Raw genomic sequence first — 227782 nt, 5'->3', positions numbered from 1 at the left:
CAGCGAATACATCACCGGGTCGGAATTCACGATCGACGGCGGGCAGACGATCTAGAAACTCAGGAAAAAGAGCTGACGATGGAAAGGCGATTTCAAGGGAAGACCGCCGTGGTGACCGGCGCCGGCAACGGCATTGGCCTGGCCACCGCCAGGCGGTTGCAAGCCGAAGGCGCAGAGGTGCTTTCAGTCGACTGGAACGCGGACTATCTGGCGGACTGCGCGGAACCGAAACTGACGATTGATCTCGCCGATGACGATGCCCCGGCGCGGATCATAGCTGCTGCCAAGGCACAGTTCGGGACCATCGATATCCTCATCAACAATGCCGGCGTCGCCGGTCCCAAGGCGCTTGCCGACAGCAGCGACGAACTGATCGACCATGTCATGGGCATCAACGTGCGCGCGGCGATGCGGCTGACCCGCGACATGCTTCCACATCTGGCGAGGCCGGGCGGCTCTATCGTCAATGTCTGTTCGGTGTTCGGCGAGGTCGGTTTTCCCAACACCGCACCCTATGCCGCGTCCAAGGGCGCGCTGTCGCAACTGACGCGCCAGCTGGCCGCCGACCTGTCGGCCGACGGGATCCGCGTCAACGCCGTAGCGCCCGGCGTCATCAACACGCCGATCGTCGCCGAACGGATCGCGTCGGACGACTGGTACCGGCGCGCGATGATCGAAACCACGCCGATCCGGCGTCTCGGCACGGCCGAGGATGTCGCCGGCGGCATCCTGTTCCTGTGCGGCCCCGACGCCCAGTTCATCACCGGCCATATCCTCAATATCGACGGCGGCTGGCTTGCCGCGCGTGTCGCCCCTTGAGGGCGTTTCGACAGTACGAAGGAAAGAGAATGTCATCTGTTGCAATCCACGACCTGGCCACGATGTCGTCCGAGGCGCGCACGCGCCTCTTGGAGCGGACCGAGGCCGATCTCACCGACACGATCCGCAAGGTCGAACCGATCATCGCCGCTGTGCGGGCCAGGGGCGACGATGCCCTGATCGAGCTTGCCGCCCGGTTTGACGGCGTGACGATGGACCACGCGGCGTTGAAAGTGTCCGCGAGCCAGATCGCCAACGCCGAGAAGGAACTCGACCCCGAGATCGTCGCGGCGATCCGGCTTTCGGTGGCGCAGGTCAGGCGTTTCCATGAGGCGCAGATGCCCGACAATCTCTGGCTGAGCGAGGCAACTGAAGGGGCGCTGATCGGCGACCGTTGGACGTCGATCGATTCCGTCGCCTGCTACGTGCCGCGCGGCAAGGGTTTCTTCCCGTCGAGCGCGATCATGACCGCGGTGCCCGCCAAGGTGGCCGGCGTGGCAAGGGTGGTGATCGTGACACCGCCGGGGCCGGACGGCACGGCCGATGCCGCCACGCGTTTCATCGCCTCGCTGATCGGTATCGAGGACATCTATCTCTGCGGCGGCGCCCAGGCGGTGGCGGCGGTTGCCTACGGCACCGAGACCGTGCCGAAATGCGCAAAGATCGTCGGCCCCGGCAGTCCGTGGGTCAGCGCGGCGCGCCAGCTTCTGTCGAACCGGATCGACCCGGGCAGCCCGGCGGGCCCAAGCGAATTGCTGGTCTATGCCGACAACTCGGTCCCCGCCGCACTCGCCGCATTGGAACTGACGGTCGAATCGGAGCACGGCCCAGACTCGTCAGCCTTCGTCGTCACCACCGACCGGGCGCTGGCGGAAGCCATCGCCGCCGCGGTGCCTGAGTTCTGGGAGGCGATGGGAGACTATCGCGCGGATTTTTCGCGCACCGTGCTCAACGGCAGGAATGGCGGCATCGTGCTGGCGCCTTCGATCGACGCGGCGTTCGACTTCATCAACGATTATGCGGCCGAGCATCTCGCCGTACTGTCGACATCGGCCTTCGAGCTGCTGCCGAAGATCAGGAATGCCGGCGAGATCCTGCTCGGTCCGCATTCGGCAATCCCGATTGCAAACTTCGTGCTGGGACCGAGCCACGTCCTGCCGACGGGCGGGCGGGCCAACACGGCCTCGCCGCTGTCCGTCTTCGATTTCATGAAGCGCTCCTCGATCGCCTATCTGTCGCAGGCGGCCTATCAACGGTTGGCGCCCGCCGCCCGCACCTTCGCCCGCTATGAAGGCTTCATGGCGCACGCGAATTCGGTTTCGGAAATCCGCGACCGCATCCTGTCGAACAGCAGACCTTTCACCAACCTGGGGGCGAGATCGCAATGACGATACAGACCGACATAGCGGCCCCGAAGCAGACCACGCAACGTCCCCAGCGCAAGCCGTTGCTGAGCATGGCGGCGGAGATCTCCGGCTCGACCTATCTGTTCATCACCGTCTGCGCCTTCCTGCTCTTCATCGCGGCGTGGTTCCTGGCGACTGGGCTCGGCGTGACCAAGCCCATCTTCCTGCCCTCGCCCCTTGCCGTCGTCGCCAAGCTGACAAAGCTGGCAATGGATGGAACGCTGGCCAGCGATGTCGGCAACAGCGTCTACCGCATCATGATCGGCTTCCTCCTCGCCTCGGTGATGGCGCTGGCGACAGCCATCCTGATCGGCGCCTACCGCTTCTGGGAGGCGGCGATCGAGCCTTTCCTGGACTTTGTCCGCTACATGCCGGTCGTCGCCTTCGTGCCGCTGACCATCCTGTGGAGCGGCACCGGCGACATCCAGAAATTCCTGATCATCTGGATCGGCACCTATTTCCAGCAGGCGCTGATGTTCAAGGACAACATCAAGCGTGTTCCCACGGACTTCATCGGCTTCGGACGGACACTGGGGATGAGCGATTTGCGCGTTTTGATGCGCATTGTCGTGCCTTCGGCGATGCCGCAGATCTGGGACACGCTGCGCATCTCGCTGGGCTGGGCCTGGACCTGGGTGACGCTGGCCGAGCTGGTCGCCGCCAATTCTGGGCTTGGCTACCGGATCACGGTCGCCCAACGCTACCTGCAAACCGACATGGCGATCGGCTACATACTTGTGCTCGGCATACTGGGCCTGGCGACGGACCAGATCATGCGGTTCCTGGGTCGGCATTTCTTCAAATATGAGAGGAAGTCCTGACATGGAGGCGTATCCCAAGCTGAAGATCTCGCATCTGCAAAAATCGTTCATCAACGGACGGTCGGCAATCAAGGTGCTCGACGACATCAACCTCGAAGTCGGCGACAACGAATTCGTTTCGCTGGTCGGCGCATCGGGTTGCGGCAAGAGCACGCTGCTGTCGATCATCGCCGGCCTGCAGGACTATGAGCAAGGCGAGATGCTGGTCGACGGCAGCCCGATCAACGGACCGGGCCGCGACCGTGGCGTCGTCTTCCAGTCCTACACCTTGCTGCCATGGCTGACGGCGCTGCAGAATGTCGAGTTCGCGCTGCGCGAAACCGGGCATGATGCCAAGGACATTCCCGAGGTGGCGCGCCAGCATCTCGACCTTGTGAAGCTTTCGCGCTTTGCCGACAGCTTTCCGAGCCAGCTTTCCGGCGGCATGAAGCAGCGGGTCGCCATTGCGCGCGCCTTGTCCTACCGGCCGAAGATGCTTCTGATGGACGAACCCTTCGGTGCGCTGGACGCGCTGACCCGCGGCCAGATGCAGGAGCTCTTGATGCAGATCTGGCAGGAGCATCGCCTGACCGTGATCTTCGTCACCCACGATGTCGAGGAGGCGGTCTATCTCTCCGACCGCATCTTCGTCATGGGCCTCAATCCGGGTCGCATCAAGGAATGCATTGCGGTGCCTGCCGTCAGGCCAAGACCGACCGGCATCCAGCATGATCGCGACGTCCTGGAACTTCAGGCGCAAGTGCTGAAGTCCATTCGCGAAGAGACCCGCCGCGCCGAGTTCGATTGAGCATCAGGCTACACGGCTTGCCGCGCGACGATTGAGGCGTCTATTATGCGCCGATAAATCGCTGGCTTCGGCTTCCCGCCATGCTCGGCCCGATGGGATTGTCCGCGGCTGTTGTCGTCAGGGTAGATTTCAGAACGAATGAAGTAGCGCCCCCGCCAATGGCCGACAGAACACAATTCGGGTTGAGCGCCGTCGACAGCGTGCCCCTGCATGAGAAGGTCTATCTGGAGCTTGTGCGGGCTCTGATGTCCGGCCAGTTCACGCCCGGGCAGAAGCTGACCTCGCGCAAGCTCGCCAAGGAACTCGGCACCAGCGACATGCCAGTGCGCAGCGCCTTCATGCGGCTGCAGGCGCTGCGGGCGCTGAGCCCGATGCCGAACGGCAGCGTCGAAGTGCCTGTCATTTCCGCCGACCGGTTCTCGCAATTGACCGCCGTGCGCACGATCCTCGAAGGCTCGGCGACAGAGCTCGCGATAAAACGCATCAACGGCAACAATCTGCGGACGATCCGACGCCACAGCAGCGAATTGACCCTGGCGGCGCGCGAGGGCGATATCGACGACTATCTGAGGAAAAATTACGCCTTCAAATTCTCGATCTATCGCCATTGCGGCAATGAGCAGATGATCTTCCTGATCGAAACGGTGTGGATGCAGGTGGGCCCCTTCCTCAGGAATCTCGCCATGGGCTTCGAGGACGACCTCTCCTCCATCCTCGACATCGACTATCACGAGGAAGTCGTCGCCGCGATCGAGGCGCAGGACGCGGCGCGCGCCCGCGCAGCCATCGTCCGCGACATCGACGAAGGTGCTGCACACATCTTACGGCAGGCCAGATTTCCGGACGCAAGAAGCTAGGATTGGAGGGCGACAGTCGTTCTACCCTGAGGCCGGTCGCACCTGCCCTGCGGCGAGCCGGCACGCCGAATGCCCCTTGGCTTTCCGCATTCTTACCTCTATGTTGCGATCGCAGATCGCGCAATTGGTTTTGAAAATGCCTCCCGACATCCCGCTTAGTGATTTGAAAAAATAAGGAAAACTCTCCGGCAATGGCCGGATAGGCTTCCCGAAAACTCACAAGCATTTTTTACCAGGGACAGTGCAGCCGATCAGGCTGAGGCACTTTCGAAAACCAGAGGTTTTAAATTGAGCGATGCAATTGCGGACGTTTTGAGCTGGCTTGAAAGCAGAAGCGACATCCAGAGCCTGAGGGCGGCGGTGTGCGACCTCAACGGCGTCATGCGGGGAAAACGCATTCCTGTCGAGCAGGCCCGCAAGGCGCTGGAAGGCAAGCTGCGCATGCCCTACTCGCTGATCGGGCTCGACATCTGGGGCGAGGATATCGAAGGCAATACGCTGGTTTTCTCGACCGGCGATGCCGATGGCCTCTGCCAATGGACGGGACGCGGCATTCTGCCGGTGGACTGGACGGCGCATCCGACGGCACTCGTCCCGCTCTGGCTCGCTGATGAAAGCGGCGCGCCGTATCTCGGCGATCCCCGGCGGGCGCTGGCGCGCATCCTCGATCGCTACAAGGCGCTCGGCCTGACCCCGGTCGCGGCGACCGAACTTGAATTTTATCTGGTCGATCCACAATCGCAGCGGCCGGTCGGGCCGGTCTCACCGGTGACCGGGCGCCGTCTCGATTCTGATGCGGCGCTGTCGATCGACGAGATCGACGATTTCGAATCCTTCATCCATGACGTCTACGAGGCCTGCCGGGCACAAGGCATTCCGGTCGACACGGCCATTGCCGAAAATGGCGTCGGCCAGTTCGAGATCAATCTGAACCATGTCGCCGACGCCTTGCGAGCGGCCGACGATGCCGTGCTGTTCAAGCGCACGGTGAAGGGCATTGCCCGCAAGCACGGCTTTGCCGCCTGCTTCATGGCAAAGCCCTATGGCGACCGCGCCGGCAACGGCTTTCACGTCCATTTCAGCCTTATCGACGCCGAAGGGCGCAACGTGTTCGACGACGGCACCGATCAGGGCTCCGAACTCATGCGCCATGCGGTCGGTGGCCTGCTGGCGGCGATGGCCGAGAGCACGCTGGTGTTCGCGCCGCATTTCAATTCCTACCGCAGGCTTCGCCCGCGCTCCTACGCGCCGACCGCGGTCGCCTGGGGCTACGAGAACCGCATGGTCGCGATCCGTATTCCCGGCGGCCCGACCGGGGCGCGCCGCATCGAGCATCGCGTGTCGGGAGCGGACGCCAATCCCTATCTGGTGCTTGCCGCCATACTGGGCGCGGCTTTGATCGGCATCGAAAGGCAGATGTCGCCGGGCGACCCGACCGGCAGCGACGGACAAGGCGTCGTCCCGGCCAAGCTGCCGCCGGACTGGGCCTCGGCGATCGCCACCTTCGAAAGCGGGACGCATGTGGCGGAGATTTTTCCGGCGATCCTGCGCGACTCCTTCGTCGCCTGCAAACGCCAGGAGCTGAACACCTTCGCCCTCAATGTCAGCGACTTCGAGATCGAGACCTATCTCGAAAGTGTTTAGGCTCCGCTGATCGATCGCATTGGTGCGGACGACCTTCGAACAGCCGTGACGCAAGGGGCTTGCGGCGCAGTCGGCAACCGGGCATAAACATGATAGTTTTTATCATGTATTATGTCAGGAGACAGACAGGACTTGACCTTCGTTGCGCGCATGGAAAGCCGGATCGAGGGCTTTTCCGTCATCGGCGACCTGAAATGGCACCTGTGGGACGGCGTGGTTGCCGACCTCTGGGATGTCTCGTGCGGCGACAGGGCCGAGGGTTACTATGTCTCCCCCGATCCCCGTCTGTTTGTCGCACTCGACGTGGATGGCGACGGCGCCTTCTTCGTCGAAGGCGCCAAAGGCGAACCGTGCCGCCACGACAGGGCCCTCTCCATGGCCTACATTCCGGCCGGCGTGCCGATCCGCGGCCGGGTCGAGGGGCTGCGCCGCATCCGGCATCTCGACCTGCATTTCGACGTGGCGACGCTGATGCGCCGCTTCGGCCGCAGCCTTGACGGCGAAGCCTTGCAGATGTCGCGCTTCCAGTTTCGCGATGACCGGATCGCCATGCTGGCCGGCCTGATCGCCGCCGAATGCGACAGCGACCTGCCTCTGCACGATCTCTATGGCGAGGGCCTGCTCAACGCCCTGTTCGCCAGCCTGTTCCAGATCGACCAGCCCAGTACCGCCAGGCGCCGGTCGCCGCTGTCGCGCCGCAAGCTGCGCCTGGTCACCGACTATATAGACGCGCACTGCCTGGACCGGATCCGGCTTGCCGATCTCGCCACGCTGACCGGCCTGTCCGAAACCGCGATGAGCCATGGCTTCAAGGCGGCGACGGGCATACCGCCCCACCGCTGGCAGATGCAGGCGCGCATCGACAGGGCCAAGGCGATGATGGCGCATGACGCCGCCTCGCTTGCCGACATTGCCGAGGCGACCGGCTTCTTCGACCAGGCGCATTTGACGCGCGTGTTCAAGGCGGTGGTCGGCGTGACGCCCGGCGCCTGGATGAAGAGCACCGAAAGCCCGTGACATTTCCGCAACATGAAGCCGCGATGTCCCCCGTTTGGACAAGAATGGACAAGCCGCCCAAATCCGTCCAATGACCCGCAGATAAGTTGACGTAAACGATCAAGTATCTCAACGACGACAGGCGGGGACTTTCCTGATGAGCAGACTTTACCGGATGAAGGCGCTTCTGGCGGGCGGCGTCGCCGCTGTCGCGATGATCCCGCCGATGGCCGCCTTCGCGCAGACAGTGCCTGCGAGCACCCAGCTTGAACCTGTCGTGGTCGAGGGCGAGGCTGGCGGCAGCGCCACCGGCCCGGTCGGAGGTGTCGTAGCCAAGAAGACCACGACCGGTTCGAAGACGGCAACCGATATCAAGGATATCCCGCAATCGGTCTCGGTGGTCGGCAGGCAGGAAATCGACGCCCAGGGCGCGCAGAAGGTGGATGAGGCCTTGCGCTATACGGCCGGCGTCTTCGCCCAGCCGTTCGGCCCGGACAGCGACACCAACTGGCTGTACATCCGCGGCTTCGATGCGACGGCCACCGGCACCTACATGGATGGCTTGCAACTGTTCAGTTATGCCTTTGGCGGCTTTTACGTCGATAGCTTCGGCCTTGAACGCATCGAAGTGCTGAAGGGGCCGGCTTCCGTGCTCTATGGCGGCAGCAATCCGGGCGGTGTGGTCAACTATGTGAGCAAGCGGCCGGACTTCGAACGCAAGCGCTATGTCGAAACCGGCGTCAACGATGCCGGCAATGTCTATCTCGGCTTCGACATTGGCGACGTGGCCAACAACGGCACGGTCAGCTACCGCATCAACGGCAAGGTCGCCGGCGGCGACACTTACAGCGACTTCCAGAATGGCTGGCGCGGCTTCATCTCGCCCAGCATCAGCTGGAAGCCGGACGAAGCGACCACGCTGACCATCCTGGCCAATTACAGCCACATCGACGAGAACCACAATGGCGGCAGCTTCTTGCCTTATGACGGCACGGTGACGGACCGGATCGTCGGCGGGGTGAACTACGGCCGCATCGACCCCGATGCCAATTTCACCGAACCGAGCATCGATCTCTACAAGCGTGAACAGGGCTCGATCGGTTATGAGTTCGAACACGATTTCGACAATGACTGGACCGTGCGTTCCAACGCCCGCTTCACCGCCGCCGATATCAATGAGGTCAGTGTCTATCCGAACGGCTGGTCGCTCACCGGCGGGCCGACCGACCTGGCGCGAATAAATTTTGACCACGACACCACGGCAAAGACCTTCCTTCTCGACAACCAGATCGAAGGCAAGGTGACGACCGGTCCAATTGAGCACACGATCCTCGCCGGTCTGGATTTCAAGTACTACAACATCGATCAGGTACAGTCCTCTGGCCTCTACGATCCCAACTACGACAATCCCATTGATGCCTTCCATCCGGTATACGGATCGCCGCTGACGCCGCGCGTCAGCTACCTCAACCAGAACCTGACGCAGAAGCAGCTTGGCTTCTATGCGCAGGATCAGCTGCGTTTTGGCGATGGCTGGCTGGTGACGCTGAATGGCCGCTACGACCGTGGCTGGCTCGACGCCGATAATCGTCCGACCTTCTACTCGGCGAGCTCCAGCACGCAGAGCAGCACGGTAGGCGATTTCTCCGGCCGTGCCGGCCTCGCCTATGAGTTCGCCAACGGCGTAACCCCCTATGCCAGCATCGCAACCTTCTTCAATCCGATCATCGGCACCGACGCGACGGGCAATCTGTTCAAGCCCGAAGAGGGTACGCAATATGAAGTCGGCGTGAAGTATGTGCCGACCTTTGTCGATGGCCTGTTCACCTTGTCGCTGTTTGACCTGACGCGTCAGAACGTGCCGTCGAATGTCACCTTGTTCACGCAGATGCAGACCGGCGAAATGCGCTCGCGCGGCGTCGAACTGGAAGGCAAGGTAAACATTACCGATGATTTCCGGGTGACGGGCGCCTTCACCGCTTACGATATCGACATCACCAAGGACGCCAACTCGGCGCTCATCGGCAAGACGCCCTTTATCGTCCCGGAAGTGATGGCCTCGGCCTCCGCCGACTACACATTCCGTGGTGACTGGTATGACGGTATCTCGATTGGCGGCGGTCTGCGCTATATCGGCTCGTCATGGGCCGACAATGCAAACACGGCGAAGGTGCCGGCCGTGACACTGGCCGACCTGAAACTCGGCTACGAGAAGGAGAACTGGGGCGTCGACCTCAACGTCACCAATCTGTTCAACAAGACCTATGTCGCCAGCTGCCAGACGACGCTGACCTGCTCCTACGGCGAAGGCCGTTCGTTCAAGCTGAAGGTGCACACGACTTGGTAGCGCTTACGAAGAGCGCTCGGCCTTCAGCACGGAGACCGCCGCCTCGCTGTTGTGGACATAGTCGTTGGCGTCCGGCTGCCTCTGCACCAGAAGGATGAACAACAGATCGGTCAGCGTCAGCTGTGCGTCGCGCGCGGTGATGGAGGAGGAGCGCGCGCGCTCCTCGTCGGCGATGGTGTAGAGGCGGATGTCGGCGACACGGCTCAGCGGATTGTCGTGCAGGCCGGTGACGGCGATCACCGTCGTGCCGCGCTTGCGGGCAAGCTCGGCGATGCGCAAGGTTTCGATGCTGGCGCCGGAATAGGACAGCGCGAACAGCACGTCGCCCGGCCCCAGCGTCGCGGCATTGGCCATCTGGATGTGGCTGTCGCTGTCGTGCAGCACGTTGCGGCCGAGCTTCGTCAGCTTGTAGGAGAAATCACGCGCCACCAGCGAGGAGGCGCCGACGCCGACCAGATGGATGCGGCGCGCGCCATCCAGCAGTTCCAGCGTCCGGGAGATGATGCGCTCGCTGTTGGTGGCGACGGTCTGCTGCATCGACAGCAGCTTGCTGCCGATCAGCTTCTTCAGGATGACCGGGTAGGTGTCGCCGACCTCGATCGAACCATGGATGACGCCGGCCGGCACCTGCCAGTCCTGCGCCTTGGCCTCGCTGACGGCGAGCTTGAGCTCCTGATAGCTGGCATAACCGAGTTTTTGGCTGAACTTGACGACACTCGACTGGCTGCGGCCGATCTCGGCCGCAAGCGCTGCCGTCGACAGCCGCAGCATCCGGTCGGGATTGTCGACGATGTACTGGCCGATCTCACGATCGCCGGCCGCCATGCCGTCGAGCTTCGCATTGATCGTCTTCAGGACGGACATGAACCCTCTACAGCGCTTCGGTGCTCGTCAGAGGAATAAATTATTCCAATTTCGATTGACAGCCAAGAACGCAGAATTAATTCTCGATTGGACCGGCGAAAGCCCAGGATTCGAGGCAGGTCTTCCGAGCGAAACCGCGCCACCACCCGTTTCGCCATACAAGGGTTCAACCATGGACAGATTGCGGATCGTCGGCGGACGAAGACTGGAAGGCGCGGTCACCATTTCCGGCGCCAAGAACGCTGCGCTGCCGCAGATCGCCGCCGCCCTGCTCAGCCCCTACCAGCTCGAACTGACCAACCTGCCCGCCGTCACCGACGTCGAAAACATGCTTGGCGTGGTGCGTCTTCACGGCGCCGAGGTGACGCGGTCGGCGCATGCCGCGACGATCGATACCAGCGCCGCTGTTTCCAAGGAGACGTCCTACGACACGGTGCGCAAGATGCGCGCGACAGTGCTGGTGCTGGCGCCGCTGCTCGCCCGGTTCGGCCATGCCCGGGTTTCACTGCCGGGCGGCTGCGCGATCGGTGCGCGGCCGGTCGACATGCATGTCGCGGCACTCGCGGCACTGGGTGCAAGGATTGCGATCGAGAACGGCTCGATCGTCGCCTCAGCGCCCAATGGACTCACCGGCACGCGCATCGTCTTGAGCTCACCATCGGTCGGAGCAACGGAAACCGCGATGATGGCGGCGACCACGGCCAAGGGCGAAACCGAAATCCTCAACGCGGCGCGCGAGCCGGAAGTGGCCGATCTCGCCGCTTGCCTCAGCGCCATGGGCGCGCGCATCGAGGGCGCCGGCACGCATCGCATCCTGATCGCCGGCGACACCGGCTGGCATGCGGCACGGCACGACATCATCCCGGATCGCATCGAGGCCGGCACCTATGCCATTGCCGCGGCGATCACCGGCGGCCAGCTCGAACTGACCCACGCCCGACTCGAGCACATGGCATCGGTGGTGCAATTGCTTGAGGCCACCGGCGTCAGCGTCTGGCCCGGCGATCGCGGGCTGATCGTGTCGCGCGAGCGGCCGCTCAAGGCAGTGGACCTGACGACCGAACCCTATCCGGGTTTTCCGACCGACCTGCAGGCGCAGTTCATGGCGCTGATGTGTTGCGCCGAGGGCGCATCGCTGCTGCGCGAAACCATCTTCGAAAACCGCTTCATGCATGTGCCGGAGTTGATGCGGCTCGGCGCCAACATCAAGTTGCAAGGCACCACGGCGCTGGTGCGGGGTGGTGAAAAACTGCATGGCGCACAGGTGATGGCGACCGATTTGCGCGCCTCGGTGTCGCTGGTGCTGGCGGCGCTGGTCAGCCAGGGCGAGACCATCATCAACCGCGTCTATCACCTCGATCGCGGCTATGAGCAGTTGGACCGCAAGCTGCGCCTTTGCGGCGCCGACATCGAGCGGCTGAGCGCATGAGCGGCGTGGACTATTTTCTCGGCGTCGACGGTGGCGGCACCGGCTGCCGGGCCCGCATCGAGGATGCGGCGGGAACCGTACTGGGGCAAGGCCTGTCCGGCCCGGCAACGACGCGGCTCGGCATCGACGCGGCCTGGGCTTCCATTGCCAAAGCCTTTGGCGCGGCGCTCGAGGAGACGGGGTTCGGGCCAGCCGAGATCGCTGGGATTCGCGCCGGCATCGGCCTTGCCGGCATCGGCCGCAAGGGCGCGCTGGAGGCGTTGCGGACGATCGCGCATCCCTTTGCCAGCATCGACTTCGTCAGCGACGGCGTCGGCGCCTGCCTCGGCGCTCATTCCGGTCAGGACGGCGCCATCGTCATTGCCGGCACCGGTTCGATCGGCCTCGGCTTCGTCGAGGGCCGCGATCTGCGCGTCGGCGGCTACGGCTTTCCGATCTCCGACGAAGGCAGCGGCGCCGATCTTGGCCTGAAGGCGGTACAGCTGGCGCTGCGCGGCCATGACGGCCGGCACGAGCGGACGGCGCTGCTGGCGGAAGTGATGCAGCGCTTCGAAGGCGACCCGATGGAAGCGGTTGCCTGGATGGACCGCGCCAGCGCCACCGACTACGCGGCGCTGGCGCCAATGGTGATGCGCCATGCCGACCAGGGCGATCCGGCCGGACGGCGCATCGTGCAGAGTGCCGCCGAGCAGATCGACACGCTGGTGCGGGTGCTGTTCGAAAAAGGCGCGCCGCGCGTCACCTTGCTGGGCGGCCTCGCCAGCCCGCTTGAACCCTGGCTTTCGCCCGATGTGCGGCGCCGTCTGAAGCCCGCCGACGGCGACGCCGTGTCCGGCGCGATCATCCTTGCCAAAAGGTCGCTCTGCGCACGGCAGCCTTCGCGAGAGAAGGAATAAAATATTCCAAATTCTTGTTGACGATGTGAATATCCAATTCTAAAAAGTTAACAAAAGAAAACCCGCGATAACGGACCCAAGGTCCGTTTGCACTGGTGCCCGTTGAGCTATGCCGGGCAGCATGATTTTGAAAGCACTGGAATGACCGAACAAGGATTGATGTCCGAGCTGGGTCGGCTGGTTTCCGAAGGCCGCAACCCGAGGACTGTCGACATCGACCTGCTGCCGACCATCGATGTGCTGCGCAAGATCAATGACGAGGACAGGCTTGTTCCGGCGGCTGTCGAAAAGGTGCTGCCGGACATTGCTACCGCCGTCGACCGCATCGTGCTTGCCTTCCAGAAAGGCGCGCGGCTGATCTATATGGGCGCTGGCACCAGTGGGCGGCTTGGGGTTCTCGATGCTTCGGAATGTCCGCCCACTTTCGGCGTGCCTGAAGGCATGGTCGTCGGCCTGATCGCCGGTGGTCCCGATGCCCTGGTGCGGTCGCTGGAAGGCGCCGAAGACGATCCGAAAATGGGCGCACGGGCGTTGCAGGAGATCGGGCTCACAGCGGACGACGTGGTGGTCGGCATCGCGGTCAGCGGGCGCACACCCTATGTCATCGGCGGGTTGAACTATGCCAGGCAGGTCGGCGCGGCGACGGTCGCCCTGTCCTGCAATCCGGCGTCGACCATTGCCGGCATCGCCGACATCGCCATCTCGCCCGTCGTCGGCCCCGAAGTGCTCACCGGCTCGACCCGGCTGAAATCGGGAACCGCGCAGAAGCTGGTGCTCAACATGCTGAGCACGGCCTCGATGATCCGCATCGGCAAGAGTTTTCAGAATCTGATGGTCGACCTCAACCCATCCAACACGAAGCTGGTGGCGAGGGCGACAAGGATCGTCATGCAGACCACCGGCTGCACGGCCCAGCAGGCCAAGCAGGCGCTCGCCCAGACCGGCAATGATGTGAAGCTGGCGATCCTGGTGACGATCACCGGCCTTGATGTCGAGGCGGCGCGAACTGCCCTCGGCAAGGCCGGAGGCTTCCTGCGCAAGGCAATCAGCGACAAGACGGCGTGAAGCCGCATAGACTGGGCCGATACTCCAAAGCATGTGTGTCTTGGAAGCGGTCGGCAGAAACGGCAAGGCATCAAGTCAAATCATAATGGGAGACGGGAATGATCCATCTTACAAGAAAGCTGCTGTCGGGCATCACGCTGGCAGCAATCCTCGGTATCGCGACGGTTTCGACGCAGGCGGCAACGCTGCATATGGCCTGGTCGCAGGACGCCACCGGGCTTGACCCGCACAAGCAGACGGCGTTTTCGTCGCTGCGGCTGCTGGAACTGATCTACGAGCCGCTGGTGCGGGTCGATGCCAGCCTGCAGATCATCCCGGCCATCGCCACCTCCTGGGAATTCTCGAAAGACGGCAAGGAACTGACCTTCAAGCTCGACCCCAAGGCGAAATTCCAGGACGGCGCGGCCGTCACCTCGGCCGACGTCAAGGCCTCGTTCGAGCGCATCCTCGACGAGAAGACGGGCGCTGCCGCCCGTGCCAATTTCCTGTCGATCGCCAGCATCGACACGCCCGATGCGGCAACCGTCGTGTTCCACCTGTCGCAGCCCGACGTGCCGATCCTGACCGCGATGAGCGACGTCAACGCGGCGATCGTCCCGGCGGCTGAAATCAAGGCCGGCTCGATCGGCACCAAGGCGCTTGGTTCCGGCCCGTTCAAGCTCGACAAATGGGACCCCAACGCCAAGGAAGTCTTGAGCGCCAACAAGGACTGGGCCGGCGGTGCCACCGGTGTCGACGGCATCGAGATCAGCGTGCTGCCCGACGAAGCGGCGATCCTGGCCGCCATGCGCACCAAGCAGATCGATTTCGCCCTGCTCAACGACCCGCTGGTCGCCACGCTGGTGCCGAAAGAGGCCAGCCTGCAGCTGAACCGCGTGCCGGTGCTCTCCTACCACGTGCTGCAGCTCAATCCATCGCGCAAGCCGATGACCGAGCTCAAGGTGCGCCAGGCGATCTCCTGCGCCATCGACCGGCAGGAGGTGCTGGACACCGCCTCGCTTGGCGAAGGCAAGGTCACCGGACCGCTGACCATCCCGGCGCTGGCGACCGATCCGAGCCAGTTGTTCTGCTACAAGCGCGATGTCGAAAAGGCCAAGAAGCTGATGGCGGAAGCCGGCTTTGCCGATGGCTTTTCGGCGACCGTGATCGGCGCCACCGGCGAGCCGCCGACGGCGGCAGCGGAAGCCCAGGTGATCCAGTCGCAACTCGCCGAAATCGGCGTCAAGCTCGACATCAAGATGATGGAGCTCAACGTCTATGTCGACGCCTGGCTGAAGGGCGATTTCGACATGGCGATCGCGCTCAATGGCGGCCGTGCCGACCCCTACACCATGTACAACCGCTACTGGACCAAGGCGGGCAATCTGCAGAAGGTGGCGAACTACATCGACGACACGCTGGATAGCCAGATGCAGCAGGGCCGCGCCGAGACCGACCCGGCCAAGCGCAAGGCGATCTTCGCCGAGTTCGAAAAGCACCTCGCCGAGGTATCGCCGTGGATCTGGCTCTACACGTCCTACAGCTACACCGCCCAGCAGAAGAACATCGCCGGCTTCGTGCCGACGCCGACGGGCACGCTGTTCAGCCTGAGCAAGGTTACCATCCAGCAGTAGCCACAGCGGGCATTGGACGAGAGGACTTCTTCGCGTGAACTATCTGATGCGACGACTGGCGACGTTTCCTCTCGTCCTGCTTGGCGTGTCCATCCTGGTCTTCGTGGCGATCCGGATGGTGCCGGGCGATTCGATCACGGCTATGCTGGGCACCGAAGCCGGGCTGCTGACGCCGGCGCAGCGTGACTCGCTCGCCGCCTATTTCGGCATCGACCAACCCTGGTTCGTCCAGTACTGGCGCTGGATCGGTGGCATCCTGCACGGCAATTTGGGCATTTCCGTCACTTATGGCAGGCCGGTTCTCGACGTCATTCTCGAGCGCTTCCCGCTGACGCTGGAGCTGGCAATCCTGTCGATGATCATTGCACTTCTGGTCGGACTGCCGGCCGGGATCTTCGCCGCCACGCACAATGAAAAACTGTCCGATCTGGGAGTGCGCATCGCCGCCATGATCGGCCAGTCGACGCCGAGCTTCGTGCTTGGCCTGCTGATCATCTACACGCTGTCGGCCGGTTTCGGCGTGCTGCCGGCGATGGGCGAATTCGCGCCGCTCTGGCAGGATCCCTTGCGCAATCTCAGCCAGCTGATCCTGCCCGCCATCACGCTCGGCTTCGCCTTCGCCGCGTCGGTCACCCGCATATCGCGTTCGGCCATGCTCGACGTTTTGAGCGATGATTATGTGCGCACCGCGCGCAGCAAGGGTGCGTCGGCGCGCAGCGTCATCTGGCGCCATGCTTTGCCCAACGCGCTGATCCCGGTGGTAACGCTGAGCGGCATCGAGTTCGGCTATCTCCTGGGCGGCGCCGTCATCGTCGAGCAGATCTACGCCCTGCCCGGTCTCGGACGCATGGTGCTCGACGCCATCCTGCAGCGAGACTACGCGCTGGTGCAGGGAGCCGTGCTGTTCATCGCCTTCAACTTCATGATCGTCAATCTCCTGGTCGACCTCGCCTATGTCGCGCTCGATCCGCGCATCCGGCTGGGAGAACAGTGATGCGCATTCTGCGCGCCATCTTCAGCCACGGCAGCGGCCGCATCGGCGGCGTCATCGTCGGCATCTATTTGCTGATCGCCATCCTCGGCCTGGTCGGGCTGACGCCACACAACCCGATCACGCAGTTCCGTGTCGACCGGCTGCACGCGCCCAATGGCGCCTACTGGATGGGCACCGACCTGTTCGGCCGCGACGTTGCCAGCCGGCTGATGGCGGGCATCGGCCAATCCTTCACGGTGGCCTTCTTCTCGGTGGCTTTCGCCACCCTTGCCGGCACCGTGCTGGGGCTGGCCGCCGCCTGGCTTGGACGCCGCTGGGACGGGGTGGTGATGCGGATCATGGATGTGCTGCTGGCCTTCCCGGCGATCCTGCTGGCGCTGCTTATCGTCACCGTTGCCGGGCCTGGCACATGGACCAGCGTCGTTGCCATCGGCATCGTCTACACACCGATCTTCACCCGCGTGGTGCGCGGCCCTGCCCTTTCGCTCAAGGCCCGCGAATTCGTCGACGCCGCGCGCACCTTCGGCAGCAGTTCGTTTTACATCGTCACGCGGCATTTGCTGCTCAATTTGGTGGCGCCGTTGACCGTGCAGGTGACACTGGCGCTGGCTTGGGCGCTGCTGACGGAAGCCGGCCTGAGCTTCCTCGGCCTCGGTACGCAGCCGCCTGCCGCCTCGCTCGGCCTGATGCTGAGCGACAGCCGCAATCTGATGGAGACCGCGCCCTGGCTGATGATCTTCCCGGGCCTGGCGATCATGATCAGCATCCTCGGCTTCAACCTGCTGGGTGACGCCTTGCGCGATATCCTCGACCCCAGGATGCGGAGAGCGCCGGCATGATCCCGCTTCTGTCGGTCAGCGACCTTCGCGTCGGCTTCGGCCGCAATCCTCAAGCCAACGAAGTGGTGCGCGGCGTCAGCTTCGACCTGGCGGATGGCGAAACACTGGCCATCGTCGGTGAAAGCGGCTCGGGCAAATCCGTCACCGCGCTGTCGATCAACCGGCTCATCGATTTCGGCGGCGGCCGCATCACCGGCGGCGCCATGAAACTGAAGCGCGCCGACGGCAGCCTCTTCGACCTGATGACTGCCACCGAACCGCAGCTGACCGGCATTCGCGGCGCCGAGATCGGCATGATCTTCCAGGAGCCGATGACCTCGCTCAATCCGGTACTGACCATCGGCACGCAGATCGAGGAATCGTTTCGGCTGCACCGCGGCCTGACCGGCCGACAAGCCACTGCAGCGGCCAGGGATGCGCTCGACCGGGTGCGCATCCCTGATGCCGCGCGGCGGCTGAAATACACGCCCAACCAGCTATCGGGCGGCATGCTGCAAAGGGTGATGATCGCCATTGCGCTCGCCTGCAATCCGCGCCTGCTGATCGCCGACGAGCCGACGACGGCGCTCGACGTCACCGTGCAGGCGCAGATCATGGCGCTGCTGGCCGAGTTGAAGCGCGAGACCGGCATGTCTGTCATCTTCATCACCCACGATATCGGCCTGGTTGCCGGCATCGCCGACAAGGTGATGGTGATGCAGAACGGGCAGGCTGTCGAACAGGGCGAGCTGAATCAGATCCTCGACAGGCCGCGGCATCCCTACACGCAGCATCTGTTGCAGGACGTGCCGCATTTCGCCAACGGTCGTGCGACGCGCGCGGACGGACAGCGCGACAAGGACACACAAGCAGAGCCGGCCTTGAAGGTCGACGGCCTCGTCGTGCGGTTTCCTCTCAAGAGCAATCTCTTCAGCCGCGCCACCGGCGCGGTGCATGCCGTCGACGGCGTCGACTTCGACCTGATGCCAGGCGAGACCCTGGCGATCGTCGGCGAGAGCGGTTCGGGCAAATCGACCACCGCGAAGGCGGTGCTCGGACTGGTGCGCTCGACGCGCGGCAGCTTCTCAGTTGGCGCCCGAAAGGCCTCAACCGAGCAAAGCGCCAAGCCCGTGCAGATGGTGTTCCAGAACCCCTATGCCTCGCTCAATCCAAGGCTCAGCATCGAAAGCATCCTGGCCGAACCGGTGATCGCCACCGGTGGCCGCGTGGATGCCGAGACGCGGGCCAGGATGGCGAGCCTGCTGGAACGTGTCGGCCTGCCTGCGAATAGCTTGCAGCGTTATCCCCACGAATTCTCCGGCGGCCAGCGGCAAAGGCTGTGCATTGCCCGTGCGCTGATGCTCAACCCGTCCGTGGTCGTGCTCGATGAGGCGGTGTCGGCGCTCGACGTCTCGGTGCAGGCCAAGGTGCTGGAGCTGCTGGTCGATCTGCAGCGCGACTTTGGGCTGGCCTATCTGTTCATCTCGCATGACATGGCGGTGGTCGAGCGCATCGCCCATCGTATCGCCGTCATCTATGCCGGCCAGATCGTCGAGATCGGCGACGCGGCTTCTGTGCTGTCGAAGCCGCAGCATTCCTATACGAAGAAGCTGATCGCCGCCGTTCCGACTATCGACCGGCGGCGTGAGCATTTCGAGATCGACACATGGCAAGTGCCCTCGCTGGTGCGCCCGCAGGGGTTTGAGCCGGCGCCGGCGCGCTGGGAGCAGTTTGGGCCTGATCATCGAGCGAGGGTTGAGGCGTGATGGGTGGCGCGCGGGGATATGCGAGGTTGGCGGGACAGCACCCCCCTCTGCCCTGCCGGGCATCTCCCCCGCAAGGGGGGAGATCGGATGTCACGCCGGCTTTCGCCAATCTCCAACGTTGGAAGGTTTGCGGAACATCAACGCTGCCAATCTCCCCCCTTGCGGGGGAGATGCCCGGCAGGGCAGAGGGGGGTGTGACGGATCTCGGCCTCTCCAATGGAGGCCATCCTTGAGCGACCTCGCCCCACTCTTCGACCGCGCGTTCGCACCACTGGAAGCCGCAGTAGCCACCAAGCGCATTCCCGGCGGCGTGCTCGGCATTGTCGACAGCAATGGCCACCGCATAACCAGGGCAATCGGCTCCGCGCAACTCGTACCCAAGCAGCGGCCGATGACCGCCGAAACCTGGTTCGACCTGGCGTCCCTGACCAAAATCATCTTCACCACCCCGCGCATCCTGGCGTTGGCGGAGAGCGGCGTCATCGATCTAGACGCACCGCTGATCTCGGTGCTGCCCGACCTGCGCCAATATGATGTCGAGGCCTGGGAGCGGCAGGTGACGTTTCGCCAGTGCCTCGGCCACCAGACACCGTTTCCCGCCGTCGAGCCGATCTATACCTATGGGCGGGACCCTGACCTGCTGCGCGCCTTCATCCTGCAGCGCGAATGGCGCGCCCGCGACCCGGTCTATTCCGACATCAACTTCATCCTGCTCGGCTTTGCGCTCGAGCGGCTCTCGGGCAAGACCATCCGCGACATGGATCCCGGCCCAGGCTTTGCCTGGTCAACAGAGCCGGATGCCGCCGCGGCGACCGAGGACTGCACCTGGCGTCATCGTGTGCTCTCCGGTGAAGTGCACGACGACAATTGCTCGGCGCTGCAAGGCGCCGGTCATGCCGGCCTGTTCGGCACAGCCACTTCGGTGCTGGGTTTCGCGCAGGGGCTGCTGGACGGTACAGGTGCCACCGAACGTTCGATCGCACTGATGCGCACGCCCCTGTCCGCCACCCGCACCCATGGCTGGGAACGTCCTTACGACGGCTGGTCCGGCGGCTCATTGTGCAGCCCCGAAACCATCGGCCATACCGGCTTTACCGGCACCGGCTTGTGGATCGACTTCGACAGCGGCAAGGCCTGGACCTTGCTCACCAACCGGATCCATCCGACACGCCATTTCGACAGCGGAATCGTTTCGCTGCGGCAGACGGTCGGCGATCTCGTCAATGGACTTTAGGAGCTCAATGATGGAACCAATCTGGGCCGTCGGCCTGATGACCGGCACCGTGCTTGACGGCAATATCGACGTCGCGCTGATCAAGACCGATGGCGAGCGCATCGACGATTTCGGCACCTATCGGCTGATGCCTTATCCCCAATCGATCCGCTCCCTGCTGGAAGAGACGCTGACGGCGGCGCGGGCCTGGAATTTTGTCGGGCCGGAACCGGCGATCTTCCGCAAGGCCGAGGAAGCATTGACGCGCGCCCAGTCGGCGGCGGTCAAGGAATTGGTCGAGGGCTATGGCATGACAATGGCCGATATCGGCGTCGTCGGTTTCCATGGCCAGACGGTGCTGCATCGCGCGCCGCAGGTCGGACGGCTCGGCCAGACGCGGCAGCTCGGCGACGGCGAGCTGATGCACTCCCTATTGGGCACCAAGGTCGCGTATGATTTCCGCTCGGCCGACATGCGCGCCGGCGGGCAAGGCGCGCCCCTGGCCGCAGCCTATCACACCGCGCTGATGCGCAGCGCCGGCGCCAGCGGCGAGGTGGCCGTGCTCAATCTTGGCGGCGTCGCCAACGTCACCTGGTGGGATGGCGCCGACAATGTCGTCGCCTTCGATACCGGACCGGCCAACGCGCCGCTCAACGATTTCATCAAGTCGAAAGGGCTCGGCGAAATGGACCGCGACGGCGCGCTTGGTCGCGCGGGTACGGTCGACGAGGCTAGGCTCGCCAAGCTGTTGCAGCATCCTTATCTGACCAAGCCTTTCCCCAAATCGCTTGATCGCTTCGACTTCGGTGCTGCCATGGCCGATGGCCTCAACGCCGAGGATGGCGCGGCCCTGCTCACCGCCTTCACCGCCGGCGCCGTCGGCAAGGCGCTCGATCTCTTGCCGAGCCGGCCGAAGAGGCTGGTGGTCAGCGGTGGCGGCCGCCACAATCCGACGATGATGGCCATGCTCGCCAGCCGCGCCGGCGTCGAGGTGGTGCAGGCCGAAAGCCTTGGCTGGAGCGGCGACGCGGTCGAGGCGGAGTGTTTTGCCTTCCTCGCGGTTCGCGTGCTGCGCGGCCTGCCGATCAGTTTTCCAAGCACCACAGGCGCGCCGCAGCCGATGCGCGGCGGAAAACTCGCTGGTTAAGCGAGTTCCTTCTGCAGGAAGATGCGGCTGCGACCGACCGGAAAATCGGCCAGCGTGCCGAAGGGCCGATAGCCCTGGCGCTGGTAGACCTTTTCGGCGTTCGGATTGAAGGTGTCGATCAACGCGCCGTGGCAGCCGCGTGCCATGGCCTCCTGTTCGGCCGCGGCCAGCATCTGGCCTGCCATGTGCTGGCCGCGCAGCCTTTCATCGACCCACAGCCACTGCACGTAGAGCCAGCCCCAGGCGGTGTAGCCCGAAATGCCGGCAACGACCGCACCGTCCTCGTCACGCACGAACACCGCCAGCGCCTTTCTTTCGGAAGCCCCGACATCGCCGTCGTTGAACGCCGTCAGCCGTTCGCTCAGAAAGGCGAGGTCTTCGGGCAAGGGATTTGCCGTCGTTTCGAGTGTCGTCTTCATGGCTCTTTCCGGAATGCATGGCTGGATGGGATGAAGGGGTTATGAAGCGTGAGGCCCGCGCACTCTATGTCTGCTCTCGAACAGGCTGCGGATCGCCGCCATTGCGAAATTCGGACGCGGCGATGCCGTAGCGCTTGAGCTTGTCATAAAACGTCTTGCGCGGCACGCCGAGCGCGTCGATGGCGCCGCGCACATCACCGCCATGATCGCGCAGCGCGTCGCGGATGAGTTGCGCCTCGTAGTGGCCCACGCGTTCGGGCAGCGAGGCGGCAGGCTCCGCCGATTGCGAGGGAACCGCTTTCGCCTCGTCGTCCGGGCCGAGACCTAGTGCTACGCGATCAGCGAAATGCGCGAGCTCGCGCACATTGCCCGGCCAGGCATGCGACTGGAGATGATCGCTGACCGCGGCGTTCACCTTGGCGACAGGCCGGCCGAACCGTTCCGCGGCCTTGCCGAGGAAATGGCCGAACAGCATCGGAATGTCGCCGCGCCGCTCGCGTAAGGGCGGTATGCGCAGCGTCACCACGTTGAGGCGGAAATACAGATCCTCGCGAAAATCGCCGCGCTGGTCGGGCCGGCCGAGATCGACCTTGGTTGCCGCCACGACCCTCAGATCGATGCGCCGGATCTCGTTGGAACCAAGCGGAGTGAGACTGCGCGTCTCCAGCACCCGCAGCAGCTTGACCTGTAGGGCCGGCGGCATGGATTCGATCTCGTCGAGGAACAGCGTACCGCCGCTGGAATGCTCGACGCGGCCGATCCGCCGCCGCTGCGCACCGGTGAACGCGCCGGCCTCGTGGCCGAACAGCTCGCTTTCGATGACCGTCTCCGGCAAGGCGCCGCAATTCAGCGCCACGAAGGGTTTGGCACGGCGCCGGCCCCAGCGGTGCAAGAGGTCCGCCACCACTTCCTTGCCGGTTCCGGTCTCCCCTTCGACCAGCACGTCGACATCCATGTCGGCGATCTGGCGCAAGGTTTCGCGAAGGCGCCGGATCGCGGGCGCTTCGCCGATCAGCGGCAGGCCGTCGGCGGCCAGAGCGGCTGCTTCGCGCAGCCGCCGGTTCTCCATCACCAGCCGCCGCTTCTCGCTCGCCCGTTTCAGCGCCTCGACAAGGCGATCGCCGGCATAGGGCTTTGGGATGAAATCGTAGACGCCGTCCTTGAGTGCGGCCACCGCGAGATCGACATCCCCGTGCCCGGTGACCAGAATGACAGGTATATCGGCGTCGATCGCCTTGATGCGGTCGAACAGCTGCAGGCCGTTCATGCCCGGCATGCGGATGTCGCTGACGACCACGCCGTCGAAATCCCTGTCGACGACGGCAAGTGCGGCTTCGGCGGCATCGCGCGCGACCACCGTGAAGCCGGCAAGTTCGAGCAATTGCGTGGTGGCGTGCAGCAGGTCGGCATCGTCGTCGACAAGCGTCACCAGCCCTGATCCCTGCGTCATTCAATTCGCCTCAAATCGATGGTGAAGGACGCGCCGCCGGCACTGTCGGGATCGAGCTGCAAGGTGCCGCCCAATTCCTGGGCGATCTCCTGCGAGATCACCAGTCCGAGCCCGAGCCCCTTCTCCTTGGTGGTCTGGAACGGCATGAACAGATTGCCGGCCGCTTCTGGCCCGAGACCCGGGCCGTTGTCGCGTACTGAGATCAACACCCGGTCGTCGCGCTCGGCGAGTTCGATCTCGATACGGGGATCGGACTGGTCCTTCATGGCATCCAGCGCGTTCTGCAACAGATTGACGAGGATCTGCTCCAGCCGGATGCGGCTGGCCATCACCAATGGCGAGGCGTTGCCGCGCGGCTTGACGATGGTCACGCCGGAATCGCGGATGCGGCCGGACAGCAGCGACAGCGCGCCGTCGATCGCCTCGCGCACCGGCAGTGGCGAAGCGGCGACACCGGGCCGGCGGGCGAAGGTGCGCAGCGTATTGGTGATGGCGCCGATGCGCTCAGTCATAGAGACGATCGAGGTCAGATTGCCGCTTGCCGGTTCGGTCTTGCCGGTTTCGAGGAAGCGGCCGGCATTCTCGGCATAGGTGCGGATGGCGGCGACCGGCTGGTTGATCTCATGCGCCACGCCGGCGGCGATCTGGCCGAGGATGGAAAGCCGGTTGGCCTGGGCGAGATCGTCGCGCAGCCGGCGGACCTTGGCTTCGGCACTCTCACGTTCGGCGATTTCGCCGGCAAGTGCGGTGTTGGAGCGCGTCAGTTCGGCGGTCCGAGTGCTGACCCGGCTTTCGAGCTCGGCGTTCATGCGCGCCAGCGCTTCCTGCCGCAGCCGGCGTGTGCGGCGGCGCCTTGTCAGCACATAGGCAAGCAGGCCCGTCAGCAGCAGCCCGAGCAGCGTCGTCAGGCGCGCCGTGTTGGCGGCGGACGAGAGGGCGGCGTCGGCAGGCGTCAAAAGCCAGAGGCGCCAGCCAGGGACCGCACCGGGCAGGTCCTGCACCACTTCGACGAACTGGCGCGGCTTGCCCGAACTGTCGATCGTCGCCAGGCCGTCACCCGCGCCGCGCCGTATCGGCAAGGGCTCGAAGGCGGCGTCCGTCAATTGCAGTTGCTCAAGGGCAGCGGCGGCGGCTTCGGCGGAGAGCGGCGCCAGTGCGTGAAACCGCCATTCGGGCTGGCTGGTGGCCAGCACGACGCCGCGTTCGTCGGTGACGAAAACGAGGAAGCCGCTGGAGCGCCAATTGGCTTCGACACCGTCGAGTTCGACCTTCAACACCGCAACGCCCAGCGGCTTGCCGTTGTCATCGACGCGGCTCGAAAGATAGAGCCCCGGTCGGCCGCTGATCGTGCCGAGGCCGTACTGGCTGGCAGCGCCCTTCGCCATCGCCTCGTTGAAGTAATGGCGAAAATTATAGTCGATGCCGACAAAGCTCGTCGGCTCGCCGGCATTGCTGGCCGATATCGCGATGCCCGCCGTGTCGATGACATAGATGGCGGATGCCGAGGCATCGCCGGCGATCGCCTTGAGCTTGTCGTTGAGGGCCGCCTCCTGCATCTTCCCGGCCCGACGCAGCGCCCCGCGCACCGCATCGTCGCGGGCCAGCACCAAGGGAACCAGGCGCTGCTTTTCGATTTCGCCGGTCAGCGTTCCCGCAGCCAGCGGCAAGGCGGCAAGCGCTGTGTCGCGGAGATCATCGGCTGCCTGGCCGGTGGCGATGCGCCCGGCGATGGCGATCGCGCCGGCCAGGACCGCCAGGGCGATGACGACGACAAGCCAGCGGCCATCGCGCAGCCGGGCCACCGCCTCACGCAGCAGTTCGCGGCCGGTCGCGGAGCCGCTATCGGTGCCTGCCTGCGACGTCTGCCCTCTCCCTTTGCTAGGGCCTCAAGGTCACTGTAATGCGAAATTCCGCCCAGGCAAAATGTTTCGCGTGCGGAAATCCGCACACACCTCCACCAAAGGCCGCTGAAGAATGCCCGGAATCCCGGGATTCCGGGCTTTCCCGGATCTGGCACAGCGCTTGCAAAACTCCTTGCAGCGGCGGGCGACCGGAACGCCGCGATGGGAGAAGTCACGCAGGGCGGTTTCCGTCCATCCGGCCAGGGAGAGATCGATGCACATCGCAGACCAATCAGGCGCGCCCGCCGCGCAGCGCAAGCCCCTCTATGCCCAACTCTACGTGCAGGTGCTGGTGGCGATCACCGTCGGCATCCTGCTCGGCCATTACTATCCCTCTGTCGGCGAGAGCATGAAGCCGCTCGGCGACGCCTTCATCAAGCTGGTCAAGATGATCATCGCCCCGGTCATCTTCCTGACGGTCGCGACCGGCATTGCCGGCATGAGCGACCTGCAGAAGGTCGGCCGCGTCGCCGGCAAGGCGATGCTTTATTTCCTCACCTTCTCGACGCTGGCGCTGATCATCGGTCTCATCGTCGCCAATGTCGTGCAGCCGGGTGCCGGCTTCAACATCGACCCGGCGACGCTCGATGCCTCGACCGTCAACACCTATGCCGCCAAGGCGCATGACCAGTCGGTCACCGGCTTCCTGATGAACATCATCCCCGGCACGATCGTCGGCGCCTTCGCCGATGGCGACATATTGCAGGTGCTGTTCTTCTCGGTGCTGTTCGGCATCGCGCTGGCGCTGGTCGGCGACAGGGGTGCACCGGTGCTCAACTTCCTGCAGGCGCTGATGGCGCCGATGTTCAAGCTGGTCAGCGTGCTGATGAAGGCAGCCCCCATCGGCGCTTTCGGCGCCATGGCCTTCACCATCGGCAAATACGGCATCGGCTCGGTCATCAACCTCGCCATGCTGGTCGGCACCTTCTACGCGACATCGCTGCTGTTCGTGTTCGTCGTGTTGGGTGCCGTCTGCCGCTACAACGGCTTCTCCATCCTGTCGCTGCTGCGCTACATCAAGGAAGAGTTGCTTCTGGTGCTGGGCACCTCCTCGTCGGAAGCCGCCCTGCCCTCGCTGATGGAAAAGATGGAAAAGGCCGGCGCCAAGCGCTCGGTGGTTGGCCTGGTCATCCCGACCGGCTATTCCTTCAACCTCGACGGCACCAACATCTACATGACACTGGCCGCGCTGTTCATCGCGCAGGCGACGAACATCCACCTGTCGATCGGCGACCAGATCCTGCTGCTGCTGGTGGCGATGCTCTCGTCCAAGGGTGCTGCCGGCATCACCGGCGCCGGCTTCATCACCCTTGCCGCGACGCTTTCGGTCGTGCCTTCGGTGCCGGTCGCCGGCATGGCGCTGATCCTCGGTGTCGACCGCTTCATGTCGGAGTGCCGGGCGCTGACCAACTTCGTCGGCAACGCCGTCGCCACGCTGGTTGTTGCACGCTGGGAAGGCGAACTCGACGAGGCCAAGCTCGCCAGGGCCTTGGCCGGTACTGCCGACGACAGCCTGCCGGCGGATGTCGTTCCCGCCGAGTAATTCGCGCGGTCGCATGGCAATGCAAATGGCCGGAGGCATCGCTGCCTCCGGCCACTTTTTTACCTTGACGTGTCAGCCATTGAAGTCCCTCCGCGCTTCCGGAAACGTGCTTGGACCGACAGGCATGCGGGCCGCCAGGCTGCCATCGTCGAACAGGACAAGGCTGGCAGCGCCGACCAGCCCGGCATGGCGGCCAAGCTGCGCCTGGACGACAGGCACGTCGCGATAGGCGCGCATGGCGCGCTGCCGGATGGTCGCCTCGATGACCGGATGCATCAGGTCGAGGCCATTGGCGATGCCGCCGCCGACGACCAGCACGTCGGGCGAATAGAGATGCAGCAAATTGGTGAAACCGACGCCGAGCCAGCGCGCCTCCTCCTCGAGCAGGGCGGCGGCGAGGTCATCCTGCAGCCGCGCGGCCTCGACCACGTGACGACCCGTGACCTCGCCATTGGCCGAGAGACGCCGCAGCGTCGAGCCGTCAAAGGCCGATGTCGCGGCATTGGCACGGCGGCCAAGTGCGGTGCCCGAGGCGATGGCCTCGAAGCAGCCGACGACGCCGCAGACGCAGCGCTCGCCTTCGTTGGTGATGGTCATATGGCCGATCTCGGCGGCCAGCCCACGGCGGCCATGCAGGATGCGTCCGTCGGCAACGACACCGCCGCCAATGCCGGTGGACACCGTGACAAAGACCAACGAGCGGGCGCCATGGCCGGCGCCGAAGCGCCATTCGCCGAGTGCCGCCGCATTGGCGTCGTTTTCCAGCCGCACCGGCAGGCCGAGCCGCCGCTCGAGGATATCGGCCAGCGGGACATCCTGCCAGCCGGCCAGCGTCGGCGGCCCGACGGCAATGCCGGCCAGCGGATCGAGCGGCCCCGGCGCGCCGACGCCGACGCCGACAATGGCGAGCCCCGGCGCCTCGGCATGCACGGTCGCGGCCAGCGCCTCGATCTGGTCGATCACCACGTCAGGCCCGGCCTGCGCTTGCGTCGGCACCGCGGCGAAGGCCAGTATCTTGCCGTCACGGTCGACCAGCGCGGCACGAAGCTCGGTGCCGCCAAGATCGATCGCAAGGGCGGCTTCAGTGGTCATGCCGCAACCTTCAGCCCATGCAGCCAGCCGATGCGGCCGGCGAGATCCTTGTCGCCAAAGGCGAGCGAGCCCAGAACCACGGTTTCGGCGCCGGCGGCACGCAACAACGGCACGGTCTCGTGGCGGATGCCGCCGTCGGCCGCAAGCACGACCGCAGCCTCGCGGCCGGCCTTTCTCAGGATCGCACGAGTGGCGCCCAGCCTGTCGCAGGCCTTCTCCGACAGGCTCTGGCCCTTGACGCCGATCGCGGTGCCCAGCAGCGTGACGAAGGCGACCTCGGAGACGAAAGGCGTCACCGCCTCGACGGGCGTCTCCAGCCTCAACACAACGCCAGCTTCGGCGCCGAGTTCGCGGGCCAGCCGCACGGCGCGCAAACCCGCCTCGCCGTTCTCGGCATGGACGCTGATCATGTCGGCGCCGGCCTCGATGAACTGGCGCGTCTGCGCCTCGACGATTGCCGCATCGACCATCAGATGGACATGGATGGGTTTGGCCGTCAGGCCAGCGATGCGGGCGACGAGATCGGGGAAGAACAGGAAGGACGGCGCGAAATGGCCGTCCGCGACATCGATATGATGCAGATCGACATAGGGTTCGATCCGTTTCAGATCGCTCTCGAAATTGGCGAGATTGGCCGACCACAGCGAAAATTCGGCGATCAAGCGATCGCGCGGCAATGCGGCGATGGCGGCGGGGCCTGACAGGGGCTTTGAAGTCATGATGGATCCTGGTTGTTGAAATTCGTGTCGAGAAAGCTGCTGATGGCGGCGCGGATTTCGGCGAAATGGCGATCCTTGTCGGTGGCTTTTGGCGTCACCTCGGTGAAGGTCGTGTTGGGGATGGTCGCGGCGAGTTCGCGCGCGGTCGCCAGGGGATGGACGAGATCGATGGCGCTGCCGATGACCAGCGTGGGTGTTGCGAAACCCGCGGCTTCGGCCTGCGTCACACCGGGTCCGTCGGCCGCGATCGCCTGCATCACCTCGGCGAAGACGGTGGCGTTTTCACGCGCGAAGAAGCCGAGCAGCGAAGCGAGATTGTCCGGCGCCTCTGTGCGAAAGCGGGCCGATGTTGCGGAGGACGCGAAGGTTTCGCGCGCTTCAGCCAGCGGAAGCCGGCGGATGAGTTCGGCCACTTCGACATAGGGGCGCATGTTCTGCGGCGCTGCATCGAAGGCCCAGGCAGGGCGCACCAGCACCAAACCAAGCACACGGTCCGGGTGGCGAGAAGCGAGGTGCAGCGCGATGGCGGCGCCCATTGAAATGCCGCCGGCAACGAAGCGGTCGAGCCCAGCCGCATCCGCAGCGGCCAGCACATCGTCGGCGAACATGGCGATCGAAAACGGACGCTTGCTGCCGGCACCGGAGCCACCCTGAGCGCGGCATTCGACGGTCAGCCGGCGGCGTGACGGGCCATCGGGAAAATTCTGCGCCACCTGGACGGCATCACCGCCGAGACCATGCTGGAAGATAACGGGAAGCCCGCCCTGCCCGGTGTCGAAGACATGAAGAGCGGCATCGTCGCGCAGCAGGATCGTTGGCGCCGCACTCATCGGAGCAGCCCTCGCAGGAAGGCGGCAACGCTAGGCGCCTCATCGGCGGACAGCCCGTGGGTGACGAGCGCGCCGTCGAAACCGACGGCCTTCAGCCGCGCGACGAAATCCGGGAAGTCGACGATGCCTTGCCCTGATGTGGCGAAGCGGCCGTCGCCATGCCGGTCCTTGGCGTGCGCCATGGCGATGTGGCCGGCGGCTTGGTCGATCGCGGCGGCGACGATGGCACGTGCTTCGTCCGGCGTCGCGTGCTCGAACAGGTTTGCCGGGTCGAGCACGATCTTCAGGTGCTTCGAGCCCATATCGGCGATCAGGCGTGTCGCGTCGCTTGCCGAGGTGACGATGTTGGCCTGCTCGGGCTCTATGCCGAGATCGACGCCGGCGTCCTCGGCCAGCGCCAGGGCCTTCGCCATCTCGACGGCCATGTCGGACCATGCGGCCGGCGTGGCATTGTCAGGATGAAATGCCCACTGGTCGGCGGCATTGCGTGAGCCGGTGCAAAGCGTGACCAGCGGAATGCCGAGGGATGCTGCCGTCTCGATGACGACGGCAAGACGGCGAAGGCCATCGTCGCGCACGGTCTTGTCGGGATGCGCCATGTTGTAGGTGCCCGATAGTGCGGCCAGCGAAACGCCAGTCGACTGCGCGGCAGCGCGGATCGCCGCGACGGCATCCGCCGGAACGGCATCCGGCATCGACGGCAGGCCGGCGCAAGCGAGATTGAACTGCGTCGTCTCATAGCCGGCCTGTTTCACGGCAGCCAGCACGGTGGCCGGCTCGGTGCCCGAAAAAGTCTTGGCGAAGATGCCGAGACGCATCAGACCGCACCTGAAACCGAGGTTAGCTCAACACGCTCACCGGTCTCGACGGAACGGGCAATCGCCACCATGGCACGGATCGAGGCGATGCCGTCCTCGACATTGGCGCCGCGCATCGGCGTGCCGTTCAGCACCGTGTCGGCGAGGCCTTCCAACTGGCGGCGGAAGAAATGGCCGTCGGCGCCGAGCGGTTTGCGCGAGGTCGCGTCCTTCTCATGGAAAATGTCGACCTCGCTGGCGCGGAAGTACCAGGGGTTGAAGGTTTTGGCGATGACCGAACCGTTCTCGCCATAAAGCTGGAAGCCTTCATGCCAGTCCATGCGCACAGCGACTGTCAGATCGAGATGGCCGAGCGCGCCGCTGGCGAACTCGGTTTCGACGAACCAGCAATAGGCGCCGAAGCGTTCGTTGAGGCGCGCGTGCACGGCGGTGATTTCGCCGCAGAGGAAGCGGGCGGTATCGACGAGATGCGAGCCATGCGCCAGCATGAAATATTGCCTGAGATCGGCCTTCGGATTGCCTGCGGGTTTCCTCGCCAATTTGCTGGTGACGGGCAGCGGCTGAATGGCGTCGGTGTTAGTGTAGCGGTGGGTGGAATCGCAATACCAGGCCTTGAGCGCCAGCACCTCGCCCATCTCGTCGCGGACGAAGTCGTGGGCCGCCTCCAGCGCCGGGTCGAAGCGCTTCATGTGGCCGACCTGCAGCACCTTGCCGGAGCGCTTGACCGCCGCTGCCAGCGCCTCGCCTTCCTCGACAGAGGTGCCGATCGGCTTTTCGCAGAGAACATGCTTGCCGGCGTCGAGCGCCTTGATCGACATCGGCACGTGGTAGGCGTCCGAGGTGGCGACGATCACCGCCTCCAACTCGGGATCGGCGAGCATGGCGTCATAGTCGGCATACATCTTTTGCGGTTCGTAGGTGGCGCCCATGCGGGCGAGCAAATCGGGCGCCGTGTCGCAGATGGCGTAGAGGTCGGCATTGGCGGCCTTGGTGCAGGATTGCAGATGCGCGAACTGCGCGATGGGACCGCAACCGAGCACGCCGACCCTGAGGCGTCTGTCTTGTTTCTTGATCATCGTCTCGTTCTTCAGGCGCCGTAGCTGCGCATTGTCTGGCGGTTGGTCTTGACCGCGCCGGCGGGGTCGGCGGCGGCCGTGTCGGATTCCTCTTCCAGCACCAGCCAGCCGTTGAAGCGCGGCGCGGTGTTTGCGATCTCGATAACCGCTGATGTGTCGCAGACGCCCTTGCCCAACATCGCCCAGGTGCCGTTGGCGTCGACGTCCTTCAAATGGATGTAGCGGATGCGGTCGCGATAGGTGCGCAACGTGTCGGACATGTCCTTGTGGCCGCGCAGGATGTGGCCGGTATCCGGCACCCAGCCGACCAGATCCGGGTCGAGCAAGGCAAAGATCTTGTCGTAGTCAGCGCGGTCGAGCAGCAGCGTGTTGTGGTGCGAACTCGGATGCACCGCCACCTGGACACCGGCCTTGCGGCCGAGCTCGCCGGCCTTGTTGTAAACCTCGGCGGCGATGGCGAACTTGTCGTCGCGCGGCCCGTCGGACACCACGGTTGCCGAACCCATCGAGACCAGCGCGCCGGGAAAGGCGGCGGCGAAATCGATCCAGCGCTGTGCCGCCTTGAGATCGGCGCCGATCTGATCCTTGAGCGTAAAACCACTGTCCGACCCGAAGGCGAAGGAAACGAGCGTCAGGCCGGACGACTTCAGCGCGGCGGCGAATTCCGGTGGCCGGTCGGCGTAGCGGCCGATCATGGTGTCGGTGATCTCGATGCCGGAATAGCCGCCATCGGCGATGGCCTTCAACAGATCGTCGGGACCGCCGGTAAAACGGTCGCCGAGCATTTCCCAGGTAAAGGTCTGGCAGCCGACTTTGAGGTCTTTCACGTTCATCCTTTCAATCCTTGATACCGCTTATTGCTTGATGCCACTCTGCGTCGCCGTGGGAAGGACATCCTATTTGACCGAGCCCGCGGTCATGCCGGCGAGGAAATACCTCTGGGCAACGAGGTAGATGATCAAGAGCGGCAGCGAGCCGAGCACGCTCATCGCCATCATCTGGTTCCATTCGAAGGCGTGCTGCCCCATCAACAGCTGGATGCCGATCGGGACGGTGCGCATGGACGTTGACTTCGTCAGCGTCAGCGCAAAGAGAAATTCGTTCCAGCACAACAGGAAGGTGTAGACCGACGTCGCCACGATACCAGGCAGTGAAATCGGGACGACCACCCGCCAAAGCGCTGTCCAACTGGTGCCGCCATCGACAGCCACGGCCTCGTCGAGATCGCGGGGCAAGGTGTTCAGATACCCCGTCATCAGCAGGATCGCGTAGGGCAGCGTAAACACCAGGTAAGTCAGGATCAGTGCGACGTAGGTATCGAAGATACCGTATGAGACGACAAGCCCGAAGAAGGGGATCAAAAGTGTGATCGGCGGAATCGTCTGCGTGCTGATGATGAGTGTGTTCAGGCTGCCCTTGCCGCGGAAGTTGAAGCGGCTGAACCCGTAGGCCGCCAGCAAGGCGATCAGCACCGTCAGCACGGTCACCGATCCCGCCACGAAATAGCTGTTGAAGAAGAAGCGCAGCTTTACCGGGTCGCCAAGGATGGCCGCATACGCTTCCAGCGTGAAGGCCTTTGGCAGGATGGTCGGTGGCAAGGCAAAGATTTCGGTGTTCGATTTGAACGAACTGCTGAGCATCCAGTAGATCGGGAAGGCCGCGAAAAAGAGCCCCGCTGCAAGCGCTACATGCAGCGCGACGGTGATCAGTTTGTCTTTGCCAGAGTTTCGTTTCCTCATGGTGACTACCGAGCCTTTTGATAGCGGATGTAGAACAGCGTCAGGCCGAGAGAGATCAACAAGATGACCACGGCGCTCGCCGAAGCCTGCGACAGGTTGTAGCTCGAAAACGCCAGCTTGTACGTGTAGGTGCTCAGCACCTCGGTCGAGTAGATCGGGCCACCGCCCGTCGTTATCCAGATCAACGGGAAGACCTGCATGGTCCAGATGAAGTCGAGCAGCGAGATGCTGATGATGATCGGCATCAGTTGCGGGATGGTGATGAAAATCAGCTTCTGGTAGGCCTTCGCCCCGTCGATATCGGCGGCCTCGTAGAAATCCTTGGGAATGCCCTGCAAACCCGCGAGCAGGCTGACCATGAAGAGCGGATAGCCCGCCCAGATATTGGCGAAGGTGACGGCGTGCAACGCGGTCTGAGGCGAGGAAAACCATTCGACCTTGGAACCGATGATGCCCAATTGCAGGAGAATGCTGTTGACGACACCGTTCGGCTCGAGCAGCAGGCGCCAGATCACGGCGATGATCACCGCGGTGAACAGCCAGGGCAGTATGTAGAGCACGCGCAGAATATTGCGCAGCGTCGGATTGATGCGGTCGCTGTTCAGCATGAGCGCGAAGATCATGCCGATGGTCATGTGGAAAATGACACTCATGCAGGTGAAGTAGAGCGTGTGCCACAGCGAAGCCCAGAACACCGGATCGTTGAAGATCGCCTGGTAGTGTTTCAGCCCGGCAAAGGACGGGTCGCGACGCAGCACCGCGCTGTTCTGGAACGAATAGCCAATCACCGTCACCATCGGCAGCAGCATCAGAAGCCCGATTATGAGCAGCGAGGGCGACAGATAGAGGTAGGGTGCGACCGCTCGTCTCAGCTTGTAGTGGGAGCGCTTCTGCCGGGTCATGTGCCAACCTTGGGATACGCCTTCAAGAGAAGGTAAGCTTCTAAAACAGGTCCATCTCAATTTGCCGATCCGTGGTTGCCGGGTGGCCCGAAGTCAGGCCACCCGGTCGAAGATAGCAAACGGGAACGGGCCGATCAGAATTTCGCCATCCAGCCCTTCTGAGCGGCGGCGGCGGCTTGTTCGGGAGACTGCTCGCCGGCGAGCATCTTCTGGGCTTGCACGTCGAACTGGGTCATCAGGTCTTCAGCCACCGGCAGGCCCGTGAACTCATTGGCGAGATAACCGGTCTTGAAGATTTCAAAAGCCTTGGCGAAAGCCTTGTCCGAGGTCACGAAATCGGGCTTGGCGTTGACGTTGCCCGGGAAGGCGTTTGCAAGCGACACGAGCTTGGCGTTCACCTTTTCACTCATCAGATATTGGACGAGTTTCCAGGCCTCTTCCTGATGTTTCGAGGCAGCAGAGATGCCGATGCCCCAGGAGGCATAGGGAAGGCCGCGCTTGCCCGTATAGCCCTCCACGACCGGGACCGGGATGAGGTCGAAGTTCAGATTGGGATTGCGCTTGCGGATGAGGTTCACATGCGCGAGCGAGTCGATCATCATCCCGACGCGGTTATTGACGAATTCCTCGACCTTTTCCTGCTCGGTCTTGGTGGCGATGCCGGGCGAGATGGTGCCGGCGTCATTAAGCGATTTGACGAAGGTGAGCATGTCCACCACTGGCTTGCCCTCGAGAGCGGGCTTGCCGTCCGCCATCATCGACTGACCGGAAGCCCAAACCCACGACATCATGTCGTTCTGGACGCCGGATGGCGTTTGCAGCGACAGCGGCAGCACCCAGCCATACTGGTTCTTGTCGGCGTGCGTCATCTTCTTGGCGGCTTCGAGAAACTCCGCGCGGGTCGACGGCAGCTTGGTCACGCCTGCCTGGGCGGCGAGGTCCAAATTGACGAAGACCGGATAGACGAAGGAAGCCACCGGAAACATCACCGCCTTGCCGTCCACCTTGATGATGTCGGCGACTTGGGCTTTGTCGAACTTGCTCGCATCCATCATCGGGTTCATGTCGGCGAGCGCACCCTGCGCGTTCAGGTTGTTCACCCAGGCACCGTCGAGACCGACGACGTCGCTGAGCGTCCCGGTTGCGGCACCAACCGAGATCTGGTCTCGCGTGGTCGCGTAGGGGCCGCTGACCAGCGTCACCTTCACTCCGGGGTTTGCGGCCTCGAAGTCATCCATGATTGCCCTGAGCGAGCCAGCCGGCAGTTCGGGCTCCCACCATTGGGTGAATTCCAGCGTCGTGTCCGCCATGGCGCCGGTTGCGCCAAGCAACCATGCGGCCGCGGCTATTTTCAGCATCGCGGGTTTTATACGAAACATCATTTTCTCCTCCTTCTCTGGGATCGGCCGCACAATGCGGTCGATCGTCTGCTTCATTCAGAAGTCTTCTTACGAGTACTTCGCAGGCGCCTCGCCCTCGCCTGCGGGCCTTGCCGCGGATATTCAGATCGCCAGATGCGTCTCGGGATCGAAGAAATGGAGCTTGGCGTCATCCAGGGCCACCCGGATTTCCGAGCCGGAGCGGACTGTGCTGACCGGTTCGAATTTCGCCACCGCATTCGACGCCAAGCCGAAATCCTGCACTGCGTCCGGGTCGCCGGAGTCCACCCGGACCGCGTCGATGTTGAGATGGACGATTTGTTCGGATCCAAGTTCTTCGATCGAGGTCACCTTTGCCGGTATCGTCTGATACTTGCGGCCGGATTCGAGGCTGCTGTCATAGAGATCCTCCGGTCGGATCCCGAACACGATTTTGCGCCCCGCATACGACCTCAAGCCCGGCCTGCGCACGAAGGCTGCATCCTGCAGCCGGATGGCAAAGGCGCCAGACATCAGTTCGTCGCCCGTCAGGGTCGCCTCGAACAGGTTCATCGAAGGAGACCCGATGAAGCCGGCAACGAAGGCGTTCACCGGCGATTCATAGAGCCTCTTCGGTGTGTCGACCTGCTGCAGCACGCCGCCTTTCAACACCGCGACCCGGTCGCCCATCGTCATGGCTTCGGTCTGGTCGTGGGTCACATATATGGTCGTGACGCCGAGTTGCTTTTGCAGGCTGGTGATTTCGGCGCGCATTTGAACACGCAGTTTCGCGTCCAGATTGGAAAGGGGTTCGTCCATGAGAAAGGCTGCCGGCTCGCGCACCATGGCGCGGCCCATGGCAACCCTTTGACGCTGTCCGCCGGAAAGGTTGGCGGGTTTGCTGTCCAGCAAAGACGTCAGTTGAAGGGTTTTGGCGATCTCGTCCACGCGCTTCTTGCGCTCGGCCTTCGACTTGCCTGCCAGCCGCATCGAAAAGCCGATGTTTTCGAACACCGTCATATGCGGGTAGAGGGCGTAGCTCTGGAAGACCATCGCGATGTCGCGGTCCTTGGGCGGCATGTCGACGACGTCGACGCCGCCGATCCGAAGGCTGCCGCTGGTGACGTCCTCCAATCCCGCGATCATCCGCAACGCGGTGGATTTGCCACAGCCGGACGGCCCGACGAGAATCAAGAACTCGCCGTCCTTGACCGACAGGTTCAATTGGTCGATTGCGTGAAAATTGTTCCCGTATGTCTTGCAGATATTCTCAAGAACGACTTCTGCCATATTCCTCCCTCCACAAGTCTAAGCCACTGATTTTTATTACTCTTCTTGGCCCTTTCGCCTGTGAAATTTATCCTCGGATAGTTTCAAGCTACGTTCCGGTATCGAGTTGCGCATATCTGAGTTCGACTGCCGACGGCGCGTTCGTCGATGCCAGGAGTTCCGTGACCCGGTCGGCGGTTGGAAGCGCCTCGCGCCCGCCCCGCCCCGTTATCGAAAGGGCCGCCGCCGCGGCCGCGAATGCGACCCGGCCTGCGGTGTCGGCCCCGCGCGTCAATGCATGGGCATAGGCGCCGTGAAAGCAGTCGCCGGCGCCGGTCGAGTCGACGACGGCAACCCGGTGCGGAGGCAGGTGCCAGAGCCCTGTCTCTTCACGCCCTCGATAGTACACGCCCCTACCGCCATCGGTCAGAACCACGGCGGATCGCGACGGCGACCACAATGCATCGAGCATCTCGGCCGGCAATCGGCAGCCCGTAGCGGTCCGCGCAAAGCCCAGGGGAAGAATAAGGTGGTCGCAGAGCGCGATCAGCCGCTCCGTGGCTGGGCCGCTGCTCCATTCGATATCGCCGAGGATCGCAAGGCCGAGATCCCGAGCCCGAGCCACGACATCCAGCGACCCGGTCCCGTAACTATCGACGATCAGGACGGTCGCGCGGCTGAGGACCTCGTCCGGAAAGTCCGGCGTGGTGCCCAGCATCGCGTCGTCGTCGTATGCGATGAACCGCTCCCCATCCGAACCGACGGTGATGCGCGAGCGCACCGGGCGCGCGTCGGCGTGGCGCGGCGCGAACGCGGTTTCAACGCCGCTCTCAATTAGATCACACAGCACGGCGTCATCGGCGGCACTGCCCAGCCATCCGACGAACCCGGCGCTTCCGCCGAGCCGCGCGACGGCGGCAAGTGCCGTCGCGACATTTCCCCCGAAAGCACGGGCACTTTGCAGAACCTTCCCCTTGCCCGCCGACAACGGCTGATCGACATAGACGATGTCGTCGATCGCAATAGCTCCGAAGCCGAGGATTGAAGGGACGGTGGGCATCGTTCAGGCACCCGCCTTCGCCAAGGCGTCTTGCGCCGAAAGGCCGTCATGGATGACGCCTCGAAAGGCAATCGCTGCCTTTTCCGGATCGCCATGCCCCCAGAGATTACGGCCCACCACGGCACCGCGCGCGCCGGCACGGATGGCATCCGCCGTCTGCTGAAGGGCGCCGAGCAGCGTGTCGGTCTTCGGCCCACCGGCGATCACAACCGGCACCGGGCAGGTCCGAACGGTCTCTCGAAACGAGTCGAAATCGCCGGTGTAACCGATCTTGATCACGTCGACGCCGGACTCGTAGCCGATGCGCGCCGCATAGGCGATCTCGTCGGGGGTGAAGACGATTTTTGCCCCGTCGGTGAAATCGCGAGGGTAGATATGCGCCACCACCGGCATGCCGTAACGGGCCGCCGCATTCACCGAATCGGTCAGCCAGCGTATGTATTTGCCCTCGGTCGCGCCGCGCACCGGAATGGCCACGGCCAACGCATCGGCGCCAGCGCGCACCGCATCCTCGGGCGTTGCAATCAGTTCACTGATGCGATCGTCCGGGGTGAAGCAGCCGGCCTGGATCACCAGGGCAGCCTTGCCCGCATATTGCGGCCACAGATGGCGCGCGGTGCCAGGCTGGATGCTGACGTAGTCGGGTTTGCCCATCATGACGCGCGCAAGCGCGCCCGGCAGGTCGGCAAGACCTCCTTTGCGCACGTCGCCATAGCCGACAAAGTGGTCGACCGCGCCGCCAAAAAGATTCCCCGATGGATGTGAGAAGAGGCGCGCCAGGCGCACCTTGGTTCCGAGGCTCATGAGTCCAAAACTCTCCAATCGATTGATATAAAAACCCTGAACCCAGTGTTTGCGAAAGAAAGGATAAATGCAATCTTTCGAAACCTTTCGAATTCGCGTATTTTTGGTAGAGTGAACCGAAGCCAGGGCGATCGCCTGGCGCATGGAGGCAAGGACAGGGCAATGTTGTCAGAGCAGAGACGCCAATCGATCCTGGGTGAAGTGCAACGCAGCGGACAGGTTCGCATCAAGGACCTGTCAGACGATTTTGGCGTGTCGGAAGTCACGGTGCGCTCCGACCTCGAGATACTGGATCGCAAGGGACTGCTGACCAAGACCCGTGGCGGGGCGGTGACCCGGACCACGGATTCGACCACGGCCGCGTTCGCCCGGCGGATGCAAACGAACCTCGATGCAAAGAAACGCATCGCCCGGGCAGCGGTAGACCTGTTCGAGGACAACCAATCGGTCATCTTCGACGGCGGCTCGACATTGATGCAGGTTGCCATGCTGTTACCGCCGCTCAGCAATGTCGTGGTCGCGGCCACGGCGATGAATATCGTGCAGCATCTGATGCATCGGCCAGGCCTCGACGTTCACATGATCGGTGGCCGGGTCTATCCAGACACGGTGAGCACGCTGATCACCGATGCCGACACGGCTCTCGGCGGCTTGGTGGCGCATCAGGTCTTTGTTGGAGCGCATGCGATTGACTCGTCACTGGATGTGGTCGACGTGAACGAAGACATGGCGCGAACGAAGCGAAACCTCTTGCGCATGGCCCGGCGCGTTGTCCTGCTCGCGGATTCGAGCAAGTGGGGCGTCAGCGGGACCTCCAAGGCTTTTTCGCTGTCGAGCGTCGATGTTGTGATCACCGACGATGGCCTGTCCGGCCCGATACGCAGCCAGCTTGATAGGACGGGGGCCAAGGTGATCTATGCCTGACCCCGTCGCGGTCCCTGGCTGCCACGGGAATATCCAATGCACGCATGACCCACGGGATTCGCATCGGCAGTCGGCCGTTTTTTCATGTCGGTCATTTTCTCCTCCCAAGGGCTGGCAGCCTCCCGATATCGCGCCAGCATTTTCGCATGTTCTATAAAAATTTTACGCGCGTCAAGATTTAAAATGTTGTATAGCGCGTTCCCAGAATGATCCGTTGCCGGCGCAGCGGATCCAGCAGAGCATGACGAAGTTGGGAGGTACGGCCAAAAATGCAGGGAAAATCAACGGCGAAGCTCGGAATCGGTGTCATCGGATGCGGCAACATCTCGATGACCTATTTGCGCAATGCCGCCCTCTTCGGGGGCATAGAGTTGCGCGCATGCGCCGATATTTCGGCCGACATGGCGGCGCTGCGGGCCAAGGAATATGGCATCCGGGCGCTCGGCGTCGATGCGCTGCTGGCCGACCCCGAGATCGATCTCGTCCTCAACCTGACCATTCCCGCGGCGCATTTCGACATTTCGTTTTCCGCGCTTTCGGCGGGAAAACACGTCTTCACCGAAAAGCCGCTGGCAACGTCCGCCAGCGACGGGCGTCGCCTGGTAGCCGAGGCCGCCAAGCGCGGCGTGCTGCTCGGCTCGGCGCCGGATACGTTCCTTGGCGCCGCCGGACGCCGGGCGCGCCGCCTGATGGACGATGGCGCCATTGGCCGCCCGGTCACCGGCACCGCCTTCATGATGGGGCGCGGCATGGAGCACTGGCACCCCAACCCGCAATTCTACTACCAGCCGGGCGGCGGCCCGGTGTTCGACATGGGTCCTTACTACCTGACCATGCTGGTCAATCTGCTCGGCCCTGTCGCGCGGGTGATGGCAATGGCGACCAAGGGCCAGGAGGAAAGGCGGATCACTGCCGAAGGGCCGTTCAAGAACACGACCTTCAAGGTCGGCACGCCGACCAATGTGCTGTCGCTGCTCGAATTCCGCTCGGGCGCCACCGTCACCTTCGGCGCCTCGTGGGATGTCTTCAAGCATTCCAACCATCCGATCGAACTGCACGGCACCGAAGGCTCGTTGCGCCTGCCCGATCCCGACACGTTCGGCGGCACGGTGTCGCTGTCCGAACGCGGCGCGGACTGGAAGGATTTCGCCAGCGAAGGCGAACTCTACGGCGCCCGCAACTGGCCTTACGCGGCACCTGACCGCGCCAATTATCGCATGCTCGGCGTCGCCGATCTGGTGCGCTCACTGAAGACGGGTGCAACACCGCGCGCGTCCGGCAATCTGGCGCTGCATGTGCTGGAGATCATGGAGGCGATCCTGAATTCGGGCGAAACGAAGAGCTCGGTCGCCATTGCCGGCGATGTCGTCCAGCCGGCGCTGCTGACCGAGGACGAAGCAAGCAGCCTGCTCGCCTAGGCGCAGTGACGGCGGAGATGGTAATGACGCTCGACCCTGATGCTTTGCGCATCCTCGAAATCGGCCGTGCGGGCGGTGGCGAGCCGTTCGAAAACGGCAGCGTAGCGGCGGCCCGGGCCGCCCATAACGCGTGGTTCCCGACACAGCAGGGCGAGCACGAGCCGGTGGCAGTGACCTCGCAGCAAGAGATCGACGGGCCGAACGGCCCGCTCACGATCCGCATCCATCGCGGCATCGGCGCGCCACGGACCGGGGCACGCGCCGTGCTCTATCTGCATGGTGGCGGCTGGGTCATCGGCAATCTCTCCTCGCATGACGAGATCTGCCGCTGGCTGGCCAATCTGGGCAACACCGTCGTGGTCTGCGTCGATTACCGGCTGGCGCCGGAGCACAAATTTCCGGATGGGCTCGAAGACTGCGCGGCAGCGTTGCGCTTCATGGCGGAAAACGCCGGGGAACTGGGCATCGACCCGGCCCGCATCTGCGTTGGCGGCGACAGCGCCGGCGGCAACCTTGCCGCCGTTCTGGCTTTGCTTGCCCGTGACGGGCTGGCGCCGCCGCTTGCCGCCCAGATCCTGATCTATCCCAACACCGATGCCCGCCAGACCGCGGACAGCTATCGGCGCTTCGGCGACGGCTTCGGGCTCACCGCCGCGACCATGGCGTGGTTCCGCGATCACTATGTGCGAACACCAGACGACATCACGGATTGGCGCGTCTCGCCGCTGCTGGCGTCAAGCCTCGCCGGCGCCGCACCGACATTTGTCGTGATCGCCGGTCACGACATCCTTGCCGACGAAGGCATGGCCTATGCCGAACGCCTGCGCGCCGAAGGCGTGCCAACGGTCCTGCGGCACTGGCCGGGTCAGATCCACGGCTTCGTCTCGATGGGCCGCCATATACCGGCTGCGCGACCGGCGGTGAGCGAGGCGGCTGCCTGGCTCAAATTGCAGACGCCCGCTCAGGCCGACTGACGCATCACCAGCGTCGCACCGAGCTTGACGTTGCGCGCCAGGCCCTGGCCAGGCGGATCGGCCTCGTCGAGCAAGGCCAGCAGCATCTCGACGCTGCGGCCGGCCATGGCGGCGAAATCCTGCGCCATGGTGGTCAGCGCCGGACAGGTGTAGCGGCTCAGCGGATGGTCGTCGTGGGCCGCGACACGGAAGTCGCAATCGGCCCGGCGGCCGATCTTCAGCCCGCGCGAAAAAGCCGCCGCCATGACGCCGAAGGCGAGACGGTCGTTGGCGCACAGCAGCGTGCGCGCCGGCAAGCCGCCTTTCTCGAGCGTCCGCTCCATCCATTCATGGCCGATGCGCTCGAAGTCCCAGTTGTAGCCGCCCGCCGCCTCGAGAACGACAGGCTCCAGGCCGGCGGCTCGCATCGTCTCGATATAGCTCTGCAGGCGCTCGCCTGAATTGTGATTGACGTGCGGAATGTCGACATAGACCGGCGGCTCGCCCGACCGGCAGAGATAGTCGACGATTGTCGACGTGCTCTGGTGGTTGTCGTTGCCGACGAAAGGCGTGTCGCCCTCGATATAGGTGTCGAAATAGACGATCGGAATCTCTTCGCTCATCCGCTCGAAGACGCCGGGTTCGGAGACCGACCCCAGCGGCGCTACGATGGCGCCGGCGACCTTCAGCGACATCAGCGTCCTGACCGATTCCGCCTCCAGCTTCGGCGAACCGTGCGAGGAGATGACGATCGGCCAGAACCCCTCGTCGCGGCAGCGCAGTTCGATGCGGCTGACCATCTCGGCATAGAACGGATCGGCAATCGTCGGCACGACGATGCCGACATTGCGGGTGCGTTTGCGGTTGAGATTGCGCGCGAAAACGTTGGGCTGATAATCCGAGGAGCGCAGCGCCGCCTCGATACGCGCCCGCGTCGCCGGCTTCACGCTGGCCGGATCGTCGAAATATTTCGACAGGGTCGGCCGCGAAACGCCGGACGCCCTGGCGAAATCATCCATCGTGCGGTGGGTCTTCTCCGCCATCGATATTCCTTTGCCCGCGCCCGCCAACTTTCCGGTCCGGCCAGAATCAGTCTTGCGGCCGTTGTCGTGAGGCAGCATTGCTTGACGAATTTTTTCCGTCAAATTTTCGCGTTTCCACTACAACGCAAAAGAGTTTCGCGCGTCAAATTATTTGTTGGCGTTCTGAAAATGAAAACCTGGGCTTCGAGCCTGCACGGACACGCTCAGCGTGCTGCCGCCGCTTATCCTGTTCGTCTTCCTGCAGCGCTTCTTCGTCGATCCCATCGTCGGCTCGGCGATCAAGGGATAGCTGCCCTCAATAGGGCAACCCAACATAGTTCTCGGCGAGCGCGGTCGATGCGGCCTGCGACTGCACGAGGTAGTCCAGTTCTGCTTCCTGGATGCGCTGGCCGAAGTCGCCGGTGTCGGGAAAACGGTGCAGCATGGTCGTCATCCACCAGGAGAAGCGCACCGCCTTCCAGACGCGCGCCAATGCCTTGGCTGAATAGGCGTCGATGCCAACCATGGATTTGTCGCGGTAGTAATCGCGCAAACCGGCGAAGAGATAGCGCACATCGCTGGCGGCGAGGTTGAGGCCCTTGGCGCCGGTCGGCGGCACGATGTGGGCGGCGTCGCCAACCAGGAACAGCCGGCCGAAGCGCATCGGCTCGGCAACGAAGGAGCGCAAAGGCGCGATCGACTTTTCGAAGGACGGCCCGGTGGTGACGCTTGCGGCCGTCTGTTCGGGCAAGCGGCGGCGCAACTCGTCCCAGAAGCGATCGTCGGACCATGCCTCGACGCGATCGTCCTGCGGGCACTGAACATAGTAGCGGCTGCGGTGCGTCGAGCGCATCGAGCACAACGCAAAACCCCGCTCGTGATTGGCGTAGACCAGTTCGTGATCGGCCGGCGGCACCTCGGCCAGCACGCCGAGCCAGCCGAACGGATACTGCCACTCGAAGGTTTTCAGCGCGCGCTCCGGCACCGATTTGCGGCTGACGCCATGATAGCCATCGCAGCCGGCGATGAAGTCGCAATCGATGCGATGGCTGACGCCGTCCTTGTCGTAGGTGACGAAAGGCGCTTCGCCGTCGAAATCCTGCAGCGCAACATTGGCGGCCTCGTAGACGGTGACGAGGCCGGCCGCCTCGCGCTTGTCCATCAAATCATGCGTCACTTCGGTCTGGCCGTAGACGGTGACGTGCTTGCCGCCGGTGAGCGCCGCGAGATCGATGCGATGCAGGCGCCCGTCGAAAGCCAGCGAAATGCCGGAATGCGGCAAACCTTCGGCATGCAGCCTTGCGGCAGCACCAGCCTCCTCCAGCAATTCGACCGTGCCTTGTTCGAGCACCCCTGCCCGCACGCGGCCGAGCACGTGGTCGCGGCTCGAGCGCTCCAGAATGACGGTCTCGACGCCGATGCCAGCCAGAAGCTGCCCAAGCAGCAGGCCGGAGGGTCCGGACCCGATTATGGCGACCTGGGTGCGCATCAGTGGCCGAGGCTTTCGATCTGCGCGGTCAGTTCGGCGGCGAGGCGCAGCGACGCGGCGGTGGCGACGACCATCTGCGGCAGCAGCAGCCATTCCAGCGTCCAGGCGGCACCCGAGCGCTCCTGTTCATGCACCAGCGCCTGATGCATGCCGGAAAGCTGCGTGGCGTTGAAGCGGGCGAGCGCCAGCAGCGCTTCGGCCTTCACCGGGTTCTGCTTGTGCGGCATGGCTGACGAACCGCCACCCCCGGACAGTTCTATGTCGGTTCCACCCTGCGCCATCAGTGCAATGTCCTGGCCGAACTTGCCGAGGCTGCCACTCACCAGCGACAGCCAGCCGGCGAAGTCGGCGAGCGCGTCGCGCTGGCTATGCCATTGCGGCGCGTCGCCAAGATCGAGTTTTGCCGCGAGGGTCGCTCGCACGGCCTGCCCCTTGTCGCCAAGCTTTTCCAGCGTGCCGGCGGCACCGCCGAACTGCACCACCAGCAGACGTCTGGACTGCTTCGACAGTCTTTCCTGATGCCGTTGCAGCGGCGCCCGCCAGGCGTTCACGCGATCCGCCACCTTGATCGGAATTGCTGGCTGCATGCGGGTCATTCCGGTCAGCGCCCTGCCCCCGAAGCGTTCTTCCAGCGAGGTGAGCCGTATGATGGTCTCGGTCAGCAGCAGGCCGAGATGCTCGGCGACGGATTTCAGCCGGAGCACCAGGCTCGTGTCGATGACGTCCTGGCTGGTCGCACCGAAATGCACCTTGTCGCCATGCGGTTCGCCGACCGCAGCCCTGATCTGGCGCACCAATTCCGGCATCATGACGCCGTCCTTGGCGATGCCTGCCCTGAGCAAGGCGGTGTCCGGGCGGAAGGTACCAAGCGCCGCCACGATCGCCGCCGCGGCATCCCTGGCGATGATCCCGTTTTCGGCCTCCGCTTCCGCCAGCGCGCTCTCGAACGCCAGCGCCGCCTCGATTTCCGCGTCGACGGAAAAATGCCTCGATGCTTCCTCGTCACCGAGGAGAGCTGACAGCAATGGATGGTCGAAGGGCGATACGGTCATGTCCTGCTCCTCCTGACCATCAGCTGTCGAAGAAGACCGTTTCCTTCTCCCCCTGGAGATGGACGTCGAAGACGTAGGTGTCGCCCTGGCGCTCGGCGATCAGCGTCGGCACGCGGATACGGTGCTCGATGCGCGTCAGGATCGGATCCCCGGCATTGGCCTTTTCCTCATCGGAAAAATAGAGCCGCGTGTGCAGGCCGAGATTGATGCCGCGCGCGACGATCCAGAGCGTGATGTGCGGCGCCATCAGGCGACCATCCCTGAACGGCACGCGACCCGGCTTGATCGTCTCGAAGGCGCAGACGCCTGTTTCCATATCGGTCGGGCAACGGCCCCAGCCGAAAAAGTTCGGATCGGCGGCGCCGCGCAATTCGGCCGGGGAATTGTAAAGCCCGTCGGCGTCCGCCTGCCAGATCTCGATCAACGCGTCCTTGAGCGGCGTGCCGGTGCCGTCCAGCACCCGGATCTTGAGACCGACGCGCTCGCCCTTGGTCTTGTCGTTGACCATGGTCGCGCCGAGATCGGTCGCATAGACGCCGCTAATGCCGCAGAAATTCGGTGTCAGCCCGATATGGACGTAGGGTCCCGCGGTCTGCGAGGGGCTTTCCCTGAGCCGGTCGAGCGATTGCGCCATCAATTGCCCTCCAGCCGGTTTTCGAACAGCGACGAACGGCGGCCGCGCAGCACGATGTCGAACCTGTAGGCGAGCGCGTCCATCGGGATCGTCGCCTGCGTGTCGAGAATGGCCGTCAGGGCCTCGATGGCCGCCTTGTCAGCGATGCCGCGCACGATCGGGCATTTCCAGATCAGCGGATCACCCTCGAAATACATCTGGGTGATCAGGCGCTGGGCAAAGCCATGGCCGAAGACCGAGAAATGGATGTGGGCCGGGCGCCAGTCATTGGGCCCGTTCGGCCAGGGATAGGGACCGGGTTTGACGGTGCGGAAGGCGTAGCCACCATCGTCGCCTGATATGGTGCGGCCGCAGCCGCCGAAATTCGGGTCGAGTGGCGCGAGATAGCCATCCTTCTTGTGGCGGTAGCGGCCACCGGCATTGGCCTGCCAGAATTCGATGAGCACGCCGGGAACGCCAACGCCGCGCTCATCGAACACGCGGCCATGGACGATGATGCGCTCGCCGATGGCGCTCTCGCCCGGCCTAGCGAAATTGTGGATGAGGTCGGCGTCGAGTTCACCGAGCATGGCGTGGCCGAAGACCGGTCCGGCTATTTCCGACAGCGTGTTGTCGAAGGACAAAAGCGCCTTCTGCGGCGAGCGCAGCACCGAACTCTTGTAGCCCGGCGTCAGCGCCGGCGGGTGCCATGTCCGGTCGCGCTGGAAGAAGGCACCGGTCTCGGGCCTCCGGTTCGAGCCGGACTCAGCTGGCATTGTCGGCTCCGTCCATTTCCGAGAACACGTCCTTGGCTATTCTGAAGGCACGGTTGGCGGCCGGCACGCCGGCATAGATGGCCACATGCAGGAACGCTTCGCAAATATCCTCGCGCGTCGCACCGGTGTTGGCGGTGGCGCGCACATGCAGGGCGACCTCCTCATCATGGCCGAGTGCGGCGAGCAGCGCCAGCGTGACGATCGAGCGCTCGCGCTTGCTGAGACCCGGCCGCGCCCACACCGTTCCCCAGGCGGCCTCGGTGATCAGCTCCTGGAAAGGCTGGTCGAAATCGGTGGCGGTGACCTCGGCCCGGTCGACATGGCGGTCGCCGAGCACTGACCGCCGCACCGCGAGGCCGGTGCGATATCTGGCTGCGTTGGCGGGGACTTCATCCATGGGTTTCTGCTCCAGAGGCAAGCGAAGCGACAAAATCGCGGATCAGCGCGACCAGTGCCTTGGGTTGTTCGACGCAAGGAATGTGTCCGGCGTCGCGGATGATCTCGAAACGCGCGCCGGGAATCAGAGCAGCCAGCGACCGGACGAGATCGGGCGGTGTTGAGCCGTCCTGGTCTCCGGCGATGCAAAGCGTCGGTACGGCGATGTGGCGCGCGGCTTCGGTAAAATCCGCGTCGCGAACTGCCGCGCAAGTGCCGAGATAACCGGCGACAGCTTGCCGGGTCATCATGTTCCAGTAGCCGTCCAACTCGGCCACCCGGTTCGCGTGGAAGGCGGGGGTGAACCACACTTTGAACACGCCGTCGGCAATGGCCTGGATGCCCTTGCTTTTGACGGTTGCGATGCGGGTGTTCCAGCTGTCCGTCGTGCCGATCTTGTGGGCCGTGTCGCACAGGATCATGGCCTCGACGATCTCCGGCCGCCTGGCATAGAGCCCTTGCGCGACCATGCCGCCGACCGACAGGCCGCACAGCACCACCTTCTCCAACCCGAAATGATCGATGAGCGCCGAGAGATCGTCGACATGATCGTCGATCGACCTGATATCACCGATGTCGGACAGCCCGTGGCCGCGCTTGTCATAGACCAGCAAGGGCATTTCGCCATCCAGTGCGGCGACGATCTCGTCCCAGATGCGGAAGTCGGTGCCCAGCGAATTGATGAATATGATCGGGGGCGCATTGCCGGCCGCCTTGACGTGGCGATGATGCAGCGTGATGCCGCCGATGGTGACGAATGGCACGATTTCGATCCTCCACCCCCACATTGCACAAGGCATTTGGTTCGGTAAAATGATATTTTGCGCCGTTTCATTAACTCAGGGGTTATCAAATCCATGTCCGAGAGCCGCATCCGCTTCCGTCACCTACAGGCTTTCCTGGAAGTCGCGCGGCAGGGCAGCGTGGCCCGCGCCGCCGACTTCCTGCATGTCAGCGCGCCGGCGGTGACCAAGACGTTGCGTGAACTGGAAGAGGCGCTCGGTGTCGCCGTTGTCGAACGTGACGGGCGCGGCATCCGGGTCACAAGGCTCGGCGAAATCTTCCTTGGCCATGCCGGCTCGGCGATTACGGCCTTGAAGCGCGGCGTCGATTCCGTTCGCCAGGATGGCGCCGTCAATCGCCATCCGATCCGCATCGGCGCGCTGCCGACAGTGTCGGCCAAAGTCATGCCGCGGGCCATGAGCCTGTTCCTCGGGGAAAACACCGGCGCCGCGATCAAGATCGTCACCGGCGAGAACGCCGTGCTGCTCGAACAATTGCGCACCGGCGCGCTCGATCTCGTCGTCGGACGGCTGGCCGCGCCCGAAAACATGACCGGCTTCTTCTTCGAGCACCTCTATTCCGAACAGGTGCTGTTCGTGGTGCGGGCCGGACATCCGCTGTTGGAGCCGGAGGCTGACATCTTCGCCAGGCTCGACGAATTCCCGGTGCTGATGCCGACCCGGGAATCCGTCATCCGTCCCTTTGTCGATCGCCTGTTCATCACCAACGGCATGACCGCGCCGGCCACCGAGATCGAGACGGTCTCGGATTCGTTTGGCCGCTCTTTCATGCGGCAGAGCAATGCGGTTTGGATCATTTCGGCCGGCGTGGTAGCCAACGAGATCGCCAGCGGCGCCTTTGTCGCCTTGCCGGTCGACACCGACGAAACCAAGGGACCGGTCGGCCTGACGATGCGCACCGATACTGCCCCCTCGCCGGCTTTCACCATCCTGCTGCAGACCATTCGCGAGGCGGCCAGACCGGTCAAATGAGGCGTCGGACTGTTCGGACCGGGTTCCGTCTTGGTCGGGACTCTCCTAACCCTGGGGTTAATGAAACACCGCAAAATATCATTTTACCGAACCAAAACGCTGGTGCACTGTGCCGATGGAGGAGCACAGAGGGAGGAACGCATGACCTATTCTATCGGCAGCAAATCCAGCATTCGCGGCATTTCGCGGCGCCAGTTCGTCGCCACCTCGATTGCCGGCGGCGCGGCGCTCACGCTTGGCGGCCGCAAGGCCTTCGCCCAGGCAGGCGACACGCTCAAGGTCGGCTTCGTCAGTCCGCGCACCGGGCCGCTGGCCGGTTTCGGCCAGACCGACGGCTATGTGCTCGATCTGGCGCGCAAGGCGCTGGCCGGCGGTCTTGAGATCGGCGGCAAGAAATACAGCGTCGAAATCCTCGACCAGGACACGCAATCGGATCCGTCGCGCGCGGGCCAGCTCGCCAAGGACCTGATCAACAACCAGGCCATCGACCTGATGCTGGCGGTGTCGACGCCGGAGGTGATCAATCCGGTGGCCGACGCCTGCGAGGCCGCCGGCGTGCCCTGCCTTTCGACGGTCATGCCGTGGGAGGCCTGGTATTTCGGCCGTGGCGCCAAGCCCGGCGCGCCCTCGCCGTTCAAATGGACCTATCATTTCGGCTTCGGCGTCGGCGAGTTCTTCAAGACCTACATCTCGCAGTGGAACCTGATCGAGACCAACAAGAAGGTCGGCGTCATGTATCCCAACGACGCCGACGGCAACGCCATCCGCGCCAATCTGGCGCCGCTGCTGGCCAAGCAAGGTTTTACGATCGTCGATCCGGGCGCCTACGAGACCGGAACCACCGACTATTCCTCGCAGATCGCGCTGTTCAAGCAGGAAGGCGTCGAGATCTTCAACTCCTTCCCGATCCCGCCGGACTTCGCCGCGTTCTGGCGCCAGGCGGCGCAGCAAGGATTGATCAAGCAGATCAAGATCTGCCAGGTCGCCAAGACCGGGCTGTTCCCATCGGACATCGAGGCGCTTGGCGATCTCGGCATGAAGATTTCGAGCGCCGCCTATTGGCACAAGGCCTTCCCCTACAAGTCGCCGCTGACCGGCGTTTCGGGCACCGAGCTGGCCGACGGCTATGAGGCGGCGAGCGGCAAGCAGTGGACGCAGCAGCTCGGCGCCTCGATGTCGCTGCTCGACGCCGGCTTCGAAGCGCTGAAGGCCAGCACCGACGCCAAGGACAAGGCGGCGGTGGCCAAGGCGCTGAGCACGCTGAAGACCGAGACCATGATCGGCAAGGTCGATTTCACCAGCGGCCCGGTGGCCAATGTGTCGCCCGGTCCGATCATCGGCACGCAGTGGGTCGCGGCCAAGGAAGGCAGCAAATTCCCGCTCGATTATGTGGTGACTGAGAACGCCACCGATCCGAAGGTGCCCGTCGAAGCCAAGCTTCTGCCTTACAACGGCTGATGGACCGCTGACGAGGATCGCCTGGTGACCCATCCGCAACAACAGGCTGTTCTCACTGCCGCCCGCATCCACAAGCGCTTCGGCGCGCTTGTGGTGCTGGATGCCGTCGACTTTGCGATGGGTGCCGACGATGCAGTCGGCATTGTCGGCCCGAACGGTGCCGGCAAGACGACGCTGCTCAGCGTGCTTTCGGGCGCCTTTCCGCCGAGCTCGGGTACGGTCCGCTTCAAAGGCGATGAAGTGACGGCGCTGCCGGCGACGCAGCGCTGCCGGCTCGGGCTGGTGCGCACGCATCAGGTGCCCAAACCGTTCAGTGGCATGACCACCTTCGAAAATGTCTTCGTTGCCGCCTCGCATGGCGCCGGACTTGGCCGTGACGAGGCCTATGAGGAGGCGCTCGGCTCGCTGAAACTGTGCGGCATGCTGGGCGTTGCCAACCGGCGCGCCGAGACGCTCGGCCTGCTCGACCGCAAGCGGCTGGAACTGGCACGGGCGCTTGCCGCGCGACCAACGCTGCTGCTGCTGGACGAGATCGGCGGCGGGCTGACCGACGGCGAAGCCAGTGAGCTTGTCGACACGATCAAGGAATTGCGCCGGCGCAAGATCGGCATCGTCTGGATCGAGCACATCGTCCACATCCTGCTGCAGGTGGCCGAACGGCTGATCTGCATGGATGCGGGAAAAATCATCGCCGACGGCGAGCCGCAAGCCGTGATGACCGATCCCGAGGTCGTGCGCGCCTATCTCGGCGGAGGCCCGAAATGAGCCTGCTGTCGGTCGAGAACCTGGTTGTCCGGCATGGCCTGTTTCAGGCGGTGCGCGGCGTGAGCTTCGCCATCGAACGCAGCGAGACGCTGGCGCTGGTCGGCGCCAATGGCGCCGGCAAGACGACGCTGCTCAGAGCAATCGCCGGCGCGCACCAGCCGGCGGCCGGCCGCGTGCTGTTGAACGGCGCTGATATGACCGATGTGCCGTCGCACAGGCGCGTCGGCATGGGCATCGCGCTGGTGCCGGAAGGGCGAAAGCTGTTCGTGCAGATGACGGTGGAAGAAAACCTACTGCTCGGCAAGACCGCCGGCCGGGCGGGCGATTGGAGCGTCGACAGAGTGCTCGAAATGTTCCCCAATCTGAAGCCGCGCCGTCATGCCAAGACTGGCCATCTTTCAGGCGGCGAGCAACAGGCGACGGCGATCGGCCGGGCGCTGATGAGCAATCCCGACGTGCTGCTGCTCGACGAGGTTTCGCTTGGCCTGTCGCCGCTGATCGTCGACCGCGTCTATGCAGCCCTTCAGGGATTGATCGCTTCCGGAACGACGATCATCCTCGTCGAACAGGACCTCAACCGCGCACTCTCAGTATCCGACAGGGTCATCTGCATGCTCGAAGGGCGCGTCGCGCTGGAAGGCCCGAGCAAGACGGTTTCGCGTGACGATGTGACAAAGGCCTATTTCGGCCTGCACCGGAAAAGCTCCGGGAGCGTTCCGGCATGAGCAACCAGATCATCCAGGGCATTCTGCTTGGCGGCTACTACGCGCTGATCGCCTGCGGCCTGTCCTTCATGTTTTCGGTGATGCGCATCATCAACCTCGCCCATGGCAGCCTGGCCGTGTTCGCTGCCTTTGCGCTGTGGTGGCTCGCCTCGCGGTTCCATATCTCGCCGTTCCTCGGCCTGCTTATCGTGCTGCCTCTGATGGCGGCGATCGGCTGGGCGTTGCAGCGCTTCCTGCTCGACCGCAGCGCGCGCGGCGGGGCGCTGCTGCCGATCCTAACCACGTTTGGGCTGGCCATCGTCATCGACAACATGCTGTTCGAGCAGTTCGGCGCCGATACGCGTTCGCTGGCGCCCTATATCGGCAGCCTGTCCTATGATTCCTGGGAATGGCCGGGCAGCATCTATGTCGGCAAGCTCGCCGTGATCATGTTTGCCACCGCCGTGATCCTGCTTGGCGGGCTGCAGCTGTTCCTCACCCGCACCAGGCTCGGCCGCTCGATCCGCGCCACGTCGGAAGACCCTGACACAGCCGGACTGGTCGGCGTCGACGCACGCCGCGCCAACGCTATCGCCGCTGCCATCGCCATGGTCACCGTCGGCCTTGCCGGCGCCTTCCTCGGCATGCGCGCCACCTTCGATCCCTATGCCGGCGCACCGCAATTGCTGTTCGCCTTCGAGGCCGCGGTCATCGGCGGCGCCGGTTCGCTGTGGGGAACGCTGATCGGCGGCATCGTGCTGGCGCTTGCGCAGACACTTGGCGCGCAAGTGCATCCGCAGGGCTTTCTGATCGGCGGCCATGCCGTCTTCCTTGTCGTGCTGTTCGTGCGGCTTTCGACATCAGGCCTTGGCCTGCGCGGCCTGCTGCGCCTGCCGTCCCGGAGCGCGTCATGAGCGCTGTCTCGACCTCGCCGGTTATCGAACGCGGCACGGCGGCATCGCGGATCGCGACGATTGCGGTCGCCGTCATCATCGCACTGCTTGCGATCGCACCGCAGTTCCTGTCGGCCGGCGCGGTCGACCGCATGACCGCGCTGTTCATCTACGTGATCCTGGCGGCGATGTGGAACGCTCTCGCCGGCTTCGGCGGCCTGGTCTCGGTCGGCCAGCAGGTGTTCTTCGGGCTCGGCGCCTATTTCGCCATCCGGTTGGCCAATGCCGGGCTCAACCCTTTCGCCTCGCTTTTCGTTTCGGCTGTTGTCGTCGGCGCGATCTCCTGGCCGCTGTCGCTGTTCATGCTGAGGCTGAGGAATGGCGAGTTCGCCATCGGCATGTGGGTGATCGCGGCGCTGACGCATCTGCTCGTCAATCTCGACCGGCTGGTGCAGGGCGAAACCGGCACGTCGCTGATCTCGCTCAACGTCTACGACGCCGGCACCAGGCGGGCGACGATCTATTGGCTGGCGCTGGCCTCCATGACGGCGCTGCTCGCCATCCTGTTCGGCGTGCTGCGCGGCAGCACCGGTGCGGCAATCCGCGCCATCCGCGACAATGAGGACGCCGCCGCCTCGGTCGGCGTGCGTGTCACCGGCACCAAGCGGCTGCTGTTCGTGCTTGCCGCCTTCGGCATCGGCATTGCCGGCGCGCTGTGGCTGGCGACCTCCATTACCTTCCAGCCGAAGACCTACTTCAACGTGCAGTGGACCGCCTACATGATCTTCATGGTGCTGGTCGGCGGCATCGGCACGTTCGAGGGCGCCATTTTGGGCGCGCTGGTGTTCTTCCTTATCGAGACGTGGTTCGGCGGCACAGGCGTCTGGTACCTGGTCGGCCTTGGCGCCACGGCCGTACTGTTCTCGCTCTTCCTGCCGCGCGGCCTGTGGGGGACGATCGAGGAGCGCTTTGGCCTGCGCCTGCTGCCGGTGGGCTACCGCGTCAGGCTTCCTGGAAATGCGCCGGCCGATGACGGCATCACGCCCTCGCCGGAGCGAACCCCACAGCATCAGGAGAAGGCATGACCATGCTTTTCGGCAAGACGATCCTCATCACCGGTGTCGCCTCCGGCATCGGCGCCCGCACGGCGGAGCTCGCCGGCCAGCTCGGCGCCGATGTGATCGGTGTCGATGTGCGTGAACCAGCTGCAACGGTGGGCAGTTTCGTCAAGGCCGACATCTCGTCGAAGGCCGGCGTCGACGACCTCATAGCTAGCCTGCCGCAGCGCATCGACGCGCTCTGCAATGTCGCCGGGCTTTCGGGCAACACGGGCGCGGCGGCGACGCTGGCCGTCAATTTCTTCGGCCTCAGGGCACTCTCGGAAGGCCTCGTGCCAAGACTTCGCGAAGGCGGTGCTATCATCAACGTCGCCTCGATCGCCGGCTATGGCTGGCGCGCCAATCTCAACCGCGCCGCCTCGATGGTCGCCATCGAAGGCTTTCCCGATGTCGCCGACGTGGTCTGCACGCATGCGGTCCGGAATGAGGAAGGCTATCCCGTCTCCAAGGAGTTGCTGCTGCTATGGACCTTCCGCGCGGCGCATCAGGACCTGTTCAAACGCCGTGGCATCCGCGTCAATGCGGTGAGCCCCGGTCCGGTCGAGACGCCGATCCTGAAACAGTTCCGCACCGTGCTTGGCGATGCCCGCGTCGACAGCGACATTGCCAGGGTCGGACGCGCCGGCACGTCAGGCGACATCGCGCCGGTCGTGCTGTTCCTGTGCTCAGACGGCGCGCGCTGGATCAACGGCGCCAACGTGCCGGTTGACGGTGGCCTCGAAGCATCGATCAATGCCGAGATGTTCGGCTTCTAACCAATGAGGACGCTCCGATGGAGCGAGGGAGACAGTCATGGATATCGGACTTCTGATCGACGGCGACAAAAGGGATGCGTCCGGTTCGGCCTCCTACGAGCGCATGGACCCGTTCACCGGCAAACTGGCAACGCGCGCCGCCGCGGCCAGTGTTGCCGACGCCAACGCCGCCGTCGAAGCCGCAGCGGCCGCCTTTCCAGCATGGTCGAAGACCGGGCCTGGCGAGCGCCGGGCTCTGCTGTCCAAGGCAGCTGACGTGATGGCCTCGAAGGTCGGCGAATTCACCAAGCTGATGATGGAAGAAACCGGTGCCACAGGTCCCTGGGCCGGTTTCAATGTCATGCTGGCGGCCAACATGCTGCGTGAGGCAGCCGCGATGACGACGCAGATCTCGGGGGAAATCATCCCCTCGGACAAGCCGGGCACGCTGGCGATGGCCATCCGCCAGCCGGCCGGTGTCTGCCTCGGCATCGCGCCGTGGAACGCGCCGGTCATTCTCGGCACCCGCGCCATCGCCATGCCGATCGCCTGCGGCAACACAGTGGTGCTGAAGGCCTCCGAAATGTGCCCAGGCACGCAACGGCTGATCGGCCAAGTCCTGGTCGAGGCGGGGCTGCCCAAGGGCGTCATCAATGTCGTCACCAATGACCCTAGGGATGCCGCTGCAATCGTCGAGGCGCTGGTTGCGCACCCCTCGGTCAAGCGCGTCAACTTCACCGGCTCGACCAAGGTCGGCAGGATCATCGCCGAACTCGCTGGCCGGCACCTGAAGCCGGCGCTGCTCGAACTCGGTGGCAAAGCGCCGCTGCTGGTGCTGGACGACGCCGACATCGACGCCGCGGTCAACGCCGCGACCTTCGGCGCCTTCATGCATCAGGGCCAGATCTGCATGTCGACCGAGCGGCTGATTGTCGACGACAAGATCGCCGACGAGTTCGTTTCCAAGCTGGCCGCCCGCGCCTCGCAACTACCAGCGGGCGACCCGCGCGGCCATGTCGTGCTGGGCTCGCTGATCAGCAGCCAGGCCGCGGACAAGATGGAAGAACTCGTCGCCGACGCTGTCGCCAAGGGCGCCAAGTTGGTGGCCGGCGGCAAGCGCACCGGTACCGTCGTTGAGGCGACGCTGCTCGACCACGTCACGCCGGCCATGCGCGTCTATTCGGAAGAATCCTTCGGGCCGGTCAAGCCGGTGATCCGGGTGAAGGGCGAGGACGAAGCCGTGCGTGTTGCCAACGACACCGAGTATGGCCTGTCGTCAGCCGTGTTCAGCCGTGACATCAAGCGGGCGATGGCAGTCGCCGCCCGTATCGAGGCCGGCATCTGCCATATCAACGGCCCGACCGTCGGCGACGAAGCGCAAATGCCGTTCGGCGGCGTCAAGGGCTCGGGCTATGGCCGCTTCGGCGGCAAGGCCTCGATCGCCGAATTCACCGATCTGCGCTGGGTGACGATCGAGGATCCGGGCCAGCACTACCCGTTCTGATCCCGCTTCGGGCAACCGATAACGAAGGTCAAACAGCCAATGACGGCGTGAAGCGAACGCTGGCGGATCGCATCTGCCCGGGCGCCAGTACGATGCAGCCGGTGTTGATGTCCTCGCCCGTCCGGTTGAAGGCATCGGTGATGTTGCTGACCGGCTCGGCGCAAAAGAACGGCTCGCCTGGCGGCGTATAGAGGACGAGGAAATCGAGCGGCGCTTCGGCCTCGATGTCCAGCTGCCGCCCCTGCTCCGGCCAAGTGATCCGGGCGCGGCGCGCCCAACCGGTGAAGACCGTGTCGAAGTCCACTTCCGATACGTCAAAGCCGATGGACGGATCGACGCCCGCCGGCGGCAGGACATGGCGGGTGGGCAGGACCTCCGTATCCGTCTCCCACATGCCTGACACCGGCGCCTGGACATGTGTCCACAGCGTCGACGGAAAATAGGGATGGAGACCGAAGCCAATCGGCATCGGTGCGTCCGACAGGTTGCGCACCGAAACAGTGATGCAAAGCCCGCCGTTGGCCAGCGATATCTCCTGCTGGGCTTCATAGCTCCATGGCCAGGAATCGGCGGCGTGGCGATAGCGCAGGACGATCGTGCCAGCTTCGTGCCTCACGACCGCCCAAGGCCGACGCCAGCCATGGCCATGCTCGTGATGAGGGTCGTCGCCAGTCGTGGGAAGCTGGATGGTGCGACCGGCGAATTCGAACCGGCCGCCCCTTATGCGGTTGGAATAGGGAACGAGCGGGAAGCAGGCCATGGCGCCGGCATCGCGACGGCCGACCGCAGCCAGATCGGCTGGCCGTAGCCAATCCACGGCAGAGCCATTGTGCCACCAGCGATAGGACGCCAAGGCGCCGCCGGTGGCCGGAGCAAGCTCGACCGTCGCGATGCCGTCGCTGATCGAAACTAGCTCCGTGTGCTGCGCGGCAACGGCAGCGGAATTCTTTGTCATCGGCGCTCCCCTATCCCTTGACTCCAATCGCCATGGTTATAAGACATATCATATGAATAGTATGAAGAATAAGAAATCTTTCAGCACGGCGCGCACATCAAGAGTTGCGGTGGCGGTTTCCAGCGGCTCGACCGCGCTGCACGCAACCGTCGTCGAGCAGATCGGTTTGCGCATCGTGCAGGGCGACTTCCTGCCCGGTGAGGCACTGCCCAATGCCGACGATTCCAGCGAGATGCTGGGGGTCAGCCGCACGGTGCTGCGCGAGGCGATCAAGGTGCTGGCCGGCAAGGGGCTGGTCGAATCGCGGCCGAAGACCGGCACACGGGTGCGTCCGCGCTCCGACTGGAATTTCCTCGATCCGGACGTGCTGTCATGGCGCTATGCCGGAGGCGTCAGCGCCGACGATGTCCGGGCGCTGTTCGAACTGCGCCGCGCCATCGAGCCGATGTCGGCAGCACTTGCCGCCCAGCGCGCGACGCCGGCACAGATCGCCGAGATCCATGTCGCACTCGCTGAAATGGAAGCGCTGAGCGATGACGGCGACCGTTTCGCCAAGCCCGATTTGGTGTTCCACCAAACCATCCTGCGCATGACCGGCAACGAGCTGATCGGCTCGCTGGCGGCGCTGGTCGAGACCGCATTGGTGATGAGCTTTCGCCTCTCCAACGACAATCCGGGCGGGCAGCGCCACTCCTTGCCGTTGCATCGCGAAGTGGCCGAGAAGATCGCCGCCGGTGATGCCGCCGGCGCGCAAAAGGCGCTGCTGGTGCTCATCGACAATGCCGAAGACGACGTGCGCCGCAGCGTCGATAACCGCAACAAGCGCCGCCAGGATCGGGAACAGACATCGTGACCGAGACCAGACGCAAACTGCGGTCCGAAGCCTGGTTCGGCGGTGAAGGCAAGAACGCCTTCATGCACCGCAGCTGGATGAAGAACCAGGGCATTCCGGCCGACGCCTTCGACGGCCGCCCGGTGATCGGCATCTGCAACACCTGGTCGGAGCTGACGCCGTGCAATGCGCATCTCCGCGCCTTGGCCGATCACGTCAAGCGCGGCGTCTATGAAGCCGGTGGCCTGCCGCTGGAGTTCCCGGTGATGTCTCTGGGCGAAAGCAACATGCGCCCGACAGCCATGCTGTTTCGCAACCTGGTCAGCATGGATGTCGAGGAATCCATTCGCGGCAATCCGATCGACGGCGTTATCCTCCTGGTCGGCTGCGACAAGACCACACCGGCGCTGCTGATGGGGGCTGCCTCGTGCAATCTGCCGACCATCACCGTCTCCGGCGGACCGATGCTCAACGGCAAGTTCCGCGGCCAGGATATCGGCTCGGGCACCCATGTCTGGAAATTCGCCGAAGAGGTGAAGGCCGGCCGCATGCCGGTCGCCGACTTCCTCGCGGCCGAACAGGGCCAGAGCCGGTCGGCCGGCAGTTGCATGACGATGGGGACGGCCTCGACCATGGCCAGCATGGTGGAAGCGCTCGGCATCGGCATGCCCGACAATGCCGCGATCCCGGCCGTGGATTCGCGCCGTGGCGTGCTGGCCCAGATGGCCGGACGCCAGATCGTCGAGCTGGTCCGCAGGGATGTGAAAATTTCGGACATTCTCACCAGAGAGGCGTTTGAGAACGCCATTCGCGTCAACGGGGCGATCGGTGGCTCGACCAACGCGGTGCTGCATCTGATCGCCATCGCCAATCGGATCGGCGTCGATCTCAGCCTCGAGGATTGGGACCGCCTTGGCCGCGACGTGCCGACCATTGTCGACCTGATGCCGTCGGGCCGATTCCTGATGGAAGATTTCTACTACGCCGGGGGGCTAGCTGCGGTCATGGCGTCGCTTGATGAAGTGGGGCTTCTTCATCGCGACGTCATGACCGTCAGCGACAAGACCATCGGGGAACTGATCGACGGCGCGCCCAACTACAACAGCGAGGTCATCCGGCCGATGAGCGCGCCGTTGACCGAGCAAGGCGGCATCTCGATCCTGCGTGGCAATCTGGCGCCCAACGGGGCGGTCATCAAGCCGTCGGCGGCAACGCCCGAGCTGATGCAGCATCGCGGCAAGGCGGTCGTGTTCGAAAACATCGAGCATTACTACGCCCGCATCGACGATCCGGAGCTCGATATCGACGCCTCCTCGGTGATGGTGCTGAAGAATTGCGGACCGCGCGGCTATCCAGGGATGGCCGAGGTCGGCAACATGCCGCTGCCGGCCAAGCTGCTCAAGCAGGGTGTCTCCGACATGGTGCGCATCTCGGACGCGCGCATGAGCGGCACGGCCTACGGCACGGTGGTGCTGCATGTCGCGCCGGAGGCTGCTGCAGGTGGCACGCTGGCGCTGGTGCGCGACGGCGATCTCATTGAACTCGACGTCGCTGGCCGCCGCCTGGAGTTGCTGGTATCGGACGAAGAACTGGCGATCCGCCGCCGCGACTGGCAGCCGCCGGCGCCGCCCGAGGGTGGCTACCAGAGCCTCTATGTCGAGCGCGTGCTGCAGGCCGACAAGGGCTGCGATTTCGACTTTCTCGTCGGCCGGCGCGATGCCGGCATTCCCCGGCATTCCCATTAGAGGCGCGCAATGACGGATGAGATCGGCAGCTACGCGACCTATCCCAGCCTCAAGGGCCGCAGCGTGTTCATCACCGGTGGCGGCAGCGGCATCGGTGAAAGCCTGGTGCGCCATTTCTGCGCGCAGGGCAGCCGCGTCGCCTTCGTCGATCTGGCAGAAGAACCCTCGAAGCGTCTGGTCGATGCGATTGCGGCCGAGGGACATCGTGCGCCGCTGTTCATTCCTTGCGACCTGCGCAATGTCGAGGAGCTGCAGGCAGCAACTGTCCAGGCCATGCTGCACAACGGTGCAATCCAGGTGCTGTGCAACAATGCCGGCAATGATGACCGTCATCAGACCAAGGACGTGACGGTCGCATACTGGGACGACCGCATGGCGGTCAATCTGCGCCACCAGTTCTTTGCAGCGCAGGCGGTGCGCCCGCAGATGGGCTCGCTGGGCGGCGGCTCGATCATCAATTTCGGCTCCATCACCTGGATGGTCGGCGATCCCGATTGCCCGGCCTATGTCACGGCGAAAGCCGCTGTCTACGGCATGACGCGGGCTCTGGCCCGCGAACTCGGCCCCGAGCGCATCCGCGTCAACTGCATGGTGCCGGGTTGGGTGATGACTGAGCGCCAGATGCGGCTGTGGCTGAACCCGGCCGGCGAGCGCCAGATCGCCGAAAGGCAATGCCTGCCCGACCGGCTGCAGCCCTCCGATATCGCACGCATGGCGCTGTTCCTCGCCGCCGACGACAGCCTGATGTGCACGAGCCAGCAGTTCATCGTCGATGCGGGCTGGGTGTGACCCGAACCGTACCAAAAGGGAAGAAGGTTAGTCATGCGTCTTGTTCAGTACAGAATGCCGGATGGCAGCAGGCGGGTCGGCCGCGTCTCCGATGACGGCAATCACCTGCATCCGCTCGACAAGACCGGCAGCGTGCTGGAGCTTGCCGAAGCGGCAATCGCCGAGGGCGTGTCCATCGCATCACTGGTCGAGAAGCGGACGGGCACCGCGTCAGTCGACTATGACGCGCTGTTGCGCGATGGCCGCGTGCTGGCCCCTGTCGACCATCCGGAGCCGGCGCGCTTCCTGGTCACCGGCACCGGCCTAACGCACACCGGAAGTGCCGCTGCGCGCAACCAGATGCACTTGCTGACACATGGCGAGGACGCCGAAGAATCGGATTCGCTGAAGATCTTCAAGATGGGCCTGGAAGGCGGCAAGCCCGGCGTCGGCAAGATCGGAATCCAACCGGAATGGTTCTTCAAGGGTGTCGGCACCTGCGTCGTGCCGCCTGGTGCCGATCTGCCCATGCCGGCCTTCGCACGTGCCGGCGCCGAGGAAGCCGAGATCGTCGGGCTTTACCTCAATGGGCCGGATGGCCGCCCTTACCGCATCGGCTACGCGCTCGGCAACGAATATTCCGACCATGTGACGGAAGGCGAAAACTATCTCTATCTCGCCCATTCCAAGCTGCGCTCCTGCTCGATCGGGCCGGAGCTTCTGGTCGGCGAGTTGCCCGAAGAAGTGCGCGGCCATTCCCGCATCCTGCGCGACGGCGCCGTGGTCTGGGAACAGGAGTTTCTGTCGGGCGAGACGCACATGTCGCACTCGATCGCCAATCTCGAACATTTCCATTTCCGCTACCCGATGCACCGCAGGGCGGGCGATTTGCATGCCTATTTCTTCGGCGCGGCGGTGATGAGCTACGCCTCCGGCGTCAAGACGGCTTCCGGCGACGAGTATGAAATCCAGGCAAAGACATTCGGCAAGCCATTGCGCAACCGGATGGTCTCGGTGCCGGACGAGGGACTGGTCACCGTCACCCCGCTGTGACGGCGCAGGCCCGAAAATTACGGTCCACCAGAACGACAATGGGAGATTGAAAATGGGACTGAAGAAAGCGTTTCTGAGATTAGCGACCATCGGGCTCGGCATCGGCCTGATGACATCGGCGGCGCTGGCCGCGAACCTGCGCGTGCTGGCCTGGGACGGCTACGCCGATCCGGACTGGGTGAAGGATTTCACCGCCGCCACCGGCATCGGTGTCGATGTCGTCTTCATCGGCAGCGACGATGAGATCTGGGCCAAGATCAAGGGCAGCGAAGGGCAGGACTTCGACGTCTTCGCCGTCAACACCGCCCAGCTGCAGCGCTACATCAAGGCCGATCTGGTGTCGCCGATCGACATCACCAAACTGCCCAACCAGAAGGAGGTGCTGCCGCGCTTCCGCGATCTGTCGCAGGTCAGCGGCGACACCAAGGACGGCAAGGTCTACGGCATTCCGTTCTGCTTCGACTCCATCGGCCTGATCTACGACACCGACAAGGTCAAGCCGGCGCCAACCTCGATGTCCGTGCTATGGGATCCGGCCTACAAGGGCAAGATCCTGGCCTATGACAATGGCGAGCACAATTTCTCGTTCACCGCGCTGACGCTGGGCTACAAGGATCCGTTCAACCTCGACGCCGAGCAGATGGCGGCGGTCAAGGCCAAGCTGGTCGAGCTCAAGCGCAACGTGCTGAGCTTCTACACCACCGCCGACGAGGCGCAGCAGATCTACCAGAACAATGACGTCGCCCTGATCTGGGCCAATTACGGCCAGCAGCAGGTCAAGGCGCTGCAGAAGATCGGCGCCCATGTCGCCTACGTCAATCCAAGCGAAGGCGCGCTGGCCTGGCTCGACAACTGGGTCATCTCCAAGGGCGTCCGCGATAATGCGGCGGCCGAGAAGTGGATCGACTTCATGCTGACGAAAAAGGTCAGCGGCGAGCTTTCCGAGCGCACCGGCTTCGGCAACACGGTGGTCGAGTCGAGCAGCGCCGGCGGCAATGACAAGCTGGTCTGGCTCAACAATGTCGAGGATCCGCTCAAGCGTTCGGATCTGTGGAACGAGATCAAGGCGACGCCCTGATCCTTTCCGCAACCTGACCTCGAAGGACCCGGCGGTCCGGACGTTCCGGACCGCCGCAGCGTATGCGAGAATAGCTTATGAACCAGAACGCCGACCTGCTGACGCTGCGGTCCGTCTCGAAATCCTACGGCACGGTTCCCGTGCTGCACGACATCGACCTGTCGATCCAGGACGGCGAGTTCCTGACGGTGCTTGGACCGTCGGGCTCGGGCAAGACCACGGTGCTGCGGCTGATCGGCGGGCTGGAACCGCTGACCGCGGGCGAGATCCGGCTGGACGGTCAGGACATCAGCCGCATGCCGATCAACAAGCGGCCGTTCAACACCGTTTTCCAGGACTATGCGCTGTTCCCGCATATGACCGTTTCCGGCAATGTCGGCTATGGACTTTCGGTGCGCCATATCAAGCGCAAGGAGATCGCGCGCCGTGTCGCGGAAGCCCTCGAACTGGTGCAGCTCGGGCGTTTCGCCGACCGTTTTCCTGCGCAACTTTCCGGCGGCCAGCGCCAGCGCGTCGCACTCGCCCGGGCGCTGATCTGCCAGCCGCGCCTGATTCTGCTCGACGAGCCGCTGGCAGCACTCGATCTGGAGCTGCGCCGGCAGATGCAGGAGTTCCTGAAATCCATCCAGCGCGAGATCAAGACCACCTTCCTGTTCGTCACCCACGACCAGGAGGAAGCGATCGGCATGGCCGACCGGATCTGTGTCATGCAGGCCGGCCATATCCGCCAGCTCGGCACGCCGCACGACCTCTACTACAAGCCGAATTGCGAGTTCGTGGCGCGCTTCTTCGGCGAGAACAATCTGGTGGCCGGAAAGCTCGGCCCCGTCCAGGGCGAGCAGCGATCGATCGAGACCGCGCTTGGGCGTCTGGTCTGTTCGATCAGCGACCAGCCGCATCTGAAGGCCGCGATCCATGGCGCCAGCGCCTTCGCGGCGTTCCGTCCCGAGGCCTTGCGTCTTGCGGATGCAACGGACAGCGGCAACCGCTTTTCCGGCGTAATAGCCGATCTGGCCTTTGCCGGTTCGTCGACCGTCGCCACCATCACGGCTGGCGGCGATGCCGGGCAACGGCTGCGGCTGCGCATGCCGAGCCGGATCGACGGCAGCGCGCTCAAGTCAGGCGAGACGGTCTCGCTTTCGTTTGCGCCGCATGAAGGCCATCTGGTGCTGGCATGAGCGCCCGCTCGACACATCCCGCGGAAAGGCGATTGTCGCTGCTGGTGACGGTGCTGGCTTTCGCCTTGCCGGTGGTCTTTGTCCTCGTGCCGCTGGCGATCTTCCTCGGCTACAGCTTCTTCAGCGTCGACCAGGGCACGATCGTCTACGGACTGTCGCCGGGCAACTATATCAGGTTCTTCACCGATCCGATCTTCCTGCCGGTGTTCTGGAACACCATCGTGCTGTGCGTGTCGGTGGCCGTCATCTGCATCCTGCTCGCCTATCCCGCCGCCTATTTCCTGACGACGCTCAAGGGGCGCTGGCGCTATGCCTTACTGATGCTGCTTCTGGTGCCACTGCTGATGAGCTACGTCATCAAGATCTACGCCATCCGCAGCATCCTCGGCCTCAACGGCTTCCTCAACAAGGCACTGGTGGCGGTCGGCATCCTGGATCAGCCGTCGACGCTTTTCGTCTTCAACATGAATGCCATCCTGTTGACGCTGAGCCTGCTCTTGATCCCCTTCGCCATCCTGCCGATCTTCCTGTCGCTGGAGCGCATCCCGCAGACCTTGCTGCGCGCTTCGGATGACCTTGGCGCCAGCGGCTGGCAGACCTTCCTGCGCATCACCTTGCCGCTCAGCCTTCCCGGCGTCGCCTCGGCGGCGAGCTTCGTCTTCGTGCTGGCGATCGGCGATTTCCTGACACCGCAGATGGTCGGCGGGATCAGCGGCTTCACCTTCGGCCGCATCCTCTACAGCCAGTTCGGCACGGCCTATAACTGGCCGTTCGGCGCTGCACTCTCGGTGGCGCTGGCGATCGTGGTGATCTGCGCCATCCTCATCGGCGAACGCTTCGGACGCAACCGGGGGACGTCGATATGAACGCCCTGCCCCGGCCCTCCACCATCTTCCTGGCCGCGATCACGACACTGGTCGCGGTGCTGCTCTACAGCCCGCTGTTCGTGCCGATCGTGTCGTCGTTCTTCACCATTTCGCATGGCAATGTCGACTGGTCGTCACCGACGCTTTCGACCTATGTGGCGCTGGCCGAAAACCACGACATCCTGGCTGCCTTGCGTACCACGCTGATCGTCGGCGTCTGCACCGTCGTGCTCTCGGTGGTCAGCGGAACGCTGCTGGCGCTCTACTATCACGGCCGCCGGTCCGGACGCTCGTTCCTGCAGTTCATCATCTTCCTGCCCTTCCTGATGCCGCCGATCATCAGCGGCCTGGCGCTGCTGATTTTCTTCCGCGAAATCCACCTCGAACGCTCGCTGCTGACGGTCGTCATCGGCCACACCGTTTTCGTGCTGGCGATCGTCTACCGCACCGTGCTGATGCGGCTGCAGTCGATGAGCCGCACGCTGGTCGAAGCCTCCTACGATCTCGGCGCCACTGGCTGGCAGACCTTCTGGCGCATCATCCTGCCGAACCTGTCGAGCGCGATGGTCGGCGGCGCCATCCTAGCCTTCGCGCTGTCGTTCGACGAAACGATGATCACCATCCTGGTCACCGGCACGCAAAGCACACTGCCGGTCAGGCTATGGGCGATGATGCGGCTTGGCTTTTCGCCCGACATCAATGCGCTGGTGGCGCTGATCCTGATGTTCACGGTGCTGCTCTGCGTGCTCGCCGCCCGTTTCCTGATCCCCAGGCAGATGGCGACGGAACGGACCTGAGTTATCGAAGAATTGGATCGAGGTCGAAGACCCGTCCTCGATTGAGGATGTTCTTCGGGTCGAGCGCCGTCTTCAGCCGCCGCATCGCAGCGATTTCGGCGTCGCTGCGCACCAGATGCAACCACTGTTTCTTGTCGAGGCCGATGCCATGCTCGGCCGAAACGCCGCCTCCCGCCGCCGCCACGCCGCGATAGACTATGCCGTAAGCCGCCGCCGGATCTGCCGTCAGCACCTGATAATGCAGATTGCCGTCGCCGAGATGGCCGAAGACGTAGATGTCGGCGGCGGGGTCGACGGCATGGATGGCGGCGTCGGCTTCTTGCAGGAATGTTCCCATGTGCGCCAAGGGAATGCTGATGTCGACGCCGATCAGACCCTTTATCGAAAACAGGATGCGGTTGGCGTCCTCGCGCACGTCCCACAGCGCGCGGAATTCGCGCGGCGACTGCGAGACGACGACATCGTCGACCACGCCGTCCTCGACCGCCTGCATCAGAACCTCGGCGAAGCGCTCGCCGTCGCGTTCGGGCTCGCTGCCCTGGATCTCGGCCAGCACATAGACGGGTGAGCCCGCCGGCAACGGCGCCGGCATGGCCATGCTGGCAACCATGACGTCATAAAGCGGCGTGAAATTCACCTCATAGGCTGACAGCAACGGGCCGAGCTTTTGCCTGAGCAGCCCGAGCAAGGCGATCGCCGCATCGAGCGAAGCGAGCGCACAGAAGGCGTTCACCTCGGATGCCGGTTTCGGATGCAGCCGGAGCGCGGCGCGGGTGACAACGCCGAGCGTCCCTTCCGCGCCGATGAAGAGCTGGCTGAGGTCGTAGCCGGAATTGTCCTTGGGCAGGCCTTTTAGCGAGGACAGCACGCTGCCGTCGGCAAGCACCGCTTCCAGCCCCATCACCTGCGCGCGGTACATGCCGTAGCGCAGCACGCGGATGCCGCCGGCATTGGTGGCGATGTTGCCGCCGACCGTGGCCGAACCGCGCGCGCCGATATCGACGCCGAACATCAGCCCGGCGCCATCGGCGGCCTCCTGCACCGCCTGCAGCGTCGCACCGGCTTCGGCAACGATGCTGGCGGCTTGACTGTCCGGCACGGCGAGGCCGGTCATGCGCTCCAGCGACAGCACGATCTCGCCCGGCTGCACGCGTGCGCCCCCGGCCAGCCCGGTGCGTCCGCCCTGGACGACGACCGGCTGGCCGAGAGCGTTGCACCCGGCGAGGGCGGCCGCGACACCAACGGTATCGCGCGGACGCAGCACCACTTCGGGCAGCACGCCAAGCTTGCCGTCGGGATCATCGCGATAGCGCTGGTCGACATCGGAGCCGGCGAGCACACCGCCGGCGCCCAGCCGATCGCCAAGGGCTGACAGAAGTCGTTGCGTTTCAGGCGACATCGGGCTCAGGCGCCTGTGTGGCGAAGCGCATCGTCGGCATCCGCCGACCGGATGGCCCGATGAGTATTTCCGTCCGACACGCTCGCCATCCCTCAATTGCAGCCGGCCGATCCTATTCGGGATCGCCTGCCGTGCAAGCGATATCGGCCTGCCCTAGGCGATGCCGGCATCAATCGCGATGTGACGCGATTGATGCCGGAAGAAGGTTGCCGGCCTTACTGAAGCTTGGCCTGCAGCGCGTTGACGTCGTCGGTGGTCATTTCACCGTCCGTGGTCACCTTGCCGTCGACGATCTTCCACAGCCGGAACGGGCCGGTGATGTCGCCATACTTGTCGAAGGCGACCGGGCCGATGACGCCTTCGTAGCGGATCGGCTTGCCGTCCTTGATCAGGCCGAGCGCCTTGGCGAACTCGTCCTTGCCGGCGAAGATCGGCGTGCCGGCCGGATCGACGGCCTTGTACATGGCATCCTTGATCTTGGCCGGATCCTCGGAGCCGGCAATGGCGATGGCGAGGCCAACGATGGCACCAGCATCATAGGAACGGTCGGCTGCCGGATTGGACGGCTCGATGCCGGAGAATTCCTTGTAGTTCTTCATGAAGTAGTCGGTGGAAGCCGTCGGGCTGGTGCCCGATGAGGTGCCATAGGCTTCCTTCAGATAGTCGGCGCCGACCGACTCGATGAAGTCCGGGCTGTTCATGCCGTCATTGAGCAGGAATTTCTGCACGCCGCCTTGCGAAATCCAGGTGCGGGCGACGGTTGCGCCGTCGACCGGCGTGCTGACCAGGTACAGCCCGTCCGGCTCGCCTCCCATCGCCGCGGTGACTTCCGAGGCATAGCTCGACTGCTTTTCATTGTAGGGCGTGTCGTAGACGATGGTGCCGCCGAGCGCTTTGTAGGCGCGCGAGAATTCGGCCACCATGTTGACGCCGAAGTCGTTGTTGACGTGGATGATCGACAGCTTCTTGAAGCCCTTGTCGATGGCGTATTTGGCGGCGGCGACGCCCTGCAGCGCATCGGAGGTGATGGTGCGGAAGAAGATGCCGTTGGTCTTGCCGTCGCGGCCGAGCGCGGTCAGCGTCGGCGAGGACGAAGCCGGCGAGACCTGGACGATCTTGGCCGGGGCGGTGACCGACGTCAGGATCGGGATCGACACCGAGGAGATGATGCCGCCGATGATAACCGGCACTTTCTTGACCTGAACCAGCTGGGTTGCGGCATCGACAGCGATGTTGCCCTGGCTCTGGCTGTCGCGTGTGTCGGTGGCGAGATCACAGCCGCGCACGCCGCCGGCTGCGTTGATATCGCGGAAGGCCATTTCGACCGACTTGGCGCCGGCCTGGCCATATTCGCCGGCGGGGCCGGTCAGTTCCATGACGAGGCCGACGGTGATCTTGCAATCGGCGGCCTGCGCCGCACCGGCCATCGTCACGAGGGCAAGTGCCGTGGTGAGTTGGAGTATCGTCTTTGTCATTGTTGTTCCCCTTTCGTTACTCGACTCTAATTTGATCTCTGGAGCCTGTTCAGCGTTCCGGCACCTGCAGCCAGGTTTCATGCAGATGTCGCCATTCGACGCCGTTGGGCGCCGATGAACTGGTGGTGAAGACGGCGCTCGACTGGCGGCGGCTGCGCTTGCCGCCGCGCAACTGCGCCTCGACGTAGAAGACAACGATCGTATCGGCGCTTTGCCAGCCCGGCCGGATGTCCTCGATCGAGATGGCGAAGCCGTCGTCGCACGAAGCCCGGCTCGAGCGGACATGGTCGACGACAGCAGCGCGATCGAGCACCTTGCCGTCCGGCGCGACCATGGTGACGCCATCACCCATGGCGCGTTCGAAGCGGCTGAAATCCACCGTGTCGGCGCGCGCGGCGACGAACCAGTCGACGAAGAAGCGATGCAGGTCGATGACCTCGACGCTGGCACGCGAGAACAGGGAGGGCTCGCCGCTCATTTCTTCCCCGCATTGAGGTTGTAATGCATGATCGAGCCATGGCGGCCATGGCGGTCGCGCTCCAGCGTGTAGACATCGCCCTCAAGGCCGGCGCCTTGCGCGATGACGGCAGCAATGCGGGTGCGGTCGTCGGCATCGAGTACGACATCCATGATTTTCGCATTGGCAAGCGCATGCGCCTGGTTGCGGGCACCGACGATGACGGCCGCTACTTGGCGCTGTTCCAGAACCCAGGCACTAGCGATGGTGGCGATGTCGACGCCGTGGCGGTCGCCGACGGCCTGCAGCGCCTGAAGCAGTTGCTGGAACAGGTCCCAGCCGCCAAAATCATCGATGATCAGCTTGTATTTGACCAGTGAGCGGTTTTCGAGCGGCGTGGCGGGTTCGGCCACGCCAAGCCATTTGTCGCTGAGGAAGCCGCCGGCGACGGAGCCATAGCAGAGGAAGCTGACGCCGTTTTTCTCAGCAAGTGCGGCGAGCCTGTTGCCCGGCCGCTGATCGAGCACGGAATATTGCAGCTGCTGGCTGACCAGCGGAATACCGGCGGCGAGGATTTCGGCAAGCCGCGGCGTGTCGAAATTGGTGGTACCGAGATTGCGCACCTTGCCTTCCAGCCGAAGCTCGTTGAGCCAGCCCATCGCCTCGACATAACGAGGCTGATCATAGTCCCACCAATGGAACTGCACGAGATCGAGCCGCTCGGTCTTCAGCCTACGCAGCGACTGGTCGACGATGCCCCTTATGTAGTCGCGGCTGATGCCGGCCAGCCGTTCGAGGTCGGGCACCAGCTTGGTGTGCACCTTCATCCTGGCGGCGACATCGAGGCCGCGCTCGCTGGCCAGCCTGAGGCGCGCGGCGCCAATCAGCTCCTCGACGCCGGTATAGATGTCGGCGCAATCATAGGTCCAGATGCCAGCATCGAAGGCTGCGATCAGGTCGCTCACCGCCTGTTGGCGCTCGACGGCGCCGTGCCCCCCGGCCAGCTGCCAGCCGCCGCGAATGACGCGCGAGATGCTGTAGCCGGGACCGAGTTCGAAGGTCTTGGCGGTCATGTCAGGTCGTTCTCCTTCGGCAGCGGTACGGCCGTGGTTTCGGCATGGCTGAACCGCCGCTTGGCCAGCCTGACGATCCGCAACCGGCTGGCGCAATTGGGATCGGGACAAGCGATCTCGGCGTCCGAGGTCATCCAGTCATTGCGGTCGGTCGGGCGCTGCTTTGCCGCGAGAAACGGCAATACGGAGGCAAGCGAATAGATCGAAAAACTCTGCCCTGCCGGCATCGACAGCATCTCGCCCTTGAGTTCGAAATAGTCGCCGGGCTTAGCGCCGCAATAGATCGGCTTGCCCTCGGGGATGACCGCCTCGACGCGAAGATCGAAGAGCTCGAAACTGTCGTCCGCCATGTCAGGCCTCCACCAGGCTGAAGGTGATGTCGCAGGCGCCGTTGCGGCGGATGATGCCGCAGGCAGCGGCGAAATGGTCGCGCTGATCGGCGCGCACCTGCGCCACCACGCTGCCGGCCAGCCAGCCGATCGGGAACAGAAGCCGTGCCCCTTGCCCGTAGTACAGGCCGATGTCGAAGATGGCATTGGGATTGCCGCCCCACATGCGCGGCGGCACGTAGGACAGCACGATGTCTCCCGGCTGCGGCGTCAGCGTTGCGTTCTCCGCCGGTAGAGGCCGGGCATAGGACTGGCCATCGAGATCGGCTGACGGAACCGGGCAGGAAATCTCAGGTCCCGTCCACATCGCATGGATACCGGGAACGACACGTGGCGTAGCGAGATACGCCTGGAGAAAGGCGGCATTTTCCGGCGCCTTTTCGGGCAGCAACAGCGCTGTCACGGAAAGCTTCGAGCGCGGCTCGGTGATGCTGATGGCTGGCTTCGTCATGTCTGGTCTTTCCCTGCGGATTGCAGCTTGTCGCGCAGGAAAGCAAAGGGCCGGCTGATATCGGCCACCAGTGCTTCGCGCGCCGCCTGCGCATCCTGTTTGACGAGAGCCGCGACGATGCTGCGGTGGTAGTGCGCGGTGTCGACCTCGCCGGCTTCGGAAAAGGCGTAGATGGCAACGCGGATGCAAGGTCCCGATTGCAGCCACAGGCTTTCGATCATCGGGATCAGCACGGCCGAGCCGCAGCAGCGGTAGATCTCGAAATGGAAGCTCTGGTTGAGCGTCGCTTCGCGGTCGATATCCTTCTTGTGCTTCAGGGCCCGCATCTCGTCCCACTCGCCGAGCATGGCTTCTATGGAAGCGATCTGGCGCGGGCTCATGCGCGTGGCGGCAAGTGCAATCGCTTCGCCTTCGATGAGCGAGCGGGCGCGCAGAAGGTCGTCGATCCTCTCTAGCGTGATCGGCGGCACGCGCACCGATCGGTTGGGCAGTGCCTCCAGCGCTTTTTCCGTAATCAGCCGCCCGAGCGCTTCGCGCACTGGCATGGTCGAGGTGACCAGCGCATCGGCCAGGCCACGGATGGTCAGCACCTGGTTCGGCTCGAACAGGCCGCCGATCAAGGCCCGGCGCAACTCGGAATAGACGCGATCCTGCACTGTCTCGCGACCGACCGGCGTAAGCTGGGCTGCGATCGTCTCGTTGTTTCGCTCGATGGCAGCCTTTTGCATGGCATTCCCGGTCTTGGCCCGTTTTCGGCTTGCGGATGAAATTAAAGCCGAATAGCGTGATCAAAGCAAGTGTGATCACAAATCAAAAATCAGGAGGCGACGACGATCGTCTTCGGCCAGAGGGTTTGATGAGCGAGGCAGCGGAGCGCCAAGGGCAGGAGACCCGGGCACCGGTTCTGACGGCAAGCCATGTCGTCAGGCGGTTCGGCGGCCTTGTCGCGGTCAATGACGTCTCGTTTGATGTCAAAGCGGGCGAGATCCTCGGCCTGATCGGACCGAACGGTGCCGGCAAGACGACGATGTTCGATCTGCTTGCCGGCAGCATATTGCCGACCAGCGGCGATATTCTCCTCAACGGCACGCGGGTCTCTGGCGAAGCCGCTCACCTGCGTATCGGCCGTGGGCTTGGCCGCACCTTCCAGATTCCGCGCCCGCTGCCCAATCTGACGCTGATCGAAAACATCATGCTGGCGGCACAGGGCCAGGCCGGCGAGAAATTGCTCGCCAATTTCGTCACGCCGTGGCGGGTGGCGGCACAGGAAAAAGCGGCCAGGGCAAAGGCACTCGACCTGTTGGAGCTCGTCACCCTCACCCATCTCGCGCATGAACCGGCGCGCGTGCTGTCCGGCGGCCAGCGCAAGCTGCTGGAACTTGCCCGCGTCATGATGGCCGACCCGGCGATCATCCTGCTCGACGAGCCGGCTGCCGGCGTCAACGCAACGCTTTTGGAAGTCATCATCGACCGCATCCGCGACATCAATGCGCGCGGCATCACCTTCCTGTTGATCGAGCACAACATCGACATGGTGACGCGGCTTTGCCATCGCGTGCTTGTCATGGCGAGCGGGCAGTTGCTGAGCGAAGGCACGGCGGAAGAGGTCGCCCGCGACCCGCGCGTCATCGAGGCCTATCTCGGAGGTGCCGCATGAGCGAGATCGTCCTCGACGTGCGCGACCTCGAAGCCGGCTACGAGCCCGGCGTGCCGATCGTGCGAGGCGCCTCGATTACCGTCAGCAAGGGTGAGATCGTCGTCGTGCTCGGCCCCAACGGCGCCGGCAAATCGAGCTTCATCAAGGCGATCGCCGGCCTGGTCCCGATCACCGGCGGCACGGTGTTTCTGGACGGCAAGGACATCACCGCCGCACCCGCCCACACCATGGTACGGCTTGGCCTGGCCTTCGTGCCGCAGACCGAAAACATCTTTCCGTTGATGTCGGTCGAGGACAATCTCAAGGTCGCCTGTGGCATTCTCGAACGGCGCGACATCCCCGGCCGCATCGAAGAAATGTACGCGGCCTTTCCCGACCTCGTGCGCCAGCGCCGCACCGCCGCCGGCAATCTGTCGGGCGGACAGCGGCAGATGCTCGCCGTCGCCCGCGCCCTGATCGTCCATCCCAAGGTGCTGGTGCTCGACGAACCGTCGGCCGGCCTGTCGCCGAAATTCGTCTCGATGGTGTTCGAGATGCTGGCCGGCATCCGCAAATCCGGCGTCACCATCCTCTTGGTCGAACAGAATGCCAAGGCGGCACTGGCCATCGGCGACCGTGCCTATGTGCTGGTCGAGGGCAAGGACCGGCACGAAGGCATCGCCTCGGAGCTGTGGAACGACCCGGTCGTTGCCGAACTCTATCTCGGCCAGCGCCCTTCTCACGCCAGCAAGGAAGGCGCGGCATGAGCCTGCAATTTGTCGTCGATGGGTTGCTGACCGGCTCGATGATCGGCCTCGGCGCCATTGGTGTGACGCTGACCTATTCAATCCTGCGCTTCTCCAATTTCGCCCATGGCGACTTCATGGCCTGGGGCACCTATGCAACGCTGGCCGTGGTCAGCGCCATCGGTGCGACATTCGGCAAGGTGGCGCCCATCGCACCCTTGTCCTTCGGCTGGCCGCTCCTGGTTGCGTTGGTCGTCGGCATGGCGTTCACCGCTCTGCTGGCGCTGCTGCTCGACAGAGTGCTGTTTTCGCGGCTGCGCTCGCAGGGCCAGGCGATCATCGTGGTGATGGCGAGCTTTGGTGCCTCGATGGCGCTGCGCAGCCTGCTCGAATTCACCTTCAGCTCGCGGCCGACCTATTTCAGCCGGGCGATCCAGATCGCCATGCCGGTCGGCTTCGGCATCCGCATCACCCCCGACCAGATCGCGCTGCTGCTGCTGACCGCCGTGCTGGTGCTCGGCGTGCACCTGTTGATGACGCGCACGCAGACCGGCCGTTCGATGCAGGCGCTCAGCCAGAATGCGGCGTTGGCCCGTATCGTCGGCATCGACGTCGCCAGCGTGGTGCGCGTCACCTGGATCATCGGCGGGGCGCTGGCCTGCGTCGCCGGCGTGATGATCGGCATTCTGGTGCAGATCCGCCCGTTCATGGGCTTCGACATGCTGCTGCCGATGTTCGCCGCCGCCATTCTCGGCGGCATCGGCAGCATCCCGGGCGCGGTGCTCGGCGGCCTGATCATCGGGCTCGCCGAAGCCGGCGCGGTGCAGCTGATCGGTGCCGAATGGCGCGCCGCCGTCTCCTTCATCATTCTGATGGCTGTGTTGTTCGTGCGGCCGGTCGGCCTGTTTGGTGTGAGGGAACGCTGATGGACCTGCTCGGCTACGGCGCCTTTTTCCTGACCACCGCGCTGATCTTTTCGCTGGTCACTCTGGGGCTCAATCTGCAGTGGGGCCTGACCGGCCTGTTCAATGTCGGCCTCGCCGGCTTCGTCGCCATCGGCGCCTATACATCCGCGCTGCTGACGACACCGGACGATGCTGCACGGCTGGGTGGCTTCGGCCTGCCAATTCTTGTCGGCTGGCTCGGCGCTATGATCGTCGGCGGTATCGCGGCGGCGCTGACCGGCATGGCGACGCTGCGGCTGCGATCCGACTATCTGGCGATCACCACCTTCGGCGTCGCCGTGGTCGTGCAACTGGTCGCGCTCAACGCGCAGAAGCTGACCGGCGGGCCGTTCGGCATCGGCTTCATCCCGCGCCCCTTCGGCAGTCTTGCCGAGACGCCGCTGCTGTTCAACCTGTCGAACCTTGCCGTGGTCGCGGCGGTGACCTTGATTGCCTATCTCGCCTTGGAGCATTTGTCGCGCAGCCCGTGGGGGCGCGTGCTGAAGGCCTTGCGAGAGGATGAGCGAGCGGCGATTTCGCTCGGCAAGAGCGCACGCTTCTACCGCGTCCAGGCTTTTGCCGTCGGTGGCGCCATCATGGCGCTGGCCGGCGCGCTGCAGGCGCATTTCACCGGCTTCATCGCGCCGGACAATTATCTGCCGATCCTGACCTTCCAGGTGTGGGTGATGCTGATCGTCGGCGGCTCGGGCAGCAATCTCGGCGCCGTCATCGGCAGCATTCTGGTCTGGGGGATATGGGCCGGGTCAGGCACGCTGACCAGCGTGCTGTTTGCGCCCGAGCAACAGGCACGCGCGGCCTCGCTGCAGATCGTCGCCATCGGCGTCATGCTCTGCGTCATCCTGTTGATCCGGCCGAACGGATTGTTCGGCGACAGACTGCGGCGGCCACGTCTGGGCAAGCAGGCGAAGGTGACTACGGCCAAGAGCAGTTCCGGATCATGAACGCCGTGGTTCGGCGGGAAGCGCATGGCGCTTCACTTTGGCATGCCGTCAGCCGCAACCGCCGCGACCGGCCGGCGCTGCACGGCGAGGTCAATGTCGACCTCGCCATTGTCGGCGGCGGTTTTTCCGGCCTGTCGACCGCGCTGCACGCGGCGGGGAAAGGGCTGTCCGTCGCCGTCCTCGAAGCCGAAATCATTGCCTGGGGCGCGACCGGCAGGAATGCCGGTTTCGTCGTGCCCAACTTTGCCAAGATGGACCCGGACAACATCCTTGCGCATCTCGGCCCCGAGCGCGGCGAGAGGCTGATCGATTTCGCCGCCGGCAGCGCCGATCTGGTCTTCGGCCTTATCAAACGGCACGGCATCGACTGCGACGCCGTGCAGAACGGATGGATCCAGCCGGCGCACTCGCCCGCCGCCTTCGAGAAGGTCAAATCGCGGGCCGGGCAATGGGCACGGCGCGGCCGGCCGGCTGTCACGCTGGATCGGCAGGGCGTCGAAGCGCTGACGGGCATTCGCGGCTATATCGGTGGCTGGATGGACCGTTCGGGCGGCGTGCTCAATCCGGTCGGCTACGCGAACGGACTGGCCGATGCGGCGGAGAAGGCTGGCGCTGAGATTTTCGAGCACACACCTGTCACCTCGGTCGATCGGGTGGCCGATGGCTGGGCACTGAAAACGCCATCGGGCTCGGTGCGTGCCGGCAAGGTGCTGATCGCCACCAACGCCTATGGCGGATCGCTCAATCCGCCGCTGCAGCGAAGCTATATTCCGCTGAAGGTTTTTCAGATCGCGACCGAGCCGCTGCCGCGTGACATCCGCACGCGGCTGCTTCCCGGCGGACAAGGCGCCGGCGACACCAGGCGCAATCTGTTCACCTTCCGCTTCGATGCCGACAACCGGCTGATCAGCGGCGGCATGCATATTCTGAGTGCCGGCGCCGACACACGCGTGCCGCAAACAATCTGGCGGCGCCTCGCCAGGCATCTCGATTTGCCTGACCTGCCGCCGCTTGCCTATGGCTGGTCAGGAATGGCCGCGGTCGAACCGGATTTCCTGCCGCACCTCCTGGACCTCGGACCGGGACTGATCGCCGGCCGCGCCTGCAACGGGCGCGGCATTGCCATGACGACGGCGATGGGCAAGGTGCTGGCCGACTGGGCCACGGGAATCGAGGCGCGCGATTTGCCGCTGCCGTTCGCGCCGCCGGCGCCGATCCCGTTCCACGCGCTGCTGCGGCACGCGCCGAACATGCTGCTCGGCTGGAGCATGCTGCGCGACCGGCTGGACGAGGCGAGATAGGCGATCGCGTCTGGCGTGCGAACAATCAGTCAGTGGTGCGAAGATTTTCGGAGAGAACCGCGGCGGCCACGGCGATGTCTTGCTCAAGAGAGACCCGGACAGCAGGACCATTGCGCTGCTCCAGCGCGGCAACAATCCGGCGATGTGCGTCGTTCGACTGTGGGATGTAACGATCGGCCTGCATCAAAAGCTTGAGATAGGGTCCGACCCGGCCCCAGAGATCGCGGATCATGTTCAACAGGATCGGCGCGCCGGCATGCTGGTAGATGGCAAAGTGAAACGCCTCGTTCAGCGAGAGATAGGCCCTGGCGTCGCCGGCCTCGATGGCGCGCTGCATGCCGGCCAGCGTCGCCTGGATGTCGACCAGCCCGTTTTCGCTCATGCGCGACGCGGCCATCTCGCCCGCCAACCCTTCGACGGCGATGCGGATATGAGTCAGTTCCTCGAAGGCCGGGGCGGACAGCAAGGGCACGATGATCGAACGATTGTTCTGCATCTCGAGCAGCCGCTCGGCTACCAGCCTTTGCAGCGCTTCGCGGATCGGCGTCGTCGAGATGCCGAACGTCTCGGCGAGCTTGCGGATGACAAGCGTCTGGCCCGGGCTGAAGCCGCCTGAAATCAGTTCCTGCTTGAGCGCGCCATAGGCGCGGTCGTTGAGGGTTTGATGTTCGAGCTTCAGCATGCGCGCCCCGCTCCGATCACCAGTTCGATAAAGCGCGATCGAGCGTCTCGGCCAGTTGCTCGGCATTGTCCCTGGCAAAGGGCAGAGGCGGCCTGATCTTCAGCACATTGCCACGCGGACCGCAGGACGAGATCAGCACACCATCCTCGCGCATGGCTTCGACAACCGCGGATGTCTTGCTGGCGGCCAGCGCCTCGTCGCCATCGGCCGTCAACTCGACGCCGAAATAGAGGCCGTTGTGCCTGACATCACCGACCATGCCGTGCCGGTTCTGCAGCGCGCGCAACAGGTCAGCTGTATAGGCGCCGACATTGCGTGCGTTCTCGATCAGCCCCTCGCCTTCGATCACCTCGAGCACAGCGATGCCGACAGCGGCCGCGACCGGGTTGCCGCCGAATGTGTTGAAATAGCCGGTGTTCGAGCCGAAGGATGAAACAAGCTGCGGCCGCACCAGCACCGCGCCCATCGGATGCCCGTCGCCGATCGGCTTGCCCATGGTGACGATATCCGGCTCGAGGCCATAATTGGCAAAGCCCCACATGCCCTGGCCAAGCCGGCCGAAGCCGGACTGGACCTCATCGGCGATGACGATACCGCCGGCCTTTCTGACGTGATCGGCCGCCTCGCGCATGACCGCCGCATCGGGGAAGAAAATGCCGTCGCTGGAAAAGGCCGAGTCGAGCAGCAGCGCCGCCGGACGGATGTTTTGCGCACGCATGTCGTCGATGGCGGCGGCGACATTTCCGGCGAAATCGCGCGCGGCGCGGCCATGGTCGCGGAACGTGTCGGGTGCTGCCACGGTGCGATGATGCGTGGGCACGCCCTTGGCGCCAACAGCCGCCGGCGACAGTTGCGCGGTGGCGATCGTGGCGCCGTGATAGGCGAAGTCGGTGATGATCACGCCGGTGCCGCCGCTCGAATGCTGGGCGATGCGGATGGCGAGGTCGTTGGCCTCGCTGCCGGTGCAGGTGAACATGGCGTGGCCGAGATGGGCCGGAACGGTGCCAAGCAGTTTTTCCGCATAGTCGAGGATGATCTCGCTCAAGTAGCGTGTGTGCGTGTTGAGCGTGGCTGCCTGCCGTGACAACGCCTCGACGACGCGCGGATGGCAGTGCCCGACCGAGGCGACATTGTTGTAGGCGTCGAGGAATTTGCGGCCCTGCGCATCGTAGAGCCAGACGCCGCTGCCGCGCACCAGATGGATCGGGTTGCGGTAGAAGGCACGGTAGGTCGGCCCAAGCAGCCTGGCGCGGCGTTCGAGCAGGGCTTGCTCGGAAGGCGCCGAGTCGGCATTTGCGGGATATGACGAAGACTGGGACACGAGCATCTACTCCGGATTGGAATGGTCGAGAAAATAGCGGCGGGCATCCGCGGACGACAGCTCGTCCAGCCGTTCGAGCGAGGCCCAGACCTCGGTGATGAGGCGCAGCACGTAGTCGCGCTTGGCCGGGAAGCGTTCCGCTTGCCAGCTGGCGATGTTGGCGATGAGCGCAAGGCGGGCACGGATCAAGTCGAAAAGAATGCCGATCTCTTCGGCCTCCAACGGCTGCACCGATTGATAGCCGGCGACGAAGCGCGCGGCTGAAGCCAGCGGATGACCTTCAGCCGGCCAGCGGTAGACGGCACCGATGGCGAGATCGCAGATCAATGGCGAATGGATCATGTCGCCGAAATCGAGGATGCCGGTCACCACCTCCGGCCGCGAAGCGTCCATCACCACATTGTAGGAGTTCATGTCGTTGTGGACGATCTGCGCGCGCAGGCTCGGGATGACCGGCGCCGCATGCTCCTCGAAAGCGTCCATCACACGCTCGACCATTGCACGGTGACCGGCATCGGCGATATGTGCAAGCATCGGCCGCGTCTTGGCGACCTTGCGGATATCCCAGAGCAGGTCGCTGCCGGCGGCCGGATGGAAGAAGCCGCGCAGCGCCCGGCCAAGCCGGGCGAGGAAGATGCCGAGATTGCGATCCTGTGTGGCTGACGTGGGCGAGCGCGACAGCAAGTGGCCAGGCAGATAGGTCACCAGCCGGATGATGCGCGGCGCCGATCCACCGACGCTGACCGTGAATTGCGCTTCGCCCTCGAGGCTTTTGCGCACCGAAGGGACCGGCAGGGTCGGGTCGACCGCAAGGATATGGTCCAGCGCCTTGTTCTGGAAATCGGTGAAGCCGGCTTCTTCCGCCGGGTGCGAGACCTTTAGGACGAACTCGCCCTCGCCTTCGGTCTGGATATGGAAATTGTGGTCGCGTTCGCCCGGCAACGGGCGCGCGCTGCCGGTGAGCCCATAGTGCCGGTGCAAGATATCCAACGCGTCGGCGATCGAAACGTCAGGCGCGTCCTCGGCGAGCGTTTCGCCGAAACCGTCAGGCACGGCTGCGCTCATGAACTCGCCTTCGGATCAAGCGGCTCAAGACCGCACCAGTCGGCGATGAACAGCGCGATGGTCTGGGTAACCTTGCGCACAGAATCCAGATCGACGGCCTCGTCATAGCCATGCGGCATGCGGCAGATCGGGCCATAGACGATCGCCGGCGTGTCGGCATAGAGGCCGAAGAAGCGCGCATCCGTCGTCGCCGAGGTGACGTGCTCCGTCAGCGGCTCGCCCCACACGGCTGTATGGCTGCGCCGCAGCACGGCTTCCATCTCGTCGGCACCCTCCAGCACATAGCCCTCGGCCATGAAGCCATTATAGGTCATTGTGGGCGGGCGATTGGCGAGGAACGGATCGGAACGGGCTGCGTCGGCGATGCAGGCTTCGAGTTCGGCTCTCGCATCCTCCAGCTTCTGGCCGGGATAGGTGGCGACACGCATCTCGAAAACGCAGCGCGCCGGAACGCTCGATGTCCATTCGCCGCCTTCGATCTTGCCGAGGTTGAAGCGGATCGGATGCGGATGATCGTGAAAATGCGGATCATCCACCTTTCGCGCGTTCCATACGATTTCGAGCTGCTTCAGCGCCTGGATGATGACGAAGGCCTTTTCGATGGCATTGGCGCCGGCCGAGAAAGCCCCCGACGCATGCTGAGGGTCCCCATCGACCTCGACCTTGAACCAGATCGGACCGACCTGCGCCCGCATCAGCCTTGGCTCCAGCGGCTCGGGGATGAAAGCCGCATCGGCGCGGTAGCCGCGTTGCAGGCAAGCGAGCGCGCCATTGCCGGTGCATTCCTCCTCGACCACCGACTGCAGATAGACGTTCGCGGCCGGCTGATAGCCGAGGCCGCGCAAGGCGGCCAGCGCGTAGAGACAGGCCGACAGACCGGCCTTCATGTCGCCGGCGCCACGGCCATGCATCCAGCCATCCTCGATCGCCGGATCGTAGGGATCGCGCACCCAGCGATCGACAGGTCCCGTCGGCACCACGTCGATATGGCCGTTGAGGATCAGCGAGCGGCCGGTGGCGTTTCGCGGCGTGTGGGTGGCAACGACGTTGAAGGCATCATCATAGGAAACCGCAACCGGCGAAAAACCCGGAAGGTCGCGGATGGCGTCGACATCAACGCGCCACATGTCGACCGCGTAGCCGTCGGCCTGATAGGCAGCCGCCATGAAGGATTGCGCGGCGTGCTCCTCGCCACGCTGGGAAGGAAAGCGCACGAGATCCGCCAGGAATGCGACTTGCCGCGCGAAGCCGTCATCGACCGCGCTTAAAATGGCTTCGTCGGCAATTCGCTCAGGCATGATATTCCGCTTTCCCTTGAATGGTGTATCATATCTCATATGCCATTTCCTGGAAAGGCAAAGAGACAGGTCAGGCCAAAACGATGGCCCAACCCGCGAACCTCTTGGCAGGCGGGCGCAGAGTTGGCATCAGCTTCTTGCATGCCAGCAAAGCTGCATGGCAGAGATCGAGGACAGATGCTGGTCACCCAAGGCGCATTGCCGGATGAAATCACCGATCTCTCGTCCGGCTACCGGCGCGTGCCGGCCGGCAAGATCATCAATGCGGTAACGTGGATGGAAGCGCGCGCCCCTATGCCTGACCTCGCGCAGCCGCTGGCAATGACCCGGATCACCAAGCCCGACAGTGCCGACTACCGCGCGATCTTCCTCGAGATCGGCGCTCCCTGGCTGTGGGATGGCGCCGCCGAAATGTCGGATGCCGAAATATCAGCGCATTTCGCCGACCCTCACCAGCATGTCTATTACGGCCATGATGAAAGCGGCGACCATGTCGGCATGGTCGAATTCTGCGTGGCCGACGACAACGAGGTCGAGATCACCTATTTCGGCCTGTTCCCCACCTTGCCCGGCAGGGGCCTTGGCAAGCGGCTGATGGCCGGCGCGCTTGATCAGGCATGGCGTCTCAGCCCCCGCCGCATCTGGCTGCACACCAGCAGCATCGATCATCACAGCGTCATCGGGTTCTACAGGGCTTGCGGGTTCGAGCCCTATGCGGCCGGTTTCGAAATCACGGACGACCCCCGGATCAAGGGAACCCTGCCGCGCGATGCGGCCCCGCAGATCCCGTTGATCGAGACGGAATGGGTGCCCGGCGCCAGATGAGACCGTCTTCGCAACCCGCCAGCCAGGCATCGCCGCACCATCGCCGGTGGGTGCGGCGCGAAAGCATCCTGTCGAGGCTGGGGCGGCATGTCGATACGCGCATCGTGCTGTTCGCCGCGCCCGCCGGCTTCGGCAAGTCGACGACGATGGCGCAGTGGGCCGCGGAAGTCGCGCGCCATGGCCGGTTGACCGCATGGCTCTCCTGCGAGGCGACGGACAATGACGAAGGCACCTTCCTGTCGCATCTGGTGGGGGCGCTGCGCCATCTCGTCCAGAACCCGGCCGAACTCGACCTTGCCTTCCAGTCGAGCCCGATCCCGCAGCTCGATGTCGTGCTGGCAGCACTGGTGGCGGGTTTTGCGGCGCGTGATGCCGAGATCACCCTGTTCTTCGACGACTACCACGCCATCGAAGCGCCGGCGGTGAAGCGCTTCATGGAGCGCCTGACCCGGCAGGCACCAGCCAACGTCGCCTTCGTCATCGGCTCGCGCAACCTGCCTGATCTGCAGCTCGGCAAGCTCAGGGTGCTGGGCGACGTTTTCGAAATCGGCCCGGACGATCTGCGCTTCGCCTCGTCCGAAGCGGAATCCTTCTTCAACGACAAGCTGGGCCTCAGCGTCAGCAGCGGCACTGTGGAGGCCTTGTGCTCGCGGACCGAGGGCTGGGCCGCCGGCCTGCAACTCGCTTCGCTGTCGCTCAGTGCCGCGCACGCACCGGAAACCGTCATCGGAAATTTCACCGGCGCCAACCGCAACGTCGCCGACTTCCTGATGGGCGAAGTCTTCCTCGGGCTGCCGCCGGCGCTGGCGAAATTCCTGCTCTACAGTTCGATTTTCGAGCGCTTCAGCGCCGAGGCGTGCCGGGCCGTCTTGCGCGCGGCGGACGCCGAGGCTGATATCACCGAGATCGAGACCCGCAATCTGTTCCTCGTGCCGCTCGACGAGGAGCGGCGCTGGTTCCGCTATCATCATCTGTTCCACGACTTCCTCAGCCGTGAAATGGAGCGGCGCGAACCGGAGATGATCGCACCGCTGCATCTGGCCGCAGCCGAATGGTTTGGCGAACGCAAGATGCTGACCGAAGCGATCGGACATGCGCTCGCCGCCGGCGACCAGGCCCGCGCGGCGGTGTTCGTCGAGAACAATGCGCTCGAACTGATCGCCCAGTGCCAGCTGCTATACGTACGCCAATTGCTGGCACTGCTGCCCCGGAAACTGGTCGACCAGCGCATTCGGCTGCAACTCGTCGTGTTGTGGCTGGCGGTGCACTCAAGCCAGCCCGAGATCGCCCAGCAGACGCTCGCCAATGCGCGCAAGCTCGTCGAGACCGGGCCGGCCGACGGCAAGGATCCGGGTACGCTGACCGGCACCACGATCGAGGCCGAAATCGTGGTCCTCGATGCCGCTGTGTACAGCACGCTGGAGCAGTTCGAGGACGCGCGCGACACAGCATTGGCCGCGCTGCGCATCATCGCTCCCGATGCCTGGTTCATGGAAGGTGCGACCGCCAATGTCATCGGCTACAATCTCTACGCGCTGGGCGACCTCGAGGGCGCCTGGGCGGCGGTCGACGCGGCGCGCAAGGCGCATGAGCGAAGCGGCAGCCTGCTCGGCGTCACCATCGCCAATTGCTATATGGCGGTCATCGAGCGCTCGGCCGGCCGCCTGCCCGCCGCCGAAAAGCTGCTGCGCAACACGATCATCGAGGCCAGGACGCGGATCGGCGCGAACTCCTACGCCGAGGCGCTTGCCGGAACGCTGCTGGCCGAACTCGCCTACGAGACCAACGCATCCGGCGAGGCGCTGACGCTGGTCGAGAATCTCGGGCCGCTGATCGAGGGCGCCGCGGTCATCGTCTATCCCTTGGCCAGCGTGCCGACCTATGCCCGTGTGCTGCAGCTGACCGGTCGCGGCGACGTGGCATTGGATATGCTGGAACGCGTCTACCAGCGTGTGCGCGGCTCCGTCTACCGCCGCCTCGCTTCGGTGCTGGTGCATGATCGCATCCGGCTGCTGCTCGACCAGAACCGCGTCGCCGAGGCGCGCGCGCTGCTGAGCGAGCATCGCCGTGAAAGCGCTGAAACCGCCCCTACAGTCGCCAACGAGTTCGAGTTCTTCGCCGAAGGCCGGCTGCTGACGGCGGAGAAATCCTACGCGGCGGCCGCAGAACTTTTCGACACGTTGCTGGAGCGAACGAAAAGCAGCGGGCGCATGCGCCGCCACATACTGGCGCTGATCCTGCGCGCCAAGAATGCCGGCCAGGACCAGCGCGAAGCCGATCGCCATCTTCTCGAAGCCTTGCGCCTTGCCCAGCCTTCCGGCTTCATCCGCTCCTTCGTCGATGAGGGCAGGCCTGTTGTCGAGGGGTTGATGCGGCTGCGTGCGGCGCAGGCAAAGACCGACCCTGCGCTGTCGGCCTATGCCACGCGCATCATCGATGCCGCGCAGACCATGCCCGTGGCGACGCGCAAGACCGCCGCCCCAGCCGAGAAGGAACAGCTCACCCGGCGCGAGTCCGAACTGCTGCGCTGCCTGTCGGAAGGCATGTCCAACAGGGATATCGCGGTTGCGCTGTCGGTGAGCGAGACCACGGTGAAATGGCATTTGAAGAACATTTTCGGCAAGCTCTCGGTATCGAACCGCGTCCAGGCCGTGCGCGCCGCGCAGGCCGCCGCAGACCTCCGTCCCCCTCCGAAAGGAGGGGTGTAGACATCCGGCACAGCCCCTTCTTTAGGGTCGGGCCGTGGGATCGTTAGCCTGCTAGCCTCCTCCGGATTGTAGAGGACGCTGCTTATGGCGACAGGTTACGTTTTTCACGAACAGCTGATGTGGCATGACACCGGCTCCAGCGCCGACATGATGCCTCCCGGCCGTTTCGTGGAACCCGGACGGCACCTGGAATCGCCGGGATCGAAGCGCCGGCTGAACAACCTCATCCAGGTCAGCGGCCTGTCGCGCCATCTGGTGCCGATTCTTGCCGAGCCGGTGACGGTCGAGGACCTGCTGCGCGTGCACACGCAGCGCCATGTCGACGACATCCGCATGCTCAGCGAACGCGGCTCCGGTTTCGCCGGACCGCAGGCGCCGATCGGCCTCAACAGCTTCGACATCGCGCTGTTGTCCGCCGGCACCACCTATGCGGCGATGCGCGCGGTGCTAACCGGCCGCGTCGACAATGCCTATGCGCTGGCGCGCCCGCCCGGGCACCATGCCGAGCCCGACCAGGCGATGGGCAACTGCCTGTTCTCCAACATCGGCGTCTCCGTGCGCCGGCTGCAGCATGAAGGCCTGCTCGGCCGCGCGGCGATAGTCGACTGGGACGTGCATCACGGCAATGGCACCGAGACGGTGTTTTATTCCGACCCCTCGGTGCTGACCATTTCCCTGCATCAGGACAATCTCTATCCGACCGGGCGCGGCGCGCTGGCCGACAATGGCAAGGGCGACGGCGAAGGCTACAACATCAACATCCCGCTGCCGGCCGGCAGCGGCACCGGCGCTTACGAGGCAACCTTCGACCGCGTCGTCGCCCCGGCGCTGCGCGCCTTCAAGCCGGACCTCGTCATCGTCGCGTCGGGTTTCGATGCCTCGGGCTTTGATCCGCTCGGCCGCATGATGCTCAACAGCGAATGCTTCCGGCGCCTTGCCGCGCGCCTGGTGGCGCTGGCCGCCGAGACATCGAACGGCCGCCTGATGATGAGCCATGAAGGCGGCTACTCCGAAGGTTATGTGCCGTTCTGCGGCCACGCCGTCATCGAGACGCTGGCCAATCACCGCACCGAAGTGGTCGACCCGCTGTCGGACCATATCGACGAATGGGCCGGGCAGGACTTGCAGCCGCATCAGGCTCAAGTGATCGACGCCGCCGAAGGCCTGCTCACCGGCCTGCGCCAACGCCTCGCAAGCGCTGCCTGACGCGATGGATTTTCTGATCACCACGCTCCTCAACGCGCTGACGCTGATCAGCATCCTGATGCTGGTCGGGCTCGGGCTGGCGATCAGCTTCGGCCTGATGAACGTGACCAATCTGGCGCATGGCGAGTTCGTCACGGTCGGCGCCTTCGCGGTCTATTTCGTCCAGAGCATCGGCGGGTCGTTCTGGCTGGGGCTGGCCGCCGCGCCCATCGCCGGCGCCGTGGTCGGCTGCATCCTGGAATTCGCCATCATCCGCCATCTCTATTCGCGGCCGGTTTCGACGGTGCTTGCCACCTGGGGCGTCAGCCTGATCCTGCAGCAAGGGCTGGAACTGACCTTCGGGCTCGGCGCCAAGCCGGTGACACCACCGATCGAGGGCACGCTCGACCTGTTCTTCACCGTCTATCCCGCCTACCGGCTGATCCTGATCGCCATTGCCATGCTGACCTTGTTCGGCGTCGTCCTGCTGATCAACCGGACATCGTTCGGGCTCGATATCCGCACCGTCATCCAGAACCGCGAGATGGCCGAGGGCGTCGGCATCAACACGCGGCGCACCTACGCCATCGCCTTCACCTTCGGCGCGGCCATCGCCGGGCTCGCCGGCGGGCTGGTCGCGCCGCTGGCGATCGTGCTGCCGCAGATGGGAGTGAACTACCTCGCCAACGCCTTCTTCGTCGTCATTGTCGGCGGCGTCGGTTCGATCGGTGGCCTTGTTGCCGGCAGCGTCTTCGTCGGCGGGCTGACCAGTGTGCTCAACTACCAGATCTCGCCGTCGCTGGCGCAAGCGATCGTGTTGCTCGCGGCCATCGTCGCTGTGCGGCTACGGCCCAACGGCCTGTTCAACGGGGCGTCACGATGATCGCCCGCGACCGCAACTGGCTGCTGATCTTCGCCGTCTGCGCAGCACTCGCTGTCATCTATCCCCTTTTCGCCGATGGCTATCAGCTGACGGTGATCCGCGACGCGCTGATCTTCGGCCTGTTCGCGGCGAGCCTCGACTTCTTCTGGGGCCGCACCGGCATTCTGTGTTTCGGCCACGCCGCCTTCTTCGGCATTGGCGGCTACATCATGGCGCTGGTCACGCTCAACGACGCGATCCCCTTCGGCAGCCTGCTCGGCATCATGGGCGCGGTGGCCGGTGCGGCCTTCGTCGCCGCCATCATCGGCTACTTCCTGTTCTTCGGCGGCATTCGCGGCAGCTATTTCACCATCGTCACGCTGGCGATGGGCGTCATCTGCCAGCAAGCCGCCGTCTCCTGGAGTTCGGTCACCGGCGGCGACAGCGGCCTGATCGGCATCCCGCCGATCGAATTCGATGTTGGCGGCACGCATGTCGATCTCAGCCAGGATCTGCCCTCCTACATCTTCGTCGCGGCCATCGTCGCGGTGGTCGTGCTGGCGCTGTGGTCGATCAGCCGTGGCCGCTGGGGCACGGTGCTGACCGCCATCCAGGACAATGAAGTCCGGGCGGCGGCGCTCGGCCACAACGCCCCACTGCGGCTGCTCGTCACCTTCGTCGTTTCGGCGGCGATCGCCGGGCTTGCCGGCGCGCTCTATGTCTGCATGGCCGGGCTGGTGGCGCCCGACCTCTCCGGACTGCTGCTGTCGACGGAAGTCATCGTCTGGGTGGCGGTCGGCGGGCGCGGTACGCTGCTCGGTCCGGTGCTCGGCGCGATCTTCATCCAGCGTGCGCAGCAGACGATCTCAAGCTTCAACCCGAGCCTGTGGCCGCTGCTGCTCGGCTGTGTCTTCGTGATCATCGTCTTCGTGCTGCCCGACGGCATCCTGTCGATCTACGCGCGGCTGAAGAGCCTGTTCAAAGGCCGGAGACACGCGCAATGAGCGATGTCCTGCTCCAGGCCGAGAATGTCGGCATCCGCTTTGGCGGGCTGCAGGCGCTGGAAGGGTTGAACCTGACCGTGCGCGACAAGGAGCTCTGCTGCATCATCGGGCCGAACGGCGCCGGCAAGAGCACCTTTCTCAACGTGCTGACCGGCACGCTGCGCCCGACCAGCGGCAGCGTGCGCTTCCTCGGCCATGACATTGCCGGTCTGCCGCTGCACCGCATCGCCCGGCTCGGCATAGCCCGAAAATTCCAGATCCCGTCGGTCTTTCCGAGCCTCTCGGTGGAGGACAACCTCAAGGTGGCACGGTGGGGCGTGGCGTCTCCGGTTCGGCCGGTCGGTGAGTTGCTGGAACTGGTCGCGCTTGGTAACCGCGCGACCACGTTGGCCGGCGAACTCGCGCATGGCCAGAAGCAATGGCTGGAGATCGGCATGGCGCTGGCGATCGAGCCGAGGCTGTTGCTGCTCGACGAGCCGACCGCCGGCATGACGCCGCAGGAGACACTGGCGACCGCCGAGATGCTGCTGCGGCTCAAGGGCGAATTCTCGATCGTCGCCGTCGAACACGACATCCGTTTCGTGCGGGCGCTGAATTGCGAGACGCTGGTGCTGCATCAGGGGCGCCGGCTGCGCAGTGGTCCTTTCCATGACATCGAGACCGACGAAATGGTCCGCGACGTCTATCTGGGGAGGCGCTGACCATGCTGCGGACATTGGCGGTCTCGGCCGGCTACGGCCTGCTCCCGGTGCTGAACGGCATCGACCTCAGCGTGGCATCAGGCGAAGTCGTCGGCCTGCTCGGCCGCAACGGCGCCGGCAAGACGACGCTGCTGCGGGTCATCGCCGGCGGCTTGAAGGCAAGCGGCGGCGCGGTGGTTCTGGGCGACCAGGACCTTACCAATGCGCCGGCCTTCCGCCGCGCGCGGGCGGGGATCGCCCATGTGCCGCAGGGGCGCGGCATCTTCAACCAGCTGACCGTGAGGCAGAACCTGGAAGTCGGCACGCGTGCCGCAAGGGATCGCGGCGACGGCGGCATTCCTGACGACATCTTCGGCTATTTTCCGATTCTGCGCGAACGCGAGGCGCAAATCGCCGGCACGCTCTCGGGCGGCCAGCAGCAGATGCTGGCGATCGGCCGCGCGCTGTGCGGCCTGCCATTGGTGCTGCTGCTCGACGAGCCCTCGGAAGGCATCCAGCCGAACATCGTGCAGTCGATCGCCGAATTGGTGCCGCGCATCGCCCGCGAGCGCGGCATCGCGATCGTTCTGGTCGAGCAGAATCTCGATCTCGTTCTCAAGGCGGCGGACCGCTGCCTGGTGATGGAGAAGGGCAGGATCGTGCACGAAGGCACGCCGGAGGCGTTCGCCGACGAGAGCCTGCTCAAGGATTTGTTGGCCCTATAAGGCGCGCTGAAGCGCGCCTGGGACCTCTTGGCTTTGTAAGGCGTGCATGGGGCGCGCCTGAACTGGAAGGGAACATAACAATGATAAGCAGAAGAACGATCCTCAAATCCGGCGGCGCTGCCGCTGCCTTCGCCATGGTCGGCGCGCCGTCAATCCTGCGCGCCGCCGACACCGTCAAGGTCGGCCTGTCGATCCCGATCACCGGGTTGCAGGCGATCCTCGGCGAGACGCTGCTCAATTGCTACAAGCTCGCCGCCGCCGAACTCAACGCCGCCAACGGCATTGGCGGCCGCCAGGTCGAATTGTTCATCGAGGACAACCAGACCACGACCAAGGGCGCCATCGACAAGGCGCGCAAGCTCCTCAACGAAGACAAGGTCGACGTGGTCATGGGCACGATCATTTCGCCCGAGCGCAGCGCGACGCTGTCGGTGACGTCGAAGGCCAAGAAGCTGTTTTTCTACCCGACCAATTTCGAGGGCGGCGAATGCAACCGCTACTTCGTCGCCACCGGCCCGATCCCGATGCAGCAGGTCGACCCGATGATGCCGTGGGTGGCCGAAAACCTCGGCAAGACGATCTATGTCATGGCTTCGGACTATGCCTGGCCGCAGAAGATGACAGAGGCGATCACGGCGGCCTATGAGAAGGCCGGCGGCAAGATCATCGGCGCCGACTATTATCCGTTCGGCACCACGGATTTCGGCCCGGCCTTCCAGAAGATCAAGTCGCTGAAGCCTGATGTCGTGTGGTCGATGGTGGTCGGCAATGACGCCGTCACGCAGCTCAAGCAGTATCGCTCTTTCGACATCAAGCAGCCGCTGATCGCGCCGCTCGACGAGGTCTTCAACAAGGACGCGCTGCCGCCCGGCGTCGCCGCCGGCACCTACGCGCCGCAGCCCTACTGGATGGCACTCGACAATCCGGTCAACAAGAAGTTCATCGCGAGCTTCCGCGAAAAATTCGGCCAGGAGAAGATGGTCAACGGCATCGGCGAAGCCGGCTATAACGGCCTGCATCTCTACGCGCTGGCCGCCGAGAAGGCCGGATCGCTGAAAGACGACGATGTGCTCAAGGCGCTGCCGACGATCGAGTTCGACGCGCCGCAAGGCAAGATCCGTGTCGATGCCACAAACAACCACACGCTCTGCCATTCCTATGTCGGCAAGGCGGCGGCGGACGGCATCAGCTACGAGATCGTCAAGGATTTCGGCACCATCGCGCCGGTCACGCCTTACTGCAAGGTGTAGGCCTGCGCACTCAACCAATCCTGACGGCGGCGTTGCCGCTGCCGTCAGGGCGTCTGCGGCGCCGGCAACCGCTCACGCAATTCGTCGACAAGCACCCTGGTGTTTTCGGAATAGTCGATGGGCACGACGACGAGATGGACGCCGCCGCCGGTGAACGCCTGTTCCAGCGCCGGCCGCAACTCGGCGATCGCATCAACCCTCGTCCCTTTGGCACCGTACGCCTCGGCGTATTTGACGAAATCGGGATTGCCGAAGGTCATGCCGAAATCCGGGAATTCGTCGACCGCCTGCTTCCAGCGGATCATGCCATAGGCGTGGTCTTCGAGCAGCAATACGACGAGGTTGAGCTTGAGCCTGACGGCGGTTTCCAGTTCCTGGCTGTTCATCATGAAGCCGCCATCGCCGCAGATCGCCATGACACGGCGCTGCGGATAAAGCAGTGCCGCCATCATCGCCGATGGCAGGCCGGCACCCATGGTGGCCAGTGCATTGTCGAGCAGCAGCGTGTTTGCCATGCGTGTGCGGTAGTTGCGCGCGAACCAGATCTTGTACATGCCGTTGTCGAGGGCGAGGATTCCGTCCGCCGGCATAACGGCGCGCACGTCATGCACGATGCGCTGCGGCGTGAAACGATCTTCGGTGGCGCGCGCTGCGATCCGGCTCAAAATGCCTTCGCGCAGCGGCAGCAGGGCCTGCGCGTTGGGGATCTTGCCCTCGATGCGGTCGGCCAGCAGCGCCAGCGAAGGGCCGAGGTCGCCGACGATTTCGGCTTGCGGGAAATAGACCTGCTCCACATCGGCTGTTTGATAGCCGACATGGATGACCTTCGGCCCGTTGGCGCCCATGATGAAGGGCGGCTTCTCGACCGTGTCGTGGCCGATGGTGATGATCAGATCGGCCTGTTCTATCGCCTCGTGCACATAGTCGCGCTCCGAAAGGGCTGCCGTTCCCATGTAGAGCTCGGTGCCGCCGGGCACGGTACCCTTGCCCATCTGCGTGGTGAAATAGGGAATTTGCGTGCGCAGCACGAACTGGGCGACATCGGGGGTCACGCGCGGCCGCGACGCCGCCGCGCCGAACATCAGCAGCGGACGCTTCGCCTCTAGGATCATACGGGCGGCGCGATCGAGCGCGCCGGGGCTGGCCAGCGGCAGTTCGACCGGATGCGTCGGCACCAGTGCGATCGGCTCGCACTCCGCAGCCGCGATATCTTCCGGCAGTTCCAGATGCACGGGGCCGGGACGCTCTTCCTGGGCGACACGGAAAGCTTCGCGCACCAGCGAGGGGATCATCTTCGGCGAGACGATCTGGCGCGACAGCTTGGTCAGCGGCTTCATCGCCGCGACGATGTCGACGATCTGGAAGCGCGCCTGCCGCGATGACAGGATGCCTTTCTGGCCGGTGATCATGATCATCGGCATCGCGCCGAGCAGCGCATAGGCCGAACCGGTCGTCAGGTTGAGCGCGCCGGGGCCAAGCGTGGTGATGCACACGCCTGCCTTGCCGGTGAGCCTGCCATAGGTGGCGGCCATGAAGGCCGCCGCCTGTTCGTGGCGGGTCAGGATCAGCTGGATCGACGAGCGGCGGATGGATTCGACGATGTCGAGATTTTCCTCGCCCGGAATGCCGAAAATCCGGTCGACCCCTTCATTCTCGAGGGCCGCAACGAACAGATCCGAACCTTTGGTCATGAACCGCCTCTCCTGCAATGCGCATATTCCGCCTTCATATGGCATTGGAAAGTGGCGCCTCAAAGAGCGCAAGCTTGCTCTGTTGGCAATCAGGCCTTCAATTTCGGCAAGGCGGCCGCCAGAGCGTCGACGGCGAGCCGCACCTTGAGCGGCAGATGCGGCGTCTGCAGCCAAAGGGCGTGGCAGTCGTAGGGATAGCGCGGCTGGTCCGGCAACAGCGTCACCAGCGCGCCGGCTCGAATGCGCTCGCGAACCAGCCACCAGGGCAGCCACGCCAGACCCATACCTTCGACCGCTGCGTCGGCGATGGCATCGAGATCGTCGAGCCGCAGCCTGCCGCTGGGCATGATCTCCTGTGTAGGTTGCCCGTCGCGCGGGAAGAGCCACGGCTGAACCACCTGACCGAGCCGGCGATAGACAATGGCGTGATGGTCGACGAGATCTTCGATCCGCCGCGGTTCACCATGAATTCTGAGATAGGAGGGCGCGGCGCAGACAACCATGTCCTGGCGCGCAACGCGGCGCGCGATCACGCCAGCCTTGTCGATGAGATCGCCGGTCCGGATAGCAAGGTCAAAGCCATCCTCGGCGAGATCGGCGAAGCGGTCGCTGAGCGACAGGTCGAGTTCCAGCATCGGATATTGCCGCGCCAGGTGCAGCAGCACGGGGGCGACGCAGTGGCGGCCGAAATGCGCCGGCATGGTGAGGCGCAGTTTCCCGCGCGGTTCGGAAAACTGGTCGGCAGCGAGCGCATCGGCGGCTTCGGCCTCGGCCAGCACCACCCGGCAGCGTTCATAATAGGCGCGGCCGAAGTCTGTCAGGCTCTGGCGGCGCGTGGTGCGGTTGATGAGACGCACGCCGAGCCGCTCCTCGAGAAAGCGGACATGCTTGCCAACCATCGGTCCGGACAGGTCGAGCGCGAGGGCCGCAGCCGCAAACGAGCCGAGGTCGACCGCCCTGACGAACACCGCCATGCTCTCGAGCCGATCCAAATTCGGAACTCCTGGTTTCTACTGCTTTATCTGAACAGCCATTTATCCCGGAGATCCTTGGCTGCATAGGTCATTCGGTTGAAATGATTTGGAGTATCCCGAATGACCCGTATCGTCCGCTTCCACCAGCATGGTGGTCCCGAGGTTCTGCGCATCGAGGACGTTGACCCCCCTCTACCCGGTCCGGGCGAGGTTCAAATCCGGGTCAAGGCACTCGGCCTCAATCGCGCCGAGGCGCTGCTGCGTTCGGGCGCTTACATTGAAACACCCGCCCTGCCCTCAGGGCTTGGTCTCGAGGCAGCGGGCGTTGTCGAGGCGGTGGGCGACGGCGTGAAGGATTTCGCACCGGGCGATGCGGTCAGTGTCATTCCGCCGCAATCGATGATCCGCTGGCCGGCTTACGGCGAGTTGGTCACCTATCCGGCCGGGCTCATCGTCAAGCATCCGCCATCGCTCGACTGGCAGACGGCGGCAGCCATCTGGATGCAGTATCTCACCGCCTATGGCGCGCTGATCGACATCGCCAAACTGAGCAGTGGAGATGCCGTCGTCATTACGGCGGCCTCAAGCAGCGTCGGGCTTGCGGCGATCCAGATCGCCAACAGCATCGGCGCGACGGCGATCGCGGTGACGCGGACACCAGCCAAGAAGCAGGCCCTGCTCGACGCCGGAGCGGCACATGTCGTGGTCTTGGCCGAAGAGGATCTGGCGGCGCGGCTGAACGAGATCTCTGGATCGCAAGGCGTGCGCGTCGTGTTCGATGCAGTCGGCGGCCCGATCTTCGGGCCACTGACGGCTGCGATGTCAAAGGGCGGCATTCTGATCGAATATGGCGGCCTCAGCAGCGAGCCGACACCATTCCCTTTGGCTGCTGTGTTGGGCAAGACGCTGACGCTGCGTGGCTACCTTGTCCACGAGATCACCGGCGATCCGGCGAAGCTGGAAGCCGCCAAGGCGTCCATCCTCGAAGGCCTGGAGATGGGCACGCTGAGGCCGATCATCGACCGGAGCTTTGGCTTCGACCAGATCGTCGAGGCGCACCGCTATCTCGAATCGAACGAACAGTTCGGCAAGATCGTCGTGACGGTCTGAGATCGTGGTGAAGGTCTGAGATCGTGGTGACGGTCTGAGATCGTGGTGACGGTCTGAGCGACGGCGAACTAATCATCCTTGCCGGCACTATCGCCCTTGAAGGTCCGGCTCCGCATTCCTACCTGTCTGATGCGGGCCGGGCCCCTCTGACGATCGCTTCTGTGATTGTGATGTCGGACCGCTTTAACGGGCCCGTTTTCCATCCTTTTCGGTCAAGCGGGCTCATTCCTTTCGGTTGGAGCCCCGTATGACAACTTCTCTCCTTGGTCTGGTTTGCCCCTCCTGCCGCGTCGCGCTCACAATGAGCGAACGCCAGGGTATCGAGATCGATTATTGTCCACAGTGCCGCGGCGTCTGGCTTGATCGAGGCGAACTCGACAAGATCATCGAGCGCTCCGGCAAGGAGGCGTCGCCCGCGCCGCAGCCGACAGCGTTTTCCCAGCCGCAGCAAGGCCAGGGCCGCGACGACGATTATTCCCGCTCGCACGGCCACCGCTATCCGAAGCGGAAGAAATCATTCTTCGAAGAATTGTTCGATTGACCGCATGACGCCCGGTAACCCGGGCCGGCATTGCTGAAAATTTCCAAGAAACACACCGATAAAGGCCAACCCCGATGATGTCTCGCACAAGCCGATTTGCCACCATCTTTGCAGGACTGTTCCTGGCATTCTCCATGGTCGCGATCGATCATGCCGAGGCTCGGCGCGGCGGCAGCTTCGGCAGTCGCGGCACGCGCACGTTCCAGTCGGCGCCGCCGACCAGGACCGCACCAGCGCCGACCGCTCCGGTCGAGCGTTCGATGACGCCCAACACCGGTGTGAACTCTGCCGCCCGGCAGCCGCAGGCCGGCCCGCAAAGACCCGGCTTCATGAGCGGCTTCGGCGGAACGATGATGCGCGGTCTGCTGATCGGTGGCCTGATCGGGCTGCTCTTGGGCCAGGGTTTTGGCGGCCTGGCCGGCATGTTCGGTTTCCTGCTTCAGGCCCTGCTCATCGGCGGCGCGATCATGCTGGCCATCCGCTTCTTCCGGTCGCAATCGGCGCGAGGCCCTGCGCCTGCGCTCGCCGGTGCCGGCAACGCCCAGGCGTCGATATTTGAGAACCGCACTGCGGCACAGCAGCAAACTACGGGCTCGTTCGCAATTCCCGGCTTTGGCGGTGGTTCGGGCGGAGGCTCTGCGACCGCCGGTTCCGAGGAGATCACGCTGGCCCAGACCGATCTCGATGCCTTCCAGCAACTGTTGACCGACGTCCAGGAAGCCTTCGGGCGCGAAGACCATGCTGCGCTCCGCCGGGCGACGACGCCCGAGATGGTGTCCTATCTCTCGGAAGAGCTAGCCGACAACGCCCAGAAAGGTCTCAAGAACGAGGTCTCCGATATCAGTTTGCTGCAGGCCGACGTCGCGGAAAGCTGGCGCGAGGATGACCGCGACTACGCCACGGCCGCGTTGCGCTACGAGTCTCGTGACGTGATGCGCGAACGGGCCACCAACAAGGTCGTCGAAGGCGACGAAGATCAGCCGACGGAGACGACCGAGCTGTGGACATTCATGCGTGAGAATGGCTCGAACTGGAAGCTCTCGGCCATACAGCAGGCTTGAGACCCGGCCAGTTTGTCCGAGGATAGCTGCTGGCGGTTCAGCGCACGATCCTGACGCACATTGGCGTGCCGATCTCGATGGCGCTTCCGGTGTCGGTCAGCATGCCGCTCGCCGCGTCGCGCGCGAAGATCGAGATGCGATCGGCGTTCTGGTTGGCCGAGAACAGATGACCGCCCGACGGCGTCAGCGCCAGATTGCGCGGCGTCGCACCACCGCATGGGGCATAGCCGACGAGGCTTAGCGCACCGGTCTGCTGGTCGACCGCCATGATGACGACGCTGTCATGGCCACGGTTGGAGCCGTAGACAAAACGGCCATCCGGCGAAATCTGGATGTCTGCGCAATGATTGCTGTCGCGCGCCTCGGCCGGCACCGCCGGCTTGGCGTCGATGATCGACAGCTTGCCGGAGGCTTCGTCCAGCGCCAACGACACGACGGTCGAATCCAGTTCGTTCATGACAAAGACGAAGCGCCCGTTCGGATGCAGTGCAAGATGGCGCGGACCCGCACCTGGCGTCAGTGCGGATTCTGCAACCTTTGTCAGGCTGCCATCCTTCTCGATCCGGTACGACACTAGCCGGTCGATGCCGAGATCGGCGACGACAGCCATTCCACCGCCAATGGTTTCGGTGACGCTGTGCGCATGCGAGCGCTCCTGCCGCGCCGCGTTCGGGCCCGTGCCCATGTGAGAAACGCTGGCCAGCGGCGCCGACAAGGCACCATCCTTCTCGAAACCATACACGGCCACGGCGCGGTCCGGACCACCCTCGCCCATGCCGTAATTGGCAACCAGCAGTTTCGTCCCATCGCGGGTGATGGTGTTGTGGGCGGTGATACTGCCAAGTGATGGCTGTTTGTTCAGATAGGTGAGCATGCTCGAACCACGATCGAAGCTGTAAGCCGAGACTGTGCCCTCGCGCCAGGCAAACACTTCCGAATTGGCGTAGATACGCGAACCATCCGATGTCACCGACAGGAAGGTCGGATTGTCGACGTCATTGGTCTCGGCCAATTTCCGGGTTTCGAGCGTTGCTTCGTCAAAACTGTAGACGCTGAGGCCTACGCCGCGCGCGCCCTGAAAATAAGGCGCCTCCCGGTTCAGGCTGCCGACAAACACCAGACAATCCTTGCTCATCATTTCCTCCCCTGCCCGCTTGCGCCTGAGCGCACGGGACCGGCCAAAATTTCGCCTGTCCTCGCTTGCAACGCAACCCCATATGTGAAAATACTATTTACAAAAGAAGATTGACGGGAGGAGACGTCGTGCAATCAGGCGCCTTGACGCGCGTTCTAACGGCTGCCCGGACCCTCCCGCGAGAGCGACAGAACCAGCCATGAACGACTTCGCACCCACTGTCGGCGTCGCCTCGACGTATCCCAGGAACATGCCAGCCGATCACGCCGCGCTGCCGGTTTGGAATGCCGAGAACTGGTTCTACGAGGACTGGCCGGTCGGCCAGAAAATCCGCTCGTTGCGGCGCACGATGGCGGAAGGCGATAGCCACCTTTTCAACACGCTGGTGCTCGACATCCACCCCTATGTGCAGGACCAGATGTTTGCCGAGAGCGAAGGCATTTTCGGCAAGCGGCTGATCGCCGGAGCCTTTGTCTTTTCGGCGGGCCTCGGGCTGGTCGCCACCAACTGCGTCAACGCCTTTTCCTATGGCTATGACAAGCTGCGCTTCATAAAGCCTGTCTTCATTGGCGACACGATCTATTCGATCCGCTCCAACCTCGACAAGAAGCCGCGCTACAAGGAAATGGGGCTGATCCGCGCCAGCTACGAAGTGTTCAAGGGCGAAGGCGAGCTCGTCCTCTATTGCGAGCATCTGCAGACGGTGAAGTACCGCAACCCGGCCGATTTCGTCGGCAAGACGGAGAAATAGAGATGCCGGCGCCAGCCGAATTGCCGCTTGCCGGTCTTGTCGTCGTCGACATGAGCCAGTTCCTGTCCGGGCCTTATTGCTCACTCAGGCTGCTCGATCTCGGCGCCCGTGTCATCAAGATCGAACGCCCAGATGGCGGCGACCTGTCGCGCCGGCTCTATCTCAGCGACACCGAGATCGGCGGCGATTCCACGATTTTCCACGCCATCAACCGCGCCAAGGAAAGCTTTGCCATCGACCTCAAGAACGAGGCCGATCTCCAGGCGCTGCGCGGCCTGTTGGTCAAGGCCGACGTGCTGATCCAGAATTTTCGGCCCGGCGTCATCGAACGGCTGGGCCTCGACTATGAGGCCGTGCGCAAGATCAACCCGCGGCTCGTCTATGCCTCGATCAGCGGCTATGGCGAAGACGGCCCGTGGGTCAAGCGGCCTGGGCAGGATCTGTTGGCGCAATCGCGCTCCGGCGTGATGTGGCTGAACGGCGATGAGGACCAGGGACCGGTGCCATTCGGGCTCGCCATTGGCGACATGCTGGCGGGTGCGGCCTGCGCGCAAGGCATTCTGGCGGCGCTCGTCCGGCGCGGCATTACCGGCCGGGGCAGCCATATCGAAACCAGCCTGCTGGAGGCGCTGGTCGACTTCCAGTTCGAGGTGCTGACCACCCATCTCAATGATGGCCGTCGCTTGCCCAGGCGCTCCAATTTCCGCAGCGCGCATGCCTATCTCTCCGCGCCTTACGGCGTCTATCCGGCCAAGGATGGCTACCTCGCCATCGCCATGACGCCGATCCCCAAACTTGCCGACCTGCTCTCGCTGAGCGAGTTGGCACCCTATCGCGACAAGCCTGCATCGTGGTTCACCGCGCGCGACGATATCAAGGCGATCATCGCGCAGAGGATTGCGACGAAGACCATCGATGAATGGCTGGCCATACTGGAACCCGCCGACATCTGGTGCGCCAAGGTGCTGACCTGGCCGGAAATGCTGGCCAGCGAGGGTTTTCAGTCGCTCGACATGCTGCAGACAGTGACGCGGGAGGACGACGTCTCGATCCTCACCACCAGTTCGCCGCTCCGGGTCGATGGGATCAGGGCCAAGGTCGATCGCGCTGCACCACGGATCGGCGAGCACAGTGCCGCGATCCGCGCGGAGTTCGGCTTGTGACCACGCTCAAGGGCATGACCTGGAGCCATCCGCGCGGCTACGATCCGATGGTCGCCTGCTCGGCGCTGTGGCAGCAGAAAGCCGGTGTCGCCATCGCATGGGACAAGCGCTCGCTGCAGGATTTCGAATCGTTCCCCGTCGAGGAACTGGCGCGCGCCTATGATTTGATCGTTATCGATCATCCGCATGTCGGGCAGATCACTGCGGAAAGCTGTCTTGCGCCACTGGATATCGCCGGCCGCGAGGCGGAACGTACCGCGCTCGCCTCGGGCAGCGTCGGCCAATCCTATCCGAGCTACAACTGGCAGGGACGGCAATGGGCCTTCCCGATCGATGCGGCCAGCCAAGTTTTGGCGTGGCGCCCGGATGCGCTAGAGACACCGCCGGCGCGTTGGAGCGATGTGCTCGATCTCGCCCGGCAAGGCCGCGTGCTGTTGCCGCTGCGGCCGCCGCATGTGTTGATGGTGTTCTACACGCTTGCCGGCAATCTCGGTTATCCCTGCGCCACCGAACCGTCCCGCGATCTCATCGATGTCCAGACCGGCAGCCAAGTCTTCGAAGCGATGCGCGAGATCGCAGCACTGGTCGACCCGGCCTGCTTCGAGATGGATCCGATCGCTGTTTCCGAACGGATGGCGGAGGCTGGCTCCCAGATCGTCTGCGCGCCGCTGATCTATGGCTATGTCTCCTATGCGATATCAGGGTTTCGCGCGCACCGCCTAGCCTTTGCCGACATTCCGACCATCGGCTCCAACGGTCCAATCGGCTCGGCGCTTGGCGGCACCGGCATAGCCGTGTCGGCTTTTTCCGGGGCAAAAGATGCCGCGATCGATTTTGCCTATTGGGTCGCCAGCGGCGATGTCCAGCGCGGTCCCTATGCCGCTGCCGGCGGACAGCCCGGCCACGCGGCTGCCTGGGAAGACCAGAGCGTCAACGCCGCGACCGGCAATTTCTATCGTGACACGCGCGCGACGCTGCAGGGCGCATGGGTGCGGCCGCGCCATGACGGCTACATGGCGTTCCAGCAGGCGGCGTCCGACCGCATCCTTTCCGGCATGACCTCCGGGCACAAAGCCGCCCAGGTCGTTGCCGATCTCATCAGCCTGTTACGGGAGAGTTCTCCGGTGCAGGTGTCCGGCGCTGCCGGTGGAGGAGCCTGAACGAAACCGAACGGAGGAGATCAAGATGACAAGAATGATAAGCGGCCTTATGGCCGCAACCGCCTTTGTATCCATCACGACAATTGCCTATGCCCAGGATGTGCAAGGCGTCATCGGCGGGCTGCCGACCGAACTCAAGGCGCAGTATGACGGCGCGCCGCAAAAGGTGCTGCCTTCTGCCTGGGACAATTTCACCCCGCCGCCGAAGCCTTGGAAATGGTGCCACTCGGAATCCTACCAGGGCAATCCGTGGCGCGTGACGGTCACCAAGGAGTTGAAACGTCTGGTCGACGGATTGATCGCCGACGGCACGGTGTCCAGCTTCGAAGTGTCTGACTCCAACAACGATGCCAGCCAGCAGATCAACCAGATCCGCGCCTTCATCGACAAGAAATGCTCGATCATCACCTCGATCCCTGGCTCGGCGACGGCGCTCGACGATGCGATCGATGCCGCCGCCAAGGCCGGCATTCCCTTCATCACCGCGGCCGGCTCGGTGACCAGCCCGAACGCCATCAATGTCGATTCCAACTATGCGCGCTGGGGCTATGACATGATGACAGCGATCGGCAAGGCACAGCCGGACGGCGCCAGCATCCTGCTGGTCGAAGGCATTGCCGGTCATCCAATCGTGGTGCAGGAACGCCAGGGTGCGGACAAGGCGTTGGTTGAAAATCCCAAGCTGAAGATTTCGCGCAACGTCAATGGCAACTGGACCGCGAACGTCACCAAGACCGTCGTGCTGCAGGCGATCGCCACCAATCCGGCGCCGATCGATGCGGTGTGGACGACCGGCAGTGAGAGCCGCGTCGTCGCCGAGGCCTTCGCCGAAGCCGGCCGGCCGGCGCCGCTGATCACCGGCTCGATCACCGGTGACGCGCTCGGCTATTGGAAGGCCAACCCCGACAAATACCGCTTCGAAGGCCACGCCGTGCTGCCGCACTGGACCGCCGAGACACTGTTCCGCGTCGGCGAGCGCATGCTTGACGGCCAGAAGCCAAAGCTGAACACGCTGCTGATCCCGATCCCACCGGTGCACAGCGCCGATCTCGGCCAATGGTACAAGGACTGCATGACGACGGATGCCGTCTCGATCTTCCCCATCCCGCCCAAGGATCCGATGCCGGAGGAATGGCTCGACGCCTATTTCTCCAATCCGGCGCCGACCAAGGGCTGGGATTATGCGAAGGTACCGGACGCCTGCGCGAAGTGACACCATCGACAGACCCAGCAAGCCGGCTCCTTTCGGGGAGCCGGCTTGCCAGCTTCGAAACACGGCATGCTTGAAATCAAAGACATATCCAAACGCTATGGCGAGACGGTCGCGCTTGCCGACGCTTCGATCGCGTTCCGGGCTGGCACCATCCACACCATCCTGGGCGAAAACGGTTCGGGCAAGAGCACGATGGTCAAGCTGCTGTCCGGCATCGTCCAGCCGGACAGTGGCGCGATCCTGCTGCAGGACCAGCGGTTTTCGGGGGCCAACCCGTCGGCCTTCCAGGCGCAAGGTTTTGCCACGGTGTTCCAGGAGGTGCTGATCGCGCCGGACCGCAGCGTGACGGACAACATCCTGCTAGGCCTCGATGGGTTGATCCGCCGCACCGTGCCGCGCAATGAGCGCCGCGACCGAGCGGCAGCCGCACTGAAGCGGTTCGCCGTAACCAACGTTCCGCTCGACACGCCCGCCGGCCTGTTGCCGCTGGCCGCGCAGCAACTGGTGGTTCTCGCCCGCGCGATCGTGCGCAATCCCAAAATCCTGATCCTCGACGAGGTCACCGCGGCACTCGATTTCGCCGACCGCGAATCCGTCTTTTCGCTGATGCGCGCGCTGGCCGGCGAAGGTTGCCTCATCCTGTTTATCACGCACCGCATGGATGAGGTGATGTCGCTGTCGGATCGCATCTCGATCCTGCGCGGCGGCAGTGTGGTGCGCACCGAGGAACGCGGCGCCTCGACACCAGCGGAATTGCTGAAGGCGATGGCGCCCCGTACCGCGGCGGAGTTGGCGCATGGTTGATCACCCGGCTCCTGGTCTAGCCGTCCGCGACCTCGTCATCGCGCCGGGCGCCAGCGCAATAACGCAGACCATCGCTCCCGGCGAAATCGTCGGCCTTGCCGGCCTCGACGGCCACGGCCAGGAACTGTTCCTGAAAATGCTCGCCGGCTTGGCGTCGCCACTTGCCGGCTCGATCGAGTTGGCCCTGTCCGGCCCATCCCGCAAGATCACCGGGTTCCGCAAGGCCGTCGCCAGCGGCATCGCCTATCTGCCGCGCGACCGGCGTGCCAACGGCATTTTTCCGACGCAGTCGGTGCTGGACAATTTCGCCGTTTCGACCTTGTCGCGCGACACCCGTCTCGGCCTGATCAGTCCAACGGCGCGCAAGGCGCGCTACGACATCTACCGCGAAAAACTGTCGATCGTGGCACCCCGGCCGGATGCGCCGATCACCACTCTGTCGGGCGGCAACCAGCAGAAGGTGCTTTTGGCGCGGGCGTTGGCGTTGGAGCCCGCCATCCTGCTGCTCAACGACCCGACGCGCGGCGTCGACGTAGCGACGCGGCATGTGCTCTATGACGTCTTTCGCGGGCTGGCGGCCGACGGCATGGGGCTGGTCATCCTGTCCAGCGAGATCGAGGAGATTCTTCTGCTGTGCCAGCGCGTGCTGGTGTTCCGGGAAAACGAGGTCGCGGCGGAAATCTCCGGCGAAGCGCTGACCACCGACGGCGTGATCTCCGCTATGTTCGGACGTGCGGCATGAGCCCCGTCACGCGCCTCCTCTCTCTTGGACGAAACATCGGCTTTGCGGTGGTGCTGCTGGTCGTCCTGCTTGCGGTCAATCTCATTCTCAGCCCGGGGCGGTTCCAGCCGGGATCATGGGGCGCGCTGGTCGGACTGGCCGCGCCGTTGATCGGCGCGGCCATCGCCTCGACACCGGTGATCCTCGCCGGGCGCGGCGGCATCGACATCTCGGTCGGGCCGTTGATGGGCTTCGTCAACGCAATGGTGATCCAGATGCTTTTCCTCAAAGCCGGCATCTCGTCACCGCTGCTGCTCGTGCCGGCGGCCCTGCTCATCGGCGCGCTGGTCGGCGCGGCGAATGGTTTCCTGGCAACGATCGTGCGCATTCAGCCGATCGTCGCCACGCTCGGCACCTATCTGATCCTCACCGGCATCACGCTGACGATCCTGCCGGCGCCGATCGGCCCGGCGCCGGCGTGGCTCAAGGCCTTGGCTGGTCCTTGGTCGATGCTGCCGCTGGCCTTGATGTTCATCGCCTGGTGGCTGGTGCGGCGCCTTCCCTACTACGACCAGCTGATGGCGGTCGGCAGCGACGACCGCGCCGCCTACACCGCCGGTGTCGATGTCACACGCGTGCGCTTCATCGCCTATGTCATGACCGGCATCTTTGGCGGATGTGCCGGGCTGATGCAGACGGCGCTGATTGGCTCGGCCGACCCCAATATCGGGCCAACCTACACGCTGATCGCGATTGCCGCCGTGGCGCTGGGCGGCGTCAGCCTGGCCGGCGGGCGTGGCGGTGTCGCGGGTGCCGCCATCGGCGCCATCGACATCTTCCTGCTGCAAAGCGTGCTGACGACGTTCAACGTCTCGACCTTCGTGCTGCAGATCGCCTATGGCGCCATACTGGTGCTGGCGGTGATGCTGACCGCGCTGCAGGAACGTCTTGCCACGAGGGGGACGCTGACATGACTGGGCGAAACCTGTTTGCGACAACCAATGCCCGCGTCATCGGCGCTTTCTGCGTCGCCGCCCTTCTGCACCTTGCCGGCACGGTTCTGATTCCCGGCTACTCCGCGCCGTTTGCGATACGCGCCATGCTGGTGCTCGCTTCGCTGCTCGCAGTCGCCTCGATCGGACAGACGCTGGTCGTCATCATGGGCGGCATCGACCTGTCGATCCCCTTCGTCATCGGCTTCGCCAATGTCGTCGCCGCACAGCTCTATGGCGATGGCTGGAATTTTGTCCTGGTCTGCGGCCTCGTCGGCGTTCTGGCGCTTCTCATCGGTGGGCTGAACGGGCTGATCTCGCGCAGCCTCGACATCCAGCCACTCATCGTCACGCTCGGTATCGGCATGGTGGTGCAAGGGTTGGTGTTGCTGTGGACGGCAGGCTTCCCGTCAGGCTCCGCACCGCAGGCGGTTTCCAGCTTCGTGTCGATCGGCGGATCGGCCGGGCCGCTGCCGGTGCCGTGGCTGGTGCCCAGTCTCGTCGTGCTGGCCGCACTCGTCGTGCTGGTGCTGGAGCGGACGCCCTATGGCCGCCGGCTCTATGCGCTGGGCAGCAATCCGGGGGCGGCGCCGCTGGCGCTGATCGATCCGGTTCGCATGTGGGTTATCACCTATGCCGCGAGCGCTTTCTTCGCCGCCGTGGCCGGCGTGCTGTTGCTTGGCTTCACCGGCTCGGCCTATGGCGATGTCGGCCAGCCCTATCTGTTCCAGACGATTGCAGCCGTGGTCGTCGGCGGCGCGGCTTTGGTCGGTGGCCGCGGCAGCTATCTCGGCACGATCGCTGGCGTGCTGGTGCTGACCGAGATTAACACGCTGCTGATCGGCCTCGGCTTCCAGCCGTCGGCGGTGCAGGCGGCACTGGGCTTCATCATCGTGCTGCTGGTCTCGCTCTACGGCCGCGAGCGGCACGTCTCGACGACGATCTGACGGCGGCTACTTCAACCGCCAGAGCTTGCGGGCATTCCCCGACAACAATCCCTCGCGCTCAGAAGCGCTGCAGCCGGAAAGTAGCGCATGGGTCGCGGCAACCCAGGTCGAAAGGCCACCGCCAAGCGTGCAGACCGGCCAGTCACTGCCCCAGACGACACGGTGCCAGCCGAACGAACCGATGGTGTGCTCGACATAGGGCCGTAGTGTCTCTACCGTCCAGGCAGGACCGGCATAGGCAACGACGCCGGAAATCTTGGCCATGACATTCGGACGCTTCGCGATCTCGCTCATGTGCTCGCGCCAAGGATGCTCGGCATTGCCGTTGATGTCGGGCACGCCGCAATGGTCGAGGACGAACTGGACGTCGGGCGCCAGGTCGGCCAGCGCGATCGCCTTGGGGATCTGGTGCGGCAGCACGACGAGGTCGAAGGTCAGGCCGGTGCCGCCAAGCCGCTTGATGTTTTCCCGGAAAAGCGCGCCTTCCGAGAGATCGTCGGGCACGACGTGGAGGACGCGGCGGAAACCCTTGACGAAAGGATTTGTCTGCTGGCGTTCGAGATAGGTGGCAAAGTCAGCCTCTTCCGGCCGGCACGATGCGATCACTCCGGTGAGCATGCTGCCGGGCTGCCGTGACAGATTTTCGACACGTGCGGTCTCTGCTTCGATGTCAGCTGGATCGACATCGACCTCCATGTGCAGCACGCGTTCGACGCCAACACGCTGCGCCTCCGCGGCGTACTCCTCGTAAGAGAAATCGCGGTTGAGCGCCGGCACGCCGGCAAGCCAGGGATAGCGTAAGGCCGAGCGATCGATGAGATGCAAATGGGTGTCGATGATCATGGCAAGGCTCCTCCTCTTGGCTGTTCAAATCATCTCACGGAGGAATTCTTCATTCAAATAAGAATTTATGCCGATGAACCGACAGTCGAGCCTGCCAGGTGCGACAGGTTCTCGCATGTTGCCAGCAACAGCTCGATGGTCCGGGTGATGTCCGGCGCGGCAGGCGTGTTGATGACGGTGATGTAGGGGATCGACAAAGCGGCGATCGCCCTGCCATCGGAACTGCGCACCGGTGCCGAGAGATTGAAGACGCCTGCCGTCTGCATCGAGGCCATCATCTCGTAGCCGCGGTCGCGGATCTGGTCGAGCCGGGTGAAGAACTCCGCCGATTGCGGTGTCTTGTCTGTGCTGCGGACGTATTCCGAAATCATCATCTGCCGCTCTTCCTGCGAGCGGAAGGCGAGCAGCACATGGCCAGATCCGGTGTCGAAGAGGCTGATGTGGGAGCCGACCCGGATCGAGATGCCCCAGTAGTCCGGCGCTTCCTGCTGAGCGATGACCACAGCGGAACCGCGATCAAAAACAACGAGTTGATTGGCCTGCTGCGAGGTCTCGGCCAGCTCGCGCATGAGCGGCGTGGCGTAGGAAACCAGCCGCCGCACCGGGGCGTGCAGTTGCGCCAGGCCGAACAGTTTCAGCGTCAGCGAATAGCGGTCGCCATCGAGCCGAGTGACATAGCCGCGCCGCACCAGCCGATCGAGCATGCGGTAGAACTCATTGGGGCTGCGGTCGAGTTTCTTGGCGATTTCCGCCTGCGTCAGGCCGCCGTCGACGCCAGCCAGCAGCTCAAGGATGTCGAGCCCCTTGTCGAGCGCCGGCGCGCGATAGCGCTCGTCTTCGCTGTCGTCCATGGGTCATCTCTCCAGTGAATTGTTCCCTTCATATACGCAGGAACGCAGCCGGCGGAAACAAATTTCGCCTTGACGTATCCATGAATGTTTTGTTTGTATATGAATGTAGCACTTCTTGTCATCAGACGAGTTGCGGTCGCCTGCCAAGGCGCACCAAGGGAGGATACCAATGAACAGACTGCTTTCCGGCGTGTCCGCCGGCGCATTGTTGCTTGCATTCGGTGCAGGCACGGCCCTTGCCGGCGACCTGCCCGGCAAGTTCGAAGGCGTGACCGTCGACGTGAAACTGATCGGCGGCCAGCAATATGAAAAGCTCTACGAGCGCATTCCCGAATGGGAGAAGGCAACCGGCGCCAAGGTCAACATCCTGACCAAGAAGAACGGTTTCGACATCGACAAGGAACTTAAGTCGGACATCGCCTCGGGCAGCACCAACTGGTGCGTCGGCTGGAACCATTCGTCGTTCGCGCCGCAATATACCGGCCTCTACACCGACCTCAGCAAATTGCTGCCCAAGTCGGAGATCGATGCCTTCGTGCCGTCGACGATCAAGTCGGCGACCATCGACGGCAAGCTGGAAATGCTGCCGCGCGCGCAGTTCGACGTTTCGGCGCTCTACTACCAGAAGAGCCTCTACGACAACGCCGACAACAAGACCAAGTTCAAGGCCAAATACGGCTATGATTTGGTGCCGCCGGACACCTGGAAGGAGGTCACCGACCAGGCCGAGTTCTTCGCCAACCCGCCCAATTTCTACGGCACGCAATTTGCGGGCAAGGAAGAGGCGATCAATGGCCGCTTCTACGAGATGGTCGTCGCCGAGGGCGGCGAATATCTCGACAAGGACGGCAAACCGGTCTTCAATTCCGAGGCTGGCATCCGGGCGCTCGACTGGTTCGTCAATCTCTACAAGGCCAAGGCCGTGCCGGCCGGCACGACCAACTACCTCTGGGACGATCTCGGCCAGGGCTTTGCCTCGGGCACCGTCGCCATCAACCTCGACTGGCCGGGCTGGGCCGGTTTCTTCAACGATCCGAAATCGTCGAAGGTGGCGGGCAATGTCGGCGTGAAGGTCGCGCCGAAAGGGTCTTCCGGCAAGCGCACCGGCTGGTCCGGCTTCCACGGCTTCTCGGTGACCGAAAACTGCCCGCACAAAGAGGCCGCGGCTTCACTGGTGTGGTGGCTGACCAACGAGGACAGCCAGAAGCTCGAAGCCGCCGCCGGCCCGCTGCCGACCCGCACAGCGGTCTGGGATTGGGACCTGAAGCAGGCCGAGAACGATCCTTACAAGAAGGAGGTTCTTTCCGCCTTCCAGGAAGAAGCCAAGCACGCCTTCGCCGTGCCGCAGACGCCTGAATGGATCGAAATCTCGAACGCAGTCTATCCGGAACTGCAAGCGGCGATCCTTGGCGACAAGACCTCGAAGCAGGCACTGGACGAAGCCGCCGCCAAGGCGACGCAGATCCTGCAGGACGCCGGCAAGCTGTAGAAACGACTTCGACGGCTGCCTCCCCCATCGTGATGGGGGAGGCGATCGCGTCTTGGCGTATGCTCGGCGATACATGGCCCTTTCGTCGCGTCCGCCTCGGCGCCAGTCCAATGCAACATTTCAGGAATTCTGATGAAGGGCTTCAAGCCATCCGCGCCATTCCTGCTGCTGCTTCCGGCGTTCATCGTGCTGGCGGCGGTCGTCGTCGTGCCGCTGCTGCTCTCGCTCTATTCCAGCTTCACACCCTTCCGGCTGACCAAGCCCGAGACGTTCTATGTCTTCATCGGCTTCCGGAATTATCTGTCGATCCTGGCCAACACCGATTTCTGGTGGGCGTTCGGCCGCACGGTGCTGCTGCTGACGATCGCGCTCAATCTCGAAATGCTGCTTGGCCTCGGCCTTGCCATGCTGGTCGAGAAGGCGACGCGCGGCCAGCGCATCCTGCGCACGTTGATGATGTTTCCGATGATGTTCTCGCCGATCCTCGTCGGCTTCCAGTTCAAGTTCATGTTCAACGACAATATCGGCTTGGTGAACAACGCTCTGCAGTCGCTCGGCATCACGCAGGACGCCATTCCGTGGCTTATCGAAGGGCACCTCGCCTTCATCGCCATTTCGATCGCCGAGATCTGGTCGTCAACGGCGATCTTCGCCATCCTGATCCTGGCAGGCCTGCTCGCCATGCCCAAGGAGCCGATCGAGGCGGCGCGCGTCGACGGCTGCACACCGTGGCAGACATTCCGCTATGTGACGTGGCCCTTCGTCATGCCCTTCGCCTACATCGCCATGACCATCCGCTCGCTCGACGTCGCGCGCGCTTATGACATCGTCAAGATCATGACCGATGGCGGACCGGCGGGCCGCACCGAACTGTTGTGGACGCTGGTGGCGCGCACCGCCTACAGCGACGGGCGCATGGGCATGGCCAACGCCATGGCCTATTTCTCGATCCTGCTGTCGATCGCCTTCACCGTCTATTTCTTCAACAAGCTCGCCGCGGCGCGCACGCAGATCGGTGCGGAGTGGTGATGGACGAGAATTCTTCCGCCCGCCTGAAGCGCCGGCTGCTCGGCATCGTCTATCGCATCGGCCTGTTCCTGGCGATGCTGACGATCTGCCTGCCTGGCCTGTGGATCGTCATCTCGTCGCTGCGGCCGACCGTCGAGATCATGGCCAAGCCGCCGGTATGGATCCCGCAAGAGGTTTCGTTCGACGCCTATGTTTCGATGTTCTCAGGCATCGGCAAGGGTGGCATCCCGGTCATCGAATATTTCCGCAACTCGCTGATCATCTCGGTGACCTCGACTGTCATTGCGGTCGCCATCGGCATGGCCGGCGGCTACGCCTTCGCGCGCTACCGCTTCCGCGGCAAATCAAGCGTCTTTCTCGGCCTGATGCTGACGCGCACGGTGCCGGGCATCGCGCTGTCGCTGCCGCTGTTCTTCCTCTATGTGCGGCTCGGCATCATCGACACGCATTTCGGACTGATCCTTGCCTATGTCGCGCTCAATGTGCCGTTCACCATCTGGCTGATCGACGGCTTTTTCCGCCAGGTTCCCAAGGATCTCGCCGAAGCGGCGCAGATCGATGGCTGCACGCGCTGGCAGGCGTTCTGGCAGGTCGAGTTCCCGCTCGCCGGGCCGGGCATCGCGTCGGCCGCTATCTTTGCCTTCCTGACCTGCTGGAACGAGTTCGCGCTGGCCTCGCAATTAACCCGCTCGGTCAGCGCCAAGACACTCCCGGTCGGCCTGCTCGACTATACCGCCGAATTCACCATCGACTGGCGCGGCATGTGCGCGCTTGCCGTGGTGATGATCATCCCGGCGCTCACCCTCACCTACATCGTCCAGAAACACCTTGTCGGCGGCCTGACCTCCGGCGCGGTGAAAGGCTGATCCCATGGCAACGGTTTCCCTCAAAAAGCTGACCAAGCGCTACGGCAATATCGGGATCGTGCATGGCATCGATCTCGATATCACCGACCGCGAATTCATCGCCCTGGTCGGCCCCTCCGGTTGCGGCAAGTCGACGACGCTGCGGATGATCGCCGGACTGGAAGAAATCAGCGCCGGCTCGATCGAAATCGGCGGGCGCGTCGTCAACGATCTGCCGCCGCGCTCGCGCAACATCTCGATGGTGTTCCAGTCCTACGCGCTCTATCCGCACATGACAGTGCGCGAGAATCTCGGCTTCTCCTTGAAGATCGCCGGTGCGGCCAAGGAAGACATGGAGCGGCGTGTTGCCGAAGCCTCGGCCATTCTCGGTCTCGACACGCTGCTCGACCGCCGCCCGTCGCAACTGTCCGGCGGCCAGCGCCAGCGCGTCGCCATGGGCCGCGCCATCGTGCGCGATCCCGACGTGTTCCTGTTCGACGAGCCGCTTTCCAATCTCGACGCCAAGCTCAGGACGCAGATGCGCACCGAGATCAAGAAGCTGCATGCCAAGGTGCAGTCGACGGTGATCTATGTCACCCACGATCAGGTCGAGGCGATGACGCTGGCCGACCGCATCGTCATCATGCGCGACGGCCATATCGAACAGGTCGGCACGCCCGACGAAGTCTTCAGGCGGCCGGCGACACGCTTCGTTGCCGGCTTCATCGGCTCGCCGCCGATGAATTTGCATGAGGCAACGATCGAGGACGGCCAGATGGTTTTCGCCAGTGGCGAGAAGCTGCCCCTGCCCGGCCAGTTCAAGGCCAATGTCGCGACCGGCGACAAGGTCGTGTTCGGGCTGCGTCCCGACGACATCTATCCGGCTGGCCATGGCATCAGTTCCGGCGGAGCTGCCGACGTCCACCAGATCGAGCTGCCGGTCACGGTCACCGAGCCGCTCGGCAACGAGACGCTGGTGTTCGTCGAATTCAACGGTACCGACTGGGTCTCACGCATGCTGAACCCGAGGCCGCTTAGGCCGGGCGAGCGGGTGGCCATGAGCCTCGACCTGTCGCAGGCGCATCTGTTCGCCACCGACACCGGAAAGACATTGCGGAGCTGACGGACATGGCCAGAATCGAGAAAGTCGAACTGCGGATGGTGGACCTTGTGCCCAAGGTCAAGCGCACCGACGCCATCCAGAGTTTCGTCAGCCAGGAAACGCCGATCGTCACCATCACCGATTCCGACGGCGCGGTCGGCACTGGCTACAGCTACACGATTGGCACTGGTGGTTCGTCGGTGATGCGGCTTTTGTCCGACCATCTGGTGCCGCGCTTGATCGGCCGCGACCCCGACATGATCGAGGCGATCTGGCACGATCTCGAATTCGCCACGCACGCCACCACGATCGGCGCGATCACCGCAATCGCCATCGCGGCGATCGATACCGCACTTTGGGACCTGCGAGCGAAGAAGCAGAACCTGCCGCTGTGGAAACTGGCGGGCGGCGCCAAAGATCGCTGCCCGCTCTACACGACAGAGGGCGGCTGGCTGCATATCGAGACGGCCGCACTTGTCGACGATGCGCTGGCGGCCAAGGCCAAGGGATTTCGCGGTTCGAAGGTGAAGATCGGCAGGCCGCACGGGTCTGAGGATCTCGCCCGCCTGTCGGCGGTGCGCAAGGCGGTGGGCGACGGCTACGAGATCATGACCGACGCCAATCAGGGCTTTTCGGTTGACGAGGCGATCCGGCGCGCGGCGAGATTGCGCGAACTCGACCTTGCCTGGATCGAGGAGCCGCTGCCGGCCGACGACATTGACGGGCATATCAGGCTGTCGAACTCGACACCGACGCCGATTGCCATTGGCGAGTCGCTCTATTCCATCCGCCATTTCCGCGAATACATGCAGAAAGGCGCCTGCTCGATCGTGCAGGTCGATGTCGGCCGCATCGGCGGCATCACGCCTTGGCTCAAGATCGCGCATGCGGCGGAGGCCTTCGACATTCCGGTCTGCCCACATTTCCTGATGGAACTGCATGTCAGCCTGACCTGCGCTGTTCAGAACGGCCGATATGTCGAGTACATTCCGCAACTCGATGAGTTGACCGGCAAGCATATGCGCATCGAGGATGGCCACGCGTTGGCGCCCGACGAGCCCGGCATCGGCATCGACTGGGACTGGGACGCGGTCAAGGCCATGAGCATCGCCGAATTCACCACGGCGATCACGAAATAGGGGAACGGATATGCAGCGGATGGGGATGGTGTTGGGGCTGAAGCCGGAAAAGGCCGAGGAGTATGTTCGCCTGCATGCCGCCGTCTGGCCTGACGTGCTGACCATGATCTCGGCCTGCAACATCAGGAATTATTCGATCTACCTGAAGCGGCCGGAGAACCTGTTGTTTTCCACTTTCGAATATCACGGCATCGACTATGCGGCCGACATGGCCAGAATGGCCGCCGATCCAAGGACGCAGGAATGGTGGGCTGTCTGCATGCCATGCCAGGAGCCGCTGACGACCCGCAAGGAGGGCGAATGGTGGGCAGATATGGACGAGGTCTTCCATCATGACTGAAGGCGGTTTCGACCCTGCCTCGCTCATCCAGTCCTGGCCCAAACCCTCAAAACCCCGGCCGATCGTCACCTTCGGCGCCGGATCGATCGTCGGCGACGCGCATTTTCCTGCCTACCGAAAGGCGGGGTTCCCGATTGCCGGCCTCTATGATCCGGATCAGGTCAAGGCGCAGAGCCTGGCCGGGAAATGGGGCGTGACGGCGTTCCGTTCAGTCGATGAAGCTGCTGATGTCAAGGATGCGATCTTCGATCTGGCGACGCCGCCGGGACGGCATGCCGATATCCTGAAGGCTCTCCCCGACGGGGCGGTCGCATTGATCCAGAAGCCGATGGGCAACTATCTCGGCGAGGCGACCGAAATCCTCGAAATCTGCCGCGCCAAGGACCTCAAGGCGGCGGTGAATTTCCAGCTCCGCTTCGCGCCGATGATGCTGGCGCTCAAGGACGCCATCGCCAAGGGCTGGCTCGGCGAGGTTGTCGATTTCGACGCCTGGCTGGCGCTGGCCACGCCGTGGGAATTGTGGGAATTCCTGCTCAAGGCGCCGCGCGTCGAGATCGCCATGCATTCGATCCACTATCTCGACCTCATCAGGCAATTACTCGGCGACCCCAAGGGCGTGCACGCCAAGACACTCGGCCATCCCAACCACAAGGTGGCGCAGACGCGCACCAGTGCCATTCTCGACTATGGCGACACCGTGCGCTGCGCACTGTCGATCAACCACGACCACAAATTCGGCCGCCGGCACCAGGCCTGCGAATTCCGCATCTGCGGCACAGAGGGTGCCGCCTATCTCAAGCTCGGCCTCAACCTCGACTATCCCCGGGGCGAACCGGATATTCTGGAGATCTATCCGAAGGGTGGAACGGACTGGGTTGCCGTGCCCTTGGCCGGTGAATGGTTCCCCGACGCCTTCGTCGGCCGGATGGCCAATATGCAGCGCTTTGCCACGGGCGAGGACGACGCGTTGGTCAGTTCGGTCGAGGACGCCTGGAACACCATGGCGCTGGTGGAAGCCGCCTATCGTTCAAGTGCGGCGCCGGCGACGCCGATCGCGGAAAGACCCTGATGGAACAGATCACCTATTTCGAGGACTACGAGATCGGCTCGTCGCGGCTGACCAGCGGCCGCACCATCACCGAGACCGACTTCATCGTCCATGCCGGCCACACCGGCGACTTCTTCCCGCACCACATGGACGCCGAGTACATGAAGACGACACCGTTCGGCCAGCGCATCGCGCATGGCACGCTGGTGTTCTCGGTCGGCATCGGGCTGACGGCCAGCATCGTCAATCCCGTCGCCTTCTCCTATGGCTACGACCGGCTGCGCTTCACCAAGCCGGTGTTCATCGGCGACACGATCCGCACGCGCACCACCATCACCACCAAGGAGGACGATCCCAAGCGACCGGGTTCAGGACGGGTGATCGAGCGCTGCGAGGTGATCAACCAGCGCAATGAAGTGGTGCTAGCGGCCGACCACATCTACATCGTCGAGCGCAAGCCGGCCTGACGAAGTCCGCGCTATGCACCGGTGGCGCGCTTGGTGATGCGCTCCAGGCCGAGCAGCAGGACCAGCGTTGCCGCCACCAGGATCATGGTGAGCGCTGCTCCGGCAAAGATGTCGCCGCGATCGGTGAGGCTGAAGATCGACACCGGCAGCGTCACCCAGCCTGGCGGATAGACCATGACGGTGGCGCCGAGTTCGCCCATCGACAGCGCGAAGCTCAAGCCGAATGCGGCGACCAGATAGGGCGCCAGCAGCGGCAGCGTGACGTGCCACAGCCGGTAGGCCGGCCGCGCGCCGAGGCTTGAGGCCACCTGTTCGAAGTCGGGGGAAAGCCGCGCGAGGCCGGCCGAGACATTGCCGAAGGTGAAGGCCGAGATCAGCACGAAATGCGCGATCATGACGATCGCCACCGTGCCGTTGAGCAGCAGCGGCGGATGGCTGAACGCGACCAGCAAGCCAAGGCCGACGGAGACCGAAGGCACCGCGCTTGGGATAAAGAACAGCAGGCCGAGCAGCCGCTTCAAGGAAGGCCCTTGGAGGCGAAGCGACAGGGCTGCCCAGGTGCCGCTGACCAGCGCCAGTGCGCTGGCCAGGAAGCCGGTGATCAGGCTGGCCTTGACCGAATTCCACGCCGACCCCCTGATGACATCGGTGTAGTGCTCCGTCGTCAGGCCATTGGGCAGCACCCCGTTCCACTGGTCGGCAAGGCTGGACAGGAGAATGACCGCCAGCGGTGCCAAAAAGAGCACGCCGAAGATCAGCGCGAAAAGCACCCACAAAACGATGCGACCGGGGCGCGACCAGACCAGCATGGCTAGACTCCCAACCGGCCGGCTGCGAAGCGGTAGAGGCCGAACAGGCCGAGCGACAGCGCGATGTTGACCACGGCGATGATGCAGGCGACCTGATAGGCCGATTCCTGGATCGCCTTGCCGTAGATCAGCAGCGGCAGCGTGATGACGCCCTTGGCGCCGATGAACAGCACGATGCCGAATTCATTGACGGTCAACAGCAGGCACAGGCTGCCGCCGGCGATGAGCGCGGGAACTGCCGCCGGCAGGATTACCTGGCGAACGATGCGGAACGGGCGTGCGCCAAGCACGCTCGCCGCTTCGATCTGGCCACGATCTACGAGTGAAAAGGCGGCGAGCAGCGGCCGCAGGATGAAGGGCGTGTAGACAGTGACCTCGGCCAGCACCACGCCCCAGGTCGAATAGAGGAAATCGACCGGTGGCAGCGGCAGGGAGAAGGTCTCCATCAGCCCGGCGTTGAGCATGCCGGCGGAGCCGTAGAGGAAGGTGAAGGCGAGCGTCACCAGGAAGGTCGGCAGCGCGATGAACGTGTCAATCAGCCGGGCGATGAAGCCCGAGCCGGGGAACGGCACGAAGGCGAGGATCAGCGCCAGCACGAGGCCGACGATCAGGCATCCGGCCGTCGCCGTCACAGAGATCGTCACCGTGTTGATCAGCGCGTTGAGGAAGAAGCGCGAATGCAGCACGCGAAAAATCTCGGCGGCATTGGCGACACCGCTGTCGTCGAGGAAGGCCTGCCGGGCGATCAGCGCCAGCGGATAGAAGAACAGCAGCGCCAGCAGGGCGGCCGGCGGCACGATCCAGAATTTGCCGGGTTCCCTGCGGATCGCCGGCGCACGAAAAGCGATCGCGTCAGACACCGGCGTCTTCCGGAAGCAGCGAGGTGTCGGCGGGCGCGAAGAACAGCGGCACTTTGGCGCCGGGTTCTGGCAGCGCAATCGGCAGCTTGGTTGCAGAAACGCGCACCGGTGTGCCGTCGACATCGAGCACGAGATGGGTGAGTTCGCCCTGCCAGTGCACTTCCCTCAGCGTGCCGACGATGCGGTTGCTGTGCTCGCTGTCGGCCGTCAGGCTGAGATGCTGCGGCCTTATGCAGAGCAGGCTCTTGTCGCCGGCCTTCTCGTCACGCCCAGCGCCTGTCAGCACTACGTCGCCATGCCTTGCCGTGGCAAAACCCTTCGCACCAACGCCCTCGGCAACGGTCACCGGCAAGAGGTTGGCGCGGCCGAGGAACTCGGCGGTAAACCGGTTCGGCGGGCGGCGGTAGAGTTCCGTCGTCGGCCCGTGCGAACAGACCCGGCCGTCGCGCATGATGGCGATCTTGTCGGCAAGCGTCAGCGCCTCGGTCTGGTCGTGGGTGACATAGAGGATGGTAAGGCCCGGCAAGCTGCGGTGCAGGCGAGCGATCTCCTCGACCATGTTGCGGCGGATCTGCGCGTCGAGTGCCGACAGCGGCTCGTCGAGCAGCAGCACGCGCGGCCGCACGGCCAGAGCGCGGGCAATCGCGACACGTTGCTGCTGGCCGCCCGAAAGTTCGCGGGGATAACGCCGGGCGAAAGTCGCCATGCCGACCGTGGCGAGCGCATCTTTCACCCGTTCGCCGATCAGCGCCTTGTCGGCGCCTTGTGCCCTAAGGCCGAAGGCAACATTGTCCTCGACCCGCATATGCGGAAACAGCGCGTAGTTCTGCACCACCATGCCGAGACCGCGCTCGTAAGGCGGAAGATCAGTGACATCGGTGGCGCCGATGCGGATGCGACCGCTTGCCGGCCGCACGAAGCCGGCAACAGCGCGCAAGGCGGTGGTCTTGCCGGAGCCGGACGGGCCGATCATCGCCAGGATTTCGCCCGGCGCGATATCCAGGGTCAGTGGATGCAGGACGACATGCGCGCCATAGGCGACGCTGACCTTGTCGAAGTGGACATTGGAACCGGCGCCGCGAACTTTCGCGGCGTCGATGTCCATGACACTGGTACCAGTAAAGGCGACAGCCGACATGGCGAAGCTCTCCGGATGGTTTCCTTTGGAGGTCAACTTCCGGTCGCTTCGTTCCACTTCTTGACGTAGTCGGGCAGCTTGCTCAGCGCCTCGTCCCAATTCGGCGACCAGATGGTAACGCCCTTCATCGCTTCCTGCGCCTTGGCGAAGTTGGCGTCATCGGGCTTGACGTCCTTGCGGGCGGGCATGCCGAGCGCCACCGAGCTTATGGTCGACTGGGCTTCCTTGGCGAGCAGGAAGTCGATCAGCTTCTTGCCGTTGTCGGCATTGGGCGCACCGGTGACAAGGCCGATTTCGTAAGGCAGCGCGAAGGTGGAGCGCACGCCGTCGGGACCGGCCGGCCAGAACACCTTGATGTTCGGGTTGTCGGCCATTTGCGACATGTTCATCTGCAGGTCGCCATTGGCGACATGCAGTTCGCCCTTGTTGACCAGCGCGGTCAGCTTGCCGGTCGAAGCGGACGGGCCAACATTGTTGTCCTGCAGCTTCTTCATGAATGCGAAGCCGGCGTCCTCGCCACCGAAAGCATGGATGACCTGCAGCATGACGGCGGTGCCGTCACCGGCCTGGCCGGGGGTCGAATACTGGATCTTGCCCTTGAACTTGGGATCGAGCAGGTCGTTGTAGCTCTTCGGCGCTTCCGAGAGCACGGCGCTGTTGTAGATGAAGTTCATGTAGTTGTTGACGACAGGCCGGTACTTGTCAGCGCCGCCGTCGATCTGGTCGGCGCCTGCCGGCTTGTAGTCCTGCAGCAGGCCGTCAGCGGCTGCGCGCTGGACGAAGGGCGGCAAGGTCACCAGCACGTCGGCCTGGGGGTTCGATTTTTCCTTGGCGACACGCTCGACGACACCGCCGGAGCCGGCCTCGATATACTGTACGGTGATGCCGGTGGCCTTGGTGAAGGCGGCGAATTCGGTCTCGTACCAGCTGCCATTGCCGTCATGCAGGCCGTCGGCGGAATAGATGGTGACGACGCCGTCGGCGAGTGCCGGTGCGACGAGAGCCGACGACGCCAGCAGCGACGCGGCGAAGGTCATGGCGATGGTTGCGTTTCGCGATTTCATGGATCAGTTCCCCTGTGATTGTTGGCACATTCTGCGATGCACTAGGACCGATCGGCTTCGTGTCTCTGGCGGACGTTGAGCCGATTGGATGTCGTCGTTGTGACAACTTTGGGGATCGGCGATCGATAAGTAAAATCTATTTATTTTATGACAGACAAGCTTCTACTGATACTTGTCATAGAACTGTCGCATCCCTGTCGCGGGCCGCGATCGTGGCTACGCGGAAAGCGCCTATCCCTTTGAAAGATATATTTTATCAGCTGAACAGAACGCCTGACGTCTGCGCCCGCAAACGCGGGTCATGCGAGCGGATGGTCACCGACCGGCCGTCGAGGATCTCGAAACAACGCGCGAGCGTGTCGTCCTCGAGCCGGCGCATCGCTTCGTGCGTGAAGAAAGTGAGATGCGGAAACAGGATCACGTTGTCGCGATCGAAAAGCGCACGCATCGGATGGGCCGACCTGGAGAGCGGCTCCACCGAATAGACGTCGAGCCCGACGCCGCCGATGCGCCCGGCAATGATCGCCTCGACAAGGGCCGCCTCATCGATGAGTGCGCCGCGTGAGACGTTGACGATGATGGCGGAAGGCTTCAGGCAGGCGAGTTCCGCCTTGCCGATCAGGCCGCGCGTCCTGTCGTTCAGCACGCAATGGATCGAGACAAAATCGCAGACGCGCAGCATGGCTTGCAGGTCGTCGACCTTGTCGATGCCGGCGGCGTGCATGGTCGCGGCATCGACACCGGGATCGAAGCCGAGAACCCGGGCATGAAATCCCTGGCCGGCCATGCGTGCCATGCTGCGGCCGATCTTGCCGCAGCCGACGAGGCCAAGCGTGGCGCCGGAAATGTCGCGCCCGAGCCAGCGCTGCTCCGGCCAGACCCAGCCATCACGCGACACCGCCGCCGTTATCGCCGGCAGCCGCTTGGCCAGCGCGATCATCAGGGCGAAGGCGCCTTCGGCGACGGTTTCCTCGGCATATTCGGGCACATTGACGACAGGAATGCCGCGCCGCATCGCGGCGGGGATGTCGATGGCGTCGACGCCGACGCCATATTTGACGATGCCCTTCAATTTCCGCGCGGCGCCGATCACCCGCGCGGTAATCGGCGTGTAGCACATCAGCAGAAGATCGGCGTCGGCGACGGCCTCGATGAGATCGTCTTCGGGAATGCCGTCAGGCAGCGTTGCCAACTCGACGCCCCTCGCCCGCAGACCGGCATCGATGCCAGGGCATTCGAGCTCCTGATCGGTGCGCACAGCCTTCACGATCAGGCCGCCAGCACGGCGGCCTCGACAATGTCGAGCGCACGGTCGAGATCATTCTTCGAAATCACCAGTGGCGGTGACAGCGTCAGCACATTGCCCTGGCTGACTTTGAAACTCAGGCCCTGCTCCAGGCAGGCGTAAAAGACGCGCTCGACGAGCTCACGGGCGGGCTGCCGCGTGGCGCGATCCTCGACCAGTTCGACGCCGACCATCAGCCCCCTGCCCCTGACGTCACCGACATGGGGCGAGCGCGCCATCAGGTCTTGCATGCGTCCCAGCATATGTTGGCCAAGCTCGGCCGCACGCTCGACCAGCCCTTCCTCCAGGATGATGTCGATGGTGGTCAGCGCCGCGCGCGTCGTCACCGGGTTCTTCTCATGGGTGTAGTGACCAATGGCAAAGCCGCCGGTGACGTCGAGGTCGCGGCGGGCGATCACAGCGGCGATGGGCAAGATGCCGCCGCCGAGTGACTTGCCGAGAACGACGATGTCTGGTGTCACGCCATCATGCTCATGGGCGAAGAATTTTCCGGTCTTGCCGAGGCCGGTCGGGATCTCATCGAAGATCAGCAGCGTGCCGTGCCGATCACAGGCCTCGCGCACGCGCTTCCAGAAGCCGGGCGGCGGCGGGTTGGGCGTCGCCCGCATCGGCTCGGCGATAACAGCTGCGACATCCTGCTCGCGGCTGAGCACATAGGCAATCATGTTGGCGCAGGCGATCCCGGATGCTTCCAAGGAATCGTGGCCATAGGGGCAGCGGTAACCGTCCCAGGGCGCGACGTGCTCGGTGCCGGTCATCATCGGCCCGGCTATGTGCGAGCGGAAGGTTGCTTCGCCGCCAACGCTCGCGGCACCGAAACCGGCGCCATGGAACGCATCCCAGAACGAAACCGTCTTGAAACGGCCGGTCGCGGCGCGCGCGATCTTCAGCGCCACCTCGATGGCGTCCGAGCCGCCGGTGGTGAACAGCACCTTGCCGAGATCGCCGGGCGCAAGGGCTGCCAGCTTTTCGGCCAGCTCGACGGCGGGTTCACAAGTGAAGCGGCGTGGTGCGAAGCAGAGATCGTCGAGCTGCTTCTTGATCGCCGCCACCAATCTCGGATGGCCATAGCCAAGGTGATGCACGCTGTTGCCGTGGAAATCCATGAAGCGGCGGCCGGCGGTGTCCTCGATCCAGATGCCTTCCGCCTTGGCGATCGTCGACAGGCAGGGGCTGGACAGGCTCTGGTGCATGAAGGCGGCGGCGTCGCGGTCGAGCAGGCCGCGAATGCGGGGATCGTCCTGGCCGACATCCCAGCGGCCGCGTGCGGCTGTGGTGTTGGAATCGCCCTCGGTATGCACAAGCTCAGTTATCGCGGCCATCACCGTCTCCGAAACACGAATGAGGGAGCGTCAAAACGCCCCCTCGGTTGGTCTGCCAGTTGGTTTGACCCGGTCAGGACCAGGGCAGCGAAAATGTCTTCACATTGGTGTAGCTCTTCATCGCTTCGATGACGCCTTCCTTGTAGCCATTGCCGCTGTCCTTGATGCCGCCGAAGGGCGACATCTCGATGCGGTAGCCCGGCACTTCCCAGATGTTGACGGTGCCGACTTGCAGGCCGGCAATGTATTTCTGCATGCGCGGAAAGGAGTTGGTGCAGACGCCCGACGACAGGCCGAAAGCGGTGGAGTTGGACAGTGCTATGAGTGCGTCGTCATCGTCCGGCGCGTGCACGATCGGGATGATCGGCCCAAAGGTTTCTTCCATCACCAGCTCGGATGTGTGCGGCACGCGATCGACGACGATCGGCGGCAACAGCGCGCCTTGGCGGCCCGGATTGTAGAGGATGTCGGCGCCTTGCTCGGCGGCCATATGAACACGGGCCTCGAACAGGGCTGCCGCCTTCTCGTGCACCACGGTGCCGAGGTCGGTCGAGCGGTCCATCGGATCGCCGAAGCGGATCTTCTTCGCCCGCTCCAGCACCATCGGCACGAAGCGGTCGGCGACGCTTTCCTGGACGAGGATGCGCTTGACCGCCGTGCAGCGCTGGCCGGAGTTTTTCGTCGCTCCGGCCACCGCCAGGTCCGCCGCCTTTGCCAGATCCTCGTCCGACAAATCGTTGAGGATGATCAGCGGATCGTTGCCGCCAAGTTCCAACACCTGACGCTTGTAGCCGGCGGTGCGGGCGATCATCTTGCCGACCGGCACGCCGCCGGTGAAGGTGATCAGGTCGATATTCTCGTTGGTTATCATCTCGTTGCCGATGTCGACCGGCCAGCCGGTTACCACCGACAGCATTTCCGGCGGCAGGCCGGCTTCGTAGAGAATGTCGGCCAAAAGCAGCGCCGTCATCGGCGTCAGCTCGGTCGGCTTGACCACCACGCAATTGTTGGTGGCGATCGCCGGCGCCACCTTGTGCGAGACCATGTTGAGCGGATGGTTGAACGGCGTGATCGCCGAGATCGCCTTCAGAGGCTCGCGGGTGGTAAAAATCTTGCGCGCCTTGCCGTGCGGGGTGAGATCGCAGGAGAAGATCTGGCCGTCGTCCTGGATGCACATCTGCGCCGACAGCGTGAACACGTCATAGGCGCGGCCGACTTCGTAGAGCGAGTCGGCCTTGGAGATGCCGAGTTCCAACGTGATGAGATCGGAGATTTCCTCGCGGCGCGACGCCAGCGCTTCAGCCGTGCGAAACAGGATCTGCTGGCGCTCGTAGCGCGTCAGCTTCGACTTGTAGCCGGCGGCGATCTCGAAGGCTTGGCGCGCATGCTCAGCGCGGCCGGCCGGAACGGTGCCGATAACAGTGTCGTTCCAGGGATAGCGCACCTCGACGACGCCATCGGCATCGACTTTCCTGCCGGCAATGCGCATCGGCTCGTGGCGAACTTTGATGGCAGGGTCAAGCTTGGTCATGGGTTCTGCTCCAGCAGATTCTTTGGTACGTCGCGGCGGGAGATCGACCCCCACTCCGGCCCTTTCGGGCCACCTCTCCCCCGATCGACGGGGGAGAGGAAATCAGGCGAGGTCGGCGCTCCCAAGCTTGCGGGCAAAGCCGCTTCTAGCCCTGGCGCCCTTCCTCTCCCCCGTCGATCGGGGGAGAGGTGCCGAGCGAAGCTCGGCGGAGTGGGGGTCGACAATCACGCTCGACATCACGCCAGAGCCGCCGCCATCGTCGCGTAGTAGAACGCATCGAAGTTGCGCAGCGTCGGCTCGTTCGGCAGGTCCGGCAGCACGCGGTTGACGATGAACGGCACCTCTTGCTCGGTCAGCCCGCCATGCGAGCGCAGCGGTTCGTTGAGGGCCGCCAGATCGTGGCGGTGTTCTGAGGTGCCGATCGTCTTGTTCTCGGTCGAGATCAGCACGATGTCGCCGATGCGGTCGGCCGGCAGTTCGAAACGCTCGCAAGCCGTCGGACTGTCGACGACCAGCATGATGCCGTCAATCTCCGCCAGCCGCGCCATGATGCCGGCCTGATCCGCACCAGCTGGAAGATAGGCGGTGGCGAAGGAACCAAGCGCGCCGTGGTGCACGACATAGGGGTCGGTGATCGGCAAGATGACTCTGGCGGCGTCCTTGCCAAGCCACTCGTCGAGCAGGTCCTGGACATAGACGACGTCGGGCGAGCCATCGGCCTTGTGCTTGGGCTTCATGCCATGGTCGGCGGTGACGACGATCGCCGCGCCCAGCGCATCGAGTTCGGTCAGGTATTTGTCGAACATTTCGTAGAAGGCGTTGGCCTGCGGTACGCCCGGTGCGTATTTGTGCTGCACGTAGTCAGTGGTGGTCAGGTACATGATATCCGGGCGGAATTCCCTGAGCAACTGGACGCCGGCGGCGAAGACGAATTCCGACAGTTCGGCCGAATAGACCTCCGGCACCGGCAGGCCGAAATGCTTGGAGGCATTGTCGAGGCCGTGTTCTGCGACGGTCGTGGTGTCCGACTTTTCCGCCGAGAAGCACAGCGCACGGCCTTCGGCGAAGGCCAGTCCCTTGCCGAGCAGGGCGCGCAGCTTGTCCTTGGCGGTGACCACCGCCACCTTGGCGCCGGCATCGTAGAAGGCCTGAAAAATGGTCGGCGCGCGCAGGAAGCGCGGGTCGTTCATCATCACTTCCTTGCCGGTCTCGCGCTCGTAGAGATAGTTGCCGCAAATGCCGTGCACTGACGGCGGACGGCCGGTGGCGATCGACAGATTGTTGGGGTTGGTGAAGCTCGGAATGACCGAGTGGGCAAAGCGCACCGTGCCCTTCTGCTTGATCCTGACCAGAGCCGGCATCAGCCCGGCCTTGATCGCTTCGTCGAGATAGGCCGGTTCGCAGCCGTCAAGGCAGATGGCGATGGCCGGCACACGCGGCCAGGCGTAGGTGCGGCCGTTGACTGCGACATTGATGGGAGACATCTGGTTCATCGAAAAATCCTCGAGATCGGCCGCTTCAGGCGGCGAGTTTGGCGCGCTCGGCGAGTGCGGCTGCGGGTGGAGCGGCGGTGTCGACGCCCATTTCATGAAGCGAGAAAGCCGCCGCCTCGACGACACGGCGCATGACATGTTCGTCCATCTGGCCGATGCAGCCAACGCGGAAGCTATCCACGGCGGTCAGCTTGCCCGGATAGATGATGAAGCCCTTGTCCTTCATCAGCTCGTAGAAGCGGTCGAAGGCGAAGTTGGCGTGGGCCGGGTTGAAGAAGGTGACGATGATCGGCGACAGCCAGCGATCCCCAAGCAAGGTCTCGAAGCCGAGGTCGCGCATACCGGCCACCATGACGTCGCGGTTCCTGGTGTAGCGGGCGCCTCGGCCGGCAACACCGCCCTCGGCCTCGTGCTGGCGCAGCGCTTCGAGGAAGGCGGCGACGACATGCGTCGGCGGCGTGTAGCGCCACTGGCCTGTCTTGTTCATGTGCGCCCATTGCGCATGAACGTCGAGCGACAGTGAATGGCTGCGACCCTTGGCTGCTTCCAGCTCGCTCTTGCGGGCGATGATGAAGCCGAAGCCCGGCACGCCCTCGATGCATTTGTTGGCGGACGAGACCATAGCCTCGTAGCGGATCTCGTTGACGTCGAGCGCGACGGCGCCGAAGGCGCTCATGGAATCGACGAGCAGCTTGCGACCCTTGGCATGGACGGCTTCGGCAATCTCGGCGACCGGGTTCAAAATGCCTGAGCTGGTCTCGCAATGGATGGCGATGACATGGGTGATGGCCGGGTCGGCCTCAAGGGCCGCCGCCACCTCGTCGCCGCGCGGCGGCAGATAGTCGCCCTTGTCGATCAGCGTATAGGCGCGGCCAAGATACTGCATGGTCTGCGCGGCGCGCAGGCCGTAGGCGCCGTTGGCCAGCACCAGCACCTTGCCGTCTTTCGGGACGAATGAGCCGAGCATTGCTTCGACACAGAAGGAGCCGCTGCCTTGCATCGGCACGCAATCGAATTCGCCGCGTGTATCACCGGTCAGCGCCAGCAGGCGGCGGCGCATATCTGATGTCATGGCGCGAAAATCGCCGTCCCAGGATCCCCAGTCGCGCAGCATGGCCTGCTTGACCGAATAGGCCGTGGTCAGCGGACCCGGGGTCAGCAGATAAGGTTCGCCCAACGCCGGACTGGCCAGCGGCTCCGCGGCAAATTTGGTCTCGGCGAGCATGGTGTCCTCCGACAGATCGCTGCTTTTTGATATGGCCTTAGTCTCGGCCCGAACGACATATTTGTAAAATCGTTATTTCATATCGAAGTATCGATTTAAGCGATGGATAAGTTGGCCGGCTTCCGTCGAGCAGTTCCGCCTTGTCATGCCAGCGCGGGAGCCATCTCGTCCGCGGTCCCACCGCCCTTCGCCAGCCGGCTTTCGAGCAGATCGCCGCTTTGCGTCAGCAAGGGATAGGCGACCGAGGCCATCAGCGAATTGATTTCCTTCAGCGCCCGGACCGCCTCCAGATGGATGTCGCTGGTGTCGATGCTTTGCGGCATTCCCGATTGCAGGCGCTTGAGGTGACGGTCATGGCTCATGCGTTCCAGTTTGCGCATCCGCTCCTTCTCGACGACGAGTTGCCGCGCCGACTCGAGATCGCTCGACACCAGCACGTTGAGCGCAAGCTGCATGTTGGCCATGACACGGGTATGAAGCCCGGACAGTTCGCTCCAGCCATCGCCTGAAAAGCGCAGGTTCTTGTCGCGCAATTCCTGGGTGAGCATGAGCAGGTTCTTGGCGACGATGTCGCCGGCGCGTTCGAGATTGATGGCGAAATCGGTGAGTTCGATGCCGCGCTGGGCTTCGGCCGCGGCCATGCTGCCGCGATTGACCTCGGCGATGTAGAGCTTGATGTCGGTATGGGCGCGGTTGACCTCTTCATCGAGCTTCTGTGCCTGGCGGATCTGCTCGGCGGTGCCGGCGTCGAAGAAATCCATCACCGGACGCAGCATCACCTCGACGACCTCGCCCATGCGCAGCAACTCGCGGGTCGCGCTGGCCAAAGCGAGGCCTGGCGTGCGCATGACGCTGCGGTCGAGCGCGCTGCTGCGACGCGACATGAGGTCCGTGCCTTCCTCCGTCTTTGCCACCGGCCTGTCGGCGATCAGCAAGATGACCAGCCGCTCCATCATGCCGGTGAAAGGCAGGCAGAAGACCACCAGTACCAGATTGAAGGCGAGGTGCAGATTGACCAATTGCCGGCCTTCGGTTGTGCCGAACAAATCCGTGGGGAACGCCACAGCCTGAAGCGCGAACAGGGCGGCAAGTGCTGCCGTGCCGCGAAAGATCAGATTGCCCAGCGGGACGCGGCGCGCCTGGACGGCCTCGCCGCGCGTCAGCCAGACGGCGATCAGCGCGCCGCCGCAATTGGCGCCGAGGATGAAGAACAGGCCGACTTCGACAGGCAGGACACCCTGCGCCGCAAGCGTGACGAACAGCAGGATCGCCGCGACGCTGGAGTGGATCAGCCATGTGAACAGGGCAGCAGCGGCAAAGGCGGTGAAATAGTCGGCGCGCAGATAAGAGATCACCAGGGGCAGCAAATTGCTCTGCCGCATCGGCGCGGTGGCCTCGCCGATCATGTGCAGCGACAACAGCACGAAGGCGATGCCCATCAGGATGCGCCCACCCTGCTTGATGCCACGCGCCTCGAACTTCAGGAACATCGCTCCGCCGACCAGGATCAGCGCCGGGATCAGCCAGCTGAGGTCGAAGGACAGCACCTGCACCACCAGGGAGGAACCCAAGTCCGCGCCAAGCAGGATCGCCAGCCCGGCCGACACCGAGACCATGCCGCTGGCGGCAAAGCCGGCCGCTAGGATGGCGACGGCGGTGGAGCTTTGCAGCAGCACGGCAAGCACCGTGCCGGCGCAAGCCGACCTGATCCGGGCATTCCGGGCCTGTCTCAGCGCATCGCGCAATGCCGGGCCACAGGCGCGCTCGACACCGGTGCGCACCATGCGCACGGCCCAAAGCAGCAGCATGACGGCACCCGCCAGATGCAGCAGAATGATGGAAAATTGCATGGCCGCGCCTCCAACGGCCGGCAGGGACGTCGACCCACACTCAGGCTGATGGTCGGCTAAACATAAGTCAAATCGTTCGTTTCTATCTTTTAGTTAGCGCACCTTATGATAGACTGCGGTCGATTTCAGCGTCTCGGAGGCACAGACGATGCGCTACGTTCAGCTTCGGGCCTTTCATCAGGTGGCCATATCAGGCGGGTTTTCGCGGGCCGCCGAAGCGCTGTTCCTGACCCAGCCGGCCATATCCGACCAGGTGCGCAAGCTCGAGGAAGAGTATGATGTGCTGCTGTTCAACCGCAACAAGAAGCAGGTCACGCTGACCCATTCGGGTCAGAAGCTGCTCGAAATAACCCACCGCATGTTCGATACCGAACAGCAGGCGCTCGAACTTCTGACGGAGTCACGCGCACTGCGCTCCGGAACGCTGCGCATTGTCGCCGATGCCGCGCATCATCTGCTGCACATCCTCGGCAGTTTCCGCGCGCGTTATCCCGGCGTCCAGGTCTCGGTGCGCGCCGGCAACACCGAGACGGTGATCAGCAGCCTTTACAGCTATGATGCCGATATCGGTGTCCTGGGCGAGATACCGACGGGACGCGATTTCGAGGTGTTGAAACTCAACTCCACGCCGATCATCGCTTTCGCTTCCGTCGATCATCCGTTGGCTGGCAAAAAGTCGCTGACGCTCAAGCAGCTTTCGCAGGAATCGCTGGTCATGCGCGAGCGCGGCTCGAAGACGCGTCAGAAGCTCGAAGACCTCGCTGCGGCTTCGAAGATCGAACTGAGGCCGGTGATCGAGGCCGAAGGCCGCGAGGCGGTCCGCGAGATCGTCGCCTCGGGCGCCGGCATCGGCTTTGTCTCGGCGGCCGAGTTCGGCCAGGATTCGCGGCTGGTGCCGATCACCATCGACGCGCCCGAGACGCTGATGGACGAAGCGCTGATCTGCCTGCGCGAACGCAGCGGCGGCAAACTCGTGCGCGCCTTTCTCGACATGGCGCGTTCGATGTCGGTGGATTAAGCCGCCACCGCTCTCACCTCCAGCACATCCGCCTTCACCCGCTCGGACTTCGGGTCGTAAGGACTGCGCAGATGCGCTGTCGCGGCATGGCGTATACCGGCAAGATCGATCTCGAAACGACCGCCGCTGAGGAACGCAGCGTCGATGCCGGTTTCATTCTCGATCAGCCCGAGCGCCACCGAGCAGCCAAGCGTGTGGTCGTAGGCAGCCGAACGCACTTCGCCCACCGGTTTGCCGTCGCGCAGGATCAGTTCGCCGCCCCACAGAATCGGTTCGGCATCGTCGAGGGTGAACAGCACGACGCGCCTGGCCGGCGCCGCCGAAGTCTTTGCCTCGAGCAGCGCGTCGCGGCCGATGAAATCATCAGGTTTGTCCATGGCGACCGCGAAGCCGAGCCCAGCCTGCCAGGGGTTAATGTCGGGCGTCAACTCACGCCCCCAGGCGCGAAAACCCTTTTCGATGCGCAAGGCGTCAAGCGCGTAGTAGCCGGCATCCAGCAGTCCGAATTCACGGCCCGCCTCATGCAGCGCCTCGTAGACGCCGACGGCGAATTCGGTCGGCACGATCAGTTCCCAGCCGAGTTCGCCGACATAGGTCATGCGGTTGGCATAGGCCGTGGCGTAGCCGATATCGATCTCGCGCATGGTGGCGAAGGGGAAGCCGGCATTGGAGAGATCCGCCGAGGACAGTTTGCCCAAGAGGTCGCGCGAGCGCGGCCCCATGAGGGCCAGCACCGCATAGGACGAGGTGACGTCGGTCAGGACCGCATGGGCATCGGACGGGATGTTTTTGACGATCCAGTCGGCATCGTGGAGGGCTTGCGCCGAGCCGGTGACGATGAGGAATTTCTCCGCACCCAACCGCATCACGGTGAGGTCACTTTCGTAGCCGCCGCGCGCATTGAGCGCGCCCGTATATACCGACGTGCCTATGGGCACGTCGACATTGCCGGCGCAGATCCGGTTGAGCACGGCACAGGCGTCGCGGCCCTGGACGAGCAGTTTTGCGAAGGAGGTCTGGTCGAAGATGGCAACCGCTTCACGCGTCGCCTTCATTTCGCGCCGCACCGCCTTGTGCCAGTTCTGGCGGCCGAAGGCGTAGTCGTTCTCAGCCTTCTCGCCTGGCGCGGCAAACCAGTTGGCGCGCTCCCAACCCATTTTCGAGCCAAAGCAGGCGCCTTTTGCCGCGAGCCGGTCATAGAGCGACGAGCGGCGGAACGGCCGCGCGGTATCCAGTTCGCGGTTCGGCCACGGCATGGCGTAGTGCAGGCCGAGCGTCTCCTTGACCCGATCATGCAGCCAGCGCGGATTGTTGTTGAACGAGGCGAAGCGCCTGATGTCGACCGGCCACAGATCCATGGTCGGCGCACTGTTGACGATCCACTCGGCCAGCGCCCTGCCCGCACCGCCGGCGCTGGCGATGCCCATCGAATTGAAGCCGGCGCCGACATAGAAATTCTTCAGCTCCGGCGCCTCGCCGAGGATGAAATTGTTGTCCGGGGTAAAGCTTTCGGGACCATTGTAGAATTTCTTGACCTCGGCCTCAGCCAGCTGCGGCACGCGGACAAGCGCGTTTTCCATCAGGATCTCGAACTGATCCCAATCGTCCGGCAGCAGCGCGAACTCGAAATTCTCAGGGATGCCGTTCATGCCCCACGGCTTGGCGTGCGGCTCGAAGCCGCCCATGACCAGGCCGCCGACCTCTTCCTTAAAATAGATGAAGCCGTCGGGATCGCGCATGACAGGCAGGTCGGGATGCACACCCTCGATCCTGCCGGTGACGATGTACATGTGCTCGGCCGAATGCAGCGGCACCGAGACGCCGCACATCAGCCCGACCTTGCGCGCCCATTGACCGGCACAGTTGACGACGATCTCGGCAGCGATGCCACCACGGTCCGTCTCGACGCCACAGGCGACTCCGTTTTTCACCGTGATGCCGGTAACTTTCACCCGCTCGAATATCCTCGCGCCGCCGTTGCGCGCACCTTTGGCGAGTGACTGCGTCAGATCCGTCGGATTGGCCTTGCCATCGCCAGGCAACCAGACAGCGCCGACCAGATCGTCGGTCGCCATGACAGGCCAGAGATCGCCGGCTTCCTTCGCCGATATGACATCGATATCGACGCCTTGCGCGCGCGCCGACGCGGCCGTGCGCTTCAGCACGGTCATTCGATCGGCCGTTCGCGCCACCGACAGCGAGCCACAATTCTTCCAGCCGGTGGCGAGCCCCGTCTCGGCCTCCAGCTCGCTATAGAGCTGCGTCGAATATCGGATCAGGCTGGTCATGTTGGAATGGCTGCGCAACTGGCCGACAAGGCCGGCGGCGTGCCAGGTGGTGCCGCCGCTAAGCTGGCCCTGTTCGAGCAGCACGACATCGGTCCAGCCGAGCTTGGTCAGGTGATAGGCGACAGAGCAGCCGATAATGCCGCCGCCGACAATGACGATTCGAGCCTGGGTGGGAAATTCATGTGCCATGAGCGTTCCGCCATTTGAAGGGATGGCGGACACTAACACAGGAAAACCAAATATCAACTCAAAAAGTCACAAAATATCACATCAATGACGCAACGATGAGTTCGGGACCCTTTTGCGAAAGCGCCTCGGCAAGGGCGGGTTTGGGATTGGCGTCGACGATCACGCCCGCAGCGCGGTCGAAATTCGGAACCCTGAGCGGCGTCAGCTTGCCGAACTTGCTGCTGTCGAGCACGAAATAGGCTTTTCTGGCGAGCGCGATCATGCGGCCGCGTTGCTCGGCGCCGGCGCGGGTGAAGTCCGTGACCTCGCCGTCGGGGGATAGGGCGCCGCCACCGAGAAAGGCGATGTCGACGCGAAAGCGGGCCATGGCATCGAGCGTGTCGATGCCGGAAGCCGCCTCCTCGCCCGGATCGATTTCGCCGCCCAGCATATGCACGCGCATGCCGGGGACATGGCAAAGATGCAGTGCAATCTTCAGGCTGGCGGTGCAGATGGTGAGATCGCGCAGTCCGGCCATGGCCTGGGCGACGGCGAAAGTGGTGGTGCCGGAATCGAGAAAGACCACCATGCCATCCCTGACCAGGCCGGCGGCCGCTTTGCCGATCGCCGCCTTGCCACCGGCATTTTCCTGGCTGCGCAGGCTCATCGCCGGTTCGCTCGGTTCGAAGCGAGCGGCACCGCCATGCACGATGCCCAGCCTGCTCTGGTCCGAAAGCAGCTTCAGGTCACGACGGATGGTTTCGCGCGAGATATCGAAGAACTCGGCCAGTTCGGCAACACTGACGGACCCCTGGGCGCTCAGCCGCCTCAGGATCTCGTCGTGACGGCGCGGGGCAAGGGCGCGTGCCGGCAGGCGGCTGACGGGAGACATGGCAATCCCTTATGTCGAGCATTGATGTTGCAATATGTGGCAGTGAACCGGCGCGCATGCAACCGCGCCTTCGGCCAGGGTTAGGGCTTCCGCGACAGGCCGCCGCTTTCTATCGCATTGACGAGCGTCTTGCTGCCTTCGCGAAGATGCTGCCGCAGAACGCTCACGGCTTTCTTGCCGTCGCGCCGGCGGCAGGCGGCCAGCAGGTCGCGGTGCTCGCTCTGCGAGCGGGTGCGATAGTCGAGGTTCGACAAGAGGATGCGGACATAGCGATCGGCCGCGTTGTGATGCGCCTCGATCAGGCTGAGCAGACGCTGGTTGCCGCAGGCATGGTAGAGCGAGAGGTGAAAGGTGCGGTTCAGCGCCCCCCAGCGGCCGACATTGCGCTCGGCGTCGATCTGGTCGAGCACCTGTTCGGCCTCGTCGAGCTTGCCGTCGGACAGGGTGGCCACGGACAGCCGCAGCGCTTCGCATTCGAGCAGTTCGCGCACCGCGTAGATTTCGCTGATTTCGGCACCGTCCATCCGAGCGACATGCGCACCCTTGGTCGGGTGGATGGAGACGATGCCCTCGGCTTCCAACTGGCGAAGGGCGTCACGGATCGGCATGCGGCTGAAGCCGAACTGCTCGGCCAATTCGTCCTGGCGCAGCGCGGTGCCGGCCTTCAGGGTGCCGCTGGCAATGGCCTCGCGCAGCACGTTGGCGACCTGCTCCGCCACCGTCTGCGGCCTCTCGATCAGGCTTTCCGCAAATCCGCGCAATCGATGCTCCCCTGTCACGCGGAATCGAGCGTAGTGGAAAACCACCGGACTGGATATGAGTATCCTCGTGTACGACCTGCCGCTCCTACCGCCAGACTGAGTTGCGGATCACCGAGCAGAAATTGCCGCGGTGGAAATGCGGCTCCTTGTCGGCGATCACATCGGCCTTGACGTTGCCGAAGGTGGTGTCGGGCTTGTGCTTGATGCCGTCATAGAAGGCCTGGATGATGTCTTCCTTGAAGGCCGGCGTCCGCGGGAAGGCCTGCACCACCGTTTCGCGCTCCTCGTCGGAATATTGCGCATGGGTCAGCCCGAGCACGTCCATCTCGACGCCGGCCGTCACCAGCGCCACGACGGGATGCATGTGAACCGGCACGCCCGGCGTGGTGTGCAGCGCAATCGCGGTCCAGACCGTGTAGGCATCCTCCTCGGCAATGCCATGGCTGCGCAGAAAGTCGCGCGCGGCGTGAGCGCCATCGACCTCGAAACGTTCATGCTGGCTCGAGTGGCTCGGCATCAGCCCGATGTCGTGGAACATCGCGCCGGCGTAGAGCAGTTCGCGATCGAATTTGAGCCCGCGATGCAGGCCGGCCAGCGCGCCAAAATGATAGACGCGGCTCGAATGGTTGAAGAGCAGTTCGGTCTCGGTGTCGCGGATGAAGGCGGTGATGGCGCGCGCCAGTTTGCTGTCGGGAATGGCGCCGTTGAGGATGGTGGCCATGATGTCGTCTCCTGATGGATCTGAGGTGACAATCTAGGCGCTATCGGCTATGGCAGAAATTGTTTTATCACGATGATTTCTGCCAAAGCACTGAGAAAGCAGACTTGGGAGCTGATGGGGAGCGGACAGATGGTTTTGCGGATCGGCATCCTCGCCATGGACGGCGCGCAGTTGCTCGATGTCTCCGGGCCGCTCGATGTCTTCGCCGAGGCCAATCTGCAGGCTGGCCGACAAGCCTACGTCCTATCGGTCGTCGCAGCGGTGGACGGCCCAGTAAGCTGCTCCTCGGGAGCACGGCTGCTGCCCGATTTCGTTGTTGGACAGGCTGACATGCCGCGCCTCGACACGATGCTGGTGGCCGGCGCGCCGCATTTGGGACGATCGGCGCACAGCGCGCCTGTGCTCGACTGGCTGCGCGCCGTCAGCACGACTGCCCGACGCTATGGATCGGTCTGCACCGGCGCCTTTCTGCTGGCGGAGGCCGGACTGCTCGACGGCCGCCGCGCCACCACGCATTGGGCCGTGGCCGACCGGCTCGCCGAGCGCTTTCCCGAGGTGATCCTCGATGTCGACGCCATTCATGTGCGTGACGGCAAGATCAGGACGGCGGCCGGGGTGACCGCCGGGCTCGACCTGGCGCTGGCGCTGGTCGAGGAAGATCTCGGCGCCGAGATCGCGCGTCGTGTCGCGGCGCAGCTCGTCATGTATTTCCGCCGCAGCGGCGGCCAGCTTCAGTACAGCCGCAAGGGCGCCGGCAGCCCGACCGGACGGTCGGCGCTGCAACAAGTGCAGCGCTGGGTCATCGCCAACCCCGCTGCCGAGCACGGCGTCGACCAGCTCGCTGGCCGCGCCGGCATGAGCCCGCGCCACTTCGCCCGACTGTTTCACCAGGAGGTCGGCATCACGCCGTCAGCCTGGGTCGAGGCGATCCGGGTCGAAGCCGCGCAGCGCCTGCTGGAAACGGGTGCTGCGCCGAAGCTCGTCGCCGACCAATGCGGCTTTTCGGACGTCGACACGTTTCGACGCGCCTTCCAGCGCAAGATCGGGGTGACACCTGCCGCCTATCGGCGTGTTCAGGTCGATGAGGCACAGACCCCCGCCTTGATGGCGGCGGAGACGGCTGCGCCTAACCCTCGACTTCGACGGCAACCACCGCGGCGCAATCGCCGGCCTTGACCAGGCCGGGAAAATGCCGCGCCGCCAGCATGCCCGACATTTTTGCCCGGATCTCCTGCGGCGCGATGCCGGTGCGGCCGGTGGAATGGATGCGGGCAAGCACCGCGCCCTTTTCGACGGGTTCGCCAAGATCGACCATGGTTTCGATCATGCCGTCGTCTTCGGCAAACGAGAAGCAATCGCCGGACGGCATGTCCAGCCACTGGGTTCTGCCCTTCTCGACCGCACCAGCAACAATGCCGGCGTGGCGCAGCACATTGAGAATGCCGCGCCGCGCGACGCGCACGGTTTGCGCGCGCGAGGTGCCGCCGCCGCCAAGCTCGGTGCTGACGAAGACCTTGCCCATTTCCTCCGCCGCCGTGTCGTACATGCCGACCGAGTCGATCTCGATCATGCGCATCGAGAACGGGGCGGAGAATGCGGCCACCGCGTCGAAGGCTTTCTGCTCCAGCACCTTGTCGGGCAAAGTGTGCGCGGCGCAGAACGGCACGAAGTCCAGCGTCCTGCCGCCGGAATGGAAGTCGAAGACGATGTCGGCGCGGGGCAGCAGCTCACGCTGGAAATAGTCGGCGATCTTCTCCGTCACCGTGCCGGCCGGCCGGCCGGGAAAGCTGCGGTTCATGTTGCCCTTGTCGATCGGCGATGTTCGCGTGCCGGCGCGGAAGGCCGGATAGTTCATCGCCGGCACGATGATCACGCTGCCGCTGACGTTCCTGGGATCGAGCGTGCGGGCAAGATCGTAGAGCGCCAGCGGCCCTTCATACTCGTCGCCATGGTTGCCGCCGGAGAGCAGCGCCGTCGGCCCCTCGCCATTGTTGATGACGCAGATCGGGATCATCACCGAGCCCCAGGCCGAGTCGTCGCGGCTGTAGGGCAAGCGCAGAAAACCGTGCTGGACGCCGTCCTTGTCGAAATCGACAGTCGGCGCGATCGGCGACGGGCGGAGGCTGGACATCGGGCTCAATTCTTCACCACCAGTTTGCGCGGCACATTGGCCAGGCACTCTACACCGGATTCGGTGATCAGGATCGACTCAGTAATCTCCAACCCCATCGTCTCCAGCCACAGGCCGGTCATGAAATGGAAGGTCATGCCGGGCTTGAGTTCGGTGCGGTCGCCCGGGCGCAGGCTCATCGTGCGCTCGCCCCAGTCCGGCGGATAGGACAGGCCAATCGAATAGCCGGTGCGGTTGTCCTTGACGATGCCGTATTTCTTCAGAACGGCGAAGAAGGCATTGGCGATGTCCTCGCAGGCATTGCCGGGTTTCGCCGCCGCAAGCCCCGCCTCCATGCCTTCCAGCGTCGCTTTCTCGGCATCGAGGAATTCCTGTGTCGGCTTGCCGAGGAACACCGTACGCGACAGCGGGCAGTGGTACCTGTTATAGCAGCCGGCAATCTCGAAGAAGGTGCCCTCGCCCGACTTCATCGGCTGGTCGTCCCAGGTCAGGTGCGGCGCCGAGGCATCGGCGCCCGACGGCAGCAGCGGCACGATCGCCGGATAGTCGCCGCCAATACCGTCAACGCCGCGCGTGCCGGCATCATAGATTTCGGCGACGAGATCGCATTTGCGCATGCCGATCTCGATCTTGTCGACGATGCGCTGGTGCATCGCCTCGACGATGCGGGCGGCCTTGCGCATATAGTCGATTTCGGTCGGGCTCTTCACCGCGCGCTGCCAGTTGACCAGGGCGGTGGCGTCGACGAAGCGGGCATTGGGCAGATGTTTTTGCAGCGATGCGAAGGCGGCGGCCGAGAACCAGTAATTGTCCATCTCGACGCCGATGGTAAGCTTGCCCCAGCCGCGATCGGCAAGCACGCTGGACAAGAAATCCATCGGGTGACGCTCGGTCGACTGTACGTAATGGTCGGCATAGCCGAGGATGTTGTCATGTGCGAGATAGGCGGTGCGCTTGGCGCCGTTGGCGTCCTGGCCTCGTCCGTACCAGACCGGCTCGCCCGATGGCGGCACGATGACAGCCTGATGCACGTAGAACGACCAGCCATCGTACCCGGTCAGCCAGGCCATGTTGGAGGGATCACTGATAACAAGTAGATCGACGCCCTTCGCCTCCATGGCTCGGCGCGTCTTGGCGAGGCGATCCGCAAATTCGCCGCGCGAGAATTTCAAATTTGGTTGCATTGTTTTTGGTCCTCGTTTGTTGGGCCTGAAGCCTGTTTCAACTTTGTTGAATCCGGCTCGTCCCATTTTTCCGGATCATGCTTTGGCCAGCATCAGCTTTCAAAAATGGTTCCGGCATTGGCCGCCCGCGCCCGGTCGCGGGCGAGCGTCGCGATCGCCGTGTCCTGCACGCCGGTGCCGGTCAGGTCGGCAATGGTGATGTCGCTGACTGAGCGCCGGCCGTGTTTCGCGCCGGCGATGATCTGGCCGAGTTCGGTCACCTCTGCATCTGCGGCCAGCACACCCGCCGCGATGGCATGATGCAGCTCGCCCAGGCGCCGTGTCTGGCGGGCGCTGTCGGCGACATAGAGGTCGGCCATGCGCAGGATGGCAGGCGCGATCTCGTTCTTGTGTTCGGCATCCGAGCCCATGGCGGTGATGTGCTGGCCAGCGGCGACGAAGCCGGCCTTGATCAGCGGCTCGGTCGAAGGCGTGGTGGTGACGATGATGTCGGCACCGGCAACCGCATTTGCCGCGTCTGATACGGCGCGCACGATGATGCCGAGTTTTTCGCGCAAGCGGGCAGCAGTGGCTTCGGCCTTGGCTGCGTCGCGCGCCCAGATGCGTGCTTCCTCGATCGGCCTGACAAGGCGCAGTGCTTCCAATTGCAGACCTGCCTGCAAACCGGCGCCGAAGATCGCTGCTACGGTCGAGTCTTCGCGCGACAGATGCTTGGCCGCGACCGCGCCTGCCGCAGCGGTGCGGGCATCGGTCAGATAGCCATTGTCGAGCAGCAGCGCCTCGACCACACCGGTCTTTGCCGACAGCAGCACCATCATGCCGCCACCGCTCGGCAGGCCGAACTTCGGATTGTCGAAGAAGCCTGAGCTGATCTTGATAGCGAAGCCATCGATGCCGGGCACATAGGCGGTCTTCACATCGACCTCGCCGCGATGCTCGGGGATATCCAGCCGCAGGATCGGCGGCATCGCCACCGGCAGTGTTGCAAGCGCGCGGAAAGCATTCTCGACGCAAGCGACGGCATCGAGATCGAGCGTCACGATCTTGCGCAATTCAGCTTCAGTGAGGATCGTCATCCGGCTCATGCAGCGCGCTCCGTGATCGCGTCGCCGCAGATGATCTTGCGGTGCGCGTTCATGTCGATGTTGCGGCCGGAGAGAAGCACCACCACCGGCCCGTTCGCCTTGACCTTGCCGGCGAGCAGTGCGGCGATGCCGACGGCGCCGGCGCCTTCGACGATCTCGCGCTCCTGCGCATAGGCATGGCGGATGCCAGCAGCGATCTCGTCCTCGCTGAGCAGAATGACGTCGTCGAGCAGATCGCGGCACATGGCGAAGGTCAGCCTATTGTCGAGGCCGATGCCGCCGCCGAGCGAATCCGCCAGCGTCGGCAGTTCTTCCACGAGCACTGGCTTGCCGGCATCGAGGCTTGCCCTCATCGCCGCCCCACGCGCCATCGAGACGCCGATGATTTTTGTGCCGGGGCTGACGCCCTTGATGGCCGCTGCCACGCCGGAGGCCAGCCCGCCACCGGAAAGCTGGACCAGGACGAGACCGGCATCCGGAACCTGCTCGACCATCTCCAGCCCAAGCGTGCCTTGCCCGGCGATGATTGCGGGATGGTCGAAGGGCGGCAGCATCACCAACCCCTCGTGTGCCACCAGCCGCTCGACCTCCTGCTGCGCGTCGTCCTGGCTGTTGCCGACGATGCGGATTTCGGCGCCCAGCCGGCGGATTTCGTCGAGCTTGTTCTGAGGCACCAGACGCGACATGCAGATCACCACGCGCATGCCTTCGAGCTTCGCAGCATGCGCCAGCGCCCGGCCATGATTGCCGGTCGACGCCGCGACCAGGCCGCGTGCCTTTTCTTCCGCGCTCAATGAGGCGACGGCATTCGAGGCGCCGCGCAGCTTGAAGCTGCCGGTGGTCTGGCGGTGTTCGAGCTTGAGGTGAACGGGGATGCCCATCTGCTCGGAGAGACTTGAAGACGGCACAGTTGGCGTGCGCTCGGCCTTGCCGGCAATGCGCTCACGCGCGGCTCGAATATCGCTAAGAGTGACGGTCGCCATGATCGTCAATCGCGCGGCAAAGGCAGCGTCATCAGACGGCCGAACTCCGGACGCGGCGTCTCATCGCCACACAGCCGAAGACAGTTCCAGGCGCTGGCTTGGTTGCTGGTCACCACAGGGCGGCCGATTGTCTCCTCCATGCCGGCAACTGCGAGGGCACCGCGCAATGCCGTGCAGGACACGAACAGCGCTTCGGCGCTCGCATCGGTCGTCTGGCGCGCGAGATCGACAAGCGCTGACGGCGGAATACGCGCCATCTCGCGGTCGTCCTCGAAACCGAGGCAAGTGAAGCTGGCGATCTCGAAACCACGCGCTGCGAAATAAGCCGCCATCGGCCTGGAGGTTTCGACCGTGTAAGGGGTGAGGAGGCTGATCCTTTTCGCCCCGAGTGCCTTCAGCCCGCGCACGCCCGCCATCGGCGGGGTGACCACGGGAACGCCGGGCTTGGCCGCCTGGATCGCGGCCCCGATCTCGGCATCGCCGATCACCACCGAGGCCGAGGTGCAGGAGTAGCAGATCGCATCGAGTTTCTCGTCGGGCAGGATCAGCGCTGCTCCCGCGGTCAGCGCCGGCTGCATCTTGCGCAGGTTTTCCGGCGTCGTCGGGTTGGCATAGGGAATGCGCGCGACATAGACGCCGATGCGTTCGCTCGCCACCATGCGGCGAAAGTCCGGCTCGCTGGTGTGGTCTGTGGCCAGGATGATCAGGCCGATGCGCCGCTCGAGCGGCCGATCATCAAGCGATGGCCGTTTCGGGTGGACTTTGATGTCGGGCAAGGGTTTCACGAACTACCTCTCGATCTTGCCGTAGCGGCGTTCCAGCCAGCGCAGCAGCACGACCGAACAGAGACTGATGGCGAGGAAGAAAGCGCCGACCAGCGTGATCGGCTCGATGTAACGATAGTAGGTGTTGGCGACGCTCTTCGCCTGGTTCATCAGTTCCAGCACGGTGATTGCCGAAAGCAGCGGCGTCTCCTTGAACATGGCGATGAAATAGTTGGCCAGTGCCGGGATCATCGGCGGGATGGCCTGGGGGATGATGATGTGCGTCCAGGTCTGCGTGGCGCTGAGATTGCACGCCTTGGCGGCCTCCCACTGGCCGCGCGGCACATTGTCGATGCCGGCGCGGTAGACCTCGGCCGTATAGGTGCCGTAGTGCAGCCCGAGCCCGATGACGCCGGCGACGAGCGGCGGCAGCAGAATGCCGATGTCGGGCAGCACGTAGAAGATGAAATAGAGCTGCACCAGAAGCGGGGTGCCGCGAATGAATTCGGCCGCCCAGCCGACGGTGCGCGACAAGGCCTTGTTGGGCGAGCGGCGTGCGAGCGCAATGCCAAGCCCGACGATCGCCGCCAGCACCGAGCCGAGCAGCGTCGCCAGGATGGTGATCTTCACCCCCTGGATCAGCGTCGGCATGATCTGCCATACGAAATCCCAGTCCCACTCCATCAGGCGCGCACCCCGTCAAGGCCGCGCGCCAGCCGACGCTCCAGCGAGCGCACGCCCCACGAGATGAGCAGCGCCAGGATGAAATAGATGATCAGGATGGTGGCGAACGGCACCATGGTGTTGCCGGTCTGGGCGCGCACCACCTGGGCCTGAAAAGTGAGGTCGGCAAGGGAGATCAGCGAGACGACCGATGTCGCCTTGAGCAACTCGATGGCGTTGTTGCCGAAGGTCGGCAGCATCACCAGAAACGCTTGCGGCAGGATGACATGGCGCATGCCTTGCCAGCGGCCGAGATTGAGCGCGATGCAGGCCTCGTGCTGTTCGCGGCCGATCGACTGCACCGCGCCGCGAACCACTTCGGCTGCATAGGCGCCGACATTCAGGCCCAGCGCCAGCACGCCGGCTTGCAGCGGGGTGAGCTCAAGGCCAATCAACGGCAGCACGAAATAGGCGAAGAACAGCTGCACGAAGATCGAGGTGCCGCGAAAGAATTCGATATAGGCGGTGGCGAGCGCCCGCAGCACAAAGAAGTGCGACAGCCGCCCCATGCCGGCAAGAAAAGCCATGATCAGGGCAAGCACCGATCCCATCAGCGTCAGCTCGATGGTGACAAGCGCTCCCTGCACTATCAGGCCGAGATAGCCGGACCACTGGGTCATTCGATTAGAGGTTCCAACGTTTGGCAGATGGGGGCAGCGCAAACTTGCGAAGATACGGCGCCGCCCCTCATCCGTCACTTCGTGACACCTTCTCCCCGTAAACGGGGAGAAGGAAGGAAGAGGCGCTACTTCGCCGAACAGAGCTTGTCGCGTGTCGTCGACATCGCGGCGGCCGCCGAGAAGCCGTAGGGTTCGATAATCTTGGCGAACTCGCCGGATTTCTTCATCTTGGCCAGCTCGACGTCGAAGGCATCGCGTAGCGCCTCGTCGCCTTTCTTGAAGGCGGCGCCGTCGCAATAGACCGGGGCGCCCTGCACCGGGGCGATGACCTCGAGGTTCGGGTCCGCGGCCTTCTTCATCAGATCGTTGATCGACAGCACCGGCAGCGAATAGGCGTCGATGCGGCCGTCCTGCACCATCTTCAGGCCGCTCTGGCCATCCGGCACGACAATGACACGTTCGCGCGGCACACCGGCATTGAGCGCCAGCTTCTCCTCGGTGCCACCGCCAGGCGCGCCGATCGTGGCTGTCGTGTCCTTGGCGACATCCTCGTAGCTCTTGAAGCCTTTCGGATTGCCTTTCTTCACCAGCATCGCCTCGGCGTCGCACAGCACCGGTTCGGAATATGCGACAGCGGCGCAGCGCTCCGGCTTCATGAACAGGCCGGCGGTGACGACATCGAAACGACCGGCCTTCAGGCCGGGGATCATCGCGCCATATTCCGAGATGGAGGCGACGATGTCGGCGACGCCGAGACGCTTGAAGATCTCGCGCGCCACGTCGGGTGCCGCGCCCGAAACCTTGCCGTCGGCGGCGACGGCCGTATAGGGCGGCTCGTTGGCAATGGCGACGCGGGCAAAGCCCTGCGTCTTCAACTGTTCGAGTTTGCTGTCGTCGGCCGAACCGGCGGTCGAGGCGGCCAGCACCGCCGTCAGTGCAAGGCCGGCGACGCCGGCCAGAATGCCAAGTTTCTTCATTGTTCCCAACTCCTTGTTTCTTGTCTTGGTTTTGGCTTCTTGCCTTGGTTTGTCTGGGGCGATCCTCCGCCCCCGCAAAGCGGTCAGACGCGATGTCCGGCCGCGATGATCTTCTTCAGGAAGCCTTGCGTGCGCTCCTGCTTGGGATTGCGGAAAATCTCGTCCGGCTTGCCTTCCTCGACGATCTTGCCGCGATCGAAGAACAGCACCCGGTCGGCGAAGTCGTGGGCAAACCCCATCTCGTGGGTGACCAGCAGCATGGTCATGTCGGTCTCGGCGCAGAGCCGCCACAGGACGTTGAGCACCTCCTCGACCAGTTCCGGGTCGAGCGCCGACGTCACCTCGTCGAACAGCATGATCTTCGGCTGCAAGGCGAGCGCGCGGGCGATCGCCACGCGCTGTTTCTGGCCGCCGGACAGCTGTGCCGGCATCGCCTTGGCCTTGTCGGCCATGCCGACCATCTCGAGCAGTTCCATCGCGCGCTTCTCGGCGGCAGCGCGCGGCGTGCCCTTGGTCAGCATCGGCGCCAGCGTCACATTGTCGATGACGCTCTTGTGGGGAAACAGGTTGAACAGCTGGAAGACCATGCCGATCTTCTGCCGCATCCTGGCCAGATGCCGCTCGTCGGCCGGCAGCAGCTGGCCGTTGCGCTCCATGTGGTAGAGTTGCTCGCCTTCGATCTGGATGTGGCCGCCATCGATGCGCTCCAGCGTCATCAGGATGCGCAGGATCGTCGTCTTGCCCGAGCCGGACGGGCCGATCAGCGCCAGCTTCTCGCGTGGCATGACCTGCATCGACAGGCCGTCCAGCACCTTGAAGCTGCCGAAGCTCTTCGAGATGCCGTCGATCTTGATGATGGACGCGGTTGTGGACAAGTGAATTTCCCCTGCTGGAGAAGCCTGTGCCCTTAACGATGCGGAACGCGCCAAATCATGTCAATTGGGAAAATAATATCATGACAATATTTCCCATTCCGCACAATTTCGGAGCAATACTGGCTTAGATGGCAAGCAGCAGGTGCTCCGGATCGCCAAGCAACAGCTTGGTGACAACGCCGAGGCCGGCGCGCAGTTCCCCTTCGGTGGTCGACCCCAGCGAGATGCGAACCGCCGGATGCCAAGGTGCGTCGGAAATGCGGAAGGATGTGCCCGGCGCGATCGCCACGCCCTGCAGCCGGGCCTGGGCGACAAAGCCCTCCTCGGCACGGTCATCGGGCAGTTGCAGCCAGACATGCAGCCCGTCGCGGCGGGCGCGATAATCGATCCCGGCAAGCACCTCGGCGGCGATGTCCTGCCGCCGCCGAAGTGCGGCGCGCTGCCAGCGCACGAGTTCCATCGCCGTGCCGTCGGTCACCCATTTGGTGGCGATCTCAGCCACCAGCGGCGTTGCCATCCAGTTCGAGACCAGGTGCCGGTTGGCGACGGCGGCAACGTAGCGGTCGGGCGCCGCGAGATAGCCGATGCGCAAGCCAGGCACGGTGATCTTGGTGAAGGAGGTGACGTAGAGCGTGCGTTCCGGGGCAAAGGCGGCCACCGGCGGCGGCCGGTCCTCGACCAGCGGACCCAGCACATCGTTCTCGATGATGGCGATGTCATGCTTGCGCGCAACCGCGGCGATCTCGGCGCGGCGCCCAGCATCCATGAGGGTTGCCGTCGGATTGATCACCGAAGGCTGCACGAACACAGCGCGGATGTCGGAAAGCCGGCAGGCTTCGTCCAAGGCCTCCGGGATCAGGCCGTTGTCATCGATCGGCAGGCCTTCGAGGTTGAAGCCGAGATAGCGCGCCAGCGGCACCAGCGTGTGGTGGCCAATCGCCTCGGTGGCAACGGTCGAGCCCGGCGGCGCCACGCTCATCAGCGCCACCGTCATGCCGGCGGTGGCGCCGTTGGTCAGGCTGATGTTCTGCGCGGAGACATCGAGCCCGCACAATTTCAGCCATTCGACCGCCACGGCGCGGTGGCGCGGGAAGACCATGTTGGGCCGGAAAGACAGCGCCGAACTCGACGGCAGGTTCTCGGCCAGCCAGCCTAGCGCCTGTTTCAGCCGCTCCAGATGCATCGGCTCGCAGACCGGTTTCAGGATCGAGAGATCGATGACCTCGCCCAGGCGCTCGGGCAGATAGGGCGGCTCCGGCTCGCGGCGTTGCGTTTGCACGAAGCTGCCACGGCCGATCTCGCCTGAAATCAGGCCCCGCCGGATCAATTCCTCATAGGCGCGGCTGACCGTCTGCACCGACAGCTTGAGATCATCGGCCAGCCGGCGATGCGTCGGCAGCCGGGCGCCGTTGGCGAGGCGCCCGTCATGGATGGCGCGCGCGAACTGGTCGGCAAGCGACTGATAGGCCGGCCGCCGGATGAGCGCGGGATCGGGTTGCCACAATGTCATGACTCATTAGAGATCGAAATCAGTGCAATTGACAATCGAAATAATGCGCCATCATGGTACTGTGGACGAAAAAGTGGGCGCTGATGACTGCTGCGAAACTCGACCCGATCGACCTCAAAATCCTCGACGCCATCCAGCGTGACGGACGCATCACCAAGCTGGCGCTGGCCGAGCAGGTCGGGCTGTCGCCGACGCCTTGCTGGATGCGGCTGCGCAAGCTGGAGAAGGCCGGCATCGTCTCGGGCTATCACGCCCGCATCGCCATGCGCGTCGTGGCGCCGGTCGCCACCGTGCTGATGGAGGTGACGCTGGCCAGCCACCGCCAGGCTGATTTCGACCGCTTCGAGCGCGTCATCCGCGATATCCCCGAAATCGTCGCCTGCTGGTCGGTGGGCGGCGGCGTCGACTATGTGCTGAAGGTGATGGCGCGCGACATCGACGCCTACCAGCGGCTGGTCGACAGCTTGCTGGAGCGCGAAATCGGCATCGACCGCTACTTCACCTACATCGTCATCAAGACGGTGAAGGACGATATCGCACTGCCCATCGCCGACCTCTTGCCGGCGACGCCTTAGCGCCGGAGAGATCGCCTGCCCGATCGGTGCAATAGAGAGAGACTCTCTATCAGCGCGCTCCCAAACAGCCTCTCTGTCTGCTCGTGGTGGGTAGTCTTCCCGCATCAGACCGCACCGGGAGGCTTAGACCATGTCCGCGCATTTCGCCCGCTCGCATCGCCATGAGGCGCTCGACCGCCTCGCCGACCGCCGGCTGCTGCGCGAACTTGCCTATGTCGACGGGCACTGGACGGCGAGTGAGGCCGCCGAAAGCTTTGAAGTCACCGATCCGGCGACGGGAAGCACGGTCGCCTTCGTTGCCGCGCTGGATGCGCGGCAAACGACGAAAGCGATCGATGCCGCGGCGCGGGCCTTCCCGGCCTGGCGCGCGCTGCTGCCGCAGGAGCGGTCAAGAATTCTGCGAAAATGGTTCGAGCAGATCGTCGCTGCGAAAGACGATCTCGCTCTGCTGATGACGCTGGAGCAAGGCAAGCCGCTGCAGGAGTCGCTCGGCGAGATCGATTATGCCGCCTCCTTCGTCGAATGGTACGCGGAGGAAGCCAAGCGTTTGAACGCCGAGAGCGTCACCAGCCATCTGCCGAACGCGGAAATGATGGTGCGTCGAGAGCCGCTCGGCGTCGTCGGTGTCGTGACACCGTGGAATTTCCCCTCGGCGATGCTGACCCGCAAGGCGGCCGCCGCCCTTGCCGCCGGCTGCACCATTGTCGCGCATCCCTCCTCGGAAACGCCGCTGTCGGCGCTGGCGCTGGCTGAGCTCGGTGAGCGCGCCGGCCTGCCGGCAGGCGTTTTCAACATCGTCACCGGCAAGGCCGCGACGATCGTCGGCCGCATGTGCGAGGACCCGCGCGTCCGCGCCATGAGTTTTACGGGCTCGACCGAGATCGGCAGGCTGATCGCCGCCCAGAGCGCGCCGACGATGAAGCGGCTGGTGATGGAGCTTGGCGGCCACGCACCCCTCATCGTCTTTGGCGACGCGGATATCGACAAGGCGGTCAACATCGCCATCGATGCCAAATTCGCCACATCGGGCCAGGACTGCCTTGCCGCCAACCGCATCTATGTCCAGCGCCCGCTCTACGAGCGCTTCTGCACCGCCTTCGCCAGGCGCATCGAGGCGCTGCGGATCGGCAATGGCCTCGCCGACAAGATTGATATCGGGCCGCTGATGCATGAGCGCGCCGTGGCCAAGGTCGAGGAACAGGTCGCCGACGCCATCGCTCGGGGCGCACGTTGCGTCGCCGGCGGCAAGCGGCATCAGGCCGGGCCGCTGTTCTACCAGCCGACGCTGCTGGCCGATGTGCCCGATGAAGCGCTGATCATGCACGAGGAGACTTTTGGACCGGTCGCCGCCGTCACGCCTTTCGACAGCGAGGACGAGGTGATCGGGCGCGCCAACGCCACCGAATATGGCCTGGTCGCCTATGTCGTGACCGAGAATGGCGCCCGCCAGCAACGCATGGGCCGCGCGCTCGACTACGGCATGGTCGCCATCAACCGCGTCAAGATCACCGGCGCACCGATCCCGTTCGGCGGCGTCAAGCAGTCCGGCATCGGCCGCGAAGGCTCGCGCCACGGGCTCGAAGCCTTCACCGATCTCAAATATCTTTGCCTCGATGTAGCTTAAGCTACGCCGGAAACCGTCCCTTCGTCAGGAGTAAAAAATGCTCGACCAGTCCAACGAACTCGCCGCCTGGGATCGCGACCACTTCTTCCATCCCTCGACCCATATGGGCACGCATGCACGGGGCGAGAGCCCGACCCGCATCATGGCCGGCGGTGAAGGCGTCACCGTCTGGGATAACAATGGCAGGAAGAGCATCGACGCCTTTGCCGGCCTTTATTGCGTCAATGTCGGCTATGGCCGGCAGAAGATCGCCGATGCCATCGCCACCCAGGCAAGCAACCTCGCCTACTACCACGCCTATGTCGGCCACGGCACCGAAGCCTCGATCACGCTTGCCAAGATGATCATCGACCGCGCGCCGAAGGGCATGTCGAGGGTCTATTTCGGCCTCTCCGGCTCCGACGCCAACGAAACCAACATCAAGCTGATCTGGTACTACAACAATGTGCTGGGACGGCCGGAGAAGAAGAAGATCATTTCGCGCTGGCGCGGCTATCACGGTTCGGGCGTGATGACGGGATCTCTGACCGGGCTCGACCTTTTCCACAACGCTTTCGACCTGCCGCGCGCGCCGGTGCTGCACACCGAGGCGCCCTATTATTTCCGCCGCGCCGACCGCTCGATGAGCGAGGAGCAGTTTTCGCAACACTGCGCCGACAAGCTCGAGGAGATGATCCTGGCTGAGGGGCCCGAAACCGTCGCCGCCTTCATCGGCGAGCCGATCCTCGGCACTGGCGGCATCGTGCCGCCGCCGGCCGGCTACTGGGAAAAGATCCAGGCCGTGCTGAAGAAATATGATGTGCTGCTGGTCGCCGACGAAGTGGTCACGGGCTTCGGCCGGCTGGGCACCATGTTTGGCTCCGATCATTACGGCATCAAGCCGGATCTGATCACCATCGCCAAGGGCCTGACCTCGGCCTATGCGCCGCTGTCGGGCGTCATTGTCGCCGACAAGATGTGGCAGGTGTTGGTCGAGGGTTCCGACAAGCTCGGTTCGCTCGGCCATGGCTGGACCTATTCGGCGCATCCGATCTGCGTTGCCGCCGGCGTCGCCAATCTCGAACTGATCGACGAGATGGACCTGGTGACAAATGCTCGCGAGACCGGCGCCTATTTCCGCGCCGAACTGGCCAAGGCGGTCGGTGGCCACAAAAATGTCGGCGACGTGCGCGGCGACGGCATGCTGGCGGCGGTCGAGTTCGTCGCCGATCGGGATGACCGGGTGTTCTTCGACGCTTCGCAGAAGATCGGGCCGCAAGTGGCGACAGCGCTGGCCGCCAGCGGCGTCATCGGACGCGCCATGCCGCAGGGCGACATTCTTGGTTTCGCGCCGCCACTCTGCCTGACCCGGGAAGAAGCCGACATCGTCGTTTCGAAGACGGCCGATGCGGTGAAGAGCGTGTTTGCCAATCTCTGAGATCGACCGATGAATGCGATAACCGGCACCCTCCCCGCCACCATGGCCGCCGTGCTGCTCACCGGGCACGGCGGACCGGAAAAGCTCGTCTACCGCACTGATGTGAAAGTGCCCGCGCCTGCCCCTGGTGAGGTGCTGGTCAAGGTCAGCGCTTGCGGCCTGAACAACACCGATGTCTGGGTGCGCCAGGGCGCCTATGGCACGGAAGAGGACGCCGCCGCCGTGTCAACGTGGCGGCGGCAAGGCAACACGCTGACCTTTCCGCGCATCCAGGGCACCGACACGGTGGGGCACATCGTTGCCGTCGGCGAAGGTGTCTCACCTGAGCGCATCGGCGAACGGGTGATGGTCGACTTCTCCATCTACAATCGCGACGACGATTCACTGGCCGACATCGACTATATGGGCCATGGCCGCGATGGCGGTTACGCCGAATATCAGACCGTGCCGGCTGAGAACGCGCATGTCGTCGACACGGAGATGAGCGACGTCGAACTCGCCACTTTCTGCTGTGCCTATCTGACCGGCGAACAGATGCTGGAACGCGCCGGCTTGAAGGCTGGCGAGCGCGTGCTGGTCACCGGCGCCTCGGGCGGTGTCGGCTCCGGCATCGTGCAACTGGCGCGGGCGCGCGGCGCCATTCCCTATGCCGTTGTCGGCAAGGGCAAGGAACAGGCGGTGCTCGACATCGGCGCCGAGGCTGTCATCACCCGCGGCGTCGCCAACCTGCCGCAAGCCGTGAATGAGGCGACCGGCGGCAAGCCGATCGACGTCGTGGCCGACCTCGTCGGCGGCGCGATCTTCAACGACCTGCTGCGCATCCTGAGGCCTGAGGGGCGCTACACCACCGCAGGCGCGATCGCCGGCCCGGTCGTCCAGCTCGATCTCAGGACCATGTACCTCAAGCAACTGCAGCTGCATGGCTCGAGCCAGGGCACGCGTGCGGATTTCCGCCGCATCGTCGGCTACATCGAGGCAAAGAAAATCCGGCCGCTGGTGGGAGGCGTCTACAGGCTCTCCGATTTTCACCACGCGCAGGCCGATTTCATCGCCAAGGATTTTGTCGGCAAGCTGGTGGTGGTGCCCGACGCTGTCGCGGAGCGGTCGGCGTAGTTTCAGAAATCCAGGCATTCTCGCTTCTGCCCGCTGCCCCAATGGGAATGGCTTGCAGTCCAGCCGGCAAGCCGCCACAAACGGTGACGCCCGCCGCGCCGCTGGTCCGGGCCTCTGGTCACAGGATACAGGCGAGACATGACAGCACGGATGATATTGCTCGACGCCAAGCCACTCAGCGTGGCTGATGTCGCCGAGATCGCGCGGCGCAATGCCAGGCTGATGCTGGGCGAAGAAGCGATGCGCCGCATCCGGGCAAGCCGCGCCCTGATCGAGCATCTCACCGGGCTTGGCAAGCCGATGTACGGCGTCACCACAGGCCTCGGCGCCTGTGTCGACACCCCGCTCGCGCAGGCCGACCTGATCGCTTTCCAGCACAGCGTGCCGCTCAGCCACAGTATGGGCATCGGACCGGCGCTGCCCACCGAGGCGGTGCGGGCGATGATGACCGCGCGCATTTCAGGCATGGCCGCCGGCGGCACCGGCACCTCCGAGCGCGTGGTCATGGGCCTTGTGGCGGCACTGAACGCCGGCGTCCACCCGGTGATCCCGACCTGGGGCTCGATCGGTGCGGCCGACCTTGCCCATCTCGGTCATATGGCGAGGTCGTTACGCGGCGATGGCGAGGCGGAATTCCAGGGCCGGATCATGCCCTCCGCCGAGGCGCTTGCGCTCGCCGGGCTCGAGCCGCTCGATCTGCGCGAAAAGGACGGCCACGCCATCATCGTCGCCAACAGCCTGTCGACCGGAACGGCGTGCCTGTGCCTCGAAGATGTCGCCCATCTCATCGACTGGGCGCTGGCAGCGGTCGCTCTCAACTATGAGGCGTTCCGCTCTTCCCTCACCGCGATCGACGAACATGCGCTGGCAGCACGACCAGCCTTCGGCCAGCGCGAGATCGGCGCGCGGCTGCGCATGGAGCTGGCCGGAAGCGGCCTGTGGAAAGACAAGGCCGCGCGACGCCTGCAAGATCCGCTCAGCTATCGCTGCGTGCCCCAGGTCTGGGGTGGCCTGCTCAATGCGTTCGAACAGGCGCGGCTGGCGACCGAGATCGAACTGGCGCATTCGGGTGACAATCCCGTGATCCTGGCCAAGGGCGAACGGGTGATTTCCAATGGCAATTTCGACCTCACGGCGATGACGCTGGCCTTTGAACAACTCGGCCAGGCGCTCGCGCATTGCGCCGTCGGCACCGCCAATCGCTGCATGAAGCTGATGTCACCTGTTATCGCCGACCTGCCGCGCTTCCTGTCGGCCAGGGGCGGCAGCCGCCAGGGCTACGCGGAATTGCAGAAGCCGTTGTCGGCGTTGGAAGCCGAGATCCGGCATCTGGCCAATCCGATGTCGCTCAGCCCGCTCGCGGTTTCGGACGGCATCGAGGATCAGTCGTCGATGGCGCCCAGGGTGGTGGCCAAGACCGCCGAGATCATCGAGCGCATGCGCTATCTCGTGGCGATGGAACTGATCTTCGCGGCGACCGGCGTCGAGTTGCGCGGCGTCGTCGACAGCATGGGCGAAGGACCACAGCGCACCTTTGCCGCCGTGCGCGCACTCGTCAGCCCGCTTGACGACGACCGCGAGATGAGCACCGACATGACGCGGGTGGCGCGGATGGTGGCGGGACCAAGGGACTGAGCTGGTGCTCCCATCCGACGCTGCCGTTTTTAAATCGGCGGGAGCAGGCCGATATTATTGGTAAGGGCCTCTGAGATTCAGCTTCTCGGCCAGAAGGCAAAAACGGTCGAGCAGCCGGACGAGCTCCTCGCCCTGTTCGGCGACGATCGTGCCGCGCTCGGTGGGCGGCGTGTCAGAGAGGGCCTTCCACAACCGGCTTTGCCGATCGCAGACATCGGCCAGCTCGGAGCAGTCGCTGGCGGTCAATTTCAAAAGGTGATCCGCCGTCACCGGTCCGATGCCAGGGGGCGTTGTCGCTCCAAGCAAGAGATAGCCGGGCGGCAAGGTGCCTTTCGCATTGGTCACCAATTTGCGGCAGATGACATCGAACAGCTGATCGACAGCCTGTTTGGCGCCGGCAACGCGCGAAGGATGGTCCGTATCGGCGGCGGCGTGCGGCAGAAGTTCAAGTTTGTCGCCATGCCTCTCGACGAGGTCGAGATAGGGCAGCATCGGGCCGGAAAGTCTACCGGTCGAGGCATCCCTGAACAGGTCGGCATCTATGGCGGCATGGCGCAGATGCCCTGCATCCAGGGCGACGCCAAGGGCCGCAACGTCGACAAGCTCGCCGCGATCGTAGTTGACCAGCACCGCGCCCTTGTTCATGCGTGACAGGACCTCCGCGCCAATAAGCCCGGCATTGGCGTAGCGCCCGTTTTGCGCATCCTGCTTGCCCAATCCGACATGGACGCTGAGCACATCGGCGCCTTCAGCCGCGCCCTCGAGGTCCCCCGCAAAGGCGAAACCCTCAGCTTCCACCCAGTCCCGATGTCGCGGCCGCGCGTGAACCACCACGCGCATGCCGAAGGCGCGGGCGAGCTTGGCGACCTCGCGGCCGATATTGCCGTAGCCGATGACGGCAATCGTCTTGCCTTCGAGTTTTTCGGTCGGGAAATCGCGCAGTTCCCTGCCGGTGTCGAAGGCGCCGCGCGCCACCCGATCGTGCAGCAAGTCGACCGGGAGATCCGGCAGCACTTTCAAAATCGCCTTCATCACCATCTGCGCCGTGGCGCGGCTGTTGATGCCGGGCGTGTTCATCAGCACGGCGGTGCCACCCTCGCCGCTGCCGCCGCCCCAGGAGCGAGACCCCATATTGCCGGTACCAGCGCCGATCCGCACGCCGGCGATCGGAAAAATGGCCTCGGCCGGCAGGAAGGTCGCGGCGGCAATGACGGCGTCATAGCGTCCGTCACCCGCGGCTTCGATCAGTTCTTCGCGGGTGCTGAGGTCCGGCTGGTAGAAGAAATGCACCCGGCCCCGTTCGAGGCTCGCTTTGTCGCCAAGTGCTGCCGCGTGGAAGCGGCCGCCCTTGGCCTCGATATGGGCGCGCACTTCGCTCGGGTCAGGCTTGCCGTCGGGTCCAAAGCGCAGGCCGACCAGGTCGCAGATCAGCACGGCGTAGACGCGCTGCGGGTCGATCGGCTCCACGGCCTGTAGGCTGGTGTTTGCGGTCACGTCGTTTCCCTCATGCAAGAACGGTAGGCCCGCTGCGGCAGCAGCCTGAACAATCAGAACCTATCCGCCCGGAAGGGCGTCAGATCGATCACCGGCGGCAAACCGGCGGCGAGTTGCGACACGATCTAGAGGCTGGGTCCCAGCTCGATCGGGCTGCCGTCGCTGAACCGGGATTGACGGAACCTGTGAAGATCATGTCCGATCTCGTTTCCCTGGACGAGGTCGGACACGACGCGGCCCATCCCAGGCCCGATGCCGAAGCCGTGGCCACTCATCCCGGTGGCGATGACGAGACCTGGAATCTCGGCGGCACGATCAACGATCGGCACGACATCTGGCATCGCATCGATCATGCCCGCCCAGACCGCCTTGAGCGGCACTGTCTTGAATTGCGGGAAAAGGGCCCTGAATTCGCGGTCGATATCCCGCAGCGCCGAGGCTTTGGCGGCGGGATTGAGGATGCGCATCCGTTCGAACGGGCTTTCCTCGTCCGCGTTCCACTTGCGTGGGGTTGACCAGCCGTCCGGAAACCCTCGCGGCGCCGCCGGCAAATAGTGGGTGCCAAAAGGATTGGCCATCAGGGCGGAAACATATTTGCGCGCGTGACGAAGAGCGTCAGGCCCGACATAGAGCTGATTGGAGCCTCCCGCTGCGAGCGTGTAGCCGCCATCCTGCCGGCGCCGGAATGCGATATGGTCGTCGGCGACGGCACCCGCATGGATTTCGGGCATGGGTCCGGTCGCGGCGACAGTCGCCCTGACGCTGAGCTGCGGGATGGAGACTCCGTGTGCACGCAGAAAGAGCGACGTCCACGCACCACTGGCGACGACAGCGTTCGAGGTGGCGATACGCCCCTGCTCGGTCCAGACGCCGCTGATGCGTCCCGCCGATATGTCGAGCATACGCGCCGCACAATTCTCGATGATCGTGACGCCCTGCCGGGCGGCCAGCCGAGCCAGCGCCGGCACCGCGACCCAGGGCTCGGCGCGCATGTCCGATGGGGTGGTCATTGCGCCCTTGAAGGAGCGCGACATGGCCGGGATCAGCCTGGCTGTCTCGCCTTGGTCAAGGAGACGCGTGTCGACCCCGTGGGTCTCAGCGATCTTCAAGAACCTCGCGAAACCGGCCATCTCCTTGTCCGTCCGCGCCAGATAGGTGACGCCCGTCTGCCTCAGCTCGACGTCTTCGCCGCATTCCTCGGCCAGTTGACGCCAGAGGCGTTGCGCTTCGATCACAACAGGCAGTTCAGCGGCATCGCGACCTTGCTGTCGGATCCAGCCCCAGTTGCGCGACGATTGCTCGCCGGCGATGCGCCCCTTTTCCAGCAATGTCACCGAAATGTTGCTTCGCGCCAGGAACAGGGCCGTGGTCACGCCGATGACACCACCGCCGATGACCACAACCTCCGAAGCCTTCGGCAACGGCGCTTGGAACTGGATCGGCATGGTTTCGGTGAAGGGAAAATTTGTCAAAGAAGACTGCCCTCTTGCTATTCATGGCCGCGCCAGCCCGCGCTGCCGGACCGAACGCTTCCGTGGAATGTCGGCGCTGCGTGACAGAACTGATAGGGGGTCGAGCTGGAGAATCTGCGCGTCAATGCAATAGAATTGGTTATGCCAGCGAATGCCATTGGCGGCACCACCTTTCAGGCACAGTGCGATGCCGCCATTGGCCCCTTGAAGGGTCAAGTCGGACACGCGTAACATCGGACCATCAGAACTGAGTCTGTTTCATTCGTCCGGGCTAATGTCCGGATTGGACTGGATATTTTCCTTGGCAATGGATGCAAAAGGCGGCGCGGCGAAGCGCGGCAAATCGTTTGCCCATGTGGCGGAAGCCTCCTGGGGCAAGGGCCTCAGCACCTTGCTGCGCATTGTGCGCATGACGCTGCGCCATCCCTGGCAGGTCGCCATCACCCTGGTCTCGACCTTCATCGCCGCGACGCTGCAGCTTTTCATCCCACGCCTGCTGGGACACGCCATCGACCAGGCGCAAGGCGTGATGGCCGCAGGTGCCGGCACCGCCGCCGAACAGGCGCTGTGGCACACAGCGCTGACCTTGCTGGTGGTCAGCATCCTGCGCGGCCTCTTCACCATGGCGCAGAACTACTATGGCGAGGCCGTCGGCCACCGGACCGGCTATGAACTGCGCCTGGCTTTCTACGAGAAGATCCAGCGCCTGAGCTTTTCCTACCACGACAAGGTCCATACCGGCGACCTGATCACGCTCGGGCTGCTCGATCTCGACGGCGTGCGCATGTTCTTTTCCACCGGCATCCTGCGCGTGGTGCTGCTCGGCGTGCTGATCGGCGTCGGCGCCTATCTCCTGATCAGCACCGATCTGGTACTCGGTCTGCTCAGCCTGAGCTTCGTGCCTTTCGTCGCCTGGCGCTCCTCGGTGACCCAGTTGAAGTTGCGCAGCACCTGGCTGACGCTGCAGGAGCGGCTGTCGGTGCTCAGCCGGGTGATGGACGAGAATCTCGGCGGCATCCGTGTCGTGCGCGCCTTCGCGGCGCAGCGGCATGAGCTCAAAAAATTCGACCGTGCCAAGCAGGATGCGCTGGAGCTGGCCAACGAGCGCGTCGACATCCGCGTCTCCAACACCGGCGCCATGAATTTTTCCTTCCTGGCGGCCATGGGCTTGGTGCTGTGGTTCGGCGGCCAGAAGGTGATTGCGGGCCAGATCAGCGTCGGCACGCTGGCCCAGTTCCTCACCTTCATGACCATCCTGCAGATGCCGGTGCGCCAGCTCGGCCTGATGGTCAACTCGTTCGCGCGCGCCTCGACCTGCGGCACGCGACTGTTCGAACTGCTCGACACCGAACTCGACATCAAGGACGCACCCGATGCCAGGGAACTCGTCATCACCGAGGGCGTGCTGCGCTTCGACAATGTCGGCTTCCGCTATGAGGGCGCGGGCGACCGCCCGACCCTGTCCGGCATCTCCTTCGAGGCGAGGCCCGGCGAGACGATCGGCATTGTCGGCCCGCCGGGCAGCGGCAAGTCGACCATCGCGCACCTGATCCCGCGCTTCTACGATGTGACGTCGGGCGCGATCACCATCGACGGGCAGGATATCCGTCACGTGACGCTGCAATCGCTGCGCAAGGTGGTCGGCGTCGTGCAGCAGGACGCCTTCCTGTTCACCACCTCGATCGAGAACAACATCGCCTATGGCAATCCCTGGGCACGCGAGACGCGCATCGGACAGGCAGCCGAGTATGCCCAGCTGCACAACTACATTATCGGGCTTCCGGCGGGTTATACGACGGTGGTCGGCGAACGCGGCGCGTCGCTTTCCGGCGGCCAGCGGCAGCGCCTGACCATCGCGCGCAGCCTGATGCTGCGGCCATCGGTCCTGGTCTTCGACGATTCCACCGCGGCCATCGATGCCGGCACCGAGCAGCGCATCCGCGCGGCGATGAAGCGCTTCGCCAGGGATCGCGTTACGCTGATCATCTCGCACCGGCTGAGTTCGCTGATGCATGCCGACCAGATCCTGTTCGTCGAAGGCGGCCGCATCGTCGAGCGCGGCACGCATGAGGAGTTGCTGGCGCTCGGCGGCCGCTATCGCGCGCTTTACGACCTGCAGTTGCGGCCGGACGACGACCGGCTCGAGGGAGCCGCATGATGTCGACGCAGAACGACGACGAGAAGGACGACAAAAGCGGACGGCCGACCAAGGCGGTCGTCGGGTCGCATCGCGACGAGGAAGAGGTTTTCGGCAAGGCCTATGATCCGCGTATCGTGCGGCGCATCTGGAGCTTCGTCAGCCCTTATCAGGGCCGGATCTTCATCTCGGTCGCGGCGGTTCTGGTGTTCACTCTGACCCAGCTCGCGATCCCGCTGGTCATCCGCTACGCCATCGACCACGGCATGGCGCCGGGCAAGCTCGACCGTTCGGTGATGATCTGGGCAACCGGCATCTTCGCGGTGATTATCCTGATCAACTACGCCGTCAGCCACGTGCAGGAAAGCGTCGTCGGCAAGGTGGCCGAGAATGTGCTGTCCGATTTGCGCCGCGCCATGTTCAGCCATCTGCAGCGGGTGTCGCTCAGCTTCATGGACAAGACCGAGGTCGGCCGGCTGATGTCGCGCCTGCAGGGAGACGTCAATTCGATGCAGGAATTCCTCGAAACCTCAGTCATGTCGGTGGGCGACATCGTGCTGCTGTTCGGCATCGTCAGCGTCCTGCTGTGGCTCGATTTCCGGCTCGGGCTCTTGACGCTGTCGACCATGCCGGTGCTGTTCATCGTGCGCCTGTTCTGGCTGCCGCGCGCCAAGGTCGCCTTCATGGCCGCGCACGAGACCAACTCCATCGCCAATGGCGCGCTGGCCGAAGGCATCCATGGCGTGCGCACCGTGCAGAGCCTCGAACGCCAGCACGTCAATTTCGACCTCTATGACGAGAAGGTGCTGGCCAATCTCAACGCCCATCTGCGGTCGGCGAGATATGCCCAGGTGATGGTGCCGATCGTCGACACGCTGACCGGCATAGCCATGGCGACGGTCATCGTCGTCGGCGGTTCGATGGTGCTGTCGCACAGCCTCGACGTCGGCGTCATGGTGGCGTTCCTGTTCTACATCCAGCGCTTCTTCGACCCGATCCGCTCGCTCACCATGCAGTACAGCGTCATGCAGCGCGCCATGGCTTCAGGCCAGCGCATCTCCGAAGTGCTCGACGTGCCGGTGGATGTCAGCGACAAGGACAATGCGGTGGCGCTGTCGCGCGACACCGACGGCTCGGTCGAATTCAAGAACGTCACTTTCGGCTACCGACCGAACCAACCGGTGCTGAAGAACATCTCCTTCCGCGTCAATCCGGGCGAGACGGTCGCCCTTGTCGGCCCGACCGGATCTGGCAAGTCGAGCTCGATGGCGCTGGTGCACCGCTTCTACGATGTCTGGTCAGGCGAGGTGCTGGTCGGCGGGCATGACGTGCGCGACCTAACGCAGGATTCGCTCGGCGACCAGGTGGCCATGGTGCTGCAGGAGCCGTTCCTGTTCTCCGGCACGGTGCTGGAAAACATCCGTTACCACAAGACCGGCGCCAGCCGGGAGGAAGTGGTGCGTGCGGCACAGGCCGTCGGCGCGCATGACTTCATCGAGCAACTGCCTGATGGTTACGACACCGAACTCGAGCAGCGCGGCGGCAACCTCTCGCTCGGCCAGCGCCAGCTGATCAGTTTTGCACGCGCTCTGGTGGCCGACGCCAAGATCCTGGTGCTCGACGAGGCCACGGCCAGCATCGATTCCTACACCGAGATGCTGATCCAGAAGGCGCTGATCAAACTGCTGGAGGGTCGCACCGGGCTGGTCATCGCCCATCGGCTGGCCACCATCCGTGGCGCCGACCGCATCATCGTGCTGCAGAATGGCGAGATCGTCGAAAGCGGCAACCACGAACAGCTGATGCAGAAGAAGGGCCTCTACGCCCGCCTCTACAACATGAACTACGCTTCGTTCGACGACATTTCGCAGGAAGAGATGGGCATGGACGCGGCGGTCGGCAAAGCGACGTGAGGGGTGCCGGCAGGGTTCGAACCGAACGGAGCCTGCCCCGCCTGAGAGGGCCTATTTGCTGGATCCCCTGACATGACCGCTGACCTGCACGCCATCCTCGGCACGCAGGTACAGGAATCCGGGAATGGAGATCAGCGGGATGATCGCGGTCAGCAGGAACACCTGGTGAAAGCGTTCCGGCGTGAGCACGTGGGTCTCCCCTGCAATCAGGCCCAGCACCATGGCGGCGATCGAAACACCCAGCGAAACGCTGAGCTGCTGCAGAACGCCGCCAAGGCTGGTGGCGCGGCTGAGTTTTTCGCCCGGCAGATCGGCATAGGACAGGGTGTTGGAGGTCATGAACTGCGCTGAACGGATGATGCCGAACAGGAAGACGTAAACGCCGATCATCCAATGCGGTGTATCGGCCCCGATCAGGGCAAAACCCGCGACCGCAGCGGAACCAACGACCGCACTGCCGATCAGCACGACACTGAAGCCGAAGCGGCGCAGCAGCGGCGACAGCAGCGGCCGCATCAGCAAAGCGCCGAAACTGCCGACGAAGGTCAGCGAGCCTGAGGTGACCGGGCTCATGCCGAAGCCGACCTGCAGCATCAGCGGCAGCAGGAACGGCACGCCGTTGAGGCCGACGCGGCACAGGCCGCCGGCGAGTGTGCCGACCCAGAAGGAGCGAAATCGAAACAGCGTCAGGTCGACGGCCGGCGCCACGACGCGGCGCGCATAACGCCCGAAGGCGAGCAGCAGCATGACGGACGCGGCCAACACCAGCACCGTGGCTGAAACGGGAATGATCGGCCGGCCGATGTTTTCCAGCCCGAATTGCAGCAGCGCCACGCCGAACCCCACCATCAGGAATCCCGGGACGTCGAAGCGCTGTACCGCTTCCTCGTGGAAATCGTCGACAAAGCGCAGCGCCGCCAGAATGCCGATGCAGCCGAACGGCACGTTGACGTAGAATATCCACCGCCACGACGCGTAGGTGGTGAGCACGCCGCCAAGCAGCGGCCCGATGACCGGCCCCATGATGGCGGGCAAGGTCATGTAGGTCATGGCGGTGATCAGTCCGCTGCGCGGAAAGCTGCGCAGCAGGATCAGCCGACCGACCGGCGTCATCATGGCGCCGCCCAGCCCCTGCAGCGCGCGCATCGCCAAAAGCATGCCGAAACTGTTGGCCATGCCGCACAGGGCCGAGCCAAGGGTGAAGGTGAACAGCGCCAGCGCGAACACCCTTCGCGCGCCGAACCTGTCGGCGAACCAGCCGCTGACGGGAATGAACACGGCAAGCGTCAAAATGTAGGTGGTGATCGCAAGGTTGAGCCGGACCGGTGTCGTGTCGAGACTTTGCGCGATGGCCGGGATCGCGGTGGTGATGATGGTGGAATCGAGCTGCTCCATCAGAAAGGCGATGGCGACGATAACAGGGATGATCAGCCTCAGCCGCGGATCGCGCTCGGTGGCAAATTGAGGTTGTTCCAATGCTGCGGCCAATTCCGTCATGCGAGCGGCTTGTAGTCTCTAGCCAAAGTGGCGCATCCCCGTCCAAAGGCAAGATTGCCCTACGTGCCAGCCAGCCGGAGCCTGATCGCACGGCCGTCTTATGGTCCGACAAACAGGTTGGGGGTAGTCATTTCGACCCGCCGGAAGTCAACAAATCTTGACCGGCGCCGTGAATTGACGCGGCACCGGCCAGACCAGAGACGCCATCCAACGTCGCCCAAGGACGCCGCACAGTTCAGCGAGCGTCCGTCCCGGTTTCGTGAAAGAACGTGTCCGGCGACGGACGGCTTTCCTCCCCATATCTCTGGAACGGAAAGGAGATATTCCCATGAAAAGACAACTCGTATTTATCAGCACCATCCTGCTGACCCTGGCCACGAGCGCGGTCCCGTTTGCTACTATCGCCGATGCCGCCGTCGTCAGGCACCACTTTGTCCAACTCACCGCTGCGCATGGCGGCCATGCGAACGGTGGATATGGAGGCCACGGCGGCTGGGTTGGCGGCGGTTGGACTGCCGAGAATTCGTCCACCGGCAATGGCCGGATGGACAGCTACTACAATGGCTACGGCAGTTACCATGGCGACGTCGGCGACTTCTGCGGAACCATCGCCTGGACGCTCGATCTGTGCGGTCCCCACGGCCCGTGATTGCTGACCGCACCCGCCGACCCGCGCAGGACAGCCCGCCCCGGATATTCCGGGACGGCTGCGGTCGTCATTCCGCCCAACGCCAGTCGACGCTCCGTCCCGATTTCGTGAAGGAACGTGTGCAGTGAGAAGGCCGTTTTTCTCCCATGCGCAAGTGTCGCAAAACAAACAGGAGTAACGCTCATGAACAGGCAATTCGTATTCGCAAGCTCGATCGTGCTGGCCTTGGCGGCCGGCACGACTTCATTCGCAACCACGGCCGACGCCGCGTTCGTCAGGCACAACAGCGGCGGCCATGCCATGGGTCATTTCCGCGGCGGTCATTTCGATGGCGGGCATCGATACGCCTTTCACCGCGGATACGGACACGGTCGCCACTGGGCCGGCGGCGGCTGGCGAGGCGGCGGCTATTACGGCGGCTACTATGATTATTGCGGACCGGTCCAGCTGGCGCTCGGACTCTGTGTCCCGTACCGGCCCTATTACTATGGTCCGTTCGGAATCCTCTGATCTCTATCCGGCCATGGCATCCGCTCAGGTGCCATGGCTCCGTTGGAACCAGCAGGGTGCCCGGATGCTACGCCATTTCGGGACGTCTTGACGCTTCGCGGATCGCCTTGTGCACGCCGCGCTGCAAATCCATGAAGGCCGGGGTTTCCATCACCTCTTCCCGGCGCGGGCGCTCGATGTCGACATTGAAAGTCTGCATGATGCGTCCCGGGCCGATCCCCATGACGACGATGCGGTCCGACAGATAGACTGCCTCCTCCACGTCGTGCGTGACGAAGAGCACGGTCAGCCTGTGCTCTTCCCAGATCTGGGTTAGCAGTTCCTGCATCTGGTGGCGGGTCAGAGCATCGAGCGCGCCGAAGGGCTCGTCCATCAGCAGCATCTTGGGCCGATAGGACAGCGCGCGCGCAATGGCGACGCGCTGCTTCATGCCGCCCGACAGTTCGGACGGATAGCGGTCGGCGCTCTGCGACAGCTTGACGAGGTCGAGATGCTCGAGCGCAATCTCGCGGCAGGCCGCGCGATCGTAGCCGGCGGCCTTGAGGGCGAACTCGATGTTCTGCCGCGCCGTCAGCCAGGGAAGCAGCGTGTAGGACTGGAAGACGACGCCACGGTCGAGACCCGGCTGCAGGATCGGCGCGCCATCGATGCTGAGATCGCCGGCGTCGAAATCCTGCAGTCCGGCAACGATCGACAGCAGCGTGCTCTTGCCGCAGCCCGACGTGCCGACCAGCGAGACGAACTCATTGTCGGCAAGATCGAGGTTGATGTCGCGCAGCACTTGCGTGCGCCGGTCGCCGGTGCCGAAGCTCTTGTCGAGACCGGCGATGCGCAATTTGGGAACAGTCATCGGCGGTTCCTCATTGCGAGTGGCCATCCTGCCGGAACAGCACCTTTTCCAGGGCCTTCATGACCTGATCGGTGATGAGGCCGAGCAAGCCCAGCAGAAGGATGTACCCAATGATGGTGTTGGTCTGGAAATAGCGCTGCGACACGGTGATGCGATAGCCGAGCCCGGACGTAGCCGCGACAAGCTCGGCCAGAACCAGCCAGGTCCATGCCCAGCCGAGGCTGATGCGCAGCGTATCCCAGATGCCCGGCAGAGCGCTGGGCACGACGATGCGCGTCAGGATCTTGCGATCCGGCAGGCCGAGCGTGCGGCCAAGGCCGATGAAATCGGCGGGAACTCGTTTCACATTGTCCATGATCATCAGCACCTGCTGGAAGAAGGTGCCGATGAAGATGATCAGGAATTTCTGCGTGTCGCCGGTGCCGGCCCACAGGATGGAAAGCGGCACGAAAGCAACAACCGGCATATAGCGGATGAAATCCACCAGCGGCTCGATGGCCGCCTCCCAGGAGCGGAAACTGCCGATCAGCACGCCGATCGGGATCGACAGAGCCGAGGCGATGAGGAAGCCGATGGAAATGCGGTACGCCGAGGCTCTGAGGTCCAGCCACAGTGTGCCGTCCATCGCGAGCTTGGCGATCTGCGTCGCGACGCTGCCGGGCGACGGCAGGAAGATCGGCTTCACCCATTCGAGCCCGGTCGCCGCCCACCAGGCAAGGCCAAGCCCGACAAAGACGGCCACCGCGATCATCAAGAAACGCGACCTGGCGATAGGCACGCCGATCCCGGAGGATCGGCGGCGCCTGGCTTGCTTTGTGGCCGCCTTTGGCGCGCGGCGCGCCAAGCCGGTTTTCGCGGGCGGCTCTGCGGACATCTGCGTTACCACCGCGATCCGGCCGTTGTCATTCCGCCGCCTTGACGAAGGACGGGTCGATCATCTGCTCCGGCGTCACGTCGGCCTGCAGCAGCTTGGCGTTCTTGGCGGCCGCTTCGACATCGGCGAAGGTCTTGGTGGTGAAATCACCGGTGAGCGCCGTCTTGTTTTCGGCGAGCGAGTAGTAGCGCACGCCGTCGAAGGCGGTGTTCAGGTCCTTGACGTCGGAACCGACCGCCTTGGCGATGATGGCGCGGCCGCCAGGGGTGTCGGCATTGTAATCCTTGAGCGCGGCGTCCCAGCTCTTGATCATGGCCAGCACCTGGCCGGGCCGCGACTTGATCACCTCGTCGCGCACCACCAGCACGTCGCTGATCAGGCCGGGATCCTCGCCGGCGGTGAACAGCAGCTTGACGTCCTTGTTCTGCGCCATGGCGACGGTGAGGTACGGCTCGTAGGTGACCGCGACCGGAACCTGACCCGCGATCAGCGCGCCGCCGGCGTCGGACGCCGGCATCGGAACGGCTTTCACATCGTCGATCGACATGCCGTTCTTGGAGAGCGCGTATTTGAGCAGGATGTCACTCGTCGTGCCTTCCTCGAAAGCAACCTGCTTGCCCTTGAGGTCCTTGATGGAGGTGACGTCCTTACCGGCGATGATGGCGTCGGCCGTCATCGAGACATCGAGCAGCAGCACGATCTTCACCGGCAGGCCGGCGGCGACCATGCCCATCGCCGTATGGGTCGCGATGTTGGCGGCGTCGAGCTGGCCGCTGGCGAGCGCGGCGTTGATGTCCTTGTCCTCGGCGAAATTGACGATCTGAACGTCCGACAGGCCGTTCGTCTTGAACAGGCCCTTGGCGTCGGCGACGTGCCACTGGCCATAGCCAAGCCAGGGCTCGATGCCGATCTTGAACGATCCTGCCTCGGGCGTCGTGGGAATGGCCGCATCGGCCGCGTGGGCCACTGGCGCGGCGGCGAGCCCGACGGCGGCGGCCATCACGAGCGCGCGAAATTGTCCTGCTAGGTTACGCATCATCTAGTTCCCCTTGATGATCAGACCGCTTTTTTACCCAGGCATCCGGTCTGGTGAGACTGTGGGGTTCTGCTCTCGCGGCACTGTGCCCCGGCGTCTTGCCCACCACTTCATGGTGAAGTGCAGGGATATTTCAGCGTCAGCGGGAACGGATGTCAAGGCTAAAATACATACATGCATATACAAGTTGGACTGACATAAATTTCCTGCCAATTCGACCCATCAGCCTCCCGCCATCTGTCACGCAATCGCCCGTTGCCGTCAGTTGGGCTTGGAGGGGGAATAGCGGCTGCCGAGCGAGTAGCGGCTGCCGACATAAGTCAGCTTGCTGATGGTGGCGACGATCGCGCCCGTCCATGTCCGTCGGTGCAGAAACAGGCAGCAGCTGCCGACATCGATGCTCAGATGCCGCGCCGTCTCCGCGTCGGCCGGGATGGCGGAGATGATGTGCTCGACCTCGGTCACCGGGGTTTTCTGCATGAGGTAGTCGTAGGTCGCCGTCTTCGAAAAATCCTGCTTGTCGTAGTCGGGGATCAGGCTCGGATTGACGAAGCGCTCTTCCAATTGCACCGGCAAATCGTTCTCGAAATTGACGACGACCGAATGATAGATCGAGACCCGCTTCGGGAACTCGAACGACAGCGCGAGCTCCTTGGTTGGCGTGATGGTTTCCAGCACGAGCACTTCGGAGCGATGCCGGTTACCGCGCTCGACGATCTCGGCCGCGATGTTGTTGATCTCGATCAGCGTCGATTGCGGCCTGGGCGGCGCGATGAACGTGCCCACACCTTGCAGCCGGATCAGGAATCCCGCCGCGGTCAGTTCCCGCAAGGCGCGGTGAACCGTCATCCGCGATACACCCAGCGAGGCCACCAGCTCGTTTTCGGAGGGCAGCTTGCGGTCCTTGCCCCACCGGCCCGATCCGATGTTGGTCAGGATGTAGTCCTTCACCTTCTCGTAGAGAGGGCTCGCCGTATCGGGCAACTCGATCATTTCAAAGTCCTTTCCGGCAATTTATCGGAAATCACGCCGGCTCAACAGGTTGCCGTATGCGGATGATTGTTTTCAAGCCGTCGCTTTGCCCCGCCAACAACCGCTCATAGGCAGCCGGTATCTCGTCGAGGCCGATCTCGCGATCGATCAGGGCGAGCAGCGGCTCGCTCAATTCACCCAGCATTCGCACGGCGTCGGGCAGTTCGTCGGCGAAGGCATGGCATCCCAGCAGCGCGATTTCGCGTTCGACCAGAAGATTGGGATCGATGTCGAGACGGCCGTGGAAGATGCCGACCATCGCCACCGCGCCGCCGGAATCGAGAATGCCGAGCAGCTGGGTGAATGCGGCGATGCTGCCGGTCGCCTCGACGGCGGCCAGCAAGGGGGCATTGGCGGTCGCGGCGGCAATGGCGTCGCGGTCGAGGTCGACAATTGTTGCCCCGGTCACCCGCGACACGCGGGCGCAGCGCGCCTGGTTGCGGTCGGCGACAAGCACGGTGCCGGCGAAGCTTCGCGACAGCAGCAGCGCGGCAAGACCACCGATCGGCCCGCAGCCGACGACAAGCACCGAGCCTGCCGTCTTCGGCAGACGCCGCACCGCATGCAGCGCAACGCTGAGCGGCTCGGCCATCGCCGCGACCCGCTCGTCAAGCGCCGGATCGACGACATGCAGCAGACGCGCGGGCAGCACCGCCTGTTCGGCGAAGCCGCCGTCGCAGACTTCGCCGACGAAGCCCAGCGAAGTGCAGAGGTGCCGCCTGCCGGCCCGGCATTGCGCGCAGTGCCCGCACCAGAAACGGGAATCGGCAACCACCCTGTCGCCGACGGCGACGGTGTCGACGCCCTCGCCGAGCGCGACCACCGTGCCGGTCAGCTCGTGGCCGGCCGTCGAAGGCGACCGGCTTATCCATTGGCCGGTGCGGAAATTGTGCAAGTCCGAACCGCAAATGCCGGCGGCATCGACCCTGAGCTTCACCCAGCCCGCATCCGGGATGCCCGGCGAAGCGATATCCTCGACGCGCAGATCGCCAGGTCCATAAAGCCGTGCCGCCTTCATCGCGATCGTCTCCGCTCAGCCGGCGAGGTAGCGGTCGCGGATCTCCGAGACCGCGTTTTCGTGCGAGCTGAAACCCTCGTAGCGGGCGAGCCTGCGGGCATGCATCGCCAGTTCCGGATAGGCGGCGGAAGTGACATAGCCGACCGACGAGCGCTTGACGAAATCCGTCACCGAGAGCGGGCCATAGGTCCGCGCCCAGCGGCTGGTCGGCAGCACGGCGTTCGGCCCAAGGACGAAGTTGGCAAGGGTCACCGGCGTATGCGGGCCCATCAATATCTCGGCCGCCTCGGTGATGTGCCCGAGATGCGCGAACGGCTCCTTCGACAGGATTTCGAGATGTTCGGGCGCATAGTCGTTGATGAAGCGGTAGCTGTCTTCCAGCGACGCGGTCAGCACGATGCCGCCGCGCTTGCCGGTCAGCACCGCGCGCGAGAATTCCACGCGCTGTTCGGTCATCCGCGACCAGTGTTCTGGAAGTGCTGCTAGCGCTGCTTCGGCAACCTTGCGGCTGTGCGTCACCAGATAGGCCGAGGAATCCGGCCCGTGCTCGGCCTCGATCAAAAGATCAAGCGCGGCAAGGCCGCCGTCGACACTGTCATCGGCAAAGATGATGGCTTCCGACGGGCCGGCCGGCAGGCCGGTGTTGATGATCGACGACAGCACGCTCTTGGCCGCGACCACCCACGGGCTGCCCGGGCCGACGATCTTGAGCGCGGGCTTCACCGTCTCGGTGCCGTAGGCGACGGCGGCGACGGCCTGGGCGCCGCCGCATTTGTAGACGGCGCTGACGCCGGCGAGGCGCGCGGCGACGAGGGTCGCCGCATCCACCGAACCGTCCGCTGTTGGCGGCGTCACCATGGCTATCTGCGGCACGCCGGCGATGACAGCCGGAACCGACGTCATCATCGTCACCGACGGAAAGGCGCCCTTGCCGCGCGGCACGTAGAGCGCGACGGACGCGATCGGCGTGTAGCGGTCGCCGGCATAGGCGCCCGGCCGGACTTCCTTGAGCCACATGGTTTCCGGCTTCTGCTCCTCGTGGAAACGCCTGATGTTGTCGATGCCGAAGCTGATGCTCTCGACAACATCCTTTTCGACCTTGTCGAATGCCGCGTCGAACTCGGCCTCCGAGACCTTCAGTCCGCCCTCAGCCACATTGGCCTTGTCGAGTTCCCTGGCGAAGCGGATCAAAGCGGCGTCACCCTCGTCTTTGACGGCCTGGATGATCGGGCGGACCTTTTCGACGAAGACCGACAGATCGGCCTCGGCGCGTTTCAGCAGATTGGCCCGCTGGGTGGCATCGAGCGATGACAGATCGTGGAAGCTGATGTCGGACATGGGTATTCCTCTTTGCTAGAACGCAACGTGCCAGCCGGTCACAGTGCGGAAGATTTTGATTTCGAACCTATGGCGAGCCGCCTCAGATCGATGCGAGAAAACCGCCATCCACCGGAATGGACTGGCCGGTTATGTAGGCTGCCGCATCCGAGGCAAGGAACACGGCAACGCCGTGCAGGTCTCGTAGATCGCCGAAACGGTGCTGCGGGATCTTGGCCAGCATCGACTGCTGCCATGCCTCGTTGCTGTAGAACACATCCGTCATCGCCGTCCTGAAATAGCCCGGAGCGATGGCGTTGACCCGGATGCCGAGATCCGCCCACTCCACTGCCAGCGCCCGCGTCATGCCGAGCAGGCCGGACTTCGACGAGCCATACGGCACCGCGGTCGGAATGCCGACTTCTGAAGTCAGCGAACAGAGATTGATGATGGCGCCGGGCCGGCCGGCTTCGCGCATCTGCCGCGCCGCCGCCTGGGCGCAGAAGAACGCGCCCTTGAGATTGGTATCGACGATCCGGTCCCACAACGCCTCGTCGACATCGAGCGAGGGTCGGACCTCTTCTATTCCGGCATTGTTGACGAGAATGTCGAGACCGCCAAGCAGGCTCGCGGCCTCGGCGGTGGCGGCCCGGCAACGGCCGACATCGGTGACGTCGAGGGCAACGGCATGCGCCACCCCGCCAGCCGCACGGATCGCCGCTATGATCTCCTCGAGGGAGGCCAGACTGCGCGCGGTCACCGCGACATCGGCGCCGGCCGCGCTCAGAGCCTCGGCAATGCTGCGGCCGATGCCTCGGCTGGCGCCGGTAACCAGCGCCTTCCTGCCGGCGAGATCGAACAGAGAAGCATTGCGCATGTGATCCTCCTTGCCGGTGTCGGTTCCCGCTTCGATGTCGAGACTATCAGATCAAGTTACATATACAAGCATATACAAACCATTTCGGCTACGCTACTCCTGACAAAAATTCGCCGCATCAGCGCGCCCATCGGTGACCTGGCTTGCCCCGGGACGATGCCGCGAAACCCGGCATTTGAGAACCCGGCCGAAGACGGAAGTCGATCGGCCAACCGCAGAGGAGCCCGCTCGTGTCGAAAGCTTCAGACATGGTCCGAACCGAAGTCACGCGCCTGTCGCCCTACAATTCCGGACTGACCATCGCCGAGGTCATGCAGCGATACGCGCCAGTCAGGATCGCCAAGCTGGGCTCGAATGAAAACCCGCTTGGCCCGAGCCCGACACTCGCCACGATGATGCAGGCCGGCGCCGAGATGTTCCGGCTCTATCCGGATCCGGCCGGGCGCGAGCTGCGCCAGGCCATCGCCGCCAGATATGATGTCGGCGAGGACCAAATCATCCTCGGCAATGGCTCGGAGAATCTTCTCTCCGTCATCAGCCGTGCCGTGTTGCGGCCCGGCGATACGGTCGTCACCCTTTATCCGTCATTCCCGCTGCATGAGGACTATGCAACGCTGATGGGCGCGACCATCAACCGCGTGGCCGTCAATGACGATCTCACCATCAACGCTGACGCCCTGATCGAGGCGGTGCGCGAACGGCCCCGCATGCTGCTGTTTTCGAACCCGATGAACCCGGTCGGCAGCTGGCTCTCCGGCGGTGACCTGTCGCGGGTGCTGGACGCAGTCGGGGACGAGACGCTTGTTGTCATCGACGAAGCCTATGCCGAATATGCCGAGGGCGACGACTATGCCTCGTCCCTGCCTGACCTCGGCAAGCGCGACCGGTCCTGGATCGTGCTGCGGACTTTTTCCAAAGCGTTCGGGCTTGCCGGATTGCGCATCGGCTTCGGTATCGTCGGTGACCCGGAATTGCGCGCGCTGCTCGACCGGGTGCGCACGCCGTTCAACGCCAATGGCGTTGCGCAGGCCGCAGCACTCGCGGCGCTCAAGGATAAGGAACACCTCGCCAAGGTCGTCGCGCTGGCCAAGGCGGAGAGAGCCCGTGTCGAGAATTTCCTGACGAGCAAGGGCCTCGAAGTCGCCCCTTCGCGAGGCAATTTTCTGTTCTTCAACTGCCGGCAAAATGCCTCCGCCTTCGCCGAGGGCCTGCTGCGTGAAGGTGTCATTGTCAAACCCTGGAAGCAGGAAGGTTTCGACAGCTATGTGCGCGTCAGCATCGGCTCGCCATCGGAGAACGACCACTTCATGGCCGCCCTGACGCAACTGTTGTGATTTCCCAAAAGCATACAGAATTGCCTTGCGCACACCGGGCACGATATCCGAGGGTCTGCCAATTCCGTGGGGTCCCCCTCGCGGACGCAGTCACGCCACCATCAGACCAGTCACCTTGTCGTAAGAGCCTGCCCTATGCTTGAAAGCAGCCCGCCCCGGAGCCTCTACCGCGAAACGGCCGGCGGCACCGCCAATTACCCTGCCCTTGCCGGCGCGCAGCGGGCACGGGTGGCCATTGTCGGCGGTGGCTTCACCGGCCTTGCGACCGCCCTGCATCTGGCGGAAGCCGGCGACGACGTTGCCGTGCTCGAGGCCCAGCAGCCGGGCTGGGGCGCGTCGGGCAGGAATGGCGGCCAGGTCAATCCCGGGCTCAAATACGATCCCGACACGATCGAGACGATGTTCGGCCCCGAGCTTGGGCCTCGGATGATCGATTTCTCCTATGGCGCGCCGGATTTCACCTTCGGCCTGATCAGACGCCTGTCGATCGCATGCGAGGCGCGGCAGAACGGCACCATACGCGCGGCGATCCGGCCGAAGCCGGAAGCCGCGGTGCGGACCACATCAGCGCAATGCGAACGGCGAGGAATGCCTGTCAGCATGCTTGACGCGCAGGCGATGGCAACGCGCACGGGAACCGACAGATACATATCCGGCATGTTCGACGCCCGCGGCGGCGACCTCCACCCCTTGAAATACACAATTGGCCTGGCAACCGCAGCCAAGAGCGCCGGCGCGCGGGTATTCGGCGGCAGCGAAGTGCTTTCGCTGAAGAGGGAGGCCGGACGATGGCTCCTCAAAACCGCGAACGGCTCGGTCAGCGCCGAGAAGGTTCTTATCGCGACCAACGGCTACACCGGAACCCTGTGGCCGGGCCTGGGGCAATCGCTGGTTCCGGTGTTCAGCGCGATCGCGGCGACCGAACCGCTTGCGCCGGCGGTCGCGGCCGCAATCCTCCCCGAAAGGCCCGTCCTCTACGAGGCCGGCAACATCACCGTCTACTACCGCATCGACGCCGAGAAGCGCCTGCTCATGGGCGGCCGCGGGCCGATGAAACCCATCGGCGATGCGTCCGCCATCCGCTACCTCACCGACTATGCGCTGCGGCTCTGGCCGGTGCTTGCGGGAACACGCTGGACGCACGCCTGGAACGGCCGGGTTGCGATCACCAAGGATCACCTTCTGCATGTTCATGAGCCGGAAGACGGCGTGCTGATCTGCCTTGGCTACAATGGCCGTGGCGTCGCCATGGCCTCGGCGATGGGCGCCGCCCTGGCGCAGCGCCTGCGCGGCGACGAGGCGACGCCGTTTCCCATGCCGATATCGCCGCTCAAGCCGATCCGGTTTCACCGCTTCTGGCCGCTCGGGGTGAAGGCCGCGATCCTTTCGGGGCGATTGAAGGACCGCTTCGGCGTCTAACGCGAAGAGTTCGTCCCGACGCGACGGCCTATCGGACGGCGACGGCTTCCTTACCTAACAATACTTTGGAAACGCGTCGCCGGCCGGCGCGTTGGCCCAGCTCTGCAAGGTCTGGCCGCCGTCGATCAGCCAGTCGACACCGGTGACATGCTTTGCCTCGTCCGAAGCGAGGAACGCCACGGCAGCCGCGACGTCGTCCGGCTGGCCGATACGGCGCAACGGGATGCGGTCGGCGAAATGCTGGACGCTGCTCTTGAAATCGCCGTCGCCGGAGGCCGGCACGCCGAGCGTCGTCTCGATCACGCCCGGGCAGATGGCGTTGACGCGGATGCCATAGGGCGCGGCGTCGAGTGCTGCCACCCGCGTCAGCCCGACCACGCCGTGTTTGGAGGCGACATAGCCGGCGCCGCCCGCAAGCACGTCCCAACCGGCCATGGACGAGCCCATATTGACGATCGAGCCACCGGCCCCGGCCTTGATCATCGCCTGGAGCGATGCCTGCAGGACGAGGAAGATGCCGCGCAGATTGATGCGGATGATGGTGTCCCAATCCTCCACCGGCAGTTCGTGCACGGGAGCGACGACGCCGGAAATGCCGGCATTGTTGAACACCACATCCAGCCCGCCGAATGTCTCGACGATGGTTGCGACGGCGCCGCGCACAGTCTTCTCGTCGGTGACGTCGGCTTCGATGGCGATGGTGTTGTCGCCGAGAGCGCGAGCCAGCTCGCGGGCCGCAGCGCCGTTGCGATCGACAATGGCGACGCGCGCGCCTTCGTCGAGGAAGCGCCGGACGGCAGCGCTGCCGATGGCGCCGGCGCCGCCGGTGACAAGGACCTTCTTCTGGTCGAACCTTTTCATCCCTCGGTCTCCGGCTGTGGATAGGAACGCCATGAATGCTGTGGCTCGAAGCCGAGCGTTTCGCGCGCATGGATCGTATCGAGCATGGAACCGAAACCGGCGATCGGCCGCGACAGGGCAACGCCTGGATAGACCCGGCGCACCAGCGCTTCGGTTTCTTCTTCCATGAAGGTGTCGGCAGCGCTGAGCAGGACGCGCAGATGGCCGTCGCCTTGCCATTCCAGCGCCCGCAGAAAGCCCTGCCCGGCATCGCGCGCGTCGAGATAGGCCCACAGGTCGCGGGCGCTGTCGGCGGTGGCGCGGCGCGGGCCGACGCCGGCGAAGAAGGATTGCGGGGTCTGGATCCATGGCATGCGGATGCTGACCGCCGAAAAGGCACTTCTGCGCACCGCCGCGTCGACGATTTCCTCGCCCAGCCATTTCGACAGGCCGTAAGGGTCCTGCGCGCCGACCGGATGGTTCATATCGACCGGCAGATATGGCGGAACGACCGTCTTCTCGAAGAAGGGATAGCCGAAGACGCTGAAGGACGAAGCATAGACGAAGCGCCCGATACCAGCCATGGCCGCGGCCTCGACGACATTGTAGGCGGTTGCGACATTGGTCTTGAACACCTCGCCGCCGGCCCGTCCTGTCGGGCGCGGAATGGCCGCGATATGGACGACGGCATCGCAATCGCGCACCAGCTGCAGGGTCGATCCCAGATCGGTCAGGTCGGCGGTGGCATGCCGCCACGGTGCCGTGCCCGGCGCCACGGTATCGATGCCCGTGACATCATGACCGGCCGCGACCAGCGCCGCCGCGACATGGCGGCCAAGCAGGCCACTTGATCCGGTAACGGTCGTCCTCATGTCTCAGCCCTCGGCCCGGCTCGGTCCGGATAATTGAATATCATTGATGGTCATACAAATCGAACACTTGATCGGTGTTCCTTGTCAACGTGATTTCGTGGCAAAAAGCAACGTGGGCACGTCTCGGAGCGGCTTGCGCAGGCTTGGCAATCAGGCTTTGCTTCGAACGGGATTGACTTGGCATCTGCGACAGTTTTTTGTATGAGTATCAACGATCGACAAAGGAGTCCGCCATGGCCGTGGACGTTTTTTCCTCACATCGGCACGATGACGCGATGCGCCTTGATCCGCAACGCGCAGCCATTATCGTCATCGATATGGTCAACGAGTTCTGCAAACCCGGCGGGGCCATGGTGCTGCCGGGATATGAGACGCTGGTGGCGCCGCAGCTGGCTGTTATCGAGGCCGCCCGCGCGCGCGGCGTGCCGGTGATCTGGGTCCATGATGCGCACCGGCCGGGCATGCGCCGCGAGCGCGAATGGGTCAAGCGCACGCCGCATTGCGTGGAGGGCAGCTGGGGACCGGAGATCATCGAGGATCTCGGCGCCCGCGACGATGAGATCCATGTCATCAAGCGGCGCTACTCAGCCTTCTTCCAGACTGACCTCGATCTGACGCTCAGGGATATGCAGGTCGACCAGTTGGTCATCTTCGGCGTGGTCACCAACATCTGCGTGCGATCGACCGTCCACGACGCCTTTTTCCAGGGCTATGAGGTGGTCGTGCCGAGCGATTGCTGCGCGGCGACGGGACCGCGCGAGCAGGAAAGCTCGCTCTACGACATAGCGACGCATTTCGGCGTGGTCAGCGATTCGGCTGATGTCGTCGCGGCCCTTCGCGACGGGACGTCGCTGCAACCGACCGAAGTCGCGGCTTGAGCTAGAGCCAGCGGCATCCGAGACAGGCAACAGGAGTCCGGTTTGACGACCGAAAAGAAACCCGAGAAAAGCGCGACACCGAAGCGGGAACCACTACCCCGTGAGCAGGTGCTGGAGCGATACGCTGAGACCGGCTACGCGCTGGACCAGCACCCGGCGCACGTTATCCGCAAGGCGCATCAGCGCGCGACGCTGCGTTTCCAACAGGTCATGGCCGGCGAAGACCTTTCGCCGACCCAGTTCGCAGCCCTTGCCACGATCCTCAAACATGGCGAGGTCTCGCAGAACCATCTCGGCCGGCTGACGGCGATGGACCCGTCAACCATCAGCATCGTCATGCGCAAATTGCTCAAACACGAGCTGATCACGCGCAGCGCATCCGACACCGACCAGCGCCTGTCGATGATCGCACTGACCGAAAAAGGTACCGAATATACGCTCGAGCGGCTCGCACGCAGCGTCGAGGTCGGACGCCGTTTCCTGTCGCCGCTGTCACCCACCGAGCAAACGACTCTGCTCCGGCTGCTCCAGCGCATCAATGACGACGATCCATCGAATGGCGACGGCGGCAAGTAGGCCGCGTCCAGACCTTTCCATACCAGCAGAAATGAGAACCAATGTCGTCCGACCCCAAGTCGTCTGCCACGCTCGTCATCCGCAATATCGGCCTCCTGCTGAGCGGTGACCTCGGCCAGCCGATCCTCGACGCCGACACCATCGTCGTGACCGACGGGCGCATCTCAGGCATTGGCAAGGCCGGTGACGTCGACAGCGGCAAGGCGGCGACGATCATCGATGCGATGGGTTGCGCGGTCGCACCGGGGCTTATCGACAACCATGCTCATCCGGTGGCCGGCGACTGGACGCCGCGGCAAAACCAGATCGGCTGGATGGATTCGACCGTGCATGGCGGCGTCACCACGATCATTTCGGCAGGAGAGGTCCACACGCCGGGCCGCCCGCGCGACCTGGTCGGCCTGAAGGCGCTGGCGATCGCGGCGCAGCGCACCTTCTCCAACTTCCGCCCCAACGGCATGAAAATCCTGGCCGGCGCGCCGATCCTGGAGCCCGGCCTCACCGAGGAGGATTTCCGCACCCTCGCCGAAGCCGGCGTGACACTCGTCGGCGAGGTCGGACTTGGCGGCGTCAAGGATGGCCCGACCGGCCGGCAGATGATTGCTTGGGCGCGCAAATACGGCATGACCTCGATGACCCACACGGGCGGACCGTCCCTGCCCGGCTCCGGCCGCATCGGTGCGGACGTCGTGCTGGAGGTCGACGCCGACATCGTTGCCCACGTCAATGGCGGACCGACGGCGCTTCCCGAAGCCGAGATCCGGCAGATCTGCGAAAAAGGCTCTCGGGCGCTCGAAATCGTCCACAACGGCAATCTGCGCACCGGACTGTTCGTGCTCGACCTGGCAAGACAGCGCGGCGAGCTTTCGCGCGTCATCCTCGGCACCGACAGCCCGGCTGGATCCGGCGTGCAGCCGCTCGGCATTTTGAGGATCATGACCATGTTGGCTTCGCTGGGCGGCATCGCGCCGGAAGTGGCGTTCTGCCTTGCCAGCGGCAACACGGCACGCGTGCGCGGACTGACCGATCGCGGCATCATCGAAATCGGCCGCGCCGCCGACCTGATCTTCATCGACCAGGCGATGGGCGGAGCCGGCGACGGCCTTCTCGACAGCGTGGCGCTCGGCAATCTGCCGGGCATCGGCATGGTCGTCATCGACGGCGAGGTGCGCACCGGCCGCAGCCGCAACACCCCGCCGGCGATGCGGGTGCCGGAAGTCAGGGCTGCCTGACGGTCAGCTCACACCGTCAACCCCGACGATCTTGTCCTTGGTCAGCCCGCCGACGCGCGGGTGCGGCCTGCCGGAATCGGTGACGGCGATGGCGACGACGATCTCGTCGGCGCGCGGCGCATCGGGGACGCGGACCTCCATGCCGTCGAAATGGCTGCGCACCCTCGCCGCGTCCTTGTGGCCGAGCGGAATGTCGAGCGGCACGCCGAGACCGCCGCGCTTCTTCGACGAGGGAATGAGCGCGGCGCCCTTGCCCAGCACGTCACGGAACGGGGCGCCGAGCGTTGGGTGAAGGATGGCGGCGGCATGTTCCAACTCGCCGTCGGCGCCGACGGCGGCTGCCTTGCCGAAGCTCTCGACCTGATCGCCGGCAATGCCGAGCGCAGCGACGGCGCGCCTGGGCAAGATATCGCCCAGGGCCTCGCCAATCGCGCTCAACGCCGACAGATCCTCGACAAACGTGCCGGCATGAGGGTTGCGGATCACCGCGATCGCCGCGGCACGCCGCGTCGGCGGGTCGACCGGGCGGCCGCCTTCGATCCGGGTTTCCTCGACGATGGTGATGATGCGGCGGATTTCCATGCTCATCGCAATCCGTCCTCGCCCTTGATGTCGGCCGCCGCCAGGCCGCCGACCCGCGCATGAACGCGCGCGCCGGTGGTCATTGCCAGGATGACCGCCATCTCGTCGCTGCGCGGCGCATCGCCGACGCCGATCTCGATCGCGTCGAAATGGCTGCGCACGTAGGAGGCGTTGATGTGGGTGATCGGAATGTCGATGCGCGTCCCGGGACCGCCGACCTTCTTGGTCGAGGGCACGATGGCCTTGGCGTCGCCGAGAAGTTCGCGCATCGCGTAGCCGCCCGGATTGTGCCAGAGCGCGCCGTGTTCAAGCTCGCCGGCGGCGCCGACGATCGCACCTTTGCCATAGCCTTCGACAGCGGCGACGCCATCGCCCATGGCGTCGATCAGGCGCCGCGCCATTTCAAGGCCGAGCGGCTTCAGATCTTCCATGAAGCCGGTGATCTCTTCGACGTAGCGTCCGGCAAAGGGGTTGGCGATGACGGCGACGATCGCGCCGCGCTTGGGCGGGCGTGCCGCGGGCGGCCCGCCCTCATGGAAGATCTCCTCGACCTGGACCAGAAATTTCCTGACCACCACAGCTGGCATTGCGCGTATCCTTCGTCCCGTCACTCGTGAAAACTCGTTAGAGTATCAACAATTATGCATCGCGATATTTGTCAAGCGAAGAGGTGAAGGACGCGGATGACGGGCCTGAGAAAACTGCATCGGATGACGATTGACAGCCTGTTTAGCCGCTCCTAAACTCATATGACCATCAACGAACTCGCCGGCATTCCGGCGATATGTGGGGGATGGTCAAGGCGTGGCTTCAAAAGCTGAAAAAAGCTGAAGGGGAATAACATGACAAGGGCGCTCAAGAGTTTGTTTCTGGCCGGCACGATGCTGGCTGTTTCGTTGGGATCGGCCGCCGCACAGGCCAAGGTTTCGGTGGCCGCCATCTCGGGTTATTTTGCACAGGGTTTTGGCGTTTCGATCGTCAACGGTCTCAACAAGGCCAAGACCGATTTCGGCATCGACCTCAAGCTGGTCGACACCGGCAATCGTGCCTTGGATTATGAGGAGCAGTTCGAAAACCTCGCCAAAGGCAAACAGTACGATCTCATCTTCGTGATGGGCTGGGAGCTGGTGGATTCGCTGCAGAAGGTCAGCAAGGAATACCCTGACCAGCGCTTCGTCTTCATCGATGGCGTGCTCGACAATCCCAAGATGATCTATGCCAATTTCGCCGAGGAGCAGGGCTCGTTCGTCGCCGGCGCGCTGGCCAGCATGATCGAGGCCAAGGGCAGTGAATTTCCCAAGATCGGCGACGGCAAGGCAATCGGCTTCGTCGGCGGCCGCGACATCCCGGTGATCCGCAACTTCCTTGGCGGCTACGAGCAAGGCGCCAAATACGCCGCGCCCGATGTCAAGGTGAACTCCGTCTTCGCCGGCACCTTCGACGATCCGGCCAAGGGCAGCGAGCTCGCGCAGGCGCTGTACGGCCAGGGCTCCGACATCGTCTACAACGTTGCCGGCCCGACCGGTGAAGGCGTCATGCAGGCCAGTGCCGCGGCCGACAAATATTCGATCGGCGTCGATATCGACATGTGCGGCACGGCCCCCGGAAATGTGCTCGGCAGCATGCTGAAGCGCGGGGATATCGCCGTCTACACGCTGATCAAGGACGAGGTCGGCGGCAACAAGGTCACCGCCGGCACCCGCACCTTCGACCTGGCGTCGGGCGGCGTCGAGTTCAAGGTCTGCGACGACATTGCACCGAAGATCCCGGCCGACGTGACGACCAAGCTGGACGAGATCAAGAAGGGCATCCTCGACGGCAAGATCGTGATCGCCAAGGCGAAATAGGCCAGCAACAGCGCATCCCTCCCAAGAAAGCGCTACACTGATCCGCCGCGGCATGCCGCGGCGGATCAGTGTCCCATCTTCGAGAGCTCGCAATCTGCGAGAGCCCCAATCTGCGAGAGCAATGGTGTCGAACGCGCCGGGGTCCCCGACCCTCCACAACACTGCCGCGATGGCTGTCGAGCTGACTGCCATCACCAAGCGTTTTGGCGCCTTCATTGCCAATGACGGCATCGATCTTGCCGTGCGCCGGGGCGAGATCCACGCCATTATCGGCGAGAACGGCGCCGGCAAGACGACGCTGATGAACATCCTGTTCGGCCTGCTGCAGCCCGACGAAGGCTCGATCCGGCTGAATGGCGAGGCGACGGTGGTCGCCGACCCGGCCGCGGCCATCAAGGCGGGGCTCGGCATGGTGCACCAGCATTTCAAGCTGGTTCCCTCGCTCTCGGTCGCCGACAATGTCTTTCTCGGCATGGAAATCCGCCGTCATGGGCTGATCGACCATGCCGCGCAGATCGCGCGCACGCAGGAACTGTCGAAGCGCTTCGGGCTGCATGTCGATGCGACCGAGCGCGTCGGGCTGCTCTCGGTCGGCATCGAGCAGCGCATCGAAATCCTGAAAGTTCTGGTGCGTGGTGCCCGCACCATCATCCTCGACGAGCCGACCGCGGTGCTGACGCCGCAGGAGAGCCGCGAACTGTTCCAGACGCTGCGCAGCTTCGTGGCCGAGGGCATGACGGTGATCTTCATCTCGCACCATCTGGAGGAGGTGATGGAGGTGTCCGACACGGTGACGGTGCTGCGCAACGGCCGTAAGGTCGCGACCCGCCCGACATCGGAACTCAACAAGGACGAGCTGGTGCGCATGATGGTCGGCCGCGAGGTCAGTTTCGACCGGCGGCCGCGCGCGGCGCTGCAGGGCGACGTGGTCCTTGAAGTCAGGGATTTGTGGGCGCGCGACGACCGCCGGCTGCCGGCTCTTCGCAATGCCAGTTTCACTGTCCGCTCCGGCGAGGTGGTGGGGATTGCGGGCGTCGCCGGCAATGGGCAGACGGAACTGGCGGAAGTGCTTTCGGGTCTGCGGCCAGCAAGCCATGGCGAGGCCCGGCTGAAGGGCCAGGACCTCACCACGCTCTCCACCGCCGCAATCCGCGAGGCGGGCCTTGCCCATGTTCCGGGCGACCGCATGGTGCGCGGGGTCGATCGCAATGCGTCGATCGCAGCAAACACACTGATGGGCCGCCAGCATCGTGCGCCATGGAGTCGCAATGGCGTGCTCGACTGGAAGGCGATCGCGCAAAATGCCGGAGCGCTGATCAAGAGCTTCGATATCCGCGCGCAAGGAGCGGGCGATGCCGTCAAACGGCTTTCGGGCGGCAATATCCAGAAGGTGGTGCTGGCGCGCGAGTTCACCAATGGCGCCGACTTCCTGCTGATCGATCAGCCGACGCGCGGCGTCGATATCGGCGCCCAGGAAGCCATCCATGACGAGATCATGCGCCAGCGCGCAGCCGGCCGTGCCATCCTCTTGATTTCCGTGCAGCTTGACGAACTGGCCGCGCTCGCCGACCGCATCCTGGTGATGTTCAACGGGCGGATCATGGGCGAAGTCGCCGGCGACGACGCCGACGAAGACAGGATCGGCATGATGATGGCGGGCGTTTCACCGCAGCTGGAGCACGCATGATGAGCGACCGTTTGCGCGCCTTTTCCGGCCAGATCATTGCCGTTGCCGTGGCGTTGTTCTTGGGGGCGATCATCATCCTCCTGGTCGGCGAAAGCCCGGTGCATGTCTTGATGACGCTGTTGCGCGGCGCCTTTGGTGACCAGGAAAAGATTGCCGGTACCCTGCTGCAGACGACGCCGATCCTGATCTGCGGCGTTGCGGCCTGCATCGGCCTGCGCGGCGGCATGTTCAATGTCGGCATCGAGGGCCAATTGTTCCTCGGCGGGTTTGCCGCCGCCTGGGTCGGCTTCAGCTTTTCCCTGCCCGCGGGCATTCATACACTGGCGGCACTGGCGCTGGCTGTCGTCGCGGGCGCTGCCTGGGTCGCCATTCCCGCCTATTTCCGCGCCCGCTACAACACCAACGAAGTCGTCTCGACGATCCTGTCGAACTACATCGCCGTGCTGCTGACCTCCTATTTCACCATCTTCCTGTTCAAGCGCCCCGGCGGCTGGTCGGAGACCCCGCCGATCCTGGCGACAGCCTATCTGCCGGAGATCTTTTCCTTCTCGCGGTTGAACTGGGGGCTGGTGATTGGCCTGCTGCTGGCGGTCGGTGTCGCGCTGGTCTTCCGCTACACCAGCTGGGGCTATGGCGTGACCATGGTCGGATCGGCGCCGAAATTCGCTGAGTATGGTGGCGTCAACGTGAAACGGCAGGGCTTTGTCGTGTTGCTGCTTTCGGGCGCCGTCGGCGGCCTCGCCGGCGGGGTCGAAACGCTCGGTGTGCATCACCGGTTCATGGAGGGCTTTGCCCCAGGCTTCGGCTTCGACGGATTGATCGCCGCCCTGCTCGCCAATGGCTCGCCGGTCGCCACCATCGTCACCGCGCTGTTCTTTGGCGCGCTGCGCAGCGGATCGCTGCTGCTCGAGGTCGACACCAGCGCCTCGCGCGAAATCATCACCGTGATCCAGGCGCTGATCATCCTCAGCGTCTCGGCGCAGGTTCTGATCAAACGCCGTGGCGACAGCCAGGCGGGGGAGCGGCGATGGAAATTCTAGACAAGCTGATCAACGTCGCGCTGATCGCCGCGACGCTGCGCACCACCGCGCCAATTCTCCTGGTGGCGCTCGGCGGCTCGTTCACCACCAAGGCCGGCATCTTCAACATCGGCCTCGAGGGTCAGATGCTGGCCGGCGCCTTCTTCGCCGTCATCGGCTCTATCTGGACGGGCTCGGCATTTGCAGGCGTCGCCTGCGGCGTCGCCGCGGCGCTTGCCTTCGCGCTCGCCTTTGCCGTGCTGGTGGTGACGTTCCGGGCCAATGAAGTGGTCGTCGGCCTGGCGCTCAACATCCTTGCCGGCGGCATGACGATCTCGCTGATGAAAGCGATTTTCGGCACGCGCGGATCGATCGTCGGTCACGGCATTGTCGGCCTGCCCAAGGTGCAGATACCCGGCGCCCAGGCACTGCTCGGCTCATGGGCGCCGCTGATCTCGGGCTTCACGCCGATCGTCTATGTCGCCTTCCTCGCGGTGCCGCTGCTGGTGCTGTTCTACAACCGCACCCGGCTCGGCCTCTATATCCGCGTCGTTGGTGAAAAGCCCGAAGCCGCCGAGGCGCTCGGCATCTCGATCACCCGCGTCCGCTACACCGCCTCGCTGCTGTGCGGATTACTGGCGGGACTGGCCGGCGCGCATCTGTCGCTCGGCTACATCACCATGTTCACCGAGAACATGTCCTCGGGCCGCGGCTTCATGGCGGTGGCGATCCTGATCTTTTCCAATGGCGATCCGCTGAAGGTGCTGGCCGGCTGCCTTTTGTTCGGCTTCGCCGATGCCTTCTCGCTCCGCCTGCAGACCTTCGGCTTCCCGTCCTATCTGGTGCTGACCGTACCCTATGTCGTCGCGCTGACGGCGCTGTTCGCGCTGTCCTACCGGGCGCGGCCAAGGATCATCAAGGAGACGCTGGCGTCGATGCAGAAACTTCTGTCGGTGGACAGGAACAGCGCCCCGGTCGACAAAAATCCGCAATGAAGGAACTCTCATGGAACGCATAATCCTCGACGTGGATTCTGCCGGCGACGATATTCTCGCTGTGCTGTTTGCCGCGGCGAACCCGAATGTCCGGCTCGAAGGCGTCACCACCGTCACCGGTGCCGCCGGCCCGATCGAGCAGGTCACGAATGTCGTCCTCAACACGCTGACGCTTGCCGGGCGCGACGATATCCCGGTCCACGCCGGCGCCTGGCGGCCGATCGTCGGCAACTCCAAGGCCGACATGGAGGCGCCTGTGCATTTCGAAAAGCGGCTCGTCGCCCGCTTCGGCGACCGGCTGAAGAAGTTCAACCCGCCGGCGCCGACGCCGTCACGCCAGGCAACGCCAGGCCATGCCGTCGACTTCATCATCGATACGGTGATGGCCAATCCGGGCGAGATCACGCTGGTGACGACGGGGCCGCTGACCAATGCCGCGATGGCACTGCTGCAGGAGCCGCGCCTGACGGGCGCGCTCAAGCGGCTCCTGGTGCTTGGCGGCAACTTCCAGACGCCCGGAAACATGACGCCGCTGTCGGAATACAACATCTGGGCCGACCCGGAGGCATCGCGCATCGTGCTCAACGCCGACGTCGACAAGATCCTGGTGCCGCTCGACATCTGCGAGGACAACCGCGTCGCCGCCTCGATGCTGACGCGCGACGACATTGCCGACATGGAGGCCGTTGCCCGGAAGAACCCCGTCTTCGAGATGATCGCCGACAGCTTCCCGATCTACATCGATATCTGGCGCGAGTTCTTCGACCTGGTCGGCTTCCCGATGGACGACGTCATCACCGTGGCACTGGCCTTCGACCCGGCGCTTGCCACCATGACCGAACCGCTCTTCGTCGATGTCGTGCTCGACGGGCGCCTCGCCCGCGGCCAGACGGTTGCCCATCGCGGCCGGCAATTGCTGCCCGGCGGCGGTCCGAAGACCACCCGCATCTGCACCGATCTCGACGGACGCCGCTTCCTCAACATCTTCAAGCAAACCATCGCGCGCTACGAACAAGCGGCGTGAGGACCGATAAAATGACCATTGCAACTCCCATCCTGTTCGACTGCGACCCCGGCCACGACGACGCCATCGCGCTGGTCATGGCGCATCGCTCGCCGGCCATCGAACTCATCGGCGTCACCACCACCTGCGGCAATGCCGAGGTCGAGAAGACGACAGCCAACGCGCTGCGCATCCTCGAATATATCGGCGCCGGCGACGTGCCAGTCGCTCAAGGGTGCCACCGTCCGCTGGCGCGCCCGCTGGTGCTCGGCACCGCCGATGGTCCGAGCGGCCTCGAGGGCTCGCCCTATCTGCCGCAGGCCACGATCAAGCCGGTGGACCAGCACGCTGTCGATTTCCTGGCCGACAAGCTGCGCGCCGCCCCGGAACCGATCCTCGTCGTCGCCACCGGCCCGCTGACCAATATCGGCCTGATGATCCTCAAGCACCGCGACGTGCTGCCCAAGATTAGGGAATTGATCTGGATGGGTGGCGTGTTTTACCGCAAGAGCGAGATCATCACGCCGACCGAGTTCAACGCCTTCTGCGACCCGGAGGCGCTGAAGATCGTGCTGGACAGCGGCGTGCCGATCCTGATGGTCGGGCTCGACGTCACCATGCAGGTGCTGATCGAGGCGCCGCAATATGCCGAGCTGGCGACGATCGACACGCCGCTCGGCAAGCTCGTCAATGACTGGCTGCTGTTCTACGAGAAGCTGCACCGCAGCTCGATGGGCGTCGGCGGCGCCATGCACGATCCGTTGGCACTGGCCTTGGCCATCGACCCGACATTGGTGCGCACGCGCCCGGCCCATATCGGTGTCGATCTCACAGGCACCTATGCGTTCGGTGCGACGGTCGCCGATTTCTGGGGCGAGCGCGGCGAGAAGGACAATGCGCGTATCGCCCATGAGGTCGACGCGGACCGTTTCTTCAAGCTGATGTTCGACCTGCTGCGGGATTAGACCCGCTCGGGATATTCCCTTGCTTCAGCGTGACCCGGTGCCGTGGACCGGGTCAGACAATCTTTGGGCATGCCATCGCAGATGGTCGTCCATGAATGTCGAAATGAAGAAATATGAGTGATCGTAGCCGTCCTGCATGCGCAGGGTCAGCGCCATGCCGGCCTTGGCGCAGGCCGCTTCCAGAAGCCAGGGCCGCAGCCCGTCCTTGAGAAATCCGTCCGATGTTCCCTGATCGACGAAAAGCTCGGGGAAGCGGTGGCCATCTTCGATGAGCAAGGTGGCATCGTAGCCCCGCCATGATGTGTCGTCCGCGCCGAGATATTTCTCGAGGGCCGGCTTCGACCAACCGGCGGTGCTCGGCTGCACGATCGGCGCGAAGGCCGAGCAGCTTTTGAAGCGCTCGGGATTTTTGAGCGCGATCGTCAGTGCGCCATGCCCGCCCATCGAATGGCCAAAGATCGCCTGGCGCGTCATATCCGCCGGAAATTCCTGCGCGATCAGCGCCGGCAGTTCCTCGGTGACATAGGAATACATGCGGTAGTTCGTAGCGTAGGGCGCTTGCGTCGCATCGACATAGAAACCGGCGCCGCCGCCGAACTGCCAATTGTCCTTCTCGTCGGGAACATCGGCACCACGCGGACTGGTGTCGGGGCAGACGATGATCAGGCCAAGCTCGGCGGCCATGCGCCTGTACTCACCCTTGTCCATGACATTGGCATGCGTGCAGGTGAGGCCGGAGAGGTACCATACAACAGGGCAAGGTTTTTCACGGGCCTGCGGCGGCACAAAGACGGCGAATGCCATGTCGCAGGAGCAGGTTTCCGAAGCGTGGGAATAGACGCCCTGCACGCCGCCATGCGATTTGGCCGAGGAGAGGGTCTTCATCCGGTCCGACATGTTCTTCTCCGCCTTCGGCAAACGTCCTTCAAGGCCGCCTGTCTAAGGACCATGGTTGCCAGGCGCAAGTCCCGCCTATTCCGCCGCCAGGGCGGTCACTTCCCGCCGGAACGGCAGCGCATCGCCGATATCGGGTTCATCCAGTTCGCGTGCGAAGCGGTGGCCGGCATAGGTCGCCCAGGCGATCGGGCCTGGCGCCTCGGCATCGCCGATGACCTTGATCGAGCGAATGCCGTTGTCGGCCCATTCGTCGCGCCGCGCTTTCAGGTCGCGCCAGACCTCGTCGTCCTGCTGGCGCGACGTCACCAGCACCACGGCGTCGGCGGCGATGTCGCGTTCGGCACCCGTGTAGGCGCAGGCGGTGGCAACGCCTCCCGGCACGATTCGCGTCACGGTCCGGTTCAGCACGATCTCGACGCCGAGCTCGGCCAGACGGCGGTGGATGGCGCCCTGCTCCAGCGTGTTGCGGGTCCAGTCCGACACATAGGCGGACGGCGTCACCAGCGTCACCTTGGCGCCGTTGCGCGCCATCAGCTCGGCCAGGACACCACCCATATAGTAGTGGTCGTCGTCGAACAGCACGACGTTGCCGGTCGGCACATTGCCGCCCATCAGATCGTCCGGCGTGTAGACCGGCATGGCCGGGTCGGCCGGCATCGGCACGACATGGGCGCGTGCCACACCGTCGCGGCGCCATGTCGAGCCGGTCGCAAGCGCGATGTTCTGAAAGCCGAAGGCCAGGATATCCTCGGCCGACAACCGGCTTTCGAAATAGACATCGACGTTGGACATCTGGCTGAGCTGGTACTGGCGATAGTCGCGCACGCGGCCCCAGGCCGACAGGCCAGGCAGGCGGCATTCGCGGGCGACGCGGCCGCCGAGTTCGGTGCCGGCCTCGGCAATGGCGACCTGATAGCCACGCAGGCCGAGCGCGCGAGCGGCCTCCAGTCCGGCCGGGCCGGCGCCGACGATCAGCACGCTGTCGCTGTCGCCCTTGGCCTGCATGCGTTCGGGATGCCAGCCCTTGCGCCACTCTTCCATGAAGGTCGGGTTCTGCGTGCAGCGCGAGATCGACATGGTCATGTCGCCGGTGATGCAGATGTTGCAGCCGATGCATTCGCGGATGTCCTCGATGCGCCCCTCCTCCACCTTCTTCGGCAGGAAGGGATCGGCGATCGACGGGCGCGCGCAGCCGATGAAATCGAGCGTGCCGGACTTGATCATCCTGACCATCACGTCAGGCGAGGTGAAGCGACCGACGCCGACGACCGGCTTCGAGGTCAGCGACTTGATGCCGGACACCAGGCTTTCCTGCGCGCCCTCTTCCTTGAAGCGCGACGGCCCCGAACAATCTTCCCAGGCGCCATGCGCCAGATCCCAGAGGTCGGGCAGCTCGGCATGCATCTCGATCATGTCGCGCACTTCGGAATTGGCGAAGCCGAGCTCGCCGATCATCTCGTCCAGCGATAGCCGCAGCGTCAGGCCACAGGTGTCACCGATGGCGTCGCGACCCTCCTCGATCAGCTCGCGCATCAGCCGCGAGCGGTTTTCCAGCGAACCGCCATATTCGTCGGTGCGCTGGTTGGTGGCGGTGGACAGGAAGTGCTGGATGATGCCGAAGCCATGCGCGCCATAGAGACAGACCAGGTCGAAACCCGCCAGTTTGGCGCGTTTGAAGGCATTGCGATGCCAGCGCCTGAGGTCGCGTATATCCTCTCTGTCCATGGCGCGGGCCTGGACCGGATCGTTGGTGAAGGTGCGGATGGGCAAGGCCGACGGCCCGCGCGGCACTTCCTTGGTGTAGAGGTTCGGGCCGTTGATGCCGGAATAGGCGAGCTGGATGCCGGCCAGTGCGCCATGCTGGTGCATGGCCTTGGCCATCTTCGCCAACGCCGGGATGTCGGCGTCGTCCCACAGCCTGAGCTCGATAAAGGGCGTGATCTCGGAGGTGTGGTGCATCTCGGTCTGTTCGGTGAAGATGACGCCCCAGCCGCCTTCCGACTTGATGCGCCGCATCTCGGCCGCCGCCGACGGATCGCGATAGCCGCCGCCATTGCAGTGCGGCACCTGGTAGAAGCGGTTCTTGGCGGTCACCGGACCGATCTTCACGGGCTCGAACAGAATGTCGTAGCGTGGATCACGCATAGTGCTTCCTTCCTGCCAGCGTCGCGTCGCGGCATGCGCGGTGATGGTTTGGCGCAAACCGGTCCGCCCGGTGGGTAGATGCGGTAAACTTACTCATAAGTTGCGGCGCGTGCCGGAAAACTACAGATTTCTTCTGTGCCGATTAGGACGCGCCTAATCCGTCCTCGCCATACGGATTAGCATCCGGCAAATCCCGGCTGAGCCAAATGCGACTTCAAGGCCGTGGCCACGCGATGCTAGATAGCGCACACGGCCAATGAGACATAACGCATGGACAGCATCCAGATCCTTGAAAAGCTGATCGCCTTTCCGACGGTCAGTCACGAGTCGAACCTCGACCTCATCGGTTACGTGACGGAGCTGCTGGCGGCACAGAGCATTGCCTGCCAGATCATCCGCAGCGCGGACGGCCATAAGGCCAACCTTTTCGCGACCATCGGGCCGGCCGACGCTCCCGGCGTCATGCTGTCCGGCCATACCGACGTCGTCCCCATCGACGGCCAGGACTGGACGCTGCCGCCTTTCGAGATGACCGCGCGCGATGGCAGGCTCTACGGCCGTGGTGCTGCCGACATGAAGGGTTTCGTCGCCTGCGTGCTTGCCGCCTGTCTCAAGGCCGCGAAAATGAGCCTGCAAACGCCCTTGCATCTGGCGCTTTCCTACGACGAGGAGGTCGGCTGCATCGGTGTGCACAGCCTGATCGACATGCTGCAGGCCGCGCCGCACCGGCCTCTGCTGTGCATCGTCGGCGAGCCGACCAACATGCAGGTTGCGACCGGCCACAAGGGCAAGCTCGCGGCACGCGCCATGTGCAGGGGTCGGGAAGGCCATTCGGCGCTCGCCCCGTTGGCGCTCAACGCCATTCATCTCGGTTGCGACTTCGTCTCCGCGCTACGCCAGGAACAGGACCGGCTGGCGCGCGATGGCGCGCGCGACGGCGACTATGACATTCCCTACACGACCGTCCACGTCGGCAAGATGAATGCCGGCGTGGCGCTCAACATCGTGCCGAATCTCTGCCAGCTCGACTTCGAGATCCGCAATGTCGCGGCCGACAATGCTGACCAAATCCTCGACGGGCTGCGCGCTGCGGCGGCGCGCATTGCCGCTGCCGCTTCAGCGATCGCGCCGGAGGCGGCCATCGAGATCGATATCACCAACACCTATCCGGGGCTGGACACGCCGGCGAATTCGCAGGCCGTCGCCTTCGTCAAATCGTTGACCGGTGCCAACGACACTATCAAGGTTGCCTTCGGCACCGAAGGCGGATTGTTCAGTCGCGACCTCGGCACGCCGACCATCGTGTGCGGACCGGGCTCGATGGCGCAAGGGCACAGGCCGGACGAATTCGTCAGCGTCGAACAGATGCGCCGCTGCGACGACATGCTGGACAATCTGCTGCGGCGGCTTGCCGATCACCGGCTTCAGGTGGCGTGACGGAAGGCTTCTATTCCACGACCCGGCCGCTGCCGAACACGCCCTGTTCGACGACGAAACGGCGGCAATGATCGATGAATGCCTGCACCGTCTGTGTGCGGTGCTCGGCGTTGGGCAAGGCGACCCCCATGGTCAGAGGCCGCAAATCCCCCGCCAGCGGCACGAAGACCAGCGGCTTGCCGTCGGGCGCCAGCGTGTTGAGCGGCCGCATGTTGGCGATGCCGTAGCCGAAGCCGTTCGCAACCATTGACCGCATCACCGCGATGTCGCCGGTGCGCTCGGCAATGTTCGGCCGGATCCCCCGCGACTGAAAGGCCGAAAGAAAATATTCGCGGCTATAGGGCAGGTCGAGCAGCACCATCGGCTCGTCGGCCAGTTCTTCCGTCGTGATCGAAGCCTTGCCGGCGAAGCGATGCCCTTGTGGCAGCATGACATAGGCCGGCACCAGCATCAGCGGCTCGAACGTCGTGTCCTGCGACAGTTCGAGATCGTAAGTCAGTGCTGCGTCGATTTCGCCTCGCTGCAACATTTCGAGCAACTGACCCTGGTTGCGCTCGAATTGCCGGAACCGCACCTCGGGATAGGCGCGCTCGAACTTCATGCGCAGGGTCGGCATGACGATCTGCGCGAAGGTCAGCAGGCATCCGACCGCCAGCGGCCCGCGCACCTTCTCGGCGATGTCGCCGGCAATATCGTGCAGGGCGTCGGCGTCGGCAAGCAGCCTGGCGGCCTCCTTGAGGAAAACGCGCCCGCCGGCCGTGAGTGACAGGCCATGCGAATGCTTGCGCACAAAAAGCTGGACGCCGAATTCGGCCTCGAGCTGCGCGATGGATGCCGAAATCGAAGGCGGCGACACATTGACCTGCTCGGCCGCCTTGGTAATGGAGCCGGCTTCGCCGACGGCGACGAAATATTCCAGTTGTCTGAGCGTGAAGCGTAACGGCATGGGCAGCTATGTTGCCGGTTTGGGCGTGGCGATCAAGCGATCGCTTTGCCTCAATATTTGATCCATGTCGTTTTCAATGCGGTGTACTTGTCCAGCGCATGCAGAGACAGGTCGCGGCCGAAGCCGGATTGCTTGATGCCGCCGAACGGCGTCATCGGGCTCAGCGCATCGACCGTGTTGACGGAAACTGTGCCGGCGCGGAGCCGGCCGGCGACGCGGTGCGCACGCGAAAGACTGTCGGTCCACAGCGATGCGGCCAGCCCGTACGGGTTGTCATTGGCGATGCGGACAGCCTCCTCCTCATCGTCGAAGGCAAGGACCGAGAGCACCGGCCCGAATATCTCGTCGCGGGCAATCGGGTCGTCATGGGCAACATTGTCGAAGATGGTGGGCTGTATGAAGCTGCCGCGGCCGTTGACCGTGACCCGATCGCCACCGGCAACCAGGCGCGCCGTCTTCTTGCCGGCCTCGACGAATCTCATGACGTTGGCGGCGTGGCGGGCATCGACCATGGCGCCCATTTTCGAGGCCGGGTCGAGCGGATCGCCAGGCTGGGTGGTGGCCGCGCGCTCAGCCAGTTTCTCCACGAAGGCATCCTTGATCGAGCGTTGCACGAGCAGGCGCGAATTGGCCGAACAGACCTCGCCCTGGTTGAAGAAGATGCCGAATGCCGCCATGTCGGCCGCCGCATCGAGATCGCCGCAATCGGCGAAGACGAGGTTCGGGCTCTTGCCGCCTGTTTCGAGCCAGACCTGCTTCATGTTCGACTGACCGGAATACTGCAGGAACATCTTGCCGACCGAGGTCGATCCGGTGAAGGCTAGGCAATCCACGTCCATGTGGCGGCCGAGCGCCTGGCCGGCCGTCTCGCCGAGGCCTGGCACGACGTTGAGCACGCCGGCGGGCAGGCCCGCCTCCATGGCGAGTTCCGCCAGCCGGAGCGCCGAGAAAGGCGACTGCTCCGCGGGCTTCAGCACCACCGAATTGCCCGCCGCCAGCGCCGGCGCGCATTTCCAGGTCGCCATGTCGAGCGGGAAATTCCACGGCACCACGGCGCCGATCACGCCGAGCGGCTCGCGCCGCACCAGCACCAGATCGCTGCCGCCGGTCGGCGCGATCTCGTCATAGATCTTGTCGATGGCCTCGCCATACCACTGGAAGATCGCCGCCGAACCGGGGACATCAACGGTGGCGGCATCGGTGACGAGCTTGCCCATGTCGAGCGATTCGAGCAGTGCAAGCTCCTGCAGGTTTTCGCGCAGCAGTCGCGCCAGCCGCAGCAGCACCTCCTTGCGGTGCGCCGGGCTCGTGCGTGACCAGACACCGGCCTCGAAACTGCGGCGCGCTGCGGCAACGGCCAGATCGATATCTTCCTCGCCGCACGACGCCACCTCGGCCAGCGTTTCGCCGGTGGCCGGATTGATGCTGGCGAAGGTGCGGCCCGAACGCGCGGGGACCCACTTGCCGTCGATGAACGCCTTGTCGCGAAAACGGATCGCGGATGCCTTGCCGATCCAGTCCTTGTGACTGAGTTCGCTCATGCGGATGCCTCCCCCTGTATGCCGGCTACTCGTCGCCCGGCACGCCGTAGCTCGGCGCGTCGGACGGATTGATCGCGCGGGTCACATAGGCATCGAGTTGCGGCTTGTAGCGGTCCCACAAGGCCGCCAACTCCTCGATCGGACAGCTTTCGGTCCAGTCGCAGCGCAGGTCCGCGACCGGCCATGCGACCTCGCGCACCAGCTTCATTCCAGCCGAATGCACCGGACCCGCCTCGCCACCCGCCTTCAGCGCGGCGCGCATGGTCGCGATCAGGCGGTCGCCGAGATGCCCTTCCGAGGCCAGGAAGGCCTCGACCATGGCTTGCGGCACACCATCATGAGCCAGCATGTTGCCGCCGCAGGCGACATTGTCCGCACACGCTTCCGCCCAGATGCCGAGCGCCCTGGGTCCGGAATGAATGGCTGTGGTCCCGGCGGCATCGACAGCCAGCACCTGCCGGTAGTCGCTGTAGGCGCCGTTGCGCTTCAGGATAGCGACCGCCTCGGCGGCCGAAGCACCGCGCGCCAGCAGCTCGAGCCCCCTCGTGCCGAGCGTCGGATCGGTGACGTTCTGGCTGGCGACCGCGCCCACGCCGGCCTGCGCATAGGCGCAGCGCGCCGCCACCGCCGGGGAGGAAGACGACACCGCGACGCCGAACATGCCGGTGCGGCTGCACCGCGCGACAATGGAAAATGTCATTGGGATCAATCCGGGATGACGGCGGTGCCGTCGATCTCGACCAGCCAGTCCGGCCGCGCCAAGGCCTGCACGACGATACCGGTCGAAACGGGATGCACGCCTTTGATGTACTCGCCCATAGTCCGGTAGACCGCCTCGCGATGGCGCACGTCGGTGATGTAGACCACCACCTTGACCAGATGCTCCATGGTACCGCCGCACTCCTCGATGAGCTGCCTGATGTTCTGCATCACCTTGTGCGTCTGCTCGGCCGGATCGTGGCTGTCGATATTCTTGGCGGTGTCGAGATCCTGCGGGCACTGGCCACGCAGATAGACCGTCCGGCCGCCGCGCGTGACGACCGCCTGGCACAGATCATTGTCGAGCTTCTGCTCGGGATAGGTGTCCTTGGTGTTGAACTTGCGGATTCTCGTATGCGCCATCCTGGTCTCCATCAGATCGGGCTCGTGGCTGTTGTCAGCGTCGCTCAGGCGTCCACTGTCTCGCGCCGTGCTGCAGCGTGATAGGCCAGATATTTGCGCTGCGTCGAAATACGGTCTGCGACATGCTTGGCATCATGCCAGACACCCCAGATGAAACTCGACCCTCTTCGCGACTGCCAAGGCAGGCCGAGAAAATAGATCCCAGGCTCGGTCGAGACGCCGCGCTGATGCCTTGGCCGGCCCTTCTCATCAAAGGCATCGACCTTCAACCAGCTGTAGTCGACGGCAAAGCCGGTGGCCCAGATGATCGTCGCTATCCCGGCTTCGGCCAGATCGAGCTCACGAAGCGGATTGACCAGACATTCGGGATCCGGGTCGATGCGCCGGGCCGTGGGCTCCTCCGGAAGGTCGAGTCCGTTACGCGCGACATAGGCGTCGGCCTCGTCCAGCAGTGACATCAGGTTGGCGTCGCCGCGGGCAATGTTCTTCGCCAGATCGGGCGCGAAGGTCAGCACACCATCCTGATATGTCTTGGTCATGCCGACAAGGGTGAGCCCCTGCGCGGCCAGCCGACGGAAATCAATCGTTTCGCCACCACGCGCGCCGCTCACCGCAATCGTGACATGTTCCGTGCCAGGCCCCGGGGTCTCGAGGTCCCATTTGCCGAGAACGCCAAGCCACCAGCAGAAATCGCGCCCGCGATAGGCCCGCGGCGGGCGGTCGTGTGCGCCGACCGAGAGGTAGACGCGCCGCCCCGAGCGCTGAAGCTCATCGGCGATCTGCACACCTGACGATCCGGCCCCGACCACCAGCACCGCGCCCTTTGGTAACTGTCCGGGGTTGCGGTACGCGCTGGAATGAATCTGCGGAATGCCGGCATCGGCGGGGACAAGAGCGGGGATGACGGGGACCTGGAAAGGTCCGGTCGCCGCGACGATGCTGTTGGCTTCGATCGTCCCGTCCGACGTCTCGACGCGGAACCCGGGTCGACCGACATGTCTTTGCGCGAGTTTGACCTCGACGCCGCAGCGGATCGGCGCATTGATCTGCCTTGCATAGGCGGCGAAATAGTCCGCAACCTCCTCCTTGGAGGGAAAGCCGTCGGGACCCGTCACGGGAAATTCCATGCCCGGGAAACGGTCATGCCAGGCCGGGCCATTGGCAACGAGCGAGTCCCATCGCTGCGAACGCCAGCGCTCGGCGATCCGGCCACGCTCGAGAACGAGATGCGGCACGCCGCATTTGCTCAGATGCTCAGACATAGCCACCCCCGCCTGGCCACCGCCGACGACAAGCGTGTCTATTTTTTCCACCGACATTTCTGCGTCCTTTCCCCCCAAGAGTTTCTGCGGATGCGAGGAGGTCAGATCGTTGGTGTACTGGAGGGACTGATTAGCGAAAATTACGATTTCACGTGGCAGTGGTTAGCTTGTCCCTAAACGCCAAGAGAGACTGGCCAACACTACGACAGCATCGCCCTGGCTGCTTTTTCGCCGATCATCATGGATGGCGCATTGGTGTTGCCGCCGATCAGCGTCGGCATGATCGAGGCGTCCGCGACGCGCAGATTGTCGAAGCCGCGCACCTTGAGACCAGTGGGGTCGACCACCGCCATGGCATCATTGCCCATCTTGGCCGTGCCGACCGGATGATAGACGGTCAATGCTTCGGCACGCAGATAGGCGAGGATCTCGTCGTCGGTGACGACATCGGGTCCCGGCAGGATTTCCGGTCCGCGAATATCGGCAAAGACCGGCGAAGCCAGGATCGAGCGCGCCAGCTTGATGCCTTCGACAAGGGTCAGTGCGTCCTGCCCGTCGCTGAAGAAGCGGTGATCGATCAGCACATTGCGGCGGGTGCCGTCGCGCTCGAGCGTGATTTCGCCGACGCTACCGGGCCGCAGCACGCAGGTGTGCACGGCATAGCCGTGGCCATATTCGACAAGCCGGCCGCGATGGCTGCGGTAGCCCGGAACAAAGTGGAATTGGACATCGGGAATATCCCCGGCATATCTGGTCTTGGCGAAGCCGCCGGCCTCGACGTAATTGGTCGTCAGCATGCCCTTGCGCCGGACGAAATACTGAAAGGGCGCCGCCAGCATCGCCGGCAGATTGGCGAGCGACAGGCCGAGCGTCCTGGCGCTCTTCGACCGCACGGTGATCATGCCGTCGACATGGTCGCGCAAATTCTTGCCGACGCCCGGCACGTTCATGACCGGTTCCACCCCCGCCGCCTTCAACTCCTCGGCCGGGCCGATGCCGGAAGCAAGCAGGATGCGCGGCGAGCCGATCGCGCCTGCGCTGAGCACGATTTCAGCGCGGCATGTCAGCCTCTGGGCTGACCCGTCCTTGATCACATTGACGCCGGTGACGCGCCCGCTTTCGACCGCCAGATCAAGCACCTCGACGCCTGACAGGACCTGAAGGTTCGGGCGGCTGAGAACCGGCCGGACGAAGGCGGTGTAGGCCGAGAAGCGCTGGCCCTTGTCCTGGGTCACATTGTAGATGCCGAGGCCGAGTTGGCTATCGCCGTTGAAGTCGCGGTTTTCGGGCAGGCCGATGTCCCGGCCCGCCTCTACCCACAGGCTGGATACGGCGTTGGGATCACGCGGATTGTCGACCAGCAGTTCACCCTCGAAGCCGTGATAGGCCGGGTTCTGCGACAGGAGGTTGCGCTCCAGTTTCTTGAACACCGGCAGCACATCGGCATAGGACCACCCCGCGCAGCCAAGCGCCGCCCACTCATCGTAGTCTTGGGCTGCGCCGCGGATATAGACCATCGAATTGATCGAACTCGACCCGCCGAGAAGCTTGCCCCGGTTGACCGGTATGCGGCGGTTGTTGAGCAGCGGCTGCGGCACGCCCTTGTAGCCGTAGTCGAAAGTCGGATTGCCGTAGAGCGAGAGGATGCCGGCCGGCACGCGCACCCTTGTGCGGTCGTCGCTGCCGCCTGCCTCGATCAGGCAGACACGGGTTGCGGGGTTCGCGCTCAGCCTGTTGGCCAGGACACAACCGGCCGAGCCCGCGCCGATGACGATATAGTCGAATTCCGCGACCTCAATGCTCATGCCATGCCTGTGTCGTGATCCACCTGAAGACCGTTGCCGTTGCTTAGTGCTCTTCGTCTTCGTCGTTCTTCAGGAGCTCGAGGATTTCCCGCTTCATGGCGATGAAGTTCGGCTCCATGACCAGATCCATGCTGCGCGGACGCGGCAGGCCGACGCGGATTTCCTTCTTGATCTGGCCGGGCCGGCCGGACATGACCAGCACCCGGTCCGCCAGCAGGATCGCCTCGTCAATGTCGTGGGTGACGAACAGGACGGTTTTCTTGGAATGGTCCCAGATCCGCAGCAAAAGCCTCTGCATCGAGTGACGGGTCTGGCTGTCGAGCGCGCCGAAGGGTTCGTCCATCAGCAGCACCTGCGGATCGTTGGCGAGCGCACGCGCAATCGCCACGCGCTGCTTCATGCCGCCCGACAGCTGCGAGGGATAATGGTTGGCGAATTTCGCCAGCCCGACCTCGTGGAGAAAATGCTCGACGATGGCCTTGCGCTCGGTCGTCGGCATGCCCTTGCGCTTCGGACCGTATTCGACGTTCTGCGCCACGGTGAGCCAGGGGAACAGCGTATAGGCCTGAAACACCATGCCGCGATCGGGGCCTGGCTCGGTGACCGGCTTGCCGCCGACGGCAATCGTGCCGCCGGTGCGCTGCTCGAGGCCGGCAATGAGATAGAGCAGGCTCGACTTGCCGCAGCCGGATGGGCCGACGATCACACAGAACTCATTGGGGACGACATGGAAGGAGATGCCGTCCAGCGCCAGCACGGCGTTGTCGCCCGTGCCGTAGCGCAGCGCCACATTGTCGACGCCGATGTCGGCGCTCTTCGGTTTCGTCGCAAGTGTCAGGGCGTCCATGTCGGCGAACTCCTCAATTGGCCCAGGGAGCGACGAGGCGGCGGATGCCCCGGAACAATTGGTCGGTGCAAAGACCAAGGATGCCGATCATGGCGATGGCCATGAAGATGACGTCGACCTGGAAGCCGCGCATCGCCTTAAGCGAGATGTAGCCAAGTCCGCTGCGCGCGGCGACGAGTTCGGCAACGACGAGATAGGTCCAGGCCCAGCCCATGGTGACGCGCAGCACGTCGAGCACATTCGGCAGCGTGGCCGGAAAGACGATGTGGAAGACCGTGTCGCGGCGTTTGGTGCCCAGCGTATAGGCTGCGTTGACGAGGTCGCGCTGGACGCCGCGGGCGCTGTCGGCGATCATCACCAACTGCTGGAAGAAGATGCCGAAGATGATGACGGCGACGCGCTGCTCGATGCCGATGCCGATCCACAGGATGAACAGCGGCACGAAGGACGTCACCGGCAGATAGCGGATGAAATTGACGAGCGGGTCGAGCGCGGCCTGGACAATGCGGTAGGTGCCCATCGTCAATCCGAGCGGCACCGCCACGATGCTCGAAATGACGAAGCCGATCAGCACCACCTGGACGCTGGCGAGCACATGCTCCCACAACGACCCGTCAAGCGCCATATTGATGGTGGTGAACAAGACGGATTCGGGGCGCGGCAGGAACATTTCCTTGACCGCTCCGGAATAGGTCAGAGCGAACCAGCCGCCAATTACCGCGCCCCAGACCAGGACGCTGAGCGTGATCGCGAGAGGGCGCGACACCGCCTGAAAAGGTGTGGTGACAGCTTTCCAGGCGGATCGACCGGGCTGATTTTTATCCACGCTCGTTGTCACGATATGGCTGATGGGAGACGTTGCATTTGATGCCAGTGTCACAGGGAAACCCTTTGGGCTGACTGGACCGCAGGCGCGATGCGCGCCTGCGGTCCAGCGAACTGCGGTCCAGCGAACTCGCTTTGCGAGGCCAGATCACTTCGTCAGGAAGGACGGATCGACGAGGTCGTCGAATTTGATGTCCATCTTGAGCTTGCCGAAGCCGCCCCAGACATCGCCGCCGAGCTTGATCAGCTTGCCAGCTTCACCGCTCTCGCCGCCGGCGAAAAATTCGGCATTGCGCGCCTTGCCGTAGAAGTTCACACCCGCGGCGGAGGAGGCGAAGTCTTTTGGCTCCTTGAGCCAGCCGCCGACGCCCTTGGCCATCACTTCATAAGCCTTCGCAGGATTTTCCTTGATGAATTCGTTGGCCTTGTAGAGGCCCTTCACCAGCGCCTCGACATCTTTGGGATTCTTCGTGATGTAGTCGCAGTTGAGCGCCACCACATCGACGATCAAGCCCGGCGTTTTCGAGGAGTCGATCAGCACCTGGCCCTTGTTTTCCTTCTTGGCCAGCGTCAGGTGCGGTTCCCAGGTGACGGCAACGGGAATGCGATCGGCCATGAAGGCGGCGGCGGCGTCATCGGCCGTCATGTTGGTGATCTTCACATCGGCCTGGGTGAGACCGGCCTGCTTGAGCAGGATGTTGAACCAGAACTGCGACACCGAACCTTCGTTCAGTGCAACCTCCATGCCCTTGAGATCGGCGATGCTCTTGACGCTGCTCGGCGCCAGAACGCCGTCGCCGCCATGGCTGTCGTCCAGGGCGTAGACCGATTTGAAGCAGACATCCTTCGAACGGTACTTCATGATTTCGTCTATGGTCGAGGCGCTGCCGTCGAGCTCGCCGGCGGCGACGGCCGCCATGTACATCGATGCTTCCTCGATGATTTCGAGCGAGACATCGAGGCCACCTTCCTTGAAGTAGCCCATGTCACGCGCAAGGAAGAGCGGGCCGTATCCGACCCAGGTCGTCATGCCCAGCTTCAAGCTGCCGGCTTCGGCGTGGAGGCTCACCGAAAGGGCGCTCAGAGCAATGCCGGCCGCAAGCGCGGCGCGGCGAAACTTCGAGATTATTGTCGTCATCACGTTCCCCTGTCTTTTTCTGAGGTCAGGCGCTGTCGGCGCCAAAACAACCCGCTTCGGACGCATCGCCGAAGGCTGCCGCCTGACGTTCTTTTTGTTCTCTTTCAGCCGGCAGATGGAGCAAAGCACGCTGTGTGCGATGCACAAATAATGATTTTCGATAATTCTGCTTAGGCTGGGCCTAACCAGGCCGGCGCGGGCCGCGCTCGGGCCTTAGGCGCCTGGATGACCGTCTCAATGTCGGGGTGGCCGCGGGAAGCGCACGGGCGTTCGGAAAGACCCCTGGATGCCGTGCCGACGGAGCATTTCCGTGCGACGGCGGAACGCTCCGGTCAGTGTTTCAAGATCTGGCTGAGGAACAATCTGGTTCGGTCGTGGCGTGGCTGGCCGAAGAACTCGTCCGGCGTACCCGCCTCGACGATCTGCCCGGCGTCCATGAAGATGACGCGGTCGGCCACCGCACGGGCAAAGCCCATTTCATGCGTGACGCACACCATGGTCATGCCGTCGCGGGCAAGCTCCGTCATGGTGTCCAGCACCTCCGAGACCATTTCCGGGTCGAGGGCGGAGGTCGGTTCGTCGAACAGCATGACAGCCGGCTCCATGCACAGGCTGCGGGCAATCGCCACACGCTGCTGCTGGCCGCCGGACAGCTGGATGGGAAACTTGTTCGCCTGCTCGGGAATGCGGACCCGCTCGAGGAACTTCAGCGCCGTCTTGCGCGCCTCTTTTTCCGGCACGCCCTTCACCCACATCGGGCCGGCCATGCAGTTCATCAGCACCGTCATGTGCGGAAACAGGTTGAAATGCTGGAACACCATGCCGACGTTGGAGCGCACGTCGGCGACGTTGCCCATCTTGCCGTGCAGGGCAACGCCGTTGACGGTGATATCGCCCTCCTGATGCGCCTCCAGGCGATTGAAGCAGCGGATGAGCGTCGATTTGCCGGAACCCGAGGGTCCGCAAATGACGATCCGCTCGCCCTTGTGGACGGTCAGGTTGATGTCCTTCAGGACATGAAAGGCGCCATACCACTTCGATACGTTGCGCGCTTCGATGATGGCATGAGCGCTCATCGGACCTTGCTCCTGTGGTAATGCCGCTCGATCCGCGCCTGAATCAGTTCGAGGCAGATCGACAGCATCCAGTAGATCATGGCGGCCGAAATCAGCATCTCCATGTGCTGGAAGGTCTTCTGGCCAAGGGTGCGCGCCAGGAACATCAGCTCCCACACGCCGATGACCGAGACCAGCGAGGAATCCTTCAGCATCGAGATGAACTGGTTGCCCGTCGGCGGAATGATGACCGGCAGCGCCTGCGGCAGGATGATGCGGCGCATGGTCAATGTGAAGCCGAAGCCCATGGAGCGCGACGCCTCCCACTGACCGCGATCGATGCTCTGTATGCCGGAGCGGAAGATCTCAGTCATATACGCGCCGTAGCAGAGCGAAAGTGCCAGGATGCCGGCAGGCACCGCGTTGATGACGAAGCCGAGTTGCGGCAGGCCGAGATAGATCAGATAGACCTGCATGAGCAGCGGAAGGCCGCGGAAGAAGGAGGTGTAGAAGCTGGCGATGGCGTAGGCGAAGCCATTGTTGGAAAGCTTGGCGACCGCGCCGGCGACGGCGATGACCGAGGCGATGACAATCGAGATCGCCGAGACGTAGAGCGTGGTGACAACGCCTTGGCTGATCAGGAACGGCAGCTTCTCCCAGATAAAGGGCAGGCTGAGATGGAAGGTCTCGAAGAAGGCGATGAACAGGAGCAGCAGTTCGAGCCAGACGATGCCGATCTGGAACTTGAGCGGCGCAAAGCCGATCAGCACGACGTTCAAGGTGAAGATCACCGCTATGGCAAAGGCAATGGCAAAGCGGCCGTAGAAGCCACTCACCGACGGTTCGCCGATCACCGGACGCATCAGTTCGGCAAAGCTGGTGCCCGACATGTTGAAAGCCATGAAGAGCAGCAGAACGACGCCGAACATCGTCGCCACGAACCAGGGTTTGTGGACGAGGATTTCGGCTTCGACGGTATCCGGATATAGCATCTTTGAGCACCGGCTGTTGGGCGGCCTGCCGTGAGCAGGCCGCCTTTTAAGGGGCTAGTTGGTCTTCGAATAATCCTGCCCGTACCATTTTTCGGAAAGCTTGCTCAGCGTGCCGTCCTCCTTCATGGCTTTCACGGCGTCGGCGATCTTGGCGGAGAGTTCGGGATCGCCGCGCTCGATGGCGATCGCCAGCGGCTCGAAGAAGACCGGAGCGCCCAGCTGCTTGATCGGGTAGCCGGCCTTCTGCGCATCGAGGATCGACGGCAGCGAAGAGACCACAGCGTCGAGGCGCACGCCGTCGCCGAGGCGGAGGTCGTCAAAGGCGGTCGTCGAATTCTCGTAGGAGTGGACCTCCTTCGGGTTGAGCTTGTATTCGAATGGCGGCGCGCCGGCGGCATCGAGCGTCAGATCCTTCTTGGCATAGGCCTCGAAGGTGGAGGTGCTGGTGGCGCCGACCACCTTGCCGTCGAGATCGGCCAGCGTCTTGGCCTTGCTGTCCTTGTGCACGGCAACGGCCGCCGGTGTGTAATAGTAGACCGCCGGAAAATCGAAGATCTCGGCGCGCTTCTTGGTCGGCGTCATCGAGCCGGCATGCATGTCCCAGCGCCCTGCCCAATGGCCGGCGGTGATGATGTCCCAGCCGGGCGTGATGAACTCGACCTTGACGCCAAGGTGCTTGCCGATCGCTTTGGCGACGTCGACATCGAAGCCGTCCAGCTCGTTGCTGGCATTCACGAAGGACTGCGGCGCCCAGTTGGCGTCGGTCGCCACCTTGAGCGTGCCGGCCGCCATCACGCGGTCGAGCACCGCGCCTGCGTGAGCAGGATATGCGCCAAGCGCCAGCCCCAGCGCAGCCATCGTCACTTGTCGTCTGTTCCAGATTGTCATGTGCGTATTCCCCTGTTGTTGTTCAGTCCCTTGCGGTCACTTCCGTTCAGCCGGTCGTGACGTCGCAATTTCGTGCCGACCAGGTCGGCGTCCTCTCCCAAAGGCTCGCGGATTTAGCGACGTCGCGGCCGGTCCGGTCTTCCGATGTCGCGGAGGATGTTTGCCGTCGCCATTCCCCCGATCACAGGGAAGGTGCCGGCCCGTTGCCTGCGAGGTGTCGTGCAGCACCTGCTGTTCGACATTCTCTGCCGCATCGCGAAGGCTGCTATTCATCGGCGGTGGCCCCTTCCCCACTGTCAGCGTCCAGCAGGAAATCGCCCATCACGGCGGCAACCCGGTCCGGCGCCTCGATCAGGATCGAATGGCGAAGTCCGGGCAGGATGGCGAGTTGCGACCCTTGCAGCTGTTCGTGCATCAGCCGTGCCATGCGCGGACTGGAACCCTGGTCGTCCTCGCCGGTGACGATCAGCGTCGGGCAGGTGACGCGGTCGAGAATGCCGCCGAAATCAGTCTCGGCCAGAACGCGATAGGCGGCCGCATAGCAGTCGCGGTCGTTCTCGGCGTCACGACGGCGCAACTCGGCGATGACCTCCGGGTTGCTGTCCTGAAAATCCTCCGTCAGCCAGCGCGACAGCGAGGCTGCATGATGCGCCGAGGCGTCGCTCGCCATCAGCGCCGCCAGCCGGCCACGCACCGCGTGCCGCTCCTCGGGCGTGCGGCCGGCGATCGTCGACAGCAGCACCAGTTTTTGCAGGCGCTCGGCATGCGTCAGCGCCAGGCGCTGCGCGATCAGGCCACCCAGCGAAAATCCGGCCAGATTGAAGTTGGCAAACCCGACATGGTCGGCCAGCGCCAGCGTCTCCTTGACGAAATCGTCGATCTCGTAGCGGCCCTTGACCCGGCTGGAGCGGCCATGGCCGCGCAGATCGAAGGTGAGGACCGCGAAGCGATCTTTCAGCTGCCCGGCCACGCCATTCCAGGCTTCGAGATAGGAGCCGACACCATGGATGCAAACGAGCGGCACGCCGCCCTCACCCTCAAGGCGCCAGTTGAGCAGCACGCCCTCGACATCGAGCTGGCCGGAGCGCGCCATGGTCACGCCCTCGCCGCCTGGCGCGCCCTGTCGCGCTCGCGCGCGGCAAAGACCGGCATCACCTCGTCGACCCACAGCTTGATCGTCTTCTTCTGCAGCTCGAACGGCAGGTTGAACGTCAGGCCGAGGCAGTACTGGTCGACGCCCGCCGCTTCATAATCGAGCAGCTTCTCGATCACCTCGTCGGGCGTGCCGAACATCAGGTTGCGGTGGATGTTCTCGGGATTGTAATTGTCCTTGCCCTTGACGCTCTCGTAGGGGACGGCTTCGGGAAAGCCGTTTTGCACGGTGCCGATGTTTTGGAACAGGTTCTCGAAGGCGCGGCCATAGTCGATGGCATGCCCGACCGCGATCTCCCAGTCCTGCGCCCGTTCGTAGATGCAGGTGCGCCGCTGCATCATCAGGCGCGGGCGCGGCACCTCCGGGTGATCGGCGACGGCCTTGCGGAATTTCTCGCCGAGCACGGCGATCTCGGCCGCCGGCGCCGACAAGGGCGTCGACAGGATCGAGGCACCGATGCCGACCGCCCAGTCGAAGGTACCCGGGTCTCGCGCGGCCACCCAGATCGGCGGATGCGGCTTCTGCAGCGGTTTTGGCACGCCGGCGGCGAGCGGGAACTTCCAGTAATGGCCGTCATGGGCATAATCCTGCGCCCACAGCTTCTTCACCGCCGGTACCAGTTCCTTCAGATAGGCAACGCCTTCCTGCTGCGGCATGCCGCCGGCCATGCGGTCGAACTCGTACTGATAGGAGCCGCGCGCGATGCCGAACTCCAGCCGCCCGCCGGTCAGGTGATCGCAAAGTGCCGCCTCCCCTGCCAGCCGGATCGGGCTCCAGTAGGGCGCGACCAGCGTCGAGGTGCCGAGCCGGATCTGCTCGGTATGCTGGGCAAGCCAGGTCAGTGTCATCAGCGGGTTCGGCGAGATGTTGCATTCGATCGTGTGATGCTCCGCCGTCCACAGCGTCTCGAAGCCACCCTCGTCGGCCAGGCGCGCCAGCTCGAGCAGATTGCTCTTCACCTTCGACATCGGCATGTCGGGCGAGAAGCGCTCCATGGTCAGCGAAACGGCGAATTTCATGTCGGTCTCCCCAGTGCGTCGGGTTTGGTCAGCGAAGGCGGATAATGAAGGGGTCCTGCATGGCGCCCGAGTAGTCGATGACGACGTTCTTCAGGCGCGAGAACTCCTCCATGGCGTCGAAGCCGCCGCGCCGGCCATAGCCGCTCTCCTTGAAGCCGCCATTGGCGGACATGAAGGAGGACGCGCGGTAGGTGTTGATCCAGACCGTGCCAGCCTCGACATTCCTGGCGAAACGCAGCGCGCGGTTGATGTCCCGCGTCCAGATGCCGGAGGCGAGCCCATAGCGGGTGTCGTTGGCGAGCCGGATCATCTCGTCCTCCGACGAGAACGGCATGACGCCGACAACGGGACCGAACAGCTCCTCCTGCATGAAGTCCATGCCATTGTCGGCATCGGTCATGACGGTCGGCTCGAAATACCAGCCGCCGGCAAGCTCGGCCGCCTGCGGCCGCCGGCCGCCGGCCGCGATGCTCGCGCCCTGGCGCACGCCCGAGGCGACATAGCCCTCCACCTTGGCAAGCTGCGCCGACAGCGCCAGCGGACCGATGTCGGTTTCTTCCAGCGTCGGCAGCCCGACCCGCACGCGCCGCGTGCGTTCGACCAGCGCCTCGACGAAGCGATCGTAGACGCTGGCCTCGACGAAACAACGCGAACCGGCGACGCAGGTCTGCCCCGCCGCCGCGAACACACCGGACACGACGCCGTTGACGGCATGGTCGATATCGACATCGCCGAAGACGACATGCGGCGACTTGCCGCCGAGTTCCATCGAGCAGGGAATGAGATTGTCAGCCGCATTGGCGGCAATCCGCCGGCCCGTTGCGGTCGAACCGGTGAAGACGAGTTTTGCAATGCCTGGATGCCGCGTCAGCGCGTCGCCGGCCACGGCGCCGGTGCCGGTGACGACATTGACGACGCCGGCCGGAAAGCCGGCCTCCATGATCAGCTCGGCCAGAGCGAGCGTGGACGCACTGGCATGCTCGGACGGCTTGACAACCACCGTGTTGCCGAGCGCAAGGCATGGCGCCAGCGTGCCGGTGAGCAGCATCAGCGGCGAGTTCCACGGCGTGATCATGCCGACGACACCGATCGGCTCGCGCAGGTTGAAATTGAGCATGTCGAGCTTGTTGACGGGGATGGTGTCGCCGAGCAGCTTGTCGGCCATCCCAGCGAAATAGGTGTAGCTGTCGGGCATGGCGCGCATCTGCGCCCGCATTTCCTTGAGCAGCTTGCCATTGTCGCGTGTCTCGATCAGCGCCAGCTCGTCGGCGTGCTCCAGCACCAGTTCCGCCAGCCGGCGCACGAGCTTGCCGCGGTCGGTCTGCGTCATGCGTCGCCATGCCGGAGCGGCGAAAGCGGTACGCGCGGCCTCGACGGCCGCGCCGACATCCTCGGCGCCGGCCTCGGCGAACTGGTACCAGGGCTTGCCGGTGGTCGGGTCGAAACTGTCGATGTACTGCCCACCTTTCGGCGCCACGAACGCACCGTTGATGAACAGGTTCTGGCGTGAGCCTTCGAGCGATCCGACCGTCGTTTTCATGCTGTCTGTCCTGCGTGGGGCATCATTCGGACGCGGCCTGCGTCCACGATTGCGACTGGCCGTCGATCATGGCGACGCGGCCGCCGTCACCGGTGTCGATGTAGATGCCGAAGCGCTTGTCCTGACACTCGCGCGCATAGCGGCGCAGCATGGCGCGCAATTCATGCGTGGCGATCCGCTCATAGGGCAGCGCGTCGACGGAAAAGAAGGCGTGGCCATCCGGAAGTGAGGCTTCAGCGCTCTCACGGCTCAGTTCGGCGCGGTAGATCAGATAGCCCGGGTCGCTGTCGGCGACGTCGAACACCGAATAGAGGAAGGTGTTTTCAGGAACGAGGCTCAGCGCCTCGCCGCCATCGAGGACGAGCCGGCTGTCGGCCTTGCGGCGCTGTGCCGTCGGCAGCACCCAGCCTCCCTTGCCATCGCTGCGCAAGAGGATGCGGTTCCCGGCTTCGACCAGATAGCCGATGATCATGTCCTGCGAGGCCAGCCAGCCGGCGGGCAGCGGATCCTTCACGCTGGCGTAACGGCCGCGGCAAAATCCGAGCGGCGCCGATGGGCTGGTGCCGAAAGCCTGGACCTGGCCGATCAGGATGATGTGATCGCCGGCCTCGATGCGGTTGTGAACGGTACAGTCGAACCATGTCAGGCTGTCGGTGAGGATTGGCGCGCCGGTGTGGGCGCGGTCATGGTTGACCGACTGGAACTTGTCCGCCGCCTTCGACGCGAACACCGAAGAGACTTCGACCTGGCCTTCATGCAGGAAATTGACCGCGAAGGACCGTGTCTCGTTGAAGGCGGGAAAGCTCGCCGCCGCCTTGCCGACACAGACCAGGAGCAATGGCGGGTCAAGCGAGACCGAGGTGAAGGAGTTGGCGGTCATGCCGCGTGGATTGCCGTCGCCATCGCGCGTGGTGATGACGGTGACGCCGGTGACGAAGGTGCCGAAGGCACGACGCAAGGCGATCGGGTCGATCGTCCTTTGTGCCACCGCGTCCGCCATTGCTTTCCTCCTAAGTGTCGGATGAAAGCTAAGCAGGCGCCGGCTGGCGTTCTTCCTCCGGTCTGTAGGAAAGATGGTGCGGCGTGCTGCTGTTATCCCGAGCAAGCCTGAGCGCGGCGAGCCTGTGCCTGCGGCAACTGCCGCATCGCAACGGTGGTGGCGAGGTCAAGAGAGCCTAGCGGGCCATCGGCACGCGGCTGTCGATGATGCCGCTGAGACGGATCGCCAGTTCGACCGCGAAGCGCTGTTCGGGCGTGTCGAGACGGATCCCGAACAGTTCCTCCATGCGCGACAGGCGATAGCGCAAAGTGGTGACATGCAGGCCGATGGCGTCGGCGCAGGCCTGGCTGCGGCAGCCCTCGCGCAGATAGGCAAACAGCGTGTCGAGATAGGGCGTGCCGTGCTCGCGGTCATGCGCGATCAGGGCGCCGACACTGTCCTCGACGAAGCCGCGCACGTCGGGAGCGTCGGCGGCGGCGACCAATATCGGCAGCGGACCGAAATCCTGGCCGGCAAAAACGCCGGTGCGGCCGAAGGAACGGCCGATGCGGATCATGCGGCGGCACCGCTCCCAGGCGATGGGATAATCGGCCAGCGCGGCACAGGCCTCGGAAAGCACCACCACCGGTTCGCGCTCGAAATAGCGGCCAAGCTCGGCCGCGATCCTGTGCGGCAATTTCGCGAAGCGCGCGCCGTCCTGCCCGGCATCGGCCGGAACAAGGCAGACAAGCCCATCCTCCACCGCGATAGCCGTGCCGGCAATGCCGGCCTGCTGCAGGAGACGCACGAGCGCATGATGCGGATCGGCAAGGCCGATGGCACCATCCTTCACCTGCTCGGCGAGGTCGACGACGATCATCTTCTGCGCAACGGTCAAGTCGAGCCCCAGCCGGCGGGCGCGATTGACGATATCGGCCTCGTCGCGCCAGCGGCGCTCCGCCACCTCCAGGAAAAGCTCGGTCAGCGAACGCGTCTCGAAACGGAAGCGCACGAAGCTGCGCATCATCTGCACGCTGAGCGCGAATTTGGCGCTGTCGAGCAGCATCTGATCGAGTTGGCCCGACGCCTGCGGTGTCGGGAAAATCATCAGGGCACCAACCACTTCGGCATCAATGGTAAGCGGCTCGATGCGCACCGAAAGCTTCAGCTGTCGCTTGCCGTCATCGACGAACAGCGTCTCGGTGTGGCGTCCGTCGGACGCGCCGCGCGCGATCTTGAAGATCTGCCGGCTCAGCGTTCCGCTCACCGCCTGCTGCCAGGAGGCGATGTCGAAATGCGCCTCGCTCGGGGAACGGCCGGCGACGACCAGATTGGCATGGAAATCGATCACCACCACCGGATTGGGCAGAAGCTCGCTGACCTTTTCAGCGAGCGAAACCACGGACCCGTCCGACAAGGCCTGCTGCAGAAGCGAGGTGTGCGCCGAAAGCGCGCGTTGCAGGCGTTCGCCGGCCTGCTTCTCCTGGCGCAACCGATGCTGCTTCTCGACCGCGATCTCGCCCAGATGCACGATCATGCCGATGAAGGCGATATCCTCCGCCGTCACTTCGGTGATCTCGCGCGAGACGACGGTCAGCACCATCGGCCGGCCGTCCTCGTCGACGCAGTTCATCGGCATGACCAGCACGCTGCGGTAGTCGCGCTCGAAGGCCTCGCGGCGATAGCCCGGGAACTCCTCCGACACCCGCGCGTCCCTGATGTAGACCGGCTCATTGCGGTTGAGCGCGACGATCGAGGGACTGGTGGCCAGTTCCCAGCGGTCCGGCAGCGTGCGGTGAATGAGCGTCGGATCGTGGCGCACGATGACATAGGCGTGGCCATGCGGGGCATCGATGCCCATGATCGAGCCCAGCGTCCATTTGGCATGACGGCAGGCCGCCAGCACGAGGTCGCGCAGCACGGACTGGAGATCGCCGCCCGAATTGATGAGGCTGGCGGCGTCCCGCAAGGAGAGAATTTGCGACTCGTGGTCCACGCCTGATCTTCCGCCACTCGCGAAGGGCGAATTTTAGCCGTCGCGGATATATCAACGCTACACCGCTTCCACGCGGGGCGCACGCCGATTCTTCCTACGAACCGGAGGAATACCCGTCGATTGGCGCGCATTAGATTTGAGCTTCTACGTGGAGAGGCCAAATCATGGAATTGCGAAAGATCTGTACCTTCATCGAGGAAGTGCACTTCGAAGGCAGCAGGGCGGCCGCCAGGCCGGTGACATCGATCGTCGTCGCCGCCGTCCTGGGCAATCCATGGGCCGGCCGCGGTTTCGTCGAGGATTTGCGGCCGGAAATTGTCGCCATCGCGCCCCGGCTCGGGCAGGAACTCACGCACCGCCTGATTGGGCTGATGCCGGCGGAACGCATCGAAAGCTACGGCAAGGCCGCCGCCGTCGGAACTGCCGGCGAGATCGAGCATGCCTCCGCCATGATCCACACGCTGCGCTTCGGCAATGTCTTCCGCGATGCCGTCGGCGGCACGACCTATCTCGAATTCTGCAACACACGCAACGCCCCTGGCGCGCTGCTGTCGCTGCCGATGATGCACAAGAGCGAGAACGGCCGCCGCTCGCATTTCATCACCGCCAACTTCCAGATTGCCGACGGCCCGGCCGCGGACGAGATCGTCGTCGCCATCGGCGCTGCGGATGGCGGCCGCATCCATCCCCGCATCGCCGACCGCTTCCAGGACATGGCCGAGATGGAGAAAGAGCGGCTCGCCGTTCAAGCCTGACACAGGCATAGCCGGGCTTGGCCTCTTGATCGCCTGACGTTAGCCTGCGATTGCCGAACGCGGGAGTGACATGTGACGATACGGCCGATCGTGAGATTTCCCGATCCTCGTCTACGCTCCGTCGCCGAGCCCATATCGGTCTTTGACGAGGACCTGCACCGGCTTGCCGGCGATCTCACCGACACCATGCGCGCCGCTCCGGGCATCGGCATCACCGCGCCTCACATCGGCATCCTGAAGCGACTGGTCGTCCTCGAACTGTCGCCTTCGGCGGGCCTGCGCAGCTACGTCAACCCGACCATTCTTTGGGCATCGGGCGAAATGATCCGCCATATCGAAGGCAGCGTATCCATGCCAGGGGTCACCGAGGAAATCGAACGGCATGCACACGTCCGTATCGGCTACCAGACCCTGGATGGCGACGAAGCTGTCGAGGAGGCCGAAGGCCTGCTCTCTGTCTGCCACCAGCACGAGATCGACCAACTCAACGGTGTCTTCTGGATCGAGCGGCTCTCCCGCCTGAAGCGGGAGCGGCTGGTCAAACGATACCAGAAACAGCAGCGGGGCTTTTAGTCGACGGCCCCATGCATCCGCCGTCGCCAGGCCGGGCACAAGTCCAGCGCTCCCTGGCCTCAGATCACCGCTTCTTCGAGGAACGGCTCGTTGCGCGCAATGCGCTCGTAGCAGAACGGGGTGAGATCAAGCGTCTGAAAAGCGCCGTGGACGATCAGCTCCGACACCGCCCGGCCCACGGCCGGCGACTGTTGCAGCCCGTGCCCGGAAAAACCGTTGGCGAACATGAAGTTGGTCACCTCCGGATGGAAGCCGACAATGCCATTGTGGTCGAGCATGTTGTATTCGTAGTGGCCGGTCCAGCTGGTCTGGACCTTCAGCGCATCGAAGGCCGGAATGCGATGCCAGAGCGCCGGCCAGATGTAATCGTCGAATTCCTCGAAATGCATTTCGAAGTCGTCATAGTCCGCCGGGCCGTCGCCCTGCGGCGTGTTGCCGGTGAGGAAAAGCTCGCCTTCCGGCCGCACGAAGGTGCCGGAGAGGTCGATGACGTTGGGCATCCGCCCGGGGATCGGCGTGGCGCTGGCGAAGACGAAACTGTAGCGCTTGTAGGGAGCGACCGGGATGGACAGGCCAGCCATGGCGGCGACCTGCTGCGCGCGCGGACCGGCGGCGTTGACCAGGGTTCCGCAGGAAATCACCTCGCCGGTCGCCAGCCGGGCCGAGACGACACGCCCATCGGCGAGTTCCAGTCCATTCACGGCGTTGTCGATATATTCTACGCCGCTGGCGCGCGCCGCGCGGCGGAAGCCGTTCAGCAGGCCCATGGAATCGAACCAGCCCTCTTCGCGCGCGCCCCACGAACCGCCGCCGAGATCCTTGACATTGAGCCAGGGAAAACGTTCCTTCAGCGGGCCCGGCTCGAGGAAGACGGTGTGAGCGCCGAGGCTGCGCTGCAGGTCGACGCGTTCGCGCGCGGCCTCCACGCCGTCGGGCGAGCAACAATAGAGATAGCCATATTCCTTGAAGCCGAGATCGGGCGCCGGCTCGTCCTTGTAGAAGGGCGCCATTCGCTCCGGAAAATGGCGGATGATGTCGATGCCGAACTGGCTGATCTTCACATTGATCGGATTGGAATATTGCTGGCGGATGGCGCTGGTGGAGAGCGCGGTCGAAGAAAAGGTGTAGCTCGAGTCGCGCTCGATCACGAGGATCGAGGCGCCATTGCCCAGCGCCTGGCTGAGCCAATAGGCCGTCGACGAGCCGACCACCGCGCCGCCGACGATGACGATATCGTAGGCAGTGCGCGACGGCGCCTTGTAAGGAGGAATTGCCACGGTCTGTCTCCGGTCTACTGATTGAATGAAGCGATCAGGGCATCCGAGCCCCGTGCCAGCAGGCCGAGGTCCGACCCGACGGCGACCATGGTGAAGCCGTCGGCGAGGTAGCGGTCGGCATCGGCCTTTGCCGGCGCCAGTATGCCGCTGGCCTTGCCTGCTGCCTTTGCGGCCTTGCGCACCGAGGCTATCGCCTCCTGAACATGCGCGGCACCCGGATTGCCCATCGCGCCCATATTGGCGGAGAGGTCACCGGGGCCGACGAAGAGGACGTCGACACCGTCGACGGCAGCGATCTCGGCAGCGTTGGCCACGCCTGTCTCGCATTCGATCTGCACGGCGAGAAGCTGCTGCTCACGCGCCTTGGCGTGATAGCCGGCGATGCGGCCGAAGGCGTTGGCGCGATGGCCAACGGAGAAGCCGCGAAACCCGCCGGGTGCATAGGTCATCGCTGCAACAATGGCGCGGGCCTGCTCGGCCGTGCGCACATTGGGGATCATCAGGCTGCGTGCGCCGATATCGAGCGCCTGCTTGATCAGATTGGCATCGTCGGAAGGCAGCCTGACAACGGCCTCACTATCGAAGCCGGCCGTGACCTGAAGCTGCGCCATGATGCTGCGCAGATCGTTGGGGCTATGCTCGCCATCGATCAGCACCCAGCCGGCGCCGGAGCCGGCGACGATCTCCGTGGTGAGGGCGGAAGCCAGCGAGCACCAGATGCCGATATGAGCCCGGCCAGCCGTCACGGCGGCCTTCAGAACGTTGCGGCGCTCGTGCATTTCGCGGTGGTCTCCAGCCAAAGAAGGTGCATTGAAATTTGTATGATGTCCTATATCATACGGCTTTGCCACGATGCAAGATGCGCCCGACCGCTGAGCGACCATGAACTGTCAAATGGAAAGGAATAAATCGATGCGCGGAACCGGCAAGGCCGATGTCTTCGTCATGCTGGCCCATCCCGTGGGCCACGCCAAGAGCCCCGGCATGTTCAACGAGATCTTCGAGCAGAAGGGCCTCGACAGCCTGATGGTGCCGTTGAGCTGTCGGCCGGAGGATTTCGACACCTTCTGGGCCGGGATCACGGCGGCCGAGAACATCCGCGGCGTCATCATCTCGGTGCCGTACAAGGTCGCGGTCTACCACAAGTGTTCTGCCGCGCATGACCGCGCGGCACGGGTTGAGAGCGCCAATTCGGTGCGGCGGCTGCCCGATGGAAGCTGGTACGCCGACAATTTCGACGGCGTCGGCTTCATCGACGGGCTGAAGGCGGGCGGGCACCAGATTGCCGGTCGCCGCATCCTCCAGGTCGGTGCCGGCGGCGCCGGTGCGTCGCTGACCTACTGTCTGGCCGAGGAAGGCGCGGCGGAGATCCGGCTGACCGACATCGACAGGGGACGCGCGGAGAAGCTGGCCGCGCTGGTCGGCAAGTCTTTTCCAAAATGCCGTATCGAGGTCGGCCAGCCCGATCCGTCCGGCATGGACATGGCGATCAACGCCACGCCTTCCGGGCTGAAGGCCAGTGATCCGCTGCCCATGGATGTGAGCAAGCTGACGCCTGACATGACGGTCGTCGACATCATCATGGAACCGGCCGAGACGGCGCTGCTCAAGGCAGCGAAGGCGATCGGCTGCCGCGTCCAGCCCGGACGCCCGATGATGGACTTCCAGGTTGAAGCCATGGCCGAATTCTTCGACATCGAGCGCAGGGATCGCAGCCATGGCTGAGCCACTGACGGCCGTCGTCATCGGCGGCACCTCCGGCATAGGCCGCGCGATTGCCTTGCGCTTCGCCGAAGACGGCTACCAGATCGTCGTCGCCGGCCGGGACGCGACACGAGGCAAGGAAGCGGCCAACGCCTGCGAGGCAGCGGGCGCGCCGTGCGCTTTGTTTGTCCAGACCGATGTCGCAGAAGCGGCCTCGGTGGAGGCATTGGCCGAAGCGGTCAGCGCTGCGTTCGGCACGCCTGAAGTCGTCGTCAACTGCGCCGGCATGCTGCAGAGCGGCAAGCATGTGCTCGACCAGGACCTGGACGAGGACGAGAAGATGTGGCGGGTCAACTATCGCGGCACGCTGCTGGGTTGCCAGGTGTTCGGCCGGCTGATGTCGGCGGCCGGACGCGGTGCGATCCTGAATGTCGGCTCGCTCGCCTCCTTCGCGCCGCTGTCGCTGCCGGCCTACACGCCTGGCAAGCACGCGGTCCTGGCACTGACGCAGATCCTGGCCGCGGAGCTCGGCCCGCATGGGGTGCGTGTCAATGCGGTGGCGCCCGGCTACACGCTTTCCGACGGGTTGAAGGCGAGGATCGCCAACGGTGAGCGCAACCCCGAAGCGATCCAGGCGACCACGGCGTTGCGCCGCTTCGTCGAGCCGCGCGACGTGGCCGAGGCGGCGCTATTCCTCTGCTCTGATCGTGCCGCGTCGATAACCGGTGTCACCTTGCCTGTCGACGCCGGCTGGCTCGTGCAGGCGCCCTACGCACAGTACCTGCAAGGCAATCCCATCCGGCGCACGCCGGCAATCTGACCCCATCCGGCGGATGCCGGCAACCCGACAAGGACAACCAGTGAGCGATATCCAGCGTTTCGACTTCGACACCCGCATCCATCACGGCGTCATCCACAATGGCACGCTCTACCTCACCGGCCAGGTCGCGAGACCAGGCCAGTCCGCCTCCGACCAGATGCGCGAGGCGCTCAGCAAGATCGACGCACTGCTGGCGAAGGCAGGCACCGACAAGACCCGCATCCTGCACGTGCAGATGTGGCTGGACGACATCAGGGATTTCGACGAGGTCAACACGGTGTGGGACGCCTGGATACCGAATGAGCACGCGCCGGCGCGTTCCTCCGGCGAAGGGCGGATGGCCAAACCTGGGATGCTGGTCGAGCTCATCGTCACCGCGGCGGTTTGAATGGTCCTGCCGGTTCGGGCATCATCGCGAATCGGGTGAGAGGGAGACTGATGACGAAGCGCAAGCCGCTTTCCACCGTCGTGGCGGAGAGCCTATCGGAAAAGATCCGTTCCGGATCGTTACTGCCCGGCGCGCAATTGCCGACCGAGGCGGAGCTTTGCGCCGAATACGATGTCAGCCGCACCGTGGTGCGGGAAGCGGTGGCGCGGTTGCGCTCCGACGGCATGGTGGTGCCGCAGCAAGGGCGCGGCATGTTCGTCAGCGAAACCCCAGTGCGGCGCAATTTCTCGATACCTGACGAGGCGCTGAGGACCTTGCCGGAAACCATCGCCTTGCTCGAGCTGCGGTTGAGTGTCGAAGTAGAGTCCGCCGGCTTGTGCGCGGAACGGCGAACCGACGCGGAGGCGAACGGCATCCGAGCGCTGATGGAACAGGTCGACGCCCAGCAGGCGGATCCGGCCGTCGTCCAGATCCACTACGACTATGATTTCCACCTGGCGATCGCCAGGGCGGCACGCAATGAATTCATCCACGGCTTCCTCGCCTATCTCAGGCCGATGATCGTGCCGCGCTTCCAACTCGGCTACGTGGTCACGCCGGAGCGCAAGGACAGCTACTACACGCGCATCCACAACGAGCATAAAGCCATCGTCGACGCCATCGAAAGGCAGGACGGCCGCGCCGCGCGCCAGGCCATGCGCAAGCATTTGCACAACAGCCTCGGGCGTGTGCGGGCGCTGGCCCGGGCTTCCGGCGTCGAGGCGACGGAGGCGGAGCAGAAGGCGGCGGCGGCCTCGCTGTTCACCGATATGAAGAGGCCCTCGCCCACCGGCGGATAGAGCCGGTGACGTCGATCGTACGGTCCTTCGCCGGCAACTAGATTAGCCGTGCATTGCGAAAGCCATGTTTTTGTTGCGCTGGCTGACCGAAAGCGCTTTCAGCAGGCAGAAAATGTCGTTTTCCTGCCGTTTCCCCTGATTTTCAGCCTCGGCGCCGGAGTGACCGACTGCCCGGTTTTCGGGCGAGAAAAGAAAATTCGAAAGTTTATCTTTCCTTTTTGCTGGTTTTCTTGGTTTCGCGGCGCCGGCCAGCGCCGCACATTGAAATCCAGGCAAACGGGGAAGCCCAGGTGACGACAGCCTTCATCACAGGAGCAACGAGCGGCATAGGACGAGTCATGGCGATCGCATTGAGCGATGCCGGCTACGACGTCTATGCGGTCGGACGCAGCCAGGCCGCACTCAAGGCGTTGCAGGCCGAACGGCCCGGCATCGTGCCGATCGCCGTCGACATCACCGATCGCGAGGCGCTGGAAGCGGTTCTGGCGGATCTGACCATCGACGTGCTGATCAACAATGCCGGGATCATGCCGCCGCTCGGCAATTTCGCCGACATGAAGATATCAGACATCGACACCACGCTGGAGATAAACCTCAGCGCGGCGATCCTGCTCACCCGCCTGGTCGTGCCGCAGATGCGCGAGCGGCAGTCCGGCCACATCCTGTTCACCGGTTCCACCGCGGGGCATGCGGCCTATTCCAACATTGCCGTCTATTCAGCCACCAAGGCGGCGATATCAGGCTTTGCCGCAGCACTCCGCGCCGACCTCTCGCCATCAGGCATTCGCGTCACCGAGATCGTCGCCGGCCGCGTCGAGACGCCGCTTTACCAGGACATACTCGACGCCAAGGCACGCGCCGCCATGTACGCCTCCAAAGTGGTGCAGCCGGACGACGTGGCCAGGATGGTCGTCGCCGTGCTTGCGCTCCCCGCATGGGCGGACGTTACCCGTTTCGACATCATGCCGACCTGGCCGACTTCGCCAAGCGGCACCAAGTAAGGAAAACTTTAAATGAAGGATCTTTCCGTTCTGATCGTTGGCGGCGGCGCCGGCCTCGGCGCTCTCCTGGCTGAGATGGCTGTCGAGGCGGGGGCGGCGAAGATCGGCATCATCGACATCAATCAGGAGGCCGCAGAGTCCGCGCTCGCGCCGGCAAAGGCCAAGGGCCTGCCGACAGCGGCGGCGGCATGCGACATCCAGGTTGGCCCGCAGTGCCACACGGCCTTCGACGCCATCGTTTCCAAGCTCGGGCGCATCGACACGCTGATCAATTGCGCCGCGATCTATCCGCGCCGCCCGCTTCTGGAAATCAGCGACGCCGATTGGGACGCCTCCAACGGCATCAACATCAAGGGCACCTACCACATGATGGTGGCGGCGGTTCGCCACATGCAGGCGCAGGAGCCAAAGGCCCATGTGCGCGGCCGCATTGTCAACCTGACCTCCGTCGACGCCTTCAAGGCGCATCCGCAGAACGCCCATTATGCGGCAACCAAGGCTGCCGTCGTCAGCCTGACGCGTTCCTTCGCCCATCACGTGGCGAAGGACGGCATTCTGGTGAACTCGGTGGCGCCCGCCGGCATGGCCACGGAGAAAGCAAAGGCGCTCGGCTTCCTGGAGGAACTGGCTAAGGCAAGCCCGCTCGGCCGCGGCGCCGAGCCGACCGAGATTGCCGAATGGGTGCTGATGACGGGTGGCCCGAAGAACACTTACATGACCGGCGAAAACGTCATTGTTTCAGGTGGTTATATCTACGCCTGAGGCGGCTTTATGCAGCCACCGACGGCTGAAATACGGCATTGCATGATCGACGGAGCCTCGAGCGGAAGGAGCGGAATTTTCGATGACCGGCAAGCTGCGCCTTCCCTCGCTGAACGCGCTTCGCGTCTTCCACGCCGTGGCGCAGCACAAGAGCTTTCGCCAGGCCGCGGATGAGTTGCTGGTCACACCGCAAGCGGTCGGCCAGCAGATCAAGCTGCTGGAAGACACGCTCCAGGTGACGCTTTTCGAGCGCAAGGGCCGCTCGATCGAGTTGACCGAGTCCGCCATCCTTCTCTCGCACTACATCAAAGCCGGCTTCGACGAGTTTTCGGAAGGTGTACGCCGCGTCACCAAATCGACCTACCGCGACCGCATCAACCTCAATGCGAGCCCGTACTTCGCCACTCACTATCTGCTGCCCAGGCTTTCGCTGTTCCGGGAAATCCTGCCGGGGGCGGATCTGCGCCTGACGACCATGGTCGACCTGCCCGATTTCGGCCGCGACGACATCGATATGACGGTGCAGTGGGGCTACGGCAACTGGCCGGACTACGAGACCACGCTGCTGGTGCCCGACCCGAAGATCATCTGCTGCACGCCAGCGATCGGCGAGAAGATCAAGTCAGCGCATGAGTTGACGAAGTTCACACTGCTCGACACCGTCAAGTCGAAGCGCCTGTGGCCGGACATATTGCGCCACCTCGGCGTCGAGCTGACGGATGGCGACCGCAGCATCAGCTTCGACGACGCGGCGACCATGCGCCGGGCAACCCTTCAGGGTATCGGCGTCGGCCTGGTCTCGGTCATCGACGCCGAGGAGGATTTTCGGGCGGGCACGCTGGTCGCGCCGATCGGCCGCGACGCCATCGCCGATATGCGGCCGGAGGAAATCCCCGGCTTCTATCTGGTCGTCCCGCGCGGGCATCTGCGCGTGAAGGCGGTGGCCGCCCTGCATCGATGGCTGGCCCAGCAGGATTGGCGAAACGACCTCGCGATCTCCTTGCCGAAACCGACCCCGCTTTCCGACTAGCAAGCGGCTTCGAGACCGAGCCCCGAAAGGTCTCTTTCGCGGCTCCAACAACAAGAAACGGAACAACCTCAACAGCGGAGACGACAACAATGAAGACGATGAAATGGGGGGCTGCGGCCCTGGCCCTTGGCCTCGTGCATTTTTCGGCGCCGGCGCAAGCCGCCGGCGGCAAGACACTCGACACGGTCAAGGCACGCGGCGTGCTGAATTGCACCGGCCATGACGGCTCCTATCTCGGCTTTGCCGAGGTGGACGACAAGGGCAACTGGAAGGGCATGGACATCGATCTCTGCAAGGCAGTGGCCACGGCGGTGTTCGGCGATCCGACAAAGCTGAAGGTCGTTCCGATCAGCTGGGCGCAGCGCTGGCCGGCGTTGCAGTCGGGCGATGTCGACATCATCATCAAGGCATCCGGCGGCACGCTCAGCCGCGACACCGAACTCGGGTTGCAATTCTCGATGTCCTACTACCTCGGCACGACCAAGGTGATGGCGCACAAGGAACTCAATCTGAAGTCGTTGAAGGATGCCGCAGGCGGCACGATCTGCATTCCTGCGGGCACGTCGCAGGAACAGCAGGTCGCGGCCTATTCGGCCAAGCTTGGCATCAAGCTCGAGCCTGTGCTCATCGAAAAGACCGAGGAACTCGAGCAGGCCTATTTCTCGGGGCGCTGCGATCTCTATGCGCAGTGGGGTCCGACGCTGGCCATCGCGCGCATCGCCAAGGGCAAGGTCGAAGACCACGTCATCCTGCCCGACGTGCTCGCGGTCGAGCCTGAAGTCATGATCATGCGGCAAGGCGACGACAATTGGGTCGACATCGCCAACTGGACGTTGAGCACCCTGATCTTCGCCGAGCAGGAAGGCATCACCTCCAAGAATGTCGACGAGATCAAGGCCAAGCCGACCTCGCCGCAGGTGGCAAAATTCCTCGGCGTAACGCCAGGCATGGGCAAGGGTCTCGGGCTCTCCGACGACTGGGCCTACAAGGTGATCAAGAATGTCGGCAATTACGGCGAGATCTTCGATCGCGACCTCGGCAAGGGCTCGCCCTACAAGATGGACCGTGAGCTGACCAACCTCTGGAACAATGGCGGTGTCCTGTTCCCGTTGGTCATCGACTGATCGGGTCTGAACGCATCCTGTTCCCAGGCTTCGCCCGGCCTCTGCCGGGCGGAGCCGATGGCAATTTCGAGGAAGATTGATCGATGGTCAGCCTGCTGAGAAATCAGAAGGTCCGCAACACGCTGTTGCAGATTCTCTATGTCGGCTCGATCGCAGCCCTGGTGCTTGCCGGGGTCGTGATCGCGCGGCGGAATCTGGCTGAGCAAGGCATCACCTCCGGTTTCGACTTCCTGTTCAAGTCGACCGGCTGGGATGTGAACTTCACGCTGCTGCCCGCCACCGCCAATGACCCCTATTGGTGGTTCTTCCTCATCGGCATCACCAACACGCTGTTCCTGGGGACCGTCGGCCTGATGCTGGCGACGATCGTCGGCACCATTGTCGGCCTGGCACGGACCTCCTCCAACGAATTGGCGCAGCTGCTCGGCCGCACCTATGTCGACATCTTCCGCAACATCCCGCTGATCCTCCAGGTCTTCTTCTGGTACGCGCTGATCACGCATCTGCCGCCGCCGCGCGCCGCGCACGAAGCCTGGGGCTTTCTGCTCACCAGCCGGGGGCTCTACATCCCGTTCCCGAATGTCGGCGGCGTGACAATGGCGCTGGCCCTGTTTGCCTTGCTCGCGGCAATGGTGCTGCCGCTCTGGCTGGGCAGCACATCGCGGCTGAACCAGGCAATCGGTCAGCGGCGTGGCATCCAATTCGCCACAGCGGCGGCAGCGCTTGCCGGCGCGGCGGTCATCCTGGCGGTCGGCCGTTTGCCCGACGCGCCGTTCGTCGATTTTCCGGCGCTGCAAGGCCTGAACCTCAGGGGCGGCCTGCGCATTCCACCGGAGTTTTCCGCGCTGGCCATCGCCATCGCCATCTATGGCGGTTCCTACATCGCCGAGATCGTGCGCGGCGGCTTCAAGTCTGTCGGCAAGGGCCAGATGGAAGCGGCGCTCTCGCTGGGCCTGAGCCCCTGGCGGGTGTTCACGCTGGTGCGGCTGCCGCTGGCTCTGCGCGCCATGCTGCCTATCCTCGCCAACCAGTATGTCTGGCTGATGAAGGCGACCACGATGGGCATCGCGGTCGGCTTCACGGATTTCTTCATGATCGTTGCGCTGACGATCAATCATTCCGGCCAGACCCTCGAAGTGATCGGCATCCTGATGGCAGGCTTCCTCGCGATTAACCTCAGCCTGGCCGCGCTGTTCAACCGCCTCAACAAGGCCATTGCCCTCAAGGGCAATCAGTTGAGGGGTTGAGCCATGGAGATGGTCGCTCCGCCCACCCCCGGAAAGCTTGAGGATTTGAGGCGACGCTTTTTCGCGACGCCGCTTCAGGCCGTGATGTCGCTGATCTCTCTGGCGATCATGGCTTTCATCGTCTGGAAGCTGCTCAACTGGGCGGTCTTCTCGGCCGTCTTCACCACCAGCGGCGGACCCGAGGCCTGCCAGGCCGCGGCCGGGGCCTGCTGGTCGGTCATCGCGGCCAGGTGGCGCATCATCCTCTTCGGCCTCTATCCCTATGAGGAGCAATGGCGCTCGGCGCTGGCCTGCGTGGCCGTGGTGGTCATGACGATGCTGAGCTGTATTCCAGCCTTCTGGACAGGCCGCCGCATCGCGCTGGTATGGGGCATCGGCACCACCGTCTTCTACGTGCTGATGAAGGGCGGCGTGCTCGGTCTGCCCTTCGTTGGCGAGGAAGCGTGGGGCGGGCTGGCGCTGACCCTGTTCATCTTCGTCACCACCTGCCTGATCGGCTTCCCGCTTGCAATCTGCCTGGCCTTGCTGCGCCGGTCGGAGCTGCCCTGGATTTCCCGCACCACCGGCCTGATCATCGACGGGGTGCGTTCGCTGCCGCTGATCTCGATCCTGTTCACATTCGCCATCGTGCTGCCGTTCGCGCTGCCGCAGTGGCTGCAGGGCGACAAGCTGTACCGCGTGATCCTGGGTTCGGCCCTGTTCTTCTCCGCCTACCAGGCGGAGATCGTGCGCGGCGGCATGCAGGGCGTTCCCACGGGACAAGAGGAGGCAGCCATGGCGCTCGGCATGCGCTATTGGCAGCGCATCGGCCGCATCCTGCTGCCACAGGCGATGCGCAACGCGCTGCCAGCGACGATCAACCAGTTCGTCATCTCGTTCAAGGAGACCTCGCTGGTGGTCATCGTCGGCTTCTTCGAGATCCTGGCTTCCGGCAATGCCGCCTATGGAACCGGCGAATGGCGCTTCGCCTATGTCGAGGTCTACGCCTTCATCGCCTTCATCTACTTCGTCTTCGTTTTCAGCCTGTCCCGCTACGGCGCCTTTCTCGAGCGCCGCATGTCGGTCAGCGAACGCTAGGGAGGCGCGGATATGATTTCAGACAAGTCGACCCCCTCGGCCGGACCCGCGGTTCGCATCGAAAATCTCGACAAATATTACGGGACGTTCCACGCGCTGCGAAAGGTGAATCTGTCCGTCGAGCGCGGCGAGAAGATCGTCGTCTGCGGCCCATCCGGCTCCGGCAAGTCGACCATGATCCGCTGCATCAATCGCCTGGAGCAGCACAATGGCGGTCGCATCACGGTACTCGGAACCGAGCTCAACGACGATGTCGGCAATATCGACGGGATCAGGCGGGAGGTCGGCATGGTGTTCCAGCACTTCAACCTGTTCCCGCACATGACAGTGCTGGAGAACTGCATGCTGTCGCCGATGATCGTGCGCAAGCAGCCGCGGGCGCAGGCCGAGGCAACCGCACGGCGCTATCTGGAGAAGGTGCGCATTCCCGAGCAGGCGATGAAGTTTCCCGGCCAGCTTTCCGGCGGCCAGCAACAGCGGGTGGCGATCGCGCGGGCGCTGTGCATGCAGCCACAGATCATGCTGTTCGACGAGCCGACCTCGGCGCTCGATCCGGAAATGATTTCGGAAGTGCTCGACGTCATGGTGACGCTGGCTTCCGAAGGCATGACGATGATCTGCGTCACGCATGAGATGGGCTTTGCCCGCCGGGTCGCCGACCGGGTGGTGTTCATGGATGGCGGCGAGATCGTCGAGGAGGCGCCACCGGACGAATTCTTCACCGCGTCCCGCAACGAACGCACCCGACAATTCCTGTCGCAGGTGCTGGGCCATTGAACGGCATTTTTGAAGATGCAAGGTTTGAAGCAGCACACATCTTCAGGTATTTCCATGACTGATCCCACAGCCGCACTGCGCGCGATCCTCGGACCGAAAGGCTGGCTTTCGGGCGCCGATGCCGTGCCATACCAACGCGATTGGCTCAACCGCTACGGCATTGCACCGCTTGGCGTTGCGCGGCCAGCCACCACCGCTGAAGTGGCTGCGGTCATCGCAGCATGCCGGGAGGCCGGACTGGCGGTGGTGCCGCAAGGCGGCAACACCGGGCTTTGCGGTGGTGCCGTCGCGGAGCAGCCGAACGCAGTGATCGTCTCGCTCTCGCGTATGACGGCGATCGGCGAACCGGATCTCGACAGTGGATCGGTCGTCGTCGAAGCGGGCGTCGTGCTTGCCGCGCTGCACGAGGCGCTGGAACCGCATGGCCTGATGTTTCCGATGCATCTCGGCGCCGAAGGCAGCGCCCGGATCGGCGGCCTGATCGGCACCAATGCCGGCGGCAGCCAGGCTTTCCGATACGGCATGATGCAGGATCTTGTGCTCGGCCTCGAGGTCGTGACCCCGGACAGCGCGGTGTGGGACGGGATGCGCGCGGTTCAGAAGGACAATGCCGGCTATCAGTTGCGCAAGCTGTTCTGCGGCGCGGAAGGCACGCTCGGCATCGTCACGCGCGCGGTGCTGCGGCTCTATCCCACGCCAAACCAGCAGGCGAGTGCGCTGCTGGTCATGCCCGACTTTGCCGCCGCCGTTTCGTTCGGCGCCTTTCTGCGCGGCGAGGCCGGCGAATTTCTGACAGGCCTGGAATTCTTCAGCGATGTCGGCCTGACACTGGCGCTCAAGCATCTGCCTGATCTCACCTATCAGTTGGGGACACGAGGCGATGTCTATCTCCTGGTTGAACTGGCTTCCGGCTCGCCCCGCGTTCCCCTGGACGAGATCCTGAATTCGGCATTGGAATGGGGCATGGAGCAAGGTCTGATCCTGGATGGCGCGCTGGCGACATCGGGCGCGCATCGAGCGCAGTTCTGGCGGCTGCGCGAGGAGCAGCCTGAGGGGCAGCGGCTGGAGGGCGAACAGCTCAAGCACGACATCTCGGTGCCGCCGGGCGCGATCGCCCGCTTCATCGAGGCCGGCGCCAAGCTCTGCCAGGACATTCTGCCCGGCGTGCGGATCAACCCGTTCGGCCATCTCGGCGACGGCAACATCCACTACAATCTGTCGCCGCCGGAGGGCCGTACTGATTTCGACGGCAAGGCCGGACAGTTCGCCGAGGCACTGTCGGTGCTCGCCACGGAGATGGGCGGCAGCTTCGCGGCCGAGCATGGATTGGGTCGCGCCAAGATTGCTCTGGCCGAGCGCAATCGCGGCGCGGTGGAGCGGGAGCTCATGGCGCGGCTGAAGAGTGCGTTCGATCCGCTGGGCACGATGAACCCCGGCGTTCTGCTGCTGACTGCTGAGTAAAGAAAAACTTTCGCATAAACGGCATTTCTTGATTTCGCCCCGCTCCGACGGCGTGCAGGTATAAATCCGAAAGGCAGGCCGGATCCGCTTGCCGCCAGACCGAGGATGTCGAAAACATGATCCGCAATGGCGGCCGCCTTCTTGTCGAATGCCTGATCGCGCTCGGCGCGACCAAGAGCTTCGGTGTGCCTGGCGAAAGCTATCTGGCCGTTCTCGACGCGCTGCATGACACGCAGGGAAGGCTGGACTATGTGCTTTGCCGCAATGAGGGCGGCGCGGCATTCATGGCCTCGGCCTATGGCAAGCTGACGGGATCGCCGGGCATTTGTTTCGTGACACGCGGCCCGGGCGTTACCAATGCCAGCATCGGCGTCCACACGGCCATGCAGGACAGCTCGCCGATGATCCTCTTCGTCGGCCAGGTCGGCACCGACATGAAAGGTCGCGAAGCCTTCCAGGAGATCGACTACCGGGCCGTCTACGGCACGGTCGCCAAGTGGGCGGTCGAGATCGACGATGTCTCGCGCCTGCCGGAAATCGTCGCGCGGGCCTGGACCACCGCCCTGACCGGACGGCCCGGCCCCGTGGTGGTCGCCCTGCCGGAAGACATGCTGACCACCCTGACCGAGGCCGCCCTGCTCAGCGGGCCGCCCGCGATTTTCGAGCCGGCGCCGAGCCCGGATGCGATGGCTTCGGCACTCAAGCTACTGGCGGCGGCCGAGAGGCCGGTCCTGCTCATGGGCGGCGCCAACTGGACAGAGGATGGACGCACGGCGCTGCAGGCTTTCGCCGAGGCCTCCGACATCCCGGTAGTCGCGGCCTTTCGCTACCAGGACCAGTTCGACAATCATTCGCCGGCCTTCGTCGGCGAGGCTGGCGTCGGCATGGTGGCGCATGTCAAAAACCTGATCCGCGACGCCGACGTGATCCTGGCCGTCAATGTGCGTTTCGGCGAGATGACCACGGACGGCTATACGCTGCTGTCGGTGCCGCAACCGCGCCAGAAGCTGATCCATGTCCATGGCTCCGACCGCGAGATCGGCAAGATCTATGTGCCGACGATTGGCATCCATGCCGGCCCGAACGCCTTCGCCAAGGCGCTGACGCCGGTCAAGGGCGGCTGGGCGGAATGGCGCGCGGCGGCGCGCAAGGCCTATCAAGGGACATTCGCGGCACCCGTCCAGCCCGGCCCGGTGGATATGGTGGCGGTCAGCGCCTGGCTGCGCGAGACCTTGCCCGCCGATGTCATCCTCACCAACGGCGCCGGCAATTTCACCGTGTGGCCGAACAAGTTCTTCAAGTTCGGGCCGCGGGCGCGGCTGCTCGCGCCGCAATCCGGGGCGATGGGCTACGGCCTGCCGGCGGCAATCGCGGCGAAGGTCGCATTCCCGGAGCGCACGGTTGTCTGCTTTGCCGGCGACGGTGATTTCCAGATGAACTGCCAGGAACTCGGAACCGCCATGCAGGCGGGGGCGCAGCCGATCGTGCTGATCCTCAACAATGGCATTTACGGCACGATCCGCGCGCATCAGGAGCGCCACTATCCGGCACGCGTCTCGGGAACCTCGCTCGAGAATCCGGACTTCGTGGCGCTGGCGAAGGCCTATGGCTTCCATGCCGAGCGGGTCGAATCCACCGGGGATTTCGCAGCCGCCTTCGGCCGCGCGCTCGCCTCGGCGACGGGCGCCGTTCTCGACATCGCCATCTCGCCCGAAGCGCTGACGCCCCGGCAGACCCTTTCCCAGATGCGCGAAGCCGCGCTCGCTTCGCAGAAGGCCAAGGCATGACCTCAGGAATCGACGACATCCGTCTTGGCGCTGATATAGGCGGCACGTTCACCGACATTGCGCTTGAGCTCAAGGGAACGCTGTTCTCCACCAAAGTGCTGACCAATTATGCCGCGCCCGAGCAGGCGATCCTCGACGGCATCGCCGTCGTCACCCGCGATGCCGGCATTTCGCCCGCCGAGATCGGCATCATCATCCACGGAACGACGCTCGCCACCAACGCCCTGATCGAACGCCGCGGCGCCAAGACCGCGCTGGTCACGACAGAAGGTTTTCGCGACGTGATCGAGATGCGGACGGAAAACCGCTTCGAACAATATGATCTGAACCTGCAGCTGCCGACGCCACTCATCCCGCGCGAGCACCGCTTCACGGTCAAGGGCCGGATCGGCGCCGAAGGACAGGAACTGCAGCCGCTCGATGAAGCCGCCCTCGAGGAGATTGCGGAGCAGATCGCGGCCGGCGACTTCGGCTCGGTGGCGGTCGGCTTTATCCACGCCTACACCAATCCGGCTCACGAGTGCCGTGCGCGTGAGATTCTTTCGCGCAAACTCAGCATACCGATTTCGATCAGCGCCGAAGTGTCGCCGCAGATGCGCGAGTTCGAACGCTTCAACACGGTCTGCGCCAATGCCTATGTGCGGCCGCAAATGGCCGACTATCTCGCCCGCTTCCAGACGCGGCTGAAGGAGATGGGCGCCGAATGCCCGGTCTTCATGATCCATTCGGGCGGCGGCCTGATTTCGGTGGAGACGGCTTCGGAATTTCCCGTGCGCCTAGTCGAGTCCGGCCCGGCCGGCGGCGCCATCTTCGCTGCCGATATCGCCCGACGCTTCGGCCTGGAAAAGGTCGTCTCCTACGATATGGGCGGCACGACCGCGAAGATCTGCCTGATCGAGGACTTTGCGCCGCGCACGGCCAGAACCTTCGAGGTGGCGCGCACCTACCGCTTCTGCAAGGGCTCGGGCATGCCGATCTCTATTCCCGTCATCGAGATGATCGAGATCGGCGCCGGCGGCGGCTCCATCGCCTGGGTCGACGCCATGGGCCGTATCCAGACAGGGCCGGAAAGTGCAGGATCGGAGCCGGGGCCTGCCTGCTACGGCCGCGGCGGCAAACGCCCGGCGATCACCGACGCCGATCTGGTGCTGGGCAAGCTCGACCCCGACAATTTCGCCGGCGGCGCGATCCGGCTCGACACGGCGGCCTCCGAACAGGCGATCCTGCGCGATGTCGGCGAGCGCCTGTCGCTCGATGCCATGTCGACGGCCTTCGGCATCTGCGAGGTGGTGGACGAGAACATGGCCAATGCCGCCCGCGTCCACGCCGTCGAGAACGGCAAGAATATTTCCGACAATCTGATGATCGCCTTTGGCGGCGCTGCTCCCCTGCACGCGGCAAGGCTCTGCGAAAAACTAGGCATCGAACGCTGCATCGTGCCCAAGGGCGCGGGCGTCGGCTCGGCGATCGGTTTCCTCAAGGCGCCGTTCGGCTACGAGGCGCTGGCGTCGAAGCTTACCCGCCTGTCGCGCTTCAGGCCGGCCGAGATCAATGCCTTGCTCGGCGACCTCAAAGCATCAGCCGAAAGCTTCGTGCGCAGCGGCGCCAGCGGCAGCATCACCTGCGAGATCACCGCCTTCATGCGCTATGCCGGCCAGGGCTGGGAAATCCCGGTGCCGCTGCCGGACAAGCCGTTCGGCGACGATGCCTCCACACGACTGAAGGACCTGTTCGAGGCGAACTACCAGCGCTTCTTCGGCCGCGCCATCGAAGGGCTCGACGGGCTGGAGATCGAGATCGTCACCTGGTCGGTCAAGGCGACGGATATCCGGCCCGATGTCGCCAGGCATGAACTCACGGCAGGCACTCGAACCAGCCAGCCGGCCACGACCCGCGCGGTGTTCGATCCGGCAAGCGGCGAGCCGCAAACCTACGGTATCGTCGAACGCGATGCGCTGTGCGCCGGCGATTGCGTCGCCGGGCCGGTGGTCATCGTCGAACGCGAGACGTCCACCGTCGTCACCACCAGCTTCGATGCCGTCATCCAGAGCGACGGCGCCATCCTTCTGATCCGCAAAGGCAGCCAGTCATGAGCGACATCAGCGACATCCGCATGCAGGTGATGTGGAACCGGTTGATCTCCGTGGTCGAGGAGCAGGCGCTGACCTTGCTGCGCACCGCCTTCTCGACCTCGGTGCGCGAGTCCGGCGACCTGTCGGCCGGTGTCTTCGATCCGCGCGGCCAGATGCTGGCGCAGGCGGTGACCGGCACGCCCGGCCATGTCAACACCATGGCCGAGGCCGTGCTGCATTTCATGAACGAAATCCCTCGCGACACCATGTTCGAGGGCGATACTTACGTCACCAATGATCCCTGGCTGGGTACGGGCCATCTGCACGACATCACCATGGTGTCGCCGTCCTTCCTGAACGGTGAGCTGGTGGCCTTCTTCGCCTGCACGGCGCATGTCGTCGATGTCGGCGGACGCGGCTTTGGCGCCGACGGCAAGTCTGTCTACGAGGAAGGCATCCAGATCCCGATCATGAAGTTCGCGGAAAAGGGCAAGGTCAATCTCGACCTCGTCAGGATCCTGCGCGCCAATGTCCGCGAGCCGAACCAGGTGGTCGGCGATTTCTATTCGCTCGCCGCCTGCAACGAGGTCGGTCACCGGCGCCTCGTCGACATGATGAAGGAGATCGGGCTCTCCTCGCTCGACGGGCTCGGCGACTTCATCTTCTCGCGCACACGCGATGCCATGCTCGAGCGCATCAAGGCGCTGCCGAAGGGCAGCTGGTCGAACGAACTCGTCACCGATGGCTATGACGCACCGGTCAAGCTGGCGGCAAAAGTGTCGGTCCGCGACGACCATGTCGAGGTCGATTTCACCGGCACCGACCCGATGAGCCGGTGGGGCATCAACTGCCCGATCATCTACAGCAAGGCCTATGCCTGCTACGCGCTGAAATGCGTGGTGGCGCCCGACATCCCCAACAACGCCGCCTCGCTCGCCTTCTTCACCGTGACGTCGCCGGTCAACATCCTGAACGCAGTGCGGCCGGCGCCGGTGGCGCTCAGGCACATCTTCGGCCACATGGTCCCCGACCTCGTGCTGGGCGCGATTGCTCAGGCGATGCCCGGCAAGATCCTTGCCGAGGGCGCCGGCGCGCTGTGGAACATCCACATCTCGGTGCGGCCGGTCGCGGGCGGCCAGGGTCGGCGCGCCGAAGTGCTGATGTTCAACTCCGGCGGCATGGGTGCGCGCCCCGGCCTCGACGGCCTGTCGGCGACGGCCTTCCCTTCGGGCGTGCACACGATGCCGATCGAGGCGACGGAGCATACCGGGCCGATCGTCATCTGGCGCAAGGAGCTGCGGCCGGACTCCGGCGGCGACGGCGAATTCCGTGGCGGCCTCGGACAGGTGATCGAAATCGCCCCGATGGAAGGCCATGAGTTCGACTTCTCGGCCATGTTCGACCGCGTCAACCACCCTGCCCACGGACGCAATGGCGGCGAGCCTGGCGTCGCCGGCGTGGTCAAGCTGGACGACGGCACGCAGATGCGGCCCAAGGGCTGGCAGCATGTTCCGGCCGGCCGGCGGCTGATCCTGGAATTGCCGGGCGGCGGCGGCTATGGCGATCCGGCCAAACGCAGCACCGAGGCGCGGGCGAACGACCGTTCCAAGGAATACATTTCGGAGAACGGCAAATGAGCTACATTGCCTCGCGCCTGTCGGCGGTGAAGCCTTCGGCTTCGATGGCGGCCTCGCAAGCCGCCAAAGCACTGCGCGCCAAGGGCGTCGACGTGATCGATCTCGGCCTGGGCGAACCGGATTTCCCGACACCCAGCCACATCATCGATGCCGCCCATGTCGCGGCCAAGGCGGGACAGACGCTCTACACCGGTGCTGCCGGCACGGCCGAGGTGCGCGAAGCCATTGCCGGCAAGTTCCGCCGCGAAAACGGGCTGGATTACGCGGCCGACGACATTGTGGTGGCCAACGGCGCCAAGCAGATCATCTTCAATGCGCTGATGGCAACGCTGGAGAGCGGCGACGAGGCGATCCTGCCGGCGCCCTATTTCGTCTCCTATCCGGAAATGGTGAAGCTGCTCGGCGGTACGCCCGTCGTCGTCGAGTGTCCGGAGACATCAGGCTTCCGGCTGACGCCGGACGTGCTGGAGAAGGCCATCACGCCAAGGACGAAGTGGCTTTTCCTCAACATGCCGGGCAACCCGTCCGGCGCGGTCTATTCGGAAGCTGATCTCAAGGCACTGGGTGCGGTTCTGGCAAGGCATCCGCAAGTCCTGATCCTCTCCGACGAGATCTACGAGCACATCCTCTTCGATGGGCGCGAATTCGTTTCCTTCGGCAAGGCCTGCCCGGAACTCAAAGAACGCACGCTGATCGTCAATGGTGTCTCGAAATCCTATGCGATGACCGGCTGGCGTGTCGGCTATGCGGCCGGACCGGCGCCGCTGGTGAAGGCGATGTCGACCATCCAGAGCCAGTCCTGCACCTCCGTCTGCTCCATCGCGCAGGCGGCGACGGTGGCCGCGCTCAACGGTCCACAGGACGAAGTCGCGCGCTTCCGGCAAGCGTTCGAGGCGCGCCGTGATCTGGTCGTCGATGGGATCAGGAAGATCAATGGCCTCGCGCTGTCACCGCCGGACGGCGCCTTCTATGCCTATATCAGCTGCGCCAGCCTGATCGGCCGCAAGACTCCGAAAGGCGTTGTGCTCGAGGACGACACGGCGGTGGCAAACTATCTCTTGAACGAAGGCCGCGTGGCGTCTGTGCCGGGTGCCGCCTATGGACTTTCACCCTATTTTCGTATCTCGACCGCGACCAGCGAAGAGGTGCTGACCGAGGCGATCGCGCGGATCAACGCCGCCGTCGCGCAAGTGGAGTAGATGATGCCGCATTACGACCGTATCCTGATCACCGGCGCTGCCGGCCGCCTCGGCTCGGAACTGCGCAAGGGGCTGGTGCCGCTGGCGAAGACGATCCGCCTGGCAGGACGTGAGCCGTTCGGCGATCTCGCGCCGCACGAAGAAGAAGCGGTGTTCGATCTCGCCGACATGGAGGCGACGATCGCCGCCACCAGGGACTGTGACGCCATCGTGCATTTCGGCGGCGCGCCGCTCGAATGCGAATGGCAGACGATCCTCGATTCCAGCATCCGCGGCTCCTACCACATCTATGAAGGCGCCCGGAAACACGGCGTGAAGCGCGTCATCTACGCCTCCTCGGTGCATGCCATCGGCTATCACGAGGTCGAGGCGCATATCGGCGTCGACGCGCCGGTGCGCCCCGACAGCCTCTATGGTGTCTCGAAGAATTTCGTCGAGAGCCTGAGCCGGCTCTACTGGGACAAGTTCGGCATCGAGACGGCGTGCCTGCGGATCTTCTCGTCCTTCCCCGAACCGGCGGACCGCCGCATGCTGTGGTCCTACCTCTCCTTTGCCGACTGCGTGCGCCTGGTCGAGGCAGCGCTTGTTGCGCCGCGCGTCGGCCACACGATCTCCTTCGGCATATCCGACAACAAGTTGAAGATGGTCGACAACAGCGGCGCCGACCATCTGGGTTTCATCCCGCAGGACAGCGCCGAGCCGTTCCGCGCCGCCGTGGAAGCAAAGACCCCCATTCCCGATCCGAAAAGACCGTCGGTAAAATATCTCGGCGGCTGGTTCTGCGAGCTTGGCCATCCGGACGACAAGCCCGCGTGACAACAAGGCGATGCGCCGTCACGCAATCGGAACAGGCGCGTCGACTTCAATGAGACCGGCCCGCTTGAGATCAGCCCACAGCGCTGGGGGAATATCCTCTCGCAGATAGGCCAGATTCTGCTTCAACTCCTCGACTGAGCGGGCGCCTGGAATGACGCTCGACACCAGCGGGTGGCCGAGCGGGAACTGGAGTGCGGCCGCTGGCAGCGAGACCTTGTGGCTGGCGCAGACGGCCTCGATGCGGCGGACGCGTTCGAGCACCGGCTCGGGTGCTGGCCTGGTGTTGAAGGTGGCGCCCTTGACGGCGCCCGTTGCCAGGATGCCGGAATTGTAGGGGCCGCCGATGATGATCCTGGTGCCGCGCTGCTCGCAGAGCGGCAGCAAGGTCGCCAGCGGTTCCTGTTCGAGCAGCGTGTAGCGGCCGGCAAGCAGGAAATAGTCGAACGCGCCGGCGACGACGAAATCGGACAGCATCTGCCATTGGTTGATGCCGACGCCGACCGCCTTGATGACGCCTTGCGACCGCAGTTCGTCGAGCGCCGGATAGGCGCCGTCCATGGCTTCCTTGAAGCGGCTTCTGGCATAGGGATCCTCGCCGGGGCCGAAATGGATGGCTTCGTCGGGATCGTGGATCGAGACCATGTCGACATAGTCGGTGTCCAGCCGCTTCAGCGTGCCTTCAAGCGAACGCATCACCGCATCGCGTGAATAGTCGAACTCGGCACGGAACGAACCGGGCTGGTCCCACAGCGCCGGCTTCAGCTCTTCGGGCGGGATCGGCACGAGGTCGTAGCCGATCTTCGACGAGATGACGATATCGGCACGTGGCAGCGACTTGATGGCGAGGCCCAGACGCGTCTCGCTGACGCCGAAGCCATAGACCGGTGCGGTATCGAAATAGCGGATGCCATTGTCATAGGCCGCCTGCACTGTCTTCACCGCTGCATCGGTATCGACGGCGCGGTACATGTTGCCGAGCCCGGTACCGCCGAGCCCGATCGTCGTCACTTTCAGGCCGTTCTTCGCCACAGCCCTGAATTC

Annotated in this window: 213 protein-coding genes (2 of these 213 only partly in view); 112 read left to right on the top strand and 101 right to left on the bottom strand. The window is 64.1% G+C overall.

The window, feature by feature from the left end; genetic code table 11:
* The 9 genes from AC1DX4_RS14940 to AC1DX4_RS14900 form a co-directional block, all read left to right on the top strand.
* Nucleotides 1-55 carry the end of an SDR family NAD(P)-dependent oxidoreductase gene (locus AC1DX4_RS14940; protein ID WP_477221031.1) on the top strand. Its footprint begins 659 nt before the window's first position, so 55 of the gene's 714 nt are visible here — the last part of the coding sequence; the start codon falls outside the window, past its left edge; it ends in the stop codon at nucleotides 53-55.
* Between the two features lie 23 nt (nucleotides 56-78).
* The gene (locus tag AC1DX4_RS14935) at nucleotides 79-819 is read left to right on the top strand and encodes an SDR family NAD(P)-dependent oxidoreductase (protein ID WP_477221030.1); all 741 of its coding nucleotides are present in this window, start codon (nucleotides 79-81) and stop codon (nucleotides 817-819) included.
* Nucleotides 820-848: 29 nt separating this feature from the next.
* A complete protein-coding gene (hisD, locus tag AC1DX4_RS14930; RefSeq protein ID WP_477221029.1) occupies nucleotides 849-2207 on the top strand; it encodes a histidinol dehydrogenase in 1359 nt (452 codons plus the stop codon).
* Nucleotides 2208-2275: 68 nt separating this feature from the next.
* Nucleotides 2276-3046: an ABC transporter permease gene (locus AC1DX4_RS14925; protein WP_477221099.1), complete on the top strand. Its 771-nt coding sequence runs from the start codon at nucleotides 2276-2278 to the stop codon at nucleotides 3044-3046.
* A 1-nt stretch (nucleotide 3047) separates the two neighbouring features.
* Nucleotides 3048-3833: an ABC transporter ATP-binding protein gene (locus AC1DX4_RS14920; protein WP_477221028.1), complete on the top strand. Its 786-nt coding sequence runs from the start codon at nucleotides 3048-3050 to the stop codon at nucleotides 3831-3833.
* A gap of 158 nt (nucleotides 3834-3991) precedes the next feature.
* The gene (locus tag AC1DX4_RS14915; protein ID WP_477221027.1) at nucleotides 3992-4690 is read left to right on the top strand and encodes a GntR family transcriptional regulator; all 699 of its coding nucleotides are present in this window, start codon (nucleotides 3992-3994) and stop codon (nucleotides 4688-4690) included.
* A 288-nt stretch (nucleotides 4691-4978) separates the two neighbouring features.
* A complete protein-coding gene (locus AC1DX4_RS14910) occupies nucleotides 4979-6334 on the top strand; it encodes a glutamine synthetase family protein (RefSeq protein ID WP_477221026.1) in 1356 nt (451 codons plus the stop codon).
* 132 nt (nucleotides 6335-6466) lie between these two features.
* Nucleotides 6467-7351 (top strand): helix-turn-helix domain-containing protein, encoded by an 885-nt coding sequence (locus tag AC1DX4_RS14905; protein ID WP_477221025.1) that lies wholly within the window; start codon nucleotides 6467-6469, stop codon nucleotides 7349-7351.
* A 136-nt stretch (nucleotides 7352-7487) separates the two neighbouring features.
* Nucleotides 7488-9677: a TonB-dependent siderophore receptor gene (locus tag AC1DX4_RS14900; RefSeq protein WP_477221024.1), complete on the top strand. Its 2190-nt coding sequence runs from the start codon at nucleotides 7488-7490 to the stop codon at nucleotides 9675-9677.
* A gap of 3 nt (nucleotides 9678-9680) precedes the next feature.
* On the opposite strand, the gene AC1DX4_RS14895 is transcribed toward AC1DX4_RS14900, so the two are convergent.
* Nucleotides 9681-10541, bottom strand: coding sequence for a MurR/RpiR family transcriptional regulator (locus AC1DX4_RS14895; protein WP_477221023.1), 861 nt, complete (start codon nucleotides 10539-10541; stop codon nucleotides 9681-9683).
* 172 nt (nucleotides 10542-10713) lie between these two features.
* Between AC1DX4_RS14895 and murA the strand changes: the two genes are divergently transcribed.
* From murA to AC1DX4_RS14850, 9 genes are all read left to right on the top strand, one after another.
* Complete coding sequence (gene murA, locus AC1DX4_RS14890) at nucleotides 10714-11970, top strand: UDP-N-acetylglucosamine 1-carboxyvinyltransferase (protein WP_477221022.1); 1257 nt, start codon at nucleotides 10714-10716, stop codon at nucleotides 11968-11970.
* Nucleotides 11967-12866 carry a glucosamine kinase nucleotide-binding domain-containing protein gene (locus AC1DX4_RS14885; RefSeq protein ID WP_477221021.1) on the top strand — a complete coding sequence of 300 codons (900 nt, stop codon included), beginning with the start codon at nucleotides 11967-11969 and terminating at the stop codon, nucleotides 12864-12866. The genes murA and AC1DX4_RS14885 overlap by 4 nt, the downstream gene beginning before the upstream one ends.
* 141 nt (nucleotides 12867-13007) lie before the next feature.
* A complete protein-coding gene (gene murQ / locus AC1DX4_RS14880) occupies nucleotides 13008-13931 on the top strand; it encodes an N-acetylmuramic acid 6-phosphate etherase (protein ID WP_477221020.1) in 924 nt (307 codons plus the stop codon).
* Nucleotides 13932-14029: 98 nt separating this feature from the next.
* Nucleotides 14030-15544 carry an ABC transporter substrate-binding protein gene (locus tag AC1DX4_RS14875; RefSeq protein ID WP_477221019.1) on the top strand — a complete coding sequence of 505 codons (1515 nt, stop codon included), beginning with the start codon at nucleotides 14030-14032 and terminating at the stop codon, nucleotides 15542-15544.
* Nucleotides 15545-15578: 34 nt separating this feature from the next.
* Nucleotides 15579-16538 (top strand): ABC transporter permease, encoded by a 960-nt coding sequence (locus AC1DX4_RS14870; protein ID WP_477221018.1) that lies wholly within the window; start codon nucleotides 15579-15581, stop codon nucleotides 16536-16538.
* Entirely contained in the window at nucleotides 16538-17377 is an 840-nt protein-coding gene (locus AC1DX4_RS14865) for an ABC transporter permease (RefSeq protein WP_477221017.1), read from the top strand. The genes AC1DX4_RS14870 and AC1DX4_RS14865 overlap by 1 nt, the downstream gene beginning before the upstream one ends.
* On the top strand, nucleotides 17374-19122 hold the full coding sequence (locus AC1DX4_RS14860; protein WP_477221016.1) for an ABC transporter ATP-binding protein: 1749 nt from the start codon (nucleotides 17374-17376) through the stop codon (nucleotides 19120-19122). The genes AC1DX4_RS14865 and AC1DX4_RS14860 overlap by 4 nt, the downstream gene beginning before the upstream one ends.
* 229 nt (nucleotides 19123-19351) lie before the next feature.
* Nucleotides 19352-20356 carry a serine hydrolase domain-containing protein gene (locus AC1DX4_RS14855; protein ID WP_477221015.1) on the top strand — a complete coding sequence of 335 codons (1005 nt, stop codon included), beginning with the start codon at nucleotides 19352-19354 and terminating at the stop codon, nucleotides 20354-20356.
* A 10-nt stretch (nucleotides 20357-20366) separates the two neighbouring features.
* Complete coding sequence (locus AC1DX4_RS14850) at nucleotides 20367-21482, top strand: anhydro-N-acetylmuramic acid kinase (protein ID WP_477221014.1); 1116 nt, start codon at nucleotides 20367-20369, stop codon at nucleotides 21480-21482.
* Here AC1DX4_RS14850 and AC1DX4_RS14845 read toward each other — a convergent pair.
* The 3 genes from AC1DX4_RS14845 to AC1DX4_RS14835 all read right to left on the bottom strand — a co-directional run bounded on the left by AC1DX4_RS14845 (nucleotide 21479) and on the right by AC1DX4_RS14835 (nucleotide 25153).
* On the bottom strand, nucleotides 21479-21901 hold the full coding sequence (locus AC1DX4_RS14845; protein ID WP_477221013.1) for a GNAT family N-acetyltransferase: 423 nt from the start codon (nucleotides 21899-21901) through the stop codon (nucleotides 21479-21481). The two genes, AC1DX4_RS14850 and AC1DX4_RS14845, sit on opposite strands and share 4 nt — an antisense overlap.
* A gap of 64 nt (nucleotides 21902-21965) precedes the next feature.
* Nucleotides 21966-23351, bottom strand: coding sequence for a sigma-54-dependent transcriptional regulator (locus AC1DX4_RS14840; protein WP_477221012.1), 1386 nt, complete (start codon nucleotides 23349-23351; stop codon nucleotides 21966-21968).
* Entirely contained in the window at nucleotides 23348-25153 is a 1806-nt protein-coding gene (locus AC1DX4_RS14835) for a sensor histidine kinase (protein ID WP_477221011.1), read from the bottom strand. The genes AC1DX4_RS14840 and AC1DX4_RS14835 overlap by 4 nt, the downstream gene beginning before the upstream one ends.
* 313 nt (nucleotides 25154-25466) lie before the next feature.
* Here AC1DX4_RS14835 and AC1DX4_RS14830 point away from each other — a divergent pair, with 313 nt between their 5' ends.
* Complete coding sequence (locus AC1DX4_RS14830) at nucleotides 25467-26795, top strand: dicarboxylate/amino acid:cation symporter (RefSeq protein ID WP_475452048.1); 1329 nt, start codon at nucleotides 25467-25469, stop codon at nucleotides 26793-26795.
* Nucleotides 26796-26867: 72 nt separating this feature from the next.
* On the opposite strand, the gene AC1DX4_RS14825 is transcribed toward AC1DX4_RS14830, so the two are convergent.
* The 12 genes from AC1DX4_RS14825 to AC1DX4_RS14770 form a co-directional block, all read right to left on the bottom strand.
* A complete protein-coding gene (locus AC1DX4_RS14825; protein WP_477221010.1) occupies nucleotides 26868-27887 on the bottom strand; it encodes an ROK family protein in 1020 nt (339 codons plus the stop codon).
* Entirely contained in the window at nucleotides 27884-28606 is a 723-nt protein-coding gene (locus tag AC1DX4_RS14820) for a ribulose-phosphate 3-epimerase (protein ID WP_477221009.1), read from the bottom strand. The genes AC1DX4_RS14825 and AC1DX4_RS14820 overlap by 4 nt, the downstream gene beginning before the upstream one ends.
* On the bottom strand, nucleotides 28603-29436 hold the full coding sequence (locus AC1DX4_RS14815) for an alpha/beta fold hydrolase (protein WP_477221008.1): 834 nt from the start codon (nucleotides 29434-29436) through the stop codon (nucleotides 28603-28605). The genes AC1DX4_RS14820 and AC1DX4_RS14815 overlap by 4 nt, the downstream gene beginning before the upstream one ends.
* Complete coding sequence (locus AC1DX4_RS14810) at nucleotides 29433-30254, bottom strand: sugar phosphate isomerase/epimerase family protein (RefSeq protein ID WP_477221007.1); 822 nt, start codon at nucleotides 30252-30254, stop codon at nucleotides 29433-29435. The genes AC1DX4_RS14815 and AC1DX4_RS14810 overlap by 4 nt, the downstream gene beginning before the upstream one ends.
* A complete protein-coding gene (locus AC1DX4_RS14805) occupies nucleotides 30254-31330 on the bottom strand; it encodes a Gfo/Idh/MocA family protein (protein ID WP_477221006.1) in 1077 nt (358 codons plus the stop codon). Before AC1DX4_RS14805 ends, AC1DX4_RS14810 begins: the two co-directional genes overlap by 1 nt.
* A gap of 11 nt (nucleotides 31331-31341) precedes the next feature.
* On the bottom strand, nucleotides 31342-32163 hold the full coding sequence (locus AC1DX4_RS14800) for a sugar phosphate isomerase/epimerase family protein (protein ID WP_477221005.1): 822 nt from the start codon (nucleotides 32161-32163) through the stop codon (nucleotides 31342-31344).
* Between the two features lie 63 nt (nucleotides 32164-32226).
* Nucleotides 32227-33069 (bottom strand): carbohydrate ABC transporter permease, encoded by an 843-nt coding sequence (locus AC1DX4_RS14795; protein WP_477221004.1) that lies wholly within the window; start codon nucleotides 33067-33069, stop codon nucleotides 32227-32229.
* 5 nt (nucleotides 33070-33074) lie between these two features.
* On the bottom strand, nucleotides 33075-33971 hold the full coding sequence (locus AC1DX4_RS14790; protein ID WP_477221003.1) for a carbohydrate ABC transporter permease: 897 nt from the start codon (nucleotides 33969-33971) through the stop codon (nucleotides 33075-33077).
* Nucleotides 33972-34105: 134 nt separating this feature from the next.
* The gene (locus AC1DX4_RS14785) at nucleotides 34106-35353 is read right to left on the bottom strand and encodes an ABC transporter substrate-binding protein (protein ID WP_477221002.1); all 1248 of its coding nucleotides are present in this window, start codon (nucleotides 35351-35353) and stop codon (nucleotides 34106-34108) included.
* Nucleotides 35354-35473: 120 nt separating this feature from the next.
* Nucleotides 35474-36619 carry an ABC transporter ATP-binding protein gene (locus AC1DX4_RS14780; RefSeq protein ID WP_477221001.1) on the bottom strand — a complete coding sequence of 382 codons (1146 nt, stop codon included), beginning with the start codon at nucleotides 36617-36619 and terminating at the stop codon, nucleotides 35474-35476.
* Nucleotides 36620-36707: 88 nt separating this feature from the next.
* Nucleotides 36708-37658, bottom strand: a complete 951-nt coding sequence (locus AC1DX4_RS14775) for a PfkB family carbohydrate kinase (RefSeq protein ID WP_477221000.1) — start codon at nucleotides 37656-37658, stop codon at nucleotides 36708-36710.
* A 3-nt stretch (nucleotides 37659-37661) separates the two neighbouring features.
* Nucleotides 37662-38462 carry an aldolase gene (locus AC1DX4_RS14770; protein WP_477220999.1) on the bottom strand — a complete coding sequence of 267 codons (801 nt, stop codon included), beginning with the start codon at nucleotides 38460-38462 and terminating at the stop codon, nucleotides 37662-37664.
* A gap of 162 nt (nucleotides 38463-38624) precedes the next feature.
* Between AC1DX4_RS14770 and AC1DX4_RS14765 the strand changes: the two genes are divergently transcribed.
* The 3 genes from AC1DX4_RS14765 (at nucleotide 38625) to AC1DX4_RS14755 (ending at nucleotide 41778) form a co-directional block, all read left to right on the top strand.
* Complete coding sequence (locus tag AC1DX4_RS14765) at nucleotides 38625-39386, top strand: DeoR/GlpR family DNA-binding transcription regulator (protein ID WP_477220998.1); 762 nt, start codon at nucleotides 38625-38627, stop codon at nucleotides 39384-39386.
* A 269-nt stretch (nucleotides 39387-39655) separates the two neighbouring features.
* Entirely contained in the window at nucleotides 39656-40804 is a 1149-nt protein-coding gene (locus AC1DX4_RS14760; RefSeq protein ID WP_477220997.1) for a Gfo/Idh/MocA family protein, read from the top strand.
* A 23-nt stretch (nucleotides 40805-40827) separates the two neighbouring features.
* The gene (locus AC1DX4_RS14755; RefSeq protein ID WP_477220996.1) at nucleotides 40828-41778 is read left to right on the top strand and encodes an alpha/beta hydrolase; all 951 of its coding nucleotides are present in this window, start codon (nucleotides 40828-40830) and stop codon (nucleotides 41776-41778) included.
* Here the strand turns inward: AC1DX4_RS14755 and AC1DX4_RS14750 are convergent.
* The 7 genes from AC1DX4_RS14750 to pcaD form a co-directional block, all read right to left on the bottom strand.
* The gene (locus AC1DX4_RS14750; protein WP_477220995.1) at nucleotides 41766-42800 is read right to left on the bottom strand and encodes a LacI family DNA-binding transcriptional regulator; all 1035 of its coding nucleotides are present in this window, start codon (nucleotides 42798-42800) and stop codon (nucleotides 41766-41768) included. The genes AC1DX4_RS14755 and AC1DX4_RS14750 overlap by 13 nt on opposite strands.
* A gap of 295 nt (nucleotides 42801-43095) precedes the next feature.
* The gene (pobA, locus tag AC1DX4_RS14745) at nucleotides 43096-44268 is read right to left on the bottom strand and encodes a 4-hydroxybenzoate 3-monooxygenase (protein WP_477220994.1); all 1173 of its coding nucleotides are present in this window, start codon (nucleotides 44266-44268) and stop codon (nucleotides 43096-43098) included.
* Nucleotides 44268-45320, bottom strand: coding sequence for a 3-carboxy-cis,cis-muconate cycloisomerase (locus AC1DX4_RS14740; protein ID WP_477220993.1), 1053 nt, complete (start codon nucleotides 45318-45320; stop codon nucleotides 44268-44270). Before AC1DX4_RS14740 ends, pobA begins: the two co-directional genes overlap by 1 nt.
* 19 nt (nucleotides 45321-45339) lie before the next feature.
* Nucleotides 45340-45954 (bottom strand): protocatechuate 3,4-dioxygenase subunit alpha, encoded by a 615-nt coding sequence (gene pcaG / locus AC1DX4_RS14735; protein WP_477220992.1) that lies wholly within the window; start codon nucleotides 45952-45954, stop codon nucleotides 45340-45342.
* A complete protein-coding gene (gene pcaH / locus AC1DX4_RS14730) occupies nucleotides 45954-46709 on the bottom strand; it encodes a protocatechuate 3,4-dioxygenase subunit beta (protein WP_477220991.1) in 756 nt (251 codons plus the stop codon). The genes pcaG and pcaH overlap by 1 nt, the downstream gene beginning before the upstream one ends.
* Nucleotides 46699-47106: a 4-carboxymuconolactone decarboxylase gene (gene pcaC / locus AC1DX4_RS14725; RefSeq protein ID WP_477220990.1), complete on the bottom strand. Its 408-nt coding sequence runs from the start codon at nucleotides 47104-47106 to the stop codon at nucleotides 46699-46701. The genes pcaH and pcaC overlap by 11 nt, the downstream gene beginning before the upstream one ends.
* Nucleotides 47099-47908, bottom strand: coding sequence for a 3-oxoadipate enol-lactonase (pcaD, locus tag AC1DX4_RS14720; RefSeq protein WP_477220989.1), 810 nt, complete (start codon nucleotides 47906-47908; stop codon nucleotides 47099-47101). Before pcaD ends, pcaC begins: the two co-directional genes overlap by 8 nt.
* A 93-nt stretch (nucleotides 47909-48001) precedes the next feature.
* Here pcaD and pcaQ point away from each other — a divergent pair, with 93 nt between their 5' ends.
* From pcaQ to AC1DX4_RS14680, 8 genes are all read left to right on the top strand, one after another.
* Nucleotides 48002-48919, top strand: a complete 918-nt coding sequence (pcaQ, locus tag AC1DX4_RS14715; protein ID WP_477220988.1) for a pca operon transcription factor PcaQ — start codon at nucleotides 48002-48004, stop codon at nucleotides 48917-48919.
* A gap of 141 nt (nucleotides 48920-49060) precedes the next feature.
* Nucleotides 49061-50377, top strand: a complete 1317-nt coding sequence (locus AC1DX4_RS14710) for an ABC transporter substrate-binding protein (protein WP_477220987.1) — start codon at nucleotides 49061-49063, stop codon at nucleotides 50375-50377.
* A 21-nt stretch (nucleotides 50378-50398) separates the two neighbouring features.
* Nucleotides 50399-51142, top strand: a complete 744-nt coding sequence (locus AC1DX4_RS14705; RefSeq protein WP_477221098.1) for an ABC transporter ATP-binding protein — start codon at nucleotides 50399-50401, stop codon at nucleotides 51140-51142.
* Nucleotides 51139-51867, top strand: a complete 729-nt coding sequence (locus AC1DX4_RS14700; protein ID WP_477220986.1) for an ABC transporter ATP-binding protein — start codon at nucleotides 51139-51141, stop codon at nucleotides 51865-51867. The genes AC1DX4_RS14705 and AC1DX4_RS14700 overlap by 4 nt, the downstream gene beginning before the upstream one ends.
* On the top strand, nucleotides 51864-52760 hold the full coding sequence (locus AC1DX4_RS14695; RefSeq protein ID WP_477220985.1) for a branched-chain amino acid ABC transporter permease: 897 nt from the start codon (nucleotides 51864-51866) through the stop codon (nucleotides 52758-52760). The genes AC1DX4_RS14700 and AC1DX4_RS14695 overlap by 4 nt, the downstream gene beginning before the upstream one ends.
* On the top strand, nucleotides 52757-53824 hold the full coding sequence (locus AC1DX4_RS14690; protein ID WP_477220984.1) for a branched-chain amino acid ABC transporter permease: 1068 nt from the start codon (nucleotides 52757-52759) through the stop codon (nucleotides 53822-53824). Before AC1DX4_RS14695 ends, AC1DX4_RS14690 begins: the two co-directional genes overlap by 4 nt.
* A 2-nt stretch (nucleotides 53825-53826) precedes the next feature.
* Nucleotides 53827-54612, top strand: coding sequence for a coniferyl-alcohol dehydrogenase (locus tag AC1DX4_RS14685; protein WP_477221097.1), 786 nt, complete (start codon nucleotides 53827-53829; stop codon nucleotides 54610-54612).
* 37 nt (nucleotides 54613-54649) lie between these two features.
* On the top strand, nucleotides 54650-56095 hold the full coding sequence (locus tag AC1DX4_RS14680) for an aldehyde dehydrogenase (RefSeq protein WP_477220983.1): 1446 nt from the start codon (nucleotides 54650-54652) through the stop codon (nucleotides 56093-56095).
* 28 nt (nucleotides 56096-56123) lie between these two features.
* On the opposite strand, the gene AC1DX4_RS14675 is transcribed toward AC1DX4_RS14680, so the two are convergent.
* Nucleotides 56124-57050, bottom strand: coding sequence for an aldose 1-epimerase (locus AC1DX4_RS14675; RefSeq protein WP_477220982.1), 927 nt, complete (start codon nucleotides 57048-57050; stop codon nucleotides 56124-56126).
* A 61-nt stretch (nucleotides 57051-57111) separates the two neighbouring features.
* On the opposite strand from AC1DX4_RS14675, the gene AC1DX4_RS14670 reads away from it, so the two are divergent.
* From AC1DX4_RS14670 to AC1DX4_RS14635, 8 genes are all read left to right on the top strand, one after another.
* Entirely contained in the window at nucleotides 57112-57903 is a 792-nt protein-coding gene (locus AC1DX4_RS14670; protein WP_477220981.1) for a FadR/GntR family transcriptional regulator, read from the top strand.
* Nucleotides 57900-59627, top strand: coding sequence for an IlvD/Edd family dehydratase (locus AC1DX4_RS14665; protein WP_477220980.1), 1728 nt, complete (start codon nucleotides 57900-57902; stop codon nucleotides 59625-59627). The genes AC1DX4_RS14670 and AC1DX4_RS14665 overlap by 4 nt, the downstream gene beginning before the upstream one ends.
* Nucleotides 59628-59636: 9 nt before the next feature.
* Nucleotides 59637-60416, top strand: a complete 780-nt coding sequence (locus tag AC1DX4_RS14660) for an SDR family NAD(P)-dependent oxidoreductase (RefSeq protein WP_477220979.1) — start codon at nucleotides 59637-59639, stop codon at nucleotides 60414-60416.
* Nucleotides 60417-60449: 33 nt separating this feature from the next.
* A complete protein-coding gene (gene araD1 / locus AC1DX4_RS14655; protein ID WP_477220978.1) occupies nucleotides 60450-61448 on the top strand; it encodes an AraD1 family protein in 999 nt (332 codons plus the stop codon).
* Nucleotides 61449-61500: 52 nt separating this feature from the next.
* Complete coding sequence (locus tag AC1DX4_RS14650) at nucleotides 61501-62526, top strand: ABC transporter substrate-binding protein (RefSeq protein ID WP_477220977.1); 1026 nt, start codon at nucleotides 61501-61503, stop codon at nucleotides 62524-62526.
* A gap of 77 nt (nucleotides 62527-62603) precedes the next feature.
* A complete protein-coding gene (locus AC1DX4_RS14645) occupies nucleotides 62604-63704 on the top strand; it encodes an ABC transporter ATP-binding protein (RefSeq protein WP_477220976.1) in 1101 nt (366 codons plus the stop codon).
* Nucleotides 63701-64570: an ABC transporter permease gene (locus AC1DX4_RS14640; protein WP_477220975.1), complete on the top strand. Its 870-nt coding sequence runs from the start codon at nucleotides 63701-63703 to the stop codon at nucleotides 64568-64570. Before AC1DX4_RS14645 ends, AC1DX4_RS14640 begins: the two co-directional genes overlap by 4 nt.
* Complete coding sequence (locus tag AC1DX4_RS14635; RefSeq protein WP_477220974.1) at nucleotides 64567-65367, top strand: ABC transporter permease; 801 nt, start codon at nucleotides 64567-64569, stop codon at nucleotides 65365-65367. Before AC1DX4_RS14640 ends, AC1DX4_RS14635 begins: the two co-directional genes overlap by 4 nt.
* Nucleotide 65368: 1 nt before the next feature.
* Here the strand turns inward: AC1DX4_RS14635 and AC1DX4_RS14630 are convergent, their stop codons facing one another.
* The 7 genes from AC1DX4_RS14630 to AC1DX4_RS14600 all read right to left on the bottom strand — a co-directional run bounded on the left by AC1DX4_RS14630 (nucleotide 65369) and on the right by AC1DX4_RS14600 (nucleotide 71339).
* The gene (locus AC1DX4_RS14630; RefSeq protein ID WP_477220973.1) at nucleotides 65369-66766 is read right to left on the bottom strand and encodes an FAD-binding oxidoreductase; all 1398 of its coding nucleotides are present in this window, start codon (nucleotides 66764-66766) and stop codon (nucleotides 65369-65371) included.
* Nucleotides 66767-66981: 215 nt separating this feature from the next.
* Entirely contained in the window at nucleotides 66982-68241 is a 1260-nt protein-coding gene (locus AC1DX4_RS14625; protein ID WP_477220972.1) for an ABC transporter substrate-binding protein, read from the bottom strand.
* A gap of 49 nt (nucleotides 68242-68290) precedes the next feature.
* Entirely contained in the window at nucleotides 68291-68719 is a 429-nt protein-coding gene (locus AC1DX4_RS14620; protein ID WP_477220971.1) for a DUF4440 domain-containing protein, read from the bottom strand.
* Nucleotides 68716-69771, bottom strand: coding sequence for an aldo/keto reductase (locus tag AC1DX4_RS14615; RefSeq protein ID WP_477220970.1), 1056 nt, complete (start codon nucleotides 69769-69771; stop codon nucleotides 68716-68718). Before AC1DX4_RS14615 ends, AC1DX4_RS14620 begins: the two co-directional genes overlap by 4 nt.
* Nucleotides 69768-70121, bottom strand: a complete 354-nt coding sequence (locus tag AC1DX4_RS14610; protein WP_477220969.1) for a TIGR04076 family protein — start codon at nucleotides 70119-70121, stop codon at nucleotides 69768-69770. The genes AC1DX4_RS14615 and AC1DX4_RS14610 overlap by 4 nt, the downstream gene beginning before the upstream one ends.
* 1 nt (nucleotide 70122) lies before the next feature.
* Nucleotides 70123-70611: a DUF3830 family protein gene (locus AC1DX4_RS14605; RefSeq protein ID WP_477220968.1), complete on the bottom strand. Its 489-nt coding sequence runs from the start codon at nucleotides 70609-70611 to the stop codon at nucleotides 70123-70125.
* Entirely contained in the window at nucleotides 70608-71339 is a 732-nt protein-coding gene (locus AC1DX4_RS14600; RefSeq protein ID WP_477220967.1) for a GntR family transcriptional regulator, read from the bottom strand. The genes AC1DX4_RS14605 and AC1DX4_RS14600 overlap by 4 nt, the downstream gene beginning before the upstream one ends.
* 128 nt (nucleotides 71340-71467) lie before the next feature.
* On the opposite strand from AC1DX4_RS14600, the gene AC1DX4_RS14595 reads away from it, so the two are divergent.
* Genes AC1DX4_RS14595 through AC1DX4_RS14575 form a run of 5 tightly spaced genes read left to right on the top strand, consistent with a single transcriptional unit; the run spans nucleotide 71468 to nucleotide 76200 of the window.
* Nucleotides 71468-72268 carry an ABC transporter ATP-binding protein gene (locus tag AC1DX4_RS14595; protein WP_477220966.1) on the top strand — a complete coding sequence of 267 codons (801 nt, stop codon included), beginning with the start codon at nucleotides 71468-71470 and terminating at the stop codon, nucleotides 72266-72268.
* Nucleotides 72265-73014: a branched-chain amino acid ABC transporter ATP-binding protein gene (locus AC1DX4_RS14590; RefSeq protein ID WP_477220965.1), complete on the top strand. Its 750-nt coding sequence runs from the start codon at nucleotides 72265-72267 to the stop codon at nucleotides 73012-73014. Before AC1DX4_RS14595 ends, AC1DX4_RS14590 begins: the two co-directional genes overlap by 4 nt.
* Complete coding sequence (locus tag AC1DX4_RS14585) at nucleotides 73011-73919, top strand: branched-chain amino acid ABC transporter permease (protein ID WP_477220964.1); 909 nt, start codon at nucleotides 73011-73013, stop codon at nucleotides 73917-73919. Before AC1DX4_RS14590 ends, AC1DX4_RS14585 begins: the two co-directional genes overlap by 4 nt.
* Complete coding sequence (locus AC1DX4_RS14580; protein ID WP_477221096.1) at nucleotides 73916-74899, top strand: branched-chain amino acid ABC transporter permease; 984 nt, start codon at nucleotides 73916-73918, stop codon at nucleotides 74897-74899. The genes AC1DX4_RS14585 and AC1DX4_RS14580 overlap by 4 nt, the downstream gene beginning before the upstream one ends.
* Nucleotides 74896-76200, top strand: coding sequence for an NAD(P)/FAD-dependent oxidoreductase (locus AC1DX4_RS14575; RefSeq protein WP_477220963.1), 1305 nt, complete (start codon nucleotides 74896-74898; stop codon nucleotides 76198-76200). The genes AC1DX4_RS14580 and AC1DX4_RS14575 overlap by 4 nt, the downstream gene beginning before the upstream one ends.
* Nucleotides 76201-76225: 25 nt before the next feature.
* Here AC1DX4_RS14575 and AC1DX4_RS14570 read toward each other — a convergent pair whose 3' ends face one another.
* The 4 genes from AC1DX4_RS14570 to AC1DX4_RS14555 are packed head-to-tail and all read right to left on the bottom strand — an operon-like array spanning nucleotide 76226 to nucleotide 80566.
* A complete protein-coding gene (locus tag AC1DX4_RS14570) occupies nucleotides 76226-76882 on the bottom strand; it encodes a GntR family transcriptional regulator (protein WP_477220962.1) in 657 nt (218 codons plus the stop codon).
* A gap of 16 nt (nucleotides 76883-76898) precedes the next feature.
* Nucleotides 76899-78209 (bottom strand): aspartate aminotransferase family protein, encoded by a 1311-nt coding sequence (locus tag AC1DX4_RS14565; RefSeq protein WP_477220961.1) that lies wholly within the window; start codon nucleotides 78207-78209, stop codon nucleotides 76899-76901.
* The gene (locus tag AC1DX4_RS14560) at nucleotides 78210-79268 is read right to left on the bottom strand and encodes a phosphotransferase (protein ID WP_477220960.1); all 1059 of its coding nucleotides are present in this window, start codon (nucleotides 79266-79268) and stop codon (nucleotides 78210-78212) included.
* Nucleotides 79265-80566 (bottom strand): ArgE/DapE family deacylase, encoded by a 1302-nt coding sequence (locus AC1DX4_RS14555; protein ID WP_477220959.1) that lies wholly within the window; start codon nucleotides 80564-80566, stop codon nucleotides 79265-79267. The genes AC1DX4_RS14560 and AC1DX4_RS14555 overlap by 4 nt, the downstream gene beginning before the upstream one ends.
* Before the next feature lie 177 nt (nucleotides 80567-80743).
* Between AC1DX4_RS14555 and AC1DX4_RS14550 the strand changes: the two genes are divergently transcribed.
* The 8 genes from AC1DX4_RS14550 (at nucleotide 80744) to AC1DX4_RS14515 (ending at nucleotide 89805) form a co-directional block, all read left to right on the top strand.
* Nucleotides 80744-81391 (top strand): GNAT family N-acetyltransferase, encoded by a 648-nt coding sequence (locus AC1DX4_RS14550; RefSeq protein WP_477220958.1) that lies wholly within the window; start codon nucleotides 80744-80746, stop codon nucleotides 81389-81391.
* Nucleotides 81388-84099 carry a winged helix-turn-helix domain-containing protein gene (locus AC1DX4_RS14545; RefSeq protein WP_477220957.1) on the top strand — a complete coding sequence of 904 codons (2712 nt, stop codon included), beginning with the start codon at nucleotides 81388-81390 and terminating at the stop codon, nucleotides 84097-84099. Before AC1DX4_RS14550 ends, AC1DX4_RS14545 begins: the two co-directional genes overlap by 4 nt.
* Nucleotides 84100-84183: 84 nt before the next feature.
* Entirely contained in the window at nucleotides 84184-85305 is a 1122-nt protein-coding gene (locus AC1DX4_RS14540; RefSeq protein WP_477220956.1) for a class II histone deacetylase, read from the top strand.
* A 4-nt stretch (nucleotides 85306-85309) separates the two neighbouring features.
* A complete protein-coding gene (gene urtB / locus AC1DX4_RS14535; protein WP_477220955.1) occupies nucleotides 85310-86167 on the top strand; it encodes an urea ABC transporter permease subunit UrtB in 858 nt (285 codons plus the stop codon).
* Nucleotides 86164-87150, top strand: a complete 987-nt coding sequence (locus AC1DX4_RS14530; protein WP_477220954.1) for a branched-chain amino acid ABC transporter permease — start codon at nucleotides 86164-86166, stop codon at nucleotides 87148-87150. The genes urtB and AC1DX4_RS14530 overlap by 4 nt, the downstream gene beginning before the upstream one ends.
* Nucleotides 87147-87851 carry an ATP-binding cassette domain-containing protein gene (locus AC1DX4_RS14525; protein ID WP_477220953.1) on the top strand — a complete coding sequence of 235 codons (705 nt, stop codon included), beginning with the start codon at nucleotides 87147-87149 and terminating at the stop codon, nucleotides 87849-87851. Before AC1DX4_RS14530 ends, AC1DX4_RS14525 begins: the two co-directional genes overlap by 4 nt.
* A 2-nt stretch (nucleotides 87852-87853) precedes the next feature.
* The gene (locus AC1DX4_RS14520) at nucleotides 87854-88555 is read left to right on the top strand and encodes an ABC transporter ATP-binding protein (protein ID WP_477220952.1); all 702 of its coding nucleotides are present in this window, start codon (nucleotides 87854-87856) and stop codon (nucleotides 88553-88555) included.
* 80 nt (nucleotides 88556-88635) lie between these two features.
* A complete protein-coding gene (locus AC1DX4_RS14515) occupies nucleotides 88636-89805 on the top strand; it encodes a substrate-binding protein (RefSeq protein ID WP_477220951.1) in 1170 nt (389 codons plus the stop codon).
* Between the two features lie 44 nt (nucleotides 89806-89849).
* Here AC1DX4_RS14515 and AC1DX4_RS14510 read toward each other — a convergent pair whose 3' ends face one another.
* Nucleotides 89850-91496, bottom strand: a complete 1647-nt coding sequence (locus AC1DX4_RS14510) for an acetolactate synthase large subunit (RefSeq protein WP_477220950.1) — start codon at nucleotides 91494-91496, stop codon at nucleotides 89850-89852.
* 89 nt (nucleotides 91497-91585) lie between these two features.
* Nucleotides 91586-92488 (bottom strand): LysR family transcriptional regulator, encoded by a 903-nt coding sequence (locus tag AC1DX4_RS14505; protein WP_477220949.1) that lies wholly within the window; start codon nucleotides 92486-92488, stop codon nucleotides 91586-91588.
* A gap of 102 nt (nucleotides 92489-92590) precedes the next feature.
* Here AC1DX4_RS14505 and AC1DX4_RS14500 point away from each other — a divergent pair, with 102 nt between their 5' ends.
* The 3 genes from AC1DX4_RS14500 to AC1DX4_RS14490 all read left to right on the top strand — a co-directional run bounded on the left by AC1DX4_RS14500 (nucleotide 92591) and on the right by AC1DX4_RS14490 (nucleotide 95182).
* Nucleotides 92591-93580 (top strand): zinc-dependent alcohol dehydrogenase family protein, encoded by a 990-nt coding sequence (locus tag AC1DX4_RS14500; RefSeq protein WP_477220948.1) that lies wholly within the window; start codon nucleotides 92591-92593, stop codon nucleotides 93578-93580.
* A gap of 247 nt (nucleotides 93581-93827) precedes the next feature.
* A complete protein-coding gene (locus AC1DX4_RS14495) occupies nucleotides 93828-94121 on the top strand; it encodes a TFIIB-type zinc ribbon-containing protein (RefSeq protein ID WP_477220947.1) in 294 nt (97 codons plus the stop codon).
* Nucleotides 94122-94195: 74 nt separating this feature from the next.
* Nucleotides 94196-95182 carry a Tim44 domain-containing protein gene (locus tag AC1DX4_RS14490; RefSeq protein ID WP_477220946.1) on the top strand — a complete coding sequence of 329 codons (987 nt, stop codon included), beginning with the start codon at nucleotides 94196-94198 and terminating at the stop codon, nucleotides 95180-95182.
* A gap of 37 nt (nucleotides 95183-95219) precedes the next feature.
* Here AC1DX4_RS14490 and AC1DX4_RS14485 read toward each other — a convergent pair whose 3' ends face one another.
* The gene (locus tag AC1DX4_RS14485; RefSeq protein ID WP_477220945.1) at nucleotides 95220-96317 is read right to left on the bottom strand and encodes a lactonase family protein; all 1098 of its coding nucleotides are present in this window, start codon (nucleotides 96315-96317) and stop codon (nucleotides 95220-95222) included.
* A gap of 199 nt (nucleotides 96318-96516) precedes the next feature.
* Here AC1DX4_RS14485 and AC1DX4_RS14480 point away from each other — a divergent pair, with 199 nt between their 5' ends.
* The 8 genes from AC1DX4_RS14480 to AC1DX4_RS14445 all read left to right on the top strand — a co-directional run bounded on the left by AC1DX4_RS14480 (nucleotide 96517) and on the right by AC1DX4_RS14445 (nucleotide 104068).
* Nucleotides 96517-97068, top strand: coding sequence for a MaoC family dehydratase (locus AC1DX4_RS14480; protein WP_027041169.1), 552 nt, complete (start codon nucleotides 96517-96519; stop codon nucleotides 97066-97068).
* Nucleotides 97069-97070: 2 nt separating this feature from the next.
* Nucleotides 97071-98231, top strand: a complete 1161-nt coding sequence (locus tag AC1DX4_RS14475) for a CaiB/BaiF CoA transferase family protein (RefSeq protein WP_027041168.1) — start codon at nucleotides 97071-97073, stop codon at nucleotides 98229-98231.
* Between the two features lie 14 nt (nucleotides 98232-98245).
* Nucleotides 98246-99391, top strand: a complete 1146-nt coding sequence (locus AC1DX4_RS14470) for an extracellular solute-binding protein (protein WP_477221095.1) — start codon at nucleotides 98246-98248, stop codon at nucleotides 99389-99391.
* A 25-nt stretch (nucleotides 99392-99416) separates the two neighbouring features.
* Nucleotides 99417-100604, top strand: a complete 1188-nt coding sequence (locus AC1DX4_RS14465) for an ABC transporter substrate-binding protein (protein ID WP_027041166.1) — start codon at nucleotides 99417-99419, stop codon at nucleotides 100602-100604.
* A gap of 66 nt (nucleotides 100605-100670) precedes the next feature.
* Nucleotides 100671-101408 carry an ATP-binding cassette domain-containing protein gene (locus tag AC1DX4_RS14460; RefSeq protein WP_477220944.1) on the top strand — a complete coding sequence of 246 codons (738 nt, stop codon included), beginning with the start codon at nucleotides 100671-100673 and terminating at the stop codon, nucleotides 101406-101408.
* A complete protein-coding gene (locus tag AC1DX4_RS14455) occupies nucleotides 101401-102150 on the top strand; it encodes an ATP-binding cassette domain-containing protein (RefSeq protein ID WP_477220943.1) in 750 nt (249 codons plus the stop codon). The genes AC1DX4_RS14460 and AC1DX4_RS14455 overlap by 8 nt, the downstream gene beginning before the upstream one ends.
* A complete protein-coding gene (locus AC1DX4_RS14450; RefSeq protein WP_477220942.1) occupies nucleotides 102147-103103 on the top strand; it encodes an ABC transporter permease in 957 nt (318 codons plus the stop codon). The genes AC1DX4_RS14455 and AC1DX4_RS14450 overlap by 4 nt, the downstream gene beginning before the upstream one ends.
* Nucleotides 103100-104068: an ABC transporter permease gene (locus tag AC1DX4_RS14445; RefSeq protein ID WP_477220941.1), complete on the top strand. Its 969-nt coding sequence runs from the start codon at nucleotides 103100-103102 to the stop codon at nucleotides 104066-104068. Before AC1DX4_RS14450 ends, AC1DX4_RS14445 begins: the two co-directional genes overlap by 4 nt.
* A 6-nt stretch (nucleotides 104069-104074) precedes the next feature.
* On the opposite strand, the gene AC1DX4_RS14440 is transcribed toward AC1DX4_RS14445, so the two are convergent.
* Nucleotides 104075-104911, bottom strand: a complete 837-nt coding sequence (locus AC1DX4_RS14440; protein ID WP_477220940.1) for an amidohydrolase family protein — start codon at nucleotides 104909-104911, stop codon at nucleotides 104075-104077.
* A gap of 65 nt (nucleotides 104912-104976) precedes the next feature.
* A complete protein-coding gene (locus tag AC1DX4_RS14435) occupies nucleotides 104977-105762 on the bottom strand; it encodes an IclR family transcriptional regulator (protein ID WP_477220939.1) in 786 nt (261 codons plus the stop codon).
* A 169-nt stretch (nucleotides 105763-105931) separates the two neighbouring features.
* On the opposite strand from AC1DX4_RS14435, the gene AC1DX4_RS14430 reads away from it, so the two are divergent.
* From AC1DX4_RS14430 to AC1DX4_RS14395, 8 genes are all read left to right on the top strand, one after another.
* Entirely contained in the window at nucleotides 105932-107251 is a 1320-nt protein-coding gene (locus AC1DX4_RS14430; RefSeq protein ID WP_477220938.1) for an ABC transporter substrate-binding protein, read from the top strand.
* 132 nt (nucleotides 107252-107383) lie between these two features.
* Complete coding sequence (locus AC1DX4_RS14425) at nucleotides 107384-108280, top strand: carbohydrate ABC transporter permease (protein ID WP_477220937.1); 897 nt, start codon at nucleotides 107384-107386, stop codon at nucleotides 108278-108280.
* The gene (locus AC1DX4_RS14420; RefSeq protein ID WP_477220936.1) at nucleotides 108280-109146 is read left to right on the top strand and encodes a carbohydrate ABC transporter permease; all 867 of its coding nucleotides are present in this window, start codon (nucleotides 108280-108282) and stop codon (nucleotides 109144-109146) included. The genes AC1DX4_RS14425 and AC1DX4_RS14420 overlap by 1 nt, the downstream gene beginning before the upstream one ends.
* Nucleotides 109147-109150: 4 nt before the next feature.
* Entirely contained in the window at nucleotides 109151-110248 is a 1098-nt protein-coding gene (locus AC1DX4_RS14415) for an ABC transporter ATP-binding protein (protein ID WP_477220935.1), read from the top strand.
* Nucleotides 110249-110253: 5 nt separating this feature from the next.
* Nucleotides 110254-111366 carry a mandelate racemase/muconate lactonizing enzyme family protein gene (locus tag AC1DX4_RS14410; protein ID WP_477220934.1) on the top strand — a complete coding sequence of 371 codons (1113 nt, stop codon included), beginning with the start codon at nucleotides 110254-110256 and terminating at the stop codon, nucleotides 111364-111366.
* A gap of 10 nt (nucleotides 111367-111376) precedes the next feature.
* On the top strand, nucleotides 111377-111706 hold the full coding sequence (locus AC1DX4_RS14405) for an L-rhamnose mutarotase (RefSeq protein ID WP_477220933.1): 330 nt from the start codon (nucleotides 111377-111379) through the stop codon (nucleotides 111704-111706).
* A complete protein-coding gene (locus AC1DX4_RS14400) occupies nucleotides 111699-112775 on the top strand; it encodes a Gfo/Idh/MocA family protein (RefSeq protein ID WP_477220932.1) in 1077 nt (358 codons plus the stop codon). Before AC1DX4_RS14405 ends, AC1DX4_RS14400 begins: the two co-directional genes overlap by 8 nt.
* The gene (locus AC1DX4_RS14395) at nucleotides 112772-113221 is read left to right on the top strand and encodes a MaoC/PaaZ C-terminal domain-containing protein (RefSeq protein WP_477221094.1); all 450 of its coding nucleotides are present in this window, start codon (nucleotides 112772-112774) and stop codon (nucleotides 113219-113221) included. The genes AC1DX4_RS14400 and AC1DX4_RS14395 overlap by 4 nt, the downstream gene beginning before the upstream one ends.
* An 11-nt stretch (nucleotides 113222-113232) precedes the next feature.
* On the opposite strand, the gene AC1DX4_RS14390 is transcribed toward AC1DX4_RS14395, so the two are convergent.
* The 10 genes from AC1DX4_RS14390 to AC1DX4_RS14345 form a co-directional block, all read right to left on the bottom strand.
* On the bottom strand, nucleotides 113233-114030 hold the full coding sequence (locus tag AC1DX4_RS14390) for an ABC transporter permease subunit (RefSeq protein ID WP_477220931.1): 798 nt from the start codon (nucleotides 114028-114030) through the stop codon (nucleotides 113233-113235).
* Nucleotides 114031-114032: 2 nt separating this feature from the next.
* Nucleotides 114033-114890 carry a 2-aminoethylphosphonate ABC transporter permease subunit gene (locus tag AC1DX4_RS14385; protein ID WP_477220930.1) on the bottom strand — a complete coding sequence of 286 codons (858 nt, stop codon included), beginning with the start codon at nucleotides 114888-114890 and terminating at the stop codon, nucleotides 114033-114035.
* Complete coding sequence (locus AC1DX4_RS14380; RefSeq protein WP_477220929.1) at nucleotides 114883-116028, bottom strand: ABC transporter ATP-binding protein; 1146 nt, start codon at nucleotides 116026-116028, stop codon at nucleotides 114883-114885. Before AC1DX4_RS14380 ends, AC1DX4_RS14385 begins: the two co-directional genes overlap by 8 nt.
* Nucleotides 116029-116060: 32 nt before the next feature.
* Entirely contained in the window at nucleotides 116061-117092 is a 1032-nt protein-coding gene (locus AC1DX4_RS14375; protein ID WP_477220928.1) for a 2-aminoethylphosphonate ABC transporter substrate-binding protein, read from the bottom strand.
* A 256-nt stretch (nucleotides 117093-117348) separates the two neighbouring features.
* Nucleotides 117349-118359 carry an NAD(P)-dependent oxidoreductase gene (locus tag AC1DX4_RS14370; RefSeq protein ID WP_477220927.1) on the bottom strand — a complete coding sequence of 337 codons (1011 nt, stop codon included), beginning with the start codon at nucleotides 118357-118359 and terminating at the stop codon, nucleotides 117349-117351.
* 2 nt (nucleotides 118360-118361) lie between these two features.
* Entirely contained in the window at nucleotides 118362-119720 is a 1359-nt protein-coding gene (pbfA, locus tag AC1DX4_RS14365) for a (R)-1-hydroxy-2-aminoethylphosphonate ammonia-lyase (protein WP_477220926.1), read from the bottom strand.
* 73 nt (nucleotides 119721-119793) lie between these two features.
* Nucleotides 119794-121251, bottom strand: coding sequence for a phosphonoacetaldehyde dehydrogenase (gene phnY, locus AC1DX4_RS14360; RefSeq protein WP_477220925.1), 1458 nt, complete (start codon nucleotides 121249-121251; stop codon nucleotides 119794-119796).
* Between the two features lie 236 nt (nucleotides 121252-121487).
* Nucleotides 121488-122744 carry a phosphonoacetate hydrolase gene (gene phnA, locus AC1DX4_RS14355; RefSeq protein ID WP_477220924.1) on the bottom strand — a complete coding sequence of 419 codons (1257 nt, stop codon included), beginning with the start codon at nucleotides 122742-122744 and terminating at the stop codon, nucleotides 121488-121490.
* A gap of 25 nt (nucleotides 122745-122769) precedes the next feature.
* A complete protein-coding gene (locus AC1DX4_RS14350) occupies nucleotides 122770-123969 on the bottom strand; it encodes a 2-aminoethylphosphonate--pyruvate transaminase (protein WP_477220923.1) in 1200 nt (399 codons plus the stop codon).
* Between the two features lie 143 nt (nucleotides 123970-124112).
* Nucleotides 124113-125819, bottom strand: coding sequence for a Na/Pi cotransporter family protein (locus AC1DX4_RS14345; RefSeq protein ID WP_477220922.1), 1707 nt, complete (start codon nucleotides 125817-125819; stop codon nucleotides 124113-124115).
* 148 nt (nucleotides 125820-125967) lie between these two features.
* On the opposite strand from AC1DX4_RS14345, the gene AC1DX4_RS14340 reads away from it, so the two are divergent.
* Nucleotides 125968-126837, top strand: coding sequence for a LysR substrate-binding domain-containing protein (locus tag AC1DX4_RS14340; RefSeq protein WP_477220921.1), 870 nt, complete (start codon nucleotides 125968-125970; stop codon nucleotides 126835-126837).
* On the opposite strand, the gene AC1DX4_RS14335 is transcribed toward AC1DX4_RS14340, so the two are convergent.
* The 4 genes from AC1DX4_RS14335 to AC1DX4_RS14320 form a co-directional block, all read right to left on the bottom strand.
* Complete coding sequence (locus AC1DX4_RS14335; protein WP_477220920.1) at nucleotides 126834-129314, bottom strand: GcvT family protein; 2481 nt, start codon at nucleotides 129312-129314, stop codon at nucleotides 126834-126836. The genes AC1DX4_RS14340 and AC1DX4_RS14335 overlap by 4 nt on opposite strands.
* A gap of 76 nt (nucleotides 129315-129390) precedes the next feature.
* A complete protein-coding gene (locus AC1DX4_RS14330; protein WP_477220919.1) occupies nucleotides 129391-130185 on the bottom strand; it encodes a DeoR/GlpR family DNA-binding transcription regulator in 795 nt (264 codons plus the stop codon).
* Between the two features lie 80 nt (nucleotides 130186-130265).
* Entirely contained in the window at nucleotides 130266-130946 is a 681-nt protein-coding gene (locus AC1DX4_RS14325) for a GntR family transcriptional regulator (protein ID WP_477220918.1), read from the bottom strand.
* An 85-nt stretch (nucleotides 130947-131031) separates the two neighbouring features.
* Entirely contained in the window at nucleotides 131032-131667 is a 636-nt protein-coding gene (locus AC1DX4_RS14320; RefSeq protein ID WP_477220917.1) for an HD domain-containing protein, read from the bottom strand.
* A 129-nt stretch (nucleotides 131668-131796) separates the two neighbouring features.
* Here AC1DX4_RS14320 and AC1DX4_RS14315 point away from each other — a divergent pair, with 129 nt between their 5' ends.
* Entirely contained in the window at nucleotides 131797-132843 is a 1047-nt protein-coding gene (locus AC1DX4_RS14315; RefSeq protein WP_477220916.1) for a GlxA family transcriptional regulator, read from the top strand.
* Here the strand turns inward: AC1DX4_RS14315 and doeB are convergent.
* From doeB to ehuR, 10 genes are all read right to left on the bottom strand, one after another.
* Nucleotides 132794-133798, bottom strand: coding sequence for a N(2)-acetyl-L-2,4-diaminobutanoate deacetylase DoeB (doeB, locus tag AC1DX4_RS14310; RefSeq protein WP_477220915.1), 1005 nt, complete (start codon nucleotides 133796-133798; stop codon nucleotides 132794-132796). The genes AC1DX4_RS14315 and doeB overlap by 50 nt on opposite strands.
* 5 nt (nucleotides 133799-133803) lie before the next feature.
* Nucleotides 133804-134982, bottom strand: coding sequence for an ectoine hydrolase DoeA (gene doeA, locus AC1DX4_RS14305; protein WP_477220914.1), 1179 nt, complete (start codon nucleotides 134980-134982; stop codon nucleotides 133804-133806).
* A 92-nt stretch (nucleotides 134983-135074) separates the two neighbouring features.
* Nucleotides 135075-136067: a cyclodeaminase gene (locus AC1DX4_RS14300; protein WP_477220913.1), complete on the bottom strand. Its 993-nt coding sequence runs from the start codon at nucleotides 136065-136067 to the stop codon at nucleotides 135075-135077.
* Nucleotides 136064-137050: a hydroxyectoine utilization dehydratase EutB gene (gene eutB / locus AC1DX4_RS14295; protein ID WP_477220912.1), complete on the bottom strand. Its 987-nt coding sequence runs from the start codon at nucleotides 137048-137050 to the stop codon at nucleotides 136064-136066. The genes AC1DX4_RS14300 and eutB overlap by 4 nt, the downstream gene beginning before the upstream one ends.
* Nucleotides 137051-137055: 5 nt before the next feature.
* Nucleotides 137056-137835: an ectoine utilization protein EutA gene (gene eutA / locus AC1DX4_RS14290; protein WP_477220911.1), complete on the bottom strand. Its 780-nt coding sequence runs from the start codon at nucleotides 137833-137835 to the stop codon at nucleotides 137056-137058.
* A 3-nt stretch (nucleotides 137836-137838) separates the two neighbouring features.
* On the bottom strand, nucleotides 137839-138498 hold the full coding sequence (gene ehuD / locus AC1DX4_RS14285; protein ID WP_477220910.1) for an ectoine/hydroxyectoine ABC transporter permease subunit EhuD: 660 nt from the start codon (nucleotides 138496-138498) through the stop codon (nucleotides 137839-137841).
* Entirely contained in the window at nucleotides 138498-139157 is a 660-nt protein-coding gene (ehuC, locus tag AC1DX4_RS14280; RefSeq protein ID WP_477220909.1) for an ectoine/hydroxyectoine ABC transporter permease subunit EhuC, read from the bottom strand. Before ehuC ends, ehuD begins: the two co-directional genes overlap by 1 nt.
* A 125-nt stretch (nucleotides 139158-139282) precedes the next feature.
* The gene (gene ehuB / locus AC1DX4_RS14275; RefSeq protein WP_477220908.1) at nucleotides 139283-140134 is read right to left on the bottom strand and encodes an ectoine/hydroxyectoine ABC transporter substrate-binding protein EhuB; all 852 of its coding nucleotides are present in this window, start codon (nucleotides 140132-140134) and stop codon (nucleotides 139283-139285) included.
* An 83-nt stretch (nucleotides 140135-140217) separates the two neighbouring features.
* A complete protein-coding gene (gene ehuA, locus AC1DX4_RS14270) occupies nucleotides 140218-141009 on the bottom strand; it encodes an ectoine/hydroxyectoine ABC transporter ATP-binding protein EhuA (protein WP_477220907.1) in 792 nt (263 codons plus the stop codon).
* Nucleotides 141010-141133: 124 nt separating this feature from the next.
* Entirely contained in the window at nucleotides 141134-142519 is a 1386-nt protein-coding gene (gene ehuR / locus AC1DX4_RS14265) for a MocR-like ectoine utilization transcription factor EhuR (protein ID WP_477220906.1), read from the bottom strand.
* Nucleotides 142520-142602: 83 nt separating this feature from the next.
* Here ehuR and AC1DX4_RS14260 point away from each other — a divergent pair, with 83 nt between their 5' ends.
* From AC1DX4_RS14260 to AC1DX4_RS14240, 5 genes are all read left to right on the top strand, one after another.
* A complete protein-coding gene (locus tag AC1DX4_RS14260; protein WP_477220905.1) occupies nucleotides 142603-143094 on the top strand; it encodes an Lrp/AsnC family transcriptional regulator in 492 nt (163 codons plus the stop codon).
* Between the two features lie 130 nt (nucleotides 143095-143224).
* Complete coding sequence (locus AC1DX4_RS14255; protein WP_477220904.1) at nucleotides 143225-144718, top strand: NAD-dependent succinate-semialdehyde dehydrogenase; 1494 nt, start codon at nucleotides 143225-143227, stop codon at nucleotides 144716-144718.
* 37 nt (nucleotides 144719-144755) lie between these two features.
* Nucleotides 144756-146135, top strand: a complete 1380-nt coding sequence (locus tag AC1DX4_RS14250; RefSeq protein ID WP_477220903.1) for an aminotransferase — start codon at nucleotides 144756-144758, stop codon at nucleotides 146133-146135.
* A gap of 9 nt (nucleotides 146136-146144) precedes the next feature.
* Complete coding sequence (locus AC1DX4_RS14245; RefSeq protein ID WP_477220902.1) at nucleotides 146145-147248, top strand: alcohol dehydrogenase family protein; 1104 nt, start codon at nucleotides 146145-146147, stop codon at nucleotides 147246-147248.
* A 138-nt stretch (nucleotides 147249-147386) separates the two neighbouring features.
* Nucleotides 147387-148883: an HAL/PAL/TAL family ammonia-lyase gene (locus AC1DX4_RS14240; protein ID WP_477220901.1), complete on the top strand. Its 1497-nt coding sequence runs from the start codon at nucleotides 147387-147389 to the stop codon at nucleotides 148881-148883.
* 54 nt (nucleotides 148884-148937) lie between these two features.
* Here the strand turns inward: AC1DX4_RS14240 and AC1DX4_RS14235 are convergent, their stop codons facing one another.
* Both AC1DX4_RS14235 and AC1DX4_RS14230 read right to left on the bottom strand, forming a co-directional pair.
* Entirely contained in the window at nucleotides 148938-150377 is a 1440-nt protein-coding gene (locus tag AC1DX4_RS14235) for an NAD(P)-dependent oxidoreductase (RefSeq protein ID WP_477220900.1), read from the bottom strand.
* 125 nt (nucleotides 150378-150502) lie between these two features.
* Nucleotides 150503-151849, bottom strand: coding sequence for an NAD(P)/FAD-dependent oxidoreductase (locus tag AC1DX4_RS14230; protein ID WP_477220899.1), 1347 nt, complete (start codon nucleotides 151847-151849; stop codon nucleotides 150503-150505).
* 307 nt (nucleotides 151850-152156) lie between these two features.
* Here AC1DX4_RS14230 and AC1DX4_RS14225 point away from each other — a divergent pair, with 307 nt between their 5' ends.
* On the top strand, nucleotides 152157-154007 hold the full coding sequence (locus AC1DX4_RS14225) for an ABC transporter ATP-binding protein (protein ID WP_477221093.1): 1851 nt from the start codon (nucleotides 152157-152159) through the stop codon (nucleotides 154005-154007).
* Nucleotides 154007-155899, top strand: coding sequence for an ABC transporter ATP-binding protein (locus tag AC1DX4_RS14220; RefSeq protein ID WP_477220898.1), 1893 nt, complete (start codon nucleotides 154007-154009; stop codon nucleotides 155897-155899). Before AC1DX4_RS14225 ends, AC1DX4_RS14220 begins: the two co-directional genes overlap by 1 nt.
* 51 nt (nucleotides 155900-155950) lie before the next feature.
* Here AC1DX4_RS14220 and AC1DX4_RS14215 read toward each other — a convergent pair whose 3' ends face one another.
* Nucleotides 155951-157375 (bottom strand): DHA2 family efflux MFS transporter permease subunit, encoded by a 1425-nt coding sequence (locus AC1DX4_RS14215; RefSeq protein ID WP_477220897.1) that lies wholly within the window; start codon nucleotides 157373-157375, stop codon nucleotides 155951-155953.
* Nucleotides 157376-157724: 349 nt separating this feature from the next.
* Between AC1DX4_RS14215 and AC1DX4_RS14210 the strand changes: the two genes are divergently transcribed.
* Both AC1DX4_RS14210 and AC1DX4_RS14205 read left to right on the top strand, forming a co-directional pair.
* Entirely contained in the window at nucleotides 157725-158045 is a 321-nt protein-coding gene (locus AC1DX4_RS14210; RefSeq protein WP_477220896.1) for a hypothetical protein, read from the top strand.
* Between the two features lie 183 nt (nucleotides 158046-158228).
* Entirely contained in the window at nucleotides 158229-158555 is a 327-nt protein-coding gene (locus tag AC1DX4_RS14205) for a hypothetical protein (protein ID WP_477220895.1), read from the top strand.
* 67 nt (nucleotides 158556-158622) lie between these two features.
* Here AC1DX4_RS14205 and AC1DX4_RS14200 read toward each other — a convergent pair whose 3' ends face one another.
* From AC1DX4_RS14200 to AC1DX4_RS14170, 7 genes are all read right to left on the bottom strand, one after another.
* Nucleotides 158623-159405 (bottom strand): ABC transporter ATP-binding protein, encoded by a 783-nt coding sequence (locus AC1DX4_RS14200; RefSeq protein ID WP_477220894.1) that lies wholly within the window; start codon nucleotides 159403-159405, stop codon nucleotides 158623-158625.
* A 10-nt stretch (nucleotides 159406-159415) separates the two neighbouring features.
* Nucleotides 159416-160279, bottom strand: coding sequence for an ABC transporter permease (locus tag AC1DX4_RS14195; RefSeq protein ID WP_477220893.1), 864 nt, complete (start codon nucleotides 160277-160279; stop codon nucleotides 159416-159418).
* Nucleotides 160280-160307: 28 nt separating this feature from the next.
* Nucleotides 160308-161315, bottom strand: a complete 1008-nt coding sequence (locus AC1DX4_RS14190) for an ABC transporter substrate-binding protein (RefSeq protein WP_477221092.1) — start codon at nucleotides 161313-161315, stop codon at nucleotides 160308-160310.
* 261 nt (nucleotides 161316-161576) lie between these two features.
* Nucleotides 161577-162308, bottom strand: a complete 732-nt coding sequence (hutC, locus tag AC1DX4_RS14185; protein WP_477220892.1) for a histidine utilization repressor — start codon at nucleotides 162306-162308, stop codon at nucleotides 161577-161579.
* Nucleotides 162309-162339: 31 nt separating this feature from the next.
* Complete coding sequence (locus tag AC1DX4_RS14180) at nucleotides 162340-163365, bottom strand: zinc-dependent alcohol dehydrogenase (RefSeq protein ID WP_477220891.1); 1026 nt, start codon at nucleotides 163363-163365, stop codon at nucleotides 162340-162342.
* 15 nt (nucleotides 163366-163380) lie between these two features.
* A complete protein-coding gene (gene hisD, locus AC1DX4_RS14175) occupies nucleotides 163381-164703 on the bottom strand; it encodes a histidinol dehydrogenase (protein ID WP_477220890.1) in 1323 nt (440 codons plus the stop codon).
* Nucleotides 164704-164785: 82 nt separating this feature from the next.
* Nucleotides 164786-165559, bottom strand: a complete 774-nt coding sequence (locus tag AC1DX4_RS14170; protein WP_477220889.1) for an SDR family NAD(P)-dependent oxidoreductase — start codon at nucleotides 165557-165559, stop codon at nucleotides 164786-164788.
* Nucleotides 165560-165789: 230 nt separating this feature from the next.
* Between AC1DX4_RS14170 and AC1DX4_RS14165 the strand changes: the two genes are divergently transcribed.
* Both AC1DX4_RS14165 and AC1DX4_RS14160 read left to right on the top strand, forming a co-directional pair.
* On the top strand, nucleotides 165790-166893 hold the full coding sequence (locus AC1DX4_RS14165) for a histidinol-phosphate transaminase (protein WP_477220888.1): 1104 nt from the start codon (nucleotides 165790-165792) through the stop codon (nucleotides 166891-166893).
* Between the two features lie 135 nt (nucleotides 166894-167028).
* Nucleotides 167029-168312 carry an NAD(P)/FAD-dependent oxidoreductase gene (locus tag AC1DX4_RS14160; protein WP_477220887.1) on the top strand — a complete coding sequence of 428 codons (1284 nt, stop codon included), beginning with the start codon at nucleotides 167029-167031 and terminating at the stop codon, nucleotides 168310-168312.
* Between the two features lie 54 nt (nucleotides 168313-168366).
* Here the strand turns inward: AC1DX4_RS14160 and AC1DX4_RS14155 are convergent, their stop codons facing one another.
* Together AC1DX4_RS14155 and AC1DX4_RS14150 are read right to left on the bottom strand one after the other, a co-directional pair.
* Nucleotides 168367-169173, bottom strand: coding sequence for an SDR family NAD(P)-dependent oxidoreductase (locus AC1DX4_RS14155; RefSeq protein ID WP_477220886.1), 807 nt, complete (start codon nucleotides 169171-169173; stop codon nucleotides 168367-168369).
* Nucleotides 169170-170024 carry an NAD-dependent epimerase/dehydratase family protein gene (locus AC1DX4_RS14150; RefSeq protein WP_477220885.1) on the bottom strand — a complete coding sequence of 285 codons (855 nt, stop codon included), beginning with the start codon at nucleotides 170022-170024 and terminating at the stop codon, nucleotides 169170-169172. Before AC1DX4_RS14150 ends, AC1DX4_RS14155 begins: the two co-directional genes overlap by 4 nt.
* Before the next feature lie 233 nt (nucleotides 170025-170257).
* Here AC1DX4_RS14150 and AC1DX4_RS14145 point away from each other — a divergent pair, with 233 nt between their 5' ends.
* The 3 genes from AC1DX4_RS14145 to AC1DX4_RS14135 are packed head-to-tail and all read left to right on the top strand — an operon-like array spanning nucleotide 170258 to nucleotide 172710.
* Nucleotides 170258-170902 (top strand): cysteine hydrolase family protein, encoded by a 645-nt coding sequence (locus tag AC1DX4_RS14145; RefSeq protein ID WP_477220884.1) that lies wholly within the window; start codon nucleotides 170258-170260, stop codon nucleotides 170900-170902.
* A gap of 42 nt (nucleotides 170903-170944) precedes the next feature.
* A complete protein-coding gene (locus AC1DX4_RS14140) occupies nucleotides 170945-171478 on the top strand; it encodes a MarR family winged helix-turn-helix transcriptional regulator (protein ID WP_477220883.1) in 534 nt (177 codons plus the stop codon).
* Nucleotides 171479-171519: 41 nt separating this feature from the next.
* On the top strand, nucleotides 171520-172710 hold the full coding sequence (locus tag AC1DX4_RS14135; RefSeq protein WP_477220882.1) for an amidohydrolase family protein: 1191 nt from the start codon (nucleotides 171520-171522) through the stop codon (nucleotides 172708-172710).
* 3 nt (nucleotides 172711-172713) lie between these two features.
* Here AC1DX4_RS14135 and AC1DX4_RS14130 read toward each other — a convergent pair whose 3' ends face one another.
* Nucleotides 172714-173298 carry an amino acid synthesis family protein gene (locus AC1DX4_RS14130; protein ID WP_477220881.1) on the bottom strand — a complete coding sequence of 195 codons (585 nt, stop codon included), beginning with the start codon at nucleotides 173296-173298 and terminating at the stop codon, nucleotides 172714-172716.
* A complete protein-coding gene (locus AC1DX4_RS14125; protein ID WP_027033912.1) occupies nucleotides 173295-173879 on the bottom strand; it encodes an amino acid synthesis family protein in 585 nt (194 codons plus the stop codon). Before AC1DX4_RS14125 ends, AC1DX4_RS14130 begins: the two co-directional genes overlap by 4 nt.
* Nucleotides 173880-174134: 255 nt before the next feature.
* On the opposite strand from AC1DX4_RS14125, the gene AC1DX4_RS14120 reads away from it, so the two are divergent.
* The 6 genes from AC1DX4_RS14120 to AC1DX4_RS14095 all read left to right on the top strand — a co-directional run bounded on the left by AC1DX4_RS14120 (nucleotide 174135) and on the right by AC1DX4_RS14095 (nucleotide 180808).
* Nucleotides 174135-175139, top strand: a complete 1005-nt coding sequence (locus AC1DX4_RS14120) for a BMP family lipoprotein (protein ID WP_172232193.1) — start codon at nucleotides 174135-174137, stop codon at nucleotides 175137-175139.
* 121 nt (nucleotides 175140-175260) lie between these two features.
* Nucleotides 175261-176826, top strand: a complete 1566-nt coding sequence (locus tag AC1DX4_RS14115) for an ABC transporter ATP-binding protein (protein ID WP_477220880.1) — start codon at nucleotides 175261-175263, stop codon at nucleotides 176824-176826.
* Nucleotides 176826-177866, top strand: a complete 1041-nt coding sequence (locus AC1DX4_RS14110) for an ABC transporter permease (RefSeq protein ID WP_477220879.1) — start codon at nucleotides 176826-176828, stop codon at nucleotides 177864-177866. Before AC1DX4_RS14115 ends, AC1DX4_RS14110 begins: the two co-directional genes overlap by 1 nt.
* Nucleotides 177854-178840 carry an ABC transporter permease gene (locus AC1DX4_RS14105; RefSeq protein ID WP_477220878.1) on the top strand — a complete coding sequence of 329 codons (987 nt, stop codon included), beginning with the start codon at nucleotides 177854-177856 and terminating at the stop codon, nucleotides 178838-178840. The genes AC1DX4_RS14110 and AC1DX4_RS14105 overlap by 13 nt, the downstream gene beginning before the upstream one ends.
* Before the next feature lie 10 nt (nucleotides 178841-178850).
* Entirely contained in the window at nucleotides 178851-179864 is a 1014-nt protein-coding gene (locus AC1DX4_RS14100) for a nucleoside hydrolase (protein ID WP_477220877.1), read from the top strand.
* An 11-nt stretch (nucleotides 179865-179875) separates the two neighbouring features.
* On the top strand, nucleotides 179876-180808 hold the full coding sequence (locus AC1DX4_RS14095; protein ID WP_477220876.1) for a nucleoside hydrolase: 933 nt from the start codon (nucleotides 179876-179878) through the stop codon (nucleotides 180806-180808).
* 24 nt (nucleotides 180809-180832) lie between these two features.
* Here AC1DX4_RS14095 and fghA read toward each other — a convergent pair whose 3' ends face one another.
* Together fghA and AC1DX4_RS14085 are read right to left on the bottom strand one after the other, a co-directional pair.
* Nucleotides 180833-181705 (bottom strand): S-formylglutathione hydrolase, encoded by an 873-nt coding sequence (fghA, locus tag AC1DX4_RS14090; RefSeq protein WP_477220875.1) that lies wholly within the window; start codon nucleotides 181703-181705, stop codon nucleotides 180833-180835.
* 75 nt (nucleotides 181706-181780) lie between these two features.
* On the bottom strand, nucleotides 181781-183850 hold the full coding sequence (locus tag AC1DX4_RS14085; RefSeq protein WP_477220874.1) for an oxidoreductase: 2070 nt from the start codon (nucleotides 183848-183850) through the stop codon (nucleotides 181781-181783).
* Between the two features lie 270 nt (nucleotides 183851-184120).
* On the opposite strand from AC1DX4_RS14085, the gene argE reads away from it, so the two are divergent.
* Nucleotides 184121-185287 (top strand): acetylornithine deacetylase, encoded by a 1167-nt coding sequence (gene argE, locus AC1DX4_RS14080; RefSeq protein ID WP_477220873.1) that lies wholly within the window; start codon nucleotides 184121-184123, stop codon nucleotides 185285-185287.
* A 10-nt stretch (nucleotides 185288-185297) separates the two neighbouring features.
* Here the strand turns inward: argE and AC1DX4_RS14075 are convergent, their stop codons facing one another.
* From AC1DX4_RS14075 to AC1DX4_RS13995, 17 genes are all read right to left on the bottom strand, one after another.
* Nucleotides 185298-186233, bottom strand: coding sequence for a LysR family transcriptional regulator (locus tag AC1DX4_RS14075; RefSeq protein ID WP_006335304.1), 936 nt, complete (start codon nucleotides 186231-186233; stop codon nucleotides 185298-185300).
* 50 nt (nucleotides 186234-186283) lie between these two features.
* A complete protein-coding gene (locus AC1DX4_RS14070) occupies nucleotides 186284-187774 on the bottom strand; it encodes an aldehyde dehydrogenase (protein ID WP_477220872.1) in 1491 nt (496 codons plus the stop codon).
* Nucleotides 187775-187799: 25 nt separating this feature from the next.
* Nucleotides 187800-188474, bottom strand: a complete 675-nt coding sequence (locus AC1DX4_RS14065) for a DUF1028 domain-containing protein (protein WP_477220871.1) — start codon at nucleotides 188472-188474, stop codon at nucleotides 187800-187802.
* Between the two features lie 5 nt (nucleotides 188475-188479).
* A complete protein-coding gene (locus tag AC1DX4_RS14060; RefSeq protein WP_477220870.1) occupies nucleotides 188480-188896 on the bottom strand; it encodes a RidA family protein in 417 nt (138 codons plus the stop codon).
* 44 nt (nucleotides 188897-188940) lie between these two features.
* On the bottom strand, nucleotides 188941-190215 hold the full coding sequence (locus AC1DX4_RS14055; RefSeq protein WP_477220869.1) for a flavin-containing monooxygenase: 1275 nt from the start codon (nucleotides 190213-190215) through the stop codon (nucleotides 188941-188943).
* Between the two features lie 143 nt (nucleotides 190216-190358).
* The gene (locus tag AC1DX4_RS14050; RefSeq protein WP_477220868.1) at nucleotides 190359-191963 is read right to left on the bottom strand and encodes a GMC family oxidoreductase; all 1605 of its coding nucleotides are present in this window, start codon (nucleotides 191961-191963) and stop codon (nucleotides 190359-190361) included.
* A 43-nt stretch (nucleotides 191964-192006) separates the two neighbouring features.
* Entirely contained in the window at nucleotides 192007-192810 is an 804-nt protein-coding gene (locus AC1DX4_RS14045) for an ABC transporter ATP-binding protein (RefSeq protein WP_477220867.1), read from the bottom strand.
* Between the two features lie 13 nt (nucleotides 192811-192823).
* On the bottom strand, nucleotides 192824-193636 hold the full coding sequence (locus tag AC1DX4_RS14040; protein WP_477220866.1) for an ABC transporter permease: 813 nt from the start codon (nucleotides 193634-193636) through the stop codon (nucleotides 192824-192826).
* A 147-nt stretch (nucleotides 193637-193783) separates the two neighbouring features.
* Complete coding sequence (locus AC1DX4_RS14035) at nucleotides 193784-194773, bottom strand: ABC transporter substrate-binding protein (RefSeq protein WP_477220865.1); 990 nt, start codon at nucleotides 194771-194773, stop codon at nucleotides 193784-193786.
* Between the two features lie 332 nt (nucleotides 194774-195105).
* A complete protein-coding gene (locus AC1DX4_RS14030) occupies nucleotides 195106-195849 on the bottom strand; it encodes an amino acid ABC transporter ATP-binding protein (RefSeq protein ID WP_477220864.1) in 744 nt (247 codons plus the stop codon).
* On the bottom strand, nucleotides 195846-196820 hold the full coding sequence (locus AC1DX4_RS14025; RefSeq protein WP_477220863.1) for an amino acid ABC transporter permease: 975 nt from the start codon (nucleotides 196818-196820) through the stop codon (nucleotides 195846-195848). The genes AC1DX4_RS14030 and AC1DX4_RS14025 overlap by 4 nt, the downstream gene beginning before the upstream one ends.
* Nucleotides 196821-196874: 54 nt before the next feature.
* Nucleotides 196875-197708 carry a transporter substrate-binding domain-containing protein gene (locus tag AC1DX4_RS14020; RefSeq protein ID WP_477220862.1) on the bottom strand — a complete coding sequence of 278 codons (834 nt, stop codon included), beginning with the start codon at nucleotides 197706-197708 and terminating at the stop codon, nucleotides 196875-196877.
* Nucleotides 197709-197973: 265 nt separating this feature from the next.
* A complete protein-coding gene (locus tag AC1DX4_RS14015; RefSeq protein WP_477221091.1) occupies nucleotides 197974-198801 on the bottom strand; it encodes an alpha/beta fold hydrolase in 828 nt (275 codons plus the stop codon).
* A gap of 2 nt (nucleotides 198802-198803) precedes the next feature.
* Complete coding sequence (locus tag AC1DX4_RS14010; protein WP_477220861.1) at nucleotides 198804-199880, bottom strand: LLM class flavin-dependent oxidoreductase; 1077 nt, start codon at nucleotides 199878-199880, stop codon at nucleotides 198804-198806.
* Nucleotides 199881-199908: 28 nt separating this feature from the next.
* Nucleotides 199909-201420: an aldehyde dehydrogenase gene (locus AC1DX4_RS14005; protein ID WP_477220860.1), complete on the bottom strand. Its 1512-nt coding sequence runs from the start codon at nucleotides 201418-201420 to the stop codon at nucleotides 199909-199911.
* 22 nt (nucleotides 201421-201442) lie between these two features.
* Entirely contained in the window at nucleotides 201443-202420 is a 978-nt protein-coding gene (locus tag AC1DX4_RS14000) for a flavin reductase (RefSeq protein ID WP_477220859.1), read from the bottom strand.
* Between the two features lie 175 nt (nucleotides 202421-202595).
* A complete protein-coding gene (locus AC1DX4_RS13995) occupies nucleotides 202596-204395 on the bottom strand; it encodes a helix-turn-helix domain-containing protein (RefSeq protein WP_477220858.1) in 1800 nt (599 codons plus the stop codon).
* A gap of 164 nt (nucleotides 204396-204559) precedes the next feature.
* On the opposite strand from AC1DX4_RS13995, the gene AC1DX4_RS13990 reads away from it, so the two are divergent.
* A complete protein-coding gene (locus tag AC1DX4_RS13990; protein WP_477220857.1) occupies nucleotides 204560-205150 on the top strand; it encodes an amino acid synthesis family protein in 591 nt (196 codons plus the stop codon).
* A 72-nt stretch (nucleotides 205151-205222) separates the two neighbouring features.
* Nucleotides 205223-205723 (top strand): peptide deformylase, encoded by a 501-nt coding sequence (locus tag AC1DX4_RS13985; RefSeq protein ID WP_477220856.1) that lies wholly within the window; start codon nucleotides 205223-205225, stop codon nucleotides 205721-205723.
* A gap of 59 nt (nucleotides 205724-205782) precedes the next feature.
* Here AC1DX4_RS13985 and AC1DX4_RS13980 read toward each other — a convergent pair whose 3' ends face one another.
* Nucleotides 205783-207000: an NAD(P)/FAD-dependent oxidoreductase gene (locus AC1DX4_RS13980; RefSeq protein WP_477220855.1), complete on the bottom strand. Its 1218-nt coding sequence runs from the start codon at nucleotides 206998-207000 to the stop codon at nucleotides 205783-205785.
* Between the two features lie 14 nt (nucleotides 207001-207014).
* The gene (locus AC1DX4_RS13975; protein WP_477220854.1) at nucleotides 207015-207779 is read right to left on the bottom strand and encodes an HpcH/HpaI aldolase family protein; all 765 of its coding nucleotides are present in this window, start codon (nucleotides 207777-207779) and stop codon (nucleotides 207015-207017) included.
* A gap of 133 nt (nucleotides 207780-207912) precedes the next feature.
* Here AC1DX4_RS13975 and AC1DX4_RS13970 point away from each other — a divergent pair, with 133 nt between their 5' ends.
* From AC1DX4_RS13970 to AC1DX4_RS13955, 4 genes are read left to right on the top strand one after another with little or no spacing between them, the layout of a single operon-like run.
* On the top strand, nucleotides 207913-208725 hold the full coding sequence (locus AC1DX4_RS13970; RefSeq protein ID WP_477220853.1) for a shikimate dehydrogenase family protein: 813 nt from the start codon (nucleotides 207913-207915) through the stop codon (nucleotides 208723-208725).
* Nucleotides 208718-209524, top strand: a complete 807-nt coding sequence (locus tag AC1DX4_RS13965; protein ID WP_477220852.1) for an SDR family NAD(P)-dependent oxidoreductase — start codon at nucleotides 208718-208720, stop codon at nucleotides 209522-209524. The genes AC1DX4_RS13970 and AC1DX4_RS13965 overlap by 8 nt, the downstream gene beginning before the upstream one ends.
* A 40-nt stretch (nucleotides 209525-209564) precedes the next feature.
* A complete protein-coding gene (locus AC1DX4_RS13960; protein WP_477220851.1) occupies nucleotides 209565-209912 on the top strand; it encodes a RidA family protein in 348 nt (115 codons plus the stop codon).
* 50 nt (nucleotides 209913-209962) lie between these two features.
* Complete coding sequence (locus tag AC1DX4_RS13955; protein WP_477220850.1) at nucleotides 209963-210751, top strand: FadR/GntR family transcriptional regulator; 789 nt, start codon at nucleotides 209963-209965, stop codon at nucleotides 210749-210751.
* A gap of 42 nt (nucleotides 210752-210793) precedes the next feature.
* Here the strand turns inward: AC1DX4_RS13955 and AC1DX4_RS13950 are convergent, their stop codons facing one another.
* Nucleotides 210794-211027, bottom strand: a complete 234-nt coding sequence (locus AC1DX4_RS13950; RefSeq protein ID WP_477220849.1) for a hypothetical protein — start codon at nucleotides 211025-211027, stop codon at nucleotides 210794-210796.
* Between the two features lie 14 nt (nucleotides 211028-211041).
* Here AC1DX4_RS13950 and AC1DX4_RS13945 point away from each other — a divergent pair, with 14 nt between their 5' ends.
* The 13 genes from AC1DX4_RS13945 (at nucleotide 211042) to AC1DX4_RS13885 (ending at nucleotide 226741) form a co-directional block, all read left to right on the top strand.
* Entirely contained in the window at nucleotides 211042-211752 is a 711-nt protein-coding gene (locus tag AC1DX4_RS13945; RefSeq protein ID WP_477220848.1) for an SDR family oxidoreductase, read from the top strand.
* Nucleotides 211753-211764: 12 nt separating this feature from the next.
* A complete protein-coding gene (locus tag AC1DX4_RS13940; protein WP_477220847.1) occupies nucleotides 211765-212514 on the top strand; it encodes an SDR family NAD(P)-dependent oxidoreductase in 750 nt (249 codons plus the stop codon).
* Nucleotides 212515-212596: 82 nt separating this feature from the next.
* Complete coding sequence (locus tag AC1DX4_RS13935) at nucleotides 212597-213544, top strand: LysR substrate-binding domain-containing protein (RefSeq protein WP_477220846.1); 948 nt, start codon at nucleotides 212597-212599, stop codon at nucleotides 213542-213544.
* An 89-nt stretch (nucleotides 213545-213633) separates the two neighbouring features.
* Complete coding sequence (locus tag AC1DX4_RS13930; RefSeq protein ID WP_477220845.1) at nucleotides 213634-214668, top strand: amino acid ABC transporter substrate-binding protein; 1035 nt, start codon at nucleotides 213634-213636, stop codon at nucleotides 214666-214668.
* Nucleotides 214669-214751: 83 nt separating this feature from the next.
* A complete protein-coding gene (locus AC1DX4_RS13925; protein ID WP_477220844.1) occupies nucleotides 214752-215915 on the top strand; it encodes an ABC transporter permease subunit in 1164 nt (387 codons plus the stop codon).
* Nucleotides 215916-215999: 84 nt separating this feature from the next.
* Nucleotides 216000-216992: an amino acid ABC transporter permease gene (locus tag AC1DX4_RS13920; RefSeq protein WP_477220843.1), complete on the top strand. Its 993-nt coding sequence runs from the start codon at nucleotides 216000-216002 to the stop codon at nucleotides 216990-216992.
* Between the two features lie 12 nt (nucleotides 216993-217004).
* Entirely contained in the window at nucleotides 217005-217769 is a 765-nt protein-coding gene (locus AC1DX4_RS13915) for an amino acid ABC transporter ATP-binding protein (protein ID WP_477220842.1), read from the top strand.
* A gap of 54 nt (nucleotides 217770-217823) precedes the next feature.
* Nucleotides 217824-219230: an FAD-binding oxidoreductase gene (locus AC1DX4_RS13910; RefSeq protein WP_477220841.1), complete on the top strand. Its 1407-nt coding sequence runs from the start codon at nucleotides 217824-217826 to the stop codon at nucleotides 219228-219230.
* A 116-nt stretch (nucleotides 219231-219346) separates the two neighbouring features.
* On the top strand, nucleotides 219347-221017 hold the full coding sequence (locus AC1DX4_RS13905) for a thiamine pyrophosphate-binding protein (RefSeq protein ID WP_477220840.1): 1671 nt from the start codon (nucleotides 219347-219349) through the stop codon (nucleotides 221015-221017).
* Complete coding sequence (locus tag AC1DX4_RS13900) at nucleotides 221014-223110, top strand: hydantoinase/oxoprolinase family protein (RefSeq protein WP_477220839.1); 2097 nt, start codon at nucleotides 221014-221016, stop codon at nucleotides 223108-223110. The genes AC1DX4_RS13905 and AC1DX4_RS13900 overlap by 4 nt, the downstream gene beginning before the upstream one ends.
* Complete coding sequence (locus tag AC1DX4_RS13895; protein ID WP_477220838.1) at nucleotides 223107-224726, top strand: hydantoinase B/oxoprolinase family protein; 1620 nt, start codon at nucleotides 223107-223109, stop codon at nucleotides 224724-224726. Before AC1DX4_RS13900 ends, AC1DX4_RS13895 begins: the two co-directional genes overlap by 4 nt.
* Nucleotides 224723-225925 carry a pyridoxal phosphate-dependent aminotransferase gene (locus AC1DX4_RS13890; RefSeq protein WP_477220837.1) on the top strand — a complete coding sequence of 401 codons (1203 nt, stop codon included), beginning with the start codon at nucleotides 224723-224725 and terminating at the stop codon, nucleotides 225923-225925. The genes AC1DX4_RS13895 and AC1DX4_RS13890 overlap by 4 nt, the downstream gene beginning before the upstream one ends.
* Nucleotides 225926-225928: 3 nt before the next feature.
* On the top strand, nucleotides 225929-226741 hold the full coding sequence (locus tag AC1DX4_RS13885; RefSeq protein WP_477220836.1) for an NAD-dependent epimerase/dehydratase family protein: 813 nt from the start codon (nucleotides 225929-225931) through the stop codon (nucleotides 226739-226741).
* Nucleotides 226742-226759: 18 nt separating this feature from the next.
* On the opposite strand, the gene AC1DX4_RS13880 is transcribed toward AC1DX4_RS13885, so the two are convergent.
* On the bottom strand, nucleotides 226760-227782 hold the 3' portion of the coding sequence (locus AC1DX4_RS13880) for an aldo/keto reductase (protein ID WP_477220835.1). The gene runs 12 nt beyond the window's last position; 1023 of the gene's 1035 nt are visible here — the last part of the coding sequence; its start codon lies off the right edge, out of view — the gene reads right to left on this strand; it ends in the stop codon at nucleotides 226760-226762.

It is taken from the genome of Mesorhizobium sp. P3_A8 (genome assembly GCF_056402995.1).
Note: the sequence above shows the minus strand (reverse complement) of the source record. Positions and strands in the feature narration are given on the sequence as shown.

Coding starts and splice junctions, on each gene's coding strand:
- AC1DX4_RS14935 (WP_477221030.1), top strand. CDS start 79: ATGGAAAGGCGATTTCAAGGGAAGACCGCCGTGGTGACCGGCGCCGGC.
- hisD (WP_477221029.1), top strand. CDS start 849: ATGTCATCTGTTGCAATCCACGACCTGGCCACGATGTCGTCCGAGGCG.
- AC1DX4_RS14925 (WP_477221099.1), top strand. CDS start 2,276: ATGGCGGCGGAGATCTCCGGCTCGACCTATCTGTTCATCACCGTCTGC.
- AC1DX4_RS14920 (WP_477221028.1), top strand. CDS start 3,048: ATGGAGGCGTATCCCAAGCTGAAGATCTCGCATCTGCAAAAATCGTTC.
- AC1DX4_RS14915 (WP_477221027.1), top strand. CDS start 3,992: ATGGCCGACAGAACACAATTCGGGTTGAGCGCCGTCGACAGCGTGCCC.
- AC1DX4_RS14900 (WP_477221024.1), top strand. CDS start 7,488: ATGAGCAGACTTTACCGGATGAAGGCGCTTCTGGCGGGCGGCGTCGCC.
- AC1DX4_RS14895 (WP_477221023.1), bottom strand. CDS start 10,541: ATGTCCGTCCTGAAGACGATCAATGCGAAGCTCGACGGCATGGCGGCC.
- murA (WP_477221022.1), top strand. CDS start 10,714: ATGGACAGATTGCGGATCGTCGGCGGACGAAGACTGGAAGGCGCGGTC.
- AC1DX4_RS14885 (WP_477221021.1), top strand. CDS start 11,967: ATGAGCGGCGTGGACTATTTTCTCGGCGTCGACGGTGGCGGCACCGGC.
- murQ (WP_477221020.1), top strand. CDS start 13,008: ATGACCGAACAAGGATTGATGTCCGAGCTGGGTCGGCTGGTTTCCGAA.
- AC1DX4_RS14875 (WP_477221019.1), top strand. CDS start 14,030: ATGATCCATCTTACAAGAAAGCTGCTGTCGGGCATCACGCTGGCAGCA.
- AC1DX4_RS14865 (WP_477221017.1), top strand. CDS start 16,538: ATGCGCATTCTGCGCGCCATCTTCAGCCACGGCAGCGGCCGCATCGGC.
- AC1DX4_RS14860 (WP_477221016.1), top strand. CDS start 17,374: ATGATCCCGCTTCTGTCGGTCAGCGACCTTCGCGTCGGCTTCGGCCGC.
- AC1DX4_RS14850 (WP_477221014.1), top strand. CDS start 20,367: ATGGAACCAATCTGGGCCGTCGGCCTGATGACCGGCACCGTGCTTGAC.
- AC1DX4_RS14845 (WP_477221013.1), bottom strand. CDS start 21,901: ATGAAGACGACACTCGAAACGACGGCAAATCCCTTGCCCGAAGACCTC.
- AC1DX4_RS14840 (WP_477221012.1), bottom strand. CDS start 23,351: ATGACGCAGGGATCAGGGCTGGTGACGCTTGTCGACGACGATGCCGAC.
- AC1DX4_RS14830 (WP_475452048.1), top strand. CDS start 25,467: ATGCACATCGCAGACCAATCAGGCGCGCCCGCCGCGCAGCGCAAGCCC.
- AC1DX4_RS14825 (WP_477221010.1), bottom strand. CDS start 27,887: ATGACCACTGAAGCCGCCCTTGCGATCGATCTTGGCGGCACCGAGCTT.
- AC1DX4_RS14820 (WP_477221009.1), bottom strand. CDS start 28,606: ATGACTTCAAAGCCCCTGTCAGGCCCCGCCGCCATCGCCGCATTGCCG.
- AC1DX4_RS14815 (WP_477221008.1), bottom strand. CDS start 29,436: ATGAGTGCGGCGCCAACGATCCTGCTGCGCGACGATGCCGCTCTTCAT.
- AC1DX4_RS14810 (WP_477221007.1), bottom strand. CDS start 30,254: ATGCGTCTCGGCATCTTCGCCAAGACTTTTTCGGGCACCGAGCCGGCC.
- AC1DX4_RS14805 (WP_477221006.1), bottom strand. CDS start 31,330: ATGATCAAGAAACAAGACAGACGCCTCAGGGTCGGCGTGCTCGGTTGC.
- AC1DX4_RS14800 (WP_477221005.1), bottom strand. CDS start 32,163: ATGAACGTGAAAGACCTCAAAGTCGGCTGCCAGACCTTTACCTGGGAA.
- AC1DX4_RS14795 (WP_477221004.1), bottom strand. CDS start 33,069: ATGAGGAAACGAAACTCTGGCAAAGACAAACTGATCACCGTCGCGCTG.
- AC1DX4_RS14790 (WP_477221003.1), bottom strand. CDS start 33,971: ATGACCCGGCAGAAGCGCTCCCACTACAAGCTGAGACGAGCGGTCGCA.
- AC1DX4_RS14785 (WP_477221002.1), bottom strand. CDS start 35,353: ATGATGTTTCGTATAAAACCCGCGATGCTGAAAATAGCCGCGGCCGCA.
- AC1DX4_RS14780 (WP_477221001.1), bottom strand. CDS start 36,619: ATGGCAGAAGTCGTTCTTGAGAATATCTGCAAGACATACGGGAACAAT.
- AC1DX4_RS14775 (WP_477221000.1), bottom strand. CDS start 37,658: ATGCCCACCGTCCCTTCAATCCTCGGCTTCGGAGCTATTGCGATCGAC.
- AC1DX4_RS14770 (WP_477220999.1), bottom strand. CDS start 38,462: ATGAGCCTCGGAACCAAGGTGCGCCTGGCGCGCCTCTTCTCACATCCA.
- AC1DX4_RS14765 (WP_477220998.1), top strand. CDS start 38,625: ATGTTGTCAGAGCAGAGACGCCAATCGATCCTGGGTGAAGTGCAACGC.
- AC1DX4_RS14760 (WP_477220997.1), top strand. CDS start 39,656: ATGCAGGGAAAATCAACGGCGAAGCTCGGAATCGGTGTCATCGGATGC.
- AC1DX4_RS14755 (WP_477220996.1), top strand. CDS start 40,828: ATGACGCTCGACCCTGATGCTTTGCGCATCCTCGAAATCGGCCGTGCG.
- AC1DX4_RS14750 (WP_477220995.1), bottom strand. CDS start 42,800: ATGGCGGAGAAGACCCACCGCACGATGGATGATTTCGCCAGGGCGTCC.
- pobA (WP_477220994.1), bottom strand. CDS start 44,268: ATGCGCACCCAGGTCGCCATAATCGGGTCCGGACCCTCCGGCCTGCTG.
- AC1DX4_RS14740 (WP_477220993.1), bottom strand. CDS start 45,320: ATGACCGTATCGCCCTTCGACCATCCATTGCTGTCAGCTCTCCTCGGT.
- pcaG (WP_477220992.1), bottom strand. CDS start 45,954: ATGGCGCAATCGCTCGACCGGCTCAGGGAAAGCCCCTCGCAGACCGCG.
- pcaH (WP_477220991.1), bottom strand. CDS start 46,709: ATGCCAGCTGAGTCCGGCTCGAACCGGAGGCCCGAGACCGGTGCCTTC.
- pcaC (WP_477220990.1), bottom strand. CDS start 47,106: ATGGATGAAGTCCCCGCCAACGCAGCCAGATATCGCACCGGCCTCGCG.
- pcaQ (WP_477220988.1), top strand. CDS start 48,002: ATGTCCGAGAGCCGCATCCGCTTCCGTCACCTACAGGCTTTCCTGGAA.
- AC1DX4_RS14710 (WP_477220987.1), top strand. CDS start 49,061: ATGACCTATTCTATCGGCAGCAAATCCAGCATTCGCGGCATTTCGCGG.
- AC1DX4_RS14700 (WP_477220986.1), top strand. CDS start 51,139: ATGAGCCTGCTGTCGGTCGAGAACCTGGTTGTCCGGCATGGCCTGTTT.
- AC1DX4_RS14695 (WP_477220985.1), top strand. CDS start 51,864: ATGAGCAACCAGATCATCCAGGGCATTCTGCTTGGCGGCTACTACGCG.
- AC1DX4_RS14690 (WP_477220984.1), top strand. CDS start 52,757: ATGAGCGCTGTCTCGACCTCGCCGGTTATCGAACGCGGCACGGCGGCA.
- AC1DX4_RS14685 (WP_477221097.1), top strand. CDS start 53,827: ATGCTTTTCGGCAAGACGATCCTCATCACCGGTGTCGCCTCCGGCATC.
- AC1DX4_RS14680 (WP_477220983.1), top strand. CDS start 54,650: ATGGATATCGGACTTCTGATCGACGGCGACAAAAGGGATGCGTCCGGT.
- AC1DX4_RS14675 (WP_477220982.1), bottom strand. CDS start 57,050: ATGACAAAGAATTCCGCTGCCGTTGCCGCGCAGCACACGGAGCTAGTT.
- AC1DX4_RS14670 (WP_477220981.1), top strand. CDS start 57,112: ATGAAGAATAAGAAATCTTTCAGCACGGCGCGCACATCAAGAGTTGCG.
- AC1DX4_RS14660 (WP_477220979.1), top strand. CDS start 59,637: ATGACGGATGAGATCGGCAGCTACGCGACCTATCCCAGCCTCAAGGGC.
- araD1 (WP_477220978.1), top strand. CDS start 60,450: ATGCGTCTTGTTCAGTACAGAATGCCGGATGGCAGCAGGCGGGTCGGC.
- AC1DX4_RS14650 (WP_477220977.1), top strand. CDS start 61,501: ATGGGACTGAAGAAAGCGTTTCTGAGATTAGCGACCATCGGGCTCGGC.
- AC1DX4_RS14645 (WP_477220976.1), top strand. CDS start 62,604: ATGAACCAGAACGCCGACCTGCTGACGCTGCGGTCCGTCTCGAAATCC.
- AC1DX4_RS14640 (WP_477220975.1), top strand. CDS start 63,701: ATGAGCGCCCGCTCGACACATCCCGCGGAAAGGCGATTGTCGCTGCTG.
- AC1DX4_RS14635 (WP_477220974.1), top strand. CDS start 64,567: ATGAACGCCCTGCCCCGGCCCTCCACCATCTTCCTGGCCGCGATCACG.
- AC1DX4_RS14630 (WP_477220973.1), bottom strand. CDS start 66,766: ATGTCGCCTGAAACGCAACGACTTCTGTCAGCCCTTGGCGATCGGCTG.
- AC1DX4_RS14625 (WP_477220972.1), bottom strand. CDS start 68,241: ATGACAAAGACGATACTCCAACTCACCACGGCACTTGCCCTCGTGACG.
- AC1DX4_RS14620 (WP_477220971.1), bottom strand. CDS start 68,719: ATGAGCGGCGAGCCCTCCCTGTTCTCGCGTGCCAGCGTCGAGGTCATC.
- AC1DX4_RS14615 (WP_477220970.1), bottom strand. CDS start 69,771: ATGACCGCCAAGACCTTCGAACTCGGTCCCGGCTACAGCATCTCGCGC.
- AC1DX4_RS14610 (WP_477220969.1), bottom strand. CDS start 70,121: ATGGCGGACGACAGTTTCGAGCTCTTCGATCTTCGCGTCGAGGCGGTC.
- AC1DX4_RS14605 (WP_477220968.1), bottom strand. CDS start 70,611: ATGACGAAGCCAGCCATCAGCATCACCGAGCCGCGCTCGAAGCTTTCC.
- AC1DX4_RS14600 (WP_477220967.1), bottom strand. CDS start 71,339: ATGCAAAAGGCTGCCATCGAGCGAAACAACGAGACGATCGCAGCCCAG.
- AC1DX4_RS14595 (WP_477220966.1), top strand. CDS start 71,468: ATGAGCGAGGCAGCGGAGCGCCAAGGGCAGGAGACCCGGGCACCGGTT.
- AC1DX4_RS14590 (WP_477220965.1), top strand. CDS start 72,265: ATGAGCGAGATCGTCCTCGACGTGCGCGACCTCGAAGCCGGCTACGAG.
- AC1DX4_RS14585 (WP_477220964.1), top strand. CDS start 73,011: ATGAGCCTGCAATTTGTCGTCGATGGGTTGCTGACCGGCTCGATGATC.
- AC1DX4_RS14575 (WP_477220963.1), top strand. CDS start 74,896: ATGAACGCCGTGGTTCGGCGGGAAGCGCATGGCGCTTCACTTTGGCAT.
- AC1DX4_RS14570 (WP_477220962.1), bottom strand. CDS start 76,882: ATGCTGAAGCTCGAACATCAAACCCTCAACGACCGCGCCTATGGCGCG.
- AC1DX4_RS14565 (WP_477220961.1), bottom strand. CDS start 78,209: ATGCTCGTGTCCCAGTCTTCGTCATATCCCGCAAATGCCGACTCGGCG.
- AC1DX4_RS14560 (WP_477220960.1), bottom strand. CDS start 79,268: ATGAGCGCAGCCGTGCCTGACGGTTTCGGCGAAACGCTCGCCGAGGAC.
- AC1DX4_RS14555 (WP_477220959.1), bottom strand. CDS start 80,566: ATGCCTGAGCGAATTGCCGACGAAGCCATTTTAAGCGCGGTCGATGAC.
- AC1DX4_RS14550 (WP_477220958.1), top strand. CDS start 80,744: ATGCTGGTCACCCAAGGCGCATTGCCGGATGAAATCACCGATCTCTCG.
- AC1DX4_RS14545 (WP_477220957.1), top strand. CDS start 81,388: ATGAGACCGTCTTCGCAACCCGCCAGCCAGGCATCGCCGCACCATCGC.
- AC1DX4_RS14540 (WP_477220956.1), top strand. CDS start 84,184: ATGGCGACAGGTTACGTTTTTCACGAACAGCTGATGTGGCATGACACC.
- urtB (WP_477220955.1), top strand. CDS start 85,310: ATGGATTTTCTGATCACCACGCTCCTCAACGCGCTGACGCTGATCAGC.
- AC1DX4_RS14530 (WP_477220954.1), top strand. CDS start 86,164: ATGATCGCCCGCGACCGCAACTGGCTGCTGATCTTCGCCGTCTGCGCA.
- AC1DX4_RS14525 (WP_477220953.1), top strand. CDS start 87,147: ATGAGCGATGTCCTGCTCCAGGCCGAGAATGTCGGCATCCGCTTTGGC.
- AC1DX4_RS14520 (WP_477220952.1), top strand. CDS start 87,854: ATGCTGCGGACATTGGCGGTCTCGGCCGGCTACGGCCTGCTCCCGGTG.
- AC1DX4_RS14515 (WP_477220951.1), top strand. CDS start 88,636: ATGATAAGCAGAAGAACGATCCTCAAATCCGGCGGCGCTGCCGCTGCC.
- AC1DX4_RS14510 (WP_477220950.1), bottom strand. CDS start 91,496: ATGACCAAAGGTTCGGATCTGTTCGTTGCGGCCCTCGAGAATGAAGGG.
- AC1DX4_RS14500 (WP_477220948.1), top strand. CDS start 92,591: ATGACCCGTATCGTCCGCTTCCACCAGCATGGTGGTCCCGAGGTTCTG.
- AC1DX4_RS14495 (WP_477220947.1), top strand. CDS start 93,828: ATGACAACTTCTCTCCTTGGTCTGGTTTGCCCCTCCTGCCGCGTCGCG.
- AC1DX4_RS14490 (WP_477220946.1), top strand. CDS start 94,196: ATGATGTCTCGCACAAGCCGATTTGCCACCATCTTTGCAGGACTGTTC.
- AC1DX4_RS14485 (WP_477220945.1), bottom strand. CDS start 96,317: ATGAGCAAGGATTGTCTGGTGTTTGTCGGCAGCCTGAACCGGGAGGCG.
- AC1DX4_RS14480 (WP_027041169.1), top strand. CDS start 96,517: ATGAACGACTTCGCACCCACTGTCGGCGTCGCCTCGACGTATCCCAGG.
- AC1DX4_RS14475 (WP_027041168.1), top strand. CDS start 97,071: ATGCCGGCGCCAGCCGAATTGCCGCTTGCCGGTCTTGTCGTCGTCGAC.
- AC1DX4_RS14470 (WP_477221095.1), top strand. CDS start 98,246: ATGACCTGGAGCCATCCGCGCGGCTACGATCCGATGGTCGCCTGCTCG.
- AC1DX4_RS14465 (WP_027041166.1), top strand. CDS start 99,417: ATGACAAGAATGATAAGCGGCCTTATGGCCGCAACCGCCTTTGTATCC.
- AC1DX4_RS14460 (WP_477220944.1), top strand. CDS start 100,671: ATGCTTGAAATCAAAGACATATCCAAACGCTATGGCGAGACGGTCGCG.
- AC1DX4_RS14455 (WP_477220943.1), top strand. CDS start 101,401: ATGGTTGATCACCCGGCTCCTGGTCTAGCCGTCCGCGACCTCGTCATC.
- AC1DX4_RS14450 (WP_477220942.1), top strand. CDS start 102,147: ATGAGCCCCGTCACGCGCCTCCTCTCTCTTGGACGAAACATCGGCTTT.
- AC1DX4_RS14445 (WP_477220941.1), top strand. CDS start 103,100: ATGACTGGGCGAAACCTGTTTGCGACAACCAATGCCCGCGTCATCGGC.
- AC1DX4_RS14440 (WP_477220940.1), bottom strand. CDS start 104,911: ATGATCATCGACACCCATTTGCATCTCATCGATCGCTCGGCCTTACGC.
- AC1DX4_RS14435 (WP_477220939.1), bottom strand. CDS start 105,762: ATGGACGACAGCGAAGACGAGCGCTATCGCGCGCCGGCGCTCGACAAG.
- AC1DX4_RS14430 (WP_477220938.1), top strand. CDS start 105,932: ATGAACAGACTGCTTTCCGGCGTGTCCGCCGGCGCATTGTTGCTTGCA.
- AC1DX4_RS14425 (WP_477220937.1), top strand. CDS start 107,384: ATGAAGGGCTTCAAGCCATCCGCGCCATTCCTGCTGCTGCTTCCGGCG.
- AC1DX4_RS14420 (WP_477220936.1), top strand. CDS start 108,280: ATGGACGAGAATTCTTCCGCCCGCCTGAAGCGCCGGCTGCTCGGCATC.
- AC1DX4_RS14415 (WP_477220935.1), top strand. CDS start 109,151: ATGGCAACGGTTTCCCTCAAAAAGCTGACCAAGCGCTACGGCAATATC.
- AC1DX4_RS14410 (WP_477220934.1), top strand. CDS start 110,254: ATGGCCAGAATCGAGAAAGTCGAACTGCGGATGGTGGACCTTGTGCCC.
- AC1DX4_RS14405 (WP_477220933.1), top strand. CDS start 111,377: ATGCAGCGGATGGGGATGGTGTTGGGGCTGAAGCCGGAAAAGGCCGAG.
- AC1DX4_RS14400 (WP_477220932.1), top strand. CDS start 111,699: ATGACTGAAGGCGGTTTCGACCCTGCCTCGCTCATCCAGTCCTGGCCC.
- AC1DX4_RS14390 (WP_477220931.1), bottom strand. CDS start 114,030: ATGCTGGTCTGGTCGCGCCCCGGTCGCATCGTTTTGTGGGTGCTTTTC.
- AC1DX4_RS14380 (WP_477220929.1), bottom strand. CDS start 116,028: ATGTCGGCTGTCGCCTTTACTGGTACCAGTGTCATGGACATCGACGCC.
- AC1DX4_RS14375 (WP_477220928.1), bottom strand. CDS start 117,092: ATGAAATCGCGAAACGCAACCATCGCCATGACCTTCGCCGCGTCGCTG.
- pbfA (WP_477220926.1), bottom strand. CDS start 119,720: ATGGCCGCGATAACTGAGCTTGTGCATACCGAGGGCGATTCCAACACC.
- phnY (WP_477220925.1), bottom strand. CDS start 121,251: ATGACCAAGCTTGACCCTGCCATCAAAGTTCGCCACGAGCCGATGCGC.
- phnA (WP_477220924.1), bottom strand. CDS start 122,744: ATGAACCAGATGTCTCCCATCAATGTCGCAGTCAACGGCCGCACCTAC.
- AC1DX4_RS14350 (WP_477220923.1), bottom strand. CDS start 123,969: ATGCTCGCCGAGACCAAATTTGCCGCGGAGCCGCTGGCCAGTCCGGCG.
- AC1DX4_RS14345 (WP_477220922.1), bottom strand. CDS start 125,819: ATGCAATTTTCCATCATTCTGCTGCATCTGGCGGGTGCCGTCATGCTG.
- AC1DX4_RS14340 (WP_477220921.1), top strand. CDS start 125,968: ATGCGCTACGTTCAGCTTCGGGCCTTTCATCAGGTGGCCATATCAGGC.
- AC1DX4_RS14335 (WP_477220920.1), bottom strand. CDS start 129,314: ATGGCACATGAATTTCCCACCCAGGCTCGAATCGTCATTGTCGGCGGC.
- AC1DX4_RS14330 (WP_477220919.1), bottom strand. CDS start 130,185: ATGTCTCCCGTCAGCCGCCTGCCGGCACGCGCCCTTGCCCCGCGCCGT.
- AC1DX4_RS14320 (WP_477220917.1), bottom strand. CDS start 131,667: ATGGCCACCATCCTCAACGGCGCCATTCCCGACAGCAAACTGGCGCGC.
- AC1DX4_RS14315 (WP_477220916.1), top strand. CDS start 131,797: ATGGTTTTGCGGATCGGCATCCTCGCCATGGACGGCGCGCAGTTGCTC.
- doeB (WP_477220915.1), bottom strand. CDS start 133,798: ATGTCCAGCCTCCGCCCGTCGCCGATCGCGCCGACTGTCGATTTCGAC.
- doeA (WP_477220914.1), bottom strand. CDS start 134,982: ATGCAACCAAATTTGAAATTCTCGCGCGGCGAATTTGCGGATCGCCTC.
- AC1DX4_RS14300 (WP_477220913.1), bottom strand. CDS start 136,067: ATGAGCCGGATGACGATCCTCACTGAAGCTGAATTGCGCAAGATCGTG.
- eutB (WP_477220912.1), bottom strand. CDS start 137,050: ATGGCGACCGTCACTCTTAGCGATATTCGAGCCGCGCGTGAGCGCATT.
- ehuD (WP_477220910.1), bottom strand. CDS start 138,498: ATGGAGTGGGACTGGGATTTCGTATGGCAGATCATGCCGACGCTGATC.
- ehuC (WP_477220909.1), bottom strand. CDS start 139,157: ATGACCCAGTGGTCCGGCTATCTCGGCCTGATAGTGCAGGGAGCGCTT.
- ehuB (WP_477220908.1), bottom strand. CDS start 140,134: ATGAAGAAACTTGGCATTCTGGCCGGCGTCGCCGGCCTTGCACTGACG.
- ehuR (WP_477220906.1), bottom strand. CDS start 142,519: ATGACATTGTGGCAACCCGATCCCGCGCTCATCCGGCGGCCGGCCTAT.
- AC1DX4_RS14260 (WP_477220905.1), top strand. CDS start 142,603: ATGACTGCTGCGAAACTCGACCCGATCGACCTCAAAATCCTCGACGCC.
- AC1DX4_RS14255 (WP_477220904.1), top strand. CDS start 143,225: ATGTCCGCGCATTTCGCCCGCTCGCATCGCCATGAGGCGCTCGACCGC.
- AC1DX4_RS14250 (WP_477220903.1), top strand. CDS start 144,756: ATGCTCGACCAGTCCAACGAACTCGCCGCCTGGGATCGCGACCACTTC.
- AC1DX4_RS14245 (WP_477220902.1), top strand. CDS start 146,145: ATGAATGCGATAACCGGCACCCTCCCCGCCACCATGGCCGCCGTGCTG.
- AC1DX4_RS14240 (WP_477220901.1), top strand. CDS start 147,387: ATGACAGCACGGATGATATTGCTCGACGCCAAGCCACTCAGCGTGGCT.
- AC1DX4_RS14225 (WP_477221093.1), top strand. CDS start 152,157: ATGGATGCAAAAGGCGGCGCGGCGAAGCGCGGCAAATCGTTTGCCCAT.
- AC1DX4_RS14220 (WP_477220898.1), top strand. CDS start 154,007: ATGTCGACGCAGAACGACGACGAGAAGGACGACAAAAGCGGACGGCCG.
- AC1DX4_RS14210 (WP_477220896.1), top strand. CDS start 157,725: ATGAAAAGACAACTCGTATTTATCAGCACCATCCTGCTGACCCTGGCC.
- AC1DX4_RS14205 (WP_477220895.1), top strand. CDS start 158,229: ATGAACAGGCAATTCGTATTCGCAAGCTCGATCGTGCTGGCCTTGGCG.
- AC1DX4_RS14200 (WP_477220894.1), bottom strand. CDS start 159,405: ATGACTGTTCCCAAATTGCGCATCGCCGGTCTCGACAAGAGCTTCGGC.
- AC1DX4_RS14195 (WP_477220893.1), bottom strand. CDS start 160,279: ATGTCCGCAGAGCCGCCCGCGAAAACCGGCTTGGCGCGCCGCGCGCCA.
- AC1DX4_RS14190 (WP_477221092.1), bottom strand. CDS start 161,315: ATGCGTAACCTAGCAGGACAATTTCGCGCGCTCGTGATGGCCGCCGCC.
- hutC (WP_477220892.1), bottom strand. CDS start 162,308: ATGATCGAGTTGCCCGATACGGCGAGCCCTCTCTACGAGAAGGTGAAG.
- AC1DX4_RS14180 (WP_477220891.1), bottom strand. CDS start 163,365: ATGAAGGCGGCACGGCTTTATGGACCTGGCGATCTGCGCGTCGAGGAT.
- hisD (WP_477220890.1), bottom strand. CDS start 164,703: ATGTCCGACATCAGCTTCCACGATCTGTCATCGCTCGATGCCACCCAG.
- AC1DX4_RS14170 (WP_477220889.1), bottom strand. CDS start 165,559: ATGCGCAATGCTTCTCTGTTCGATCTCGCCGGCAGGAAGGCGCTGGTT.
- AC1DX4_RS14160 (WP_477220887.1), top strand. CDS start 167,029: ATGCTTGAAAGCAGCCCGCCCCGGAGCCTCTACCGCGAAACGGCCGGC.
- AC1DX4_RS14155 (WP_477220886.1), bottom strand. CDS start 169,173: ATGAAAAGGTTCGACCAGAAGAAGGTCCTTGTCACCGGCGGCGCCGGC.
- AC1DX4_RS14150 (WP_477220885.1), bottom strand. CDS start 170,024: ATGAGGACGACCGTTACCGGATCAAGTGGCCTGCTTGGCCGCCATGTC.
- AC1DX4_RS14145 (WP_477220884.1), top strand. CDS start 170,258: ATGGCCGTGGACGTTTTTTCCTCACATCGGCACGATGACGCGATGCGC.
- AC1DX4_RS14135 (WP_477220882.1), top strand. CDS start 171,520: ATGTCGTCCGACCCCAAGTCGTCTGCCACGCTCGTCATCCGCAATATC.
- AC1DX4_RS14130 (WP_477220881.1), bottom strand. CDS start 173,298: ATGAGCATGGAAATCCGCCGCATCATCACCATCGTCGAGGAAACCCGG.
- AC1DX4_RS14125 (WP_027033912.1), bottom strand. CDS start 173,879: ATGCCAGCTGTGGTGGTCAGGAAATTTCTGGTCCAGGTCGAGGAGATC.
- AC1DX4_RS14120 (WP_172232193.1), top strand. CDS start 174,135: ATGACAAGGGCGCTCAAGAGTTTGTTTCTGGCCGGCACGATGCTGGCT.
- AC1DX4_RS14115 (WP_477220880.1), top strand. CDS start 175,261: ATGGTGTCGAACGCGCCGGGGTCCCCGACCCTCCACAACACTGCCGCG.
- AC1DX4_RS14110 (WP_477220879.1), top strand. CDS start 176,826: ATGAGCGACCGTTTGCGCGCCTTTTCCGGCCAGATCATTGCCGTTGCC.
- AC1DX4_RS14105 (WP_477220878.1), top strand. CDS start 177,854: ATGGAAATTCTAGACAAGCTGATCAACGTCGCGCTGATCGCCGCGACG.
- AC1DX4_RS14100 (WP_477220877.1), top strand. CDS start 178,851: ATGGAACGCATAATCCTCGACGTGGATTCTGCCGGCGACGATATTCTC.
- AC1DX4_RS14095 (WP_477220876.1), top strand. CDS start 179,876: ATGACCATTGCAACTCCCATCCTGTTCGACTGCGACCCCGGCCACGAC.
- fghA (WP_477220875.1), bottom strand. CDS start 181,705: ATGTCGGACCGGATGAAGACCCTCTCCTCGGCCAAATCGCATGGCGGC.
- AC1DX4_RS14085 (WP_477220874.1), bottom strand. CDS start 183,850: ATGCGTGATCCACGCTACGACATTCTGTTCGAGCCCGTGAAGATCGGT.
- argE (WP_477220873.1), top strand. CDS start 184,121: ATGGACAGCATCCAGATCCTTGAAAAGCTGATCGCCTTTCCGACGGTC.
- AC1DX4_RS14075 (WP_006335304.1), bottom strand. CDS start 186,233: ATGCCGTTACGCTTCACGCTCAGACAACTGGAATATTTCGTCGCCGTC.
- AC1DX4_RS14070 (WP_477220872.1), bottom strand. CDS start 187,774: ATGAGCGAACTCAGTCACAAGGACTGGATCGGCAAGGCATCCGCGATC.
- AC1DX4_RS14065 (WP_477220871.1), bottom strand. CDS start 188,474: ATGACATTTTCCATTGTCGCGCGGTGCAGCCGCACCGGCATGTTCGGC.
- AC1DX4_RS14060 (WP_477220870.1), bottom strand. CDS start 188,896: ATGGCGCATACGAGAATCCGCAAGTTCAACACCAAGGACACCTATCCC.
- AC1DX4_RS14055 (WP_477220869.1), bottom strand. CDS start 190,215: ATGTCGGTGGAAAAAATAGACACGCTTGTCGTCGGCGGTGGCCAGGCG.
- AC1DX4_RS14050 (WP_477220868.1), bottom strand. CDS start 191,963: ATGAGCATTGAGGTCGCGGAATTCGACTATATCGTCATCGGCGCGGGC.
- AC1DX4_RS14045 (WP_477220867.1), bottom strand. CDS start 192,810: ATGGACGCCCTGACACTTGCGACGAAACCGAAGAGCGCCGACATCGGC.
- AC1DX4_RS14035 (WP_477220865.1), bottom strand. CDS start 194,773: ATGACGACAATAATCTCGAAGTTTCGCCGCGCCGCGCTTGCGGCCGGC.
- AC1DX4_RS14030 (WP_477220864.1), bottom strand. CDS start 195,849: ATGAGCGCTCATGCCATCATCGAAGCGCGCAACGTATCGAAGTGGTAT.
- AC1DX4_RS14025 (WP_477220863.1), bottom strand. CDS start 196,820: ATGCTATATCCGGATACCGTCGAAGCCGAAATCCTCGTCCACAAACCC.
- AC1DX4_RS14020 (WP_477220862.1), bottom strand. CDS start 197,708: ATGACAATCTGGAACAGACGACAAGTGACGATGGCTGCGCTGGGGCTG.
- AC1DX4_RS14015 (WP_477221091.1), bottom strand. CDS start 198,801: ATGGCGCGCTCCGGCCAGCTCGATGTCGAGGGCGTGCTGCTCAACTGG.
- AC1DX4_RS14010 (WP_477220861.1), bottom strand. CDS start 199,880: ATGAAATTCGCCGTTTCGCTGACCATGGAGCGCTTCTCGCCCGACATG.
- AC1DX4_RS14005 (WP_477220860.1), bottom strand. CDS start 201,420: ATGAAAACGACGGTCGGATCGCTCGAAGGCTCACGCCAGAACCTGTTC.
- AC1DX4_RS14000 (WP_477220859.1), bottom strand. CDS start 202,420: ATGGCGGACGCGGTGGCACAAAGGACGATCGACCCGATCGCCTTGCGT.
- AC1DX4_RS13990 (WP_477220857.1), top strand. CDS start 204,560: ATGGAATTGCGAAAGATCTGTACCTTCATCGAGGAAGTGCACTTCGAA.
- AC1DX4_RS13975 (WP_477220854.1), bottom strand. CDS start 207,779: ATGCACGAGCGCCGCAACGTTCTGAAGGCCGCCGTGACGGCTGGCCGG.
- AC1DX4_RS13970 (WP_477220853.1), top strand. CDS start 207,913: ATGCGCGGAACCGGCAAGGCCGATGTCTTCGTCATGCTGGCCCATCCC.
- AC1DX4_RS13965 (WP_477220852.1), top strand. CDS start 208,718: ATGGCTGAGCCACTGACGGCCGTCGTCATCGGCGGCACCTCCGGCATA.
- AC1DX4_RS13955 (WP_477220850.1), top strand. CDS start 209,963: ATGACGAAGCGCAAGCCGCTTTCCACCGTCGTGGCGGAGAGCCTATCG.
- AC1DX4_RS13940 (WP_477220847.1), top strand. CDS start 211,765: ATGAAGGATCTTTCCGTTCTGATCGTTGGCGGCGGCGCCGGCCTCGGC.
- AC1DX4_RS13935 (WP_477220846.1), top strand. CDS start 212,597: ATGACCGGCAAGCTGCGCCTTCCCTCGCTGAACGCGCTTCGCGTCTTC.
- AC1DX4_RS13930 (WP_477220845.1), top strand. CDS start 213,634: ATGAAGACGATGAAATGGGGGGCTGCGGCCCTGGCCCTTGGCCTCGTG.
- AC1DX4_RS13925 (WP_477220844.1), top strand. CDS start 214,752: ATGGTCAGCCTGCTGAGAAATCAGAAGGTCCGCAACACGCTGTTGCAG.
- AC1DX4_RS13920 (WP_477220843.1), top strand. CDS start 216,000: ATGTCGCTGATCTCTCTGGCGATCATGGCTTTCATCGTCTGGAAGCTG.
- AC1DX4_RS13915 (WP_477220842.1), top strand. CDS start 217,005: ATGATTTCAGACAAGTCGACCCCCTCGGCCGGACCCGCGGTTCGCATC.
- AC1DX4_RS13910 (WP_477220841.1), top strand. CDS start 217,824: ATGACTGATCCCACAGCCGCACTGCGCGCGATCCTCGGACCGAAAGGC.
- AC1DX4_RS13905 (WP_477220840.1), top strand. CDS start 219,347: ATGATCCGCAATGGCGGCCGCCTTCTTGTCGAATGCCTGATCGCGCTC.
- AC1DX4_RS13900 (WP_477220839.1), top strand. CDS start 221,014: ATGACCTCAGGAATCGACGACATCCGTCTTGGCGCTGATATAGGCGGC.
- AC1DX4_RS13895 (WP_477220838.1), top strand. CDS start 223,107: ATGAGCGACATCAGCGACATCCGCATGCAGGTGATGTGGAACCGGTTG.
- AC1DX4_RS13890 (WP_477220837.1), top strand. CDS start 224,723: ATGAGCTACATTGCCTCGCGCCTGTCGGCGGTGAAGCCTTCGGCTTCG.
- AC1DX4_RS13885 (WP_477220836.1), top strand. CDS start 225,929: ATGCCGCATTACGACCGTATCCTGATCACCGGCGCTGCCGGCCGCCTC.